Origin of the sequence: Micromonospora sp. WMMD729 (assembly GCF_049315225.1) — a bacterium.
Taxonomy (GTDB): domain Bacteria; phylum Actinomycetota; class Actinomycetes; order Mycobacteriales; family Micromonosporaceae; genus Micromonospora.
Genome location: NZ_CP186059.1, coordinates 1 through 230,013 on the forward strand (window position 1 = coordinate 1; position 230,013 = coordinate 230,013).

General features: G+C 71.4%; 206 protein-coding genes, 1 tRNA gene, 1 pseudogene and 1 riboswitch (1 of these 209 only partly in view). Of the genes and pseudogenes, 132 read left to right on the forward strand and 76 right to left on the reverse strand.

The window, feature by feature from the left end; genetic code table 11:
- Positions 1-4: 4 nt before the first annotated feature.
- The 6 genes and pseudogenes from ACN263_RS00005 to ACN263_RS00030 all read left to right on the forward strand — a co-directional run.
- Positions 5-310 (forward strand): annotated as a pseudogene (locus ACN263_RS00005) (transcriptional regulator); the annotation flags it as partial.
- Positions 307-1,677 carry a sensor histidine kinase gene (locus ACN263_RS00010; RefSeq protein ID WP_422737787.1) on the forward strand — a complete coding sequence of 457 codons (1,371 nt, stop codon included), beginning with the start codon at positions 307-309 and terminating at the stop codon, positions 1,675-1,677. The pseudogene ACN263_RS00005 and the gene ACN263_RS00010, both read left to right, overlap by 4 nt.
- Positions 1,678-1,679: 2 nt before the next feature.
- A complete protein-coding gene (locus ACN263_RS00015) occupies positions 1,680-3,218 on the forward strand; it encodes a SpoIIE family protein phosphatase (protein ID WP_422740888.1) in 1,539 nt (512 codons plus the stop codon).
- Positions 3,219-3,400: 182 nt separating this feature from the next.
- Entirely contained in the window at positions 3,401-3,937 is a 537-nt protein-coding gene (locus tag ACN263_RS00020) for a PadR family transcriptional regulator (RefSeq protein ID WP_422737788.1), read from the forward strand.
- On the forward strand, positions 3,934-4,635 hold the full coding sequence (locus ACN263_RS00025; RefSeq protein WP_422737789.1) for an ABC transporter ATP-binding protein: 702 nt from the start codon (positions 3,934-3,936) through the stop codon (positions 4,633-4,635). Before ACN263_RS00020 ends, ACN263_RS00025 begins: the two co-directional genes overlap by 4 nt.
- A complete protein-coding gene (locus tag ACN263_RS00030; RefSeq protein WP_422737790.1) occupies positions 4,632-6,158 on the forward strand; it encodes an FtsX-like permease family protein in 1,527 nt (508 codons plus the stop codon). Before ACN263_RS00025 ends, ACN263_RS00030 begins: the two co-directional genes overlap by 4 nt.
- Positions 6,159-6,234: 76 nt before the next feature.
- Here ACN263_RS00030 and ACN263_RS00035 read toward each other — a convergent pair whose 3' ends face one another.
- Positions 6,235-8,331: a S9 family peptidase gene (locus ACN263_RS00035; RefSeq protein WP_422737791.1), complete on the reverse strand. Its 2,097-nt coding sequence runs from the start codon at positions 8,329-8,331 to the stop codon at positions 6,235-6,237.
- Between the two features lie 96 nt (positions 8,332-8,427).
- Here ACN263_RS00035 and ACN263_RS00040 point away from each other — a divergent pair, with 96 nt between their 5' ends.
- Positions 8,428-9,786: an FAD-binding oxidoreductase gene (locus tag ACN263_RS00040; RefSeq protein WP_422737792.1), complete on the forward strand. Its 1,359-nt coding sequence runs from the start codon at positions 8,428-8,430 to the stop codon at positions 9,784-9,786.
- Positions 9,787-9,835: 49 nt separating this feature from the next.
- Here ACN263_RS00040 and ACN263_RS00045 read toward each other — a convergent pair whose 3' ends face one another.
- Positions 9,836-11,905, reverse strand: a complete 2,070-nt coding sequence (locus tag ACN263_RS00045) for a SpoIIE family protein phosphatase (RefSeq protein ID WP_422737793.1) — start codon at positions 11,903-11,905, stop codon at positions 9,836-9,838.
- A 251-nt stretch (positions 11,906-12,156) separates the two neighbouring features.
- On the opposite strand from ACN263_RS00045, the gene ACN263_RS00050 reads away from it, so the two are divergent.
- Both ACN263_RS00050 and ACN263_RS00055 read left to right on the forward strand, forming a co-directional pair.
- Entirely contained in the window at positions 12,157-16,524 is a 4,368-nt protein-coding gene (locus ACN263_RS00050; RefSeq protein ID WP_422737794.1) for a HAMP domain-containing protein, read from the forward strand.
- A complete protein-coding gene (locus ACN263_RS00055) occupies positions 16,521-17,075 on the forward strand; it encodes a response regulator (protein ID WP_422737795.1) in 555 nt (184 codons plus the stop codon). The genes ACN263_RS00050 and ACN263_RS00055 overlap by 4 nt, the downstream gene beginning before the upstream one ends.
- Here ACN263_RS00055 and ACN263_RS00060 read toward each other — a convergent pair.
- Positions 17,067-17,564: a GbsR/MarR family transcriptional regulator gene (locus tag ACN263_RS00060; protein WP_422737796.1), complete on the reverse strand. Its 498-nt coding sequence runs from the start codon at positions 17,562-17,564 to the stop codon at positions 17,067-17,069. The two genes, ACN263_RS00055 and ACN263_RS00060, sit on opposite strands and share 9 nt — an antisense overlap.
- Positions 17,565-17,657: 93 nt before the next feature.
- On the opposite strand from ACN263_RS00060, the gene ACN263_RS00065 reads away from it, so the two are divergent.
- Both ACN263_RS00065 and ACN263_RS00070 read left to right on the forward strand, forming a co-directional pair.
- Positions 17,658-18,554, forward strand: a complete 897-nt coding sequence (locus ACN263_RS00065; protein WP_422737797.1) for an ATP-binding cassette domain-containing protein — start codon at positions 17,658-17,660, stop codon at positions 18,552-18,554.
- Positions 18,551-20,188, forward strand: a complete 1,638-nt coding sequence (locus tag ACN263_RS00070; protein ID WP_422737798.1) for an ABC transporter permease — start codon at positions 18,551-18,553, stop codon at positions 20,186-20,188. The genes ACN263_RS00065 and ACN263_RS00070 overlap by 4 nt, the downstream gene beginning before the upstream one ends.
- Positions 20,189-20,292: 104 nt before the next feature.
- Here the strand turns inward: ACN263_RS00070 and ACN263_RS00075 are convergent, their stop codons facing one another.
- Entirely contained in the window at positions 20,293-20,628 is a 336-nt protein-coding gene (locus ACN263_RS00075) for an STAS domain-containing protein (protein WP_421474061.1), read from the reverse strand.
- Between the two features lie 191 nt (positions 20,629-20,819).
- Here ACN263_RS00075 and hemL point away from each other — a divergent pair, with 191 nt between their 5' ends.
- The 7 genes from hemL to ACN263_RS00110 all read left to right on the forward strand — a co-directional run bounded on the left by hemL (position 20,820) and on the right by ACN263_RS00110 (position 28,413).
- Positions 20,820-22,157 (forward strand): glutamate-1-semialdehyde 2,1-aminomutase, encoded by a 1,338-nt coding sequence (gene hemL, locus ACN263_RS00080; protein ID WP_422737799.1) that lies wholly within the window; start codon positions 20,820-20,822, stop codon positions 22,155-22,157.
- 6 nt (positions 22,158-22,163) lie between these two features.
- On the forward strand, positions 22,164-22,811 hold the full coding sequence (locus ACN263_RS00085) for a histidine phosphatase family protein (RefSeq protein WP_422737800.1): 648 nt from the start codon (positions 22,164-22,166) through the stop codon (positions 22,809-22,811).
- Complete coding sequence (locus ACN263_RS00090) at positions 22,811-23,380, forward strand: TlpA family protein disulfide reductase (RefSeq protein WP_422737801.1); 570 nt, start codon at positions 22,811-22,813, stop codon at positions 23,378-23,380. Before ACN263_RS00085 ends, ACN263_RS00090 begins: the two co-directional genes overlap by 1 nt.
- The gene (locus tag ACN263_RS00095) at positions 23,380-24,204 is read left to right on the forward strand and encodes a cytochrome c biogenesis CcdA family protein (RefSeq protein ID WP_422737802.1); all 825 of its coding nucleotides are present in this window, start codon (positions 23,380-23,382) and stop codon (positions 24,202-24,204) included. The genes ACN263_RS00090 and ACN263_RS00095 overlap by 1 nt, the downstream gene beginning before the upstream one ends.
- The gene (gene resB / locus ACN263_RS00100) at positions 24,201-25,856 is read left to right on the forward strand and encodes a cytochrome c biogenesis protein ResB (RefSeq protein ID WP_422737803.1); all 1,656 of its coding nucleotides are present in this window, start codon (positions 24,201-24,203) and stop codon (positions 25,854-25,856) included. Before ACN263_RS00095 ends, resB begins: the two co-directional genes overlap by 4 nt.
- Positions 25,856-26,863: a c-type cytochrome biogenesis protein CcsB gene (gene ccsB, locus ACN263_RS00105; protein ID WP_422737804.1), complete on the forward strand. Its 1,008-nt coding sequence runs from the start codon at positions 25,856-25,858 to the stop codon at positions 26,861-26,863. Before resB ends, ccsB begins: the two co-directional genes overlap by 1 nt.
- Positions 26,864-26,931: 68 nt before the next feature.
- Positions 26,932-28,413, forward strand: a complete 1,482-nt coding sequence (locus ACN263_RS00110) for an AAA family ATPase (RefSeq protein ID WP_422737806.1) — start codon at positions 26,932-26,934, stop codon at positions 28,411-28,413.
- A 51-nt stretch (positions 28,414-28,464) separates the two neighbouring features.
- Here the strand turns inward: ACN263_RS00110 and ACN263_RS00115 are convergent, their stop codons facing one another.
- Positions 28,465-28,653 carry a hypothetical protein gene (locus tag ACN263_RS00115; RefSeq protein ID WP_422737807.1) on the reverse strand — a complete coding sequence of 63 codons (189 nt, stop codon included), beginning with the start codon at positions 28,651-28,653 and terminating at the stop codon, positions 28,465-28,467.
- Between the two features lie 185 nt (positions 28,654-28,838).
- Complete coding sequence (locus ACN263_RS00120) at positions 28,839-29,315, reverse strand: MarR family winged helix-turn-helix transcriptional regulator (RefSeq protein WP_422737808.1); 477 nt, start codon at positions 29,313-29,315, stop codon at positions 28,839-28,841.
- A gap of 59 nt (positions 29,316-29,374) precedes the next feature.
- Here ACN263_RS00120 and ACN263_RS00125 point away from each other — a divergent pair, with 59 nt between their 5' ends.
- Both ACN263_RS00125 and ACN263_RS00130 read left to right on the forward strand, forming a co-directional pair.
- A complete protein-coding gene (locus ACN263_RS00125) occupies positions 29,375-29,929 on the forward strand; it encodes a carboxymuconolactone decarboxylase family protein (protein WP_422737809.1) in 555 nt (184 codons plus the stop codon).
- 123 nt (positions 29,930-30,052) lie between these two features.
- Positions 30,053-30,235 (forward strand): DUF397 domain-containing protein, encoded by a 183-nt coding sequence (locus ACN263_RS00130; RefSeq protein WP_422740889.1) that lies wholly within the window; start codon positions 30,053-30,055, stop codon positions 30,233-30,235.
- Between the two features lie 16 nt (positions 30,236-30,251).
- Here ACN263_RS00130 and ACN263_RS00135 read toward each other — a convergent pair whose 3' ends face one another.
- Positions 30,252-31,127, reverse strand: coding sequence for an alpha/beta fold hydrolase (locus ACN263_RS00135; protein WP_422737810.1), 876 nt, complete (start codon positions 31,125-31,127; stop codon positions 30,252-30,254).
- A gap of 227 nt (positions 31,128-31,354) precedes the next feature.
- Between ACN263_RS00135 and ACN263_RS00140 the strand changes: the two genes are divergently transcribed.
- Both ACN263_RS00140 and mqnP read left to right on the forward strand, forming a co-directional pair.
- Positions 31,355-32,812, forward strand: a complete 1,458-nt coding sequence (locus tag ACN263_RS00140) for a menaquinone biosynthesis decarboxylase (protein ID WP_422737811.1) — start codon at positions 31,355-31,357, stop codon at positions 32,810-32,812.
- The gene (mqnP, locus tag ACN263_RS00145; protein ID WP_422737812.1) at positions 32,812-33,786 is read left to right on the forward strand and encodes a menaquinone biosynthesis prenyltransferase MqnP; all 975 of its coding nucleotides are present in this window, start codon (positions 32,812-32,814) and stop codon (positions 33,784-33,786) included. The genes ACN263_RS00140 and mqnP overlap by 1 nt, the downstream gene beginning before the upstream one ends.
- Here the strand turns inward: mqnP and ACN263_RS00150 are convergent.
- Positions 33,783-34,745, reverse strand: a complete 963-nt coding sequence (locus ACN263_RS00150) for a terpene synthase family protein (protein WP_422737813.1) — start codon at positions 34,743-34,745, stop codon at positions 33,783-33,785. The two genes, mqnP and ACN263_RS00150, sit on opposite strands and share 4 nt — an antisense overlap.
- A 159-nt stretch (positions 34,746-34,904) precedes the next feature.
- Between ACN263_RS00150 and ACN263_RS00155 the strand changes: the two genes are divergently transcribed.
- The gene (locus ACN263_RS00155) at positions 34,905-35,534 is read left to right on the forward strand and encodes a UbiX family flavin prenyltransferase (protein WP_422737814.1); all 630 of its coding nucleotides are present in this window, start codon (positions 34,905-34,907) and stop codon (positions 35,532-35,534) included.
- 75 nt (positions 35,535-35,609) lie between these two features.
- On the opposite strand, the gene ACN263_RS00160 is transcribed toward ACN263_RS00155, so the two are convergent.
- Positions 35,610-35,876 carry a BldC family transcriptional regulator gene (locus ACN263_RS00160; protein ID WP_007454516.1) on the reverse strand — a complete coding sequence of 89 codons (267 nt, stop codon included), beginning with the start codon at positions 35,874-35,876 and terminating at the stop codon, positions 35,610-35,612.
- Between the two features lie 269 nt (positions 35,877-36,145).
- Here ACN263_RS00160 and ACN263_RS00165 point away from each other — a divergent pair, with 269 nt between their 5' ends.
- The 3 genes from ACN263_RS00165 (at position 36,146) to ACN263_RS00175 (ending at position 38,620) form a co-directional block, all read left to right on the forward strand.
- Positions 36,146-36,604, forward strand: coding sequence for an Lrp/AsnC family transcriptional regulator (locus ACN263_RS00165; RefSeq protein WP_422737815.1), 459 nt, complete (start codon positions 36,146-36,148; stop codon positions 36,602-36,604).
- 62 nt (positions 36,605-36,666) lie between these two features.
- The gene (locus tag ACN263_RS00170) at positions 36,667-37,497 is read left to right on the forward strand and encodes an SDR family NAD(P)-dependent oxidoreductase (RefSeq protein ID WP_422737816.1); all 831 of its coding nucleotides are present in this window, start codon (positions 36,667-36,669) and stop codon (positions 37,495-37,497) included.
- A 31-nt stretch (positions 37,498-37,528) separates the two neighbouring features.
- Complete coding sequence (locus tag ACN263_RS00175; protein ID WP_422737817.1) at positions 37,529-38,620, forward strand: PLP-dependent cysteine synthase family protein; 1,092 nt, start codon at positions 37,529-37,531, stop codon at positions 38,618-38,620.
- A 25-nt stretch (positions 38,621-38,645) separates the two neighbouring features.
- On the opposite strand, the gene ACN263_RS00180 is transcribed toward ACN263_RS00175, so the two are convergent.
- From ACN263_RS00180 to ACN263_RS00195, 4 genes are all read right to left on the reverse strand, one after another.
- Entirely contained in the window at positions 38,646-39,266 is a 621-nt protein-coding gene (locus ACN263_RS00180; protein ID WP_422740890.1) for a putative glycolipid-binding domain-containing protein, read from the reverse strand.
- Positions 39,267-39,382: 116 nt separating this feature from the next.
- Positions 39,383-41,434 carry a DEAD/DEAH box helicase gene (locus tag ACN263_RS00185; RefSeq protein WP_422737818.1) on the reverse strand — a complete coding sequence of 684 codons (2,052 nt, stop codon included), beginning with the start codon at positions 41,432-41,434 and terminating at the stop codon, positions 39,383-39,385.
- Positions 41,435-41,688: 254 nt separating this feature from the next.
- The gene (locus tag ACN263_RS00190; RefSeq protein WP_422737819.1) at positions 41,689-43,524 is read right to left on the reverse strand and encodes a hypothetical protein; all 1,836 of its coding nucleotides are present in this window, start codon (positions 43,522-43,524) and stop codon (positions 41,689-41,691) included.
- Between the two features lie 111 nt (positions 43,525-43,635).
- Positions 43,636-45,192 (reverse strand): C40 family peptidase, encoded by a 1,557-nt coding sequence (locus ACN263_RS00195; protein WP_422737820.1) that lies wholly within the window; start codon positions 45,190-45,192, stop codon positions 43,636-43,638.
- 237 nt (positions 45,193-45,429) lie between these two features.
- Between ACN263_RS00195 and mqnE the strand changes: the two genes are divergently transcribed.
- From mqnE to ACN263_RS00210, 3 genes are read left to right on the forward strand one after another with little or no spacing between them, the layout of a single operon-like run.
- A complete protein-coding gene (gene mqnE, locus ACN263_RS00200; RefSeq protein ID WP_422737821.1) occupies positions 45,430-46,599 on the forward strand; it encodes an aminofutalosine synthase MqnE in 1,170 nt (389 codons plus the stop codon).
- A gap of 23 nt (positions 46,600-46,622) precedes the next feature.
- Positions 46,623-47,060, forward strand: coding sequence for a hypothetical protein (locus ACN263_RS00205; RefSeq protein ID WP_422737822.1), 438 nt, complete (start codon positions 46,623-46,625; stop codon positions 47,058-47,060).
- A gap of 39 nt (positions 47,061-47,099) precedes the next feature.
- Positions 47,100-47,387, forward strand: a complete 288-nt coding sequence (locus ACN263_RS00210) for a DUF4229 domain-containing protein (RefSeq protein ID WP_422737823.1) — start codon at positions 47,100-47,102, stop codon at positions 47,385-47,387.
- 88 nt (positions 47,388-47,475) lie between these two features.
- Here ACN263_RS00210 and ACN263_RS00215 read toward each other — a convergent pair whose 3' ends face one another.
- Positions 47,476-48,813 carry a C39 family peptidase gene (locus ACN263_RS00215; RefSeq protein ID WP_422737824.1) on the reverse strand — a complete coding sequence of 446 codons (1,338 nt, stop codon included), beginning with the start codon at positions 48,811-48,813 and terminating at the stop codon, positions 47,476-47,478.
- Between the two features lie 213 nt (positions 48,814-49,026).
- Here ACN263_RS00215 and ACN263_RS00220 point away from each other — a divergent pair, with 213 nt between their 5' ends.
- The 4 genes from ACN263_RS00220 (at position 49,027) to ACN263_RS00235 (ending at position 54,010) form a co-directional block, all read left to right on the forward strand.
- Positions 49,027-50,904 carry a M14 family metallopeptidase gene (locus tag ACN263_RS00220; protein ID WP_422737825.1) on the forward strand — a complete coding sequence of 626 codons (1,878 nt, stop codon included), beginning with the start codon at positions 49,027-49,029 and terminating at the stop codon, positions 50,902-50,904.
- Positions 50,905-50,991: 87 nt separating this feature from the next.
- A riboswitch (cobalamin riboswitch) is annotated at positions 50,992-51,056 on the forward strand.
- Positions 51,057-51,166: 110 nt separating this feature from the next.
- Positions 51,167-52,096, forward strand: coding sequence for an ABC transporter substrate-binding protein (locus tag ACN263_RS00225; RefSeq protein WP_422737826.1), 930 nt, complete (start codon positions 51,167-51,169; stop codon positions 52,094-52,096).
- 31 nt (positions 52,097-52,127) lie between these two features.
- Positions 52,128-53,225, forward strand: coding sequence for a FecCD family ABC transporter permease (locus tag ACN263_RS00230; RefSeq protein WP_422737827.1), 1,098 nt, complete (start codon positions 52,128-52,130; stop codon positions 53,223-53,225).
- On the forward strand, positions 53,222-54,010 hold the full coding sequence (locus ACN263_RS00235) for an ABC transporter ATP-binding protein (RefSeq protein ID WP_422737828.1): 789 nt from the start codon (positions 53,222-53,224) through the stop codon (positions 54,008-54,010). Before ACN263_RS00230 ends, ACN263_RS00235 begins: the two co-directional genes overlap by 4 nt.
- Before the next feature lie 62 nt (positions 54,011-54,072).
- Here the strand turns inward: ACN263_RS00235 and ACN263_RS00240 are convergent, their stop codons facing one another.
- From ACN263_RS00240 to ACN263_RS00250, 3 genes are all read right to left on the reverse strand, one after another.
- On the reverse strand, positions 54,073-54,837 hold the full coding sequence (locus ACN263_RS00240) for a VOC family protein (protein WP_422737829.1): 765 nt from the start codon (positions 54,835-54,837) through the stop codon (positions 54,073-54,075).
- A gap of 95 nt (positions 54,838-54,932) precedes the next feature.
- Positions 54,933-55,670 (reverse strand): ABC transporter permease, encoded by a 738-nt coding sequence (locus tag ACN263_RS00245; protein ID WP_422737830.1) that lies wholly within the window; start codon positions 55,668-55,670, stop codon positions 54,933-54,935.
- 11 nt (positions 55,671-55,681) lie between these two features.
- Complete coding sequence (locus tag ACN263_RS00250) at positions 55,682-56,605, reverse strand: ABC transporter ATP-binding protein (RefSeq protein ID WP_422737831.1); 924 nt, start codon at positions 56,603-56,605, stop codon at positions 55,682-55,684.
- A gap of 232 nt (positions 56,606-56,837) precedes the next feature.
- Here ACN263_RS00250 and ACN263_RS00255 point away from each other — a divergent pair, with 232 nt between their 5' ends.
- On the forward strand, positions 56,838-58,034 hold the full coding sequence (locus ACN263_RS00255; RefSeq protein WP_422735073.1) for an IS110 family transposase: 1,197 nt from the start codon (positions 56,838-56,840) through the stop codon (positions 58,032-58,034).
- Here ACN263_RS00255 and ACN263_RS00260 read toward each other — a convergent pair.
- From ACN263_RS00260 to ACN263_RS00270, 3 genes are all read right to left on the reverse strand, one after another.
- Positions 58,018-58,368, reverse strand: a complete 351-nt coding sequence (locus ACN263_RS00260; protein ID WP_422737832.1) for a winged helix-turn-helix domain-containing protein — start codon at positions 58,366-58,368, stop codon at positions 58,018-58,020. The two genes, ACN263_RS00255 and ACN263_RS00260, sit on opposite strands and share 17 nt — an antisense overlap.
- Positions 58,365-59,003, reverse strand: coding sequence for a transporter (locus ACN263_RS00265; RefSeq protein WP_422737833.1), 639 nt, complete (start codon positions 59,001-59,003; stop codon positions 58,365-58,367). Before ACN263_RS00265 ends, ACN263_RS00260 begins: the two co-directional genes overlap by 4 nt.
- Before the next feature lie 191 nt (positions 59,004-59,194).
- A complete protein-coding gene (locus tag ACN263_RS00270; RefSeq protein WP_422737834.1) occupies positions 59,195-61,315 on the reverse strand; it encodes a HelD family protein in 2,121 nt (706 codons plus the stop codon).
- Between the two features lie 376 nt (positions 61,316-61,691).
- On the opposite strand from ACN263_RS00270, the gene ACN263_RS00275 reads away from it, so the two are divergent.
- Positions 61,692-62,543, forward strand: coding sequence for a menaquinone biosynthetic enzyme MqnA/MqnD family protein (locus ACN263_RS00275; protein WP_422737835.1), 852 nt, complete (start codon positions 61,692-61,694; stop codon positions 62,541-62,543).
- A gap of 175 nt (positions 62,544-62,718) precedes the next feature.
- Here ACN263_RS00275 and ACN263_RS00280 read toward each other — a convergent pair whose 3' ends face one another.
- A complete protein-coding gene (locus ACN263_RS00280) occupies positions 62,719-63,675 on the reverse strand; it encodes a hypothetical protein (protein WP_422737836.1) in 957 nt (318 codons plus the stop codon).
- Entirely contained in the window at positions 63,675-64,670 is a 996-nt protein-coding gene (locus ACN263_RS00285; protein WP_422737837.1) for a hypothetical protein, read from the reverse strand. The genes ACN263_RS00280 and ACN263_RS00285 overlap by 1 nt, the downstream gene beginning before the upstream one ends.
- Before the next feature lie 371 nt (positions 64,671-65,041).
- Between ACN263_RS00285 and paaA the strand changes: the two genes are divergently transcribed.
- The 25 genes from paaA to ACN263_RS00410 all read left to right on the forward strand — a co-directional run bounded on the left by paaA (position 65,042) and on the right by ACN263_RS00410 (position 92,191).
- Positions 65,042-66,133: a 1,2-phenylacetyl-CoA epoxidase subunit PaaA gene (paaA, locus tag ACN263_RS00290; RefSeq protein ID WP_422737838.1), complete on the forward strand. Its 1,092-nt coding sequence runs from the start codon at positions 65,042-65,044 to the stop codon at positions 66,131-66,133.
- Positions 66,130-66,417: a 1,2-phenylacetyl-CoA epoxidase subunit PaaB gene (gene paaB, locus ACN263_RS00295; protein WP_266248073.1), complete on the forward strand. Its 288-nt coding sequence runs from the start codon at positions 66,130-66,132 to the stop codon at positions 66,415-66,417. Before paaA ends, paaB begins: the two co-directional genes overlap by 4 nt.
- A complete protein-coding gene (paaC, locus tag ACN263_RS00300; RefSeq protein ID WP_422737839.1) occupies positions 66,414-67,139 on the forward strand; it encodes a 1,2-phenylacetyl-CoA epoxidase subunit PaaC in 726 nt (241 codons plus the stop codon). Before paaB ends, paaC begins: the two co-directional genes overlap by 4 nt.
- A complete protein-coding gene (gene paaD / locus ACN263_RS00305; RefSeq protein WP_422737840.1) occupies positions 67,136-67,642 on the forward strand; it encodes a 1,2-phenylacetyl-CoA epoxidase subunit PaaD in 507 nt (168 codons plus the stop codon). The genes paaC and paaD overlap by 4 nt, the downstream gene beginning before the upstream one ends.
- On the forward strand, positions 67,639-68,748 hold the full coding sequence (gene paaE / locus ACN263_RS00310; protein ID WP_422737841.1) for a 1,2-phenylacetyl-CoA epoxidase subunit PaaE: 1,110 nt from the start codon (positions 67,639-67,641) through the stop codon (positions 68,746-68,748). Before paaD ends, paaE begins: the two co-directional genes overlap by 4 nt.
- A gap of 434 nt (positions 68,749-69,182) precedes the next feature.
- Positions 69,183-70,373 carry a cyclic dehypoxanthinyl futalosine synthase gene (gene mqnC / locus ACN263_RS00315; RefSeq protein WP_421474106.1) on the forward strand — a complete coding sequence of 397 codons (1,191 nt, stop codon included), beginning with the start codon at positions 69,183-69,185 and terminating at the stop codon, positions 70,371-70,373.
- A gap of 359 nt (positions 70,374-70,732) precedes the next feature.
- The gene (locus ACN263_RS00320; RefSeq protein WP_422737842.1) at positions 70,733-71,995 is read left to right on the forward strand and encodes a cell wall anchor protein; all 1,263 of its coding nucleotides are present in this window, start codon (positions 70,733-70,735) and stop codon (positions 71,993-71,995) included.
- Between the two features lie 126 nt (positions 71,996-72,121).
- Positions 72,122-72,832, forward strand: coding sequence for a demethylmenaquinone methyltransferase (locus ACN263_RS00325; RefSeq protein ID WP_422737843.1), 711 nt, complete (start codon positions 72,122-72,124; stop codon positions 72,830-72,832).
- Between the two features lie 89 nt (positions 72,833-72,921).
- A complete protein-coding gene (locus ACN263_RS00330) occupies positions 72,922-73,146 on the forward strand; it encodes a hypothetical protein (protein ID WP_422737844.1) in 225 nt (74 codons plus the stop codon).
- A 139-nt stretch (positions 73,147-73,285) separates the two neighbouring features.
- Positions 73,286-74,563 carry a geranylgeranyl reductase family protein gene (locus tag ACN263_RS00335; protein ID WP_422737845.1) on the forward strand — a complete coding sequence of 426 codons (1,278 nt, stop codon included), beginning with the start codon at positions 73,286-73,288 and terminating at the stop codon, positions 74,561-74,563.
- 135 nt (positions 74,564-74,698) lie between these two features.
- Positions 74,699-75,064, forward strand: a complete 366-nt coding sequence (locus tag ACN263_RS00340) for an NADH-quinone oxidoreductase subunit A (protein ID WP_007454588.1) — start codon at positions 74,699-74,701, stop codon at positions 75,062-75,064.
- Positions 75,065-75,078: 14 nt separating this feature from the next.
- A complete protein-coding gene (locus ACN263_RS00345; protein ID WP_007454590.1) occupies positions 75,079-75,756 on the forward strand; it encodes a NuoB/complex I 20 kDa subunit family protein in 678 nt (225 codons plus the stop codon).
- Positions 75,753-76,490 carry an NADH-quinone oxidoreductase subunit C gene (locus ACN263_RS00350; RefSeq protein WP_422737846.1) on the forward strand — a complete coding sequence of 246 codons (738 nt, stop codon included), beginning with the start codon at positions 75,753-75,755 and terminating at the stop codon, positions 76,488-76,490. Before ACN263_RS00345 ends, ACN263_RS00350 begins: the two co-directional genes overlap by 4 nt.
- Positions 76,487-77,812 carry an NADH-quinone oxidoreductase subunit D gene (locus ACN263_RS00355; protein WP_421474112.1) on the forward strand — a complete coding sequence of 442 codons (1,326 nt, stop codon included), beginning with the start codon at positions 76,487-76,489 and terminating at the stop codon, positions 77,810-77,812. The genes ACN263_RS00350 and ACN263_RS00355 overlap by 4 nt, the downstream gene beginning before the upstream one ends.
- Positions 77,809-79,008, forward strand: a complete 1,200-nt coding sequence (gene nuoE / locus ACN263_RS00360; protein ID WP_422737847.1) for an NADH-quinone oxidoreductase subunit NuoE — start codon at positions 77,809-77,811, stop codon at positions 79,006-79,008. The genes ACN263_RS00355 and nuoE overlap by 4 nt, the downstream gene beginning before the upstream one ends.
- Positions 79,005-80,321: an NADH-quinone oxidoreductase subunit NuoF gene (gene nuoF, locus ACN263_RS00365; protein WP_422737848.1), complete on the forward strand. Its 1,317-nt coding sequence runs from the start codon at positions 79,005-79,007 to the stop codon at positions 80,319-80,321. Before nuoE ends, nuoF begins: the two co-directional genes overlap by 4 nt.
- Complete coding sequence (locus tag ACN263_RS00370; protein ID WP_422737849.1) at positions 80,321-82,813, forward strand: NADH-quinone oxidoreductase subunit G; 2,493 nt, start codon at positions 80,321-80,323, stop codon at positions 82,811-82,813. The genes nuoF and ACN263_RS00370 overlap by 1 nt, the downstream gene beginning before the upstream one ends.
- Positions 82,810-84,162, forward strand: coding sequence for an NADH-quinone oxidoreductase subunit NuoH (gene nuoH / locus ACN263_RS00375; protein ID WP_422737850.1), 1,353 nt, complete (start codon positions 82,810-82,812; stop codon positions 84,160-84,162). The genes ACN263_RS00370 and nuoH overlap by 4 nt, the downstream gene beginning before the upstream one ends.
- Before the next feature lies 1 nt (position 84,163).
- A complete protein-coding gene (gene nuoI / locus ACN263_RS00380) occupies positions 84,164-84,805 on the forward strand; it encodes an NADH-quinone oxidoreductase subunit NuoI (RefSeq protein WP_007454597.1) in 642 nt (213 codons plus the stop codon).
- Positions 84,802-85,572 (forward strand): NADH-quinone oxidoreductase subunit J, encoded by a 771-nt coding sequence (locus tag ACN263_RS00385; protein WP_422737851.1) that lies wholly within the window; start codon positions 84,802-84,804, stop codon positions 85,570-85,572. Before nuoI ends, ACN263_RS00385 begins: the two co-directional genes overlap by 4 nt.
- Positions 85,569-85,868: an NADH-quinone oxidoreductase subunit NuoK gene (gene nuoK / locus ACN263_RS00390; RefSeq protein ID WP_422737852.1), complete on the forward strand. Its 300-nt coding sequence runs from the start codon at positions 85,569-85,571 to the stop codon at positions 85,866-85,868. Before ACN263_RS00385 ends, nuoK begins: the two co-directional genes overlap by 4 nt.
- Before the next feature lie 12 nt (positions 85,869-85,880).
- A complete protein-coding gene (nuoL, locus tag ACN263_RS00395) occupies positions 85,881-87,806 on the forward strand; it encodes an NADH-quinone oxidoreductase subunit L (RefSeq protein ID WP_422737853.1) in 1,926 nt (641 codons plus the stop codon).
- A 64-nt stretch (positions 87,807-87,870) separates the two neighbouring features.
- Positions 87,871-89,406, forward strand: coding sequence for an NADH-quinone oxidoreductase subunit M (locus ACN263_RS00400; RefSeq protein ID WP_422737854.1), 1,536 nt, complete (start codon positions 87,871-87,873; stop codon positions 89,404-89,406).
- A 55-nt stretch (positions 89,407-89,461) separates the two neighbouring features.
- The gene (gene nuoN / locus ACN263_RS00405; RefSeq protein ID WP_422737855.1) at positions 89,462-91,015 is read left to right on the forward strand and encodes an NADH-quinone oxidoreductase subunit NuoN; all 1,554 of its coding nucleotides are present in this window, start codon (positions 89,462-89,464) and stop codon (positions 91,013-91,015) included.
- Between the two features lie 90 nt (positions 91,016-91,105).
- The gene (locus ACN263_RS00410) at positions 91,106-92,191 is read left to right on the forward strand and encodes a polyprenyl synthetase family protein (protein WP_422737856.1); all 1,086 of its coding nucleotides are present in this window, start codon (positions 91,106-91,108) and stop codon (positions 92,189-92,191) included.
- Positions 92,192-92,292: 101 nt separating this feature from the next.
- Here ACN263_RS00410 and ACN263_RS00415 read toward each other — a convergent pair whose 3' ends face one another.
- Positions 92,293-93,474, reverse strand: a complete 1,182-nt coding sequence (locus tag ACN263_RS00415) for an MFS transporter (RefSeq protein WP_422737857.1) — start codon at positions 93,472-93,474, stop codon at positions 92,293-92,295.
- A gap of 154 nt (positions 93,475-93,628) precedes the next feature.
- Between ACN263_RS00415 and ACN263_RS00420 the strand changes: the two genes are divergently transcribed.
- Positions 93,629-94,411 (forward strand): IclR family transcriptional regulator, encoded by a 783-nt coding sequence (locus ACN263_RS00420; protein WP_422737858.1) that lies wholly within the window; start codon positions 93,629-93,631, stop codon positions 94,409-94,411.
- Between the two features lie 111 nt (positions 94,412-94,522).
- Here the strand turns inward: ACN263_RS00420 and ACN263_RS00425 are convergent, their stop codons facing one another.
- Positions 94,523-96,649, reverse strand: a complete 2,127-nt coding sequence (locus tag ACN263_RS00425; RefSeq protein WP_422737859.1) for a PhoX family protein — start codon at positions 96,647-96,649, stop codon at positions 94,523-94,525.
- Between the two features lie 215 nt (positions 96,650-96,864).
- On the opposite strand from ACN263_RS00425, the gene ACN263_RS00430 reads away from it, so the two are divergent.
- Together ACN263_RS00430 and ACN263_RS00435 are read left to right on the forward strand one after the other, a co-directional pair.
- On the forward strand, positions 96,865-97,380 hold the full coding sequence (locus ACN263_RS00430) for a sigma-70 family RNA polymerase sigma factor (protein WP_357124632.1): 516 nt from the start codon (positions 96,865-96,867) through the stop codon (positions 97,378-97,380).
- Positions 97,377-98,099 carry an anti-sigma factor family protein gene (locus ACN263_RS00435; RefSeq protein WP_422737860.1) on the forward strand — a complete coding sequence of 241 codons (723 nt, stop codon included), beginning with the start codon at positions 97,377-97,379 and terminating at the stop codon, positions 98,097-98,099. The genes ACN263_RS00430 and ACN263_RS00435 overlap by 4 nt, the downstream gene beginning before the upstream one ends.
- Before the next feature lie 56 nt (positions 98,100-98,155).
- On the opposite strand, the gene ACN263_RS00440 is transcribed toward ACN263_RS00435, so the two are convergent.
- The 5 genes from ACN263_RS00440 to eccE form a co-directional block, all read right to left on the reverse strand.
- The gene (locus tag ACN263_RS00440) at positions 98,156-99,238 is read right to left on the reverse strand and encodes an IS110 family transposase (RefSeq protein WP_422736454.1); all 1,083 of its coding nucleotides are present in this window, start codon (positions 99,236-99,238) and stop codon (positions 98,156-98,158) included.
- A 409-nt stretch (positions 99,239-99,647) separates the two neighbouring features.
- The gene (rarD, locus tag ACN263_RS00445; protein WP_422737861.1) at positions 99,648-100,565 is read right to left on the reverse strand and encodes an EamA family transporter RarD; all 918 of its coding nucleotides are present in this window, start codon (positions 100,563-100,565) and stop codon (positions 99,648-99,650) included.
- A gap of 29 nt (positions 100,566-100,594) precedes the next feature.
- Positions 100,595-101,059: a GNAT family N-acetyltransferase gene (locus tag ACN263_RS00450; RefSeq protein ID WP_422737862.1), complete on the reverse strand. Its 465-nt coding sequence runs from the start codon at positions 101,057-101,059 to the stop codon at positions 100,595-100,597.
- A 111-nt stretch (positions 101,060-101,170) separates the two neighbouring features.
- The gene (locus tag ACN263_RS00455) at positions 101,171-101,557 is read right to left on the reverse strand and encodes a phage holin family protein (protein ID WP_422737863.1); all 387 of its coding nucleotides are present in this window, start codon (positions 101,555-101,557) and stop codon (positions 101,171-101,173) included.
- 77 nt (positions 101,558-101,634) lie between these two features.
- Entirely contained in the window at positions 101,635-103,479 is a 1,845-nt protein-coding gene (gene eccE / locus ACN263_RS00460) for a type VII secretion protein EccE (RefSeq protein ID WP_422740891.1), read from the reverse strand.
- 402 nt (positions 103,480-103,881) lie between these two features.
- On the opposite strand from eccE, the gene ACN263_RS00465 reads away from it, so the two are divergent.
- Both ACN263_RS00465 and ACN263_RS00470 read left to right on the forward strand, forming a co-directional pair.
- The gene (locus ACN263_RS00465) at positions 103,882-104,202 is read left to right on the forward strand and encodes a WXG100 family type VII secretion target (protein ID WP_422737864.1); all 321 of its coding nucleotides are present in this window, start codon (positions 103,882-103,884) and stop codon (positions 104,200-104,202) included.
- A 20-nt stretch (positions 104,203-104,222) separates the two neighbouring features.
- Entirely contained in the window at positions 104,223-104,516 is a 294-nt protein-coding gene (locus tag ACN263_RS00470; RefSeq protein WP_422737865.1) for a WXG100 family type VII secretion target, read from the forward strand.
- An 85-nt stretch (positions 104,517-104,601) separates the two neighbouring features.
- Here ACN263_RS00470 and mycP read toward each other — a convergent pair whose 3' ends face one another.
- On the reverse strand, positions 104,602-105,819 hold the full coding sequence (gene mycP / locus ACN263_RS00475) for a type VII secretion-associated serine protease mycosin (protein WP_422737866.1): 1,218 nt from the start codon (positions 105,817-105,819) through the stop codon (positions 104,602-104,604).
- 152 nt (positions 105,820-105,971) lie between these two features.
- On the opposite strand from mycP, the gene ACN263_RS00480 reads away from it, so the two are divergent.
- Both ACN263_RS00480 and ACN263_RS00485 read left to right on the forward strand, forming a co-directional pair.
- A complete protein-coding gene (locus ACN263_RS00480) occupies positions 105,972-108,890 on the forward strand; it encodes an SseB family protein (protein ID WP_422737867.1) in 2,919 nt (972 codons plus the stop codon).
- Complete coding sequence (locus ACN263_RS00485; RefSeq protein ID WP_422737868.1) at positions 108,887-109,252, forward strand: hypothetical protein; 366 nt, start codon at positions 108,887-108,889, stop codon at positions 109,250-109,252. Before ACN263_RS00480 ends, ACN263_RS00485 begins: the two co-directional genes overlap by 4 nt.
- Before the next feature lie 4 nt (positions 109,253-109,256).
- On the opposite strand, the gene ACN263_RS00490 is transcribed toward ACN263_RS00485, so the two are convergent.
- From ACN263_RS00490 to acs, 5 genes are all read right to left on the reverse strand, one after another.
- Complete coding sequence (locus ACN263_RS00490) at positions 109,257-110,189, reverse strand: alpha/beta fold hydrolase (RefSeq protein ID WP_422737869.1); 933 nt, start codon at positions 110,187-110,189, stop codon at positions 109,257-109,259.
- Between the two features lie 64 nt (positions 110,190-110,253).
- A complete protein-coding gene (locus tag ACN263_RS00495; RefSeq protein ID WP_422737870.1) occupies positions 110,254-110,766 on the reverse strand; it encodes a hypothetical protein in 513 nt (170 codons plus the stop codon).
- Between the two features lie 107 nt (positions 110,767-110,873).
- Positions 110,874-113,309, reverse strand: a complete 2,436-nt coding sequence (locus ACN263_RS00500; protein ID WP_422740892.1) for an immune inhibitor A domain-containing protein — start codon at positions 113,307-113,309, stop codon at positions 110,874-110,876.
- 335 nt (positions 113,310-113,644) lie between these two features.
- Complete coding sequence (locus ACN263_RS00505; RefSeq protein WP_422737871.1) at positions 113,645-116,437, reverse strand: immune inhibitor A domain-containing protein; 2,793 nt, start codon at positions 116,435-116,437, stop codon at positions 113,645-113,647.
- Between the two features lie 243 nt (positions 116,438-116,680).
- Complete coding sequence (acs, locus tag ACN263_RS00510; protein ID WP_422737872.1) at positions 116,681-118,702, reverse strand: acetate--CoA ligase; 2,022 nt, start codon at positions 118,700-118,702, stop codon at positions 116,681-116,683.
- A 383-nt stretch (positions 118,703-119,085) separates the two neighbouring features.
- On the opposite strand from acs, the gene ACN263_RS00515 reads away from it, so the two are divergent.
- A complete protein-coding gene (locus ACN263_RS00515; protein WP_422737873.1) occupies positions 119,086-119,832 on the forward strand; it encodes an oxidoreductase in 747 nt (248 codons plus the stop codon).
- Between the two features lie 8 nt (positions 119,833-119,840).
- Here the strand turns inward: ACN263_RS00515 and ACN263_RS00520 are convergent, their stop codons facing one another.
- From ACN263_RS00520 to ACN263_RS00535, 4 genes are all read right to left on the reverse strand, one after another.
- The gene (locus ACN263_RS00520) at positions 119,841-120,473 is read right to left on the reverse strand and encodes a TetR/AcrR family transcriptional regulator (protein ID WP_422737874.1); all 633 of its coding nucleotides are present in this window, start codon (positions 120,471-120,473) and stop codon (positions 119,841-119,843) included.
- Positions 120,368-121,732, reverse strand: a complete 1,365-nt coding sequence (locus tag ACN263_RS00525; RefSeq protein ID WP_422737875.1) for an isoprenylcysteine carboxylmethyltransferase family protein — start codon at positions 121,730-121,732, stop codon at positions 120,368-120,370. The genes ACN263_RS00520 and ACN263_RS00525 overlap by 106 nt, the downstream gene beginning before the upstream one ends.
- The gene (locus ACN263_RS00530; RefSeq protein WP_422737876.1) at positions 121,729-122,625 is read right to left on the reverse strand and encodes a hypothetical protein; all 897 of its coding nucleotides are present in this window, start codon (positions 122,623-122,625) and stop codon (positions 121,729-121,731) included. The genes ACN263_RS00525 and ACN263_RS00530 overlap by 4 nt, the downstream gene beginning before the upstream one ends.
- A gap of 352 nt (positions 122,626-122,977) precedes the next feature.
- Positions 122,978-123,784 (reverse strand): HAD family hydrolase, encoded by an 807-nt coding sequence (locus tag ACN263_RS00535; RefSeq protein WP_422737877.1) that lies wholly within the window; start codon positions 123,782-123,784, stop codon positions 122,978-122,980.
- Positions 123,785-124,290: 506 nt separating this feature from the next.
- Between ACN263_RS00535 and ACN263_RS00540 the strand changes: the two genes are divergently transcribed.
- The 9 genes from ACN263_RS00540 to ACN263_RS00580 all read left to right on the forward strand — a co-directional run bounded on the left by ACN263_RS00540 (position 124,291) and on the right by ACN263_RS00580 (position 131,526).
- On the forward strand, positions 124,291-124,842 hold the full coding sequence (locus tag ACN263_RS00540) for an RNA polymerase sigma factor (protein WP_422737878.1): 552 nt from the start codon (positions 124,291-124,293) through the stop codon (positions 124,840-124,842).
- Complete coding sequence (locus ACN263_RS00545) at positions 124,842-125,843, forward strand: CU044_5270 family protein (RefSeq protein WP_422737879.1); 1,002 nt, start codon at positions 124,842-124,844, stop codon at positions 125,841-125,843. Before ACN263_RS00540 ends, ACN263_RS00545 begins: the two co-directional genes overlap by 1 nt.
- Positions 125,844-126,064: 221 nt before the next feature.
- Positions 126,065-127,165, forward strand: coding sequence for a septum site-determining protein Ssd (gene ssd, locus ACN263_RS00550; protein WP_422737880.1), 1,101 nt, complete (start codon positions 126,065-126,067; stop codon positions 127,163-127,165).
- On the forward strand, positions 127,162-128,373 hold the full coding sequence (locus tag ACN263_RS00555) for a TadA family conjugal transfer-associated ATPase (RefSeq protein WP_422737881.1): 1,212 nt from the start codon (positions 127,162-127,164) through the stop codon (positions 128,371-128,373). The genes ssd and ACN263_RS00555 overlap by 4 nt, the downstream gene beginning before the upstream one ends.
- A 338-nt stretch (positions 128,374-128,711) precedes the next feature.
- A complete protein-coding gene (locus ACN263_RS00560) occupies positions 128,712-129,746 on the forward strand; it encodes a hypothetical protein (RefSeq protein WP_422740893.1) in 1,035 nt (344 codons plus the stop codon).
- A complete protein-coding gene (locus ACN263_RS00565) occupies positions 129,746-130,384 on the forward strand; it encodes a type II secretion system F family protein (protein ID WP_422737882.1) in 639 nt (212 codons plus the stop codon). The genes ACN263_RS00560 and ACN263_RS00565 overlap by 1 nt, the downstream gene beginning before the upstream one ends.
- A 22-nt stretch (positions 130,385-130,406) precedes the next feature.
- The gene (locus ACN263_RS00570) at positions 130,407-130,574 is read left to right on the forward strand and encodes a DUF4244 domain-containing protein (protein ID WP_109818247.1); all 168 of its coding nucleotides are present in this window, start codon (positions 130,407-130,409) and stop codon (positions 130,572-130,574) included.
- 71 nt (positions 130,575-130,645) lie between these two features.
- Positions 130,646-131,002: a TadE family type IV pilus minor pilin gene (locus tag ACN263_RS00575; protein WP_422740894.1), complete on the forward strand. Its 357-nt coding sequence runs from the start codon at positions 130,646-130,648 to the stop codon at positions 131,000-131,002.
- A 47-nt stretch (positions 131,003-131,049) separates the two neighbouring features.
- The gene (locus ACN263_RS00580; RefSeq protein ID WP_422740895.1) at positions 131,050-131,526 is read left to right on the forward strand and encodes an Rv3654c family TadE-like protein; all 477 of its coding nucleotides are present in this window, start codon (positions 131,050-131,052) and stop codon (positions 131,524-131,526) included.
- A 207-nt stretch (positions 131,527-131,733) separates the two neighbouring features.
- On the opposite strand, the gene ACN263_RS00585 is transcribed toward ACN263_RS00580, so the two are convergent.
- The 3 genes from ACN263_RS00585 to ACN263_RS00595 form a co-directional block, all read right to left on the reverse strand.
- The gene (locus tag ACN263_RS00585) at positions 131,734-132,312 is read right to left on the reverse strand and encodes a hypothetical protein (protein ID WP_422737883.1); all 579 of its coding nucleotides are present in this window, start codon (positions 132,310-132,312) and stop codon (positions 131,734-131,736) included.
- A 271-nt stretch (positions 132,313-132,583) separates the two neighbouring features.
- Positions 132,584-132,787: a hypothetical protein gene (locus ACN263_RS00590; protein ID WP_422737884.1), complete on the reverse strand. Its 204-nt coding sequence runs from the start codon at positions 132,785-132,787 to the stop codon at positions 132,584-132,586.
- Positions 132,788-132,886: 99 nt separating this feature from the next.
- Positions 132,887-135,229 carry a DEAD/DEAH box helicase gene (locus ACN263_RS00595; protein WP_422737885.1) on the reverse strand — a complete coding sequence of 781 codons (2,343 nt, stop codon included), beginning with the start codon at positions 135,227-135,229 and terminating at the stop codon, positions 132,887-132,889.
- 131 nt (positions 135,230-135,360) lie between these two features.
- Here ACN263_RS00595 and ACN263_RS00600 point away from each other — a divergent pair, with 131 nt between their 5' ends.
- The 10 genes from ACN263_RS00600 (at position 135,361) to ACN263_RS00645 (ending at position 146,819) form a co-directional block, all read left to right on the forward strand.
- A complete protein-coding gene (locus tag ACN263_RS00600; protein ID WP_355049272.1) occupies positions 135,361-135,717 on the forward strand; it encodes an STAS domain-containing protein in 357 nt (118 codons plus the stop codon).
- Positions 135,717-136,151: an ATP-binding protein gene (locus ACN263_RS00605; protein WP_234584146.1), complete on the forward strand. Its 435-nt coding sequence runs from the start codon at positions 135,717-135,719 to the stop codon at positions 136,149-136,151. Before ACN263_RS00600 ends, ACN263_RS00605 begins: the two co-directional genes overlap by 1 nt.
- A gap of 332 nt (positions 136,152-136,483) precedes the next feature.
- Complete coding sequence (locus ACN263_RS00610; protein ID WP_422737886.1) at positions 136,484-138,832, forward strand: sodium-translocating pyrophosphatase; 2,349 nt, start codon at positions 136,484-136,486, stop codon at positions 138,830-138,832.
- A gap of 101 nt (positions 138,833-138,933) precedes the next feature.
- Positions 138,934-139,476 (forward strand): hypothetical protein, encoded by a 543-nt coding sequence (locus tag ACN263_RS00615; protein ID WP_422737887.1) that lies wholly within the window; start codon positions 138,934-138,936, stop codon positions 139,474-139,476.
- The gene (locus tag ACN263_RS00620; RefSeq protein ID WP_422737888.1) at positions 139,467-140,240 is read left to right on the forward strand and encodes a hypothetical protein; all 774 of its coding nucleotides are present in this window, start codon (positions 139,467-139,469) and stop codon (positions 140,238-140,240) included. The genes ACN263_RS00615 and ACN263_RS00620 overlap by 10 nt, the downstream gene beginning before the upstream one ends.
- 410 nt (positions 140,241-140,650) lie before the next feature.
- Positions 140,651-143,506 carry a type I DNA topoisomerase gene (topA, locus tag ACN263_RS00625; protein ID WP_422737889.1) on the forward strand — a complete coding sequence of 952 codons (2,856 nt, stop codon included), beginning with the start codon at positions 140,651-140,653 and terminating at the stop codon, positions 143,504-143,506.
- Positions 143,507-143,581: 75 nt separating this feature from the next.
- On the forward strand, positions 143,582-144,808 hold the full coding sequence (locus ACN263_RS00630; protein WP_422737890.1) for a CapA family protein: 1,227 nt from the start codon (positions 143,582-143,584) through the stop codon (positions 144,806-144,808).
- A gap of 165 nt (positions 144,809-144,973) precedes the next feature.
- Entirely contained in the window at positions 144,974-145,537 is a 564-nt protein-coding gene (locus ACN263_RS00635; RefSeq protein WP_422737891.1) for a TetR/AcrR family transcriptional regulator, read from the forward strand.
- Positions 145,538-145,542: 5 nt separating this feature from the next.
- Entirely contained in the window at positions 145,543-145,842 is a 300-nt protein-coding gene (locus ACN263_RS00640; RefSeq protein ID WP_422737892.1) for an antibiotic biosynthesis monooxygenase family protein, read from the forward strand.
- Positions 145,842-146,819, forward strand: a complete 978-nt coding sequence (locus tag ACN263_RS00645; RefSeq protein WP_422737893.1) for an NADPH:quinone reductase — start codon at positions 145,842-145,844, stop codon at positions 146,817-146,819. Before ACN263_RS00640 ends, ACN263_RS00645 begins: the two co-directional genes overlap by 1 nt.
- Positions 146,820-146,823: 4 nt before the next feature.
- On the opposite strand, the gene ACN263_RS00650 is transcribed toward ACN263_RS00645, so the two are convergent.
- Positions 146,824-148,140, reverse strand: a complete 1,317-nt coding sequence (locus ACN263_RS00650) for a D-arabinono-1,4-lactone oxidase (protein ID WP_422737894.1) — start codon at positions 148,138-148,140, stop codon at positions 146,824-146,826.
- Positions 148,141-148,366: 226 nt separating this feature from the next.
- Between ACN263_RS00650 and ACN263_RS00655 the strand changes: the two genes are divergently transcribed.
- Positions 148,367-148,957: a TetR family transcriptional regulator gene (locus tag ACN263_RS00655; protein ID WP_422740896.1), complete on the forward strand. Its 591-nt coding sequence runs from the start codon at positions 148,367-148,369 to the stop codon at positions 148,955-148,957.
- A gap of 18 nt (positions 148,958-148,975) precedes the next feature.
- On the opposite strand, the gene ACN263_RS00660 is transcribed toward ACN263_RS00655, so the two are convergent.
- Positions 148,976-150,181, reverse strand: a complete 1,206-nt coding sequence (locus tag ACN263_RS00660) for an amino acid deaminase/aldolase (RefSeq protein ID WP_422737895.1) — start codon at positions 150,179-150,181, stop codon at positions 148,976-148,978.
- 317 nt (positions 150,182-150,498) lie between these two features.
- Between ACN263_RS00660 and tmk the strand changes: the two genes are divergently transcribed.
- The 6 genes from tmk (at position 150,499) to ACN263_RS00690 (ending at position 156,463) form a co-directional block, all read left to right on the forward strand.
- Complete coding sequence (tmk, locus tag ACN263_RS00665; RefSeq protein WP_422740897.1) at positions 150,499-152,589, forward strand: dTMP kinase; 2,091 nt, start codon at positions 150,499-150,501, stop codon at positions 152,587-152,589.
- Positions 152,589-153,830: a DNA polymerase III subunit delta' gene (locus ACN263_RS00670; protein WP_422737896.1), complete on the forward strand. Its 1,242-nt coding sequence runs from the start codon at positions 152,589-152,591 to the stop codon at positions 153,828-153,830. Before tmk ends, ACN263_RS00670 begins: the two co-directional genes overlap by 1 nt.
- Before the next feature lie 122 nt (positions 153,831-153,952).
- Positions 153,953-154,282 (forward strand): YbaB/EbfC family nucleoid-associated protein, encoded by a 330-nt coding sequence (locus tag ACN263_RS00675; RefSeq protein ID WP_355049259.1) that lies wholly within the window; start codon positions 153,953-153,955, stop codon positions 154,280-154,282.
- Position 154,283: 1 nt separating this feature from the next.
- On the forward strand, positions 154,284-154,589 hold the full coding sequence (locus tag ACN263_RS00680; protein WP_355049258.1) for a hypothetical protein: 306 nt from the start codon (positions 154,284-154,286) through the stop codon (positions 154,587-154,589).
- Positions 154,589-155,269: a hypothetical protein gene (locus tag ACN263_RS00685; protein WP_422737897.1), complete on the forward strand. Its 681-nt coding sequence runs from the start codon at positions 154,589-154,591 to the stop codon at positions 155,267-155,269. The genes ACN263_RS00680 and ACN263_RS00685 overlap by 1 nt, the downstream gene beginning before the upstream one ends.
- 354 nt (positions 155,270-155,623) lie before the next feature.
- The gene (locus ACN263_RS00690) at positions 155,624-156,463 is read left to right on the forward strand and encodes a PSP1 domain-containing protein (RefSeq protein WP_422737898.1); all 840 of its coding nucleotides are present in this window, start codon (positions 155,624-155,626) and stop codon (positions 156,461-156,463) included.
- A gap of 114 nt (positions 156,464-156,577) precedes the next feature.
- Here the strand turns inward: ACN263_RS00690 and ACN263_RS00695 are convergent, their stop codons facing one another.
- Positions 156,578-158,314, reverse strand: coding sequence for a metallophosphoesterase family protein (locus ACN263_RS00695; RefSeq protein WP_422737899.1), 1,737 nt, complete (start codon positions 158,312-158,314; stop codon positions 156,578-156,580).
- A 144-nt stretch (positions 158,315-158,458) separates the two neighbouring features.
- Here ACN263_RS00695 and ACN263_RS00700 point away from each other — a divergent pair.
- Positions 158,459-158,532 (forward strand) — tRNA-Thr (locus ACN263_RS00700).
- 20 nt (positions 158,533-158,552) lie between these two features.
- Here ACN263_RS00700 and ACN263_RS00705 read toward each other — a convergent pair.
- A complete protein-coding gene (locus tag ACN263_RS00705; protein WP_422737900.1) occupies positions 158,553-159,209 on the reverse strand; it encodes a hypothetical protein in 657 nt (218 codons plus the stop codon).
- 314 nt (positions 159,210-159,523) lie between these two features.
- Between ACN263_RS00705 and ACN263_RS00710 the strand changes: the two genes are divergently transcribed.
- The 5 genes from ACN263_RS00710 to ACN263_RS00730 all read left to right on the forward strand — a co-directional run bounded on the left by ACN263_RS00710 (position 159,524) and on the right by ACN263_RS00730 (position 163,662).
- Positions 159,524-159,859, forward strand: coding sequence for a hypothetical protein (locus ACN263_RS00710; protein WP_422737901.1), 336 nt, complete (start codon positions 159,524-159,526; stop codon positions 159,857-159,859).
- Positions 159,860-159,876: 17 nt separating this feature from the next.
- Positions 159,877-160,179, forward strand: coding sequence for a pore-forming ESAT-6 family protein (locus tag ACN263_RS00715; RefSeq protein ID WP_422737902.1), 303 nt, complete (start codon positions 159,877-159,879; stop codon positions 160,177-160,179).
- A 38-nt stretch (positions 160,180-160,217) separates the two neighbouring features.
- Positions 160,218-160,577, forward strand: a complete 360-nt coding sequence (locus ACN263_RS00720) for a DUF6507 family protein (RefSeq protein ID WP_422737903.1) — start codon at positions 160,218-160,220, stop codon at positions 160,575-160,577.
- Complete coding sequence (locus ACN263_RS00725; RefSeq protein WP_422737904.1) at positions 160,574-162,976, forward strand: hypothetical protein; 2,403 nt, start codon at positions 160,574-160,576, stop codon at positions 162,974-162,976. Before ACN263_RS00720 ends, ACN263_RS00725 begins: the two co-directional genes overlap by 4 nt.
- Positions 162,977-163,053: 77 nt before the next feature.
- Complete coding sequence (locus ACN263_RS00730) at positions 163,054-163,662, forward strand: hypothetical protein (RefSeq protein ID WP_422737905.1); 609 nt, start codon at positions 163,054-163,056, stop codon at positions 163,660-163,662.
- A 270-nt stretch (positions 163,663-163,932) separates the two neighbouring features.
- Here ACN263_RS00730 and ACN263_RS00735 read toward each other — a convergent pair whose 3' ends face one another.
- The 8 genes from ACN263_RS00735 to ACN263_RS00770 all read right to left on the reverse strand — a co-directional run bounded on the left by ACN263_RS00735 (position 163,933) and on the right by ACN263_RS00770 (position 173,439).
- A complete protein-coding gene (locus tag ACN263_RS00735; RefSeq protein ID WP_422737906.1) occupies positions 163,933-164,886 on the reverse strand; it encodes a DUF6177 family protein in 954 nt (317 codons plus the stop codon).
- Positions 164,883-165,242 (reverse strand): hypothetical protein, encoded by a 360-nt coding sequence (locus tag ACN263_RS00740; protein WP_422737907.1) that lies wholly within the window; start codon positions 165,240-165,242, stop codon positions 164,883-164,885. The genes ACN263_RS00735 and ACN263_RS00740 overlap by 4 nt, the downstream gene beginning before the upstream one ends.
- Entirely contained in the window at positions 165,242-169,198 is a 3,957-nt protein-coding gene (eccCa, locus tag ACN263_RS00745; protein ID WP_422737908.1) for a type VII secretion protein EccCa, read from the reverse strand. Before eccCa ends, ACN263_RS00740 begins: the two co-directional genes overlap by 1 nt.
- A gap of 12 nt (positions 169,199-169,210) precedes the next feature.
- Complete coding sequence (locus ACN263_RS00750) at positions 169,211-170,149, reverse strand: hypothetical protein (protein ID WP_422737909.1); 939 nt, start codon at positions 170,147-170,149, stop codon at positions 169,211-169,213.
- A gap of 13 nt (positions 170,150-170,162) precedes the next feature.
- Positions 170,163-171,491, reverse strand: a complete 1,329-nt coding sequence (gene eccD, locus ACN263_RS00755; RefSeq protein WP_422737910.1) for a type VII secretion integral membrane protein EccD — start codon at positions 171,489-171,491, stop codon at positions 170,163-170,165.
- On the reverse strand, positions 171,488-171,742 hold the full coding sequence (locus ACN263_RS00760; RefSeq protein ID WP_422737911.1) for a hypothetical protein: 255 nt from the start codon (positions 171,740-171,742) through the stop codon (positions 171,488-171,490). Before ACN263_RS00760 ends, eccD begins: the two co-directional genes overlap by 4 nt.
- A 115-nt stretch (positions 171,743-171,857) precedes the next feature.
- Positions 171,858-172,715, reverse strand: coding sequence for a patatin-like phospholipase family protein (locus ACN263_RS00765; protein WP_422737912.1), 858 nt, complete (start codon positions 172,713-172,715; stop codon positions 171,858-171,860).
- 79 nt (positions 172,716-172,794) lie between these two features.
- Positions 172,795-173,439, reverse strand: a complete 645-nt coding sequence (locus ACN263_RS00770; protein ID WP_422737913.1) for a class I SAM-dependent methyltransferase — start codon at positions 173,437-173,439, stop codon at positions 172,795-172,797.
- Between the two features lie 57 nt (positions 173,440-173,496).
- On the opposite strand from ACN263_RS00770, the gene ACN263_RS00775 reads away from it, so the two are divergent.
- Both ACN263_RS00775 and ACN263_RS00780 read left to right on the forward strand, forming a co-directional pair.
- Positions 173,497-173,901, forward strand: coding sequence for a VOC family protein (locus tag ACN263_RS00775; RefSeq protein ID WP_422737914.1), 405 nt, complete (start codon positions 173,497-173,499; stop codon positions 173,899-173,901).
- Positions 173,902-173,936: 35 nt separating this feature from the next.
- Positions 173,937-174,485 carry a DUF4240 domain-containing protein gene (locus ACN263_RS00780; protein ID WP_422737915.1) on the forward strand — a complete coding sequence of 183 codons (549 nt, stop codon included), beginning with the start codon at positions 173,937-173,939 and terminating at the stop codon, positions 174,483-174,485.
- Between the two features lie 4 nt (positions 174,486-174,489).
- Here the strand turns inward: ACN263_RS00780 and ACN263_RS00785 are convergent, their stop codons facing one another.
- Entirely contained in the window at positions 174,490-175,107 is a 618-nt protein-coding gene (locus tag ACN263_RS00785; protein ID WP_422737916.1) for a pyridoxamine 5'-phosphate oxidase family protein, read from the reverse strand.
- Between the two features lie 153 nt (positions 175,108-175,260).
- Here ACN263_RS00785 and ACN263_RS00790 point away from each other — a divergent pair, with 153 nt between their 5' ends.
- From ACN263_RS00790 to ACN263_RS00800, 3 genes are read left to right on the forward strand one after another with little or no spacing between them, the layout of a single operon-like run.
- On the forward strand, positions 175,261-175,761 hold the full coding sequence (locus ACN263_RS00790; protein ID WP_422737917.1) for a DUF2231 domain-containing protein: 501 nt from the start codon (positions 175,261-175,263) through the stop codon (positions 175,759-175,761).
- Positions 175,758-176,303: an Hsp20/alpha crystallin family protein gene (locus tag ACN263_RS00795; RefSeq protein ID WP_422737918.1), complete on the forward strand. Its 546-nt coding sequence runs from the start codon at positions 175,758-175,760 to the stop codon at positions 176,301-176,303. Before ACN263_RS00790 ends, ACN263_RS00795 begins: the two co-directional genes overlap by 4 nt.
- Before the next feature lie 8 nt (positions 176,304-176,311).
- Positions 176,312-177,418 (forward strand): glycosyltransferase family 9 protein, encoded by a 1,107-nt coding sequence (locus ACN263_RS00800; RefSeq protein ID WP_422737919.1) that lies wholly within the window; start codon positions 176,312-176,314, stop codon positions 177,416-177,418.
- On the opposite strand, the gene ACN263_RS00805 is transcribed toward ACN263_RS00800, so the two are convergent.
- Together ACN263_RS00805 and rfaE2 are read right to left on the reverse strand one after the other, a co-directional pair.
- On the reverse strand, positions 177,408-178,283 hold the full coding sequence (locus ACN263_RS00805) for a glycosyltransferase (protein WP_422737920.1): 876 nt from the start codon (positions 178,281-178,283) through the stop codon (positions 177,408-177,410). The genes ACN263_RS00800 and ACN263_RS00805 overlap by 11 nt on opposite strands.
- Positions 178,280-180,076 carry a D-glycero-beta-D-manno-heptose 1-phosphate adenylyltransferase gene (gene rfaE2, locus ACN263_RS00810; protein ID WP_422737921.1) on the reverse strand — a complete coding sequence of 599 codons (1,797 nt, stop codon included), beginning with the start codon at positions 180,074-180,076 and terminating at the stop codon, positions 178,280-178,282. The genes ACN263_RS00805 and rfaE2 overlap by 4 nt, the downstream gene beginning before the upstream one ends.
- Before the next feature lie 126 nt (positions 180,077-180,202).
- On the opposite strand from rfaE2, the gene ACN263_RS00815 reads away from it, so the two are divergent.
- Together ACN263_RS00815 and ACN263_RS00820 are read left to right on the forward strand one after the other, a co-directional pair.
- Entirely contained in the window at positions 180,203-180,745 is a 543-nt protein-coding gene (locus ACN263_RS00815) for a type 1 glutamine amidotransferase domain-containing protein (RefSeq protein ID WP_422737922.1), read from the forward strand.
- A 131-nt stretch (positions 180,746-180,876) separates the two neighbouring features.
- Positions 180,877-182,553, forward strand: coding sequence for an MDR family MFS transporter (locus tag ACN263_RS00820; RefSeq protein WP_422737923.1), 1,677 nt, complete (start codon positions 180,877-180,879; stop codon positions 182,551-182,553).
- A gap of 183 nt (positions 182,554-182,736) precedes the next feature.
- Here the strand turns inward: ACN263_RS00820 and ACN263_RS00825 are convergent, their stop codons facing one another.
- On the reverse strand, positions 182,737-183,369 hold the full coding sequence (locus ACN263_RS00825) for a TetR/AcrR family transcriptional regulator (RefSeq protein ID WP_422737924.1): 633 nt from the start codon (positions 183,367-183,369) through the stop codon (positions 182,737-182,739).
- Between the two features lie 126 nt (positions 183,370-183,495).
- On the opposite strand from ACN263_RS00825, the gene ACN263_RS00830 reads away from it, so the two are divergent.
- The gene (locus ACN263_RS00830) at positions 183,496-184,530 is read left to right on the forward strand and encodes an aldo/keto reductase (RefSeq protein WP_422737925.1); all 1,035 of its coding nucleotides are present in this window, start codon (positions 183,496-183,498) and stop codon (positions 184,528-184,530) included.
- A 3-nt stretch (positions 184,531-184,533) separates the two neighbouring features.
- Here ACN263_RS00830 and ACN263_RS00835 read toward each other — a convergent pair whose 3' ends face one another.
- Positions 184,534-185,025 carry an NUDIX domain-containing protein gene (locus tag ACN263_RS00835; protein ID WP_422737926.1) on the reverse strand — a complete coding sequence of 164 codons (492 nt, stop codon included), beginning with the start codon at positions 185,023-185,025 and terminating at the stop codon, positions 184,534-184,536.
- Positions 185,026-185,096: 71 nt separating this feature from the next.
- Between ACN263_RS00835 and ACN263_RS00840 the strand changes: the two genes are divergently transcribed.
- Complete coding sequence (locus tag ACN263_RS00840; RefSeq protein ID WP_422740898.1) at positions 185,097-186,731, forward strand: fatty acid--CoA ligase; 1,635 nt, start codon at positions 185,097-185,099, stop codon at positions 186,729-186,731.
- A 186-nt stretch (positions 186,732-186,917) separates the two neighbouring features.
- Here ACN263_RS00840 and ACN263_RS00845 read toward each other — a convergent pair whose 3' ends face one another.
- From ACN263_RS00845 to ACN263_RS00870, 6 genes are all read right to left on the reverse strand, one after another.
- Entirely contained in the window at positions 186,918-187,928 is a 1,011-nt protein-coding gene (locus tag ACN263_RS00845; protein WP_422737927.1) for an NADPH:quinone reductase, read from the reverse strand.
- 73 nt (positions 187,929-188,001) lie between these two features.
- Positions 188,002-188,655 carry an HAD family hydrolase gene (locus ACN263_RS00850; RefSeq protein ID WP_422737928.1) on the reverse strand — a complete coding sequence of 218 codons (654 nt, stop codon included), beginning with the start codon at positions 188,653-188,655 and terminating at the stop codon, positions 188,002-188,004.
- 32 nt (positions 188,656-188,687) lie between these two features.
- Positions 188,688-189,512, reverse strand: coding sequence for an SCO6745 family protein (locus ACN263_RS00855; RefSeq protein ID WP_422740899.1), 825 nt, complete (start codon positions 189,510-189,512; stop codon positions 188,688-188,690).
- A 190-nt stretch (positions 189,513-189,702) separates the two neighbouring features.
- Positions 189,703-190,428, reverse strand: a complete 726-nt coding sequence (locus tag ACN263_RS00860; protein WP_422740900.1) for an FKBP-type peptidyl-prolyl cis-trans isomerase — start codon at positions 190,426-190,428, stop codon at positions 189,703-189,705.
- A 99-nt stretch (positions 190,429-190,527) separates the two neighbouring features.
- Positions 190,528-191,166 (reverse strand): DUF4241 domain-containing protein, encoded by a 639-nt coding sequence (locus ACN263_RS00865; RefSeq protein ID WP_422737929.1) that lies wholly within the window; start codon positions 191,164-191,166, stop codon positions 190,528-190,530.
- 79 nt (positions 191,167-191,245) lie between these two features.
- Positions 191,246-192,268 carry a Ku protein gene (locus ACN263_RS00870; protein ID WP_422737930.1) on the reverse strand — a complete coding sequence of 341 codons (1,023 nt, stop codon included), beginning with the start codon at positions 192,266-192,268 and terminating at the stop codon, positions 191,246-191,248.
- 85 nt (positions 192,269-192,353) lie between these two features.
- On the opposite strand from ACN263_RS00870, the gene ligD (ACN263_RS00875) reads away from it, so the two are divergent.
- The 3 genes from ligD (ACN263_RS00875) to ACN263_RS00885 all read left to right on the forward strand — a co-directional run bounded on the left by ligD (ACN263_RS00875) (position 192,354) and on the right by ACN263_RS00885 (position 195,681).
- Positions 192,354-193,295, forward strand: coding sequence for a non-homologous end-joining DNA ligase (ligD, locus tag ACN263_RS00875; protein WP_422737931.1), 942 nt, complete (start codon positions 192,354-192,356; stop codon positions 193,293-193,295).
- Positions 193,285-194,202: a non-homologous end-joining DNA ligase gene (ligD, locus tag ACN263_RS00880; protein WP_422737932.1), complete on the forward strand. Its 918-nt coding sequence runs from the start codon at positions 193,285-193,287 to the stop codon at positions 194,200-194,202. Before ligD (ACN263_RS00875) ends, ligD (ACN263_RS00880) begins: the two co-directional genes overlap by 11 nt.
- A gap of 411 nt (positions 194,203-194,613) precedes the next feature.
- Positions 194,614-195,681, forward strand: a complete 1,068-nt coding sequence (locus ACN263_RS00885) for a hypothetical protein (protein WP_422737933.1) — start codon at positions 194,614-194,616, stop codon at positions 195,679-195,681.
- Positions 195,682-195,701: 20 nt separating this feature from the next.
- On the opposite strand, the gene ACN263_RS00890 is transcribed toward ACN263_RS00885, so the two are convergent.
- On the reverse strand, positions 195,702-196,442 hold the full coding sequence (locus ACN263_RS00890; protein WP_422737934.1) for a hypothetical protein: 741 nt from the start codon (positions 196,440-196,442) through the stop codon (positions 195,702-195,704).
- Positions 196,443-196,504: 62 nt separating this feature from the next.
- Positions 196,505-197,413 carry an NAD(P)-dependent oxidoreductase gene (locus tag ACN263_RS00895; protein ID WP_422737935.1) on the reverse strand — a complete coding sequence of 303 codons (909 nt, stop codon included), beginning with the start codon at positions 197,411-197,413 and terminating at the stop codon, positions 196,505-196,507.
- Positions 197,414-197,471: 58 nt separating this feature from the next.
- Here ACN263_RS00895 and ACN263_RS00900 point away from each other — a divergent pair, with 58 nt between their 5' ends.
- From ACN263_RS00900 to ACN263_RS00910, 3 genes are all read left to right on the forward strand, one after another.
- On the forward strand, positions 197,472-197,843 hold the full coding sequence (locus ACN263_RS00900) for a MerR family transcriptional regulator (protein WP_422737936.1): 372 nt from the start codon (positions 197,472-197,474) through the stop codon (positions 197,841-197,843).
- 61 nt (positions 197,844-197,904) lie between these two features.
- Positions 197,905-198,423 carry a SigE family RNA polymerase sigma factor gene (locus ACN263_RS00905; RefSeq protein WP_422737937.1) on the forward strand — a complete coding sequence of 173 codons (519 nt, stop codon included), beginning with the start codon at positions 197,905-197,907 and terminating at the stop codon, positions 198,421-198,423.
- A gap of 5 nt (positions 198,424-198,428) precedes the next feature.
- A complete protein-coding gene (locus tag ACN263_RS00910) occupies positions 198,429-199,313 on the forward strand; it encodes a hypothetical protein (protein ID WP_422737938.1) in 885 nt (294 codons plus the stop codon).
- Here ACN263_RS00910 and ACN263_RS00915 read toward each other — a convergent pair.
- A complete protein-coding gene (locus tag ACN263_RS00915; protein ID WP_422737939.1) occupies positions 199,297-200,454 on the reverse strand; it encodes a hypothetical protein in 1,158 nt (385 codons plus the stop codon). The two genes, ACN263_RS00910 and ACN263_RS00915, sit on opposite strands and share 17 nt — an antisense overlap.
- Positions 200,455-200,639: 185 nt before the next feature.
- On the opposite strand from ACN263_RS00915, the gene ACN263_RS00920 reads away from it, so the two are divergent.
- The gene (locus ACN263_RS00920) at positions 200,640-201,392 is read left to right on the forward strand and encodes a TIGR03089 family protein (RefSeq protein ID WP_422737940.1); all 753 of its coding nucleotides are present in this window, start codon (positions 200,640-200,642) and stop codon (positions 201,390-201,392) included.
- A 5-nt stretch (positions 201,393-201,397) separates the two neighbouring features.
- Here the strand turns inward: ACN263_RS00920 and ACN263_RS00925 are convergent, their stop codons facing one another.
- A complete protein-coding gene (locus ACN263_RS00925) occupies positions 201,398-202,060 on the reverse strand; it encodes a tetratricopeptide repeat protein (protein ID WP_422737941.1) in 663 nt (220 codons plus the stop codon).
- Between the two features lie 218 nt (positions 202,061-202,278).
- On the opposite strand from ACN263_RS00925, the gene ACN263_RS00930 reads away from it, so the two are divergent.
- Positions 202,279-203,223, forward strand: coding sequence for a zinc metalloprotease (locus tag ACN263_RS00930; protein ID WP_422737942.1), 945 nt, complete (start codon positions 202,279-202,281; stop codon positions 203,221-203,223).
- Between the two features lie 80 nt (positions 203,224-203,303).
- On the opposite strand, the gene ACN263_RS00935 is transcribed toward ACN263_RS00930, so the two are convergent.
- Complete coding sequence (locus tag ACN263_RS00935) at positions 203,304-203,564, reverse strand: hypothetical protein (RefSeq protein ID WP_422737943.1); 261 nt, start codon at positions 203,562-203,564, stop codon at positions 203,304-203,306.
- 448 nt (positions 203,565-204,012) lie between these two features.
- Here ACN263_RS00935 and ACN263_RS00940 point away from each other — a divergent pair, with 448 nt between their 5' ends.
- From ACN263_RS00940 to ACN263_RS00980, 9 genes are all read left to right on the forward strand, one after another.
- Positions 204,013-204,222, forward strand: a complete 210-nt coding sequence (locus tag ACN263_RS00940) for a winged helix-turn-helix domain-containing protein (protein ID WP_422740901.1) — start codon at positions 204,013-204,015, stop codon at positions 204,220-204,222.
- 616 nt (positions 204,223-204,838) lie between these two features.
- Positions 204,839-206,134, forward strand: a complete 1,296-nt coding sequence (locus tag ACN263_RS00945; protein WP_422737944.1) for a PIN-like domain-containing protein — start codon at positions 204,839-204,841, stop codon at positions 206,132-206,134.
- A gap of 25 nt (positions 206,135-206,159) precedes the next feature.
- Positions 206,160-208,280, forward strand: a complete 2,121-nt coding sequence (locus tag ACN263_RS00950; RefSeq protein ID WP_422737945.1) for a helicase HerA domain-containing protein — start codon at positions 206,160-206,162, stop codon at positions 208,278-208,280.
- 67 nt (positions 208,281-208,347) lie between these two features.
- Positions 208,348-209,643, forward strand: coding sequence for a DNA double-strand break repair nuclease NurA (locus ACN263_RS00955; RefSeq protein WP_422737946.1), 1,296 nt, complete (start codon positions 208,348-208,350; stop codon positions 209,641-209,643).
- Positions 209,640-210,749, forward strand: coding sequence for a DNA methyltransferase (locus tag ACN263_RS00960; protein WP_422737947.1), 1,110 nt, complete (start codon positions 209,640-209,642; stop codon positions 210,747-210,749). The genes ACN263_RS00955 and ACN263_RS00960 overlap by 4 nt, the downstream gene beginning before the upstream one ends.
- A 265-nt stretch (positions 210,750-211,014) precedes the next feature.
- On the forward strand, positions 211,015-211,179 hold the full coding sequence (locus ACN263_RS00965) for a toxin-antitoxin system HicB family antitoxin (RefSeq protein WP_422737948.1): 165 nt from the start codon (positions 211,015-211,017) through the stop codon (positions 211,177-211,179).
- 183 nt (positions 211,180-211,362) lie between these two features.
- Complete coding sequence (locus ACN263_RS00970; protein ID WP_422737949.1) at positions 211,363-212,076, forward strand: hypothetical protein; 714 nt, start codon at positions 211,363-211,365, stop codon at positions 212,074-212,076.
- 145 nt (positions 212,077-212,221) lie between these two features.
- Positions 212,222-217,153: a carbohydrate-binding protein gene (locus tag ACN263_RS00975; RefSeq protein WP_422737950.1), complete on the forward strand. Its 4,932-nt coding sequence runs from the start codon at positions 212,222-212,224 to the stop codon at positions 217,151-217,153.
- A gap of 346 nt (positions 217,154-217,499) precedes the next feature.
- The gene (locus ACN263_RS00980; protein WP_422737951.1) at positions 217,500-218,195 is read left to right on the forward strand and encodes a hypothetical protein; all 696 of its coding nucleotides are present in this window, start codon (positions 217,500-217,502) and stop codon (positions 218,193-218,195) included.
- 186 nt (positions 218,196-218,381) lie between these two features.
- Here the strand turns inward: ACN263_RS00980 and ACN263_RS00985 are convergent, their stop codons facing one another.
- On the reverse strand, positions 218,382-218,750 hold the full coding sequence (locus ACN263_RS00985; protein WP_422737952.1) for a DUF4267 domain-containing protein: 369 nt from the start codon (positions 218,748-218,750) through the stop codon (positions 218,382-218,384).
- 88 nt (positions 218,751-218,838) lie between these two features.
- Between ACN263_RS00985 and ACN263_RS00990 the strand changes: the two genes are divergently transcribed.
- Entirely contained in the window at positions 218,839-219,411 is a 573-nt protein-coding gene (locus tag ACN263_RS00990) for a TetR/AcrR family transcriptional regulator (protein ID WP_422737953.1), read from the forward strand.
- Positions 219,412-219,496: 85 nt separating this feature from the next.
- On the opposite strand, the gene ACN263_RS00995 is transcribed toward ACN263_RS00990, so the two are convergent.
- Positions 219,497-221,176 carry a DNA repair helicase XPB gene (locus ACN263_RS00995; RefSeq protein WP_421474217.1) on the reverse strand — a complete coding sequence of 560 codons (1,680 nt, stop codon included), beginning with the start codon at positions 221,174-221,176 and terminating at the stop codon, positions 219,497-219,499.
- Between the two features lie 164 nt (positions 221,177-221,340).
- Here ACN263_RS00995 and ACN263_RS01000 point away from each other — a divergent pair, with 164 nt between their 5' ends.
- Together ACN263_RS01000 and ACN263_RS01005 are read left to right on the forward strand one after the other, a co-directional pair.
- Entirely contained in the window at positions 221,341-222,219 is an 879-nt protein-coding gene (locus ACN263_RS01000) for a L,D-transpeptidase family protein (protein ID WP_422737954.1), read from the forward strand.
- Between the two features lie 97 nt (positions 222,220-222,316).
- On the forward strand, positions 222,317-222,553 hold the full coding sequence (locus ACN263_RS01005) for a hypothetical protein (protein WP_422737955.1): 237 nt from the start codon (positions 222,317-222,319) through the stop codon (positions 222,551-222,553).
- A gap of 25 nt (positions 222,554-222,578) precedes the next feature.
- On the opposite strand, the gene ACN263_RS01010 is transcribed toward ACN263_RS01005, so the two are convergent.
- A complete protein-coding gene (locus ACN263_RS01010) occupies positions 222,579-225,062 on the reverse strand; it encodes a helicase-associated domain-containing protein (RefSeq protein ID WP_422737956.1) in 2,484 nt (827 codons plus the stop codon).
- 84 nt (positions 225,063-225,146) lie between these two features.
- Here ACN263_RS01010 and ACN263_RS01015 point away from each other — a divergent pair, with 84 nt between their 5' ends.
- Both ACN263_RS01015 and ACN263_RS01020 read left to right on the forward strand, forming a co-directional pair.
- Positions 225,147-225,770, forward strand: coding sequence for an HAD family hydrolase (locus tag ACN263_RS01015; RefSeq protein ID WP_422737957.1), 624 nt, complete (start codon positions 225,147-225,149; stop codon positions 225,768-225,770).
- A 27-nt stretch (positions 225,771-225,797) separates the two neighbouring features.
- The gene (locus tag ACN263_RS01020; protein WP_088986676.1) at positions 225,798-226,184 is read left to right on the forward strand and encodes a cold-shock protein; all 387 of its coding nucleotides are present in this window, start codon (positions 225,798-225,800) and stop codon (positions 226,182-226,184) included.
- Here ACN263_RS01020 and ACN263_RS01025 read toward each other — a convergent pair.
- The gene (locus tag ACN263_RS01025) at positions 226,145-226,993 is read right to left on the reverse strand and encodes a 1,4-dihydroxy-6-naphthoate synthase (protein ID WP_422737958.1); all 849 of its coding nucleotides are present in this window, start codon (positions 226,991-226,993) and stop codon (positions 226,145-226,147) included. The two genes, ACN263_RS01020 and ACN263_RS01025, sit on opposite strands and share 40 nt — an antisense overlap.
- A gap of 598 nt (positions 226,994-227,591) precedes the next feature.
- Here ACN263_RS01025 and ACN263_RS01030 point away from each other — a divergent pair.
- Entirely contained in the window at positions 227,592-228,461 is an 870-nt protein-coding gene (locus ACN263_RS01030) for a GNAT family N-acetyltransferase (protein WP_422737959.1), read from the forward strand.
- A 95-nt stretch (positions 228,462-228,556) separates the two neighbouring features.
- Here ACN263_RS01030 and ACN263_RS01035 read toward each other — a convergent pair whose 3' ends face one another.
- Both ACN263_RS01035 and ACN263_RS01040 read right to left on the reverse strand, forming a co-directional pair.
- Positions 228,557-229,207: a futalosine hydrolase gene (locus ACN263_RS01035; RefSeq protein WP_422737960.1), complete on the reverse strand. Its 651-nt coding sequence runs from the start codon at positions 229,205-229,207 to the stop codon at positions 228,557-228,559.
- Positions 229,204-230,013: the 3' portion of an MFS transporter gene (locus ACN263_RS01040; protein WP_422737961.1), read on the reverse strand. 807 nt of this gene lie beyond the right edge of the window; the window shows 810 of its 1,617 coding nt (coding positions 808-1,617); its start codon lies beyond the right edge, outside the window; its stop codon occupies positions 229,204-229,206. The genes ACN263_RS01035 and ACN263_RS01040 overlap by 4 nt, the downstream gene beginning before the upstream one ends.

Genomic DNA, 230,013 nt, shown 5'->3' on the forward strand with positions numbered 1-230,013 from the left:
TGCGCTGCACTACGCCGGCCTCGGCAACATCGCCGGCGTGATCGTCGATGGCGACGGTCAGCGCCGGGGGCTGGTGTCGCTGCCCGGCATCGCCGGGCACCAGCGGCCGACGGTACGCGGCTACGAATACCCGTTCGGGCCGGACGCCCGGCTCGTGATGCACAGCGACGGCGTCGTCGACCGCTGGCGGTTGGCCGACTATCCGGGCCTCGTCGAACGGTCTCCGCTGGTGTTGGCGGCCACCCTGCTGCGGGACGCCGGGGTGCGGCGGGACGACGCCTGTGTCCTGGTGGCGAGGTCCCGGGCATGAGCGTCGATCCGAGCGTGCCGGCCGCCGAGCCGCTGCTGCAGATGGCGCTCCGCGTCGAACAGGACATCTTCGTCATCCGCCAGCGTGGCCGCGAGGTGGCCGGCGTGGTGGGCCTCGAACACCAGGACCAGGTACGGATCGCCACGGCGCTCAGCGAGGTGGCCCGGGACCTGTTGCGGACAACGGACGGCGCGGACGTCACCTTCCACGTCGACGGAGGCGGCGACGGCCGCTTCCACCTCCGCGCCGACCTGGCGCCGGTGACTCCTCTCCCGGACGGCCGGTACGAGCCGCAGTCCGGCGCGGTGTCCCGCCTGGTCGACACCCTGAGCGTCATGACCGTCGAGGGGGTTACGGTCGTACGGATGTCCCGCAGAGTCCCGGCGAACGCGCCGACGCCGACTCCGGAGCGGCTGGCCGAGTTCCGTGCCGAACTCGGCCGCACCGCGCCGGGCAGCGCGCTGGACGAACTGACCGTGCAGAACGGCCAGCTCATCGCGGCGCTCGACGAGGTGCGCAGCCAGCGCGACGAGTTGGCCGTGCTGAACGAGGAGCTGGCCGAGACCAACCGCGGCGTGCTGGCGCTCTACAACCAGCTCACCGAGGAGTTGGAGGAGACGAACCGGGGCGTCGTCGCCCTCTACGCCGAGCTGGACGAGAAGTCGGCCCAGTTGCGCGCCGCGAGCGAGTCGAAGAGCCGATTCCTGGCCAACGTGAGCCACGAGCTGCGCGCCCCGGTGACCGCGATCATCGGGCTGGGACGCCTGCTCGCGGACTCCTCGTCCGACCCCCTCACCACCGAACAGGTCCGCCAGGTCGGCCTCATCCGCTCCTCGGCGGAGGATCTGCTCGGCCTGGTGAACGAACTGCTCGACCTCGCCAAGGCCGAGTCCGGTCGGATCGAGCCGGACTGGGCGGACGTGGACCTACGGCCGGTCTTCGGTCAACTGCGCGGCACCATGCGGGCGCTGGCCACCCGGCCCGAGGTGGAGCTGACGGTGGAGGAACCGAGCGCGCCGGCCGTGCTCCGCACCGACGAGGTGCTGCTCGGTCAGGTGCTGCGCAACCTGCTGCACAACGGTCTCAAGTTCACCGAGCGCGGCGAGGTACGGCTGCGCGCCCGACGCCACGACGACCGGTGGAACTTCGAGGTCAGCGACACCGGCCCGGGCATCGCCCCGGAGCTGCACGACCGGATCTTCGAGGAGTTCTACCAGGTGCCCGGCGCGACCCGGGTCGGCGGCACCGGCCTCGGCCTGCCGTACGCCCGGCGGCTGGTGACCCTGCTCGGTGGCACGCTGGACCTGTTCAGCGAGCCCGGTCGGGGCAGCACGTTCACCGTCTCCCTGCCCACAGGCGGAGCGTGACGGTGGACGGCGGGCCGACGACCGTCCTGGTGGTCGACGACAGTCGTACCAAGCGGTACCTGCTGGTCAGTTGGCTCACCCGGGCCGGCTACACCGTGCTCGAGGCGGAGAGCGGCACCGAGGCGCTGGCCCGGGTCGAGACGGACCGCATCGACCTGGTGGTCCTGGACGTCCGGCTGCCCGACCTGAGCGGCTACGAGGTGTGCGAGCGGATCAAGGCGGCGCACCCGGCGATGCCGGTGATCCACGTTTCCGCGCACGCGGTGGACGTCACCGACCGCGCCCAGGGGTTGACCCGGGGGGCGGACGCGTACCTGGCCGAGCCGATCGAGCCGGAGGAGCTGATCGCCACCTCCCGGGCGGTCCTGCGCTACTACCAGGCCCGGCAGCGCGCCGAACTGCTCGCCGAGCGGCTGCTCGGCCTCGCCGACACCACCGTCGCGGTGCACGCCGCGGCGACCTTCGCGCGGCTGCTCGAAGCCGCCGCCGAGGGTGCCGCGCAGATCTTCAAGAGCCCCGCCGCCGTGATCGCCGAGACGTTCGACGGTGACTGCATCGCCGGCGTCTGCGCGGGCCCCGGCGCGGACGCCGCCATCGTGCCGTGGATCGTCGACGACACGGGGGTGCCCACCGGCGCCACCGTGCGGGTGGAGTCGCCGGAGAACTGGGGGCTGCTCAGCTGGCCTGCGGACGACACCGTGACCGTGGCCGCGGCCCGGCTGCGGGAGGACCGCGCGCCGCTGTACGTGGTGGTCCCCACCGCCACCCAGACCGCCCGGACGCCGGTGCTCGTGCAGCTCGCCCAGGCCGTGGCGGCGGCCGTCGAAGCCCAGCGCTCCTTCGACGAGGAGCACCGGATCGCCGTCACCCTCCAGCGCAGCCTGCTCCCGCGCAGCCTGCCCACGGTCGCCGGACTGGACCTCGCGGTGCGGTACGAGCCGGCCAGCGCGCAGACCGAGGTGGGCGGCGACTTCTACGAACTGGTGATGCTCGACGGGCACCTCCTGCTGGCGATCGGGGACGTGGCCGGCCACTCCCTGCACGCGGCCACCGTGATGGCCGAGCTGCGGCACGCCGTCCGGGCGTACGCCGTCGAGGGGCACCAGCCCGGCGAGATCCTGCACCGGGTCAACGAGCTGATGCGTACGCTGCTGCCGAACGAGTTGGCCACGCTCTGCGTCCTGCTGCTGCACCCGCCGAGCGGCCGGGTCCGGCTGGCCAGCGCCGGTCACCTGCCGCCGCTGCTGCACCGCGACGGCAAGGTCGAGTTCGTCCAGCACTCGGCGCCCCTGCTCGGCGTCCGCGCCCCCCGACCGGCCGATCTGGAGTTCGTCCTGCCGACCGGCGCCACGCTGGTGTTCTACACCGACGGGCTGATCGAGCGCAGGGACGCCACCATCGACGAGGGCCTGGCCGCGCTGGCCGCGGTGTCCGCCACCGTGGACGACAACCTGGACGACTTCTGCGCCCGCCTCCTGGTCGAACTGGCCCCCGACAAAATCCAGGACGACGTAGCCGTAGTAGTCCTCCGCCGCCACTGACCCGTTACGGCCCACCCCGCCCCCGGCCTCCGGCGACCTCCCCGCCCTGCCCCGGTGATCAAGAGATTCGCGTCAAATTTGGCCCTGTCGATGACGCCAACCTCTTGATCACGAGGGTGAAGGGTGGGGTCCGGGTGGGGTGGGGTGTTGACTGGGGTATTCGCTGGGTGAATAGTTGAGGGGTGTCTACGCCGCATGTTCTGCTGGGGTTGCTGGCTGGGGGGAGCCGGCACGGGTATGAGCTGAAGCGGGCGCATGACCAGCGGTTGCCCCGGGCTCGGCCGCTGGCGTTCGGGCAGGTGTACGCCACCCTGGGTCGCCTCGAACGGGACGGTCTGGTGGTCACCGCCGGTCAGGATCGGGCGTCCGGGCCGGATCGGACGGCGTACGCGCTGACCGACGAGGGCCGCTCCGCCCTGGACCGGTGGCTGTCCGAAGTGGAGTCGCCGATGCCGTACGTGGCCAGCACGCTCTTCGCCAAGGTCGTGGTGGCGCTGCTGGTCGCCGACGTCGACCGGGCGCGTTCGTACCTGATGGACCAGCGCGCCGCGCACACCGCGCGGCTACGGGAGCTGACGGCGGTCAAGACCGACCCGGCCGCCACCCTCAACGACGTGGTCGCGGCGGACTTCGCGATCGCCCACCTCGACGCCGACCTGCGGTGGCTGCACACCACGCTGGGCCGGGTCGCCGACTGGCACCGGGAGGTGCACGCGTGACGCAACTCCAGGCTCGCGGCGTGGTTCGTTCGTACGGTCCGACGCCCGCCCTGCGCGGTGTGACGCTCGACGTGGCCGAGGGCGAGATCGTCGCGGTCACCGGGCCGAGTGGCTGCGGCAAGTCGACCCTGCTGCACTGCCTGGCCGGGATCCTCCGGCCCGACGCGGGCGAGGTCACCTGGCGCGGCCACCGGATCGACACCTGGTCGGAGGCCGCCCGGTCCCGGCTACGGCGTACCGAGTTCGGGGTGTTGTTCCAGTTCGGGCAACTGGTCGCCGAGCTGACCGCGGCGGAGAACGTGGCGCTGCCCCTGCTCCTCGCCGGCACGGGGCGGCGAGAGGCGCGGACGGCGGCCCTGACCTGGCTGGACCGGTTCGGGGTGGCCGACCTGGCCGACCTGCGGCCCGGCGAGATGTCCGGCGGTCAGCAGCAGCGGTGCGCCACGGCGCGGGCGCTGGTCACCGAGCCGCGGGTGCTCTTCGCCGACGAGCCGACCGGGGCGCTCGACACCCTCACCGGCGAGCAGGTCCTCACCCAACTGGTCCGGCTCGCCCGGGAGCAGCGCACCTCCGTCGTGCTGGTCACCCACGAACCGCGGATCGCCGCGTACGCCGATCGGGAGATCGTGCTGCGCGACGGCCTGGTGGACCACACCGGCCTGGGGCTCGACGTGCCGTTGGCGGGCGGCGCACGGTGAGGCCGGCGACGCTGGTACGGCTCGCGCTGGCCGGCAACCGGACGGACACGGCACGCGTCGTGCTGACCGCGCTCAGTGCCCTGCTGGCGACGCTGGCCGGGCTGGCGGCGCTGACCGTGCTCGCGATCCAGAAACCGGCCGGCGATGCCTGGGCAGAGTCCGAGCAGTACCGCAACGAGTTGCTGCGTGAGCCGGGGCTGCGTGGCGGGACCGCGTTCGCGCTGCTGATGCTGACCGTCCCGGTGCTGGCCCTGGCCGGCCAGTGCGCCCGGCTCGGCGCGCCCGCCCGGGACCGGCGACTCGCCGCGCTCCGGCTGGCCGGCGCGACCCCCGGCCAGGTCACCAGGCTGGCGATCCTGGAGACCGGCCTGGCCAGCCTGCTCGGCACCCTCGCCGGGCTGGGCGTCTACCTGGTCGGTCGCAACCTGCTGCACCGGCCGGACGACCAGGGCCGGTTGGCGCTGCCCACCGACGTGCTACCGCCGACCGGCGCGCTCGTCGCGGTGGTGCTGGGTCTGCCGGTGATCGCGGCGCTGGCCACCGCCCTGATGCTGCGTACCGTCACGACGAGCCCGCTCGGGGTCAGTCGCAGGGCAGCCCGCGAGCGGGGTCCACGCCCGTGGGCCGGGCTGTTGATCGGTCTGGGTCTGGGGTCCTTCATCGCCGTCCGCCCGTTGCTCTACCGGGTCGAGGGCAACGCCGTGCTGCTGGGCTGGCTGGTGCCACTGGTGTTCCTGGTGAGCGGACTCACCGCGATGATCGGGGTGGTGGTCGGCGCCGGTTGGATCTCGTACACCTGCGGGCGACTGCTGCGCCGGCACGCGCGGGGTCCGTCTGCGCTGCTCGCGGCGGGCCGGCTGATGGCCGACCCGTGGGCGGGCAGCCGGACGTTCGCCGCGCTGCTGGCCGCCGTGATCTTCGGTGCCGGGGCGGCTGCCCAGCGCGCCTACTTCGTCGCCCAGGACGCGCTGGAACGGGAGCAGAGCCGCCTCGCCGGGGTGGAGGACGGGGGTGCCAACCCGTTCTACCTGTCGACCATGGACCTGGTCGACGCCGCGGTGGCCGTCGCGGTGCTGATCGCGGCGGGCGGTCTGATCGTCGCGTTGGTCGAGGGGATCGTGGCCCGTCGACGGGCGTACGCGGCGCTGGTCGCCACCGGCGTGCCCCGGGCCACGCTCAGCGGATCGGTGGCCTGGCAGGCGCTCACCCCCGCGGTGCCGGCGATCCTGCTGGCGCTCACCGTCGGAGTGCTGCTGGGCAGGGGACTCTTCCCCAACGTCAGCGTGGGCGGATCGTCGGAGCTGGTGTGCGACGCGACGGCGGCGCTCTGCGACGACCCGGCCACCCGTGACCAGTACACCCACCTTGTGCAGACCGCTGGGGCGGAGCGGACTGTCGCCGTACCTCTGGAGCACCTGGCGTGGCTCGGCGCCGGCGCCCTGGCGGCGGTGCTGGTGACGGTCGGTGTCGGCCTGCTCTTCCTGCGGGTGAGCACGGCGGTGGACGAGTTGCGGACGGCCTGAGCGGGCGTGACCGCGCGGTTCCCGGACGTGGTGGCCTCGACGGCGACCGTGCGGCCACCACATCCGGGATCGAGCGTCAGGCGCGGCCCAGGCGGTCCAGGATCCAGGCGTTGATGAACGCCTCCTCGCGCCAGGCGTCGTAGCGACCGCTCGGGCCACCGTGCCCGGCGCCCATCTCGGTCTTGAGCAGGTAGTCGCCCTGCGGTGCGGTGGCCCGCAGCCGAGCGATCCACTTCGCCGGCTCGGAGTAGAGCACCCGCGTGTCGTTGAGGCTGGTCACCGCGAGGATCGCCGGGTAGTCCACCGCCGCGACGTTCTCGTACGGCGTGTACGACTTCATGTACGCGTACACCTCGGGGTCTTCGAGCGGGTTGCCCCACTCCTCCCACTCGGTGACGGTCAGCGGCAGCGACGGGTCGAGGATCGAGGTGAGCGCGTCCACGAACGGCACCTGCGCCACGATCCCCGTGAACGCGTCCGGGGCGAGGTTGGCGACCGCGCCCATCAGCAGGCCGCCGGCCGACGCGCCCCGGGCCACCAGCCGGTCGCTGGCCGTCCAGCCGGCCTTGACCAGGTGCCGGGCGCAGGCCACGAAGTCGGTGAAGGTGTTCTTCTTGGCCAGCATCTTGCCCTGGTCGTACCAGCGCCGGCCCAGTTCACCGCCGCCCCGGGTGTGCGCCACGGCGAAGACCACGCCCCGGTCCAGCAGGGACAGTCGGGCCACCGAGAACCACGGGTCCATGCTGGCCTCGTACGAGCCGTAGCCGTACAACTCGCAGGGGGCCGAGCCGTCCCGGGGCGTGCCGACCCGGCAGACCAGCGAGATCGGCACCCGGGTGCCGTCGTCGGCGAGCGCCCAGTCGCGGTGCTGTTCGTACTCGGCCGGGTCGTACGGCCGGCCGTCCGGTCCGGGCAGCACCGGCTTCTGCTTGCGCAGCACCATCTGCCGGGTCACCAGGTCGTAGTCGTACACCGAGTCCGGGGTGACCAGCGAGGAGTAGCGCAGCCGGACCTGACCGGTGCGGTACTCCGGGTTGGCGTCCAGGCCCACGCTGTAGAGCGGCTCGGGGAAGTCGATGTCGTACCCGTCGTCGCTGCCGATCGGAAGCACCCGCAGGCCGGTGAGGCCGTCGGTGCGCAGGGACACCACCAGGTGGTTCGCGAACGCGTCCACCGCCTCCAGCCGGGTGCCCGGGCTGTGCTCGATCAGCGGCACCCAGTCGCCCGGAGTGTCCGCCGAGGTGAACGCCAGCGCGAAGTCCTCCGCGCCGTCGTTGTGCAGGATCAGGAAGCGGTGGCCGTGGTGCTCCACCGCGTACTCGACGCCCTGCCGGCGGGGAGCGATCACGGCCGGCGCGCCGGTGGGGTTGCCGGCCGGGATCACCAGCACCTCGCTGGTGATCTTGCTGTGGATGTCGACGAGGATGAACTTCTCGGAGCGGGTCAGCTCGACGCCCACCCAGAACCGCTCGTCGTCCTCCTGGTGCACCACCACGTCCTCGGACGCGGCCGAGCCGATGGTGTGCCGCCAGACCCGGTTCGGTCGCCAGGCGTCGTCGACCGTGACGTAGAACAGCACCGACGCGTCGGCCGACCAGGCGGTGCCGTAGAACGTGTCCGGCACCTCGTCGGGCAGCAGCTCCCCGGTGCTCAGGTCCTTGACGCGCAGGGTGAAGCGCTCGTCGCCGGAGAAGTCCGTCGAGTACGCCAGCCAGCGTCCGTCCGGGCTGACGTCGAACGCGCCCAGTGAGAAGAAGTCGTGCCCCTCGGCCAGCAGGTTGCCGTCGAGCAGCACCTCCTCACCGTCGAGCGGGGCGCCGTCCGCGCTGACCGGCGGGTCGGACTCGCCGTCGCGGACCGCGCGCCGGCAGTGCACGCCGTACTGCTGGCCCTCGATCGTCCGGGTGTAGTACCAGTACCCGCCCTTGCGGGTGGGCACGGACAGGTCGGTCTCGCGGGTGCGCTGGCGGGTCTCCTCGAACAGTTCCGCGCGCAGGGCGGCCAGGTGCGCGGTGCGCTCCTCGGTGTACGCGTTCTCGGCGGTCAGGTAGGCGATCGTCTCCGGGTCGTCCTTGGCGGCGAGCCAGGCGTACTCGTCGACGACGGTGTCGCCGTGGTGGGTGCGCTCGGTGGGCACCCGCTTCGCCGCGGGCGGGGCAGTCTCGGTGGTCACGGCGGCCACGTTACCGGCCGGCTCACCCTGTGTGCCGGACCAGTGGCATCCCGAACACCACCACCTTGGCTTTCGAACACATGTACGATAGCCGGCATGGCGGCAGCAGCGAGTTCCCTCGGCCGGTCCGGAGCCCTCGAGATCACCCGGCGATTGACGGCGATCTGCGGTCCGCCGTTCGCCCGACTCGCCGGTCCGGCCGACGAGGTGGCCGGCCGGCCGGCCCGCTGGGTGGCGGTGCCCGGCGGTCCGCACGCTGCGGCCGAGGTGCTGCGGCTGGCCGCCGCGCACGACCTGGCAGTGGTGCCCCGGGGTGCCGGCACGAAGATCGACTGGGGTGCCACCCCGACGCAGGTCGACATCCTGCTCGACACCGGCCGGCTGGCCGGCATCGGTCACGAGCCGGTGGGCGCGCCGGTGGCCGAGGTGGGCGCGGGCACTCCACTGCGGGCGGTACAGGCCACTCTGGAACGCACCGGGCAGCGGCTCGCGATGGACGCCCCCTCGCCCGGCGCGACCCTCGGCGGGGTGCTCGCCGCCGGGGAGACCGGTCCGCTGCGGCACCGCCACGGCAGCCCGTGCGACCAGCTCGTCGGCGTCCGCTATCTGGCCGCCGACGGTGAGCTGGTCAGCGCCGGCGGCGGCGCACCCGGGCTGGACCTGGCCCGGCTGCTCTGCGGTTCACAGGGTGCGCTCGGCGTGCTGGTCTCGGCGAGCCTGCGGGTGCAGCCGGTACCGGCCAGCCGGCTCTGGGTGTCCCGGCCGGTGTGGACCCCGCTGGAGGTCCACGAGCTGATCCGGTCGATCCTCGCCGCCCGCCTGGAACCGGCGGCCATCGAGCTGGACCTGCCCGGTGGTCTGCCCCGGCCGCGGACCGCGTACCCGCCGGGCCACCCGGCCGCCACCGCCCGCGAGCGACACCCGTCGATGTCCGGCCGGTCCGGGGCGCCGTCCCGGGCGGGCAGCCTCGTCGTGCTGCTCGAAGGCGGCCCGGCCGAGGTGAACGAACGTGCCGAACGGCTGGTCGGCCTGCTGCACGGCGAGGCGACCGTCGCCCACTCGGCACCGACGTGGTGGCGTCGCTACCCCTTCGCGCCCGGCGACACGGCGCTACGTCTGGAGGTGCCGATCAGTGACCTGCACGCCGCCGTGTACGCGCTGCGCGACGCGGCCGGCGCACCGGTGCCGGTGCGTGGCTCGGCCGGTCTGGGCGTGGTGCACGCGGCCCTGCCCGGCACGGTGCCGCCGGACCGGGTGGCGTCCATCCTGGCCGCCGTCCGTGGGGTGCTGCTGGCCCGGCAGGGCCGCTGCCTGGTCGTCTCCGCACCGGCGGCGGTCCGGCAGGCCGTCGACCTGTGGGGCGAGCTGGCCGGCCTGGCCCGGCTGGAGGCGGCCAAGGAACACCTCGACCCGGACCGCCGCCTGGCCCCCGGCCGCCTCCCCGGCGGCCTGTGAGGCCGTCGAACCGCCCGTGCCGCCGCGCCGGTCGGTGACGCCGCGCTGTTCAGACCGCGTCGTTGCGGAGCACCAGGACGGCGATGTCGTCCCGGGGCGGCTCGACCGAGAAGTTGATGGCGGCGGCGCGCAGGCGGGCGGCGACCACGTCGGCGGAGTAGCCGGCCAGCGGCGCGGCAGCGTCCCGCAGCCGGTCGGTGCCGAACAGCTCCCGGCCGCGCCGTCGCTCGGTGACCCCGTCGGTGTAGAAGATCAGCGAGTCGCCGGGGGCGAGCGTGATCTCGGTCGTCGGTGAGGTGATGGTGTCGAGCAGGCCCAGCGCCGTACCGCCGACCCCGACGAACCGGGCGCCGCCCGCGCCGGCCAGCAGCACCGGCCGGTCGTGCCCGGCCAGGTGCAGGGACACGTCGAGGTGGTCGCCGTCGCCCGGCCCGACCGCGGCCAGGGCCAACGTGCAGTACCGCCCACCACCCCGCTCGACGAGCGTCTCGTTGAGCCGGGCCAGCGCCTCCGGCAGCGGCTTGCCGTCCCCGACCAGCACCCGGATCACGTCGCGGACCAGCCCGGTGACCGCGGCCGCCTGGACGCCCTTGCCCGACACGTCGCCGATCACCACGAGCCAGCGTCCGTCGGGCAGCGGCACCACGTCGTAGAAGTCGCCACCCACCTCGGCGTCGTCACCGGTGGGCACGTACTCGGCGGCGAAGCCGATGCCGTCCACCACCGGCAGCACGGGTGGCAGCAGGGACTGTTGGAGCGTCTGCGCGACCCGTCGGCGCTCGGCGTGGATCCGGGCGTTCTCGATCGCCAGCGCGGCCCGTCGGGCCACGTCCTCCAGGACGGCCACCTCGTCCGGGTCGTGCCGGTGCCGTTGGTGCCGGCCCACCGCGAGGGTGCCGAGCCGCTGGCCGCGGGCGATCAGCGGGACCGCGAAGCCCTCCATCGGGCCGCCCAGCGGGATCTGCGCCGCGCTGCGGGACGCCTCCCGCAGCCGGGCCTGGATGGAATCCGGGCCGGTCTCCGCCAGCACCCGGTGCAGCTGCGGCAGCACCGACTCGTCGGCGTGGCTGGTCGCGGCCAGCCGCAACCGGCCCCACTCGTCGGTGGTGTGCACGGCGCACCACTGGCCGAGCCGGGGCACCACCAACTGCGGGATCAGGGCCATGGTCAGCTCGACGTCCAGCGACTGGGCCAGCAGCTCGCTCGCCTCGGCGAGGAACGTCAACCACGCCTGCCGGCGGACGTCCGCCCGGCGCAGCCGGTCGTTCTCCAGGTGCAGCGACAGCCGCTCGGCGGTGAGCGCCGCCAACGGCCGGGCGTACGCGGACGGCGCCGCGTCCAGCTCCAACTCCCCGGCGTACGGGCGGTGCACGGTCAACGGCACCCGCAGCAGCTCGCTGTCGGGGCGGGGCTGCCGGCCGAACCGGGCCAGCAACTGTCGGCCCTGTCCGTCGCCCCGGTCCAGGCGTACCGCCCCACCGGCCGCGCCGACCATCTCGGCGACCCGGCTGAGCAGGCTGGCGGCGAAGTCGGGCAGCGGGTCGTCGGCGTACATGTCGGGGGCGGTCTGCATGAGTTCGCTCATCGCGCCCGCGCTCGGCGCCGACCCGTCGACGGCCCCGGGGTCACCGGCCAGCGACGTGCCACCGGCGCTGGAGCCGGCACCCGGCTCGGTGCCGGGCCGGTCGAGGCGGAACCAGACGCCCTTGCCGGTGGGCAGGTACGTGGTGCCCCAGCGGCTGGCGAAGTGGTCGACGAGCAGCAGTCCCCGACCGCGCTCGGAGACCTCGTCGATCTCGGCCGTGTCGTTGCGGGCCCCGACGGTCAACTCGTCGTTGCCGGAGCTGGGGGCGAAGTCGGAGACGGTCACGGAGAGCCCGACACCGTCCGCCACGACCTCGATGTCCAGTTCGGTGCCGGCGTGCTCGACGGCGTTGGTGGTCAGCTCGGTGGTGAGCAGCAGCGCCTCGTTGACCAGGTCGTCGAGGTGCGCCTCGGTGAGGACGGAGCGGACGACCGCGCGGGCGGCGGCGGGCGTACGGCGGTCGGCGGGCAGACGGACACGCCGGACGGCCCCGTTCCGGCCCCCGGCCGTCGCGGGCCCCGCCTCGGCTGACACCCCCGTATCCTCTACCGTCCCCCGGCCAGGTGCCAAGCCGATGGCCGACCGGCGGGGGGCGCTGCGCCCTCTCCGACGTGACGAGCGCCACTCGGCGCGTCTGTGTCGGGTTGGGTACCGGCGCGAGGATCGCGGGGGCCGCCGGGGTCGATCGGCGGGTCGCGCACCCTGGCACTACGGCCGGCGCGGGCACAATATGGGGTGCCGGTGTGTCTGTACGGGCACGGACCCCCCCAGGTGAGCGAGGCATCATGACCACGGCGAAGCAGTCGTACGCGGATCCGTCCGCGCCCGACCAGGAGGCGGTTCTCGGTGAGCTGACCGAGGCGCTGCGACGGGTGCGTCGCGGTGATCTGAAGGTCCGGTTGCCCCGCCGCGCCGGCAAGGCGGGCGAGGTGGCGGACGCCTTCAACGAGGTGGTCTCGCTCCAGGAGCGGCAGTACCTGGACCTGCGGCGGATCAGCCGGATCGTCGGCCGGGACGGCCGGCTCACCGAGCGGCTGGACGACGAGGGGCTGGACGGCTCCTGGGCGGAGGGGCAGCGGGCGATCAACTCGCTGATCGACGACCTGGGCCGGCCGACGACCGAGATCGCCCGGGTCATCGTGGCGGTGGCCGACGGCGACCTGTCCCAGCACATGGCGTTGGAGATAGACGGTCGGCCGCTGCGCGGTGAGTACCTGCGCATCGGGCGCACCGTGAACACGATGGTCGACCAGTTGTCGTCGTTCTCCAACGAGGTGACCCGGGTGGCCCGTGAGGTGGGCACCGAGGGCAAGTTGGGCGGCCAGGCCGACGTACGGGGTGTCGCCGGGACGTGGAAGGACCTCACCGACTCGGTGAACACCATGGCGTCGAACCTGACCGGCCAGGTGCGGTCGATCTCGCAGGTGGCGACGGCGGTGGCCAAGGGCGACCTGTCGCAGAAGATCACAGTCAGTGCGCGCGGTGAGGTGGCCGAGTTGGCCGCCACGATGAACTACCTCACGGACACGCTGCGGCTCTTCGCCGAGCAGGTGACCCGGGTGGCCCGTGAGGTGGGCACCGAGGGCAAGCTGGGTGGGCAGGCCGAGGTGCCGAACGTGGCGGGCACCTGGAAGGACCTCACCGACAGCGTCAACTCGATGGCGTCGAACCTGACCGCCCAGGTCCGCAACATCGCGCAGGTCTCCACGGCGGTGGCGCGCGGTGACCTGTCGCAGAAGATCACGGTGGCGGCGCAGGGCGAGATCCTGGAGCTGAAGGACACCGTCAACACGATGGTGGACCAGTTGTCGTCGTTCGCCGACGAGGTCACGCGGGTGGCCCGTGAGGTGGGCATCGAGGGCAAGTTGGGCGGTCAGGCGCAGGTACGCGGCGTGTCGGGCACCTGGCGTGACCTGACCGAGAACGTCAACCAGTTGGCCGGCAACCTGACCAGCCAGGTCCGCAACATCTCCCAGGTCTCCACCGCGGTGGCCAAGGGCGACCTGTCGCAGAAGATCACCGTCGACGCGCAGGGCGAGATCCTGGAGCTGAAGAACACCGTCAACACGATGGTGGACCAGCTCTCGTCGTTCGCGGACGAGGTGACCCGGGTGGCCCGTGAGGTGGGTACCGAGGGCAACCTGGGCGGTCAGGCGCAGGTGAAGGGCGTCAGCGGTACGTGGCGGGACCTGACGGACAACGTGAACTCGATGGCGTCGAACCTGACCAGCCAGGTCCGCAACATCGCCTCGGTGACGACGGCGGTGGCGAAGGGTGACCTGTCGCAGAAGATCACGGTGGACGCGCGGGGCGAGATCCTGGAGCTGAAGTCGACAGTCAACACGATGGTCGATCAGTTGTCGTCGTTCGCCGACGAGGTGACCCGGGTGGCCCGTGAGGTGGGCACCGAGGGCAAGCTCGGCGGCCAGGCCCAGGTGCGCGGGGTCGCCGGCACCTGGCGGGACCTGACCGACAACGTGAACTCGATGGCGTCGAACCTGACCGCCCAGGTCCGCAACATTGCCCAGGTCTCGACGGCGGTGGCGAAGGGTGACCTGAGCCAGAAGATCACGGTGGACGCGCGGGGCGAGATCCTGGAGCTGAAGTCCACTGTCAACACGATGGTGGACCAGTTGTCGTCGTTCGCCGACGAGGTGACCCGGGTGGCCCGTGAGGTGGGTACCGAGGGCAAGCTCGGCGGTCAGGCGCAGGTCAAGGGCGTGTCCGGCACCTGGCGGGACCTGACCGACAACGTGAACTCGATGGCGTCGAACCTGACCAGCCAGGTCCGCAACATCGCCTCGGTGACCACGGCCGTGGCGAAGGGTGACCTGAGCCAGAAGATCACCGTGGACGCGCAGGGCGAGATCCTGGAGCTGAAGTCGACAGTCAACACGATGGTGGACCAGCTCTCGTCGTTCGCCGACGAGGTCACCCGCGTCGCCCGCGAGGTGGGCATCGAGGGCAAGTTGGGTGGTCAGGCGCAGGTCAAGGGCGTCTCCGGCACCTGGCGGGACCTGACCGAGAACGTCAACCAGCTCGCCTCCACGCTGACCACCCAGCTGCGGGCCATCGCCCAGGTGTCCACCTCGGTGACCCGGGGCGACCTGACCCAGCGGATCGCCGTCAAGGCGCAGGGCGAGGTCGCCGAGTTGAAGGACAACATCAACCAGATGATCGTCACCCTCCGGGAGACGACCAAGAAGAACGCCGAGCAGGGCTGGCTGGACTCCAACCTGGCTCGCATCGGTGGCCTGTTGCAGGGCCAGCGTGACCTCGGCGAGGTCTGCCGCATGATCATGACCGAGGTGACGCCGCTGGTCGACGCGCAACTCGGCGCGTTCTTCCTCGCCGACGACACCGACGGCAGCATGCGGCTGCGGTTGACCTCGTCGTACGGCTATGTGGCGCGGGGGCACGACGTGACCTTCGGGCCGGGTGAGGGGCTGGTCGGGCAGACCGCCCTCTCGCGCCGGACGATCCGGGTCAGCGCTCCGCCGAACAGCCGTCTCACGCTGCGCTCCGGCCTGGCCGAGACACCCCCGACCGACCTGGTGGTGCTCCCCGTGCTGTTCGAGGGGGAGCTGCTCGGGGTGATCGAGTTCGCCAGCGTGTCCGCCTTCTCCGAGCTGCACCTGTCGTTCCTGGAGCGGCTGGTGCTCACCATCGGCATCGCGGTCAACACCATCCAGGCCAACCGGCGTACGGAGGAACTGCTGGCCCAGTCGCAGCGGCTGGCGCACGAGATGCAGGAGCAGTCGGCGGAGTTGCAGCGCACCAACGCCGAGTTGGAGGAGAAGGCCACCCTGCTCTCCGAGCAGAAGGGCAACATCGAGACCAAGAACCGGGAGATCGAGCTGGCCCGCCTCGGCCTGGAGGAGAAGGCACAGCAGCTCACCCGGGCGTCGGCGTACAAGTCGGAATTCCTGGCCAACATGAGCCACGAGCTGCGTACGCCGCTGAACTCGTTGCTGCTGCTGGCCCGCCTGCTCGCGGAGAACTCGGAGCAGAACCTCAGCCCGAAGCAGATCGAGTTCGCCCGGACCATCCACGGCTCCGGCTCCGACCTGCTGCGCCTGATCGACGACATCCTCGACCTGTCCAAGATCGAGGCGGGCCGGATGGACGTCGAGCCCACCGAGATCCGCTTCACCGAGCTGCGCGGCTTCGTCGAGCAGGCGTTCGCGCCGCAGGCCGAGGAGAAGAATCTCGACTTCCAGGTACGCGTCAGCAAGGACCTGCCGCCGGCGCTGGTCACCGACGCGCAGCGGTTGCAGCAGATCCTGCGCAACCTGCTCTCCAACGCGGTGAAGTTCACCGACAACGGCGCGGTGACGTTGCGGATCGCCCCGGCCGCGCCGAACGCGGTGTTCGACGTGCCCGCGCTGACCAACGCCCAGCAGGTGATCGCCTTCACGGTGATCGACACCGGGATCGGCATCTCCGACGACAAGCTGTCGATCATCTTCGAGGCGTTCCAGCAGGCGGACGGCACGACCAGCCGCCGCTACGGCGGCACCGGTCTGGGCCTGTCGATCAGCCGGGACCTGGCGCGACTGATCGGCGGCACCATCACGGTCTCGTCGGCGCCCGGGCAGGGCTCGACGTTCACCCTGTTCGTACCGCAGGTCCTCGCTCCGGACGCGGTGGTCGCGCCGCAGTCGCCGTCGCCGCAGCGTGCCGGCCTGCCGTCGTCGCTGCTCATGCCGCCGCTGGAGCTGTTGCCGGAGCGCCCGGAGGCGCCGGCCACCCGGCAGTTGGACGGCGCCACCGTGCTGATCGTGGACGACGACGTGCGCAACGTCTTCGCTCTGACCAGCGCGTTGGAGCTGCACGGCATGACCGTGCTGTACTCGGACAACGGGGCGGACGGCGTCCGCCTGCTGGCCGAGCATCCGGAGGTGGACATCGTGCTGATGGACGCCATGATGCCCGACCAGGACGGATACGAGACGACCCGGCAGATCCGGCGTAACCACCGGTTCGCCGACCTTCCCGTCGTCTTCCTGACCGCGAAGGCGATGCCGGGCGACCGTGAGTCGGCGCTCGCGGCCGGGGGAAGCGACTACATCACCAAGCCGGTCGACCTCGACGACCTGATCGAGCTGATGTCGTCCTGGATCAGCGGCAGCCGCACCGAGGAGACTTCGTGACCCAGATGGCCAAGGCGCTGCTCGTGGACGACCGTCGGGAGAACCTGATGGCCCTGGAGGCGATTCTCCAGGGCCTGCCGGTCCAGTCGGTGGCCGTGGAGAGCGGTGAGGCGGCGCTCAAGCAGTTGCTGGTGGACGACTTCGCGGTGATCCTGTTGGACGCGCAGATGCCGGACATGGACGGCTTCGAGACGGCCAGTCACATCAAGCGCCGCGAGCGCACCCGGCACGTGCCGATCATCTTCCTCACCGCCGCCGACCGGGACGCCCAGCTCGCCCTGCGGGGCTACCAGGTGGGCGCCGTGGACTACCTGACCAAGCCGTTCGACCCGTGGGTGCTGCGGGCCAAGGTGTCGGTCTTCGTCGAGCTGTGGGTCAAGACCCGGCAGTTGGCCGCCCAGTCGGACCTGGTGCGGGAGCGCGACGCGCAGTGGCGGCGACTCACCGACGCGGTGGACGAGGCCACCACGCTCCTGCGCTCCGACGACTCCGAGGCTCGGGACCGGGCGATGGAGTTGCTGGAGCAGGCCCGCTGGGGCAGTTCAGCCTGACTCACCCGGGCGCAGGTGGCCGGTCTGGGCGCGGCGTACGCGCCAGCGTTCGCCCAGTGAGTCGATCTCTTCCTGGACGAAGAGGAAGAAGTCCCGCATCTCGGCCACCCGTTCGCCGGCCGGCGTGTCCGCGCCGAGGGCCCCGATGCCGCCTTCGGCGACGTCGATGAACGTCTTGTAGATCGCGGTCTTCGTGATCGTCCCCTCGTACCAGGGGTTCTCCGGCATCCGGTAACGGTCGCGGCGGGAGCGGGGGACCGGCTCGCGGATCAGCATGCCGAACTGGGTGAGGTAGCGAACCGCTCCGCTGACCGCCGCCGCGCTGACCCCGAGGCGTTCGCCGATCTCGGCGGCGGTCAGCGGGTCGTCCGCGCTCATCACGGTGAACAGCACCCGAGCGGCCATTCGCGGAAAGCCGACCTCGGCGAACGTGAGCGCCATCCGTTCCACGAAGAGGTGCACCGGGTCGTGGCCGTCGGCGTCTGCCATCTCTGGTCCCCCTCCTGACCGTGTCGTGGGCACCGATGGTGCCCGGCTCACACTGTCTTCACAACTTTGTGAAACGAGTGTAGCTTCCGATATATGGAAACTCCGATTGAGGTATCCGGCCTGGTCAAGACCTTCGGCCGGGTCCGGGCGCTCGACGGTCTGGACCTGACCGTCCGCGCCGGCGAGGTGCACGGCTTCCTCGGCCCGAACGGCGCCGGCAAGTCGACGGCCATCCGGGCGCTGCTCGGCCTGCTGCGGACGGACGCGGGGGTCGTCCGCCTGCTCGGCGGCGACCCGTGGCGCGACGCGGTGGCCCTGCACCGCCGACTGGCGTACGTGCCGGGCGACGTGACGCTCTGGCCCAACCTCTCCGGCGGCGAGGTCATCGACCTGCTCGGCCGGATGCGCGGCGGCCTCGACCCGGCCCGTCGCGCCGAACTGCTGGACTCCTTCGAGCTGGACCCCCGCAAGAAGGGCCGGACGTACTCCAAGGGCAACCGGCAGAAGGTCGGCCTGGTGGCCGCTCTCGCGTCGGACGCCGAACTCCTCATCCTGGACGAGCCGACCTCCGGCCTGGACCCGCTCATGGAGGACGTCTTCCAGCACTGGGTACGCCGGGCGAAGGCCGACGGCCGCACCGTGCTGCTCTCCAGCCACATCCTGGCCGAGGTCGAGGCGCTCTGCGACCGGGTGACGATCATCCGCAACGGGCGGGACGTGGAGACCGGCACCCTGAGCGAGCTGCGACACCTGCGGCGCACCTCCATCGAGGCCGAGCTGACCGGTCCGGTGGACGGGCTGGGGCAGCTCACCGGCGTACACGACCTGCGGGTGGACGGGCAGCGGGTGCGCTTCGACGTGGAGGACGCCGCGCTGGACGTCGCGCTCCGTCGGCTCACCGAGATCGGCGTACGCAGCCTGGTCAGTCAACCGCCGACGCTGGAGGAACTGTTCCTGCGGCACTACCAGGCCGAAGAGGTGTCGTCGTGAGCGCGCGGAGTGAGCCGGGCCCGCGAGCCAGCGCGTTCACCGGCACCCGACACCTGGTCCGGCTGATCCTGCGCCGGGACCGGATCGTGCTGCCCATCTGGATCCTCCCGCTGGCCCTGCTGCCGGCCAGCTACGCCAGCGCGTACGCCGGCCTCTATCCGACCGCCGCCGAGCGGGCCGAATACCTGGCCGGCACCGCGAGCAACCCGTCGATCGTCGCGCTGCTCGGTCCGGTGTACGGCGACAGCATCGGCGCACTCACCGTCCAACGGGCCGGGCTCTTCGCGGCGGTCGCCGCCCTGGCCAGCGTGCTGACGGTGGTGCGGCACACCCGTACCGAGGAGGAGGCCGGTCGGCGGGAACTGCTGGGCGCGTCGGTCCTCGGCCGGTACGCCGGGCTGACCGCGGCGCTGCTGGTCACGTACGCCGCGAATGTGCTGCTCGGCCTGCTCATCGCCGGCGGCCTGGCCGCGGCGGGTCTGCCCGGGGCCGGATCGCTGCTCTTCGGCGCCGGCGTGGCGCTGACCGGCATCGCGTTCGCCACGGTCGGCGGCCTGGCCGCGCAGCTCACGCAGAGCGCCGGCGGGGCGCGCGGCATCGGCCTGGGCGTGCTCGGGTTGGCGTTCGCGCTGCGGCTCGGTGGTGACGCCGGAGGGTCCGGCGGTGCCGGCGGGAGCGCCGAGTGGTTGAGCTGGATCTCCCCGCTCGGCTGGGCGCCCCGGGGACGCGCCTTCGCGGACGAGCGCTGGTCGGTGCTGCTGCTGCCGGTGCTGTTCAGCGCGGCGGTGGCGCTCGTCGCGTACCCCGTGTCGGTGCGTCGGGACGTGGGTGCCGGCGTGCTGCCGCCCCGGCTCGGTCCGGCCGCCGGCGCGCTGGCCGGTCCGTTCGGCCTGGCCTGGCGGCTGCACCGTGGCCAGTTGCTCGGCTGGACCGTCGGTTTCGGGCTGCTCGGTCTGGTGCTGGGCGGCGCGGCGGACGCGGCCGGCGACGCGGTGCAGGGCAACGAGCAGATCGCCGAGCTGCTGGCCCGGCTGGGTGGCTCGTCGACGTTGGCCGAGGCGTACCTCGGCAGCACGTTGAGCCTGACCGCGTTGGCAGCCGCCGGGTACGGCATCCAGGCGGCGCTGCGGGCGCGGGCGGAGGAGACCGCCGGACGGGCCGAACCGCTGCTCGCCACGGCGGTGAGCAGGTCCCGCTGGCTGGCGGCGCACCTGCTTTTCGCGCTGCTCGGGCCGGTGGTGGTGCTGGCGGTGACGGGAGCGGCGACGGGACTGTCGTACGGCCTCAGCGTCGGTGACGTCGGTGGCGAGGTGCCCCGGATGCTCGGTGTGGGCCTGGCCCAGGTGCCGGCGGCCTGGGTGCTCGCCGGGCTGGCGGCGCTGCTGGTGGGCTGGCTGCCCCGGTTCTCCTGGGCGGCCTGGGCGGTGCTCGCCGGCTGCCTGCTGCTGGGTCAGATCGGCGCGATCCTGGACCTGAGCCAGTGGGTGCTGGATATTTCCCCGTTCACCCACACCCCCCAGGTGCTGACCAACAACTGGACCGCAACCCCCCTGGTGGCCCTGACCGCCCTGACCACCCTCCTGCTGGCCCTGTCCCTGCGCACCTTCCACACCCGAGACGTGCCCACCCCTTGAAGCGCGGTGATCAAGAGGTTCGCGTCAGTGGAGGCGCGATTTTTGACGCGAACCTCTTGATCAACAGGGTGGTCGAGGGCCGACAGTGCCCAGGGAGGGTGGGGTTAGCCGGTGGGTTGGTCGTTGCGGATCATCAGGGCGCTGCGGAGGCCGGTGATGTCCAGGACGCGGATCAGGAAATCGCCCACATGGGTGAGCATCAGCAGGCTCTGCGCGTGGCTGGCCTTGCGGCTGAGCACCACGAGGGTGCCCAGGCCCTGCGAGTCGCAGAAGGTGACGCCGCCGAGGTCGAGCACGATCCGCGGAGGCGGGTCGGTCAGCACCTCGTTGACCACGGTGCTGAGCTGGGCGGCCGTGAGCATGTCGATCTCACCGGCCAGGCGAAGCACTGCTTCGTCACCCGTCCGGTGTAGCGTGATGGACAGTTCGGCACGATCCACCCGGTCAGCCTAGCGCGATCTAGCTGACCCGGCCTGTCGAGGCGACGAGCCGCGCTGCGACCCCGCGCCACCCGGCCGGCGCCCGCGCCGCCCGCCGAGCCCGCGACGAGCGTCGGGAGCGGGTGAGCCCGGTAACCCTCGCCCGGGGTGGCTGCTGCCTGACGGTCCGGCGCTGACACAATGGCGGCATCGTGACCGACATCGTTTCCGCCGGATCTGGCCGTTACCCGGCCGACGCGCCGGCCTCCGAGGCCCTGTTCGACCGCGCCCGCGCCATCGTGCCCGGCGGGGTCAACTCCCCCGTGCGTGCCTTCCAGGCGGTTGGCGGCACCCCGCGCTTCATGGTCCGTGGTGAGGGTCCGTGGCTGTTCGACGCCGACGGTCGTCGCTACGTCGACCTGGTGTGCTCGTGGGGTCCGCTGATCCTCGGGCACGCCCATCCCGAGGTGGTGGACGCCGTGCAGGCGGCCGCCGCCCGGGGCACCAGCTTCGGCACGCCCACGCCGGGCGAGGTGGAGTTGGCCGCCGAGATCGTCGACCGGACGCCGGTGGAGCAGGTCCGCCTGGTCAACTCCGGCACCGAGGCGACCATGTCGGCGATCCGGCTGGCCCGTGGCTTCACCGGCCGCTCCAAGATCGTCAAGTTCGCCGGCTGCTACCACGGTCACGTCGACGCGCTGCTCGCCTCCGCCGGCTCCGGCGTGGCCACCCTCGGCCTGCCCGACTCGCCCGGCGTCACGGGCGCGGCGGCCAGCGAGACGATCGTGCTGCCGTACAACGACATCCGGGCCGTCGAGGAGGCGTTCGCCGCCGAGGGCCCGCACATCGCCGCCGTGATCACCGAGGCCGCCGCCGGCAACATGGGCGTGGTGGCCCCCCGCGACGGCTTCAACCAGCAGCTCGCCCGGATCGCGCACGCGCACGGCGCCCTGCTCGTCGTCGACGAGGTGATGACCGGTTTCCGGGTCTCCCGCGCCGGGTGGCACGGCCTCGACGCCTCCGACGCGGACCTGTGGACGTACGGCAAGGTCATGGGTGGTGGCCTGCCCGCCGCGGCGTTCGGCGGGCGCGCGGACATCATGGCGCGTCTCGCGCCGGCCGGCCCGGTCTACCAGGCCGGGACTCTCTCCGGTAACCCGCTGGCCTGCGCCGCCGGTCTGACGACCCTGCGGCTCGCCGACGACGCGCTCTACCGCAAGCTCGACGACACGGCCGCCGTCGTGGGCAAGCTGGCGTCCGACGCGCTGGCCGCCGCCGGGGTCCCGCACCGCCTGTCGTACGCGGGCAGCATGTTCTCCATCTTCTTCACCGACGCCGACGTGGTCGACTACGACAGCGCACGCACCCAGCAGGTGCCGGCGTTCAAGGCGTTCTTCCACTCGATGCTCGCCGCCGGCGTCTACCTGCCGCCGAGCGCGTTCGAGTCGTGGTTCGTCTCGGCGGCGATCGACGACGCCGCTCTGGAGCACATCGCCGCCGCGCTGCCGACGGCGGCGAATGCGGCGGCAGCGGCCGGTCACGGGGGGTAGTGAACAGTGGCGAAGACGGTGGTCCACGTGCTCCGGCACGGCGAGGTGCACAACCCCGACCAGATCCTGTACGGGCGGCTGCCCGGTTTCCGCCTCTCCGAGCTGGGCGTGCAGATGGCCAAGGCCGCCGCGCAGGGGCTCGCCGAGCGGGAGATCGTGCACGTGGTGGCCAGCCCGTTGGAGCGCGCCCAGCAGACCGCCGAGCCGATCGCCGCCCAGTTCGGGCTGCCCGTCGGGGTGGACGAGCGGCTGATCGAGAGCGCCAACTGGTTCGAGGGCAAGAAGGTCTCCCCGGGCGACGGGTCGTTCCGCGACCCGCGCAACTGGTGGGTGCTGCGCGACCCGGTGACGCCGTCCTGGGGTGAGGCGTACCGGGCGATCGCCGAGCGGATGTTCGCGGCCGTGCACGCCGCCCGGGTCGCCGCCGAGGGGCGCGAGGCGGTGCTGGTGTCGCACCAGCTCCCGATCTGGACGCTGCGCCGCTACGTCGAGCGCAAGCGGCTCTGGCACGACCCGCGCAAGCGCCAGTGCGGGCTGGCGAGCCTCACGTCGTTCCACTTCGACGGCGCGAAGGTGGAGGGCATCGGCTACAGCGAGCCGGCCGCGCACCTCGTCGCGCTCTCCGCGACAGCCCGGACGGCCAAGGGGGCCTGATGAACGCCCGGAGGTGGACCGCCGGTCTGCTCGCCGCCGTCGCCGCGGTGGCTCTGGTCGGCTGTACGTCGGCGAAGGGGCAGGAGAAGACCTGCTCGACCACCTCGGACGGCATCATCGAGTGCGCGCCGGACCAGCGCTCGGCTCCGCCGAAGCTCGCCGGTGAGCTGCTCCTCGGCGGCACGTACGACGTCGCCCAGGCCCGGGGACAGGTCGTGGTGGTCAACTTCTGGGGCTCCTGGTGCGCGCCCTGCCGGGCCGAGGCGGACGACCTGGAGGCCGTCTACCAGGCCACCAAGGGTTCCGGGGTGACCGTCCTCGGCATCAACGTGCAGGATTCGCGGGACAAGGCCAAGGCGTTCGAGCAGGGACGGGTCACCTATCCGAGCCTGTTCGACCCGGCCAGCCGACTGGCGCTCGACCTCGACATCCCGCCGAACACCGTCCCCGCGACGGTGGTGCTCGACCGGGAGGGGCGGGTCGCCTCGGTGATCCGGGCCGCCGTGAAGCAGGAGGGCCTGCAACCGATCGTCGAGCGGGTCGCGGCCGAGAAGCCGGCGTCTAACTGATGGGCGAGACGTTCGAGGAGCTGGCCCGGAGCGGGCCGCTGGTGCTCGCCATCGGCGCGGCAGCGCTCGCCGGCCTGGTCAGCTTCCTCTCCCCGTGCGTGCTGCCACTCGTGCCGGGCTACCTGTCGTACGTCACCGGGTTGGCCGGCGCGGACCTCGACGGCCGGCGGCCGACGGCGGACCCGACCCCGGACGGCGCCGGTGGCGTCGCGGTCCGGGAGCGGACGACGACGGCGGTGGCGGCGGTCAAGGGTCGGGTGCTGGCCGGGACGCTGCTCTTCATCGCCGGCTTCACCGTGGTCTTCGTGGCCACCGCGATCCTGTTCGCCGGCATCGGTCGGGTCTTCTTCGACTACGAGCGGCAGTTGGAGATCGTCGTCGGCGCGTTGATCATCGTGCTCGGCCTCGGCTACCTCGGCATGATCCCCGCCCTGCAACGTGAATTCCGGATCTCCAAGCTACCGTCGGCCGGCCTGCTCGGCGCACCGGTCTTCGGCGCGGTCTTCGCGCTGAGCTGGGTGCCGTGCACCGGGCCGACGCTCGGCGCGGTGATGGGCATGGCCACCGCCAGCGGGCAGAGTGACCGGGCCGTGGTGCTCGCCGTGGCGTACTGCCTCGGGTTGGGGATACCGTTCGTCGTCTTCGGGCTGGGCTTCCAGCGCCTGCTCGGGGTCTTCCGCGCCATCCGGCGCAACAGCCGCTGGGTCACCCGGATCGGCGGCGCCCTGCTCATCCTGATCGGCCTGGCGCTGGTCACCGGCGGATGGCAGAGCTTCGTGATCTGGCTGCAGACCACTGTCGGGGTGGGCGAGGTGAGCATATGACGGTCGTCGACGAACGCCCGGAGGCCGAGGCCCCGGCGCCGCGCCGCCGGCCCAGCCGGCTGCTGGCCCTGCTGCGCAACTCGTGGCGGCAGCTCACCAGCATGCGTACGGCCCTGATCCTGCTCTTCCTGCTGGCGATCGCCGCGATCCCCGGCTCGGTGCTGCCGCAGCGCGGGATCAGCCCGGAGAAGGTCAACCAGTACTTCGTCGACCACCCGGACTGGGCCCCCCGGCTGGACCGGATCGGCGCGTTCGAGGTCTTCGGGTCGGTCTGGTTCTCCGCGATCTACCTGCTGCTCTTCACGTCGCTGATCGGCTGCATCACGCCCCGGCTGCGCGACCACGTCCGGGCGCTGCGGTCCCGGCCGCCGGTCGCGCCCAAGCGGATGACCCGGCTGCCGCAGCACACCACGCTGCCCGCCCCGGCCGGCGGCGTGGACGCCGTCGCCGAGGTGCTGCGCAAGCGCCGCTGGCGGGTGGAGGTACGCGGGAACGAGGTCTCCGCCGAGAAGGGGTACCTCAAGGAGACCGGCAACCTGCTCTTCCACACCTCGCTCATCGCGGTGCTGATCGGCGTCGCGCTCGGCTCGTGGTACGGGTGGAGCGGCAACCGCCTGCTGGTGGCGGGCGCGGACAACGCGTTCTGCAACACCCGCCAGCAGTACGCCGAGGCCAAGCTCGGCCCCCGCGTCGACACCGCCGACCTACCCCGCTTCTGCCTGCGGCTGGACGACTTCCAGGCCCGGTTCCTGCCGTCCGGTCAGCCGGAGTTCTTCAACGCCCGGGTCACCGTCGACGGCCCGGACGAGCCGACCCGCAGCGCGGACTTCTCGGTCAACTCGCCGCTGCGCCTCGCCGACGCGAGCGTCTACCTGCTCGGCCACGGGTACGCTCCGGTGATCCGCTACACCGACCGGTACGGCAACAGCCAGGTCAGTGACGAGCCCTTCCTGACCACCGGCGACATGGGCCTGACCAGCGAAGGGCTGGCCGCCTTCCCGGACGCGAACGTCGACCCGGCCACCGGAAAGCGGGTGCCGGGCGAGCAGATGGCGTTCACCGGCATCTACCTGCCCACCGCGCCGCAGCAGGCCCCGTTCGTCCGTTCCGAGTACCCGACCGAGCGCAACCCGGCGCTGAACCTGGTCGCCTACCGGGGCAACCTCGGCATGGACGCCGGCATCCCCGGCTCGGTCTACCAGCTCGACCAGCGGCAGGTACGTGCCGGCAAGGTCAAGGAGGTCGGCAGCAAGCTGCTCCGCAAGGGCGAGAAGTGGACGCTTGACGACGGCACGACCGTCGAGTTCCTGGGCACCGAGCGGTACGTCACGCTCTCCGTCCGGCACGATCCCGGCTCGACGCCGCTGCTGGTGAGCTGCGGTGTGCTGCTGGTGGGGCTGATGGGTTCGCTGTTCGGGCGGCGTCGCCGGGTGTGGTTCCGGGTGCTGCCGGCCGACCCCGGGAATGGATCTCCGACGGACGGTAGTAGCTTGATGGAGGCCGGTGGGTTGCCGCGCACCGACTATCCAGGGTTCGCCGACGAGTTCGCCCAGTTGGTCGCCGCCGTGAACGGTGACGAACGGGCGGCCGAGCGGGCTGGTGCCGACACCGGAACCGGTGGCCCGGCCGGTGTGCGAGAAGGGACCGAGTGATGTCCGCGCTCTCCGACAATCTGGTGACCTTCGCGATCCTGACGTACCTGATCGCGATGATCAGCCACGCCGTGGAGTACGCGCTTGGCAACGCCCGTACCCGGGCCGCCGTGGCCTCGCCCGCCCGTGAGCTGGCCGCCCGCGAGCTGGTCGCTCGTGAGCTGGTGGGCGCGGGGGTCGGCGGTGCCGGCGGCGTGACCGCCGAGCCGCCCGCGCAGGTCCCGCCGCCGGTGGACGGATCGGCCCGCCGGGCGCGTCTGGCCGGGCTGGTCGCGGTGGCGGCCACCGCGGTCGCCGCCGTGCTGCACCTCGCGGCGCTGGTCACCCGTGGTCTCGCGGCTGACCGGATGCCGTGGGGCAACATGTACGAGTTCGTGCTCACGGTGACGTTCATCGGGGTCGCGGCCTGGCTGGTGGTGCTCTGGAAGCGGCCGTCGCTGCGCAAGCTCGGGCTGTTCCTCACCCTGGTCATGGTGCTGCTGGTGGCCACCGCCGAACTGGTGCTGTACGTGCCGATCGTGCCGCTGGTGCCGGCCCTGAACTCGTACTGGTTCGTCATCCACGTCTCGACGATCGTCTTCGCGTCCGGCATCTTCCTGCTCGGAGCGGTGCCGGCCGTCGGCTTCCTGATGCGCAACGGGTACGAGCAGGGCAAGCGGAGCTTCCCGTACACCCTGGCGAAGCGGCTGCCCGCCGCGGCCAGCCTGGAGCGGCTGACCTTCACGCTGCACGCCTTCGCCTTCCCGATCTTCACGTTCGCGGTGATCGCCGGCGCGATCTGGGCCGAGGCGGCCTGGGGTCGTCCGTGGGGCTGGGACCCGAAGGAGACCTGGGCGTTCATCTCCTGGGTGGTCTACGCCGGCTACCTGCACGCCCGGGCCACGCCCAGCGTGAAGCGGAACGTGGCCACCTGGATCGCCGTGCTCGGCTTCCTCACCATGCTGATGAACCTGTTCGGGGTGAACATCTTCTTCACCGGCCTGCACTCGTACGGCGGGCTGAACTGAACTGCAGTTGGCAGATGTAGAACTACACTTCTTAGAAGTGTAGTTCTACATTCTGTGGGGATGTGACCGTGGAATTCGCCAAACCAGCGGAGATCTTCGACCGAGACGTCGAGTGGGCGGAGCTGGTCCGGTTCGCCACGGACGATCGACCAGGCGCGACGCTGGGCGTGGTCAGCGGCCGCCGCCGGCAGGGCAAGACTCTGCTCTTGTACGAGCTGGCCCGCAGCACCCAGGGCTTCTACTTCGGCGCGACCGAGGCGACGTCTGCGGAGTCGCTCCGTCGCCTAGGGGAAGCGCTCGGCCGGCACACCGCAGCCCCCAGCCCGCTGCACCTTGCCGACTGGCCCAGCGCGGTCGACGCGCTGCTCGCGCTGGGCCGGGACCGCCCGCTCACGGTGGTGATCGACGAGTTCCCGTACCTGGCCCGCGCCAGTCGCGACCTCCCATCGGTCATCCAGCATGCGCTCACCCCGGGCCGGATCGAGCGCACCGGCTCTCGAACTCGCCTGTTGCTGTGCGGTTCGGCGCTCTCGTTCATGGGAGGCCTCCTGGCAGGTTCGGCCCCACTCCGCGGACGGGCCGGGCTGGAACTGCCCGTCGCGCCGCTCGACTATCGAGCGGCGGCGACATTCTGGGGGATCGACGATCCGTTGCTCGCGGCCCAGGTGTTCGCGATCGTCGGAGGCACACCCGCCTACCGACGCGAGTACGTCCAGGACGACGCCCCGGACGGGCCGACCGATTTCGACGACTGGGTCGTGCGTGCCGTGCTGAACCCGGCGCGTCCGCTGTTCCGCGAGGCGCGTTACCTGCTGGCCGAGGATCCGGACCTGCGCGACACCGCCCTCTACCACTCGGTGCTCGCGGCGGTCGCCGACGGCAACGGCACCCGAGGTGGAATCGCGGGCTACATCGGCCGTAAGGCCACCGATCTACAGCACCCACTCACCGTGTTGGAGGACGCCGGTCTCCTCACGAGGGAGCCGGACCCCCTGCGCAGTGGCCGGAGCCGGTACCTCATCGCCGAACCCCTCATCACCTTCTACCAGGCGGTCATGCGACCCGCGTGGACAGCGTTGGAGCAGCGACGCGGCGCGGACGTCTGGCGTCGATCCCAGCGACGGTACGCGGCAGCGGTGCTGGGGCCGGCCTTCGAGGAGATCGTCCGCCAGTGGGCGCTGCGCTTTGCCGCACCGGAGACGCTCGGCGGCATCGTCGCGGAGGCCAGTGCCGCCGTCCTTACCGACCCCGCCAGCCGAACCAGCGTGGAACTCGATCTGGTCGCGTTCGGTGAGCCACCGATGGGCGACAGCCCTCGGCCGCTCCTCGCGATTGGCGAGGTCAAATGGGGTAGGACATTAGGGATGGCCGACCTGGAGCGGCTCGCCAGGGCACGGGATCTTCTTGCCACCCGCCCTGGCCTGGACGCGCGACACGTCCGGCTCGTGCTGGTGAGCGGGTCAGGCTTCACGGACGACCTTCGGCGTCGAGCTGGCGGCGATCAGGATGTCGTCCTGGTCGATCCGGAGCGCCTTTATCAGGGGGAATGACACCCGGGATCGCGCCCCACTCCCACCCGGCAGTTCGGGGCGGGCTCGCGGTCAGCGGCGTTGCAGGGTCTCGTCGACCCGCAGGGTGATCTGGTAGGCGACCTCGGGCACGTCGACCAGCTCGATGCGCTCACCGCGCAGCGCCACCTGCGCGTGCAGTTCCCGGGCGATGGCGTCGCGCACCGCGACCAGCAGTGGTGACAACCCGTCCGGGTCGCCGACGACGTATGCGTCCGACATGCCCACCAGCCTGCGCCGGGTTCGGCCGTTCGGCCAGCACGGGTGAAATGTGTCCGCAGGGCTTGACGCACACCGTGCCGCCGAGCCGGCGTCGGCCCGTGGTCCTGATCCACTCCAGGTCGGCGATCTGGCGGCATCCTTCGCCCGGCAAGGCACCACGTCGGCGATCTGGTGTGGATCAGGGGTCAGCCGCCGAACCAGCCCGGCATGTCGAGGCGGAACCAGTTGGTGGCGGCCATCGTGCGCAGGTCGTCCTCGATGGCGGCCACGCGCTCCTCGCCCAGGGTCGCGGCCCACTGCTCGCGCAGTCGGTCGAAGATCTCGGCCGAGCGACGTAGCCCGTCGACGCCGCGCGGTGTCATCCGGACCAGCCGTCGGCGGGCGTCGGCGGGATCGTCGACCCGCTCCAGGTATCCGATCTCGACCAGCCGGTCGACCGTCTTCCCGGCGGCCTGCTTCGAGATGCCGAGGCGCTGCCCCAGCTCGGTCGCTGTGGTGCCGTCCAGGCCGACGGCCTGGAGCACGAACCCGTGCAGCGGGCGCAGGTCGGGATGCCCCTCGCGGGCCAACTCGGCGTGCAGGTCGTCGATGAGGGTGCGGAAGCCGGCCAACAGCAGCAGTGGGAGCTGGAAGCCGGGCCGGGCGGGCTCAGGGGTTGTCACGTTCGACAACCACGTTTACTATTTCGTCAACCACGTTGACTATCTTAGGGCAGGCACCCATGTCCGTCTTCACCGCCCACACCGCCGAGACCGCGCCCGCCGCCGCCCGCCGGGCCATCGAGGGAGTACGCGGCCGCTTCGGCTGGCTGCCCGCCCCGGTGGCGCTGATGGCCGACTCGCCCCAACTGCTCGCCGGCTTCCTCGCCGCCAGCGCCGGCTTCGAACAGACCGCCCTCACGCCTGTGCAGCAGGAGGTGGTGGTCCTGACCGTTGCCACCAGCTACGAGTGCCACGTCTGCGTCGCCCTGCACACCGGCAAGCTCACCCGGCTCGGAGCGAGCGCCGAGCTGATCACCGCGTTGCGCGCCGGCACGCCGCTGCCCGAGCCGGGGCTGGAGGTGCTGCGCCGGTTCACGCTTGCCGTCCTCGAACACCGGGGCGCGGTGCCCGACGACGATCTCGACGCCTTCCTGGCCGCCGGTCACCAGCCACGGCATGCGCTGGACGTGGTGTTCGGCGTCGGGGCGTACACGATCTCGACCTTCGCCAACCGGCTCACCCGCGCGCCGCTCGACCCGCCGCTGGCCGCCCACGCGTGGACGCCCGCCGCCTGACCGAACCCGCGTTACCGCAACATGCCGGCAGAGGGCTGACTCAGGGTCGCGGTTTCGCTACCTTGCGCCAGAAGGGCCGATGTGGCCCATAGACCTGCTCGAGGAGATCGTGAAGCCATGGATCTGACCGGAGCTCAGTGGCGCAAGTCCACCCGCAGTGGCAACAACAGCGGCGCCTGCGTCGAGGTCGCCGACAACCTGCCCGACCGGGTGCACGTCCGCGATTCCAAGGACCGCGACGGCGGCGTGCTGACCTTCAGCCCGACCGCGTGGCGCGCCTTCGTCGACCTGGCCCGCACCCACTGATCCTCGGGGCTGCCACTCAGGCCGCCCCGAGAAAGTCGCGCAGCAGGGCGAGCATCTCGTCGGGGCGCTCCTCGTACAGCCAGTGCCCGCAGTTGTCGATCACCTCGCCGCGAACGGTGTCGGCGTACCGGCGTACCTGCTCGGCGACCTGGCCGCCGAGGCTGGCCGACGCGCCGACGGCCAGCACCGGCATGGTGAGCTTCGTGCCCCGGTGCGTCGCGTTGTCGGCGATGTCCTGGTCGAACGCCCGGAAGTGGGCGAAGCTCGCCCGCAGGTGCGCCGGGTCGCGCAGGTGGCTGGCGAACTCCTCGATGTCCGGCGCGGCGATGCTGCCCTTGCGCACCATCAGGGCGTCGGTGAACCGGTCCACCCAGAGCGACTCCCGCCCACGGACCAGTTCCTCCGGCAGCCCGTTGCCGAGCGTGAAGAAGCCGAAGTTCCACACCCCCGGCCCGCCCGCGGTGAGCGCGGGGAACGTGTAGATGCTCTCGTCGGGGATCGGCGCCTCGGTGAGCGCCAGCCGGCTCACCCGCTCAGGATGGGCGGCGGTGTACGCGTACGCCACCATCGTCCCCAGGTCGTGCCCGACCACTCGGAGGTCACCGACCAGGCCGAGTTGGTCGAGCAGGCCGTGCAGGTCGGCGGCGACGGTCTTCTTGTCGTACCCGTCGGCCGGAGCGTCGCTGTTCCCGAATCCGCGCAGGTCGGGCGCGACCACCTCGAAAGACCGCCCCAACTCGGGGAGCAGGTGCCGCCACATGTACCAACACTGCGGGTACCCGTGCAGCAGCACCAGCGGTGGGCCGCTGCCGCCACGGACATAGTTCATGGTGATCCGACCGACCCGTGCCCGCTGCTCGGTGAACCCCGCCGGAACCCGATCGCCACCCATTCGCTGCCCCCGTCCGCCCCCATCCGCCGCCGGCTGCCCGGCTACCCGCTCGACCGACGGCCATGCCTGCGCACGAGCGTTGATCGACTCGACATCCCGGAAGTCGGGTCGTCCCAGGCCGCCGGACACCCCGACTTCCGGGAGCCCGAGTGGATCAGCAGTGCCGTCGCGGGCGTCACACCACCCGGCGTGGGCCGGGCCGCAGCCGGTGCGGGAGACTGGGCGACATGGCTCGTGGCTTCCCGTACACCGATCTCAAGGATTTCCTCGCGGCGCTGGAACGCGCCGGGGAGCTGCGCCGGGTCGACGTCCCCGTCGACCCGACCCTGGAGATCAGCGAGGTGGTCACCCGCACGGTGCGCGCCGGTGGTCCGGCGCTGCTGTTCGAGCACCCCACGCGGGGTGAGATGCCGGTGGCGATCAACCTGTTCGGCACCGAGAAGCGGATGGCGATGGCCCTCGGCGTCGACTCGCTGGACGAGGTCGGCGCGCGGATCGGCGCGTTGATCAAGCCGGAACTGCCGGTCGGCTGGTCCGGCATCCGCGAGGGCCTGGGCAAGGTCATGCAGCTCAAGTCGGTGCCGCCCCGCAAGGTCAAGACCGCGCCCTGCCAGGAGGTCGTCTACCGGGGCGACGACGTCGACCTCGGCCGGCTGCCGGGATTGCAGGTGTGGCCCGGCGACGGCGGGATCTTCCACAACTACGGGCTGACCCACACCAAGCACCCGGAGACCGGCAAGCGCAACCTGGGCCTCTACCGGCTCCAGCAGCACGGCCGCAACACCCTCGGCATGCACTGGCAGATCCACAAGGACTCCACGGCCCACCACGCGGTCGCCGAACGGCTCGGGCAGCGCCTGCCGGTCGCGGTCGCGATCGGCTGCGACCCCGTCGTCTCGTACGCGGCCAGCGCGCCGCTGCCCAGCGACATCGACGAGTACCTGTTCGCCGGGTTCCTGCGCGGCGAGCGGGTGGAGATGGTCGACTGCCTCACCGTGCCGTTGCAGGTCCCGGCGCACGCGCAGATCGTGCTGGAGGGCTACCTGGAGCCCGGCGAGCGGCTGCCCGAGGGGCCGTTCGGCGACCACACCGGCTTCTACACGCCGGTCGAGCCGTTCCCGGTGCTGCACATCGAGGCGATGACCATGCAGCGCAACCCGGTCTACCACTCGATCATCACCTCCAAGCCGCCGCAGGAGGACCACGGCCTCGGCAAGGCCACCGAGCGGATCTTCCAGCCGCTGCTCAAGCTGCTGATCCCGGACATCGTCGACTACGACCTGCCGGCCGCCGGGGTCTTCCACAACTGCGCGATCGTGTCGATCCGCAAGCGCTACCCGAAGCACGCGCAGAAGGTCATGAACGCGATCTGGGGCGCGCACCTCATGTCGCTCACCAAGCTGATCGTGATCGTCGACGAGGACTGCGACGTGCACGACTACAACGAGGTGGCCTTCCGCGCCTTCGGCAACGTCGACTACGCGCGGGACCTACTGCTCACCGAGGGGCCGGTGGACCACCTCGACCACTCGTCGTACCAGCAGTTCTGGGGTGGCAAGGTGGGCGTGGACGCGACCCGCAAACTCCCGGCCGAGGGCTACACCCGCGGCTGGCCGGAGGAGATGACCATGGCCCCCGAGGTCACCGCCCTGGTCGACAAGCGCTGGAAGGAGTACGGGATCTGATGGCGACCCCCGACAACCCTCGCGATCTTGCGCTTTCTGTCGACGATTCGCGCCCTTCCTCCCCAGATGTTCCCGCAGAAAGTGCAAGATCGCGGGGGAGGGTGCGTGCCTTCCTGGATCTCGTCACCATCGAGCACTCCGTCTTCGCGCTGCCGTTCGCCTTCCTCTCGGCGTTGAGCGCCATGCGGGTCGACGGGGGGCGGGTGCGCTGGGTCGACCTGCTGCTGATCACCGTGGCGATGGTCGGGGCGCGGACGTTCGCGATGGCCGCCAACCGCATCCTCGACCGGCGCATCGACGCGCGGAATCCCCGTACCGCCGGGCGGGAACTGGTCACCGGGGCGGTGAGCGTGCGGACGGCCTGGACCGGCGCGGTCGTCGCGCTCGTGGTGTTCCTCGCCGCTGCCGCGCTGCTCAACCCGCTCTGCCTGATGCTCGCGCCGCTCGCCGTGGTGCCGCTGGTCGTCTACCCGTACGGCAAGCGGTTCACCAACTGGCCGCACGCCATCCTTGCGGTCGCCCAGGCGGTCGGCCCGGTCGGCGCCTGGCTCGCGGTCACCGGCACCCTGGACGGCTCCGGGCCGGCCTGGGTGCTCGGCGCGGCCGTCGGCCTCTGGATCGGCGGCTTCGACCTGATCTACGCCTGCCAGGACTCCGAGATCGACCGGGAGATCGGCGTGCACAGCGTGCCCGCCCGGTACGGTCGCCGCTTCGCCCTGCACGCCTCGACTGTGACGCACGTGCTGACCTTCGGGCTGTTCGTCTGGTTCGGGGCGCTGATCGGGTTCGGCTGGCTGTGGTGGGTCGGCCTGGCGCTGACCGCCGTCGCGTTCGCATACCAGCACCTGGTGGTTACCCCGACCGACCTCAGCAAGGTCAACCGGGCGTTCTTCACCGCCAACGGGTTCGTCGGCATCGCGCTGTTCGTCTTCGCCCTGCTCGACCTGGTGATCCGCCTGGACCTGCGTCCCTAGGCGGCCGTCGGGTAGCGGCCGCTCTCCAGCGTCCAGTCGATGGTGCCGCGCACGGCGTAGGCGATCCCGTCGAGATGGTCGGCGACCGCCTCGTCCAACGCCGGCCCGAACGACGGCACGGCGGCGCGGAGCGCCACGAACCGTCGCATCGACTCGCACCAGCGTTCGGCCACCCGCTGCACCGCCTCCTCGGCCGACACGCCCCACTCCGCCTGCATCGCCAGGACCAGGTTGTGCCCGCCCGAGGTGGACCGGTCCTTCTCCAGCGAGGCCAGGTCGTTGTACCAGGACAGCAGGTCGTTGCCGGTGCGGGCGATCTGCCGCAGCAGCGGGTGGTGGTAGACGGGATCGGGCAGCGACCGACCGGTGACGAACTCCACCAGCGGGTACGACACCTCGGCCGCCGAGGTGGACCGCCGCAACTCGATGTACTCGTCGACCCCGGGCCGGACCGCGGCCTCCTTGTTGACCGCCTCCCGCCAGGTGCCGTCGAGGTGCCGGGCCACCGCGTCGGCGAAGCGCAGCCGCCACCGGGACGGCATCCGCCGGCGCGGCTCCCGCCAGGCCAGCACCAGCAGCCGCCGCAGCGGCCCGGTCAACCCGCCGTGCCGCACCCGGGGACCGTCGTGCAGCAGTGCCAGCGTCCCGTCGCGCAGCGCCCGGATCTGCGCCGGGTGCAGTCGGTGCGGGCCGTCGCAGGCGTCGTCGACGAGGAAGAACCAGGTGAAGAGGGCCGTCAGCACCCGCAGGTCGGCTTCGCCTGCGTCCGGATAGAGCCGCCCCGCGTACCGGGCGAAGCCGCCCCGGGCCAGCCGGTGCAGCGCGGCGTCGTCCAACGGCATACCCAGTTCGGGCAGGATGTCGACGAGCCACCGCTGGACCCGGTCGGCGTGCGGTGAGAGCCGGGCCGGAACGGGGCATTCACCGCGCAGCGCCCAGAGGACCTCGCCGGTCGTCACCGATGCCTCCCCGTGCGAACTGCTCCCGGTGCGAATCGCCACCGGCAGCATCGCAGGTCGGCGGGACAAGCACGCACCCGCCCGGACAACTCGGACCGCGGCGCGACGGATCGTGGGGTGCCCGGCGGCGCGCGGTGCGGACCAGGCAGGCTGGGGGGCATGCGGGAACCATGGGTGGTCGGCGTCTCCGGGGCCTCCGGTACGCCGTACGCGGCGTCCGTCGTCGGCGGGCTGCTCGACGCGGGCGAGCCGGTGGACCTCATCGTGTCCCGGGCGGCACGGCTCACCCTGCTCGACGAGACCGGCCGGTCGTTCCGCGACGCGCACTGGGCCGAGGACCTCGCGGCCTGGCTGGACCGGGACCTGACCGGCGCAGACGTCCGCCACTGGCCGGCCGGCGACCTGGCCGCCGGGCCCAGCAGTGGCTCCTACCGGGTACGGGGAATGGCCGTGGTGCCGGCCAGCACCGCAGCCTGCGCCGGCATCGCCATCGGGCTCTCCAAGGACCTGCTACAGCGCGCTGCCGAGGTCAACCTCAAGGAGCGCCGACCGGTCGTGGTGGTGCCCCGCGAAACCCCGGTGACCCGCAGCCACCTGGAGCATCTGATCGCGTTGCACGACGCCGGCGCGGTGGTGCTGCCGGCCAGCCCCGGCTTCTACGGCGCGGGCGCGGCGGCCAGCGCGCAGCAACTTGTCGACTTCGTGGCCGGCAAGGTGCTGGACGCGCTCGGCGTGCCACACACCCTGTTCCGCCGGTGGTCCGGCGAGCTCGGCGCGGCCCGGAGCTGAACGGGTCAACCGATTCGTTCCAGTGGTGCGCGGACCGGACTGCCGCCCGGTCCGCCTGACGTTGTCCGCACCAGTTCAGTACATGCCGGCGTTGGCCGGACCCGGCCCGGTGGAGGCGGCCGGACCCACGTTGCGTGGCTTTCCGACCTCGTCCACCTCGTCCAGCATGCCCTCCCCCTCAAGCAGGGCTCGCACCTCGGATTCCCGAAACCGGCGATGCCCGCCTGGAGTCCGGATGCTTCCTATCCGGCCGGCCGCCGCCCATCTCGTCACAGTCTTCGGGTCTACCCGAAACAGCGCGGCGACCTCACCCGGTGTCAGCAGGCGATCTCCAGTGTCCACAGCCCCCTCCTCGCGTCGACGAAGCCCCTGGCTGAACACACTGCCCCCGGCTGGTGCGAGCCCAGAGCCGTCATGAGGGACGTATGGCAATTACAGCACCAGGTAACTGGCCTGTCCGCCAAACGCGAAAAATGCACTGACTGGGAAGTTAGTAAATGCTACTGGTGCAACCCCTACCTAGACCGTCAGTTCATGAACAGTTACTCACTGTCCTGACCAACGGATGCCGAAGGTCTCGCGTTACGCCCAACGCGTTAAGGTCACTCTCCGTGGACGCCATCGACCTGAGCCTCGTCGACCTGCTGCGGGGCAACGCCCGCCTCTCGTACGCCGAGCTGGCCCGGCAGGTGGGCCTCTCCGCCCCGGCCGTGCACGAACGCGTCGGCAAGCTGGAGAGCAGCGGCGTGGTGCTGGGCTACCGGGCGGACGTGGCGCCCGAGGCGATCGGGCTGGGCGTCACCGCGCTCATCGGCATCGTCGAGGACTCCGACGCGGACTCCGACGACATGCTGGAGTCGCTGCGGGTGCTGCCCGAGATCGAGTCCTGCTACTTCATGGCGGGCGTCGAGTCGTTCCTGCTCAAGGCCCGGGTCGGCACGATCGCCGAGCTGGAGCAGCTCATCGTGCGGCTCAACCGGACCCCCGGGGTCGCCTCCACCCGTACCGCCATCGCCCTCTCCACCAAGTGGGAGAACCGCCCCCAGCCGGTCGGCCCGCAGTCCACCTGACCTGTCGTACCGCTGTCGCCGTACCCCTGGTGTCGCCCCGCGCGCGGCGGTAGCGTGCGCCGATGACCTCGCCGGGACGCGGCGCGGCCGTGGTGACCGGCGCCGCCGGCGGCCTGGGCCGGGCCATCGCCGCCGCGCTGCACGCCGACGGCTGGTCGGTGCTGCTCACGGACCTCGACCCGGACGCGGCAGCGGCGGCGGCCGTGCCGTCCGGTGGCTGGTCGGCCGCGCTGGACGTCCGCGACGAGGCCGCCTGCGCCGCCGTCGCCGAGGTCGCGGCGGGCCGCGGCGGCCTCGGCCTGTGGGTGAACAACGCCGGCATCCTGGTGACCGGTCCGTCGTGGGAGCACGACGAGCCGACCCGTCGCCGGGTGTTCGACGTCAACGCGCTCGGCGCCGTCAACGGCACGCTCGCCGCCCTCGCGGTGATGCGCCGCCAGGGTCACGGCCACGTCCTGAACGTCGTCTCGCTGGCCGGGCTCGTCGCCGCGCCGGGCGAGACGATGTACGCGGCCAGCAAGCACGCGCTGCTCGCGTTCAGCCTCGGCACCCAGTCCGACCTACGGATGGCCGGCTACCGGCGGGTGCACGTCTCCTGCCTCTGCCCTGACGGCATCTGGACCCCGATGCTGCACGACCGGCTGAACGACCCGGGCGCGCTGGCCTCGTTCACCGGGTCGATGCTGACCCCGCAACGGGTGGCCGCCCGCGTCGCCCGGCTGGCCCGCAGGCCCCGCCCGGTGGTCAGCCAGCCCCGCTGGCGCGGCGCCCAGGTCCGGCTGCTGGACACCCTGCCCCGGCTCACCGCCGCACTGATCCCGTTCCTCACGGCCGTCGGCCGGGCCGGTCAGCGCCGGCAGTCCCGCCGGTCACGGCCCACGGACCCGAGCTGAACACCGCTGACCTGCTTGCTAGGTTTCCGGCGTGACTCATCTCGACCGGTGCGACGAGGCCAGCCGGAGCTGGGTGACCGAGGCGATCGCCGCCGTCGAGGCGGACGCGAACCGCTCGGCCGACACCCACCTGCTGCCGTTCCCCCTGCCCCGCGCCTGGGGCATCGACCTCTACCTCAAGGACGAGTCGTCCCACCCGACCGGCTCGCTGAAGCACCGGCTGGCCCGGTCGCTGTTCCTCTACGGCCTCTGCAACGGTTGGATCGGGCCGCAGACCACGATCGTCGAGGCGTCCTCGGGCTCCACGGCGGTCTCCGAGGCGTACTTCGCCCGTATGCTCGGCCTGCCGTTCATCGCCGTGATGCCCGCCTCCACCTCGCCCGAGAAGATCGCGCAGATCGAGTTCCAGGGCGGCCGGTGCCACCTGGTGGACGACCCGGCGGGCGTCGTGGTCGAGGCCCGCTGGCTGGCCGAGGACTCCGGCGGCCACTTCATGGACCAGTTCACGTACGCCGAGCGGGCCACCGACTGGCGGGGCAACAACAACATCGCCGAGTCGATCTACGCCCAGTTGGAACTGGAACGGCACCCCATCCCGACCTGGATCGTGGTCGGCGCCGGTACCGGCGGCACCAGCGCCACCATCGGCCGGTACGCCCGCTACCGCCGCCTGGCCACCAAGCTCTGCGTCGTCGACCCGGAGAACTCCGCCTTCTACCCCGCCTGGGAGGCCGCCGACTGGTCCGTACGCACCGGCAGGGGCTCCCGCATCGAGGGGATCGGCCGTCCCACCGTCGAGGCGTCCTTCCTACCCTCGGTCGTGGACCGGATGGTCCACGTGCCGGACGCTGCCTCGCTGGCCGCGATGCGCGCCGGCTCGGCGGTGCTCGGCCGCCGGGTGGGCGGCTCCACCGGCACCAACCTGTGGGGCGCGTTCGGTCTCATCGCCGGCATGCTGGCGCAGGGGCGGACCGGCTCGGTGGTCAGCCTGATCTGCGACGCCGGCGACCGGTACGCCGACACGTACTACTCCGACGCCTGGGTCGCCGCCCAGGGCCTCGACCTGACGCCCCACGCCGCGACCATCGAACGGTTTCTCGCCGACGGGGTATGGCCCGCCTGAGCGGTGTCGCCGGCCTGGTGCGCCGTCAGCGGGGCTCGATCCGTTCCGCCAGGCCGGGATAGCGCACCACGTACCCGTCGGCGTCCAGGTCGATCTCGGCGGTGAAGGTGCCGCTGGCGAACCGTACCCGGCCCGGACCGAGCCCGGTGTAGATCTGCTCGGCCGGCACCACCTCCAGCCCCGGCAGCAGCACCCACGCGACGGTGATCCGGCGCGGCATGTCGGCCGGTCCGCCGGTCAGCCCGAGCCGGCGCACCGGGAGGGCGTTGAACAGCGGCGAGCCACTCAGGTCGACGTCGAGCGCGTCGGCGAGGCGATCCGGGTCGTCGGTGCCCGGCAGGCCGGCCCGCGGATGTCCGGCCCCGACCAGCGCGGCGTCCAGGTCGCCCTGCTCGGCGGTGGTCACCCGCCAGCGGGACGTGGCCCGCTCCAGGGTCACGCGCCGCAGCCAACCCGACCCCTCCGCCTCGACCTCGACCCGGGCGGTGCTCCCGTCGGGTGCCGTCGTCAGCCGGTAGCGGGCGGTGAACGGGATCGGATCGACGGCGAGCATGGTGCCCCGCGCCGACAACGCGCCGCCGTCGTCGAGCAGAGCCTGTTCGCTGCCGGCGGTGTCCGTCCGGGACCAGAAGATCGACTTGGTCATGGTCGCCATGAGCCGGACGTTACGCGAACCGCACGCCATCGGCAGCGCATGCGCGAACGCCGCCGCGGAGCACAAGCTCCGCGACGGCGTCCCGGTGGATCAGTGGATCAGCAGGATCAGTGGGTACGCGCCGGAGGCCGCCCGCCGAAGCCCCGCCGGTCGTCACGCGGCCGGTCGTCCCGACCCCGCCCCTCGGACCGGTAGCCGCCCCGGCTGTCGCGGTCCGCGAAGCGCCGCTCACCCCGGTCGGCCTGCGGCCGGTCGCCGTACTGCCGGTCGCCCTGGGGGCGGTCGGCGTACCGACGCTCACCGGTCGGCCGGTCGGTGTACTGCCGGTCGCCGTAGCGGCGCTCGCCCTGCGGGCGGTCACCGTACTGCCGCTCGCCCTGCGGGCGGTCACCGTACTGCCGCTCGCCCTGCGGGCGGTCGCCGTACTGCCGGTCGCCCTGCGGCCGGTCGGAGTAGCGGCGCTCACCGGTCGGCCGGTCGCCGTAGCGGCGCTCGCCCTGGGGACGGTCGCCGTACTGCCGGTCGCCCTGCGGGCGGTCGCTGTAGCGCCGCTCACCGGCCGGTCGGTCACCCCGATCGGTCTGCGGACGGTCGCCGTAACCCCGGCCGTCCCGGTCGCCGTACCGGCGCTCGCCCTGGGGACGGTCGCCGTACCGACGCTCGCCCTGCGGGCGGTCGCCGTACTGCCGGTCGGCCTGCGGCCGGTCGGAGTAGCGGCGCTCGCCGGTGGGCCGGTCCCCGTAGCGGCGCTGACCGGTCGGGCGGTCGCCGTAACGGCGCTCACCCTGCGGCCGGTCGCCATAGCGGCGCTCACCCTGCGGACGGTCGCCGAACCGGCGCGGGCCGCCGGAGCGGTCGTCGAACCGTCGCCCACCACCGGAGCGGTCACCGAAGCCGCGCGGCTCCGCCTCGACGCGCACCGGAACGCCGCTGGGCTCGCGGGCGCCGATCAGCTCGGCCAGCACCGGGTCGCCGACCCGGACGCGGGTCTCGGCCGGCGCGACGCCGGCCTTCTCCATCATCGCCAGGGTGGTACGGCGCTGCTTGGGCAGCACCAGCGTGGCGACCGCGCCGGACTCGCCCGCCCGGGCGGTACGACCGGCGCGGTGCAGGTAGTCCTTCGGGTCCTTCGGCGGGTCGACGTGCAGCACCAGCGTGACCCCGTCGACGTGGATGCCCCGGGCCGCCACGTCGGTGGCGACCAGGACGTTCATCCGACCCTCGCGGAACTCGGCGAGGGTCTTGGTCCGCATCCGCTGGGTCTTGCCGCCGTGCAGCCCGCCGGCCCGTACGCCGACCGCGGCCAACTGCTCGACCAGCCGGTCGACGCCCATCTGGGTACGGGCGAACACCATGGTCCGTCCGTCCCGGGCCGCGATCGACGCGGCCACCGGGAACTTGTCGTGCGGCGGGATCAGCAGCATGTGGTGGTCCATGGTGGACACCGAGGCGGTGGACGGCGCGGTGGAGTGGGTCACCGGGTCGTTCATGAACCGCTTGACCAGCGCGTCGACGTCGCCGTCCAGAGTGGCGGAGAAGAGCAGGCGCTGACCGCCGGCGGGCGTCTTCGCCAGCAGCTCGGTCACCTCGGGGAGGAAGCCCATGTCGGCCATCTGGTCGGCCTCGTCGAGCACGGTCACCTCGACGTCGTCGAGCTGGCAGACACCCCGCTCGATCAGGTCACCGAGCCGACCCGGGGTCGCCACGATGATCTCCACGCCGCGCCGGAGCGCGTCGATCTGGCGGTCGTACGGGACACCGCCGACGGCGGTCTTCAGGAACACGTTGAGCGCCTTGCCCAACGGCAGGAGCGCGTCGTTGACCTGCATGGCCAGCTCGCGGGTCGGTACCAGCACCAGGGCGCGTGGCCGCATCGGCCGCGCCGGACGCCCGGCGGCGACCCGGGCCAGCAGGGGGAGGCCGAAGGCGAGGGTCTTGCCCGACCCGGTCTGCCCACGACCCAGTACGTCCCGGCCGGCGAGGGCGTCGGGAACGGTGGCCCGCTGGATGGGGAAGGGAGCGGTGATGCCCTGTCGGGCCAGCGCGCGAACCAGCGGCTCGGGCAGGCCCAGACCGGCGAAGTCGATCGGTTCGGCGGTCTCGGCCGGAACGACGTCGGACGTCTCGGGGGTGTCGATCGTCTCGGGGGCGTCGCTCACCGCCGGGACGGAATCGGAAACGGACGGAACGATGCTGAGGTCAGCAGAGGTGGTCAACAAATGCCTTTCGAGCGGGGCGCATCTTCGCGATGGCCTGCCGCGGCTGTGCCGCCGGATCGCCCGCAAGATCGCCCATGGGCGCGCACCGGGCGCGCCAGGTCAGTGATCCCCACCAGTGTACGGCGGTTCGGCGCAGCCGCCAGCCGGTTGACCGACCGTAGTGGGCGGACTCACCCTCGCATCCGTGGCCCGAATCAGCCGCCGACGGCACCGCCGATCAGGCCGTCCAGGGCGTTGTTGGCGAGCAGGACGACCAGCACGCTGATCCCGATCAGGAGCCCCAACGCGGCGATCAGGACGATCACCACGCGGGTGTTGCGGGACCGTTCGGCCGGGGTGTCCGCCCAGCCCTGGGCGAGGATGTGGCCGGTCAGCGAGCCGGAATTCTCCACCGCCGGGTTGGCCGGGAGGGCGATCGTGGTGAAACCCGGCCCGTCGCCGCTGGCGTAGACGGTGCCGCCCTGGTCGGCGCCACCGGTGCGGGCCCCGGTACGACCACCGGTCGCCGTGTTCCGCCGCTCGGATCCGCCGGGCGGGGTGGTCGTCCGATGGTCCGTACCGCCGGTCAGGGATGCGGTGGTGGACGGGGGCCAGCTCGGCAGCGCGGGCGCGGGAACCACCGATGGGGCGGACCCGGGCGTGCCGGCCCAGGCGTTGCCCGGGGCGGGCGGCGACGCGGACCATCCGGGGGAGCTGGCCGGTGGCACGGAGATCGACGCGGTGGCCTGTGCGCCCGACGTGCCGGCCGTCGCCGGGGGCGGCGGGAACGGTGGCGCCGGCATCGGGCCGGGCGACGGCGGTGGCGCGGGCACCGGCGGGCCGGGTGGCGGCATCGGCGGCCCGGGAACGGGCGGCGTCGGCGGCCCGGGGACCGGCGGCAGCGGCGAGGGTGGTGGCACGGGCGGTCCCGGAACCGGCGGCACCGGGTCCGGTGGCGGCGTCGGGAAGGGGCCCGGCCTCGGCGCCGGACCGGGCGGGTACGGCCCCGGGCTCGGTGCGGGCTCCGGCTCGCCCGGCCCGGGTGGCGTGGGTTCCGGGGCCGGCGGCGCGGGCGGCTGCGCCGGCTCCGGAGGTTGCGCCGGCTCGGGCGATTCGGGATTCACCGGCCCCGACCGGTAGACGGCCGACGTGCTCGCCCGGGGCTCCGGGGTCGCCTCGCCGCCGGCCGCGACCCGGCTGCTGCCGGGAACCGTCGCGCTGGCCCGCGCCGGGGTCGGGCCGGTGGTCGGCGCGGTCACCGAGGCCTTGGCGCTGGTCGGTGCCGGGACGGTGCCGGACCCCGGCGCGGTGGTGCTGGTCGGTGCTGGGGCGCTGGTCGGTGAGGTGGTGCTGGCCTGCGCGGTGGTGCTGGCCGGTGCGCTGGCGGTCACCGAGGCCGAGGCGCGGGCGCGCGCCGGGGCGTTCGATCCGTCGGCGGATGCCGGGACGGTGGAGCTGTCCCGCTGGGCGGGCAGCGAGCTGGCCGAGCCGGTCGCCCGATAGGTGGTCGCCGTGGCCGGAGCGCTCACCGGAAGATCACCGGGGCGGGCCTGGGCCGTCACCACGCTGGCCCGCGCCCGAACCGGGGCGGCGGTCGGAGCAGCGGCGGCGTCCTCCGACGGCTCGGCGTCCGTCCCGTGGCCGTGCGCTGCGGCATCGTCGACGGGGTCGCTCGCGGTGTCATCACCGTGGGCGTCGTCGTCCCGTGCGGCGTCGTCGTCCGGTGCGGCGTCGTCGTCCCGTACGACGTTGACCGGTGCGGCGTCGTCGTCCGGCGCGGGGTCGTCGTGCTGGGCGGGGCCGTCGTGCTGGGCGGCGGGGGAGTCGTCCGGTGCGGCGGCCCGGGCGGGTGCGGTGTCCGGGTCGGTGCCGGCCGGTGTGGCCCTGAGAGCGCCGGCCGGTGTGGCCCTGAGAGCGCCGGCCGGGGTGGCGCTGGGAGCGCCGGCCGCCGAGCCGGTGTCGGCGTCGGTTGCCGGATCCGAGGTCGTCAGCCCCTCCGGGTCGGCTCGGTTGACGTCGACACCGTCCGCCGGGTCTTTCTGCTCGGCCATCTCCGCCCTCCGCGCCACGCTCGCACCCGGTCCGTGACATCGGACCGGGTGTGCCTGGTTGTCACCGTGCCACAGATCGTCCCAGGCGGACAGCCGGAGCCCGGTGACGGATCAGCGTGCCGCGCTCGGGCTGTCGCTGGTCGTCCCGCTCCGGCTGGTGGACGGCGTGGTGGTGGCGGACGCCGACGAGCTGGCCGGCGCCGTGGTGGGCGGCGGCGGCAGCGTCGACGGCGTGTTGGTCGGGCTGCCCGTCGGGGTCGGCGAGGTGCCACCGGTCGGCTTCGGCGTACCGGTCGGCGTGCCGGTGGGCGTCGGCGTACCCGTGCCGGGCGGCGGGGTCGTCGGCTTCGTGGTCGGCTTGCCGGTGGGACTCGGCTTGGGGGTGGGCGTCGGCTTCGCGGGCGGCGTCGGCTTGGTGGTGGTGGGCGGCTGCACGGGCGGAGGCGGCACGTTCGGGGTCGGCACCGCCCCGATCACCCGGGTCACGGCGTAGAGGCGGTTCCAGCCGACCGTCGAGATCTTGACCACGTCGCCGGTCGTGGGCGCCTGCACCATCTTGCCGTTGCCGATGTACATGGCGACGTGGTGGATCGTGGTCCAGCTGCTGCCGGAGGCGAAGAACAGCAGGTCGCCGGGGAGCGCCTCGGTGGGCCGCACGGTACGGGCGCGGGTGGCGGCGTACTGGTCGCGGGAGACCCGGGGCAGGTCGAAGTAGTCGGCGCCCGGAGAGCGGTACGCGGCCCACATCAGACCCGAGCAGTCGAACTCGTCCGGCCCCTCCTCGGACCACTTGTACGGGTCACCGAGCTGAGCCAGCGCGTACCGGACCGCAGCCAGTGCCCGCGGGTGCGCGGACAATCCGCTGCTGCTCTGGCCGGCGACGTACCCCGATCCGAACTGCTGGTCGGCGGCCTCCTGCTGACGTTCGAGCAGGATCAGCTGGGCGGCGTTGTCCTTGCGGAGCTTGAGCAGGCTCGCCTCGGCCGTTTGCAGCGCCTTCTCGCCGGTGGTGAACTCCGCCTCGGCGGCGTCGACGGCGGCCTTGGCGGCGGCGTGCGCCTGGTAGGCGGTCTGTTCGTTGGCGCGGGCCCGGGCCAGCTCACCGGTCACGGCGGTGCTGGCGCCCTCGACCTTCTCGCCCCGGTTGATCCGCTGGAGCCGGCTCAGCCCCTGGATGTCGTCGACGAAGTCACCCGGTGGCAGGGCGGCGGCCGCCTTGACCGCGTCCGAGGCGGCGGCGTCGGCTGCCTGCTGGGCCTTCAGGAGCGCGTCCTGCGTGGTCGCCAGCACCCTCCCGGCCGCGACGAGCTGCGCCTGCGCGTCGGTGCGTTTCTGACGGGTCAGCAGTAGTTGGTCACCGAGCAGGCCGACCTGACTCTCGGCGGCCGCGATCTGGGCGGCCAGCGGGCCGGCGCCGGGGTTGACCACCGGCGGGGCCGGGATGCCGGCGACGGGCGGGCTGCCGGGCACCTGCGGGGCGCCGATCGCCGGCGGGCGGGCGCCGGTGTCCGGCACCGTCGCGGGCACGGCGGGCTCGGCGTACGCGGGGGTGGCCAGCACGGCGGCGGCGATCGCGCCGAGCAGGGCGGCCCAGAGCTTCGGCCGCAGCACCGGCGAGATCACCGGGCTCCGTCGTCGCTGCCGTCGCCCGCGCCCGCTGTCGACCATTCCGCTCCCCGTCCGGTGCTCGTCGCCGCGCTCGGTGGGCGCGGCCGTCGGGACGGTACCAGTGTGTGAGTTCCGCCCCATCTTGTCTTACCGCACAGCGCCAGGGATGTCGATGCGTCGGCAGGTTACGGGAGCCTGAGAGTCCGGTGAAGTGGGTCGCTGTCGCCGACCGTGCCGCCGGGCCCGTCCGGGGGTCGACGTACCCTCGGGAAAGACCGCAGGTGGAAGGGACGTGCCATGGACGCCGGACTCAAGCGTGAGCTCGAAGCGAAGGTGTACGCCGGTGAGCGGCTGACCCGGGAGGACGGCATCGCCCTCTACGAGAGCGACGACCTGACCTGGTTGGGGCGGCTGGCGCACCACCGGCGTACCGAGTTGAACGGTGAGCGGGTGATGTTCAACGTCAACCGGCACCTCAACCTGACGAACGTCTGCTCGGCCTCCTGCGCGTACTGCTCGTTCCAGCGCAAGCCGGGCGAGAAGGACGCGTACACGATGCGCATCGACGAGGCGGTCCGCAAGGCCAAGGAGATGGAGGGTGAGCAGCTCACCGAGCTGCACATCGTCAACGGCCTGCACCCGACGCTGCCGTGGCGCTACTACCCGAAGGTGCTGCGCGAGCTGAAGGCCGCGCTGCCGAACGTCAAGCTCAAGTGCTTCACCGCGACCGAGGTGCAGTGGTTCGAGAAGATCAGCGGCCTGAGCGCCGACGAGATCCTCGACGAGCTGATGGACGCCGGGCTGGAGTCGTTGACCGGCGGCGGCGCGGAGATCTTCGACTGGGAGGTCCGCCAGCACATCGTCGACCACGAGTGCCACTGGGAGGACTGGTCGCGTATCCACCGGCTGGCCCACTCGAAGGGCATGAAGACGCCGTCGACCATGCTGTACGGCCACATCGAGGAGCCCCGGCACCGCGTCGACCACGTGCTGCGCCTGCGCGAGTTGCAGGACGAGACCGGTGGCTTCGCGGTCTTCATTCCGCTGCGCTACCAGCACGACTTCGTCGACTCGGCGGACGGCAAGATCCGTAACCGGATCCAGGCGCGGACCACGATGGCCTCGCCGGCCGAGTCGCTGAAGACGTTCGCGGTGTCCCGGCTGCTCTTCGACAACGTGCCGCACGTGAAGAACTTCTGGGTGATGCACGGCCTCTCGGTGGCTCAGCTCTCGCTGAACTTCGGCGTGGACGACCTGGACGGCTCGGTGGTCGAATACAAGATCACTCACGACGCCGACTCGTACGGCACCCCGAACACGATGCACCGCGAGGACCTGCTGCACCTGATCTGGGACGCCGGTTTCCAGCCGGTCGAGCGGGACACCCGGTACAACGTGGTCCGCGAGTACGACCGGGCGCCGTCGCTGGCCGAGCGCCGCGCCGAGCCGCAGCAGGTCTGGGCCTGAGACACCACGTACCCTCGCAGTCGATGACCGAGCAACGCAGCGCCGAGCAGCAGGGCGGCTTTCCCCGACGGGACGCCGAGGGACGCGTGCGTACGTTGGGCGACCTGCTCGGGGTGTGCCTGGCCGGGCTGGTCATCGGCGTGCTGGCGCTCGTGCTGTTCGAGTGGGCGTTCGCCTCGTTCGGCGCCGCCGACTTCGGGCACACAAACGGTTGGCTGGCGGTGATCCTGCCGGCCTGGCTGTTCTGGGACGACTTCCGGGCCTGGGGGTTCGGTGCGGCCCGGGTGGTGGCGGCGCTCGTCGCGGCGGCGGTAGCGGTGTTCGTGGGGCTGCTGATCGCCGGGCTGGGCGCGGGGTTGCCGCCGCTGCTGTCCGGTGCGTTGGCGGCGGCGGCGTTCACCGTGGCGTACGCGACGATCTGGTTCCCCGGCGTCCGTTGGCTGGCCCGCCGGACCGGCTGAGTGACCCGCCCACCGGGCGCGGAGAACGGAGTGCATGAGGTGAGCGCGGCGCTCAAGTACACGCTGGGCCGGATCGGATTGTTCGTCGCCGTGCTGGCGGCGCTCTGGCTGGTCGACGTGGACGTCTTCCTGAAGCTGATCCTGGCGCTGGCGTTCTCCGCCGCGCTCTCCTTCTTCCTGCTGCGCGGCTGGCGCGACGAGATGGCCCACGAGATGGCCGAGGCCACGGAACGGCGGAAAGCGGAGAAGAAGCGCCTCCGCGACGCCCTGGCCGGCGAAGACGAACCCCCCACCACCCCTCCCACCCCCACCGACCCGCCCCGTTGATCATGAAGTTATTGCCTCGACACGCCGAGCGGCCGGGCAATAACTTCATGATCACCAGGAGTGGGCCGGGGGCAGCGCGGGCGCTGGTCTACCAGTTGGTGGAGCCGGGGATTTTGGGCCAGGGCTTCGTCGTCGGCTTGATGAGGTAGGCGACGCCGCCGGAGCCGCCGGAGATCCCGCCGCTGGCGTTGGTCCGCTTGGTCCGCAGCCAGATCTGCTCGAACTGGGTGCGCTTGTAGACGTTGCGCACCACGTCGTTGCTGGACGAGGCCGGGTCGTTGACGATCACGTCGCCGTCGGCGGTGAAGCCGACCACCACGAAGAGGTGCCCGGAGGTGCCGTAGTTCGCCCCGTCCAGCTCACTGGCGAGGAAGGACTGGCTGGTCACCACGGGGATGCCGGCGGCGATGAAACGCTCCAGCTCGTCCAGCGAGTGCAGCCGGGTGACCCGCCCCTCCAGGCCGGGGAAGCTGGCCGCGTACGCGGTGTTGAACGGCCAGTTGCCCGCGCCGTCGTACGCGTAGTCGAAGGTCATCCGGGCGGCGTGGTTGACCGTCGGGTCGGGGTAGGTCGGGTCCACCCAGGAGGTGTCGGCCGCCGACGGCTTGCGCCCCCAGTACTCGACGACCATCTCCGTGGAGGTGGGTGAGCACCACGCCTCGCCGCCGCCGTCGTACTCGGGGTAGTGCCCCTTGTGGACGTTCTGCGAGTAGCGCGGCACCGGCAGTTCGACGCCCCAGGCGATGTGCCCGGCGCTCGGCGGGACGGTGAACCGGTCCGGCACGCTGGAGCTCATCGCGCCGAGCATCCGTACCACCGGGGCGGCGGCCTGCCCGGGCGTCCGGTAGAGGGTCAGCCGCAGTTGGTACGACCGCAGCAGCACACCGGCGTCGGCGTCGTCGATGCTGAAGGTGTCGGTCCAGACGGTCGACCAGGGATCGCCCTGCCCGTCGACGCTGGTCCGCCTGATGTCGGTGTCGCCGGAGGCCCAGCGACCCAGGACGTACCAGGGGGTCTGCTCGCCGTTGGTGTAGCCGCCCTGCATCTCCACCTGGATCCAGGTGCCGGCGGGGGTCTCCGCGTTCCAGGAGGCGATCAGTTCGGTGGCGTCGAACCCGATCCGGGTCACCGGCGAGGTCCAGGTGCCGTACTCCCAGGTGCGGGTGGTGCCGGTGTGCGGGTCGGCGTACTCGGTGGTGCCGGTGGGGCGGCCCAGCGTGACGCCGGCGCGCGGGCCGGGCACGACGCGGGTGCCGGCCTGGCTGCCGTGGTGCCAGTCGGCGGGCCCGGTCCAGTCCTGGAAGGTGATCTGCTCGTCGTGGGTGGGTGCGGGCGGCCGGGCCGCCGCGGCGGGGGCCGCGGTGGCGAGCAGGGTGAGCGCGCTGACGCCGGCGAGGGCGGCCGCGTGCAGGCGGGAGGGGGCCATGGGGTGCTCCGCGGGGTCGAGTGGGGGCATCGTCGCTGGTCAGTTTTCCGTCTGGAAGGAAGTTTCGCCAGATGTTCCGTGGAAGAAAATCATTGCCGCAGCGATGGTCAACCTGGGATGGATTTCGCAACGATCGATATTGATATGACCATGTGACAGGTGGTGAAGTGTGCATCACCGAGCGGGATCTTCCGCCCTTCGAGGAGGTAGTCCATGGCCCTCCGCCCACCTCACTCTCTCCGCCGCGTCCTGGTGCTCGCCGTCGTCACCGGGCTGGGCATCGTCACCGTCGCCGCCGGACCGGTCGCCGCCGAGCCGGCACCGGACCGCACCGCCGAGTCGGCCGCCGCCGGCTACCGGGTACTCGGGCCCCGGACCCTCGCCGACCGCAACGCGGTGGCCCGCACCGGGGCCGCCATCGACTACTCCGAGCACGGCATCCTGCACGTCTCGGCCACCGCCGCCGAGGCCGCCGCGATCGGCAAGCTGGGCTTCCGGCTGGAACCCCTCGCCCCGCCGCCGAGCGCCGAGCGCGGCGCGGGTGAGGTGGGCACGCTGGCCTTCCCGCCCGCCGACTCCAACTACCACGACTACGCGGAACTGACCGCCGTCGTGAACCAGGCCGTCGCCGACCACCCGGCCATCGCCCGCAAGATCAGCATTGGTACGTCGTACGAGGGCCGCGACCTGATGGCCGTGAAGATCTCCGACAACGTCGGCACCGACGAGAACGAGCCGGAGATCCTGTTCAACGCCCAGCAGCACGCCCGCGAGCACCTGACCGTCGAGATGGCGATCTACCTGCTCAACCTCTTCACCGACAGCTACGGCAGCGACTCCCGGATCACCAACATCGTCAACAGCCGGGAGATCTGGATCGTGCCGACGGTCAACCCGGACGGCAGCGAGTACGACATCGCCACCGGCTCGTACCGGTCCTGGCGCAAGAACCGTCAGCCGAACAGCGGCTCGTCGAACGTCGGCACCGACCTGAACCGCAACTGGTCCTACCAGTGGGGCTGCTGCGGCGGCTCGTCCGGCACCACCTCGTCGGAGACCTACCGTGGCCCGTCGGCGTTCTCCGCCCCCGAGACGCAGGCGCTGCGCAACTTCGTCAACAGCCGGGTCGTCGGTGGCGTCCAGCAGATCAAGGCGAACATCGACTTCCACACGTACTCGCAACTGGTGCTCTGGCCCTTCGGCTACACCACCGCGAACAACCCGTCCGGGATGAGCGCGGACCAGTACAACACCTTCGCCACCATCGGTCAGCAGATGGCGGCCACCAACAGCTACACGCCGGAGCAGTCCAGCGACCTCTACATCGCCGACGGCACCAGCATCGACTGGATGTGGGCCACCCACGGCATCTGGGCGTACACCTTCGAGATGTACCCGGGGTCCTCCTCCGGTGGCGGCTTCTACCCGCCCGACGAGGTGATCCCCGCGCAGACCACCCGCAACCGGGAGGCCGTGCTGATGCTCAGCGAGTACGCGGACTGCCCGTACCGGGCCATCGGCAAGCAGTCGCAGTACTGCGGCGGTGGCGGCGGCACCACGGTCTGGTCGGACACCTTCGAGACGGCCACCGGCTGGACGATCAACCCGTCCGGCACCGACACCGCGACGCTCGGGGCGTTCGAGGTGGGCGCCGCGCAGGCGACCAACTCCTCCGGCGCAAAGCAGCTCACCCCGTACGCCGGTTCCAACGACCTGGTCACCGGCCGGCTCGCCGGGTCGGCGGCCGGTGACTACGACGTCGACGGCGGCGTGACCAGCGCCCGGTCCCCGGCGGTGACCCTGCCCTCGTCCGGCACGCTGACGCTCTCGCTGGCCTGGTACCTGGCCCACGGCTCGAACGCCTCGTCGGCCGACTACCTGCGGGTCAGCGTGGTGCACAACGGCGGCACCACGGCGCTGCTCACCCAGGCCGGCGCGGCCAGCAACCGTAACGGGAGCTGGGCGGTGGCGAACCTCAACCTGAGCCCGTACGCCGGGCAGTCCGTCCGCATCCTCGTCGAGGCGGCGGACGCGTCCGGCGCGAGCCTGGTGGAGGCGGCTGTGGACAACATCACCATCACGGCCTCCTGAGCGGGTGGGGCCCCGTACCGCCCCTGCGGGGCCCCACCACCTGCTCCCGGGCCTGCGCTACCGTCTTAGCGACCACTCCGCAGCGAAGCCGGTGTGAAACCGGCGCTGTCCCGCAACTGTGATGCCCCGCCCGACGGCGGGGACGAGCCAGGTCGCCTGCGGCGGGGTCGCGACACGCGCTCTCGAGGAAGGGCGCCTCGTGGGCGGGCGCACCGAAGTCCTGTCGGCGAAGCACCACACTCCTCGACCGACAGGAGGCCCCATGTTCAGACGTACCCCTCGGCTCTTCGCCGCGACCCTCGCGGTCGCCGCGCTGGCCCTCGGCGCCTGCGCCGAGAAGACCGACGACAAGCCGGCCGCCGGCACCGCGGCCGCCAGCTACCCGGTGACGGTCGGTTCGCTCACCCTCGAGAAGCGTCCCGAGAAGATCGTGTCGCTGTCGCCCAGCGCCACCGAGATGCTCTTCGCGATCGGCGCCGGTCCGCAGGTGAGCGCGGTGGACGACCAGTCGAACTACCCGGCCGACGCGCCCAAGACCGATCTGTCCGGCTTCCAGCCGAACGCCGAGGCGATCGCCGGCAAGAACCCCGACCTGGTGGTGCTCTCCAACGACACCAACAAGATCGTCGACCAGCTCGGCAAGCTCAAGATCCCGGTGTACCTGACCCCGGCGGCGACCACCCTCGACGACTCGTACCGGCAGATCACCGACCTGGGCACCCTTACCGGGCACGCCGACCAGGCCGCCGACGTCGCCACGCGGATGAAGGACGACATCGCCAAGCTGGTCAAGGACCTGCCGCAGCGCGCCGAGAAGCTCACCTACTACCACGAGCTGGGCCCGGAGCTGTACAGCGCGACCAGCAAGACCTTCATCGGCTCGATCTACAGCCTCGTCGGCCTCACCAACATCGCCGACCCGGCCGACGCCGACGGCAAGAACGGCGGCTACCCGCAGCTCTCCCAGGAAGTCATCGTCAAGGCCGACCCGGACTTCGTCTTCCTGGCCGACTCCAAGTGCTGCCAGCAGAACGCCGACTCGGTCAAGGCCCGCAGCGGCTGGGCCGGGCTCACCTCCGTGAAGAACAACCAGGTCGTGACGCTCGACGACGACATCGCCTCGCGCTGGGGCCCGCGCGTCGTCGACCTGCTCCGGACGATCATCGACGCGGTCGCCAAGGTGCCCGCGTGACGGTCGTCGGTCCGTGACCGGAACGTCGCAGATGACCGCTGGAACGTCCCCCACCCGGCCGGCCGGCACGCCCCGCGCGTCCCGGCCCGCCGGGTTGCGGACGCGCTGGCTGGTCATCGGTGTTCTCGCGGTGCTCGTCGCGCTCGTCGCCGGGGTGTCGCTCGGACCGGTCAGCCTGCCACCGGGCAGCGTCGCTGCCGAACTGCTCAACCTGATCCCCGGCGTGCACCTCGACAGTGGACTGACCGAGCGGGAAATCGCCATCGTCACCGAACTGCGGCTGCCCCGGGTCGTGCTGGGCCTGCTCGTCGGCGGTCTGCTCGCCCTCGCCGGCGGCTGCTACCAGGGCGTGTTCCGCAATCCGCTGGCCGACCCGTACCTGCTCGGGGTGGCCGCCGGCGCGGGCCTCGCGGTCACCGCGGTGATCGCGCTCGGCGGCGTCGGCCGGCAGGGTGCGATCTCCGGGCTGCCGTTGACCATTCCGCTGGCCGCGTTCGTCGGCTCGCTGCTCGCCGTGACGATGACCTACCTGCTCGGCGCGGCCGGTGGGCGGAGCCGGTCCCCGGCCATGCTGATCCTGGCCGGGGTGGCGGTCTCGGCGTTCCTCTCCGCCGGGCAGACGTACCTGCTCCAGCGGCACGCGGACAGCATCCAGCCGGTCTACTCCTGGCTGCTCGGCCGGCTGGCCACGGCGGGCTGGCACGACGTGCTGCTGGTGTTGCCGTACGCCGCGGTGACCACTGTCGTGGTGCTGCTGCACCGCCGGGAGCTGGACGTCCTCGCGCTCGGCGACGACGAGGCGACGAGTCTCGGCCTGCACCCGCAACGCTCCCGCTACCTGCTGATCGCCGCCGCCTCCCTGGGCACCGCCGCGGCGGTCTCGGCGACCGGGCTCATCGGCTTCGTCGGCATCATCGTGCCGCACACCGTCCGGCTGCTCGCCGGATCGAGCTACCGGGTGATCCTGCCGCTGTCCCTGCTGTTCGGCGCGGCGTTCCTGGCCCTGACCGACGTGGTCGCCCGGACCGCCGCCGCCCCGGCCGAGGTGCCCATCGGCGTGGTCACGGCCCTGCTCGGCGGCCCGTTCTTCGTCCTCGTGCTGCGCACCGCCCGCCGGGTGCTCACGTGACCGCGGGTGCGCCGGCCGTCGAGGTCCGCGCGCTGCACGTCAGCCTGGACCGCACGCCGATCCTCACCGGCGTCGACCTCACCGTCGCCGTCGGCGAGTGGGTCACCGTGATCGGCCCGAACGGCGCGGGCAAGTCCACCCTGTTGCGCGCCGTCGGCGGTCTGCTGCCCGCGCCGGACGCCATCTCCCTCTTCGGTACGCCGACCGGTGCGCTGCACCGTCGCGAACGCGCCCGGGTGGTGGCGACGGTGACGCAGTCCCCGGTGGTGCCGCCCGGCATGTCGGTCCTGGACTACGTGCTGCTCGGTCGCACTCCGTACATCCCGCCGCTCGGTCGGGAGTCGGCCGCCGACGTGTCCGCCGCCCACGACGTGCTGGACCGGCTCAACCTCACCCGGTTCCACCGCCGTGAACTGGCCACCCTGTCCGGTGGAGAGCGGCAGCGGGTCTTCCTGGCCCGGGCACTCGCCCAGGGCGCGACCCTGCTGCTGCTCGACGAGCCGACCAGCGCGTTGGACATCGGCCACCAGCAGGAGGTGCTGGAGCTGGTCGACCAGTTGCGCCGGGCGCACGGCCTGACGGTGCTCGCCACCATGCACGACCTCTCCCTCGCCGGCGAGTACGCCGACCGGATGGTGATGCTCGCCGAGGGGCGGGTGGTGGCGACCGGGACGCCGCACGAGGTGTTGACCGAGCACCTTCTCGCCACCCACTACCGGGCGAGCGTCCGGGTCGTCCCCGGCACCAACGGCCCGTTGGTGGTCCCGGTTCGCCCGCGCGGTTAGCGGTCCGCGCCGTCGCGTCGCAGTACGCGCTGTCGGTGGCTCCGGCGGGCGGCGGGCGGCGGTCAGGCGCCCAGGTCGATGACCGAGAAGAGCGCGCCCTGCGGGTCGCGCAGGGCGGCGAACCGCCCGGTCGGGACGTCGCGCGGCGGCACCAGGATGGTGCCGCCCAGTTCGGCCGCGCGCGCGGCGGCGGCGTCCGCGTCGGCCACCGCGAAGTACACCGTCCAGTACGCGGGCAGGTCGGCCGGGTAGCCGTCGCCCAGCGGCGGCATCATCCCGGCGACGACCCGTGCCCCGAGCCGCCACCCGGTGTACGTCATGCCGCCCACCGGCTGCTCGTCCGGCTGCCAGCCGAACACCAGCTCGTAGAAGACCTTCGCGCCCTCCGGGTCGGGCGTGACCAGCTCGTTCCAGCTCATCGCGCCGGGCACGTTGAACACCTCGGCCCCCGGCATCGCCAGCGGCTGCCAGACGCTGAACGTCGCGCCCGCCGGGTCGGAGAACACGGCCATCCAGCCCCGGTCGAAGACCTCGAACGGCGGTACGACGACCTGCCCGCCGGCCCGTTCGACCCGCCCGGCGGCCAGTGCCGCGTCGTCGGTGGCGATGTACGTCGACCAGATCGGCACCTGGTCCTCGATGGCGGGCGGGCCGACGCCGGCCACCGGCCGGCCGTCGAGCAGGAAGATCGTGTAGCCACCCGCCTCGGGCTCCGGTGTCACCCGTCCGGTCCAGCCGAACAGTTCGGGGTAGAAGCGCCGCGCGTCGGTCAGGTCCGGGGTGGCCAGATCGGCCCAGCACGGCGTGCCCGGCGGGACGGTGCTCACGTCAAGACCCCTCTCGGCCGGCGGCCACGGGTGGGCCCCCTGCGAGGAATCCTGGCATCGTCCCGCTGGGGCACGGGGCGGAAACGGACGAATCGTCAGCTGAACCGGCGACCCTCGTCCCGCCGGTACGCCCAGCCGGCGAGCGCGCCGAGGAGCACGATCCAGACGGCGAGCATGATCAGCGCGAGTGGCTGGACGGGATAGTCGCCGACCGCCCACCACATCAGTTCTGCCGCCCCCCGGGTGGGCAGGAACGGCGCGATCGTCTCGATGAACCCGGGCGCGTCACCCGGCGCGGAGAGCAGCCCGCCGCCGAACGCGAGCGGCAGGAAGACGACCTGCGCCACCACGATCGCCGCCTTGCTGGGCAGCGAGTAGCCGATGGCGAGGCCCATCAGCGTGAACGGCACCGAGATGACGGCCACGGTGCCGGCGGTCAGCAGGAACGCCGGCAGGGTGACCCGGGCCGGGGTGAGCGTCGCGCCGATCACCACGACCGGGATCAGCGAGAGGTACGTCAGCGCGAGACCGGCCACCACCCTTCCCGCGAACCGGGGCGCCGGCCCGGCCGGCAGGGTCCGGGTGTACGGGTTCCACGGCTGGTCGCGGTCCTCGGCGACGCCGACGCCGTACTGGAAGATGTTGGCGCTCATCACCGAGAAGGTGATCATCGAGGCGGTGGCGAAGGTGGCGCCGACCGAATCGTCGCCGGTGAACGGCACCACGAAGAAGATCATGGCGGCGGCGGGGAAGAAGGCGCTGCCGAAGACGGCGACCGGGATCCGGATGGTCTCCAGGAGCTGGTAGCGGGCGTGGACCAGGGCGAGCTGCACGGTGCGCCTCCTCAGACGGCGGTGGGTTGGCCGCTGGCGGCGGCAGCGGGTGAGGCCGGTGCGGGCGTGTCCGTCCCGCCGGTGAGAGCGAGGAACGCCTCCTCCAGCGAGGTGGGCCGTACCTCCAGGTCGGTGAAGGTGGCCCCGGAGCGGACCAGCGCGCGGACCAGCTCGTCGGCGTCGGTGGTGAGCAGGTGCAGGCGTCCGTCGACCCGTTCGCTGCGAACGACACCGGGTAGCTCGGGCAGCTCGTCGGTGACCAGGCTGACCCGCCGTACGCCGACGATGCCGCGTACGGCGTCCACGGTGTCGTCGGCGAGCACCCGGCCCTGCCCGATCACCACCACCCGGCGGGCGAGCGCCTCCACCTCCTCCAGGTAGTGGCTGCTCAACAGCACCGTCCCGCCGTCCTCGTGGAAGGCGCGGATCGCGTCCCACAGGGTGTGCCGGGCTGTGACGTCCAGGCCGGTGGTCGGCTCGTCGAGCAGGACGAGTCGGGGCCGGCCGACGAAGGCCAGCGCCACGGCCAGCCGGCGACGCTGGCCGCCGGAGAGCCCGCCGGTCTGCCGCCGGGCGAGGTCGCCCAGACCGAACCGGTCGAGCAGTTCACCCCGGGGCACCGGATCGGGGTAGTGGGCGGAGACGAAGTCGACGACCTCGCCGACCCGCAGCGTGCCCGGGAGGCCGGTCTCCTGCGGGGTGACGCCGATCTGCCGCCGGGCCTCCGGGTCGCGCGGGTCGCGGCCGTTCAACTCGACCCGGCCGGAGCTGGGTCGGCGGAGCCCGACCAGCAGGTTCATCAGGGTGCTCTTGCCGGCGCCGTTCGGGCCGAGCAGGCCGACGAGTTCGCCGGCCCGGACCTCCAGGTCGACGCGGTCGAGGGCGAGGACGTCGCCGTACCGGCGGCTGACCTGGTCGGCGCGGGCGAGGGTCATGACTGCCCTACCTTTCTGGGTGGGTTGGAGCTGATCATTCGTAGGATCGGAGCGGCCCAGGGGCTCTGGGTATGGCTGTCATGGCTGAGACCACGAGATGGCTTAAGGAGCTTGGCCGCCCGGAGCCCCGCGACGACTCGACCGCCGATTGGGAATTGCGATGTGATCGCTGTGTAGGGCAACGTCGGCGAGGTCGTCTGCTGGGAGTTGGAGCCGTGTCGAGCTGGCGGAGGTGACCGTGCCCCGGATCTGGGCCGGAGTGGATATCGGCAAGGAGCATCACCACTGTGTGGTGATCGACGCGAGCGGTGGGCGGCTGCTGTCGCGTCGTGTCCTGAACGATGAGTCGGCTCTGCTGGAGCTGATCCGGGACGTTCTGGCTCTCGACGACGACGCGCTGTGGGCGGTCGATGTCAATCACGGCGCGGCCGCGCTGCTGATCGGTTTGCTGGTCAGTGGCGATCAGCCCGTGGCGTACCTGACCGGCCTGGCCGTGCATCGCGCCTCGGGCACCTACCGCGGCGAAGGCAAGACCGACGCGAAGGATGCCTTCGTTATCGCCGACCAGGCCCGCATGCGTAAGGATCTCGGCCTGCTGCGGCCGGGCGACGACATTGCCGTCGACGTTCGCACGTTGACCACCCGCCGCACGGATGTGGTGGCCGACCGGACTCGCCAGATCAACCGTCTTCGTGCCCAGCTGCTGGAGGTATGCCCGGCGTTGGAGCGGGTGTTGGATCTGACCAACCAGGGACCGGTGTTGCTGCTGACCGGCTATCAGACGCCGGCGGCCATCCGCCAGGCCGGTGCGAAGCGCGTCGAGACCTGGCTTCGCCACCGCAAGGTCCGCGGAGCCGGCACGTTGACCACGGCTGTCATGCAGGCCGCGCAGGCCCAGCACGCCGTGCTGCCCGGCGAGAAGCTGGCCGCCGCCATGGTGGCGCGTCTGGCCAAGGGGGTGATCGCCCTCGACCAGGAGATCGCGGAACTCGACGCCCTGATCGAGGCCCGGTTTCGTGAGCATCCGCACGCTGCGGTGATCCTCAGCCTGCCCGGCATGGGCAAGCTTCTGGGCGCCGAGTTCTTGGCGGCTACCGGCGGCGACATGGACGCCTTCGGCACCGCCGATCGACTCGCGGGATACGCCGGGCTGGCACCGGCCCCACGCGACTCCGGACGCGTCAGCGGTAACCTCCGCAGGCCCCGGCGCTTCCACCGCGGACTGCTGCGAGCGTTCTACCTCTCCTCGTTCGCCAGCCTGAAGTCCTGCCCAGCCTCGAAAGCCTTCTACCAACGCAAGCGGGCCGAGGGGAAAGGCCACAAACAAGCACTGCTGGCTCTCTCCCGCCGCCGCGTCAACGTCCTGTGGGCCATGATCCGTGACGGACAGTCCTACCACCTCTCACCTCCCGTCACAGCGGCGGCTTGACAACAGCATTGGGAAGCTCCTTCGACGGGGTGGAGCCGAGTGGGGTGGGGTCGAGCAGGGTGCGGATGGCTTCGGTGTACTCCTCGAACGCCAGCCGACCGCGCCGGCTGAGCCGGATCAGGGTGGCCGGCGTCCGTCCACGGTGGGTCTTGCTGATCTCGACGTACCCGGCGTCCTCCAGCTTGCGAAGGTGGACGGAGAGGTTGCCGGCGGTCATCGCGAGCAGGTCCTGAAGTCGGGGAAAGGTGATCCGGTCGCCGTCGTTGAGCGCGGAGAGCGCGGCGACCACCCGCAGCCGTGCCTGGGCGTGGATGACCGGATCGAGGTCGGTCATGAACGTCCTCGCTGGCGCAGTCGGGCGACCGCCCCGGCGACCAGGATCCCGACACCACCGGCCACCGAGATGACCAGCGCGTGCCAACCCGGGCCGGCGATCGCACCGACCACGTTGATGACGCTGATCCAGACCCCCAGCCGGAACAGGTCCCGGTCCAGCCAGGCCGCGCCGCCGGCCATGTGCAGCGCGCCGGTCAGCCCGACCGCCGCGGCCGACCAGAGCAGACCCGCCAGGTCGTGCGGCAGGTGTTCGGACACCCGGCCGACCGCCGCGTACACGCTCACCGAGCCGAGCGCCCAGGCGCACCCGTACCAGCGGCCGCGTACCGCCGAGTCGCCGGTCACCTGGCCGTACGCCCGCGCGCTCGCCACCGCCTGGATGGCCCCGGCGGTGATCAGCAGGGCGAACAGCACAGCCAGGGGCAGCCAGTCGGGCAGGGCGACCAGCACCCGACCGCCCGGGGGGAAGCGCAGGAAGAACAGCCCGAAGCCGACCAACCAGGCCACGCCCCACGGCCAGTAGAGCAGCCGCGCGTCGGGTTGTAGCCGGCGTACGGTGTCCGCGCGCTGGTCGTCGATCAGCCGGAGTGCGGTGGCGGCGTCGGAGGGCGGCAGGTCGTCGTCAGGGGCCATGCAAACTACTTTACAGCGCAAAGTCGAGGCGGTGTGCCCCGCGAACTGCCTGGTTGCCGACAACACCGCCACGCGCTGGTGAGGGCCGGTCGACCGGGCCGTCGCGGGCGTCGGTGGCGACACGGGCCGGGCGACAACCGCTTCGTCAGCGGCTCGCCCACGTCCGACGCCCCGGAACCGACGTCAGAGACCTACCGCGGCATCGGCGCCCGCGGTGTGGCCTGCGGCTCCGGCAGCAGCGGCGCGGGCAGCGGTTCGGTGTGCAGCACCGACAACCGGGACACCGCGCGGGTGAGCACCACGTACAGCCGGTGCAGCCCGCGCGGCTCGGCCGCGACGATCGCGGCCGGCTCGACCACGACCACATGGTCGTACTCCAGGCCCTTGACCAGCGTCGCGGGCACCACGGTGACCCGCTGGGCGGCCGTGACGTCGTCGGCGGTCGCGCTGGCCACGCCGGCGGCGGCCAGCGCCGCGCGCAGCCCGTCGACCGCGTCGTCCGCGGCGATCACACCGACCGATCCGTCGTGCGCGAGCGCCGCGCGCACCTCGGCAACCGTCGCCGCGGTCAGGTCGGCCACGGTACGCACCTCCAGGCCGCCGTCGTGCCGCAGCGACTCCGCCGCAGGTACGTCCACCGCGAGCGCCGGCAACAGCAGGTTCGCGAAGGCGACAACCGCGGCGGGTACCCGGAAGCCGACCGTCAACGGGACGACCGCGGCGTCCGGCTTGCCCAGGTGCCGCAGGGATTCCCGCCAGTCGGTGGCCGCCCACGGCGCGGTGCCCTGCGCGAGGTCACCGAGCAGCGTGACCGAACCGTGCTCACTGCGCCGGGCGATGGCCCGACACTGCATCGGCGACAGGTCCTGCGCCTCGTCCACCACCACGTGCCCGAACCCGGAGGGCCGCTCCAACAGCCCGGCCGCCTCGTCGACCAGCACGGCGTCCGCGGCGGTCCAGCGGGTGGCCTTCGGGGTACGCGCCGGCTTCGCCCAGACCAGCAACTCCTGCTCGGCATCGCTGAGCAGCCCCTCCGCGGCGGTGGCGAGCCGGGCCGGGTCAGCGAACAGGCCGTGCACCAGCCCTTCCGGGGTGAGCGCCGGCCAGACCGCGTCCAGGAAATCCACCACCGGCCGGCACCGGCCCATCCGGCGCAGCCACGCGTCGCTCGGCGACTCGGCCCGACGCGCCTCGGCCTGCCGTTGCAGCAGACTGACCACCCGCGCCCGGACCCGCTCCCGGCCGGTGCCGTAGGGCAACCCCTCGCGTCGGGTCTCCTCGACGATCCGGTGCAGCGGCTCCAGCCCGATCCGCCACCGGAACGAGCCGTCGGAGACGGTGATCGAGTCGGTCGGCGTACCGATGTGGGACTCCACCGCCCGGCGCAGCACGGTCGCCATCCGCGCGTCGTGCTTCAGCGCGGCGGCGGCCGACGTCTCCACCGCGCGGACGGGCACCCGCGAGATCAGCTCCTCCACGGTGGCCTGCTCGACCTCGACCTCGCCGAGGGCCGGCAGCACCGCCGCGATGTACGACAGGAACGCCCGGTTCGGCCCGACGATCAGCACCCCCGTCCGCCGCAACCGCTCCCGGTGCAGGTAGAGCAGGTACGCCGCCCGGTGCAGGCCGACGGCCGTCTTGCCCGTGCCCGGCGCACCCTGCACACAGATCGAGTCGGCCAGGTCGGCCCGGACCAGCTCGTCCTGCTCCGGCTGGATGGTGGCGACGATGTCCCGCATCGGCCCCACGCGCGGCCGCTCGATCTCGGCCGTGAGGATCCGGCTGGCCGTACCCAGCTCCTCGCCCCGGTCCAGCCGCTCGTCCTCGAAGCTGGTCAACACCCCGTTGCTGAACCCGAACCGCCGCCGCACCGCGACTCCCTGCGGGTCACGGGCGCTGGCCCGGTAGAACGAGCGGGAGACCGGCGCCCGCCAGTCCAGCACCAGCGGCTCGCCACGCTCGTCGGTGACATGCCGCCGTCCCACGTGGTACCGCCGACCTGCATGCTCGCCGCCGCTGGCGTCGACCGTGTCCGCGCTGTCTGGTGCCCCGTCGTGTGGTCCTTCGCCGAATTCGAGGCGGCCGAAGAACAGTGGCGTGGTGGGGTCGTCGGCCAACTCGGCGACCCGGCGGGCGAGCGTACGGCCGAGCGTCTCTGCCGCGTAGGAGTCGCCGGCGACCTGGTCACCGGTGGAGAAGAGGGCTTCGGCCCGTTCCCGCATCCGGCCCAGGGCCGCGCGCGAGGTGGCCAGGTGGGCTCGTTCGGCGGCGAGATCCGCGTCGAGAGCTGTGTCGAGGTCAGGTGCGGGCATGCTGACGTCCCATCGTTCACATCTGCTGCTCGCTCGCGTTTCCGGGGGCGGATGGCCGACCTCCCGGCGCGACGACGTCCGTTCCGGTGCAGCTCACCTCGGCCGTCAAGCGGGCTGCAACCCTACGCCTTCCCACCCGACCCTTCCACCGAATTACCGAACCAACCACCCGGACGAGTCGGCGCGTCGTCCAGGCCCGAACTCGTCGAGGTCGGCATGATCGACACGAGTTCACCGATATCGCGGTGTCAACCGGCCCCGGACACCCCGACTTCAGCGAAGTTGGAGCGCGGCGGCGGGGTGGGTCGGGTGCGGGGTTGGCCACTCCGGGCCGGCCCGCCGGGCTGGATCCCGAGGCCGGGGATACGGTCGGGTCATGGCTGAGCGCGTCGCACGCCCGCGGGTCGGGCACATCCAGTTCCTGAACTGCCTGCCGATCTACTGGGGCCTGATGCGCTCGGGCAGCCTGCTCGACGTCGACCTGCACAAGGACTCGCCGGATCGGCTGAGCGCGGCGCTGGTGGCCGGCGACCTCGACATCGGTCCGATCACCCTGATGGAGTACCTGAAGCACACCGACGAGCTGCTCCTCCTGCCGGACCTGGCGGTCGGCAGCGACGGTCCGGTGCTCTCGGTCAACATGGTCTCCACCCGGCCTCTCGCCGAGCTGGACGGCGCCCGGGTGGCGCTCGGGTCGACCTCGCGGACCGGGGTGATGCTGGCACAGTTGCTGCTCACCGAGCGGTACGGCGTACGGCCCGAGTACTTCCGCTGCCCTCCGGACCTGACCCAGATGCTGCTAGAGGCCGACGCCGGGGTCCTGATCGGGGACGTGGCGCTGCGGGCGTACTACGAGGCGCCGTTGCGGGGTCTCACCGTGACCGACCTCGGGCAGGCATGGCGGGACTGGAGCGGGCTGCCGATGGTTTTCGCGGTCTGGGCGGTCCGCCGCGACTTCGCCGCCGCGCACCCGGGCATGGCCAAGGAGGTGCACGAGGCGTTCCTGCGCTCGCGGGACCTCTGCCTCTCCGAGCTGGACCAGGTCGCCGAGGCGGCGGCGCGCTGGGAGGCGTTCGACGCCGCGACACTGGCCACCTACTTCCGGACCCTGGACTTCTCGCTGGGCGAGCGGCAGGTCGCCGGGCTGCGGGAGTTCGCCCGGCGGGTCGCCGCGCTCGGCGAGGTCCCGCCGCTGCCGGACGGCGGCCCGGATTTCTTCGCCGGCTGACACCCGGCCCGCCCGAGAGGACGCCGCAGCACCACGGAGGACTCCGCACCGCGAAGCCACTGCGCCGCGGAGCCACTGCGCCGGGCAAGCCGCCGCGCCAGCCAAGGCGCCGTGAAGCGAAAGAGCGCCGCTCTGCTGGGCAGAGCGGCGCTCTTGACGTTGAGGGACAGGCGGATCAGGTGCCGGGGCGCAGCAGCGCCTCGGTGATCTTCTGGCAGTTCTTCATGCCGTACTCGTAGCCCATGCCGATCGGGTAGCGGACCATCACGCCCATCGTCCAGGTGTCGCCGATGGCCAGGCAGTTGATGTGCATCTCCTGCTCGGCGGTCCGGTCGATCCACCCGTTCTTGATGGCGATCTGCTTCTGCTGTGCCGGCGGGAACGCCTTGCGGATGCCGAAGTCGCCGGCGCCCCGGACCAGCTTCATCTCGTTGAGCAGCCACTTGGTCCACTTGGGTCCGGCGGCGGTGCCGGTGGCGATGCAGTTGCCCAGCCGGGCGGTGTCGCGGGGGGAGAGGGCGGTACGGGACCAACCCTTGTCCGGGGCGACGCTGCTGTCGGTCAGCTTGCACATGGAGAGCAGCCGCCGGATCGAGGCGTCCCGGCCGACCGAGTTGTAGAACTGCTCGGCCCGCGTGTTGTCGCTGTCCCGGATGATGCGGGTGGCGTCGGCGAGCTTCGCGTCGCTCGGTGTCTGACCGGCCTCGGCGGCGCGGCGCAGGTAGTCGGCGACGATCCAGGACTTGATCAGCGACGCGGTGGTGCTGGTCTCGTCCATGTTCTTCGAACCGATGATCTGCCCGGTACGGCGGTCGAGGACGCTCCAGGAGTACCAGCCCTCGATGTCGAGGTCGAGGTTCTTGGCCTGGAACGGCAGCGGCTTCAACGAAGGGCTGGGGCTCGGCGGGTCCGGCTGGCGGGCGCTGCGGTCGGTGGCCGCGTCGGTGGACCGGCCGCTGGTCGTCGCGTCGGAGTTACCCCACTTGGCGGCGGCGGTCGACTCGAACGGTGACCCGGGCAGCAGGCGCAGCGACACCAGCACCAGCCCGATCAGGATGACCGCGACGGCGATCAGGCGCAGCGGCGAGGTCTCGCCTCCACCGCGCCGGTCGGCCCGTCGATTGCCGGCCATCAGAGCTTCCCGACCGGCTGCTGCGGCACCTTCAGCGCGGCGCCGGGCTGCGGGGTGACCAGTTGGGTGGCGACGCTGGCGCAGACCTGCGCGCCGTAGTCCAGCCCTTGCCTGATCGGGTAGCGCAGCATCACCGCGAGACTCCACTTTCCGTTGACCGCGAGGCAGTTGACGTGCCAGTTTCCGTCGGAGGCGATCGGCGTCCAACCGTTCTTCATGCTGACCGGCCCCTGCGCGGTGATCGACTTGGGCAGGCCGTCGATGATCCCCCAACGGCCACCGCCGGAGCTGGCCCGCTGGTCCTTCTTCGCGGTGGTGCCCCGGACCTTGGCCATCTGGTCCAGCACCCACTTTGTCCACTTCGGGCCGGCGGCCTTACCGTCGGCGATGCAGTCGCCGAGCCGGACGGCATCGCGCGGGGACATCCGGGTGAAGCTCCAGTAGCCGGTGTACGGCTCGGTGTTGCCGCGCTTGGTGTCGGTCAGGCCGCAGATCCTGATCGCCCGCTGGATCACCGGGTCCGGGGTGCTGCTCTTCGACGGCTTGTACGACCCGCCCGCGGCGGCGTAGACCTTGTTGGCCGCGTTGTCGTTGCTGTCGATGATGGCGAGGCTGGCCATCTGCTTGAGCCCGCTGGTCGGTTCCTTGTCCCCGAGTTGGCGCAGGTAGTCGGAGACGATCCACGCCTTGATCATCGACTCGGTGGAACTGGTCGCGCTCATGTTCGACGATCCGGAGACCTTGCCGGTCTTCCGGTCGAGCAGCGCCCACGAGAAGTATTCGCCCTTGAAGGCCACCGACACCCGGCCGGCGGCCAGCGTGGGCGGTGGCGGCGGGGCCGGCGCGGGCGCGGCGACGCTTGTGGTGCCGCCGCCTTCACCGCCACCGCCTTCGCCGGCGTCGCTGGACAGTCGGGCGTACGCGGTGGGGACCAGCAGGACGCCACCGAGGATCACCGCCACGACGGCGAGCACCATGGTCACGCGAGATCGCATGAGTTGGGTGAGCTCCAGATGTCAGGGCCGGGGGGACCGGCTTCGTTGTCCGGGGCGACCGGTGCGTTCGCCGTGGCCGGGGGAGGTGGCCTGGATGGAGCCGGCGTGGGGGCAGCCGATCGTGTGACCGGCAGAAGTCTACGTCCGGACGGCCCGATCGCCAGAGGTCGACACCAGGCAACGTGCGAAATCGGGAGAAAATCGCAGCGTTATGCGCGTTATAGGGGTTTTACCCTCTTTCCCGTGAGCCACGTCATAACCGCCGGTGTCACGGTGGGTTGCGGCGACCCACCCATCGGTGACGGAACGTCACTCGGGTTTCCTGTTACACCCCCTAGTGCATTCGGGCGCAAGCTGTAACACTTGTCCTCATGTATGGCAACGACTTCTCCGCCCCCGGCGACGCACCGGACGACGCGCCCGGCGCGGGTCTGCTCGGCGAGGTCGAGGCGGCCGAGGCCGAGCTTCGCGCCGCCGCCGCTCGGGACCGGCGCGGCGGACCGGCGCCGGACGAGGACCTGGCGGCCTACTTCGCCGAGGTGGTCGACGCGGAGCAGAAGATCGAGCCGCGCGACTGGATGCCCGAGGCGTACCGCCGGACGCTGATCCGGCAGATCGCCCAGCACGCCCACTCCGAGATCATCGGCATGCAGCCCGAGGGCAACTGGATCAGTCGGGCGCCCTCGCTCAAGCGCAAGGCGATCCTGCTGGCCAAGGTGCAGGACGAGGCGGGCCACGGCCTCTACCTCTACGCCGCCGCCGAGACCCTCGGGATCAGCCGCGACGAACTGGTCCAGCTGCTGCTCGACGGCCGGCAGAAGTACAGCTCGATCTTCAACTACCCCACCCTGAGCTGGGCCGACGTCGGCGCGATCGGCTGGCTGGTGGACGGCGCGGCGATCGTCAACCAGGTGCCGCTGTGCCGGTGCTCCTACGGGCCGTACGCCCGGGCGATGATCCGGGTCTGCAAGGAGGAGTCGTTCCACCAGCGCCAGGGGTACGAGATCCTGCACACCCTCGCGCACGGCACCCCGGCGCAGAAGGCCATGGCCCAGGACGCCGTGGACCGCTGGTGGTATCCCTCGCTGGCCATGTTCGGCCCGCCGGACGGCGACTCCACCCACTCCGCCCAGTCGATGGCCTGGAAGATCAAGCGCTTCTCGAACGATGACCTGCGGCAGCGCTTCGTCGACATGTGCGTCGGGCAGGCCGAGGTCCTCGGGCTCCGGATTCCCGATGACGACCTGCGCTGGAACGAGGAACGGCAGGCGTACGACTACAGCCAGCCGGACTACGACGAGTTGATGCAGGTCATCAAGGGCAACGGGCCGTGCAACCGGGAGCGGATGGCGCACCGCCGGGCCGCCCACGCCGACGGCGCATGGGTACGCGAGGCCGCCGCGGCGTACGCCGCCAAGCGCGCCGCCGAGCAGGCCGACACCAGGGAGAAGGTGGCCGCGTGAGCAACGAGCACTCGCCGTTGTGGGAGGTCTTCGTCCGGGCCCGACGGGGCCTGTCGCACACCCACGTCGGCAGCCTGCACGCCCCGGACGCCGAGCTGGCCCTGCGCAACGCCCGCGACCTGTACACCCGCCGCCAGGAGGGCGTGTCGATCTGGGTGGTGCCGGCGGGCGCGATCACCGCGTCCAGCCCGGATGAGAAGGACGCCTTCTTCGACCCGGCCGCCGACAAGGTCTACCGTCACCCCACCTTCTACGAGGTGCCGGACGGGGTGGCACACCTGTGAGCGGGCCCTTCGCCTTCACTCTGGGCCTGGCTGACGACGCGTTGGTCGCCGCGCAGCGGCTGGCCGAGTGGACGACGCGCGCGCCGGAGATGGAAGAGGACATCGCCCTCGCCAACATCGCCCTCGACCAGCTCGGCGCGGCTCGCCTGCTGCTGTCGTACGCGGGTGAGCTGGAGTCGGCGGGCCGGGACGAGGACGCGCTCGCGTACCTGCGCGACGACCGCGAGTTCCGCAACGTGCTCCTGGTCGAGCTGCCCAACGGCGACTTCGCGGTGACCATGGCGAAGCTGTTCTTCCTGGCGGCGTACCAGGTGCCGCTCTACACCGCCCTCGCCGGCTGCGCGGACGAGCGGCTGGCCGCCATCGGCGCGAAGGCCCGCAAGGAGTGCGCGTACCACCTGGACCACGGCGCGCTGTGGGTGAAGCGGCTCGGTGACGGCACCGAGGAGTCGCACCGCCGGATGCAGGATGCCGTGGACCACGTCTGGCCGTACACCCATGAGCTGTTCGGGGCGGACCCGGCGGCGCCGGTCGACCCGGCGGGCCTGCGGCCGGCGTTCGACGAGGTCGTCGGTCCGGTGCTGGCCGAGGCGACGCTCACCCGGCCCGAGCGCGGCTGGGCGCCGACCGGCGGACGGGCCGGCGTGCACACCGAGCACCTGTCCTACCTGCTGGCCGAGATGCAGGTGCTGCACCGCGCACACCCGGGCGCGCAGTGGTGACCGCGGGAACCACCGCACAGCGGACCGGGACCGACGCGCGGACGGCGGCGGCGAGCGTGGTGGACCCGGAGATCCGGGTGATCACGATCGACGAGCTGGGGATCCTGCGCGCGGTCGAGGACGACCCGGTCACCGGTCGGGTCGTCGTCACCATCACCCCGACATACACCGGCTGCCCGGCGATGGACGTGATCCGGTCCGACGTGCGACGTGCCCTGGCGGCGGCCGGATATCCGGACGTCGAGGTGCGGACGGTCTACAGCCCACCGTGGAGCACCGACTGGATCTCCGGCGCCGGGCGGGCGAAGCTGGCCGCCGCCGGGATCGCCCCGCCCGCCCCGGCGTCCGCGCCGGGCGTGGTGGCGCTGACCCTCGCGGTCCGCTGCCCGCGCTGCGGCTCGCCGGAGACCGAACAGGTGAGCCGGTTCGGCTCGACCGCGTGCAAGGCATTGTGGCGCTGCCGCTCCTGCTCCGAACCCTTCGACCACCTGAAGGCACTGTGACAGTCACCATCACCCGGCCGGTCCGTCGCCGGCCGGCCTTCCACCCGCTGTCGGTCGCGGCCGTCGACCGGCTCACCGACGACTCCGTGGCGGTCACCTTCGCCGTACCCGAGGATCTGCGGGAGACCTTCGCGTTCCGCGCGGGCCAGCACCTCACCGTGCGGCGGGTGACCGACGACGGCGAGGACGTACGCCGGTCGTACTCCATCTGCTCCACCCCGGACGACCTGGCCCGGCGCGGCCGGCTGCGGATCGGGGTGCGGGAAGTCCCCGGCGGCGCCTTCTCGGCCTTCGCCTGCGGCGCGCTGCGCGGCGGCGACACGGTCGAGGTGCTGCCCCCGTTGGGCACCTTCACCACGGCGTTCGCGCCGGACCGGGTCCGCCACTACGGCGCGGTCGTCGCCGGCTCCGGCATCACCCCGGTGCTCGGGCTGGTCGCGACGGCCCTGGCCGTCGAGCCGGCCAGCACCTTCACCCTGGTGTACGGCAACCGCACGGCGAACACCGTGATGTTCGCCGAGGAGTTGGCCGACCTGAAGGACCGGTTCCCGTCCCGGCTGCACCTGGTGCACGTGCTGTCCCGGGAACAGGGCGAGTCGCCGTTGCTCTCCGGACGGATCGACGCCGACCGGCTGGCCCGCCTGCTGGGCACCATCGTCCCCGGCGAGCTGATCGAGGAATGGTTCCTCTGCGGCCCGTACGGCATGGTCGTCGACGCCCGGGAGGTGCTGACCGCGCGCGGTCTGCCGGAGTCGGCGGTGCACACCGAGCTGTTCCACGTCGACGCGCCGCCGGAGCCGGTGGCGCGTCCCACCGAGCAGGCGGGCGTCGGAACGGACGTCACCATCGTGCTGGACGGCCGCTCGTCCAGCTTCACGATGGGGCGCGAGGAGCGGGTGCTCGACGCCGCGCTGAGGGTGCGCGGCGAGTTGCCGTACGCCTGCAAGGGCGGGGTCTGCTCGACCTGCAAGGCGAAGGTCGTCGAGGGTGCGGTCACGATGGCCCGCAACTACGCCCTGGAGCCGGACGAGGTGGCCGCCGGCTACGTCCTGACCTGCCAGTCCAGCCCGACCACCGACAAGCTCACGGTCGACTACGACGCCTGACGGCCGCCTCGCGGGCCGGGTGGCTGGCCGGAGGGTCCACGGTGGGTGCAGAGCCTGTCGAGCTGCCCCATAGACGGGGCAGTCAGCATTGCCGCAGGGCTGGGTCGATGCCGGCGTGCCAATGCCCCGGGCCGGTTCTGATGCCGGGGCCGGTTCTGATGCTCGGGCCGGTGCCGGTGTTGAGGCCCGGTGGCGGTGTCGGTGTCGGGACTCGGGCCGTGCTAGCGCCGATGCCCATCGGGCGCCGCGCCCCACAATTGGGGCAGCTCGACAGGCTCCGAGGGGGGTGTGGTCCGGGCCGACGTCGAGGCGCCGACACCGTGTCGACAGGTCAGCCAGGTCCGGCGCGAGCCCGGCCGCGCGGTGTGCGCAGCGCATCACAGCCGTCAGTACCTGTCCGGGAAAGGGCGAGGGGCGGGCGTAGGCTCGGGGTTGTGACGGTGAGCCGGGAGATCGACGACATCCTGCAGCGTGGCGCGGACGGCGGGCGGATCACGCCCGAGGAGGCCCTGCTGCTCTACACCGAGGCGCCCTTCCACGCGTTGGGCGAGGCGGCGGACGCGGTGCGCCGGCGGCGCTATCCGGACAACGTCGTCACCTACCTGATCGATCGCAACATCAACTACACGAACGTCTGTGTGACGGCGTGCAAGTTCTGCGCGTTCTACCGGGCGCCGAAGCACGCCGAGGGGTGGACGCACCCGACGGAGGAGATCCTGCGTCGCTGCGGCGAGGCGGTCGAGCTGGGCGCGACCCAGGTGATGCTCCAGGGCGGGCACCACCCGGACTACGGCGTCGAGTACTACGAGGAGCTGTTCTCCTCGGTCAAGCAGGCGTACCCGCAGCTCGCCATCCACTCGATCGGGCCGAGCGAGATCCTGCACATGGCCAAGGTCTCCGGCGTCAGCCTGGACGAGGCCATCGCCCGGATCAAGGCCGCCGGCCTGGACTCGATCGCCGGTGCCGGCGCGGAGATGCTGCCCGAGCGCCCGCGCAAGGCCATCGCCCCGCTCAAGGAGTCGGGTGAACGGTGGCTGGAGGTCATGGAGCTGGCCCACCGGCAGGGTGTCGAGTCGACCGCGACCATGATGATGGGCACCGGCGAGACGCACGCCGAGCGGATTGAGCACCTGCGGATGATCCGCGACGTGCAGGACCGTACGGGCGGGTTCCGGTCGTTCATCCCGTGGACGTACCAGCCGGAGAACAACCACCTCAAGGGCCGTACGCAGGCGACCACGCTGGAATACCTGCGGCTGGTCGCGGTGGCCCGGCTCTTCTTCGAGACGGTGCCGCACCTGCAGGCGTCCTGGCTGACCACCGGCAAGGACGTCGGGCAGCTCGCCCTGCACATGGGCGTGGACGACCTCGGCTCGATCATGCTGGAGGAGAACGTGATCTCCTCCGCCGGCGCCCGGCACCGTTCCAACCTGCACGAGCTGATCGGCATGATCCGCTCCGCCGACCGCATCCCGGCGCAGCGCGACACCCTCTACAACCGGCTGGCGGTGCACCACACGCCGGCCGACGACCCGACCGACGAGCGGGTGGTCTCGCACTTCTCCTCGATCGCGCTGCCCGGCGGGGGCGCGGGCCGCTCGCTGCCGCTGGTGGAGGTCAACTGAGGGCCGTCCCGGTCCGGCCGTTCGGCTGAGCGGGGATCCTGCTTCCGCTCGCGCCGCTCGGCGGTACGGGTCCTTCCGGTGGGCTCGGTGGCGCATAGGCCGCTGCGGGGGCTGGTGGAGATGATCGCCGACGGATAGCGTGCGGCCGTCCGTCGAGGCACGTCCTCCATCGGCCCATGAGGGTCGTTCACATAACGCACGGCGGATCGGGCGGGATGGGTGACCATCCCGCCCGATCCGTGTGCCGGGTCCAGTCCGGACGGTTGAAAACCGACCGCCACGCTGGCGTGGGAGATCGACCTCGGATAACGTCCGCTCGTTCCGCAACCATTTCTTTCTTCCCTACCCCCGGGGGACTGATGACAGCGTTCCACCGCTCGGCGCTGGTTCGTGCCGGCGTCGTGGCCCTGCTCGCGGCCGGTGGCGTGGCCACCGTCGCCGCCCCGGCGCAGGCCGCCGACCAGGCCGACCTGGCCCTGGTGCCGCTCAGCTACGAGCTGGCCCAGGGCGTCAAGGCGGCCAAGGCGAAGCCGTTCAAGTTTCAGGTCGACAACACCCGGAGCACGGTCGACGCCAAGGACGTCCGGGTCACCGTGGAGACGAAGGGCCTGAAGAACCGCAAGGTCGGCGTCATCGCGCCGGACGGCTGCGACCTCAAGGGCACGACCTTCACCTGCCTGCTCGGCGATCTGGCCGCCGGCACCACGGAGGACTTCGGTATTCCGATCTTCTCGACCGGCGGTCGCGGCGACGCCGGCACCCTGGTGGTCAGCATCAGCTCGGCCACCGCCGACCCCAACCCGCAGGACAACACGGTGCGGCACGACATCACCGTCGCCAAGCCGGGTTACGACCTGACCACCTGGGTGCAGGACGTCTACGCCGACGTGACGGTGGACGGCGACGAGGCGGGCGAGTCCGGCCTCAAGCCGGTCAAGCGGGGCGACACCGCGCCGCTGGACTGGGCGGTCTACAACGACGGCAGCAAGAAGGCGACCGGCGTGGCGTACGGGATCACGCTGCCGGCCGGCGTCACCTTCGCCAAGCTGCCGGAGGGCTGCGTCGAGCAGCCGCTGGGCGGGTTCGCCAACGCCTACTGCGAGGACAGCGGCGTCGTGCTGAAGCCCGGCCAGTTCTACACGGCGGACGTCCGGGTGAAGGTCGGCGAGGACGTGACCGAGTCGGTGCTCCGGCCCGGATTCGTCTGGGCCGCCGGCCTCGAGGCCGCCCAGGGCAGCCCCGAGGAGGCGCCGCGGGATGCTTCCGGCGCGCAGCGTCGGGCGTTCACCGAGACCGACGAGGTGGACAACACCGCGCAGTTCGACGTGTTCGTCGACCTCAGCGCGCAGCCGACCCCGACGCCGACCGTCACCCCGACGCCGACCGCCACGCCGACCGCGACTCCGACGCCGGGCGGTACGACGACGCCGGGCACGACCACGTCGCCGACCGCTGGTGGCGGTGGCTCCGGCGGCGGTGGGCTGCCGGTGACCGGTGTACAGGCCGGTCTGATCGGCGGCATCGGTGCGCTGATCCTGCTCGCCGGCGGGGCGCTGCTGGTGCTCTCCCGCCGCCGCAAGGTGGTCATGGTCGCCCCCGGCGACGAGACGTCGACCGACTGACCCGGGTACGACGCGAGGGCGGGGTGGGCGACCACCCCGCCCTTTCGCTTGTCGAAGGACCCCGGGCACCCGGGGTACGCGGACCCAGCGGTCGACGGCTCGCGTCGGGCTGGCAGAGTGGACCGGGTGAGCCGTTCCCCGCAGGGCCAGCGCGCCAGTCTCGACAAGCAACCGCACGAGGTCGCCGCGATGTTCGACGGCGTGGCCGAGCGTTACGACCTGACCAACACCGTGCTCGCGTTCGGGCAGGACCGTTCCTGGCGACGGGCCACTCGCACGGCCCTCGGGCTGCGGCCGGGTGAGCGGGTGCTGGACGTGGGGGCGGGCACCGGTGTGTCGACCCGCGAGCTGGCCCAGTCCGGGGCGTACGCGGTGGGGGCGGACCTGTCGCTGGGCATGCTCCAGGTCGGCAAGCGGGTGCGTCCCGAGGTGCCGCTGTTGGCCGGCGACGCGCTGCGGCTGCCGTTCGCCGACGCGAGCTTCGACGCGGTGACCATCTCCTTCGCCCTGCGGAACGTCAACGACACCGACGCCGCGCTGCGTGAGCTGGCCCGGGTGACCCGGCCGGGCGGTCGGCTGGTGGTGTGCGAGTTCAGCACCCCGGTCAATCCGGTCTTCCGGACGGTCTACCTGTCGTACCTGATGCGGTCGTTGCCGGTGGTGGCCCGCGCGGTGTCGAGCAACCCCGACGCGTACGTCTATCTGGCCGAGTCGGTGCGGGCCTGGCCGGACCAGGCGGCGCTGGCCGGGCGGGTGGCCGCGGCGGGTTGGGGTCGGGTGGCGTGGCGCAACCTGACCGGCGGCGTGGTCGCGCTGCACCGGGCCGTCCGCCAGTAGTACGCGGAGGTCCGCGCACGGTACGCGAGAAGGCCGCGCGTTTCAGGAATATCCGACTTTAGTCCACTTTGCGCCGTAGGCTCGTCGGCATGACCGGAGCAAACCCGGCGACCCCGGTGGCCGCCACCGACGACGACGCGGCCGAACTCATCGCGCAGTTGCGCGCGTTGGCCGGCGCGGACCCGGCGGACGTCCGGCAGGTGGTCGCCGAGGTGTTGGCCGCGCTGGACCGGGCCGCGGGCGGCGCGCTGCGGGAGCATCTACCGGAGGCGATCCGGGTCGACGCCGGCCTGGACGCGCCCAGCCCGGCCTGACAGTCGCCTGCTGTGGACGGTCGAGGACTGTCACATCGGCGAGTTAGGTACCCCTGATCCTGCGCAGGTATGACGCCGGTCATACACTCGTCCCGTCTGGCTTGTGAAGCATTTCACGAGCGTGCGGGAGGAGGCGCGAATGACCGCGGTGGAACACGACGCCGACGTCATCGTCGTTGGCGCCGGTCCCGGTGGATCGGCAACTGCGTACCACCTGGCCCGGCACGGCGTACGGGTCCTGGTGTTGGAGAAGACCGAGTTCCCCCGGGAGAAGGTCTGCGGTGACGGACTGACCCCGCGTGCGGTGCGCCAGCTCATCCGGATGGGCGTGGACACCTCGCCCGAGGCCGGCTGGCTGCACAACAAGGGTCTGCGGGTGATCGGCGGCGGCGTACGCCTGGAACTGGACTGGCCCGAGTTGGCCAGCTTCCCGAACTACGGGCTGGTCCGTACCCGGCTGGACTTCGACGACCTGCTCGCCCAGCGGGCGGTGGCGGCCGGCGCGAAGCTGCGGACCCAGGTCAACGTGCTGGGCCCGGTGCTCGACGACGACGGCAGGGTGATCGGCGTGCAGGCGGAGGTGGGTGCCGGCAAGGAGCCCGCCACCTTCCACGCCCCGCTGGTCGTGGCCGCCGACGGCGTCTCCGGCCGGTTCCCGCTCGCGCTCGGGCTGGCCAAGCGGGAGGACCGGCCGATCGGCGTGGCCGTCCGCCGCTACTACCACTCCCCGGCCAAGCACGACGACGACTACCTGGAGTCGTGGCTGGAGCTGCGCAGCAAGGACAGCGGCGACAACCTGCTGCCCGGGTACGGCTGGATCTTCGGGCTCGGCGACGGGCGGGTCAACGTCGGCCTCGGCGTGCTCAACTCGTCGTCCGCGTTCGGCAAGACCAACTACCGCCGGCTGCTCACCGACTGGCTGGCCAACACCCCGGCCGAGTGGGGGATGACCGACGAGGCCAACGCGGACGGGCCGATCCTCGGCGCCGCCCTGCCGATGGGCTTCAACCGGGTGCCGCACTACACCCGTGGCGTGCTGCTGGTCGGCGACTCCGGCGGCATGGTCAACCCGTTCAACGGCGAGGGCATCGCGTACGCCATGGAGTCCGGTGAACTGGCCGCGGAGGTGGCGGTGCAGGCGCTCGCGCGTCCGGCCGGACCGGAGCGGGAGCGGGCGCTGATGGCGTACCCCAACGAGCTGAAGGCCCGCCTCGGTGGCTACTACCGGCTCGGCGGCATCTTCGTGAAACTGATCGGCCGTCCGGAGATCATGCGGATCGCCACCAAGCACGGCATGCCCCACCCGACGCTGATGCGATTCGTCCTCAAGTTGTTGGCCAACCTGACCGACCCGCGCGGCGGGGACGCGATGGACCGGGTCATCAATGCACTGACGAAGGCCGCGCCCGCGGTCTAGACAGGACGGCATCGGTGCTGGTCACAGCCCCGACGCCGACAAAGATCGACCCCCGCCGGCAACCACCGCGAGGGACGTGAATAGTGTGATTTTCGTCAAGCACTGACGGCAGGGAAGGACGAGCAGGAGAAAACGATGTCGCTCTCGCCTTACGCACCGATCATCGGGCTGTTCGCCCTCGCCGCGGCGTTCTCGCTGTTCTCCGTCGGCGCCGCCCGCTTCGCCGGTCCCCGTCGTTACAACAAGGCCAAACTCGAGGCGTACGAGTGCGGCATCGAGCCCAGCCCGCAGCCGGTCGGCGGTGGGCGGTTCCCGATCAAGTTCTACCTGACGGCGATGCTCTTCATCGTCTTCGACATCGAGATCATCTTCCTCTACCCCTGGGCGGTCTCGTTCGACGCTCTGCCGATCTTCGGCTTCGTGGAGATGGTCCTGTTCATCGTCGCGGTCTTCGTCGCGTACGCCTACGTGTGGCGGCGCGGCGGCCTGGACTGGGACTGAGGAAGGAACGTCAGATGGGCATCGAGGAGAAGCTCCCCGCCGGCGTCCTGCTCACCTCGGTGGAGAAGCTGGTCAACTGGTCCCGGAAGTCGTCCGTCTGGGGCGCCACCTTCGGCCTGGCCTGCTGCGCCATCGAGATGATGGCCGCCGGTGGTCCGCACTACGACATGGGCCGCTGGGGCATGGAGGTCTTCCGGGCCTCGCCCCGGCAGGCCGACCTCATGATCGTGGCCGGCCGGGTCAGCCAGAAGATGGCACCGGTGCTGCGCCAGATCTACGACCAGATGGCCGAGCCCCGCTGGGTGCTCTCGATGGGCGTCTGCGCCAGCAGCGGCGGCATGTTCAACAACTACGCCATCGTGCAGGGCGTCGACCACGTCGTACCCGTCGACATGTACCTCCCCGGCTGCCCGCCCCGGCCGGAGATGCTCATCGACGCGATCCTCAAGCTCCGCGAGAAGATCATGTACGAGCCGCTGGGCCCGAACGGTCGCAAGATGCTGGCGGCCCGCCAGGAGCGCGGTGACGTCCCGGTCGTGCCGTACGGCTCGATGCCGTCCTCCTACCGCAACGACAAGGCCCGGCGTGCCGAGTGGACCCAGGCGGTCCGCGAGGGGCGCGAGGAGCAGTTGCGGATCGAGAACTGGATGAACGCCCAGAACCATCTCCACCCGCAGGCAGGCCCGAAATGACGTCTCCCACGGACAAGACCAACGACGGCGGGGTGCCGGTACCGGTGACGCCGCCCGGCGCCAGCGCGACCGCCCCGGCCGAGTACCCGCCGGCCAGCCCGGCCGGTCGCGGGATGTTCGGCAACCAGGGCACCGGTGACGTGTCCGGCTACGGCGGCCTGGTCCGCCCGCGTCAGCCGATCGAGGAGGCCACCCGGCCGTACGGCGGGTACTTCGACGAGGTCCGCGACGCGCTGGAGGAGGCGTACCCGGCCTTCGGCGACGCCATCGAGAAGGTGGTCGTCGACCGGGGCGAGCTGACCCTGCACGTCCGCCCGGAGCGGATCGCCGAGGTCTGCCAGGTGCTGCGCGACGACATGGCGCTGCGGTTCGAGCTGTGCTCGTCGGTGTCCGGGGTGGACTACCTCGGCGCGGACGAGCGCCGGCTGCACGTCGTCTACCAGCTCACCTCGATGACCTACCGCCGCCGGCTCCGGCTGGAGGCCGCTGTCCCGGCCGGCTCGCCGCACCTGCCCAGCGTCACCGCTGTCTACCCGACGGCCGACTGGCAGGAGCGCGAGGCGTACGACATGTTCGGCATCGTCTTCGACGGCCACCCCAACCTGACCCGGATCCTCATGCCGGACGACTGGGAGGGCCACCCGCAGCGCAAGGACTACCCGCTCGGTGGCGTGCCCGTCGAGTACAAGGGTGCGGAAATCCCACCGCCGGACCGTAGGAGGTCCTACCAGTGACCACGTCGAACTACGCGACCGAACGCGAGACCACCGAGGGCCGGGTCTTCACCGTCACGGGTGGGGACTGGGACACGGTCGTGTCGGGCACCGACCCGATCAACGACGAGCGCATCGTGGTCAACATGGGTCCGCAGCACCCCTCCACCCACGGGGTGCTCCGCCTGATCCTCGAACTGGAGGGCGAGACGGTCCGCGAGGCCCGCTCGGTCGTCGGCTACCTGCACACCGGCATCGAGAAGAACCTCGAGTACCGCAACTGGGTCCAGGGTTCGACGTTCGTCACGCGGATGGACTACCTGTCCCCGATCTTCAACGAGACGGCGTACGCCCTCGCGGTGGAGAAGCTGCTCGGCATCACCGACGACGTCACCGAGCGGGCCACCACCATCCGCGTGCTGATGATGGAGCTCAACCGGATCTCGTCGCACCTGGTCTGGCTGGCCACCACCGGCATGGAGCTGGGCGCCATCTCGATCATGCTGTACGGCTTCCGCGAGCGGGAGTACATCCTCGACATCTTCGAGACCATCACCGGCCTGCGGATGAACCACGCGTACGTCCGGCCCGGCGGTGTGGCGCAGGACGTGCCGGACGACGCGATCCGCAAGATCCGCGAGTTCCTGAAGATGATGCCGAAGAAGCTCAAGGAGTACGAGGACCTGCTCTCCGGCCAGCCCATCTGGACCGAGCGGACCAAGGGCGTCGCGGTGCTGGACGTGACCGGCTGCGTGGCGCTCGGCGTCACCGGTCCGGTGCTGCGTTCGGCCGGGCTCGCCTGGGACCTGCGCAAGACCATGCCGTACTGCGGCTACGAGACGTACGAGTTCGACGTGCCGACCCACCCCGACGGTGACGTGTGGGGCCGCTACCAGGTCCGGCTCGCCGAGATCCGGGAGTCGATGAAGCTGGTCGAGCAGGCGTTGGACCGGCTGCGGCCGGGCCCGGTGATGGTCGCCGACCGCAAGATCGCGTGGCCCGCGCAGCTCGCCATCGGCGTCGACGGCATGGGCAACTCGCTGGAGCATGTCGCGAAGATCATGGGTCAGTCGATGGAGTCGCTGATCCACCACTTCAAGCTGGTCACCGAGGGCTTCCGGGTCCCGCCCGGCCAGGTGTACGTCGGCATCGAGTCGCCGCGCGGCGAACTGGGCGTGCACGCCGTCTCCGACGGCGGCACCCGGCCGTACCGGGTGCACTACCGGGAGCCGAGCTTCGTCAACCTCCAGGCCCTCCCGGCGATGGCCGAGGGCGGCCTGATCGCCGACGTGATCGCCGGCGGCGCCTCGCTGGATCCCGTGATGGGTGGGTGTGACCGATGACCGTCTTCACCGAAGAGACCCGGGAGCGGGCGCGCGAGATCATCGCCCGCTACCCGGCGGACCGGTCCCGCTCGGCGCTGCTGCCGCTGCTGCACCTGGTCCAGGCCGAGGAGGGGTACGTCTCTCCGGCCGGCGTGACGTTCTGCGCCGAGGTGCTCGGGCTGAACAAGGCCCAGGTCGGCGCGGTCGCCACCTTCTACACCATGTACAAGCGCAAGCCCACCGGCGATTTCCTGGTCAGCGTCTGCACCAACACGATGTGCAACGTGCTGGGCGGCCAGGAGGTCTACGACACCCTCTCCGAGCACCTGGGTGTCGGGCACGACGAGACGACCGCCGACGGCACCATCACGTTGGAGCACGCCGAGTGCCTGGCGGCCTGTGACTACGGCCCGGTGATGACCGTCAACTACGACTTCTTCGACGGCGTGGACCCGACCACGGCGGTCGGTGTGGTCGACGAGCTGCGGGCGGGCGGCCGGCCGATGCCGACGCGCGGCGCGCGGCTGTGCACGCTGAAGGAGATGGCGGTGCAGCTCGCCGGTTTCGCCGACGAGCGCGACGGCGCGGTCGCCGACGGCGGGCCGGGCGAGCCGACCCTGCGGGGTCTGCGGTTGGCGCAGGAGCACGGCGTCTCGGTGCCGGGCTTCGACCCGAACACCCCGATCCGCAGCAAGGCCGAGGCCGACAAGGCGGCCGCCGAGGCGAAGGCGAAGGCGGAGGCGGCCAAGCCGGCCCCCGTCGAGGCCACCACGGCACCGGTCAAGGGCGGCGACGGCGCGGCCACCCCGACCGCGGCTCGGGCCACTGAAGTCACCGGCGGCGACGGCGCGGCCACCCCCACCGGCAACGCCGAGCCGGTCGAGCCGGCGGCGGCCACCGGCAGCACCGCGCCGGACGTGAAGGCGCCGGACGACAAGTCGCCGCAGGTGCGTACGGCCGAGACCCGGCAGCCCGACGCGGGCACGGCGGTTCCGGACGCGCCCGGCACCAAGGCACCGGCGGAGACCTCGCCGCCGGCGCCGCGCGACGCGCAGGCAGCCCAGGCCGCCGGTGCGGCGGCCAACGCCCCGGCCGGCGACGGCAAGCCGGCCGGTGACTCGACCGGCGCACAGGAGCGCAACCTCACCGAAGCGTCGGCGGACGCGGATGGCACGGACCCCGCCGCCGCGAGCGAAACGGGGGCCCAGAAGTGACCACTCCCCGCCCGGAGACGCTGGCCAAGCTGACGCCGGTGCTGACCAAGCGCTGGTTGTCGCCGGACGCCTGGCGGATCGGCACCTACGAGCAGCTCGACGGCTACGCCGCGCTGCGCAAGGCCCTCAAGGCCCACCCGGACGACCTGATCCAGCTGATCAAGGATTCCGGACTGCGCGGTCGTGGCGGCGCCGGCTTCCCCACCGGTCTCAAGTGGGGCTTCATCCCGCAGGGCGACGGCAAGCCGCACTACCTGGTGGTCAACGCCGACGAGGGCGAGCCGGGCACCTGCAAGGACCTGCCGCTGATGACTCACGACCCGCACGCGCTGGTCGAGGGCGTGATCATCGCGTCGTACGCGATCCGGGCCAGCCGCGCCTACATCTACATCCGGGGCGAGGCCGTGCACGCCGCCCGGCGGCTGCGCAACGCCGTCCAGGAGGCGTACGACAAGGGCTACCTGGGCCGCAACATCCTGCGCAGCGGCTTCGACCTGGAGCTGGTGGTGCACTCCGGCGCCGGGGCGTACATCTGTGGCGAGGAGACGGCGCTGCTCGACTCGCTGGAGGGGTTCCGGGGGCAGCCCCGGCTGCGCCCGCCGTTCCCGGCGACCCACGGCCTGTACGCGAGCCCGACGGTGGTGAACAACGTCGGCACCATCGCCAGCGTTCCGCCGATCGTGCTCGGTGGGGCCGACTGGTGGAAGTCGATGGGCACCGAGAAGTCGTCCGGGCCGATGATCTACTCGCTCTCCGGGCGGGTCGCCAATCCCGGCCAGTACGAGTGCTCGATGGGCGTCACGCTGCGCGAGCTGCTGGAACTGGCCGGCGGCATGCAGCCCGGTCACAACCTGCGGTTCTGGACCCCGGGTGGATCGTCGACCCCGCTGCTCGCCGCCGAGCACCTGGACGTGCCGCTGGACTTCGAAGGGGTGGCGGCGGCCGGCTCGATCCTGGGCACCACGGCCACGCAGATCTTCTCCGACCAGGACTGCCCGGTCTACGCGACCTACCGGTGGCTGGAGTTCTACCACCACGAGTCGTGCGGCAAGTGCACCCCGTGCCGGGAGGGCAACTACTGGATGGTCCGGGTCTACCGGCGGATCCTCTCCGGCCAGGGCACCCACGAGGACCTGGACACCCTGCTGGACACCTGCGACAACATCCTCGGCCGCTCGTTCTGCGGTCTGGGTGACGGCGCGACCAGCTCGGTGACCTCGTCGCTGAAGTACTTCAAGCAGGACTACCTCGACTACATCGAGGGACGTAAAGCTCCCATGCTGTCGGAGAAGACCCTGGTAGGGGCGCACTGATGACCGACGTAGCCAAGCAGACCGAGACCGTCACCCTCACCATCGACGGCGTCGAGGTCACCGCCCCGAAGGGGGCGCTGCTGATCCGGGTCGCCGAGCAGATGGGCACCGAGATCCCCCGGTTCTGCGACCACCCGCTGCTGGCCCCGGCCGGCGCGTGCCGGCAGTGCCTGGTCGAGGTGGAGGGGCAGCGCAAGCCGGTCGCCTCCTGCACCCAGACCGTCGCCGACGGCATGGTCGTCCGGACCCAGCTCACCTCCCCGGTCGCCCAGAAGGCGCAGGAGGGGGTGATGGAGCTGCTGCTGCTCAACCACCCGCTCGACTGCCCGATGTGTGACAAGGGCGGCGAGTGCCCCCTGCAGAACCAGGCGATGTCCACCGGCCGCACCGACTCGCGCTTCCACGAGCACAAGCGCGAGTACGAGAAGCCGATGGCGATCAGCAGCCAGGTGCTGCTGGACCGCGAGCGCTGCGTGCTCTGCCAGCGCTGCACCCGGTTCTCCGAGGAGATCGCCGGCGACAAGTTCATCGACCTGATGGGCCGGTCGTCCGCCGAGGAAATCAACATCTACCGGGACGACGCGTACGGCGAGCAGGGCGACGACGGGGATGTCCCGTTCAACTCCTACTTCTCCGGCAACACCGTGCAGATCTGCCCGGTGGGTGCGCTGACCGGCGCGCAGTACCGGTTCCGGGCCCGCCCGTTCGACCTGGTGTCCAGCCCGAGCGTCTGCGAGCACTGCTCGGCCGGCTGCGGGCAGCGCACCGACTGGCGGCGCGGCAAGGTGCTGCGCCGGCTCGCCGGTGACGAGCCGGCGGTGAACGAGGAGTGGAACTGCGACAAGGGCCGGTGGGGCTTCCAGTACACCCGGGCCGCCGAGCGCCTCACCAACCCGCTGGTCCGCGACGAGCAGACCGGTGAGCTGCGGGAGGCGTCCTGGAGTGAGGCGCTGACCCGGGCCGCCGAGGGGCTGCACGCGGCCCGCGAGGGCGGCCAGGGCACGGCGGTGCTCACCGGCGGCCGGCTGACCGTCGAGGACGCCTACGCGTACGCGAAGTTCGCCCGGGTCGCGCTGAACACCAACGACATCGACTTCCGGGCCCGGCCGGTCTCCCGCGAGGAGGCCGACTTCCTGGCCAGCTCGGTCGCCGGGGTCACCGACGTCACCTACACCGACGTGGAGAACGCGCCGGCCGTGGTGCTGGTGGGCCTGGAGCCGGAGGAGGAGTGCCCGATCCTCTTCCTGCGGCTGCGCAAGGCGTACCTCAAGAAGACCCTGACGGTGTACGCGCTGGCGCCGTTCGCCACGCGCGGCCTGGAGAAGCTCGGCGCCAAGCTGGCCCGGGTGGTGCCCGGCGAGGAGGCGAGCGTGCTCGCCGAGCACGCCACGGTCACCGAGGCGCTCAGCGCGCCCGGCGCGATCCTCATCGTCGGCGAGCGGCTGGCCACCGTGCCGGGCGGGCTCTCCGCGGCGGCGGACGTGGCCCGGCGTACCGGCGCGAAGCTGGCCTGGGTGCCGCGGCGCGCGGGTGACCGCGGCGCGGTCGACGCGGGCTGCCTGCCCAACCTGCTCCCCGGTGGCCGGCTGGTCACCGAGCCGGCCGCGCGGGCCGAGCTGGGTGAGGCGTGGGACATTCCGGCCGGGGTCATCCCCAGCCAGGCCGGTCGGGACACCGACGGCATCCTCGCGGCGGCGGCCAACGGGCAGCTCGGCGCGCTGGTGGTCGGTGGTGTCGACCCGGCCGACCTGGCCGACCCGCGGCTGGCCGAGGCAGCGCTGGACGCGGTGCCGTTCCTGGTCAGCCTGGAACTGCGCGCCAGCGCGGTGACCCGGCGGGCCGACGTGGTGCTGCCGGTCGCGCCGGTGGTCGAGAAGGCCGGCAGCTTCCTGGACTGGGAGGGCCGGCTGCGTCCGTTCGAGGCGGTGCTGAACACCGCCGCGATGACCGACGGGCGGGTGCTCGACGCGCTGGCCGCGCTCCTCGACGTGCGCCTCGGCACCGCCGACGTGCCGAGCGTGCGCCGTGAGCTGGGCTCGCTGCCGGCCACCCGGACGTCCCGGCCGTCCGCGCCGTCGGTGTCGCCCGGCACGGTTCCGCACCCGGGCGCCGGGGAGGCCGTGCTGGCCACCTGGCACCAGCTCGTCGACCTCGGCACCCTGACCGAGGGCGACGAGCACCTGGCCGGTACCGCCCGTCCGCCGGTGGTCCGCCTCGGCAAGGGCACCGCCGAGGCGCTGGGCGTGGTCGACGGTGACGCGGTCACGGTCGGCACCGACCGGGGTGCGCTGACGCTGCCGGCGGAGCTCACCGAGATGCCGGACGGCGTGGTCTGGCTGCCGACGAACTCACCCGGTTCGACCGTGCGACGCAGCCTCGGGGCGACGTCCGGCACGGTCGTCCGGATCTCCGTCCCCGCATCGGGTACGGCCATCCCGGCCGGACGCGTGGCGGCCGACGAGACCATCCTCAGTTCTGGGGGTAACCAGTGAACTCGATCGTCCTGGCTCAGGACCCGACGCTCGCCGACTTCGGTCGGGACCCGTGGTGGCTGGTTCTCGGCAAGATCGTCTTCGCCTTCGCGTTCGGTCTGCTGGCCACCCTGCTCGGCGTCTGGTTCGAACGGCGCGTGGTCGGCTACATGCAGGTGCGGCCCGGCCCGAACCAGGTCGGCCCGCTCGGCCTGCTGCAGACCCTGGCCGACGGCCTGAAGATGGCCTTCAAGGAGGACATCCTGCCGAAGGCGGCCGACAAGGTCGTCTACTTCTTCGCCCCGACTATCTCGGTGATCTGCGCGGTCACCGCGCTGTCGGTGGTGCCGTTCGGTCCGATGGTGAGCATCTTCGGCCACCACACGCCGTTGCAGGTCACCGACGTGCCGGTGGCCGTGCTCCTGCTGCTGGCCTGCTCCTCCATGGGCGTCTACGGCATCGTGCTGGGCGGCTGGGCCTCCGGCTCGACGTACCCGCTCCTCGGCGGCCTGCGGTCGAGCGCCCAGATGATCTCGTACGAGGTCGCGATGGGTCTGAGCATCGTGGCGGTCTTCATGACCGCCGGCACGATGAGCACCAGCGGGATCGTCGCCGCACAGGGCGACGCGACGCGACTGACCATCTTCGGCACCGAGATTCCGGCGCCGGGCTGGTACGCGATCCTGCTGCTGCCCAGCTTCATCATCTTCTTCATCGCCACCGTGGGTGAGACCAACCGGGCGCCGTTCGACCTGCCCGAGGCCGAGTCCGAGCTGGTCGCCGGCTTCATGACCGAGTACAGCTCGCTGAAGTTCGCGCTCTTCATGCTCAGCGAGTACGTCGCCATGGTGACCATGTCCGCGGTCACCACCACGCTGTTCCTGGGCGGCTGGCGTGCGCCGTGGCCGATCACGCTGTGGGAGGGCGCCAACTCCGGTTGGTGGCCGATGCTCTGGTTCTTCGGCAAGGTGATCGCGCTGGTCTTCGTCTTCGTGTGGCTGCGCGGCACGCTGCCCCGGCTGCGCTACGACCAGTTCATGCGCTTCGGCTGGAAGGTCCTGCTGCCGATCAACCTGGTCTGGATCCTGGTCCTGTCGGGCCTGCGCTCGATCGAGGACTGGGACACCAAGGGCAAGGTCATCGCGGTCGGCGTCCCCGCCGGTCTCCTGCTGATCGCCACGCTGTTCTGGCCGAGCCGGAAGCCGCAACCGAAGCCCACCATGCAGGAGCGGGTCGACAGCCGGCCGTACGGGAGCTTCCCGCTGCCGCCGATGGATCTACAGGTACCGCCGAGCCCGCGTATCACGCGCGTGGTCGCCGAGCGGGAGCCGGCCAACATCGTCGCCGGCTCGGACACCAGGGAGGTGTGACGTGGGCGCGATCACCGGAACGTTCAAGGGCTTCGGTGTCACCTTCTCGCACATGTTCAGGAAGGTCGTCACCACCGACTACCCGTTCAAGCCGCCGGTGTCGGCGCCGCGCTACCACGGGCGGCACATCCTCAACCGGCACCCGGACGGTCTGGAGAAGTGCATCGGCTGCGAGCTGTGCGCCTGGGCCTGCCCGGCGGACGCGATCTACGTCGAGGGCGGCGACAACACCGACGAGCAGCGCTTCTCGCCGGGTGAGCGGTACGCCAGCACCTACCAGATCAACTACGCACGGTGCATCTTCTGCGGGCTCTGCATCGAGGCCTGCCCGACCCGCTCGCTCACCATGAGCAACGAGTACGAGCTGGCCCGGGACAACCGGCAGGACCTGATCTTCACCAAGGAGCAGTTGCTCGCCCCGCTGTTGGAGGGCATGGAGCAGCCGCCGCACCCGATGCGGCTGGGTGACAGCGAGAAGGACTACTACGTCGGCGCGCTGGACAACCCGGGCACCTCCGCCGGGGCCGAGACGTCCCCGATGGGGCCCGGCCGCTACCAGGTCGAGGAGCACCCCGGCGTGACGTTCCCGGGCGCCGAGCAGGCCGCCCAGCGTGCGGCGGCCGGCAAGGGAGAGGGCGCATGACCACGTCTACGGTGCTGGCCGCGGCGGGTGGGGTCTCCGGCGGCGAGCAGGTCACCTTCTGGATCCTCGCGCCGCTCGCGTTGATCGGCGCGATCGGCATGGTGGCGGCCCGCAACGCGGTGCACTCGGCGCTCTGGCTGGTGCTGACCATGCTCTGCCTGGGCGTGTTCTACGTGCTCCAGGCCGGGCCGTTCATCGGCATGGTGCAGATCATCGTCTACACCGGCGCGATCATGATGCTCTTCCTGTTCGTGCTGATGCTTGTCGGTCGGGACTCGACCGACTCGCTGATCGAGACCCTGCGCGGCCAGCGGGTCGCCGCGATCGTCCTGGGGTTGGGCTTCGCCGGCCTGGTCGGCACCGCCGTCTACAACGCCATGGAGAAGACCACGGCGGTCGGCCTGGACGAGGCCAACGCGGAGGGCAACGTGCAGGGCATCGCCCGGCTGCTCTTCACCAAGTACGTCTTCGCGTTCGAGCTGACCTCGGCGCTGCTGATCACCGCGGCGGTGGGCGCCATGGTGCTCGCGCACATCGAGCGGCGCAAGCAGGACAAGATGGACCAGCCGGCGACCATGCGGGCGCGCTTCGCGCCGGGCAACTACCCGGGCCCCAAGCCGGGCCCCGGCGTCTTTGCGACCTCCTCCTCGGTGGCCACCCCGGCGCGACTGCCGGACGGCCGGCTCACCGAGCGGAGCACGCCGGACATCCTGCCGGTGCGTGAGCTGACCGCGCAGGAGACCACCCTGAAGGGGACCGACCAGTGACGCCCAATCATTACCTCGTGCTGGCCGCGGTGCTGTTCACCATCGGCGCCTCCGGGGTGCTCGTCCGGCGCAACGCGATCGTGCTGTTCATGTGTGTCGAGCTGATGCTCAACGCGGCCAACCTGGCGCTGGTCACCTTCAGCCGGATCAACGGTGACCTCAACGGCCAGATCATGGCGTTCTTCGTGATGGTGGTGGCCGCCGCCGAGGTCGTGGTCGGCCTCGCGATCATCATGGCCATCTTCCGGACTCGACGCTCGGCGAGCGTCGACGACGCCAACCTGCTGAAGTACTAAAGGGGTCCACCGGTGGAAGAGACTGTGGAATACGCCCAGGCCACGGGGCTGCTCGGGGGCGTCTGGCTGCTGGTGGCGATCCCGCTGGTCAGCGCGGCCATCCTGCTGCTGCTCGGCCGGCGGGCCGACCGCTGGGGGCACTGGTTGGGCGTCGCGGCCATCGGTGCCGCGTTCGTGCTCGGGCTGGCGTCCTTCTTCCAGCTGCGGGGCCTGGAGAACAAGTCGGTCGAGCTGAGCCTCTGGGACTTCATCGCGGTCGGTGACCTGCGGGTCGACTTCGGTCTACTGTTCGATCCGCTGGCCGCCGTCTTCGTGCTCCTGATCACCGGCGTCGGCTTCCTGATCCACCTGTACGCCGTCGAGTACATGGCGCACGACGCGGGTCGTCGCCGGTTCTTCGCGTACTTCAACCTGTTCGTCGCGGCCATGCTGCTGCTGGTGCTCGGCAACAACTACGTGATGCTCTACTTCGGCTGGGAGGGCGTCGGCCTGGCGTCGTACCTGCTGATCTCCTTCTGGTACGGCCGGCCGAGCGCCGCCACGGCCGGCAAGAAGGCGTTCCTGATGAACCGGGTCGGTGACACCGGCCTGGCCATCGGCATCTTCATCATGTTCGCGACCCTGGGCACCACCCAGTACGACGAGGTCTTCAACGGAGTCGGCTCGCTGACCGGCACCACGGTGCTGGTCCTCGGCCTGTTGCTGCTGCTCGGCGCGGCCGGCAAGTCCGGTCAGTTCCCGTTGCAGGCGTGGTTGCCGGACGCGATGGAGGGCCCGACCCCGGTGTCGGCGCTCATCCACGCCGCCACCATGGTCACCGCCGGTGTCTACCTGATCGCCCGGTCCAACCCGATCTTCTCCGCGAACTCGACGCTCCAGCTCGTGGTGGTCAGCGTGGGCGCGCTCACCCTGCTCATGGGCTGCATCATCGGCGCGGCCAAGGACGACATCAAGCGGGTGCTCGCCTGGTCGACGGTGAGCCAGATCGGCTACATGTTCCTCGGCGTCGGTCTCGGCGGCGGGGCGTACGCGCTGGCCATCGTGCACCTGCTGGCGCACGGCTTCTTCAAGGCCAACATGTTCCTGGGTGCCGGCTCGGTCATGCACGGCATGAAGGACCAGGTGGACATCCGGCGCTTCGGTGGGCTGTCGTCGTACATGAAGGTCACCTGGTTGACGTTCATGATGGGCTGGCTGGCCATCATCGGCATGTTCCCGTTCTCCGGCTTCTTCTCCAAGGAGCCGATCATCGTGGCGGCCTTCGAGCGGGAGGACTGGACCGCCTGGCTCTACGGCGGTGCCGCGCTGCTCGGTGCCGGGCTGACCGCCTTCTACATGACGCGGCTGTTCGTGCTGACCTTCCACGGCCCGAAGCGGTGGACCGAGGACATCGAGCACCCGCACGAGTCGCCGAAGCTGATGACCGTCCCGCTGATCCTGCTGGCGATCGGCTCGGTCGGGGCCGGTTTCCTGCTCTCCACCTCGGTGCCGGACTGGCTGACCTCCACCGCCGGGCTGGGCGGTGAGCACGCGGAGCACGAACCGGTCCTCTCGCACCTCGTGATCACCACGCTGTCGCTGCTGGTCACCGTGCTCGGCGCCGGCCTGGCCTGGTTCCTGTTCCGGGCCGGTACGGCCACCGCGCCGCAGCCGGCCGGGGTTCTGGTCACCGCCGCTCGACGCAACCTCTACACCGACGCCGTCAACGAGGCGGTCTTCGAGAAGCCGGGCATCTTCCTCACCCGGGCGCTGGTCTTCCTCGACAACCGGGGCATCGACGGTCTGGTCAACGGGCTCGCCGCCGCCGTCGGCGGTGGTTCGGGTCGACTCCGGCGGATGCAGACCGGCTTCGTCCGCTCGTACGCCACCTCGATCCTGGCCGGCGCGCTGCTGGTGATGGCGGCGTTCCTCGCGGTGCAGGCGGGGTGGTTGGCATGACCGACCTGAAGACGCCCGCCCCCGCCGGCGGACCACGCATCCACGACGGAGGTAAGGCCGCATAATGTCCAACTTCAGGTTCCTCTCGGTGCTCACCGTGGCGCCCCTGGTGGGCGCTCTGGTGGTGGCCTTCCTGCCGCGCCGCCGCCCGGAGCTGGCCAAGCAGGTGGCGTTCGCCTGGTCGCTGCTGGTGCTGGTGCTCTCGGTGGTGATGTGGGTCAGCTTCAACGCCGGCGGTGACCGGTTCCAGTTCCGGGAGTCGTACACCTGGATCCCGAACTGGGGCGTCAGCTTCACCTTTGCCGCGGACGGCATCGCGCTGGTGATGCTGATGCTGATCGCGGTGCTGGTGCCGCTGGTGATCCTGGCGTCCTGGCACGACGCCGAGTCGTCGAAGCGGTCCATCCCGGTCTACTTCGCGCTGCTGCTGATCCTCGAGAGCACGATGATCGGTGTCTTCGCCGCCGCCGACGTCTTCCTGTTCTACGTGTTCTTCGAGGTCATGCTCGTGCCGATGTACTTCCTGATCGGCAGCTACGGCGGCCACCAGCGGCAGTACGCGGCGGTGAAGTTCTTCCTCTACTCACTGGTCGGCGGCCTGTTCATGCTGGCCGCGGTGATCGGCCTCTGGGTGGTCGGCGGCAAGACGTTCGACTGGCAGGCGCTGTCGCAGGTCGACATCAGCACCGGCACCGAGCGGTGGCTGTTCCTCGGCTTCTTCCTCGCGTTCGCCATCAAGGCCCCGTTCTTCCCGTTCCACACCTGGCTGCCGGACGCCGGTGGCGCCGCTCCGGCGGGTGCCGCCGCGCTGCTGGTCGGTGTGCTGGACAAGGTCGGCACGTTCGGCATCCTGCGCTACTGCCTGCCGCTGTTCCCCGAGGCGTCGAAGTGGTTCGCGCCCTGGGCGCTGGCGCTGGGCGTGATCGGCATCATCTACGCGGCGCTGCTGGCGGTCGGTCAGAACGACCTGAAGCGGCTGGTGTCGTACACCTCGATCGCGCACTTCGGGTTCATCGGGGTGGGCATCTTCGCGTTCACCACCCAGGCCGGTACCGGCGCGGTGCTCTACATGCTCAACCACGGTCTGGCGACCGGCCTGCTCTTCCTCGTGGTGGGCATGCTGGTCGCCCGGCGCGGCTCGGCGCTGATCAGTGACTTCGGTGGGGCCGGCAAGCTCGTTCCGGTGCTCGCCGGGGTGCTGTTCTTCGCCGGTCTGGCCTCGCTGGCGCTGCCCGGAACCGCGCCGTTCATCTCCGAGTTCCTGGTGCTGATCGGCACGTTCACGGTGAACAAGCCGGTGGCGGTCATCGCCACGCTCGGCATCATCCTGGCGGCGGCGTACGTGCTGTGGATGGTGCAGCGCACCACCCAGGGCACGCTGAACCCGGCGCTGACCGAGGTCGACGGCATGCGCCGGGACCTCAACCTGCGCGAGAAGGTCGTGGTCGCCCCGCTGATCGCGCTGATCGTGCTGCTCGGCTTCTACCCCAAGCCGGTCACCGACGTGATCAACCCGGCCGTCCAGGCGACCATGGACGACATCGGCAAGAGCGACCCCGCGCCGTCCGTGGGCGGCACCGTCCAGGAGGCGCGCCGGTGAGCGCGAGGAGTGCAGCGCAGCGGAGCCCCGCAGTCGCGAACGAAAGGTCGGCACAGTGACCGAGTTGAAACTGCCGTCGCTGGACTACGCGGCGCTCGCCCCGATCCTGATCATGCTGGGTACGGCGTTGCTCGGTGTGCTGGTCGAGGCGTTCGTGCCCCGGCGGGCGCGGCACCTGGTGCAACTGACGCTGGCGCTGCTGGCCGTGCTCGCCGCGCTGACCATGGTGGTCCTCAACGCCGACGACCGGCTCATCACGGCCGGCCAGGCCATCGCGGTGGACGGGCCGACGCTGTTCCTCCAGGGCGCGATCCTGGTGCTGGCGGCCATGGCGCTGCTCCTTATCGGTGACCGCACCGTCGAGCGGGGTGGGGCGTTCGTCGCCCAGGCCGCCGTGACGGCGGAGTCGGCGGACGACCGGAAGCAGGCCGAGGGCCGCAACGGCCTCACCGAGGTGTACCCGCTCATCACGTTCGCGATCGGCGGCATGCTGATCTTCGTGGCGGCGAACGACCTGCTGACCATGTTCATCGCGCTGGAGGTCTTCTCCCTCCCGCTGTACCTGCTCTGCGCGCTGGCCCGCCGCCGGCGGCTGCTGAGCCAGGAAGCGGCGATGAAGTACTTCCTGCTCGGCGCCTACGCCTCGGCGTTCTTCCTGTTCGGGGTGGCCCTGATCTACGGCTTCACCGCCGGTGTTCCGGGCCGTTCCGCCGGTGTCGACTTCGCGACCGTCAACGCGGCGGTGAGCGAGTCGCCGGCCAGCCCGGTGCTGCTCTTCGCCGGCATGGCGCTGCTCGCCATCGGTCTGCTCTTCAAGGCCGCGGCGGCCCCGTTCCACGTCTGGACGCCGGACGTCTACCAGGGCGCCCCGACCCCGATCACCGGCTTCATGGCCGCCTGCACGAAGGTCGCCGCGTTCGGCGCGCTGCTGCGCGTCTTCCACGTCGCGTTCGAGGGTGGGGGCTGGGACTTCACCCCGGTCCTGGGCGCGGTGGCGGTGCTGACCATGCTGGTCGGCGCGGTGCTCGCGGTCACCCAGACCGACATCAAGCGGCTCCTGGCGTACTCGTCGATCGCCAACGCCGGCTACCTGCTGGTCGGCGTGCTGGCGCCGAGCCGGGACGGGCTGTCCGGCACGATGTTCTACCTCGTCGCGTACGGCTTCTCGGTGCTGGCCGCGTTTGCGGTGGTCACCCTGGTACGGGACGCCGACGGTGAGGCCACGCACCTGTCCCGCTGGGCCGGTCTGGGCCGCCGCTCGCCGTTCTTCGCCGGGCTGTTCACGTTCATTCTGCTGGCGTTCGCCGGTATCCCGCTCACCAGCGGCTTCACCAGCAAGTTCGCGGTCTTCGGTCCGGCGCTCGACGGTGGTCAGGCCTGGCTCGTCATCGCGGGTGTGCTGACCAGCATGGTGCTGGCCTTCCCGTACCTGCGGGTCGTGGTGATGATGTGGCTGTCCGAGCCGGGCGAGTCGACGCCGACGGTCACCGTGCCGGGTGGGCTCACCTCCGCCGCGCTGATGATCGGCGTGCTGGCCACCCTGGCGTTGGGTGTCGCCCCGGCCCCGCTGCTCGACCTGGCTACCGGAGCCGCCGAATTCGTGCGGTGAGATGTGGCTCGACCACCGGGGGCCGGCGCGCGACAGCGTGCCGGCCCCCGGTGCGTATCCCCGACCCGGAGCAGGTAGAACGGGTGTGGCATGGTTGATGGTGTGGTGATTCCGGCTGGCGAGCGTTCAGGTGCCACCGGTTCCGGCGGTCGCCGGGGTCGGGCGAGCATGAGTCAGTTCGGCGCGCTCGGCCTTCATCTCGCCGATCCCCGCGTCGAGGCATCCGTGCTGGGCCTGCTGGAAGCGGTCGAGGTCGAGCTGAGCGCCAGTGTGGCCAGCGCCGACCCGTTCGTCTCCGAGGCTGCCCGGCACCTTCTCGACGCCGGTGGCAAGCGGTTCCGGCCGCTGCTGGTGGCGCTCGGCGCCCAGTTCGGCGATCCCGCCAGCGCGCAGGTGGTCCCGGCGGCCGTGGTGATGGAGCTCACGCACCTGGCCACCCTCTACCACGACGACGTGATGGACGAGGCGGCCGTGCGGCGGGGCGCGCCGAGCGCGAACTCGCGATGGACCAACTCGGTCGCCATCCTGGTCGGTGACTACCTCTTCGCCCGCGCCGCGGACATCGCGGCGGACCTGGGCCCGGAGGCCGTCCGGTTGCAGGCGCGCACCTTCGCCCGGCTGGTGCACGGTCAGATCGCCGAGACCGTGGGGCCGCGTGCCGATGACGACCCGGTCGCCCACTACCTGAATGTGATCGCCGAGAAGACCGGCTCCCTGATCGCCACGTCGGCCCGCTTCGGGGGCATGTTCGCCGGCGCGCCGGCGGAGCACGTCGAGGCCCTCGCCGGGTACGGCGAGACGATCGGCGTGGCATTCCAGCTCTCCGACGACCTGCTCGACATCGCGTCCGAGTCGGTGCAGTCGGGCAAGACGCCCGGCACGGACCTGCGCGAGGGCGTCCCGACGCTGCCGGTGCTCTACGCCCGGGCGGCCGACGACTCCGACGCCTCCTCGGTGCGGCTGCGGGAGATCCTGGCGACCGGCCCGCTGACCGACGACGCGCTGCACGCCGAGGCCCTGGGGCTGCTGCGGGAGAGCCCGGCGCTCAAGCGTGCCCGGGAAACCGTACGCAGTTACGCCGAGGACGCCCGCGCCTGCCTGGCCCCGCTCCCGGCGAGCCCATCCCGCCAGGCCCTGGAATCCCTCTGCGACTACATAGCCGACCGCACCAGCTGACCCCCCCGCCGGTGCACGTTGATCATGAAGTTATTGCCTCGACACGCCGAGTGATCGAGCAATAACTTCATGATCACCCGGCCGGGGTTGGGGCGGCCGGGTCAGGGGTGAGTTGCGGTGAGGAGGCGGCTGCCGGTCAGCATGAGGGCGGCCGCCAGGAGCATCGCCACCGAGGCTGTGGTCCACATCGCCGGGTAGCCCAGGTGGGCGGCGAGCGGGCCGAGGCTCAGCGGGCCGAGGCAGCCACCCGCGTACACCCCGGTCTGCGTGATCGAGGTGGCGGCGGCCGGTGCCTGCGGGTGCAGCCGGACCACCGCGAAGTTCATCAGGCCGGGCCACGCCCAGCCCAGGCCGAACCCGAGCACCACGCCCGCCACCAGCGGGACCGGGCCGGTCACCGCGAGCAGGCCCAGCCCAACCGCCCCGACCACCAGCATCGCGGCGATGAGCGCGACGTGACCGCTGGCCCGCCGGTCGGCCAGCCCGCCGGCACCCACCCGGGCGACGACACAGACCGCGCTGCCCAGGGTGAGGGTGAGGCCGGCGAGACCCGGGGAGAGACCCCGGGCGGCGGCCGAGTCGACCAGGAAGGTGCCGAGCGCGTTGGCCGCGCCCGACGCCAACGTCGCCGCCGCGCCGACCACCACCAGGGCCGTCGTGGCCCGGCCCGCGCGCGTCGTGTCGGCCCGCCGGGCCCGGTCGGACACCTGCCGGGGTACGGCCGGCAGCGTCGTCAGCGCCGCGACGGCCGCGACCACGAACGCCCAGCGCCAGCCGGCGGTGAGCGCGATGGTGGGTACCGCCGCACCGGCCAGCAGGGTGGAGACCGGGATCGCCGCCTGCTTGACGCCGAACGACAGCCCCTGCCGCCGGGCCGGGACGTGCTCGGCCAGCGCCGCGTTGCTGGCCAACTGGCCGAGGGCGTTCGCGGCGGCGCTGAGCGCCAGCAGAACGAGCAGCACCGGGTACGAGCGGGCGAGCGCTGCCACGGCCAGCATCGACCCGGCGGACAGCACGATGCCGCAGCGGGCCACCAGCGCCGGGCCGTACCGCTCGACGAGGCGTCCGGAGGGCACCGAGGCCAGCGCGCTCACGCCGAAGTAGACGGACACGGCCAGGCCCAGTCCGGCGGGGGAGAAGCGGAGGTCCTCCCCCATCTGGACGGCGAGGCCGCCGAGCAGGAAGACAGGCAGTACGCAGGCCACGGTGGTGGCCACGGCACCGGCGCTGGCCCGGATCGGGCGGGTCCGGTCGCGGGCGGGGGTGAGGGCGGTGTGGGTCATCGTGTGGCAAACCTACGCGAGTCACGCTCGGGCAACTCCTGGTGACCGCTGGTGTACGAGGAGTGGATGGTGATCTGGCATCCTCGACCCGAACAGGCATTTCGCACGCGGCCTGTTTTTCATATGGTGTAAGTCCCCGGCGGCGGAGGTGGTTGTGCGCGACCCCTTGGCAGAACCTTCGGACCTGATCCGCAGCGTGTCCCGAGCACTGCGGGTGCTCGAGTCGGTCGGTCGCGCCCCGAAGGGCCTGACCGTCAAGCAGATCGCCCGACGGTGCGAACTGACCGTGGCCACCACCTACCACCTCGTCCGCACCCTCGCGTACGAGGGTTACGTGATCCGTCGCGAGGATGGCACGTACATCGTGGGCCTTGAGGTGGCCGACCGTTACCGCGAGTTGGTGACCGCGTTCCGGGGGCCGCCGGTGGTCGGTGAGACGTTGCGCCGCGCCGCCGTCGACACCGGTTACAGCCACTTCCTGGGCCGCTTCGTCGGCGGTCAGGTCGCCATCACGGCGGTGGCCGAGGGGCACCGCTCGCCCTACCTGGAAGACCTCGTGCCCGGCTTCGACGAGGGGGCGCACGCGACCGCTCTCGGCAAGTCCCTGCTCGCCACCCTGACCACCGAGCAGCGCTTCCGCTATCTCCGCGAGTACGGCATGCGCCCGTTCACCGGCGCCACGCTGACCACGAGCGAGGCGTTCGAGGCCGACCTGGCCGCCGGCGACCGCCGAGGCATGCAGCTGGAGCTGGGCCAGTTCCGCCAGGGGGTGGCGTGCGCGGCGGTGCTCGTCGCGCCGGACAAGGACATGGAACGCCGAGTCGTGCTGGCCTGCGCCCTGCCGGCGAGCGAGATGATGACCTCCGCCCGGGTCGTCCGCGCGAAGCTGCTCACCGTCGCCCGTACGGTCGCCGACGGCATCGCCGCCGACCACTGACCGCAGCGCACGCCGAGCGGCCCCCTCCCAGGCTGGGAGAGGGCCGCTCGGGGCGGTCCAGCGCCGAACCGCCAGGGCAACGTCAGCGGCCGGCCGGCCGCGCGGGCAACGTCAGCTGCCGACCGGGCCGCCGTCGAGGCGCCAGGTGACCACCACGCCGGGCTTGGCGTAGTCGCCGTCCGGCCAGTTCGAGGCCGGGTTCTCCACCGAGGCGCCGGTGATCTCGCCCGGGTGCTGCACCGCCACGAACACCGAGCGGTTGTCGCCGGTGATGAACGGGCCGCAGGTCTCCGCGCCGAGGGGCACGGTCAGGAACTGCTTGAGGTGACCCTTCTCCGGCCCCTCGACGGCGGTGGCGAAGAGGCCGTCGTTGCTGCCCAGCGCGTTGCCGTCGGTGGAGATCCACAGGTTGCCGGTGGCGTCGAAGGCGACGTTGTCCGGGCAGGAGATCGGGGAGACCTTGGTCTTGTCGTACCCGGAGAAGAAGGTCGACGGGTCGGTCGGGTCGCCGCAGACGATCGGCAGTGACCAGGCGAACGTCTCGGCCGTGTTGTCGCTGCGGTCCTCGACCAGCTCCAGGATCTGCCCGTGCTTGTTGGCGTTGCGCGGGTTGGCCTCGTCCGCCGCCGCCTTGCCGGCCTTGCCACGGTCGGTGTTGTTGGTCAGCGCCACGTACACCTTGCCGGTGAGCAGGCTCGGCTCGACGTCCTCGGGACGGTCCATCTTGGTCGCGCCGACCTTGTCCCCGGCCAGCCGAGTGAAGGTGAGCACGTCGGCGGCGGTCATCCCGTCGACGAACGACCTGTTGCCGCTGACCAGCTTGATCCAGCGGCCCCGGCCGTTGAACGCGCCGTCGGTGGGCAGCGTGCCCGAGCCGTCGATCTCGGCGGCGCTGCTCTGGTCGAGCTTCGCCACGTAGAGCGTGCCGGACTCGAGCAGGGTGAGGTTGTGCTTGCGGGCGGCCCAGGAGTTGCCCTTGAGGAACTTCTTGTCCGAGACGAACTTGTACAGGTAGTCGAAGCGCTCGTCGTCGCCCATGTAGGCGACCACGTGGCCGTCCTTGGCGACGATGACGTTCGCGCCCTCGTGCTTGAAGCGGCCCAGCGCGGTGTGCTTGCGCGGGCGGCTCTCCGGGTCGAACGGGTCGATCTCGACGACCCACCCGAACCGGTGCGCCTCGTTGGGGTGCCTGGCCAGGTCGAAACGCTCGTCGGCGCGTTCCCACTTGCGGCTGCCGCTGGGGTAGCGGCTGGCGGTGCTGATGCCGTACCGGTCCAGCTTCGGCTTCAGCTCGGCCGGCGCGGCGTCCGCGCCCACGAAGTACTGGTTGAAGTTCTCCTCGCCGGAGAGCACGGTGCCCCACGGGGTGACCCCACCGGAGCAGTTGTTCAGGGTGCCGACGACGGTACGACCCTTCGGGTCGGCGGCGGTCTTCAGCCAGGCCGAGCCAGCGGCCGGGCCGGTCAGGTCGAACTTGGTGCTCAGCGCGGTGACACGCCGGTTGTACGGCCGGCGGCCGTTGCCCACGGGCTTCCACTGGCCGGTGCCACCGACCCGCTCCAACTCCACCACGGACATGCCGTGCGCGGCCATGGCGGTGCGCAGCTGTTCCACGGAGAGCCCGTCCAGGCCGGGGAAGCCCGGGAACATCAGGTCCTCGTTGGTGTACTCGTGGTTGACCACGAGCAGCGCCCGCTTGCCCTGCTTGTCCAGCGGCAGCACGCCCACGAAGTCGTTGTTGTAGCCGAACTGCTTCGACTGCGCGGCGGCGCTCTGCTGGTGCAGGTCGAACGCCGGCGCGCCCGGCAGCACCGGGTCACCCCACTTGATCACCACGGCGTGGTCGTAGCCGTTCGGCACGACAAGGGTGTCCAGCTTGTTCGGCGGGATCGGCTTGAAGGTCAGCGCGCCGCTGCCGACACCGGTGGTGGGACGGCCGAAGCCGAAGTTCTCCGGCACCTCCGGCGCCGTGGGGGCCGCGGCAGCGGGAGCCGCGCCGGCCAGCGCGCCGGCCGCCGCGCCGCCGAAGCCGAGCACCAGGGCACCGACCGCGCCGGCCCGGACCACGCCGCGCCGGGAGACCTCCGCGTCCACCACGTCGCCGAAGTACGCGTTGTCGGACGTGTTCGGTACCGGGTGGTCACAGGCGTTTCCGCAGCGGTACAGGCAGGTCATGGCGTCACGGGTGCCGTGGCGCTTGCCGGTCAACAGGGGGAGCAGCCGGGGACGGTCGCTCATGGGAGTGGCCTCCAGAGAAGTGGGTGGCACGACAGGCGGCGTACCAGCCGGACGCTAGGAGGACGCGGTGAGCGGTCGTCGGCCGCGATGTGAACCAGGCATGAACACCTGCGCGGCCGCCAGCGGTCTGACCTCGGGCTGAACCGTTCGGTGTCACCGCACGTATTCCCGGGCGGACGCACCGCCGGACCCGCGCCGGAAGTGAGGAGACCGCCATCAGCGACCATGACGCCCAACTGCTGCGGGCGCTGCACGACGAGCACGCGGAGGCGCTGTACGCACACGCCCTGCGGCTGGTCAACGGCGACCGGCAGCGGGCCGAGGACCTGGTGCAGGAGACGCTGCTGCGGGCCTGGCGGCACCCCGAGTCCCTCGACCCGCGCCGCGGCTCCGTGCGGGCCTGGCTGTTCACGACCGCCCGCAACCTGGCCATCGACGCCTGGCGGCGACGCTCCACCCGGGTCGGTGAGGTGTTCACCGACGAGATTCCCGAACCGCCGGAGGTCGTCGACGAGGCCGAGCGCGCCGTGGAGGCGTGGACCGTCGCCGAGGCGTTGAACCGGCTCAGCCCGACCCACCGTGAGGTCCTGGTGGAGTGCTTCTACCAGGGGCGGTCGGTGGCGGAGGCGGCCTCGCGGCTGGGGGTGCCGCCGGGCACCGTCAAGTCACGTACTCACTATGCGCTGCGCTCACTACGGTTGGTTCTGGCCGAGATGGGGGTGACGGGATGACTCGGTGCGAGTTCGCGCACGACGACGGCGCGTACGTGCTGGGCGCCCTGGCCCCCGCCGAGCGGGCGGCCTACGAGCGACACCTCGGTGGCTGCGCCTCCTGCCGGGACGCCGTCGCCGAGATCGCCGTCCTACCGGGACTGCTCGGCCGCCTCGACCCGGCGGGCCTGGAACAGTTCCTGCCGCCGCCGACCGCACCCCGGGCGCCCGCGCTGCTCGAGGAGGCCCGGGCGCGCCGGCGCCGCGACCGGGCCAGGACCCGTCGTCGGTACGCCCTGACGACGCTGGCCGCCGCCGCGCTGGCCCTGGCGGTGGGCGTCGGAACGGCGGCGCTGCTGCCCCGACCGGCCGCCCCGCCGCCCGACCCGGGGGCGCGGGGGACCGCCCGTCCCGCCCCGCAGGTGTCGATGGTCGCCATGCGGCCGGTGGCGGTCGCCGGCCCGGTGCACGCCGACATCGGGCTGACCGGCAGCAAGTGGGGCACCGAGATCACCATGCACTGCGGGTACGACGCGCGGACGAGCTACGGCAAGGCGTACCCGTTCCGGCTGGTGGCGAAGGGCCCCAGCGGGGCCAGCGAACAGATCGGCTCCTGGCTCGCCGCGCCCGGCGACGACCTGGTGTTCACCGGCATGACCCGCTTCACCGACGCGGAACTGGTCAGCGTGGAACTCCAGAGAGCCGACGGCACCCCCCTCCTAACCTACGCAGTCCCCTAACCCCGCCCCCGCCGCTCCCCACCCGCCTTTGCCCCGCCGATCTGTGAGTGGGGTTGTCAAGTGGCGGTGCGGTGGTGGGTGGTGATGATGCGGTAGAGCTGTCGGGCGATGTAGCGCTTGAGGCAGCGGTTGATTTCTTTGGTGGTGCGGCCTTGGGCGCGGCGGCGGTTGATGTAGTCGCGGGTTTCGGGGTGGATGCGGCGGCGGGTCAGGGCGATGGTGTGCAGGGCGCTGTTGAGGGTTCTGTCGCCGCCGCGGTTGAGGCGGTGTCGGTCGGTGCGGCCGCTGGCCACGGGTATGGGGGCGGCGCCGGCGAGGGTGGCGTAGGCGGCTTCTGATCGGACGCGGCCGGGGTGTGACCAGGTGGTGAGGGCGATGGCGGCGGTGACGGGTCCGATTCCGGGTTGGTCGAGCAGGGGTGGGCAGAGTTCGGTGACGAGGGTGCGTAGGCGTCGGTGGTTGTCGGTCAGTGCGGCGTCGAGGGTGTGGATGTGACGGGCGAGGGTGGCCAGTTCGCGGCGGCGGGTGTGTTCCTCGGTGGGCGGGTGGGTGTTGTCGGGCAGGTCGAGGGCGGCCAGACGGGCGATCTGGTGGGTGGTGCTGAGCCCTTGTATGGCGTGGCGTAGGGCGTCGTCGGCGGTCAGGATCAGCGCTTTGACCAGGTTGACCGTGGCGGTGCGCGTGTCGCTGTGGTGGCGGCGGCAGACCAGCAGCAGACGCAGCGCCTCGCGTGGTCCGTCGCTGCGGGGTGCCGTGATGCGGTCGGTGGACAGTGCCAGCACGGCGTGGGCGGCGGCGACCGCGTCCAGTTGGTCGGACTTGCCGCCCCGGCGGCGGGTCGCCGCGACGGGTTTGGGTGCCTCGCAGACCGGTTCACCGGCAGCGCTCAACAGTCGGCACAGCCCCTGACCGTGCGCCCGGGTGCCCTCCACCGCCCATAACCGGCGCCCGTGCGATGGGGTGTGCGTGGCGGCGAAGGCCAGCAGCTGGCTCAACCCGTCCGGGTCGGTGGACACGGTGACCTGCGCCAGCACCGCTCCGAACCGGTCGAGCACCGCCGCGGTGTGCGTGTCGGTGTGGGTATCCACCCCCACCACCACGTCATAGCGATCCGTGACCCGCTCTACGATCTGTGCCATCTCAGTTGTTGCTCCCTTTGCCAGACACGACTGGGACAGTCGGCGTCGGCTCGGGATGCAGTCACCTCGGCGGCAAATCTGTGATGGGCCACGTGTGCTCGCACGGGCAGGCTTCTGATCAGGCCAGCAAGGTGGGCCGGGCCGGCGCCGACGACCACCTGGGGACAGGTCTTGCACAAGGCACGCCCGCACTCCGAGCGGCCGGATCGGCAATGAGTCACCCAAGCGATCATCGACGCCGAACCTAACGGCAACCAGCCGAACCGATCACCACCGACATAGAAGCGTCTTGCACTTTCTGTTGCGTCATACCGGGTGTAGCCCGACAAATCGACAACAGAAACTGCAAGATCGCCGAGCCAGGGGCGGGGGCGGGCCGGGGCCGGGGCCGGGCCGGGCCGGGTGGGGGTTACGGGGTTGGGACTGGGGTGGGGACGCGGGAGGTCGTGCGGGACTGGCGGGCCTGGCGGATGGCGTCGGTGGTGAAGACGACCAGGGCCAGCCAGACCAGGGTGAAGCCGGCGAGGCGGGCCGGTGGCATCGGCTCGTGGAAGATCAGCACGCCGCAGGCGAGCTGGAGGATCGGAGCCAGGTACTGGATCATGCCGAGGCCGGTCAGCGGCAGCCGGTTGGCGGCCCCCGCGAAGAGCAGCAGCGGGATCGCGGTGGCCGCGCCGGCCAGCACCAGCAGCGCGGTGTGCCCGGCCGAGACGTGCCCGAAGGTCAGCCCGCCGTGCCGGGACAGCCAGGCCAGGTAGCCCAGGGCGGGCAGCGCCAGCACCGCCGACTCGACGAAGAGTCCCTCGGCGGCGGGCAGTCCGAGCTGCTTCTTGATCAGGCCGTAGCCGGCGAAGCTGAACGCCAGGGTCAGCGCCAGCCAGGGCAGTCGGCCGTAGTCGACGGCGAGTACCGCGACAGCTGATCCGCCGATGCCCAGGGCGACCCACTGCGCGGCCCGTAGCCGCTCCCGTAGCACCGTCACCCCGAGCAGCACCACCACGAGGGGGTTGATGAAGTAGCCCAGCGCGGTCTCGACCACCCGATCGGAGCTGACCCCGTAGATGTAGGTGCCCCAGTTGACGGCGATGAGCGCCGCCGCGGCGACGATCCCGGCGAGCGCCCCGCGTCGGCGCAGCAGCGCCCGCAGGAAGCCGATGTTGCGCAGCGCGCCGAGCAGCAGGGCCACGAAGAGCACCGACCAGACGATCCGGTGAGCCAGGATCTCCAGCGGGCCGGTGGGCCGCAGCAGCTTGAAGTAGAGCGGGAAGAAACCCCAGAGCAGGTACGCGCCGATGCCGTAGAGGTATCCCAGGCGGAGTGGCGTCACGCCTCCACCGTAAGGGGTTAACCTCCGTTTTATCCCTTTCCGGTGACAGGCGTCACCGGCGGCCGCCGGTCGAGGTTCATCCACCGCTCGGGAACGTCCAGCGGGGTGAACCCGGCCCGCGCGTACACCTCGTGCGCGTCGTTCGTGATCAGCAGGATCCGGCGTACGCCCAGGTCGGCCAGGTGGTCGCGGACCGCGCCCACCAGCCACGTACCCAGCCCGAGCCCGCGCGCGGCCCGGTCGACGTACACGTCGCAGAGCCAGGCGAAGGTGGCGCGGTCGGTGACCACGCGGGCCACCGCGACCTGGCTGCCGTCCGTCGGCCGGTAGATGCCGAACGGCAGCGACCCGGCGAAGGCGCGTACGAGGGTGTCCCGGTCACGCCCCAGGGCCCAGTACGCGTCGGTGGAGAGCCAGTGGTGCACGCGGTCCAGGTCGAGCCGGGCGGGATCGGTGCTGAGCAGGTGGCCGTCGGCCCGCGTCAGGGAGTACACGTCGGCGACGCTAACCGACCCGGATGGTCCGTCGGCCGGCCAATTCCCGAACTCTGGTCACCGGACCGCCCGGCCGGTCGGGGCCGGGCGGTCCGGGACGGTGGTGGTCGGTCAGTCCCGGTCGAGGACGGCGCCGAGGATCCAGGTCACGATGCTCACGAACAGGGCGCCGAGAACGGCGGCCGGCCAGAACCCGTCCACCGAGAACGGCAGCCCGGCCTGGTCGGCGATCCAACTGGTGAGCAGGAACAGCAGGCCGTTCACCACCAGCGCGATGAGGCCGAGCGTGAGCAGGTAGAAGCCGCAGCCGACGGTCTTGATGACCGGCTGGAGCACCGCGTTGACGACGCCGAAGATCGCCGCCACCAGGATCAGCGTGGTGACCGTCTGGACGGCGGAGGTCGACTCCAGGTCGATACCCGGAATGAGCAACGTGGCCAACCAGAAGGCCAGCGCCGTGGTGGCCAGCCGAATCAGCAACCCTTTCAGAAAACCCATGGCGGGGATCGTGCCACGGACGATCCACGGGCGTAACCCGCCGGTCGACCACCGGGACCGGTTCGGCGCGGGCCGGCTCAGGCCCGTGCCGGCCGGCCGATCAGCTGGGCCTCGATCGGAGTCGGGGCGAGCAGCGCCCAGCGCAGCGCGCGACGGTTCACCACGGCCACCATGTCGTCGCGTACGCGGGTGAGCCAGTCGGCCGAGGGGCCCAGTCCCAGCGCCACGCCGGCCAGCGTCGCCTCCGCCGGGTGCAGCCGCTGGAGCACCGCCAGGTCGGCGCGGCTCAACGCGTCCACATCGGCCGGTGTCAGCTCGTCGCGCACCACGAGGGTGGCCCGCCAGGCCGGCCCGGGTTCGGTCTCGGCCGGCACCGGCCCGGTGTCGACGACCAACAGCAACGGTCGGAGCGCGGCACCGGCCGAGTCGGCGACCGGCCGACCCGGCGGGATCAGCGGAATCGTCCCACCCGGTGCGCCCACGCCGCGCACGAACGGCTCCCACGCGCGCGGTCGTGCCGTCTGCACCACCACGAGCGCTCCCAGGGCCATCGCACGCACCGCGACGAGCTGAGCGGCTCGCACCCCGCCCACCACCAGCACCCGCGTGCCCTCCGGCCGGAACAGCCGTACGGTGACCGCGCCGCCGTGCCGGTTGGTGCCGACCATCATCCCCGCCTCGCCCAGGGGCAGCTCCCAGTCGTCCAGCGCACCCGCCGGCCGTCCGGCGGAAATGAGCGCCAGCGGCAGCGTGCCGGCCAGACCGTCCAGGTGCGCCCCGTCGAGCCGCCGCAGTTCCCCGCCCGCGCCGTCGACGAGGCGGTCCAGCGCGTCGACGGCAAGGGTCAGCTCGGCCGGCGAGGTGGCGGCCAGGCGTACGGTCAGTTCGGTCACCGCGGCGTCGCCGCCACCAGCGGCCGGCCCGGCGCAGAGCGACACCGTCGTCGCGGTCGCCGGCAGCGCCAGCAGCCGGGGTACCAGCCGCCGCGCACCCGCCGCCTGCGGCCAGCGGACCAGCCGGAACGTGGCCTGGACCAGAGCTCCGGTACGTAGCGCCGGCCAGGCCGGGAGCACCGGCTCGCCGTCGTGGTGGGCCAGCTCGCCGAGCACCCGCAGCGCCGCGGGTACGCCGAGCGGTCGGGCGGTCAGCGGCCCGAGCCGACGGATGATCCGGCGGACCGTGCCGGCCAGCGCCTGGCGCAGCGCCTCCGGCGTCCACCCGTCCGCCCGGAGCACCCGGACCGCCAGCACCGCTCGCTCCCGCCCGACGAGGCGGCCGTCGGTGAGCTGCCGGTACGACGTCCCTACCGTGCCACCGGCGGTCGGTACGGGTGCCGGTGTCCCGGTGAGGAGGAGTTGGATCCGCACCGGTGGCACGTCCGGCCCCGGCGTCGGCAGCAGCGTGGACGGCGCGGGAATCGGCCGGGCGGCGTCGCCGATGAGGTCACCGGGGTCGCCGAGTTCCAGCAGCACCACCAGGCCGCCGGTGTCCTCCAGCACCGCCGCCGGCCCGCTCGACAACTCGGTCGAGCCGACCACGGCGCCCGGGGCGACCAGGTCGAGCAGTTCGGCCGGATTGGTCCGCTCGCCCAACCCCCGACGGCGGGTGACGTGCCCGGCGGCGGTGCCCAGCCACTCGAAGAGCCACCGGCCCTGGACGCGGACGCAGACGACCGCCACGAGCAGCGCCGCCACCAGCAGCGCGACGGTCATCGCCGGCCGGCCCCGGCCGAGGGCGGCGAGCACGACCGCGACGGCGACCTGCCCGGTGACCAGTTGACCCGCGCGTATGCCCGTACCGGGTCGACCGACCGTGGCCCACCCCACGCGGGATCGTCGACGGAGTACGTCTGCTCCGGGCGCGCTGACGTCCAGAGAGCTCGGTGCGCCACCATCGGCCGTGGGCGAGCCGATGCCCGGCACGGTGTCGACCGACGAGGCGGTGGGGGTGTCCGGCCCGGTTGACGGGGCAGCGGCGCTCGGGCCCCACCCGGCGTGGTTCGCCGTTTGCCTGCCTGAAGTGGTGATCGGCGGCACCGCGCCTCCTCGACCAGTCTGGACCTGCCCGGCGGTCGACTGCCTCCGGATGCCCGTCACGCCCCGCAACGGGGCTGCCGCACATCGTAGGCGACCGATGGCTGCCGTGGTTGTCCACAGGGGAGAGCGGTGGGGTAGCAGAACCGCTACCGGGCCGCTACCGTCAGCCACGAAGTTCATCGCTGACCCGTGTCCGACCATGCTCGTCGAGCGGGCCCGCGAGCGGTGCGCCCCCACCGCGGGCGCATTGACAGCCAGGCACGACCGAGGAGACGAGGTGACGTCCGGGTGTCCCAGACCCAGGCAGAAGCGGCGGTGATGAAGCAGACCGCCACGAAGTTCGAGCAGGTGGACCAGTCGTTGCAGTCCATGCTGACCGGCCTGCTGGCCGAGTTGGAGGTGTTGCAGCAGGCCTGGCGCGGCGCCGGCGGGCGGTCGTTCGAGCAGGTCAAGCGGCAGTGGGCAGATGACCAGGCGGCGTTGCACCGCGCGCTGCGGGAGACCGCCGGTGCGATCCGTACCGCCGGCCGACAGTACGACGTCTCGGACGACGAGGCGGCCAGCCGGGTTGCCGGCACCAACCGCGGCGGCATCCAGCTGCCGCTCTGACCTGCCGGAAAGGTGTTCCGATGGACAACGGTGTGCTGGTCGTCAACTTCGCCGCGCTGCAACAGGCCGGCGCGGACATCCAGCGGGCGCTGAACACGCTCGACTCGCAGCTCGGCCAGCTCGAACGGGACGCCGCGCCGTTGGTGTCGGCCTGGTCCGGCGACGCCCGCCAGGCGTACGAGCAGCGCCAGGCGCGGTGGCGCTCCGCCTCCCAGGACCTGCAGGCGATGCTGCGTGCCATCAAGGTGGCGGTGGACGACTCCGCTGCCGACTATCTCGACACGGAGAAGAAGAACACCGGGCTGTTCCAGTGACGTCGGTGGGCCGGGGGCGCTGACCATGCCCGCGTCGGCGTCCCGGCCACGCCCGGGCGAGAGCCGCGGTGGCGACCGGGCCAGGTCAGGCCGGCTCGGCCGGTCGCCAACGTCGGCGTGCGCCCCGGGGCAGTACGAGGGCCAGCACCACCACGGCGACCGCCGTCACGCCGATCACCGCGCCGGCCAGCAGAGCCCGGTCCCGGGCGGTAGCCCGGCGGGCCTGGCGGGCGAGCGCCGCCGGATCGGCCCGGTCGTCGGCGAGCGCGGCGACCGACCGGGTTCCACCCGACCGACCGGCCGTCTCGGTGACCGCCCGGTAGGGGTTCAGCACGCCGGCGCCGTACCCGCCGCCGTGTCCCGGGCCGGGGGCCGGATCGGCCGTGGCGACGATCCGCTCCACCACCTCGGCGGCGGTCAGCTCGGGCCGGTACGCGCGCAGCAGCGCCGCGGTGGCGGCCACGAACGGCGCGGCGTAACTGGTGCCCTCGACCCGCTGGTGGCCCTGCGCGGGCGCGGCGACCAGCACCTCGCTCCCCGGGGCTACCAGGTCGACGTACGAGCCGGTCTGCGAGAAGGTCGCCCGCGCCCCGTCCGCTCCGATCGCGCCCACCCCGAGCACCCCGTCGTACGCGGCCGGGAACGGGCGCGGGTCACCGCTGTCGTGCAGGTTCCCCACGGCGGCCACCAGCACCACGTCCCGCTCGACGGCGTACCGGACGGCGGAGCGGACCTGCGGGTCGTCGGCGTACAGCACCACGGAGAGGTTCAGCACGTCGGCGTCGTGGTCCACGGCCCAGCGGATCGCGCGGGCGAACTCACCGGCACTGACCGTACGCCCCGACTCCCGGCCCTGCACCACCTGCTGCTCACTCACGCGTACCGGCAGGATCCGGGCGGCCGGCGCCAGGCCGTGGAAGGCGACGTCAGGCCGTGGCGCCGCCGCGATGATGCTCGCCACACCGGTGCCGTGACCGGCGCAGTCCCGGCTGCCGTCCCCGCCCGGTTCGAGCAGGTCGGTGCCGGGCAGAACCCGTCCGGCCAACTGGGGGTGTGCGCGGTCCACCCCGGAGTCGACGACCGCGACCGTCACCCCCGCGCCGGTGGTCAGCGGTGCGAGCCGCGCGGGGTCGTACCGTTGCTGGGGCCAGGGGGTGGCCTCGACCGGTCGGACGGGCGCCGGCGGGGTCGCGCAGGAGGGGGCCGAGCGGAGCGCGCCTGCGGCGACGGCCGGACCTGTCACACCGGTCAGCAACGCGACCGCCAGACCGGCCAGGACCGGGCGCGCAATCGACCGGGACATCGACGGCCTCCGTATCGTGTCGGCTCCGGAACGGGATGTTATCGCCTCGCCGTCGCCGGGGCGCACCGCCGCCAGCCAGCCATTGTGATCTTGATGCCACCTTGTAGGTTGTACGCGATACCTGTGGCCTGTTCTCGGGAGGAGAGGTGGCCGTGACCGAATGGGAGCCGGCCACGGAGGCCGAGGTGGCGATGCGGGACGCGCTGCGCGCCAACGACCAGGAGCTCTACTTCCGCCTCCTGTCCCGCACCGATCTGCTGTTGCCCGTCTCCACTCCCGCTTCGTCCGGGCAGGCCGCCGGCTGGGGCACCTGGACGACCGGTGGCCGCACGCACGTCCTGGCCTTCACCTCCGCCGCCGCGCTGCGCGCCTGCCTCGGCGAGCACGGGGGCACCCACCGCCGGGTCCCGTTCACCGAACTCGCACTCGGCTGGCCGAACCACGAGTGGTGGCTCGCGGTCAACCCCGGACTGCCCGTCGAGGGGTACCTGCCGTCCTGGTTCGTGTCCCAGCTGTCCCGGGGTGACGTCCGGCTGCCGGGCCGCGCGATGGGCGCCCGGGCCCGGCTGGAGCGGGCCGAGACCCTGTCCCGGTTCCGGGCGGGCACGACCGGTCGGGACGCCTCGCCCGCCGCCGGGTTCGTACCGCCCGCGCCGCCGGTCTCCGAGGCGGCGTCGCCCGCACGACCCGCGCCGAGGAGCACGCCTCCTCCGGTGGGTCCGCCGCCCGCCTCGGGCCGGCCCCGCCGCTCACCCGGCCCGGGCGACCTGCCGCACCGATCCGGCGTGGCGGACATGCCGGCCACCGGGGCACGCCAGCCGACCGAGCCGCCGCGCACCGTCCGGCCGGGGGCCGACCTCGGGCCGGGCGCGAGTCGCGCCGCCGCGTCCCGGTACGCGCCCCTGGCCGCCGACCGCACCCACACCCCGTCGACCGAGCAGCCGATTCCCCGCGCCGGCCGACCGTCCGCCATCCGGCCGGCCGGCGAGGCCACCGGTCCGGCCGCCGGTGACGGTCCCAACCAGGACGGTCGGCGTTCCTTCTTCGAGCCGACGTCCGGTCGTAAGTCGGGCCTGCCTCCGGGCGACGGTCGGACGGGCGACCGGGCCGTGCCGCCGTCGCGGTTCGGGCGCGGCAGTCAGCCCTTCCCGCGCCGCCGGCCCGCCGACGCGCCGGGCGGCGACAACGCCACCCAGGCATTCGCCATGCCCCCGCCGGACGCCCGCCGAGGGGCGTGGCCGCCCGCCGCCGACCTGGGCACATCGCGGGTGGTACGAGCGCCGCTGTCCGACGACGAGGCCACCCAGCCGCTGCCACCGCGGCGGCCTGACCCGTTGGCCGAGGAGCCCACCCGTGCGTTCCGGGTGCCCGGGCCCGTCAACGGTGCGCCGCCACCGACCCGCGCCGCCGAGCCGACGCCCGCGGCGGACGAGACCCAGGCGATCCCGCACAGCCGACCCGCCGAGCGGCCGTTCGACCCGGTGGAGGAGCTGCCGCCGTCGGTCGCGGAACCGGTCTCCGGCCCGCCCGCCCCCCGTCGCGGGTTCACGCCCATCGTCATCGAGGGCACCATCATCGAGTCCCGGGACCTCCTCGATCCGGACGAGGTCGGTCCCTTCTTCGACACCGCACGGCGACCCGGCCCGACCGCCACCGCCCCGCCACCGTTCAGCCCGCCGGTGCCCGGCCCGGCTGCCCCGGGCCGGTCTGCCGCTGGCCCGGCCATGCCCGGTCCGGTCGCGCCGGAGCCCGCTGCCTCGGCCGCCGCCGGTAACGCGGCGGACCTGCTCGATCCACCCGCCGTCACCCCGACCACCGACGCCGGCCTGGTTGGCCCCGGTCCGACCGGTGACGCCGACCTGGCCGGACCCGGCCTGTCCAGCTACGCCGGCCCGAGTGGCCCCGGACTGGCCAGTGACGCCGGCCAGGCCGGCCCCGGTCCCAGCAGCCACGCCGGCCTGGCCGACCCGGGTCTGGGCAGCGACGCCGCCGCCGGGGACTCCGGTTGGTCCCGGCCGGGGTACGAACCCGAGCCGGCCCGCCCGGGCTCCGACGCGGATGCCGCCGATCGCCGACCGGCCGACGAGCCGGCGACACCCCAGTTCCAGCCGGCGAACACCGTCGAGGAGGACCTGCTCGGCGCCGCCGGTGCCGGCAGCACGGACACCTTCCTGTCCACTCTGCTGCTGGCCCGCGTGCTGCTGCCGGCGGCGGCGGACTCGAAGCGGGGCAGCCGTCCCGGCGACCCGGGCTTCGTCTGGCGCACGGCCCGCCTCGACGGCGAGACGTACGTGGTGGTCTACACGTCGCCGGAGCGTCTCGCCGACCACATCGAGACCGAGGTCGACACGGTCCGGGTGAAGTTCGCCCAGCTGATCCGGCGCTGGCCCGACGAGGACTGGTCGTTCGCCGTCAACCCGGGCACCCCGGTCGGCGCGAAGTTGCCCGGTGACCAGATCGTCGCCCTGGCCAACTGGGCCGCCGAGGTGGGTCTCGGCGACGACCTGGAGGTCGACCCGGTGGAGCCGGCGGCCGAGGCGGAACCCGCCGCCCGTCCCCGGTACGCCCCGGCGGTGGTCGACCCGGCCCGCCCGACCGTCATGCAGAAGGCGATCGCGCCCAGCCAGCTCGCGTACTACCTGGAGCGGGGATACGACCGGGTCTCGGGTTTCGTGCACCGGGCCGGCGAGCTGGCCCACCTGACGACGCCGGCCGAGCTGCACGACGCGTTGGGCCTGAACTACCCCGGTTCGCCGTTCGTGCGGGACGCGGAGGAGATCTACGTGCTGCGCTGGCCGGCGCACCGGCCCAGCCTCTACCGGATTCCGTACGGCGGGCAGAACGAGGCGGCGATGCGCGCCATGGAGGGCTGGGTCATCGAACGCCCGCCGTTCCGGGGCAACGGCTTCGCCCCGGGCGAGAGCAGCGACGTGGTGGCGGAGTTCAAGGTGGACAGCGCTCGCCTCCCGCACGGCGCACAGCTCTGGCGGATCGGCGACGACGGCACCGAACGGGTGGTCGCGGTGCTCGACACCGACGCGGTCACCTGGCGACGGGTTCCGGAGGAGTGATGCGCGACGGTTACGTGGCCCGCTGGCAGGGCCGGGAGTACCAGGCCAGCCCGGACGGCGACGACATCCGCCTCTACCAGCCCGAGCCGGGCGACGGCTTCGAGGAGGTCCGTGCGGGCCGTTACGTCCGGGTGCTGCCGGCGAGCGAGATCGAGGATCTGGCGTACGTACGGACCACCTGCACCTGGCAGGGGCAGCCGTTCATCGTGCTCGGCGAGCACGACGCCTGGCTGCGTGTCGAGTACACGGGTGGTCGTTGGCCGGTGGCCGAGGCGATGCGGTTGGAGGTCTTCGACTTCGGCGTCTACCAGGGTTGGGCGCCGGCCGCCGAGGTGACCGACCTCCGCGAGCAACGGGTCTGACCGGTCACGACTTCGCCCAGCGCAGGATCTCGCCGAGCACCAGCTCCGGGGCCTCCAGGTGCGGGAAGTGCCCCACCCCGTCGAGCAGACGCCACTCGTACGGCGCGACGACGTACCGGCCGGAGCCGAGGGCTGTTCGTGGCAGGGCGGCGATGTCGGCCGCGCCGTGCAGTTGCAGGGTCGGGGTGACCAGCGGCTTCTGCATGAGGCGCACGAATCGGTAGCCGTGCAGCCGCAGCACCGACCGGAAGGCCCAGCGATAGCCTTCCAGCGCGCAGAACGCGGCCTGCGGAATGCGCATCGCCTCCCGGCAGCGCTCGGCGTACGCCTCGAAGTCCGCGCTGGCGGCCCAGCGCGGACCGGCCCAGCGGCGCAGGATCTCCCCGATGCCCGTCGCGCCGTCCCTGGTGAGCACGTGCTCGTAGCGGGGGAGCTGGAACTTCAATGCCGGCGTGGATGCGGCGAACTGGCCGCGCGGGTCGGCGAAAATGGCGGCGCGCAGTCGTAGCGGGTGGGGCGCGCCCAGGACCACCAGCCGACGGACCAGGGTCGGGTGGAACGACGCCACCGTCCAGGCGACCATGCCGCCGACGCCGCTGCCGACGAGCGTCGCCGAGCGCTCACCGAGGGCCCGGATCAGGCCGGCGATGTCGGCGGCGAGGGTGTAGCCGTCGTACCCCCGGGGTGGTTTGTCGCTGGCGCCGTAGCCGCGCAGGTCCACCGCGACCGCGCGGAAGCCGGCGTCGGCGACCGCGGGGAGCATCTGGTGCCAGGCCCACCAGTGTTCGGGAAAGCCGTGCAGGAAGAGCACCATCGGGCCGGTGCCGGCCTCGACCACGTGGAAGCGGCTGCCGTTGGCGCCGACGAAACGGTGCGTCCACGGTCCCTCGGTGAGGACGCAGGACTCGTCGACGGTCTCGCCGCGCTGGTCGGTCATGGTTGACAGCCTAGGACCCCGTCGGGAGGGGACCGCTTCGCCGGCCCGTGTCCGGCCTCGGCGGTCAGCCGACCGGGCTGATGTCGACGATGGTGGCCGGGATGCCCGGGCCGCAGTCGGCGGCCGGGTCGGCCGGGCCGATGGTCACCCGGACCGTCGTGCCGACGGCGAAGGTGCCCTTGCCGGTGCCGTGCAGCGCGTACTGCCGACCATCGTCCGTGAGGAGGCCGTAGCAGGGGCCGTCGCCGCCCCGGTTGATCCGTCCGGCCAGGGCGTTGGACTTGCGGGAGTCGGTCGGCGTGCGCGGCGGTCCGGTCGGCGGGCGCAGGGTGGGTAGCGGGGTCTGCGAGCGCGGTGGTCGCCCGGCGGGGGACGACGGTGTCGGGTCGTCCAGCCTCGGGTTGCTGGGCGTCGTCGGTGCGGTGGAGGACGGTGGCACGTCGGGCGAGGGAGTGCCGGACGGCGTCTGCTCGGCGGCCACGGCGCCTCCTTCGTCCCGTGTTCCGGCGCAGCCGGTGAGCGCCAGCAGGGTGGCCAGGCCGACGCCGGTCAGGGTGGTACGGGTTCGCGGTTGCACGGTGGTCGGACGTGCGGGGCCCGGTCGGGGTTCCCCGCAATGGGCGATGCCCGGGCAGGTGACCTGCCCGGGCATCGCCGTGGTGCGGGTGGTGCCTGATCGAAGGATCAGCTGAAGCGGACAGTGGTGTTGATGCCGTCCTGCGACATGACCTTGATCTTGGTGCCGGTGGCGGGGAGCTTGACGCCGTGGTTCGGCAGCTCCGGGAACCAGTACTGCTTGGTGTCGTCGAACAGCGGCTGCGCCGCCTGGCCACGGACGTACTGGGCCTGACTGTTGATGTGCAGCGTGAACGAGTCCGCCTTCTTCAGGCTGAACGGCGCGTCGTAGACCTGGACGCGGGCCCGCCAGGGGGCGCCGGTCAGGTTGTAGGACGGCTCCGGGTGAGCGTCGATGATCATGTTGCGACCCTCACCCGGGTGCTCGAACGTGTCGTTGTCCGCCCACCGCGTGTTCCAGTAGGAGATCAGCAGACCCTCCTGGTACGCGTAGTGGTCGACCCAGTCCGGGCGGGTGTTCTGGTAGCCGAAGTAGTACGGGCCGGTCTTCAGGTACTTGTCGTACGAGGTGTACGACCGGGTGCCGGCGATGTAGAAGTTGTCGAACTTCTTGGTGTAGGTCGCCGAGGCGATCTCGAACTTGCCGGCGAAGGTCCAGCCGTTGGCGCCGTTCTCGCCGCCGTCGGTGAACACGGTCTGACCGTCGGCGGTCACGGTGATCGCGTCACCGTAGAAGCCGCCCCGGGACACGCCGCCGTCGGTCTGGTAGCGCAGCCGGAACTGCACGACCTTGCCCGCCGCCGAGTTCATCGGGATGTTGACGTCGACCCACTTGCCGCCGCTGGAGCCGTCCAGGGCGAAACGCCCGGGGGAGATCTCCTTCAGCGGGTTGCCGTTGACCGTGCCGGGCAGGGTCGCCCAGGTCTTGCCGCCATCCGTCGACGCCTCGAAGAACAGGTAGTCGAAGTTGGCTTCGATGTTGTAGCGGCCCTTCATGGTCAGGGCGGCCGACGACTTCCCGGTGAGGTCCAACGTCCGGGTCATCGTGCTGTTGATGTTGTCCTCGTTGCCGCTGAAGAACTGCTTGCTGCCCTCGAACGGCGCGCCGTTCGAGAAGGTGTAATCCCGCTTCGGGAGTACGACGACCGCGGCCTGCGCCTCGGGCGAGTTGTACTCCTGCGGGCCGAGGACCAGCGTCTTCTTCTGCCCCGCGACGACCGTCTCGTAGTCGAGCCAGCCGAGCTGGAGCTTGTTCCACGCGCCGAGGTCGCCACCGCGCTCGCCGATGCCGCCGTCGTTCTTGGCGCCGAGCCGGCTCTGGGCCATCAGGGTCCAGTGCTCGTTGTTGTTGTCGCCACCGTTGATGACGTTGTAGTCGTCCGGCAGACCGAGGTCGTGGCCGTACTCGTGGTAGAAGACGCTCCGGCCACCGTTCTCCGGCTGGATGGTGTAGTCACCGATCCAGACGCCGGTGTTGCCGATCTGGGTGCCGCCGCCCGGGAAGGTGTCCGGGCCGGTGTTGCCCTGGTCCGAGGCGAAGGCGTACCAGCGGTGGCTCCAGATGGCGTCCTCACCCTGGATCGGGTCACCGTCGGCCTGGTCGCCGCCGGAGTGGACGATCTGGAAGTGGTCGATGTAGCCGTCCGGCTCGTTGAAGTTGCCGTCGTTGTCGTAGTCGTACCGGTCGTACTGGTCCATCGACTTCACGTCGGCGGCGATCTGCGCGTCGGTGCGGCCGGCGGCCTTCTGGTCGGCGACCCACTGGTTGGCCGCGTCGCGGACCAGGTCCCAGGTGTTGTCGCAGACGTTGCTGTCGCAGACCGCCGGGTCGTTGGCCGGGTTGGCGGTGTCGTCGTCCGCGATCGGGTCGTCGGAGCGGCCGTACCGGGCCTCGTTGTACTTGACCTTGACCCAGTCGGTGACCTCGCCCTCGACGCTGTAGCGACCCGAGGACTGGGCCTCGTAGTACTGCTTCAGCGACTCGTCGCCGGGGTTGGTGCCGAAGTAGAGCTGCCGGTAGTGGTCCGCGGTGTAGTCCGGCTGCCAGACGGTGGAGTTGTCCACCGACCGGTTCGGCGCCGGGATCTCGTTGTGCAGCGGCCCGTCGAACTTGGTCGGCCCCGCGGTGTTGGGGTCGATGTTCTTGTCCGGGTAGTCCGGGTGCCGCTCGTTGCCGAACTCGGCAAGGATCACGAAGATCTTGTCGGTCCGCTCGCGGGAGAGCTCGACGTACTGGTCTTCCGTCTGGGCCGTACCTGCACCAGCGGTGCGGGCGGCGGCCCCGTCGGCCTGGGTCTTGCCGACCTTGACGACCGTGCTGCCGTTGACCTTCTCCGCCTTGGCCTTGCCGGACAGAACCTTGCTCAGGCCCTCCTGGCGCAGCGCTCGCCGCTTGTCCTCCAGCGGGTTCGGCAGGTCGTGGTCGGCAAGGGCGGGCTCGGCGACCGACGGAGCGGCCGTCGGCAACTTCGGCTGCGGCGCGGCACTGGCGGACGGTCCGAACGCCAGCCCTGTCGCCGTCAGTGAAAGCCCGAGCAGACCCACTGCGACTTTGCGCACGTGGTACCTCCGGTGTGAGGGAACCGACCCAACGGGGGTACGGGCCGGTGATAGATCGATCCCACTAGTGGGACCAATGGTGAACATAGACACTGCCGGGACGGGTGGGAAGATGTGCGCGTCGATTTGTTGCAAGATTTTGTTGGGAACGCTTTTCACCGTCACACCCCCGCGCTTCATCTGCGCTCGAGGAGGGGTGGTGTTGATCGGCGACACTCGCAGCGATGTGTTTCGATCAATAAGATCAGCGGAAAACGGCAGTGGGGCCGGTGGCGTTCCCGCCACCGGCCCCACCATCAGTTGCCGAACTCGCTAAACCGTCACTTCTTCGCCGGGGTGACGTAGATCGTGGCGGACGAGTTGTCCTTCGCGGTCTTACGGATCGTCAACGAGACGCCGTTCTGCACGCCCGCGTCGGCCGGGTTGCCGGTGCCGAGCACGATCGCGCCGCCGCCAAGCGTCACGCCGTAGAACTCCGGCGCCGGGCTACCGTCCGGGTTGGTCACCCGGGTGGTGTACGGCGCATTGCCACGCGACGGCACCACTACGGAGGCGTCGTTGTCCCGGGCGTACGCGGCACCGTCACGGATCTCGATGCCCGGGTACCAGCCCTGGGCGTCGGTGAAGCCCTTCACCGGCTTCTGCGCCTTGAACTTCGTGCAGTACGCGCTGTACGGCTCGCCCGCCGCCTCCAGGCACTCCGTGAAGGGGTACGTCTTCTGGAGCGAGAAGGCCGCGTTCGACGACTGCGGACGGCTCGGCAGGTTGTCCGTCACCGACGGGTCCTTCTCGGCCGCCGTGCCGGTACGCCGGTACGGCTGGAAGTGCGAGTCGACGATGAGCAGCCCGCCCTTGGCGCCGTAGCTGGGCAGCGCGGTCATCTGCCCGGTGACGTGGTTGACGTCGCCCAGCGCGCTGTCCCGGTACCACACCAGCATGCCCGGCGCGTTGTAGGAGATCCGGTCGACCTTCCACGCGTCGCGCGAGTAGATGGTGTCGTAGGCGTACTTCAGGCCCTTGTCGAAGCCGTCGAAGTTGCGCCACTCGGCCAGGTAGTACTGCGCGTGCACCTCGGTGCCGCCGGAGACCTTCCAGCCCGCGCCGGTGGTGTCGACGAAGGTGCCACCGCTGGTCTCCCAGCCGTTGGCGCCGCCCTCGACGTCGTCACTCCAGGTCGTGGCGCCGCCGCCGGTGACCGAGAAGTCGTCGACGAACCAGTTGCGCTCCTCGAACGCCTCATCGGTGGCCAGCCGCAGTCGCAGCTGGACGGTCTGGCCCGCGTACGCCGACAGGTCGACGTAGTCGTGACGCCAGCCCTCGGTGCTGCCGGTCAGGCCGTACTTCTTGCCACCGAAGTCGTTCATCCGGCCGTTCGGGTCGCCGTAGTTGTCCGGCGTCGTGACGACCGTGCCGCCCTCGGCGTACACCTTCTGCTCGGACCAGGTGGCGCCGCCGTCGGTCGACAGCTCGACGAAGCCGAAGTCCCAGTCCTCCTCGATGATGTAGTTGTTCCACATCCAGAACTTGGCGTCCGCGGCGTTCGGCACGTCGACGGAGCGGCTGAGCTTGACATCGGCCCAGCTCTGGTCGTTGTTGCTGTGCCACATCTTGGTGCCGCTGTGCGGGGTGGCCAGGACGGTCACCTTGTCCGGCAGGTCGACCTTGATGCCGTCCTCGGCGTCGATCGGCGTACGCGAGGTCTGCCCGAGCTTGACCTCACGCGGGTTGGAGCCGGGACGGATGGTCAGCGGGTCGGCCCAGCCGAGCACCCACTTGTCCCAGATGCCCATGTGCGTCGGCAGCGCCTGGAAGATCTCACCCGAGTGCGAACCGGAGGCCATCAGGTCCCAGAAGTCCACGTCGGAGTCGGCGTTGCCGGAGGTGTCGTAGAGGTCCGGCAGACCGAGGTCGTGCCCGAACTCGTGGGCGAAGACGCCGACGCCGGCGTCCTCCGGCTGCACGATGTAGTTCGACACCTTCAGGCTGGTGCCCGGGATGGTGTAGCCACCCGGAACCGAGGAGGAGTGCGCCCAGACGGCGTACACGCCCTGGTCGCCGCCGCCGCTCGACTTGCCCTTGCCGGCGTGCACCAGCACGAGGTGGTCGATCACGCCGTCCGGCTCGAAGAGGTTGCCGTCACCGTCGCGGTCGGCCTGGTCTTCCTTGTCGTAGTCGGCCCACGGGAAGGTCGGGTCCTTGGCGGCGAGCGCCGCGATGGCGTCGGTCGCCAGCCGGCCCGCGCCGGCCGGGTTGTCCGGGTGGCCGTTCATCGACTGCTCGCGGCCGGGCACCCAGTTGCCGTTCTCGTCCTGGGTGCAGCGGTTGGCCGCGTACCAGCCCTCGGAGTGCGGCACGGTGATCCACGGGCTGGCCTGCCCGTCGACCGTGTACGCGTTCTTGGACATCTCCAGGTACATGTTGTGCATCGTGCGACCGGAGATGTCGATGCCCTTCTTGCCGTCCGGGCCCTTGAGGTCCGTGCGGACCCGCTCGGTGATGCCCTTCTTGCTGTACAGCATCTTGTTGTAGTGCGACGGCGAGAAGTCCGGCACCCAGAACGTGTTGTTGTCCTCGTGCGGGAGCCGCGCCGGGTCCGGGAGCTTGTTGTGCTTCGGCCCGTTCTGCACGGTGCCGGGGACGCAGGTCCGGTCCTCGAACACGGTCTTCGGGACCATCACGTTGGTGAAGTCGTCGTTGGCCTTGTCGTTGAACTCGACCAGCAGCGTCAGCAGCTTCGCCGTCTGCGTGGTGGGCGCCTGCTTGATCTGGCGCGGGCTCTTGCCCGTCTTGATCGACTTCGCCTCGATCTGCGCGAGCTGGCGGGCGGTCACCGGGTTGCCGCGCGCGTGCTTCTGGTCGAACGCGCGGGCGTCGTCGACAGCGGGGGTGTAGACGCCGTTCTTGCCCTTGACCTCGCGGCCGGTGGTGTCCGGCTGCACCTCGGGCTCGGCGTAGTTGATGTAGTACTCGTCAGCCCCGATCACCGCCCGGGGGGTGGTGGACGGCTGTGCCGCCGCACTGCCACTCACGGTCAGTGACGTGGCCGCGAGGGCGATGACGGGCAGCGCGACGAGTAGTCGTCGACGCGACCCCGGATGGGAGTTTCTGTTCATGCCGCTCCGTTTCTCGGGCATGGGCGAGGGAAGCCGGCAGACACCGGGCACGCAGCGTCGCGTCGAGGGCCAACCGACCTTCGTGAAACTAAATGAGAATCCAGCCGAACAACAGGAACGTGATGCAGGCGTTATCCGCAGAACCGTCCGCCAAGGTCGGGTGGGACGGTGGAAGGTCCACAAAAGATGACGGTGGGTGATGGTCCGCGCGGACCATCACCCACCGTCGGGGTACGTCTGTCGTCAGTCCTCGTCGGACTTCGTGCCACTCATCCCGGAGGAGATCAGCTCCATCACCGAGGAGTCCTGCAAGGTGGTGACGTCGCCGAGTGAGCGGTTCTCGGCCACGTCCCGCAGCAGCCGCCGCATGATCTTGCCGGAGCGGGTCTTCGGCAGCTCCGGCACCAGCATGATCTGCCGGGGCTTGGCGATCGGGCCGAGCGTCTTCGCCACGTGGTTGCGCAGGTCCGCGATGAGCTGCTCACCCGCCTCACCGCTGATGTCCGTGCTGCCGCGCGGGATGGCGAACGCCACGATCGCCTGGCCGGTGGTCGGGTCGGTCGCGCCCACCACCGCCGCCTCGGCCACCGACGGGTGCGACACCAGCGCCGACTCCACCTCGGTGGTCGAGATGTTGTGCCCGGACACCAGCATCACGTCGTCTACCCGACCGAGCAGCCAGATGTGCCCGTCGTCGTCCTTCTTCGCCCCGTCGCCGGCGAAGTACACCCACCCGCGGTGGCCTTCGGCCCCCGCCTCCCGCCCAGACTCGACGCCTCCGGCGCCTGCACCGAACCGCGACCAGTACGTCTCGATGAACCGGTTGTCGTCACCCCAGATGGTGCGCAGCATCGACGGCCACGGCTCGCGCAGCACCAGGTAGCCGCCACCGCCGTTGGGCACCGACTGGCTCTGGTCGTCCACCACGTCGGCGACGACGCCCGGCAGCGGGGCCATCGCCGAACCCGGCTTCGTCGCCGTCACCCCCGGCAGCGGGGAGATCATGATGGCGCCCGTCTCGGTCTGCCACCAGGTGTCCACGATGGGCAGCTCACCCCGGCCGACGTGCTGCCTGTACCACATCCACGCCTCGGGGTTGATCGGCTCGCCGACGCTGCCCAGCAGGCGCAGCGACGACAGGTCGAAGCCGGCCGGGATGTCCTCGCCCCACTTCATCATCGTGCGGATCAGCGTGGGCGCCGTGTAGAGGATGCTCACCTGGTACTTGTCGACGATCTCCCAGAACCGGCCCTTGTGCGGGGTGTCCGGGGTGCCCTCGTACATGACCTGGGTGGCGCCGTTGGAGAGCGGCCCGTACACGATGTAGGAGTGGCCGGTGACCCAGCCGATGTCGGCGGTGCACCAGTAGACGTCCGTCTCCGGCTTCAGGTCGAAGACCGCGTGCGTCGTGTACGACGCCTGCGTGAGGTATCCGCCGGTGGTGTGCAGGATGCCCTTCGGGCGGGCGGTGGTGCCGCTGGTGTAGAGGATGAACAGCGGGTGCTCGGCGTCGAACGGCTGCGCGGTGTGCTCGGCCGACGCCGTCTCGACCGTCTCGTGCCACCAGTGGTCCTTCTCCGACCACGCCACGTCCTCGCCGGTACGGCGGACGACCAGCACGTGCTCGATCGACGGGCAGTTCGCCACCGCCTCGTCCACGGTCGGCTTCAACGCCGACGGCTTGCCCCGCCGGTAACCGCCGTCTGCGGTGATCACCACCTTGGCGCTGGCGTCCTGGATGCGGTTGCTCAACGAGTCGGCCGAGAACCCGCCGAACACCACACTGTGCGCCGCGCCGATCCGGGCGCAGGCCAGCATGGCCACCGCCGCCTCCGGAATCATCGGCAGGTAGATCGCCACCCGGTCGCCGGCGGTCACCCCCAGGTCGGTGAGCGCGTTCGCCGCGCGGCAGGTCAGCTCGTGCAGGTCGGCGTAGGTGAGGGTTCGGGTGTCACCCGGCTCGCCCTCCCAGTGGATGGCCACCTTGTCGCCGCGGCCCGCCTCGACGTGCCGGTCCAGACAGTTGTACGCCACGTTGAGCTGCCCACCGACGAACCACTTCGCGAACGGCGGGTTCGACCAGTCGAGCACCTCGTCCCACTTCTTCGACCAGGCCAGCCGGTCGGCCTGCTTCGCCCAGAAGGCGAGCCGGTCGGCCTGCGCCTCGGCGTACGCATCGATGGTGACGTTGGCGTGCGCGGCGAGTTCGGCCGGCGGGGGGAACTGGCGCGTCTCGTTCAGCAGATTGGCCAATGCCTCGCTCATGCCGTGACTCCTCGTCCTCGGGGTGACCTGCGTCTCGCTGGGCACGAGGGTAGTCGCGGGTCCCCCGGCCGGCGACCGCTGCCCACCTCATCGCGCCGAGCGGCCGCCGCCACGCGCCCGACGGCCCGGCGCAGCCGGGTGCGCGCCAACGCGGGTCGGTGCGAGCGGGCGCGGGTCGGTGCGAGCGGGCGCCGGCCGCTTGATCGACACGAGATCGCCGCAGTCGGGGTATCCGGGCCGCGTTGATAGCCCCACTTCGGTGAAGTCGTGTCGATCTTGCGTGGCCAGCCCCTGGCCAGCCCGTGGCCCCTGGCCGCGTGGTCCGGGTCGCCTTGCGGGCGGGTGTGGGCCGCTCGGCCCGGTCGGCTCGCTAGCGTGGCGGGGTGACCACCGACCCGCTCGCCCCGCTGCTCGCGCTCGCCGACATCGCCGCCGCCGTCGATCGGGCCCGCGAACGCTTCGACCAGGCGCTCGGGCACCGCGCCCTGCGCCGCCACGGCGGCCAGGTCGCGGCCGAGGTCAGCCTGCGCTCGGCGGTGGCCAGTGCCGCGCTGGAAGGGGCCGTCCACGAGCGCGAGGAGGTACGCGCCGGCACGGTGACCGAGCCGGTGCTCCAGGGGGCGCTGCGGGTCGCCGGTGCCCTGCCCGGCCTGAGCGAACTCTGGCCGAAGGCGCCCCGGCAGGCCCTCGCCCGGCTGCACGTCCTCGCCGCCCGGGACATCGTGCCGGAGTCCGAGCTGGGTCGTCCGGTCGCCGACCCGGTGGTCGCGGCCCGCCTCGACGGGCTGGCCGCCCTGGTGGCCGGCGGGACGAAGGTCTCCCCGCTGGTCCTGGCCGCCGTCGTCCACGGGGAACTGCTCAACCTGCGCCCGTTCGCCGGGCCGTCCGGCGTGGTGGCGCGGGGCGCCGCCCGGCTGGTACTGCTCGCCAGCGGTCTCGACCCGCGCGGCCTGCTCGCCGTGGACGTCGGGCACGCCGACCGCGAGCCCGAGTACGTCGGCTCGGTCGGTGCCTTCGCCACCGGCACCCCGGACGGGCTGCGCTCCTGGCTGCGGCACTACATGGCGGCCGTCGAGGTCGGCGCCGACCAGCTCACCACCATCGGCGACGACATCCTCGCCGCCGCGTGAGCGGTGCCTCAGTCCCGTCGCGTCGCCCGGTTGACCTTGGCCTGTAGCGCGCGGCGGGCGATCGGCCCGAGGTCGTCGACGATCTCCATGAGGAGCGCGAGCTGGTCGAGCGCGGCCATCGCCCGGTCCGCGCCCGCCGGGTCCACCCCGTCGTAGAGTTCCAGCCCGATGAACGCGGCCGAGACCGCGCGGGCCAGGCCGGGCACGTCGGCCACCTCGGCGAACGGGGAGCCGGCGAGCAGCCTCCGCAGGACCTGCTCGATCTCGTCCACCCAGAGTTGGAGCGCGCCGGCGGTGGGGGCGGCCATCCGCTGATCCGCCTGTGCCCCGGCAAGCATCTGGGCCAGGAAGGTGACGTTGCCGAGTTGGCGCTCCTCCTCGTGCAGCGCCCGCCCGACCGCGAGCAGTTCGCGCAGCGAACCGGTCGAGGCCAGCCGTGCCGACCAGTGCGCGACCCGTTCGGCCGTGCTGACCCGGCAGGCCGCCGCGAGCAGGTCGTCCACCGTGCCGAAGTGGTAGAAGACCAGCGCCTGGTTCACGCCTGCGGCGGCGGCGATGGTACGGGCGGACACGCCGGCGATGCCGTGCTCCCGGATGGCGGCGATGGCGCCGTCGAGGAGACGCTGCTTGGTGTCGGACATGGCTCTCCTCTCGGACGGGCCGGATGCGGCGGTGCGATCATCGCATCGGTCACCAGTTGTGCCAGCCAGGCGACCCCGGGCAGCCGTAATGTCCAGCCGACCAGGGCCCAGCCGAGATGGACGTGTTCGAGCGAGCGGGCGACGGCGGCCACCCCCCGTTCCGTGTGGCCGTCGCCGCCCACGTACTCCGCCCGCCACAGCACGCGCTCGTGCTCCCGGGCCGCCCGGATCCGCAGGCCGACCGGATGCCGCCGGGCCACCGCCCGCCAGATGGCCGCGCAGGGTCCGCAGTCGTCGTCCAGCCACAGCACCGCCGGCGGTTCCGAGGGGTACGGCCGCCAGCTCGGCCACCAGTCGCGTACCTGCCGCCGGTAGGACCGCCAGGAGTCGCCGTACCGCGTGCGCAGGTCGTGGTGCTCGTGTGGGCCGGCCACCGCCATGCCGAACGCCGTCGCCGACACCGCGCCCAGCGCCAGGGCGCCGCTTCCGGTCACCGTCGCGGTGAACAGCAGCAGCAGTACGGCGACGAGCTGCATCGGGTTCGCCAGGTACGCGTACGGGCCGGTGGTGACCAGCCGGCGCGGCGGATCCCACGGGTAGGGCGTGCCGTCACCCCGTACGGCGAACTCTGTGACGGCGGCCAGCGCCGGTACGGCCAGCAGCAGCGCCACCTGCGCCACGACCAGGATCCCGGTGCGGTCCAGCCCGAGCAGCCCGGCCCACGACCCGTCGCCGGCCTCGAACGCCACGGTGGGGACGAGCCAGAGCAACAGGGCCGCGAAGACTCCCACCTGGAGAAGCGCCCGGGCGCCCAGGTGCCGGCGGTCGGCGCACCAGCGACCGAGCAGTTGGGCGGGCAGCGCCACCGCGAGCAGGCCGGCGATCTCCCCGACGAGCCAGTGTGGACCGAGGTCGACCAGCGGGTGCAGCGCCGGCATCGCCACCGCGTCGACCCAGAGCAGCAGGCCCAGCGTGACCGGCAACGGCAGCACCCGGCGGAGCAGCACCGGCAACGGGCCCCAGAGGGCCGCCCAGCCGATCCAGAGGTCCACCGGAATGCCCCGGTACGCGCCGTCGACCGGAGCGAAGGCGTACCAGCCGGTCCGGCGGGCGACCTCGTGCAGCGCGGCGATGCCGATCCCGGCGGCCAGGAACGCCAGCAGCCCCGCGGCCCGGACCGAACGGTCCCGCTCCCGAGCGCCGACGGCCAGCACGGCCGCCAACGGCACGACCAGGCTCAGCCAGCGAGCGACCGTCATTCGAGGGCCAGCATGTCGAGGAGGTGCCCGACCCCGGCGCCGAGCAGCACCTGCTGGATCGGACCGAAGTACCAGGACGGGTCCAGGCCCCGCGTGTAGTCGACCCGGATCCGAATCTCCGTGTGCCCGGGGTCGACCGCCCGCCAGCTCAGCGCCGCGTGCCGCCAGGTGAACCAGCGCGCGGTGATGGACGTGTCCTCGACGAACCCGAAGTCCACCCGCCCCGGCGCGGCGTTTTCCACCGTGGCGAGCAGGTGGCCGCCCGGTCCGTGCGCGCTGCCGTGGTAACCGAACATCCACCGGTCACCGACGTCGAGCCCGTCGCCGCTGACCTGCCCGGGCGTGGGCACCCCCAGGACCCGCAGCGGCACCGACCGGACGTCGGTCGGGCGGGGGCCGGCAGTGAGACGTTCGGCCACCTGGTCCGCCGGGAGTCCGACGACGCGGGTCACCTCGACCGTCTGCTCCGGCGCCACCCGGGGAGCGATGCCGCTGCCCTCCAGGCCGGGCAGGAGCAGCAGGGGTACGGCCACGAGGGCGTACGGGCGGTTCGCCTCCCGCAGGGCGCGGACCAGCGCGGTGGTGCCGTGCGCCACCCCGTAGACCAGCGGGGCAGCCAGCAGAACGCAGATCGCGCCCTCGTGCAGGGCCACCGACGCCACCAGGAGCGCCACCGTGGTGATCGCGAAGACCCTGCCGTGAGCGGTCCGCTGGGGTGCGAGCGCGAGGGCGGCGGCCAGGAGCACCGGGAGCGCCACGAAGAGCACCGCGCTGTCGGCCCGGCCCTCCCGCACCACCAGGACGAAGACGACCGCCCCGAAGAGGGTGATCAAGCCGGCCAGGGTCCAGTGCGCCCGTGTTCTGCGCGGTGTCGGTTCAACGTCGTCGGTCATGCTGATCTCCCCGTGTTTTGAGCGATCGCTCAAGCGGAGGGTACCCGCTCTTGAGCGACTGCTCAAGAGCGCGTGCAGGCGGGGATTATCGGCAAATAGCGATAGACAAACTTCGAAACCACTCGACGCGCCGGCGCGACGGCGAAGGGGCCGCCTGGATGCCGGTGTGCGCAGCCTGTTTCGGGCCGTGGTGCTGCGGCTGCTGGGGGCGGCACCCGACCGGCGTCGTCGGAGCGGCGGCGGTCGTCGTCCGGGGGGAGCGTCGAAGAGGCTGACCGGGTGCCGCTGTGCCTCGCCGACCGGCGTCGTCGGGCGGCGGCGGTCGGCGTCCGGTTTCCGGACGGAAGGTGGGTCAGGCCGTGGTGGCGGCGGCCCGGGTGCGGCGGTGCCGGCCGTACCAGGCGATGCCGATGGCCACCCCCACGCCGACCCCGAGAGCTGCCGCCGCCACCGGGACGGCCGGCCGCTCCCGCCACCGGCGGCCCAGCGGAATCGGGTGCCGGAACTCCAGCACCGGCCAGGCGTTCTCCGAGGCCAGCTTGCGTAGCTGCCGATCCGGGTTGACCACGCTCGGGTGCCCCACGCACTCCAGCAGCGGACGATCGCTGTACGAATCGGAGTAGGCGTACGAGTCGGCCAGGTCGTAGTCCCGGACGGCGGCCAACTCGGTGACCGCCTCGACCTTGCTCGGACCGGCCGCGTAGAACTCGACCTCACCGCTGTACCGGCCGTCCCGCACCGTCATCCGGGTGGCGATCACGTCGGTGACCCCGAGCAACTCGCCGATCGGGCGGACCATCTCCTCGCCCGACGCCGACACCAGCACCACGTCCCGCCCGGCCGCCTGGTGCTCCTCGATCAGGGCGGCGGCTTCGGCGTACACATAGGGGTTGATCAGCTCGTGAAGTGTTTCCGCGACGATCTGGCGGACCTGTTCCACCTGCCAGCCCTTGCAGAGCGCGGCCAGGTAGTCCCGTGTTCGGGCCATGGTCTGCTCGTCGGTGCCGCCCAGCCGGAACATCAGCTGCGCGTACGCCGACTTGACCACGTCACGCCGAGTGATCAGCCCGTCCCGGTAGAACGGCCGACCGAACGCCAGGGCGCTCGACTTGGCGATGACGGTCTTGTCCAGATCGAAGAAAGCGGCACTTCGGCCCACGGCGCGAAAGTCTAGCCGGATGGTCTATCGTCGGCGGGTGCCCGGGGTCAGGCCACCCCTTGGACCTGCGGACGGGTACCCCCACCACCGCTCAGCGTGACCGTGCTCACATTCAGCGAGGAGATTTTCGCGCTGAGTGGAGTGAACACCACTCGACGTGACGGGCCCGCTCAGGCAGACTTGTCCGCACGACACGCTTTCACATCCCGAAACAGACAGACCCTCGGCGGTTGCACCCCCCGTGACCGCTGAGTGGTTCGGCTCGACCCCCCCGGAGCCGAACCGTTGACGACCCCCGTCTCCCCCCGACGGGGGTCGTCCCTTTGTTGGGGAGCGCTCCCGATCCTCCTGCTGGGCTGCGAGTCAGCGGGCGCGGAAAAGCTCGAGGAGCCTGGCCAGGTCACGTGAAGTGTGCCCGGCGGCTCCGACAGTTTTGCGGCGCGGTAATCGTCGGGCCTCGCGCGACACAAGCCAGGGTGAGAGTCGCCGAGGCAATGGGGGTTCGGGTGGGTCCACCAGGGGAGCGTGACGAGGTCTGGTTCACCAGCCTCTACGTCGCCGAGTACGCGCACATCGTCAGGTACGGCCTGCGCCGCCTCGGTGACGCCGACGCGTCGGCGGAACTCGCCCAGGAGGTGTTCGTCGTCGCGTGGCGGCGGCGTCGGGAGGTGCCGGACCGAAGCTTGCCCTGGCTGTACGGGGTAGCCCGGCGTCTGTTGTCCAACCAGTGGCGCTCCCGGCGGGCCGCGCCGGATGTCCTGCCGATCGCGGACGCCGACCTGACACCGGTGGCCGGTCCGTCCGGTGCGGACGTGACCGTGGGGGTCGCCGACCTCCGGACCGCATTGGCGACCCTCAACGACCTTGACCAGGAGATCCTGCGGCTCGTCGGCTGGGAGGAGTTGACGGTCTCCGAGGCCGCGCAGGTCCTCGGCTGCACCCGAACGACTACGGCAGTGCGCCTGCACCGCGCTCGCCGTCGACTGGCCGTGGCGATGTCGAGCCGGCCGGCTCGTCCCCGCCGTCCACTGTTGGCGACCACCCGAGAGGAGCTGTGATGTTCGGAGTGGCACGTACCCGTACCCTCATCGGCCCGTCCGACCCGGCTCGGGGCGCGACCGTCGCGCCGCCGGCGGTCGCGGCCCGCGAGTTGATCGACCGTGCCGGCGTCGCCGAGGCGGCGGAGCATCGTCGCGTACGCCCGACTCGCCGGCTGGTCCTGACGGCCGGGACGCTCGCGGTGGCGGCCGGCGCCGCGGCCGCGCTCCGGCCGGTCGGCGACAGCCCACCGGATGTTCCGGGTGTACCCGGGGATGCGGCGGGCCTGGTGCTCGTGCCGGTCGCGTACCAGTTCGACGCCGACCCGCCGGCTGCCGGCCCGCGGCTGCGCGCTATGGCCAACAAGATCAAGGACGCGGGGTACGACAACCGCGGCGGGCGCTACATGTACCACCACACGAAGGTGTGGGGGGACCCAGTGATGAGTTCGCCCGATGACCGTTACCACGTCGCTTTTGTTGGCGAGACGAAGGTGTGGCAGGCCGCGGACGGGACCGGCAGCCAGGCCAACACCCAACAGGAGCCGCAGTATCCCGACGAAGAGTCCCAGGCGTACTGGCAGCGCAAAATCCCCCAGGGCCCGGCCGATTCCTCCGAATGGTCGCTGATTCCGCTGCCGCCGATGGAGCTGACGCCACCACCGGCCGATCCGGTGCGATTGCGGGAGCTGCTCAAGATTGAGTACGGCCCGGGGTCGGCGAGCAAGGCGGTCGGCACGCTCTACGCGGGGTATGTCATACCGCGCGCCACCCGAGCGGAGATCCTGCGGGTCCTCGCCGAGCTGCCCGGCCTGCGCTGGCGGGGGCAAGTGACCGATCGCGCCGGTCGGGCCGGCGTCGCGGTCACGTACGACGACCGGCAACACGACGTCCAGTCCCTCCTGATCTTCGATCCGAACACGGGTGGCCTGCTCGCCCACGAGATGCTGACGCTCACGCCGGTACGGCTCAGCGCGTATCAGATGATCATTGACACCGCCTGGACCGACCGCGTCGGCTGACCGGCGATATTCGGGGCCGCTCTCTCGGGAGCGGCCCTGCGGTGTTTTCGCGGCAGCGCCGCTAGCTGCACGAATGCCCGTGCGCATAGCAGATCGAGAGCCTCGGTGGGCGTTGTCCACAGGCTCCAAAGTTGTCCACAGGCGGCCCGTTGCCGGGCGCGGCGCGGGCTCATGGCGAGCAGGGTCGGCGGTGCATCCGATCCCGACCGCTGGAGGCCGCGATGGCACCCCGTACCTCCGTTCCGCCGATCCGACGGCTCCCACTGGTCGTCACCGGGGACGGCGACCTGCTCGACGACCTGCTCCGGCTCGCCGCCGCCGGTGGCACCGAGGTGGAACTCGCCCCCGATCCGGCCGCCGCGCGCACCCGGTGGGCCGCCGCGCCGCTGGTGTTGCTCGGTGTCGACCAGGCGCAGGCGTGCCTGCGGGCCCGACTACCGAAACGGCCTCGGTTGGTGTTGGTGGGCAGGGCCGGTCAGATCGACCCCGGCTGGCAGATCGCCGAGCTGATCGGTGCCCAACACGTCGCCGCACTGCCCGCCGCCGAGCCGTGGCTCGTGGACCGCCTGGCCGAGCATGGCCCCGACCAGCCGGCCGGCCCGGGCGCGCGGGTCGTCGCGCTCTTCGGGGGCCGGGGTGGTGCGGGGGCGAGTGTGCTCGCCGGCGGACTCGCCGTCACCGCCGCGCGAGCCCGACTGCGCACCCTGCTCATCGACGCCGATCCGCTCGGTGGCGGCCTCGATCTCGTCCTCGGCTGGGAACAGTTGGAAGGGCTGCGCTGGCCGTCGCTCACCAGTGCGGACGGGCGGGTGGACGCCCCCTCGCTGGTCCAGGCCCTGCCCAGTCGAGGTGACCTGGTGGTGCTCTCCTGGGACCGCGGCGAGATGCTGGCCCTGCCCGCCGCCGCGATGGCGGCGACCGTCGACGCCGCCCACCGTGGCCGGGACTTCGTGGTGATCGACCTGCCCCGGCAGCTCGATGATGCGGCCGTGGTCGCGTTGCAGGCGGCCGACCAGGCGTTCGTCGTCGTACCGGCGGAGTTGCGTGCCACCGCGGCCGCCGCCCGGGTGGTGGCCGTGGCCGCACCGCACTGCGACGCGCTCTCGGTGGTGGTGCGCGGGCCTGCCCCGGGTCGCCTGCGCGCGACCGAGGTGGCACGGGCACTGGGTCTTCCGCTCGCCGGCACGCTGCGTCCCGAGCCGGGGCTCTGCCGTGGGTTGGAACGGGGCGAGGCTCCGGCGGCGGCCGGCAAGGGTCCGCTCGCCGCCCTGTGCCAGCGGATCGTCGCGGACCTCACCGGCGCTGCGACCGGTGCGGCATGAGCGGCCGGCCGGGGGACACCTCCTTCGCCGCGCGGGTGCGGCAGCGGATCGTGGCCGCCACCGACCCGGTCACCCCGGCGGCGATCGTGTCCGCCGTACGCGCTGAGCCCACCGCTGCGGTGTTGGGCGACACCGCCGTCCTGCGGATCGCCGACCGGGTGCACGACGACCTCGTCGGCGCCGGGCCGCTCGCCCCGCTGCTGGCCGATCCGGAGGTGACCGATGTCCTGGTCAACGGTGTTCGCGTCTGGGTGGACCGGGGCGCGGGGCTGCGTCAGGTGGCGATCCCGTTGGGCTCGGTCGAGGACGTGCGCCGCTTGGCGCAGCGCCTGATCGCCAGCGCGGGTCGGCGGCTCGACGACGGCGCCCCGTACGCGGACGCTCGACTGCCCGACGGCACCCGCCTGCACGCCGTACTGCCGCCGGTGGCGACCGATGGCCCCTACCTGTCCCTGCGGACGTTCCGGCACCGCCCGTACACCCTCGACGAGCTGGTGAGCCAGGGAACGGTGCCGCGACCGGTGGCACCGCTGCTCACCGCGGTCGTCGCGGCCCGGCTGGCGTACCTGGTCACGGGCGGCACCGGCTCGGGCAAGACCACCCTGCTCAACACGTTGCTCGGATTGGTGCCGGCCACCGAACGGATCGTCCTGGTGGAGGACGCGGCGGAGTTGCAGCCGGGGCATCCACACGTGGTCGGGCTCCAGGCGCGTACCGCCAATGTCGAGGGGACGGGCGTGGTCAGCCTCGGCGACCTGGTTCGGCAGGCGCTGCGAATGCGTCCGGACCGCCTGGTGGTCGGGGAGTGCCGGGGCGCCGAGGTGGTCGACCTGTTGGCCGCGTTGAACACCGGCCACGACGGCGGTGCCGGCACGCTGCATGCCAACACCCCGTCCGACGTACCGGCCCGGCTGGAGGCGCTCGGCCTGCTCGGCGGACTGCCCCGCGCCGCGTTGCACGCCCAGGTGGTTGCAGCGCTTCAGGTGCTGCTCCAGGTACGTCGCGGTGATCAGGGCCGTGTCCTCGAATCGATCTGTCTGTTGCTCCCCGATGGTCCGGACCGACTGGCCACCGTGGTGCCCGCCTGGGTACGTGGACGAGGGTTGGGCCTGGCCGCCCGTGCGTTCGGCGCGCTGCTGCGGGACCGAGGCGTCGCGGTTCCGCCGATCCTCAGCGAGCCCTGGCCCGGATCGGCAGGTCCGGCATGAACCTCACGATGATGCTGGTCGCAGCGTTGCTGCTGACCGCCGCGACCCTGGTGATCTGGCGGGCGAGGAACGTCCGGGACCGCCGACGTCGGGTGCTGACGCCGACCCGGGCAGCCGTCGTTGTCGACCCGGACGACGCCCTGGTCCAGTGGATCAGGGACCTCGCTCGCGGGCCGGACCGGCCGACCGACGAGTTCGGCGGCGTGGCGGCCCCGGCCCAACCGGGCCTGCTGGCGCAGTCGACGCCCGGCAGCGGGCGGGCGGTCGTCGCCTGGTCCACCCGGGACCTGGACGACAGCCCCGGTCGTCCGAGGGCAACCGGTGGACCGGCGGGGCCCATCCGGCCGGCGGGGTCCGCCCAACCGGTAGGGCCCACCCAACCGGTAGGGCCCACCCGACCGGCGGGACCCACCCGACCGGTAGGGCCCACCCGACCGGCCGGCCCGGCACGTCCGCCGGCTCGCCGGGACTCGCGCCGGCCCACCGCCGTCGCCGGGCCGGAGGTCGCGACCCGGGCGGCCGTCGACTCGCCGCACCACGCGACCGGCGAGCTTTCCACGGAACCGGCGGGTCACGTGACTGGCGAGCTGCTGACCGGCCAGGCGGGCCACGGCGGAAACGGCGGGCTGCTCGCTGACCAGGCGGGTCACGGCGGGCTGTTCGGGGATCAGTCGGACCGCGATACCGGCAGGCCGGTGGCGGACGCGGCGGAGCACCGGGCCGGCGGCAGGTCCGCGACCTTCGCGGTACGCGCCCGACGGTCACCGCGTCGGGTACTGCTGCTTGTCGGTCTGGCGGGAGCCGGTGTCGGCACGCTGTCCGGCGGGCCGGTGGCGGCGGTGGCGATCGCCGGCTACGGCACGCTCGCTGCCCGCGCGCTGCTGCGTTGGAGGGCGAATCGGCAGGCTGAACTGATCCGACGGCGCGGCCTGGACCTGCTGTGCGGCCTGGCGGCGGACCTCCGGGCGGGTCTGCCCGTCCCGTCGACCATCGAGGTCGCCTCCGGCGCGGGAGCCTCGGCGGCCGGTGTTGACCGGCTTCGCGACCTGACCTCGGCCGCCGTGCGGCTGGCGGATCGGACCGGCGCGCCACTCGCGGAGCTGATCGAGCGGATCGAGGCGGATGCCCGGGCGACCGACCGTGGGCTGGCCGCCGCAGCAGCACAGGCGGCTGGCGCACGGGCCACCGCCTGGCTGCTGGCGGCTCTGCCGATGGGCGGGATCGGGCTCGGGTACGGGATCGGCGTCGATCCCTTGGCGGTGCTCCTGCACAGCACGGTCGGTGGGGTGTGCGCGGTTCTCGCGGTCGCCCTGCAGGTCGTCGGCCTGTTCTGGGCCGAGCGGCTGGGCGCTGGGCCCGGGCGGGCGGCCTGATGCCTCCGGCGTTGCCTGTCGGCTGGGCCGCGGGCCTACGTCGTCGTCCGGATGCGATCCGGATCGCCGCTGGTCTGGCCGGGCTGGCCGTGGCAGTGGTCGTCGGGGGCTGGTTCGGTGTGCTGGGCGCGGTTCCGGTCGCCGTCCTGCTGGATCTGCTGCTGCGGCGGATCGAAACTCCTGCCGTCCGTCATCAGCGGCTCCGGGAGGCTGCTGATCTGCCGCTCGCCGCCGATCTCCTGGCGGCCGCGATGCGCGCCGGTGCGCCGATGGACCGCTCGGTCCTGGCGGTGGCCGAGGCGTTGGACGGCCCGCTGGCCACTCGACTGGCCCGGGTCGGCCGCACCCTGCTCCTCGGCGGCGGCCAGGCAGAGGCATGGTCGGCGTTGGACGGTGTGCCGGGAGCCGATCGGATGGCCGCGGCGGCGTTCCGCTCAGCCAACAGCGGCGCGGCGTTGGCCGGTGCGCTGACCCGTCTCGCCGACGACCTGCGGGCCGACCGGGCCACCGCCGCCGAGGCGTCGGTCCGTCGGGCGGGCGTACTCATCGTGCTGCCACTGGGGCTCTGCTTCCTGCCCGCGTTCATTCTCGCCGGCCTGGTGCCGGTGATCGTCGCCGTTCTCGGCGACGTGCTCTGACCCATCGAGGAAGGGAAGATCCATGCGCAAACTCATCGCCCGACTGCACGGCGACGACGGGATGAACACCGCCGAGTACGCCGTCGGCACCCTCGCCGCCGTGGCCTTCGCCGGGATCCTGCTGAAGGTGCTGACCTCCGGCAACGTCCAGTCGGCGCTGACCGCGGTCATCGACCGGGCACTCAAGTGATCGGGCGCCGGCAGGTCGACCGTACGCGGAACACGGACGCTCCCGAGCGCGCCTCCGTCGGCGGCCGGTGGGTGCACGCCGTCGCCGCCGAGCGGGGCTCCTTCACCGCCGAACTCGCGGCCGGCCTGCCGGCGCTCCTCCTGCTCCTGCTCGCCGGTCTGACGGCGGTGAACGCCGTCAGCACGCAGGCGAGTTGCCTGCACACCGCCCGGGAGGCCGCGCTCGCCGCCGCCCGGGGTACCAGCGACGCGGACGATGAACCGGGCGCGCCGCCGGGGGCGGAGGTATCCGTATCGATCGACGGTGATCGGGCGCGGGCGACGGTCCGTGCGCCCGTCCGGGCGCTGGGTGGCCGGCTACCACGGATCACGGTGGTAGCCACCGCTGTCGCCGCCGTCGAACCAGGCGCTCAAGAGGTGAGCCGGTGATGCCCCGACCGACGGTACGGCCGCGCGGAGACAGCGGCAGCCATGAGATCGGTCGGGGTCATGGTCGGTTCCGTAGCCGCAGACCTGACGGCGGCAGCGGCAGCCATGGCGTCGGTCTGGGCCATGGTCGATCCCGGAGCCGCGGACCGGACCTCGCGCGAAACCGGGACGGCCGAGCAGACCCGCAGCGGGGTGGCGCGACCGTCCTGCTGCTCGCGCTGGGACTGGTGTTCGTGCTGGTCGGGACATTCGGTGCCGCCGTCGCCGCAACCGGGATGGCGGCCCAGCGGGCGGCGGTGGCCGCTGATCTCGGCGCGCTGGCCGGGGCTGCCCGGGTGCTCGACGGTGATCCGACGGCGTGCGCGTCCGCCGCAGACATTGTGCAGTACAACGCCGGCCGGATGGTGGGCTGCGTCGTCGACGGGCTGGACGTGCTGGTGACCGTCGAGGTGACGTTCACGCCGATTCCAGGGCTGACCCGGGTAGCGGCGTCGACGGCCCGCGCCGGCCCGGTACGCGGCTGAACGACAGAACCCGGCCGAGCCTGGTCGGGTTGGACGGGGCAGCGCTCGACGGTGGAGCAGGGCTGTGCGCCCTGCCCCGCGCGCCGAGCTTGAGGGGGCAGCACCGCCGATCTTGCACTTTGTGTCGACGAGATGTGGCTTTCGTGGCCTATGCCGGCGCACAAAGTGCAAGATCGCGGGTGGGGTGGGGAAACGCCAGCCGGGACGTCAGCGGGCCTGGAGCGCGTCGAGGGCGACGGCCATGGCGATGACGAGGCGGCGGTCGATCTGCGGGTTCTGCACCTCGACAACGTACTTGTCGCGCAGGCCCCACTTCTTGACCACCGAGAAGACGGGCTGGCCGCCGGCGGTGAAGTCGAAGTGGTACGGCAGCCAGGACAGCGAGTCGACGAACCGGCGCAGCAGCGCCACCGGCAGGCTGCGCTCCTGACCCGTCACCTGCGGCAGGCCGGCCTGCTCGACGTGCCAGGTGGAGCGGAGCAGCGACTGCGCGAAGTCCTTGCGGAACAGGCCGATCGGGTTGCCGGCAGCGTCGGTGACGTCGTACGTGGCACCGAGGTCGATGCGCTGGCGGGCCTTGAAGCCGAGCAGGGGCTGCTGCTTGGAGTCGTCGGTGTAGATCGTCACCTGCTCCTTGAAGGCGAGGCGCTTCTGCTGCGCGAAGGCAAGCAGCTCGCCCTCGCTGCCGTCCGGGGCGACCGCCCGGACCTCGTACTGGTTGACCATCATCCGCAGCCGCTGGCGGATGTGGAACTGCTGCAGGGTCTGCAAGTTGTCGAGCTGCATCTGATCTCCTCAGGGGGTGTCGCGCCGGAGTCTCGCACAGCCGGGCAACCCCCGTCGGCCCCGTACGCGCGCCTGACCACGCAAACGGCCAACGCCACCGGGCACCCGACCGATCAAAACGCCGCCCGTCACCCCAGACAAGCCAGTGCCGCCCAACACCAGCAGTGCGCCCGCCAGCCCGCCCCCAGCCCGGCCGCCCGGCTCACCCCGACCGACTCACCTGCGCCGGTCCAGCCTGACCGGTCCGCCCCGCCGGACCGGTCACGCGGATTCAGCGACCGTCCACCGTCGAGCGCAGTGACCAGGTATTGAGCACCTGATGGATGCTGCGCAGCCGCTCGTTGATCTGCTCCAGCCGTTCGGCCTGAGCCAACGCGGCCAGCGCGCTCCCGAGCGCGATCTGCTGGTCGAGGGTGAGATGGTCCTGGTCGATGGTGTAGAGCAGGTCGACGGTCTCGGCGATCGTGTCGGCCACAACTTCTCCTCGGGCACGGGGGCGAACTACAACACAAGCATCGATGGAAGCGCTCCCATACCATTGTGCCCAGTGCAACCGGCATTCATGCAAGGTGACTCAGGAGGGCAGATTCCGCAGCACCACGTCGAGGACCCGGATCGCGTCCGGCTTCGAGAGCGGGTTGTTGCCGTTGCCGCACTTCGGTGACTGCACGCAGGACGGGCAGCCGGCCTCGCAGCCGCACTCCGCGATCGCGTCGCGGGTGGCCCGCAGCCACGCCGACGCCGTCCCGTAGGCGCGCTCCGCGAAGCCCGCGCCGCCCGGGTGCCCGTCGTAGACGAAGACCGTCGGCGCCTCGGTGTCCGGGTGCACGGCGGTGGAGAGGCCACCGATGTCCCATCGGTCACACGTCGCCATCAGCGGGAGCAGGCCGATCGCGGCGTGCTCGGCGGCGTGCAGCGCACCCGGCACGTCAGCCGGCTGCACCCCGGCGGACGTCAGCGACTGTTCGGACAGCGTGAACCACACCGCCACCGTGCGCAGCTCCCGGGCGGGCAGGTCCAGCGGCCGCGTGTCGATCACCTCGCCGGTGGCGATCCGGCGTCGCTGGTACGACACCACCTGGCTGGTGACGTCCACCTCGCCGAGGAACATCCCGACCGGCCCGGCGTCGACGTAGGAGCGCACCGACATCACGGACAGGTCCGTGACGTCCCGGGCGTGGGTGGACCAGTCCGGCTCCTCGACGTGCACCAGCGCGCAGCCGTCGGCGAGGTCCAACTCGTCGACCACGTACGAGACACCCTGGTGCAGGTAGACCGCGCCGGGGTGGAGCAGGAAGTGGGACGAGCCGCCGTCAACCGTGCCGAGCAGCCGACCGGTGGCCGACTCCACCACGCACACCGGCGCGCCGCCCTCGCCGCGCAGGTCCACCTCGGGACGCTCGCGGTGCCGCCAGTACCAGCCGGTGGGCCGCTGTCGCAGCGCCCCGGTCGCCACCAGCTCGTCCACGGCCTCCTTCGCCCCGTCGCCGAAGAGCGCCAGGTCGGCCGGGGTCAGCGGGGCCTCGGCGGCGGCGCAGGCCAACTGCGGGGCCAGCACGTACGGGTTGGCCGGGTCGAGGACCGTCGCCTCCACCGGCGCTCCGAAGATCGCCTCCGGGTGGTGCACCAGGTAGGTGTCCAGCGGGTCGTCCCGGGCCACCAGCACCGCGAGGGCCTCCTGGCCCGAACGTCCGGCGCGACCCGCCTGCTGCCACAGCGACGCCCGGGTGCCCGGGTAGCCGCAGATCAGCACCGCGTCCAGCCCCACCAGGTCCACGCCCAGCTCCAGCGCGTTGGTGGACGCCAGGCCGAGCAGGTCGCCGTGCAGCAGCGCCCGTTCCAGCTCACGCCGCTCCTCGCGCAGGTAGCCGCCCCGGTAGGCGGCCACCCGGTCGCCGAGCCCGGGCACGGCGTCGTCGAGCGCTCGGCGCGCGTTGGCGGCCACCACCTCGGCGCCCTTGCGGGAGCGGACGAACGCGAGTGTGCGTACCCCCTCGGCGACCGTGTCGGCGAGCAGGTCCGCCGTCTCCCGCAACGCCGACCGGCGGACCTGACGGAGATCGTCGTGGTCACCTGTCGGCTGCGGGGGAACCGGAGAGGAGGAACCCGAGTCGGGGGGCAGCAGCGGCGGCTCCCAGAGCGCGAAGGTGACCCCGCCGCGGGGCGAGGTGTCCTCGGTGACCGCGGTCACCGGCAGGCCGGTGAGGCGGGTGGCGGCGGTCGCCGGGTCGCCGGACGTGGCCGAGGCGAGGACGAACACCGGACTGGCACCGAAGCGTGCGCACTGCCGGCGCAACCTGCGTAGCACGTGCGCCACGTGCGAGCCGAACACACCCCGGTAGGTGTGGCACTCGTCGATCACCACGTACGCCAGTCGGCGCAGGAAACCGGACCACTGGGCGTGGCCGGGCAGGATGCCGTGGTGCAGCATGTCCGGGTTGGTCAGCACGAAGCGGGAGTGCCGGCGGATCCACTCCCGTTCCGCGCGCGGCGTGTCCCCGTCGTAGCAGGCGGGGCGTACCCCCTCCAGCTCCAGGCCGGCGACGGCTCGGAGCTGGTCGGCGGCGAGGGCCTTGGTCGGTGCCAGGTAGAGCACGGTGGCTCGGGGGTCGGCGAGCAGCGTGGCCAGCGCCGGAAGTTGGTACGCCAGGGACTTGCCGGACGCGGTGCCGGTGGCGACGATCACGTGGCCGCCCTCGTACGCCAGGGTGGCCGCCTCGGCCTGGTGCTGCCAGGGCGCGACCACGCCGCGGCGGGCGAACGCCGCCGGTAGCTCCGGTGGCGCCCACGCCGGCCACGGTGCCGGCACCCCGACGCGGGCGGGCACCCGCTCGACGTGGGTGACCGGGTCGCCCGCGCCCCGGGCGCGCAGCCGGCGCAGCAGGTCGACCGGCGGGGAGGAAGTCACGTCCTGCACTCTCGCACTGGTGTTCGGAGATGAAAAGCCGGGCCCGGGGGTAAGGAAGAGCCGCCGCCGGTGACCGCAGGGTGTCCCGGCGGTAGTGGTTAGATGCCCAGGAGAGTTTACGGCTCTGGCGAGGAGGACCGATGGAGCTGTCGCTGGCGACGCGCACCGTGGGCGAGCACACGGTGCTCGAGGTCGGCGGTGAGGTGGACGTCTACACCGCGCCCCGGCTCCGCGAACGTCTCCTCGAGTTGATCGACGGTGGTGCCCGGCACGTGATCGTCGACCTCGGGCGGGTGGACTTCCTCGACTCCACCGGGTTGGGCGTGCTGGTGGGCGCGCACAAGCGGCTGCGGACGGCCGGCGGCTCCTTCGCCCTGGTCTGTGACAAGGAGCCGCTGCTCAAGATCTTCCGGATCACGGCGCTGGACCAGGTGTTCCCGCTGCACGCCACGGTCGAGGCGGCGGCCGGCGCGGGCCCGAGCGGCGCCAACGCGTGATGGCGACGGTCCGGCTCTCCTTCTCTCCGGCCCCGGTGCACGTGCGTACCGCCCGGCTGGTCGGCGTGGCCGTCGCCCGGCGGGCCGGTGTCCGCGAGGACCTGCTGGACGAGGTGCGCCTGGCCATCGGTGAGGCGTGCACCCGGGCGGTCGCCCTGCACCGCCAGTACGGCCTGGCCGACCCGGTGCTGGTGGAGATGTCCGACGGCGGCACGTACGCGGTGCGGGTGGTGGACCGCGCGCCGATCGAGGCCGGCATCGGCCTGGCAGCGCTGCCGCCGGACGAGTTGGCGAACGAGTCGCTGACCGACGAGGCGCTCACCACCGGCGTCGGGTTCGCGCTGCTCGCGGGCTTCGTGGAGGACCTGCAGGTGCGCCCGGTCGACGAGGGCATCGGCACCGAGGTGCGGATGGTGTGGCCGGTGGGCCGCTGACCCGTCAGGGCCGCCGAACCGAATAAGAGCAAGGCCGTGTCCCGCCCGGGATGCGGCCTTGTCGTCATGGATCGGGCCCTATATCAGATTTCGTTTCATAACACAGCGACGAAGATCATCGAGACACGGTGCCCCCTCCGTGTGACCTCGAACACTGTGGAGGGCTACAGTACCCGGGTTGTCAGCAAGTGATCCAACCCGCAGCCAGCGGGTATGGGTGGTCATCGCTGGTCCGCTGGGGTGGGTTGGCGCGCGCTTGCGAGTCCGCATCCAGGCGTCGACCGGTGCGTCTCCACCCGTCGACGCGAGTGTTCGGTAACAGGAGGACACAGATGTCCGAGACCTTGGCCGCCGATGGCGGCGGGCTTTCCCTTACCGGAAGCAATGTCACGTACGTCGTCATCGCCGCGGTCATCGCGCTGGTGGCGCTCGTCTTCGCCGCCGCTTTGACGAAGGCCGTGCTGGCAGCCGGCAAGGGCACCACCAACATGCAGGAGATCTCGGGGGCGGTCCAGGAGGGCGCCTCGGCCTACCTGCTCCGCCAGTTCCGCACCTTGGCGATCTTCGTCGTCGTCGCCGTGGTGCTGCTCTTCCTGCTGCCGGTGCACGACACCGACGGCAGCGAGATGGCCGTGAAGCTCGGCCGCTCGCTCTTCTTCGTGGTGGGCGCCGTGTTCAGCGCGTCCATCGGTGGTGCCGGCATGTGGCTGGCGACCCGCGCCAACCTGCGGGTGGCCGCCGCCGCCCGGGAGCGACAGGGTGGCCGCGAGGCGGCCATGAAGATCGCCTTCCGGACCGGTGGCGTGGTCGGCTTCCTCACCGTCGGCCTCGGCCTCTTCGGCGCCGCGCTCGTCGTCCTGGTCTACCGGGGTGACGCGCCGACGGTGCTGGAGGGCTTCGGCTTCGGCGCCGCCCTGCTGGCGATGTTCATGCGGGTCGGCGGCGGCATCTTCACCAAGGCCGCCGACGTCGGCGCCGACCTGGTCGGCAAGGTCGAGCAGGGCATCCCCGAGGACGACCCGCGCAACGCCGCCACCATCGCCGACAACGTGGGCGACAACGTCGGCGACTGCGCCGGCATGGCCGCCGACCTGTTCGAGTCGTACGCGGTGACGCTGGTGGCCGCGCTGATCCTCGGCCGGGCCGCGTTCGGCGAGGACGGTCTGGTCTTCCCGCTGATCATCTCCACGATCGGCGTGCTGGTCGCCATCGTCGGCGTCTTCATCACCCGGCTGCGCGCCTCCGACCGCAACGGCCTGACCGCGATCAACCGGGCCTTCTACATCTCCGCCGTGATCTCGGCGGTGCTGGTGGCGATCGCCGCGTACGCGTACCTGCCGGCGACCTTCGCCGAACTGGAGGGTGGCCTCGGCGACGTCGACCGCAACCCGCGCCTGGTGGCCATCGGCGCGGTGGTGATCGGCATCGTGCTGGCCGCCGCCATCCAGGCGCTGACCGGCTACTTCACCGAGACCAACAAGCGGCCCGTGCAGGACATCGGCAAGAGCTCGCAGACCGGCGCCGCCACCGTCATCCTCGCCGGCATCAGCGTCGGCCTGGAGTCGGCGGTCTACTCGGCGCTGCTGATCGGCGCCGGCGTCTTCGGGGCGTTCCTGCTCGGCGGCAGCTCCATCACGCTGTCGCTGTTCGCGGTGGCGCTGGCCGGTACCGGCCTGCTCACCACCGTCGGCGTCATCGTCGCCATGGACACCTTCGGGCCGATCTCCGACAACGCCCAGGGCGTGGCCGAGATGTCCGGTGACATCGACGAGCACGGCGCGCGGACGCTCACCGAGCTGGACGCGGTCGGCAACACCACCAAGGCGATCACCAAGGGCATCGCGATCGCCACGGCGGTCCTCGCCGCCACCGCGCTGTTCGGCTCGTACACGGACACCCTGCGCACCGCGTACGCGGACGCCGGGGTGGGCGACGTCGGGACCGAGATCCTCAACTCGCTGAACGTGGCCAACCCGCGCAACCTGGTCGGGTTGATCATCGGTGCGGCGGTCGTCTTCCTCTTCTCCGGGCTGGCCATCAACGCGGTGTCCCGCTCGGCCGGCGCGGTCGTCATGGAGGTACGCCGGCAGTTCCGTGAGCTGCCCGGCATCATGGACCGCACCCAGCGTCCGGAGTACGGCAAGGTCGTCGACATCTGCACCCGGGACGCGCAGCGCGAGCTGATGACCCCCGGCCTGCTCGCCATCCTGGCGCCGATCGCGGTCGGCTTCGGCCTCGGCCCGGGCGCGCTGGCGGCGTACCTGGCCGGCGCGATCGGCGCGGGCACGCTGATGGCGGTGTTCCTGGCCAACTCCGGTGGCGCCTGGGACAACGCCAAGAAGCTGGTCGAGGACGGCGCGTACGGCGGCAAGGGTTCCGAGTCGCACTCCGCCACCGTCATCGGCGACACCGTCGGCGACCCGTTCAAGGACACCGCCGGCCCGGCCATCAACCCGCTGATCAAGGTGATGAACCTGGTCTCGCTGCTGATCGCGCCCGCCGTGGTGGCGTACAGCGTCGGCGATGACCGCAACGTCGGCCTGCGGGTGGGCATCGCGCTGGTCGCCACGCTGATCATCGTGGCGTCGGTGGTCTTCAGCAAGCGCAAGGGCATCGCCATGGACGACTCCGACACCGGCGCGGGCAGCGCCGACCACCGTCCGGAGACCGTCAACGCCTGACATCGGCGGCACCGGGGTCCCCGTTCGACGCACCCGTCGGGCGGGGACCCCGGCCATCCGGACCGGTGCCACACCTGGCCGAAGGTCGTACGCTGCAACGCATGCGTACGTGCCGGGCGTCTGCCGCCGGAAAGCTCACGGTGGTCCTGGCCACGCTCGTCGTCGTGCTCGCCGGCTGCGGTGGTGGGCCCAGCCCACGGGCCTGGGCGGCCTCGGTCTGCGGCGCGCTCACCCCGTGGCGCTCGGAGATCAGCAAGTTGACCAGCAGCACCGATCAGCAGATGACGGCGCAGACCACTCCGGCGCAGGCCAAGGAGAACCTGGTGCGGCTCTTCGGCGGCGCGGAACAGGCCAGCGAGACCGCGCGCCGCAAGATCGAGCAGGCCGGCATCCCGGAGACCGACAACGGCGAGGCGATCTCCGCCGGTTTCCGTGGGTCGCTGGAGAAGATGCGGGACGCCTACGGCCGGGCCCGGGACACCATCGAGGGCCTGGGCACCGACCAACCGGCCGCCTTCTACGACGGCGTCCGGGCCGCCGTGGACACCCTGAACAAGGAGTACGACGCCAGCGCGCTGGACACCAGCCAGCTCAACTCCGAGGAGCTGAAACAGGCCTTCGACGAGGTGCCGGAGTGTCGCTGAACGGGCTCGGTGACACGCCGGCCGCGCAGTCGCTGCCGGCGCTGTTCCCCGTACCCGAGCCCGATCCGGCGCGCGCCGACCCGGTCACGTCGGGCCCGGCGACCGCGGGCCCGAGCCGGCGGCGCGGCGGTCCTGACCGGTCCGAGTCGGCCCATCCCGGGCCACCCCGTACCGACGACGCGGGTCGGCAACTCGTCTTCTTCGGCGCGGACGCCGCGGAACCGGCGGTCGCCGATCTGGCCGGGCTGCTCGCCGGGCCCGGCGAGGTGGTCCGGATGGGCGGCACCGCCCGTCTCGCGGTGCGGGTGGACGCCGCCTGGCGGGTGCACGTGCTCGTCGCCGAACTGGCGCTGCGTGGGCTGGCTGCGAGCTGGGAGCCGACCGAGGACCAGCGACACGCCGTACGGACGTCGTACACCCGGTTGTTGAAGCCGCTCGCGGTCGCCTGGCTGGACGGCCCGGCGAAGCGTCCACCGGCGGCCTTCCACCTGACCGGCCGGCGGCTGCGGTTGTGGCTCGCCGCCGCCGGAAGCCCGGAGCCACCGGGCGGATTCCTGCTCGGCCTCGGCGCGGGTGACCAGCGGTCCTGGGACGCGATCGGCGCGGCCCTCGCCGCCGCCGGCCTGGCCGGCACGCTGCTCGGCCCGGACGAGGGCGGCCCGGCGTACCGGATCACCGGCCGCCGCCGCCTGGCCCGCCTCGCCGAACTGGTCGGCGCCCCACCGCCGGCAGCACCGACGGACGCCTGGCCCGAACCGAGCTGACAGCCGCCTGGCGCTGACGCCCGTCGATCATGGAGTTGTGGTGGTGGACGTACTACTCCTTCGGGGCCTGAACGCCCACCACAACCCCATGATCGACGCGAGCGGGGGTGGTGTGGGGTGGGCTGTCTGGTGTTGGACAGCGGGGCTTGGATCAGCTGGTTGGGGGTCCCTCATCGTCACAGTGACCCGCTTCGAGCCCTACCCACGGTGTACGGTGGCGCCGTCCGGCAGTGCCGAGCACGGCGGGCGGGAGTCGACCGCCGCGCCGCAGCGGATTGCCGCCCGCGAAACCCGAAACGCGGACGGCGCGTTACGTTGGACATCCGGACCGCCGGTGCCACGGCGGGGTCGAGAGCGGTCGCTGTCGTAACGCCGGCAGGCCACGAGCAGGAGTGAGGTCGGGGAGAAACGTGCCGAGCAACGCTGGAACCACCCGTCTGGTCATCGTCGAGTCACCGGCGAAGGCCAAGACGATCTCGGGCTACCTCGGCCCGGGGTACGTCGTGGAGGCCAGCTTCGGTCACGTCCGCGACCTGCCGCGCAACGCCGCCGACGTGCCGGCCAAGTACAAGGGCGAGTCCTGGGCCCGCCTCGGGGTGGACGTGGACAACGGATTCCACGCTCTCTACGTCGTGTCCGCCGACCGCAAGCAGCAGATCAGCAAGCTGGTGAAGCTGGCCAAGGAGGTCGACGAGATCTTCCTGGCGACGGATGAGGACCGCGAGGGCGAGGCGATCGCCTGGCACCTGGTCGAGACCCTCAAGCCCAAGGTGCCGGTCAAGCGGATGGTCTTCCACGAGATCACCAAGCCGGCGATCCAGGCCGCGGTGGCCAACCCCCGGGAGATCGACCGGGACCTGGTCGACGCCCAGGAGGCCCGGCGCATCCTCGACCGTCTCTACGGCTACGAGGTCTCCCCGGTGCTGTGGAAGAAGGTCATGCCGAAGCTCTCGGCGGGCCGGGTGCAGTCCGTGGCGACCCGGATCGTGGTCGAGCGGGAACGGCAGCGGATGGCCTTCCGCACCGCCGAGTACTGGGACATCCTGGCCACCCTCGCCGTGGCGAACGCCGGTGAGGGGCCGCGCACCTTCAACGCGACCCTGATCGCCCTCAACGGCGACCGGATCGCCACCGGTAAGGACTTCGAGCCCACCACCGGCAAGGTCCGGGCCGGCGCGGGCGTCGTGCACCTCGACGAGGGCGGTGCCCGGGGCCTCGCCGCCCGGCTCGACGGACGGCCGTTCACGGTCACCCGGGTCGAGGAGAAGCCCTACCGCCGTCGCCCGTACGCGCCGTTCATCACCTCGACGCTCCAGCAGGAGGCGGCCCGCAAGCTGCGCCTGTCGTCGCAGCAGACGATGCGCACCGCGCAGCGCCTGTACGAGAACGGCTACATCACCTACATGCGTACCGACTCGGTGAACCTGTCGGAGACCGCCATCGCCGCGGCCCGCCGGCAGATCGTCGAGCTGTACGGCGAGCGCAGCGTGCCGCCGGAGCCTCGCCGCTACACCGGCAAGGTCAAGAACGCCCAGGAGGCGCACGAGGCGATCCGCCCGGCGGGGGACAACTTCCGTACCCCGGGCGAGGTGGCCAAGGAGCTGTCCGCCGAGGAGTTCAAGCTCTACGAGCTGATCTGGCGGCGCACCATCGCCTCGCAGATGACCGACGCCGTCGGCTCCAGCGTCTCGGTGCGCATCCGCGCGGTCTCCACCTCCCAGGAGGAGGCCGACTTCGGCGCGACCGGCAAGACCATCACCGACCCGGGCTTCCTGCGCGCGTACGTCGAGTCCAGCGACGACGAGAACGCCGAGGCCGAGGACGCCGAGCGCCGGCTGCCCACCCTGGTCAAGGACCAGCCGCTGACCGCCGACGAGCTGGCCGCGCAGGGTCACCACACCCAGCCGCCGTCGCGCTACACCGAGGCGTCGCTGGTCAAGGCCCTGGAGGAGCTGGGCATCGGCCGCCCGTCCACCTACGCGTCGATCATGCAGACGATCCAGGACCGGGGGTACGTCACCAAGCGCGGCCAGGCGATGATCCCCACGTTCCTGGCCTTCGCGGTGATCGGTCTGATGGAGCGGCACTACCCCCGCCTGATCGACTACGACTTCACCGCCAGCATGGAGAACGAGCTGGACGAGATCGCCGGCGGTGACCACGCCGCGGTCGACTTCCTCACCTCCTTCTACTTCGGCAGCACCAACGGCACCGGTGACCAGGCCATCGCGCACGCAGGTGGCCTGAAGAAGCTGGTCACCGAGAACCTGAGCGAGATCGACGCGCGCAGCGTCAACTCGATCCCGCTCTTCACCGACGACGAGGGCCGCGAGGTCGTCGTCCGAGTCGGTCGCTACGGGCCGTACCTCCAGCGGGCGGTCCCCGGCGAGCCGCCGGCCGCCCCGGCCGAGGGCGAGGAGGCCGCTCCCCAGGGCGACCGGGCGCCGATCCCCGAGGGCCTGGCCCCGGACGAGCTGACCCCGGAGAAGGTGCACGAGCTGTTCCTCGGCGGCAGCGGTGAGCGCAAGCTCGGCGACGACCCGGCGACCGGCGAGCCCATCGTGCTCAAGTCCGGCCGCTTCGGCCCGTACGTCTCCAGCGGCGAGCGCAAGTCCTCGCTGCTGCGCTCGCAGACGCCGGAGTCGCTCTCGCTGGACGAGGCGCTGCGGCTGCTCAGCCTGCCCCGGCTGGTGGGCGTCGCGCCCGACGGCGTCGAGGTGTTCGCCAACAACGGCCGCTACGGGCCGTACGTGAAGCGGGGCGAGGAGTTCCGCTCACTCGAGTCCGAAGAGCAGATGTTCACGGTCACCCTGGACGAGGCGCTGGCCCTGCTGGCCGCTCCGAAGACCCGGGGCCGGCGGGCCGCCGCACCGCCCCTGCGGGAGATGGGCGTCGACCCGCTGACCGAGAAGCCGCTGGTGATCAAGGACGGGCGGTTCGGTCCGTACGTCACCGACGGCGAGGTCAACGCGTCCCTGCGGCGCGGGCAGACCCCGGAGGCGCTGAGCATCGAGGAAGCGTCCGAGATGCTGGCCGACAAGCGGGCCAAGGGCCCGGCCCCGCGCAAGAAGGCGGCGGCGAAGAAGGCCCCGGCGAAGAAGGCCGCCCCGGCGAAGAAGGCGACGGCCACCAAGAAGACGGCTGCCGCCGCGAAGTCCACCGCCGCGAAGAAGACCACCACTGCCAAGGCGACGGCGGCCAGGAAGGCGGCCCCGGCGAAGAAGGCGGCTCCGAAGAAGGCCACCACCGGTCCTGCCGAGGGGTGACAACTTGATGCCCTAAATGGGTTAAATGTCCGATTTGGTGGCGGCGTTCTGGCGTGGACTGCCTAACGTGAGGGGATGTTCGCACTCCCTGTCCCGCGCCGCCGTGTTCTCGTCGGTGCCGCGGCGGGTGCGCTGCTGCTCGCCGTGGCCGCGATCGGCATCCGGACGATGGACGCGGACGACCCCTCGCCGGCCGCCGCCACCGCGTGGCGCTCTGCACCGCAGGCCGTCGCCCCCGGGTCGTCCGCCGCGCCGACCCGCAGTCCCGCCGACCGGCGGACCGTACGACTCGTCGCCGCGGGCGACGTTCTGATCCATCCAGCGGTGACCGACCAGGCGCGCCGGGACGCTGCCCGTGCCGGAGGCATGGACTTCGCCCCGATGTTCGCCGGGGTCGCCCCGGTGGTCCGCGACGCCGACCTGGCGCTGTGCCACCTCGAGACGCCACTGGCCGATCCCGCCGGCCCGTTCGCCGGCTATCCGTCGTTCAATGCGCCCCCGCAGGTGCTCGAAGGGCTGCGCGCCACCGGGTTCGACGGCTGCTCAACCGCCTCCAACCACACCCTCGACCAGGGCGCCGACGGGGTGGCCCGGACAATCCGCGCACTCGACGCCGCCGGGCTGGGGCACACCGGCAGCGCCCGCAGCGCCGCCGAAGCCGCCCGGCCCCGGATCTATCAGGTCGGCGACGTTCGCGTCGCGCACCTGGCGTACAGCCTGAACTTCAACGGGCTGAGTCGCCCCGCGGGCAAGCCGTGGCTGGCCAACCTGATCGATCCACCCAAGATCCTGGCCGCCGCCCACCGGGCGCGGGCCGCCGGCGCCGACATCGTCGTGCTCAGCCTGCACTGGGGTACGGAGTATCAGCACCTGCCGGACGCCGACCAGCGGGCCTGGGCCCAGCAGTTGATCTCCTCGCCCGACGTGGACCTCATCCTGGGCCATCACGCCCACGCGGTGCAGCCGTTCCAGCGCTTCGGCGACAAGTGGGTGGTCTTCGGCATGGGCAACGAACTGGCCCGGCACGAGGAGCCGATCGACGACAACCGCGAGGGTGTGACGGTCCGGGCGACCTTCACCGAGACGGCTCCGGGGCGCTGGAGGGTGACCCGGATGGAGGCACTGCCGACCTGGACCGACCTGACACCGGCCCTTCGGCTGGTCGACCTGACCGCAGCGCTTGCCGACCCGGGCACCCCGCCGGGTCGGCGGGACGACTACCGGGCGGCGCATCAGCGGGTGCTCGGCTACGTCCGGGCCCTGGGCGCCGGCCCGGACCAGGTGGTGGCGTCGGGCGGCTGAGCGCCACCGCCGCTACGACGCCGGCCCGCGCAGGGGGTGCTCTGCACCACATCCGGGATCGCGTGCCTACCCGTTGAGTCGGTACCGCCGTACCGTACTGCCATGCCGGTTGGTCGAACGAGGCGTGCGGGCGGGGAGAAACGGGGTGCCGTTCTCACTGCCGTGATGGACGTGCTCGCATCGCGCGGATACGAGAACACGCGGTTCGCGGACGTGTCGGCGGCCGGCGGCGTCGCGATCAGCACCCTCCAGACCTACTTCGGGTCGCGGGAAGACATGATCATCGAGGCCATGCGGGTGTTCACCGACCGGGAGGTCGCCGCCCTGCAGGCGGTTTCGGTCGCCGAGACCGACCCGTGGCGACGACTGGTCGCCCTGACCGACCGGAGCCTGCACAACTCGGCGAGCGAACGACGGATCCTGGTCGAGTTCTGGCGATCCGCGATGCGTGACGACGAACTCCGCGATCACAGCGCCGAGGTGCTGGCACGGTACCGGGCACCCTTCCTGGCCGCCGTGCGCGAGGGCGCCGAGCGGGGGGCGTTCACGCTGACCCACGACGCCGACGCGGTGACGGACTTCCTGCTCGCGGCTCTGGCCGGTCTGATCGTCTCGCGCGTCCAGCACCATGCCACGCCGTCACCCGCGAACTTCCGCGACGTCCTGCTCACCCAGCTCAGGCTGATGCTGGGCGTCCAGGACCCGGCTCCCCGTACCCGAACGGATTGAGGACGATGACCACCGTTGAGATCACCCGCTTTCGTGTGGCCGCGGAGCGCGCCGATGCCCTGCTGGCCGCCCGGCCCGCGATGCTCGACGACTTCCGGGCCGACCGTGCCGGCTTCCTCGGCGCACGGCTGATCCGACTCGATGCCGGGGAGTGGCTGGACATCGTCTTCTGGGCGTCGCCCGAAGACTTCGCCGAGTCCCGGCGCAAGGGCGCGAACCAGCCCGGCATCCAGGCGTTCTTCTCCCTGATCGACGAGGTGATCAGCTCCGAGGAGGGCACCACGACCGATCCGGTGGGTGCGTGATGCGCGCCGCATGGTACGACCGGCAGGGCCCGGCCCGCGAGGTTCTCCAGGTCGGTGAGTTGCCCGACCCCTCGCCGGGTGCGGGCGAGGTCCGGGTCCGCGTGTCGGTGTCCGGGATCCATGTCGGTGACCTGGGCAAACGGCAGGGCTGGTGGGGGTCGACAATGGCGTTTCCCCGGGTCGTCCCACACGGCGACGGGGCCGGAGTGATCGACGCCGTCGGGCCGGGTGTCGATCCGGCACGGGTCGGTGAGCGGGTCTGGGTCTACCTCGCCCAGTCGTACCGTCCGTTCGGCACCGCCGCCGAGTACACGGTGGTGCCGGCCCGGCACGCCGTACCGCTGCCCGCCGAGGTGCCGTACGAGCAGGCCGCCGGCCTCGGCATCCCGGGCATCACCGCCCACCGGTCGATCTTCGCCGACGGTCCCGTGCGGGGGCAGCGGGTCCTCGTCACCGGAGCCCTCGGCGCGGTCGGACGGGCCGCGGTGGCGGTGGCCCGCCGGGGCGGCGCCACCGTGATCGCGACGGTCCGTACGCCGGAGCAGGTCGACGAGGCGCTGAGCGCGGGCGCGCACCACGCGGTCGACACCGCCGGTGGCGACATCGCCGCCCGGATCCTCGACCGCACCGGCGGGCAGCCGGTCGACCGGGTCGCCGAGCTGGCCTTCGACGCCAACCTGGCGACGAACCTGGAGGTCCTGCGCATCGGTGGCGTCATCGCGACCTACGCGACCGGGGCCGCCGAACCCACCATCCCGTACTGGCCGCTGGGCTTCCAGAACATCACGGTCCGGTTCCTCAGCAACGACGACTTCCCCGAGTCGGCGAACGAGGCCGCCGCGACCGACCTGACGGCCGCGCTGGTCGCCGGTGACCTGCGCTATCCGATCGCCGCCCGGCTGCCGTTGGCGCAGATCGCCGAGGCGCACGAGTTGGTCGAGCGCGGCGCCCGGGGGCGGGTCGTCCTGGACGTCTGACGCCTCAGGCGCCGAGGACGTGGGTCAGGTGCGGGCTGGCGAAGACGCGGTGCGGGTCCAGGCGGTCGCGGATCGCCCGGAAGTCGGCGAAGCGGGGGTACGCCTCGGCGAGTGACGCCGCGTCGCGGTAGTGCAGCTTCCCCCAGTGCGGGCGACCGCCGAGCGCTGCGGTCACCTGCTCGAACGCCTGGAAGTACGGCTCGTACGGCATGCCGACGTACTGGTGCACGGCGATGTACGCGTTGTCCCGGCCGTAGCCGTGCGACAGCCAGATGTCGTCGGCGGCGGTGAAGCGCACCTCGACCGGGAAGAGGATCTTGAACGGGAGTTCGTCCACGATCCGGCGCAGTGCGGCGAGCGCCTCGGGCAGCGCCGCGCGGGGGAGGCCGTACTCCATCTCCACGAAGCGGACCCGGCGCGGGGTGCAGAACACCTGGTCGGAGCGTCCGGTGTACCGCCGTTCGGTGAGCGCCCGGGCGGAGACGGCGCTGATGCCGGGTGCCAGGGCCGGCACGGCCCGACCGAGGCGGCAGGCGCCCGCGAAGACGCGGTTGGACAGGAAGTCGTCGTCCAGCCAGCCGCGCCAGCGGGACAGCGGCCGGTCGTTGGCGGGTACCCGGTCGTTGGCCTTGACCTGGACCCGGGACGTGTAGGGGAACCAGTAGAACTCGACGTGGTCGTGCCGGCCGATCAGAGCGGGCAGGTCATTGAGCACGTCGTCGAGGGCGGCGGGGCGTTCGTGGGCGTGCAGCACGAAGGCGTCCACGCAGCGCAGGGTCACCTCGACCAGGACGCCGAGCGCGCCGAGCGAGACCCGGGCGGCGGCGAAGACGTCGGGGTGCTCGTCCGCGGAGCAGTGCAGCACCTCGCCCGTGCCGGTGACCAGGGTGAGGGCTTCGACGAAGGTGGAGAGGCAGCCGTAGCCGGCGCCGGTGCCGTGGGTGCCGGTGGAGATGGCGCCGGCGATGGTCTGTGCGTCGATGTCGCCCAGGTTGGGCAGCGCGAGGCCGTGCCGGGCGAGCAGTCCGTTGAGCGTGTGCAGGGGCATTCCGGCCGGTACGGTGACCAGTCGGCGTGCGACGTCCACGCTCACGCCGGTCTCCAGCTCGGACAACTCCATCCGCCGGTCGTCGGCGAGGGCGACGGCGGTGAACGAGTGACCGCTGCCCGCGACGCGGATGCGACCGCCGGTGGCGGCGGCGTCCCGGACGGCTTCCGCCACCTCGTCCGGCGAGCCGGGCCGCAGGATGGCGGTGGCGCTGCCACGCTGGTTGCCGGCCCAGTTGGACCATCCGGCGGTGAGCGGTGCGGTGCCGACCATGCGCGCTCCTCATTCATGAATATGAACTGACTTCATATCAGGAACGTTGTCCCTGGTAAATACCGCAATTGCGGTCCGCTCGTTGTACCGGTAGTCACGGACTCGTGACGTGGAGATATGTTCATCCGTCGAAGGGGGGTGGCGCCGAGTGTCCACACCAGCCGCCACGACCGGGCCGCTGCGCCGCGTACCGGTGCAGGGTCGAAGTGTCGCGCGGGTACAGCGCATGTTGGACGCCTGCGCCGAACTCGTCGACGAGGTGGGGTACGAGGGGCTGACCACGACCCTGCTCGCCGAGCGCGCCGAAGTGGCGATCGGGTCGGTCTACCAGTTCTTCCCGGACAAGCGGGCGATCGTGCAGGCGTTGACCCTGCGCACGATGGAGTCCTACCTGCAACGGCTCGACGAGCGCTTCGCCTCCGACGAGATGACCCACTGGTGGGACGGCGTCGACGCGGGGATCGACGAGTACATCACGATGCACCGCACCGTCCCCGGTTTCCGTACCCTGCACTTCGGCGACGTGGTCGACCTGCACCTGCTCGACGAGCAGCGGGACAACAACGGCGTCATCGCCGACCAGTTGGCCCGGGTGCTCACCGAGCGCTTCGGGCTGACCGACGTGCCGAAACTGCGCTTCGTCCTGGAGATCGCCGTGGAGGCCGCCGACGCGTTGATCAAGCTCGCGTTCCGGCGCAAGTCGGACGGCGACGAGCGGGTCCTGCTCGAGGCGAAGGCGCTGATCCGGGAGTACCTGCACCGCCAGGTCGACGGGTGCCAGAGCGAGCAGCGCGCCGAGGCCACCCAGTCCGCCTGACCTGGCGGTGCGCGTGAGCTACAGGAACGCGTGGCCCTCGCCGCGGTAGGTGGGCACGGTCGCGACGACCGTGTCCCCCTCGACCAGGTGCAGTTCGTTGACCCGTTCGCACAGCTCGCCCGCCTTGGCGTGCCGGAACCACACCCGGTCACCGACGCGCAGGGTGGCCGCCGCCGCGCCGGAGAGCGGGGTCTGCACCTCGCCGGCGCCCTCGGTGCCGACCAGCTTCAGGCCGGCCGGCAGCCACGGTCGGGGCAGCCGGCTGTCGGCGGCCTGGCCGGAGGCGATCCAGCCGCCGCCGAGCACGGTCGCCAACTCCGGCGTCGGCCGGCGGACCACCGCGCAGGCGAAGAACGCCGCCGGGGTGGGCCGCCAGGCGCGGTACGCGTCGAACAGCGTCGGCCCGTACAGGCCCGATCCCGCGGTGACCTCGGTGACCGCGGGATCGGCGCTGGTCGCGGCCACGCTGCCGGTGCCGCCGCCGTTGACGAACTCCAGGTCGGCGTGCTCCCGTACCGCCGCCACCGCCGCGCCCCGGCGGGCCAGCAGCTCGCGGTAGGAGCCGCGCTGGGCCAGCCTGATCGCGCCGGCCAGCAGCGCCCGCCCGGGCGGCGCGTCGCCCAGGCCGGCGATCTGCGCCTCGTACGACATGAGCCCCACCAGCCGGAAGCCGGCGCGCCCGGCCACGGTGGCGGCGAGCGCGCCGGCCGCCCGGGCGCTGTGCACCGGCGAGCGGCGGACGCCGACGTGCACCCCACGCAGCGGTCGCCAGGAGGCGTCCAGGTCCAGGCAGAGCCGTAGCTCGGCGCGCTGCCCCGGGGCGCGGACGGCGTCGACGAAGTCGAGCTGACCGGTGCCGTCGATCATCAGGGTGATCGCGGCGGCGAGCGTCGGGTCGCCCGCCAGTTCGGCGAGCGCGGCCCGGTCGGCGCTCGGGTACGCCACCAGCACGTCGTCGCTCAGGCCGGCCCGGACCAGCCAGATCGCCTCGGGCAGGGTGAACGCCATGACGCCCTGCCAACCGGTTCGGCGGAGCGCCCGGCCGATCAGGTCCCGGCTGCGTACCGACTTGCTGGCCAGCCGGATCGGCTTACCCGCGGCGCGGTCGGCCAGGGCGGCCGCGTTGGCGTCGAAGGCGGTGAGATCCACCACGGCGTACGGGGGGTCGAGATGGGCGGTCGCCCGGTCCAGGCGCTCGCGCAGTTTGTCGCTTTCGATGGCCACGTGTGCACGCTAACTGTCCGACGATGAATGCGAAATACCCTCGCATACGTCCCGGGCTGCGGTCGATGGCTTCGGCGGCCTAGGCTCAGCGAGCAGGAGAATGTCGCCGGTGGGGCGGCCCCCACCGGGTCTAGAGTGTTCCACCGGGGGTGCCCAGCGATGGGCCGGCACGTGGAGGTACGGCCATCGAAAGCCAGAACAGCGGCGAGTCGCCCGGCGTGTCGCGCGCGGGTGACCAGTCGGGCAACGCCGCCAACCAGTCCAACGGTGGTCAGGTCGACGCGTCCGGCTACGCCGCGATCCGCTCGGTACTGCGGATCAGGCCGTTCCGCCGGCTCTGGATCGTGCTCGGCGCGGCCTCCTTCGGCGACTGGCTCGGCCTGCTGGCCACCGCCCTGTTCGCCGCCTCGCAGGTGCAGGGGAGCACCGCCCAGGGTGCCGCGTTCGGCGGGGTCACCGCGATCCGACTGCTGCCCGCGTTGGTGCTCGGCCCGGTCGCCGGCGTCTTCGCCGACCGGTTCGACAGGCGCTGGACGATGGTCATCTGTGACCTGCTGCGCTTCGTGCTCTTCGCCTCCATCCCGCTCTACGCACTCAGCGGCGCCGCCGGTGGCCTGGTGGTCGGCTGGGCGCTGATCGCCACCTTCCTTATCGAGTCGCTCACCCTGCTCTGGATCCCGGCCAAGGAGGCCGCGGTCCCCAACCTCATCCCGCGGGCCCGCCTGGAGGCGGCCAACCAGCTCACGTTGATCACCACGTACGGCCTCACCCCGGTGGCTGCGGCCATCGGCCTCGCCGTGCTCGACCGTGGTGTCAGAGGCGCTGTGGGCGGCGACCTACCCGACTGGGCCGAGCCCGCTCAACTCGCACTCTGGTTCAACGCCTTCTCCCGGCTCGCCACCGCGTTGGTGGTGGCGTTCGGGATCAAGGAGATCAGCGACGCGCAGCGCGGCGAGGCGGGGCGTTCCGAGCAGAGCATGTTCCGGCAGTTCTCCGAGGGCTGGAAGTTCATCGGCCAGACCCCGCTCGTCCGCGGCCTGGTGCTGGGCATCTTCGGCGCGTTCGCCGGCGGCGGCATCGTGGTCGGCACGGCCAAGTTCTTCGCCAACTCACTGGGCGCCGGCGATGCCGCGTTCTCGCTGCTGTTCGGCGCGATCTTCGTCGGTCTGGCGCTCGGCATCGGGCTCGGCCCGATGGTCGTCAAGGAGATGTCCCGGCGTCGCTGGTTCGGCATGAGCATCGTGCTGGCCAGCGCCGCCGTGATGACCCTCGCCTTCGCCATCCACCTGTCCATGGCGATCGTCGGCGCGGTGCTGGTCGGCGCCGGCGCCGGGATGGCCTTCCTGGCCGGCACCACGCTGCTGGGCGGTGAGGTGGCCGACGAGGTGCGCGGCCGGGTGTTCGCAGTGGTGCAGATCGGCACCCGACTGGTGCTGATCCTGGCCATCGGGCTGAGCAGCGTGTTGGTCGGCGTCGGTGGCTCGCGCAAGCTGGAGATCGCCGACCTCGGCATCTCCGTGTCCTCCACCCGGCTGCTGCTGCTCGCGGCCGGCGCCGCCGGCATCTTCGCCGGGATCAGCGCCTTCGGCCAGATGGACGACAAGAAGGGCGTCCCGGTCCTCGCCGACCTCTGGGGTTCGATCCGGGGCCGTCCGCTGACGCCGGCCGAGCCGTTCGTCTCCGCCGGGCTGTTCGTGGTCTTCGAGGGCGGCGAGGGCGCCGGCAAGTCCACCCAACTCGCCGCGCTCGCCGAGCGGCTGCGCACCGACGGGCGCGATGTGCTGGTCACCCGTGAGCCCGGGGCGACGGCCGTCGGCCGGCGGATCCGGTCGCTGGTGCTGGACACCTCCGGCGACGAGGCGCCGTCCCCCCGCGCCGAGGCGCTGCTCTACGCCGCCGACCGGGCCCACCACGTGGCCTCCGTGGTCCGGCCCGCGCTGGTCCGCGGCGACGTGGTGATCAGCGACCGGTACGTCGACTCGTCGCTCGCGTACCAGGGTGCCGGGCGTACCCTCCCGGTCGACGAGGTCTCCTGGCTCTCCTCCTGGGCCACCGGCGGCCTCAAGCCCGACCTGGTGGTGCTGCTCGACGTCGAGCCGCGGACCGGCCTGTCCCGGGTCGCCGCGCGCAGCGGGGAGGCCGACCGGCTCGAAGCCGAGTCGATCGCCTTTCACGAGCGCGTCCGCTACGCCTTCCTCGACCTCGCCGCCGCCGACCCGAAGCGCTACCTGGTGCTCGACGCGTCACGACCGGCCGACGAGATCACTCAGCTGGTGGTCCGGCGCGTCGAGGAGATGCTCGGCAAGCCGGGCGGCATCGTGCACCCCCGACCGGCGCAGGGCCCGGACACCTCGGTACAGCCCGAGTTATCCGACGCGGAGCTGGTGACGATGGAGCACAAGACCTGATGCCGGACGTCTTCGCCGACCTGGTCGGTCAGGACGAGGCGGTGACCGAACTGCGCCGGGCCGCCGCCGCGGCGGCCGCCGTGCTGCGCGCCGCCGCGTCCGACCGGACGCCCGCGCTCGTCGCCGCCGGCGAGGCCGATCCCGCCCCCGACCCGACCGGCGGGATGACCCACGCCTGGATCTTCACCGGGCCACCCGGCTCCGGTCGCTCGGTCGCCGCGCGGGCCTTCGCCGCCGCCCTGCAGTGTGCGTACGGCACCGGTTGCGGCGAGTGCCCCGGTTGCCACACCACCATGGGCGGGACCAACGCCGACGTCCGGATGGTGGTGCCGGAGGGGCTCTCCATCGGCGTCGGCGAGATGCGCGCGCTGGTGCTGCGCGCGGCCAGCACCCCGTCCGGCGGGCGCTGGCAGGTGGTGGTCATCGAGGACGCCGACCGGCTCACCGAGGCGGCCGGCAACGCGCTGCTCAAGGCCATCGAGGAGCCGCCACCGCGGACGGTCTTCCTGCTCTGCGCCCCGTCCACCCACCCGGACGACATCTCGGTGACCATCCGGTCGCGCTGTCGGGTCGTACCCCTGCGGCAGCCGCCGGCCACCGCGGTGGCCGAGGTGCTGGTCCGTCGGGACGGCATCGCGCCCGACGTGGCGCAGTGGGCGGCGGCGGCCGCGCAGGGGCACGTGGGTCGGGCCCGCCGGCTGGCCCGCGACCCGGAGGCCCGCAAGCGGCGTGAGGCGGTGCTCGCCGTGCCACGCCGGCTGACCGGCGTGGGCGCGGCGTTCGACGCGGCGTCCGCGCTGATCGAGGCGGCCGAGGCGGAGGCCGAGGCGTCGGTCGCCGAGGCCGACGCGGCCGAACGGGCGGCGCTGGAGACGGCGCTCGGCGCGGGCGGCACCGGCCGGGGCGCGGCCGGCGCGATCCGGGGTGCGGCCGGCCAGCTCAAGGAGCTGGAGAAGCGGCAGAAGTCGCGGGCGACCCGCGCCCAGCGGGACGCGCTGGACCGGGCGCTCGTCGACCTGGCCGGCTTCTACCGGGACGCGCTCACCATGGCGCTGCGCGCACCTGTCGACCCGGTGCACACCGACACCGCCGCGCTCGCCGGCGCGGGGGCCCAGAAGTGGGACGCCGAGGGGTCGCTGCGCCGGTTGGAGGCCGTGCTCGCCTGCCGGGCGGCGATCGACGCGAACGTCAAGCCGCGCATCGCCGTGGAGGCGATGATGCTCGCCCTCTGGAAGGGCTGACCCGCAGCTCCCACCGGTTGTCCACAGCCATCGACACGTGCGATTGCTGTGCGGTACGGTCCGGTGTGCCGTGGTGACGGTGACGGCACGCTCAGTGAGGACCCGTCCGGGAGGAGTCGCCGATGCCGCGGGGGGAGATCGACGAGGCCTGGATCGAGGAGGCGGTGCGGCGCTACCGCCGTATCGAGTCGTTGCAGGCCGAGTTCGACCAGGCCGTGTCGACGGTCGAGGTCACCGTCCGCTCGCCGGACGGCCTGGTCGAGGTGGTGGTCACCGCCGCCGGGCGGATCACCGACGTGCGGTTCCTGGGGCCGTTGCACGCCCGCAGCCCGCGCGACGTGGCCGGCTCGGTGCAGGCCGCGGTCACCGCGGCGGCGGACGCCGCCGAGTGGGCCCGGGAGAAGCTGCACAACGAGACGTTCGCCGCCTACCGACCGCTCGCGGGGGCCTGACATGGACACGCTGCGCGCCCTCTCCGCCCGGCTCGACGAGGCGAGCGCCACGCTCACCACCCTGTCCCACACCGTCACCGCCAGCGATCCGGCCCAGGCCGCGTTCGGCGCGGACGCGCCGGGCCGCCCCGGCGAGATCGGTCGCGCCCTGCACCGGCAGTGGGCCGCCGCCACCGACGACCGGGCCCGCGAGGCGCGAGCCGCCGCCGGCCGCCTCGCCGCCGCCGCCTCGGCGGTCCGCGAGGCCGCCGACCGGTACGCCGAGGTCGACCGCGCCGCCCGCCGCCGGATCACCGGAGAGCCGTGATGGACCCACTGGACCGGCTCGCCGAACCCGGCCTCGACCTGCTGCGCCGGGTGGACGCGTTGCTCGCGGCCGGCGTTCCCGAAGGGCACCGGGTGTGGCCCCTGCTCCGCCGGATGCAGGTGCTGCCGGGGGACGCCGTCCGGGGCTTCCTCGACCTGCACCCGGCGCCGCTCGCCAGCGCCGGGCACGCCGTGCGCCGGCTGGTCCGGGGGTACGACGACGTGGGCGCCGCGCTCACCGACCCGGTGCTCTGGTCCGGGCCGGCCGCCTCGGCGTACGGGCAGGAGCGTGCCGCGTTGCTGCGGCACCTGGACGAAGGCCCGGAGAGCCTGGTCGGGCGGATGGAGTCCACCGCCGGGTACGCGGACGCGCTCGCCGACTGGGTGGAGGGCAGCCGTCTCGCCCTCGCCCGGACGCTTGCCGACGTGCTGCGCTCGGCCGAGGCGGTGGCAGTGGTCGCCGCCACCGCCGCCGGTCCACCGAACCGCCTGACCCCGGTCGGGCCGGGCGTCGCCGACGCGGCCGAGATCGCCGCGCGGGTGCTGGCGGTGCTCTGTGTCGCGTACGACGGCGCCGAGACCCTGCTGCGCCAGTGGGCGCCGAGCCTGGCCGAGTCCTCCTGGCGGCAGCCGATCCAGGGCCGTCCCCGCTACGACCAGCACACCCGGGTCGGCTGGTAGTTCCGGACCGCTCGCGGCCATGGCACCGGGCTGGTTCGCGGCGTTGTCGCGGTCTCGGCTCGCCCGCCGGCCCTGGTGTCGTCGGCGGACGGGCCACGGCGTCGCTCGTGGGCGCCAGAGCAGATTCGGCGTCCACGGCGACGCCGTGGTCTTCCCCCTGCACCCCCCGCAGGTCTGCCTCCACTCAACGCCGCCCGGCAGCGTTTGTCCCCTCTCCGGGCGCGGATTCAACCGTCCGGGCGAGGACCATCGGCACGACGGGTGGCCCGGCAATCGGTCGAGTCGACGGTCATGAATGGCATTGGAGGCATCGCCCCCGACGTCCTCTGCGGTGATCCGTCGTAGGGTGGGGGGATGGGCATGCTCTGCGCGGTCAGCTTCAACCGGTACGGGCGCCTCTACTACCTCGACCCGGGCGACCTGCGTCCCCAGGTGGGCGACCGGGTGCTGGTGCCGACCGACGACGGCCCCGAGGTGGCCGAGTGCGTCTGGGCCGCCCAGTGGGTGAGCGAGGAGACCGACGGCTTCCCCCGGCTGGTGGGGTTGGCCGGCGACGACGACCTGCGCCGCGACGAGGCGCTGCGCCGCCGTAAGGCCGAGGCGAAGGTGGCGGCGAAGCGGCTGATCCGCGCGCACGGCCTGCCGATGAAGGTGGTGGCCGTCGACCACGTGCTCGGCTCCGCCGACGGCGGCGGCGAGCGCAGCACGGTCTACTTCACCGCCCCGCACCGGGTGGACTTCCGGTCACTGGTCCGCGACCTGGGCGCCACCCTGCACTGCCGGGTCGAGCTGCGCCAGCTCTCCGCGCGCGACTCGGCGCGGGTCCAGGGCGGTATCGGCTCGTGCGGTCGGGACCTGTGCTGCGCGACGTTCCTCACCGACTTCGAGCCGGTGACCATCCGGATGGCCAAGGACCAGGATCTGCCGCTCAACCCGCTGCGCATCTCGGGAGCCTGCGGTCGGCTGATGTGCTGCCTCAAGTACGAACACCCGCTGTACCAGCGCTTCCAGGAGACCGCGCCGGCCGTCGGCAGTCGGGTGACGACACCCGAGGGCAGCGGTCGGGTGGTCGGCCACAGCGTGCCCCGCGACGCGGTGACCGTACGCCTCGACGCGGACGGCTCCCGCTGCTCCTGCTCCCGCGCCTCCGTGTGTGCTCCGAGACAAGCCCACGACCAGCACTACACCCCCTAACCCCCGGCCCCCCCGCCCCCGGCCCCCCGCCTGACGCCGTTGATCATGAAGTTATTGCCATCGCTGTCGGCGTGTCGGAGCAATAACTTCATGATCAACGGGGGTGTGGATCTGTCAGGTGAGGACTACCGGGGGTTCCGTTAGGTGGGGAGTCAGGGGGGTTTTGGGGGTCAGCCAGCTTGCCGTGGGGGACTGGTCGGGGTTGACCTGCCAGTCGCGGGAGACCCGGTCGACGCCGATCGGGTAGACGGTCAGCGTGCCGTCCGGGTCGATGCGGATCCGCAGGAAAGACTTGGAATCCTCGATGCCCTGGCCGGCGAAGAGTTCGTTGACGTTCACCCCGAAGGCACCCGCCACCAGCAGGTACGCCGCGACCAGTTGGCTGGACAGCAGGCCGATGACCGGGCCGTACAGCACCACCGCGGCGACCGCCGGCAGCGGCCACGGCCAGAAGTAGAACGGCAGCGCCAACCAGACCCAGGTGCCGCCGGCGGCGAGGGCCACATGGGCCACACCGTGGCCGACGCCGAGCAGCCAGTGCCGCGCGTGCCGCTTGCCGCTGGCGCTGGGCGGCTTGGCGAACAGGACCGCCGCGATCACCGTCACGAGCACCATCAACACCAGCGGTACGCTGAACAGCCGCTGATTGGTGCTGTCCGCCCAGTTCGCCGTCGCGCCCGCCATGGCCAGCATCAGCAGGGTGTGCAGGGTACCGAGCAGGGTGGCGAAGCCCGGGTTGCGGAACGGCAGTCGACCGAAGATGCCCCAGCCGTAGCGGCGTGATCGGGCCGCGTCCGGATAGCGCGCCACCAGGTCGTACGGCTGGGTGCGGCTGGCCCGCCGGGCCAGCGTGTCGCGCGGCGGCACCTCGATGCGCTCGGGGAGCTTGTGGGTGGGGTACAGGTACGCCCCGCCGCCGCCGCAGGTGATCAACTCCCGGTCCGGACCCGCGTAACGGGCGTAGTGGTGCAGGTCCCCGGAGAGCAGCAGCCGCACCCGAGCCCCGGTCGGGCCGATGATCGTCCGCACGAAGTAGTCGATCGAGTCGTACGCTGTCGGCTCGTCGGCGGCCTTGACCCAGGTTGGCGACGGCGTCGCGATGATCACCTTCGACTCGGGGGTGAGTCGCCGGGCCACCTCGTCGAAGTAGGCCAACTGCGGGTCGTCCAGGTACGAGCCGGACTGGTCGTCCACGCCCAGCAGCCACCAGCCGGCCGGCAACTCGACGGCGAAGTACGACCGTGACTGTCCGGTACGCCAGCCGGCGAAATTACGGTCCCGGGAGCGGACGAACAGGCGCAGGAAAGCGGTCAGGCCGTCGTACCAGTCATGGTTTCCCGGCACCGCGAACAGCGTGGGACGGTCGGGCGGCGTCGCCGGAAGCGCGGCCTGGTACGGGCCCTTGCAGCGGTTCTCGTACTCCGCGTAGGCCGCCGACGGATAGACCTGGTCGCCACCCATCACCAGGGTCTGCGCGCGGGGCAATCGGTGCCCGTCCACGGTCAGCTCCGGCTGCGCGAGCAGGTACGCGACGGAGTAGGTGGCGTGGAAGCCATCGCCGAGGTCGGCCACGTAGTCGAGCCAGAGCCCACCGTCCGGGCCGGCCTGGCGGAAGACGCCGTCGCCGAAGGCGTTCTGCAGTTCGCGCTTGTCGAGGTACGCGCCGAAGAGGATCGCCAGCAGCGTCCGGATGCCGGTGCTGATCAGCAGGAACGGCGCCAGCCAGGGCACCGGCTTACGGGGGGTGAAGCCCAGTTCCAACGGGTCGGTGGAGCGTGGGCGGCGAGGAGCCGGCTCGCCGTCGGGTTGTTCGTCCGCCGGTGCCTGGTGATCGTCGCGTTCGTCAGTCACTCGCCGCAGCGTAGTACCGGTCTCCGTGCAGCGCTGTCCGGTAATTAGCCGGATGGCGGCGCTTGTCCGTTTGGCGGTGTCGGGAGCGTCGGGGGTATCCCGCTCGGCCCGGGGTCGCGGGGTGCCGTACACTTGCTGATCGTTGCCGCCTTAGCTCAGTCGGCTAGAGCGACGCACTCGTAATGCGTAGGTCGACGGTTCGATTCCGTCAGGCGGCTCGGTACGGAAGCCCAGGTCATCATTGGCCTGGGCTTCGCCGTTTCTCAAGGTCCACGACACCGCCGCCGGACGTGTCGGTCCGCAAATGGTCCGCATCCCGCGCGGCAACCGCCTCGTCCAGCCGGTACGGTCGCAAGGCTCCGACGAACGACTCGATCCGGTCCAGGTCGTCGGGTTGCAGGCCGCGGTTTGCGTCGGGCGCGATCAGAAGTGCTTGCCCACCGGCGGTCAACTGATCACGTAGAGGGCCTGGCGGGGGCAGTGCCTCATCGTCAGTCCAGACAAGTTTGCGACCCTGAGCCAGCACGGCGCGAGCCGCAGCAAGCTTCAATGGCCAACAAGCAGGACCCCGTGGCATCGGATCAGCGGTGATCGCCCGAGCCAGCGGGGGCAGGTGCCACAGGTACTCAAGCCGGCGCGCATCGAGGCACCATGTGGTGCACCAACGGATGTCCATGATGGCGGAAGCACGGAGGGACCGGATCCGGTCGATCAGCGCGGGCGCCCAGCGGACGACGTATGGCACCTGGTCGGTGTCCGACCAGACCTGACTCTTCCTGGGTGGCCCGCCCCAGCCTGGCCGGTTCGCGTTGATGACGCCATCCACATCCAGCAACCACACAGGGCGTCCGGGAGGCAGGTCCGACCCTGCTTCCTCACCGTTAGATCCGGCCACGCCCCGCACGATAGAGGAACGGCGGCAGGGCCGAACCGGATGTGACCGCGCCTGCGCGCAGTCCGCATCCAGTCGACAAGAGGTCGGCGGATCGCGGAGGAGTGGTGTGCGATGTCGAGAGCTGTTTCCACTGCTGGATCGCCATGTGCCCAGGTCGGTCGATCGTCCATCTTGATCTAGTAATGCGCAGCACTCCGATTCGGTGGCAACAGGCCCGCAGCTATCGGTCTGCGCGAAATTCACCTCTAGCGATGTGGCGGGGGTCTCGTAGCATAGATGCGGGACGTTGGATCGGGGTACGCGGGAGGACTGGCATGAAGTTCGACATGGGGGCGCAGACGCTCGGCAGTTTGACCAAGCAGACGCAGAGTTCCTCCGATGATCTCGGTTCTCTGATCAAGCAGTTGATCGCTGCGGCCGAGCCGTTGCAGGGCAATTTCAACGGGGCCGGCCGGGTGGCCTTCGATTCGTTCAAGGCCAACGCCGATTCGATCACCGCCGAACTCAACTCTGCCCTGGGCGCGATTCTGGGCGGCCAGAGTGGAATGGACTCCGCCTTCGGTCAGGGCGATACCGAGATGTCGGACAATGCCCGGTCGTCCGAGGGCACCGCGAACTTCGACGCCGCCAGGTTCTCCAGCAGCCGCTGACACGGGGAGTGACAGTCATGACAGACCGACGCAGCTTCGACACCGGCACGTCGCAGCAGGTGCAGGGTGACCTCGCCGGCATCATCGCCCGCCTCGAGGCGGTGATCTCGCAGCGCAGCTCCGACGTCGCGGCGGCGATGGCCGACTTTCAGGCCGACGGGGTGTCCGAGGAGTACCGCACCGTCGAGGACCGGTGGAACCGGGCGGCGGGCGAGGTCCGCACGATCATCGACCTGGTCAAGACCACCATGACGAAGAACGACGAGACGGCGAACACCACGTTGTCCCGTGCCCGCTCGGCGGTGCAGTCGATCGGTTGAGCCGGTATCCGACGAGTTGTTGACGAGGGAGCACGAGCGTGAGCGCGTGGGATATCTCCCCCGGGGGAGTGCGCGACGTCCTGACTCGTACCCATGCCGCGGCCATGCCCTTCGAGGGGCAGATGACGAGCTTGAACTCGGCGTTGGAGGGATCTGCCGCCGAGTCCAGTTCGGAGATCGTGGGCCAGGCGCTTCAGGGCTTCGTGGAGTCGATTCGGACGGATCTCGAGTTCGTGTTCACTCGCACGGGGGCGTGCATGCAAGCGGCGGCGCAGGCGACGAACGCCTACGTCGAGGGTGACCTGGAAATGGCCGCGAACGCGCAGCGCAGCGCGGCGGCGGCGCCCGACCCGTCGGCCACGATGCCGGGGCCGGGTCGACAGGCGGTGCCGCGATGATCAACCCGGGGGAGATCCCGCAGATCCCCGGCAACATGGACGCGCTCGCCACTCATGCCCAGACGGTCAAGACCGCCGGCGTGGACTTCGCCAACACCGGCCAGGCGGTCGACAGCACCTGGCAGGGACTGGCGGCGGTGTACAAGGCACCGGAGGCGACGCAGCTCTTCGCCGCCACCGGTCCGGTGCGTACGGTGTCGGCCTCGGTGGGCGAGGACATCCAGGCCGTCGGAGCCGCGCTGGCCACGTACGCCACCGAGGTCAGGGAGATCAAGGCGCAGCTCGCCGCGCTCAAGGTCCAGGCGGAGCAGTTCGTCGGCTCCATCAAGGACGACGAGGACTGGCGCGAGGACCAGGGCAAGGTCGACAAGCACAACGGCCTGATCACCGCCGTGAACACGCAGGTGGCCGCATTCTTCGAGGCGCAGCGCAAGTGCGCCAACACCATCAACGCCCTCTACGGCGGCCGCCAGTACCGGGCCGACAACGCCGACGGCCAGGCCGAGGACGGCGAGTACGGCTTCACCGCCGACACGCTCAACGCCGCTGCCGGCGAGGACGGCGCCCTGCCCTGGGGTAGCAACGAGGAGCACGACCGTGGCTTCCTCGGTGACGTGGGGGCGTTCTTCGTCGGCGTCGGCGAAAGCTTCATGACCATGCTCGGGGACCTGGGCTCGCTGATCGGCCGGGATCCCACCACCGGTGAGTGGAGCTGGGGCACCGCCGGCCAGTCATGGCTGGGGCTCGGCAAGTTCGTGTGGGCGGTCTCGATCTACATCAACCCGGTGACGATCGTGATCGACCAGACGGTCGGCATGCCGTTCATGGAGCAGCGCGAGGCCGGAAACCTCCTGCTCAACGCGGGCAAGACCATCATCGCGTACGACACCTGGGGCGAGGACAAGTCGAAGGCGGCCGGCATGGCCACCTTCAACATCGTCTCGGCTGTCGTGGGCACGAAGGGTGCCGCCTCCGGGCTGCGCGGTGCGGGCGCGGCCGTCAACACCATCCGAGGCAGCGCCACCGCCGCGCGGGTCAGCGCCGCGCTGGTCCGTACCGGTAACTGGCTCGACAAGCTGCCCACCGTCAGCGAGGTGGCGATCAACTTCGCCAGGAAGTTCGACATCAAGATTCCGCAGCTCGGGTTGGTTCCGGCGATCGCCGGCGATGTGCCGATCGGGCGTGGCTTCGACGTCGAGATGCCCACCGTTCGCGGTGGCGACGCGATGCACATGGACGGCGGCAACGGGCCGGGTAGCCACCTGCCTGGCGGGAACACGCCGGGCGGCCACGTCCCAGGTGACCTGACGCCCGGCGGGCGCATTCCGGATGGGAACGCCCCCGGTGGGCACCTCCCTGACGGCAACACCCCGGGCGGCAACCTCCCGGACGGCAACACGCCCGGCGGCAACCTCCCCGATGGCAACGGGCCTGGTGGCAATCTGCCGGACGGCAATGGACCTGGTGGCAACGTGCCGGACGGCAACGGGCCCGGCGGTAACGCGCCGAATGGCAACGCGCCTGACGGGAATCCGCCGGGCGGGGGGAACCCCGATCGCGGGCGGGATCTCACGCCGGATGAGCAACAGCGGTTCGTTGATCAGGCCGAACGGCTCAATCCGGCAGCGCGGGCCCAGGCGTTGGAGTTGCTCGCCCGTACCGATCTGCCGGACGGTGTGGCCAACCGCGCCGTCCGGGACTTCGTCGACCTACAGGATTCCGGGCGGTTGGCGGGCAGTGCGGATCGGCAGGCCCAGGTTCTGCGCGACATGATGGATCAGTTGGGTGGAGACCGTTCCGCCGCGGCGGGAGCGGCCGCTGAGTTGCGCGCCGCGAACGACGTCCTCAACAGCCCCGACCTGATGCCTGGCTCCAAGATCGGTATCAGTGTCAAGAACGAGCCTGTCGATCTTGGCACCGGTACGGTAGTCCATACCGGTGACGTCCCCGAGTCGGATCTGGTGTACCAGACCAGGGACGGCAAGGTGCATTTGGACGAGGTCAAGGCGACCGCGCAGACGGTAGCCAATAAGCTCAGTGAGAAGCCCGAGCAGTTGGACCGGATGCTTGAATGGCGGGCGGCAGATCCCGCAGGGCGAGAAGTGAGCTACCGCGTCGGGACCGACGAGGGGTTGAAGGGCTTGTTTAGCATGACCAACCCTGAGCCGAAGCAGTATGCGCTCGACCGGATCGCCGATGCCGACGTGCCGGTCCAGATTGGCGGGCGCACGTTAACTCCGGATCAGCTGCGCCAACTGCGTGAGGCGGCGGCGCAGGCGGCAGCGGATCCAGCGCACCCCATGAAGCGGGGCCAGGCGGGGGCCTGGTTCGACGAACACCTGCCGAACCTTGCTGCGGCACGCGACTTCCTCAGGCCCTATGGAGTTGACTTCCTGTGAGCGAATCTTTGGTACCGCCCGAACTGTTGGCCCTGCCGCCCTCGTGGCAGGCGGCGGAGTCTGGGCGACGTCACCCCGTGATCAGGGACCTGCCGGCCGACCCTGAACACCGGTCGCTGGCGCTCTCGGCCCTGGAAGCGTGTCTGGCCTTTCAAGTGAACTCCGCCGCTCGTTACGGCGACGACCCGAACTGGGGGTTGCCCGAGGCGTTCTCCAACGACGACTGGTTCCTGCTGCAGATAAGGCTCAAGCGACGGCTGCCGACCCTCGCCGACGTGACGCGCACGAACGTGCGTGACTGGCTGCAGGGGGACGACGTGGTGGAGATACTCGAAGCCACGTGGACCGAGCCCCCGGATGAGCTCGTCGAGGCGGTCGGGCAGATGTGGGCGACCTTCATCGTCAATGGCCTGACCGTGGATCTGCTCCGTTGGTTCGGGTGGGTCGCACGGGATCATCTGGTTGTCGCAGAGCGTGCCAGGGCGCTCGACCTCCTCAAGTGGGCCACTCGGCGCCTGCCGTGGCGTCACGCGATCCAAACCATTTCGGCGATTCTGAGTCTCGGCGGGTCGGATGAGCGTGCCTATTTTGACCAGCTGGCGAATGATCCGGACCTGCACGAGAAGACGCGCGCAGAGGCGGCAAGCAAGCGGTGGCTCATCGACAGCGAGCGCGCGCGAACCTAGATCCATCGCTGCTCTCAAGACTCAGACAACATTGTCGGCCGTTGACAGTGACCACCCGGCCAGCCAGCTCATCCCGGAGTAGCACTGTGCGAGCCGAGTAGGACGACGTTGAGATCGAGGACGACCTGCGGGTGACCTCTCGGGTCTCAGCGGTTCCGAGGAGAAGAAAAGCTACTTCGATCTTCTGGCGAGCGATTCCGGCCTCCACAAGAAGACCCGCGCCGAGGCGGAGAGCGTGAGCCGGTTCATCGACCGTCAACCGGAGCTGATCTAGCGGGGGACGTTCAGACCGTAGCGGCGCAGCACCGCCCCCAGCGTCTCGTACGGCGCGCCCGGGCCGCCGTCCAGTCGGTACCACCACGCCCGTCGGGCGCCCCGCCCGAAGGCGCGGCCCACGACCACCTCCGGCTCGGACTCGACGGGACGCTCGTGATGGCCGACCAGGATCCCCCACGGCAACGCCGGCATGCTCGGCGTGCTCGACCGCAGCCCGCCGGACCGGCCCGGATGCACGGTCACGATCATGCTGCGGGCGGTACCCGCCACCTTCTCGGCGAGCCCTTCGAGCGTCGCCGCGTCGACGACCGACAGGGGCGGGCCGGCCAGCCGGAGCTGTTCGCGGACGCCGACGTCGACCCGCTCGACCGTCAGGACGCCGAGCGTCGCCGACTCGCCCTCGCCGCCGACGATGGTCAGGCTGGTGGGCGATGGCGCGCGCGTTCGACAGAACGCGGTGAGTTCGTGGCGTGACCACGGCTCGGTGGCCGGCTCCGCGACACCCCACCCGATCGGATCGCTGCCGGTGAGGGCGCGGATGGCGGCTTCGGCACCGGCGCCCAGTCGCAGTGCCTCGGTGGCGGGGTGCACGGTGACGATCTGGATCTCCAGGCCGCCCGTCCACGGCGTGTCGGTGGGCAGGGATCCGACGGGCTGCGTGGCGTCCGACCTGGTGAAGCGGTGACCGTCCCAGCGCAGCGGCAGCCCGGTGAGCCCGTCGCGGTACTCCTCGCCCGCCCGCACCACCCACTGGCCCTGCGCCTGGGCGAGCATCGTCTCGAACGGGTACGTGATGACGCCGTCGGCCGGCGTGACGACCTGGAGCAGCAGTTTGTCGCGTACCGCGTCGACGGCGGCCTGCGCGAGCCACGGTGCCAGACCGACCACCGCGCGGTCCTGGTGCAGGACGACCGCCCGGTCGGTGATCGTGTCGGTCGCGCCGGTCATCGGCCCGTCCATGTCAGCCCTCCGGTGATCTCGACCAGCGCGGCGGTGAAGCGGCGGGCGACGTCCGCGGCCTGCGGGTCCGCGCCCGGCGCGCGGCTCTCCACCCACCACACCGGCTCGGGTACGTCGTCGGCGTCGGCGAGGTCGAGCAGCCGCCGTGCCTCGCCGGGCACCCGGACCAGGCGTGCGGCCTCGACGCTCAGCAGCAGTCGCCCGTCGACGGGGTCGAACAGTTGCACCAGCCCGGCCGCCTTGACGGTGTCCATCTTCAGTTCGGCGCCGGCCGCGAGCAGGGCGCCGAGCATCGCGGCCGGATCGGGTTCGGCGCGACACAACGCCACCGTGTCGAACGTCATCAGTGCTCCTTCGTCTCACCGGCGAACGCGGTCTGCACCATCCGGGGACCGTCGCCGGGGCGGATCAGCTGCGCGCGGCCGGTCGGCAGAACCATCGGCCGTACGCCGGAGAAGAGCTGGCCCTCCGTCCGGTCGCCGGACATGAGCAGGCTGAGGCAGCCGGCCTCCCGTACGGCCAGTGGGAACGGCTCGAACAGGCCGCGTGAGGCGCCGGCCACCCGGCGGGCCAGCACGACGTGCAGCCCGGTGTCGCGCCCGGCCGCCACATGCGGCACCAGCGCGCCGAGCGGCTGCGTGGCCGACGCGGCCAGGATGTCGTAGTCGTCGATGAGCAGCACGATCCGGGTACGCGCCGCCTCGGGCGACTGCCGTTTCGCCAGCTCGTCGGTGACCGCCCGGGACAGTTGCTGGGCGAGGGCCGGGTTCGGGGCGTACCCGCCGCAGTAGGCGTCGGGCACCACGTCGGCGAGGGCGCGGCGCGGGTCGAACACGGCGAATACCAGTTCCTCGGAGTCGTACTGCCCCATCAACTCCTCGGCGACCAGGCGCAGCAGGTTCGTCTTTCCCGTCCGGGGGTCACCGAGCACGAGGAGGTGTTGGTCGCGGCCGAAGAGGTCGAGTACGGCGGGGGAGAAGTCGTGTTCGTAGCGGCCGAAGGGGATCACCCCGTGACCGGAGGGGGTGCTGGCGAGGTCGGCTACGGGGAGCACGGCGGGCAGGACCCGTACCGGTGGCGGCAGTGGTCCCGTCCAGGCGTCCCGTACCGAGCGGGCGGCCGTGACCAGACCGGCGAGCGCCGGGTCGGGGACCCCGTCCAGGCGGGGTAGCGCCACCTGCGCGAAGAGCTTCGCGCCGGTCAGCGCCCGACCGGGCTGATCCGGTGGTACGGCGCGGGCCTGCCTGCCGTCGATGCTGGACTCGGCGGGTTCGGTGAGCCGCAGCTCGACGCGATTGGCGAAGGCGACCTGCTGCGCGGCGCGCACCTCGTTCCATCGTCGGGCCGTGCCGATGACGTGGATGCCGTAGCGACCGCCCCGGGCGAGCAGGCTGTGCACCTTGGTCTCCAGGCTTTCGAACTCCGCGTTCAGCTGCCCGTACCCGTCGATCAGCAGCACCACGTCGACGCAGCCGACCTCGCTGCGTACGCTCTCGTCGGCGTTGCGCAGGTCCTCGACCGAGTCGAACTGGTGCCGGGTGAAGAGGCGTTGCCGCCGGGTGAGCATGGCGTGGACCTCGTCGACGACACGGCGTACCCGTTCCCGGTCCTCGCGGCCGGCGACACCCCCGACGTGGGGCAGTTCGGCGAGCCCGGACAGGCCGTTGCCCAGCAGGTCGATGCCGTAGATCCCGACGTCGGTGGGGCGGTGGGTGGTGGCCAGGCCGAGCGCGAGGGTCCGCAGCGCCGTCGTCTTGCCGCTGCCGGGTCCGCCCAGGACGAGCAGGTTGCCGCCGCTCCCGGCGAGGTTCACCACCCAGGGGCCCTGCCACTGGCGGGCCGGGTCGTCGAGTCGACCCAGTGGCACCGGCAACCCGCCGTCGGAGCGCCAGTCGGTCCGCAGGCGTACGCCGTCGGGTGTGGTGACCACCCCGCCGGCCACCTCGTCGAGGGTGAGCAGGGACGGCAGCGGTGGGAGCCAGATCGCCGGGACGCGCTCGCCGCCCGCCGCCAATTGACCGACCACCGTGGACAGCAGGGTCGGCCCGGTGGTGCGCCGGGTCGCCGTCGGCTCGTCGGGCGTGCCCCCGGCGGCGTCGGTGGGCGCGGTGGCGAACACCGGCATCGGCTTCGCCAGCGGCCCGACGATCGGGGCGAGTTCGTCATCCGCGCCGTCGTCGAGCGGGCCGGACACGTAGGCGGCCTTGAACTGCTGGTAGATCGACACGTCGACCTTGAGGTAGCCGTTTCCGGGCAGCGGCGGCAGGTGGAACGCGTCGACCTCGTCGAGGACGGTGCGCGACTCGATTTCGGTGAGCGTACGCAGGGCGATCCGGTAGGCGAGGTAGTTCTCCAGGCCGCGCATCTTGCCCTGCTCGACGCGCTGGCTGGACAGCAGCAGGTGTACGCCGATGGACCGGCCGATCCGACCGATCCGCAGGAACAGGTCGATGAACTCCGCCTTGGCGGCGAGCAGTTCACCGAACTCGTCGATGAGCACGAGGAGATGTGGCAGTGGGGGCAGGTGGGCGTGCTCACCCTGGGCGCGGAGCAGGTGGTACTCGGTGATGTCGGTGAGTTTGCCCGCGTCGGCGAGTACCTGTTGGCGACGCTGCACCTCGCCGTCGAGGCTCGTGTACATCCGCTCCACCAGCGCCGCGTCGGCGGCCAGGTTGGTGATCAGCCCGGCCAGATGCGGCAGCTCGCCGAACGGCGCGAAGGTGGCACCGCCCTTGTAGTCCACGAGGACCATCGCCATCCGCTCCGGCGGGTGGCTCGCCGCCAGGGCGAGCACGAGGGTACGCAGCAGTTCGCTCTTGCCCGAGCCGGTGGCGCCGACGCACAGTCCGTGCGGCCCCATGCCGAGCTGCGCGGGCTCCTTCAGGTCGAGCAGCACCGGACGTCCCGCGGGGTCGACCCCGATCGGGACGCGGAGGAAGTCCCGTTCGCCGCGCGGTCGCCAAAGGCTGGCCAGATCCAGGTCGGTGGGGTCGGACAGGCCCAGCAGCTCCCGGAAGTCGGCCGGCGGGGTGCCGGTGCCGTCGTCGTAGGAGTCGGCGGACAGCCGCAGCGGTGCGATGCTGCGGGCCAGTCCCTCCACGAGCGGGCCCGGTGCCTCGTCGAGGGTGCCCCGCACGGTCACCGCCGGGGACGCGCTGAGGTCTTCCAGGGTGACCGAGTCGCCGTGGACGGTGATCCGGCGGGAGACGTCGCCGGGCTCGTGCAGCCGGTCGGCGAGCAGGTGCACCACGGTGACGCCGAGGCTGGCCAGGCCGACCGTCGGGTCGGGGCTGGCCAGTACGCGGGCCAGCTCACCGTGCGCGTCGTCGACGACCAACAGGCGCGGACGGGCCTTCACCTCGGCGCGCCCGACGCCGTGGCGGAACGACTTGAGCGCGCTGGTGGCCCGCTCCTCCAGGTCGTCGCGGAGCAGTTCGACGAGCGCCTGCACCGTGGTGACCAGCAGCGGGTTCGGGCCGGACGGACCGATCGAGGTCCGGTCGAGCAGGTGTGGCAGCCACCGCGCCCACCGCCAGTCCCGGGCCCGCTCTCCGGTGGTGATGATCGCGAGCGTCACGTCGTCCGGCGCGTGGAACGTCGCGACCTGTACGAGGATCGCCCGGGCCAGGGCGACCGCCTCGGCGTGGTTCGGCGCGATCACACTGACGTCCCCGGCGCTGTCGAGGTTCGCCCGCAGGGGCAGCCCCGGTGTCAACGCGAATCGGCGGATCAGTGAGCGCGCCTCGTGCCGCATGAACGGGTCGAGCGGATTGGTGGGCGTGCTCTGCTCGCGCAGCTCGATCGGCCGTACCGGCAGCGCGCCCACACCGAGGCGTACGTGCAGGAAGTCGATGTCGGCGCGGCGGCGCTCCCACAGCCGGGCCGGGCTGCGGATCACGTCGAGCAGCCGGTTCACCGGCGGGTCGAGGATGGTCGCCTCGTCACGCAGACGCTGCTCGGTCTCGCGTAGGTGGTCCCGTAGCTCCTCCAGGTAGTCCTGGTAGCGCTCGCGCTGCGCGCGGCGCTGTCGGCCGGCCTTGCCCAACTGGGTGAGGTACATCGCGCCGGCGGCGCCCAGCGCCGCCACCATGACCACCGCGCCGAGCGCCGCGAATCCGGAGCCCCGCAGGAACATCATCATGCTCATGGCCACCCCCGCGCCGGCCATCGGCAGCAGCGCCTGGAGCCCCATCGCCGACTTGCCGTCCGGCAGTTGTGGTGGCGGGTCCAGCACGAGGGGGTCCATCGCGGCCATCGGGCGGGCCATCCGGGCGGGGCGGTGCACCATGCGCGTCGACATACGGTCCTCCGGTCACGTCTGCCGGGCACGGGTCAGGGCCAACGCGGCCGCGCGGGTCACCTCCACGAGCGTCGCCTCGCCGATCCGGGACGGCGTGATGAGCGCACCGGCGGCCAGGTGACGGTCGTAGGGCAGCGCCACCACCGGTACGCCGGTCTGCCCGATCAGCTCTCGTGCGGTGCCGTGGATCAGCGTCGATCGGCCGTGCGGGTTGCCCGCGCTCAGCACGACGACCACCCGCGTCAGCCAGGCCCCGTACCCGTCGTCGACGATCCGGCGGAGCGCCTGGTAGGTGCCCCGGACCCCGTCGGGTGTCGCCGCCGCGACGAGCACCACGGCGTGCGCGTCGGCCATCACCCCCGCGGGGGTACGGGCCTCCAGGCCGGGCGGGCAGTCGGTGACGGTGACGGCGAACAGGCGCGACAGCGCGCGGGTGACCGCGGTGCACAGGTTCGGGTTGGTGGTGCCGCCGGGCAGCACCCAGAGGCCGGTACCGGTGCGCGGTAGAAGTGGTGCGAGCTCGCGCAGGTCGCCGCCGCGCGCCGCGAGCAGGCCGGGTGCCAGCTTGTGCAGCGACGGGTCGCCCGGTACGCCGAGCCGCCAGGTCAGCGAACCCTCGTACGGGTCGGCGTCCGCGGCGAGCACCGGATCGGCACGGCGGGCCGCGAAGACCGACGCCAGCAGCGCGGCGACCGTGGACTTCCCGGCGCCACCCTGCACGGAGGCCACCGCGATGCGCCGCCCGGTGTGCACGGGCGCCTGCACCTCGGCGGCGAGGTCGGCGAGTTCCCGGGTGTGGTGGCCGCTGGCGAACATCCGGTTGACGCTGCGCCAGGTACGCCGGAGTGCGGAGTCGCCGGAGGGTGGACGGCGCGCGATCCCCAGGTCGTTCGGCTCCGCCACCGGGGAACCGGCCGGCGGCGCGGTGCGCGGCACCGGTGGAGCGCTCATGTCACCGCCTCCGTCAGAAGGTGTCGAGGAGTCGTGAGTAGAGCCCGAACACCCCGACGGCGACCGGCACCAGGGCCAGCACGGTCAGGGCCTCGACCCGGTCGGCGAGCTGCCGGCCTCGCGCCAGGACGTGTGGCGGCGGCCGGTAGGCCAGGATCGCCAGGGCCACCGCGCAGACACCGAGGGCCGCCACGGCGGTGGCCCACCACGCGTCGGGTCGTTGACGTATCCAGCACAGCAGCAGTCCACCCACGACGGTCAGCGCGCCGGCCACCAGCGCCACCACCTCGGCCGCCAGCGGGAAGGCGCGCATCCGCAGCAGCAGGGCGGCGGCCACCAGGACCGCCAGCGCCACTGGCCACGGGCCCGGTGTCGCCGCCAGGACGAGCCCGGCGAGCGCCGCCGAGGTCGCCGCCGCGATCGTCGCGACGGCCAGCCCTCGATGCGCGGAGTCGACGGCGGCCTGTACGGACACCCGGCTCACCGGCTCGTCGTTGCTGCGGCGGTCGTCGAGACGGGTGAGCCCCGACGTGATCATCGCGAACCGGGGCAGCAGCCCCAGGAGGCCCACCGACGCGATCGCCAGCACCGCCGCGACCCGCTCGTCGGGTACGCCGAGCAGCAGCGGGATGCTCCAGCCCGCGACGAGGACCAGTGCCGTCCCGCCGCCGAGGAGGCCGGCGCGACCGTTGCCCGTCGCCGCGCCCACGGCCAGGACGGTGCAGCCGATCACCACGGCCCAGAGCGCCACGCGTGCGGTGCGCGCGTCGGTCCAGCCGGGAACGGCGGTCGTCACCATCGCCGCGCCGCTCAGCAGCGCCGCCACCCCGACGGTCCGTCGCCGGACCAGCGCGACGAGCAGCCCGGACAGGGCGACCAGGCCGCCGACGATGCCGACCACCGTGGGGTCGAGCCGTGGGCCGGAGAGCAGGGCCGCCATCGTGGCGGCGAGCACGCAGGCGATGGTGGCGGTCCACCTGCGTGCGGTGTCGTCCCACCGGCCGCCGCGCCGGGTGAGATCGTCGCCGACCTCGTCGGAGACGTCGTGGACGATCGCCGCCGGCGGCGCCTCGGCGATCGGGTCGACCCGTAGCAGGGCGCCGTCGGGAACCGCGGCCTGCCGCAGGCTGCCGGCGGGGTCGAGCACCGTGCCGTCGAGGGTGCTGATCTGGTAGCCCCGCGAGTCGTCCGTCGGTGGATGGCCCACGAGGGCGACGACCTCGGGCAGCAGCAGGCCGAGTGGCTCGTCGGCGGGCAGTACGAGGTCGATGCGGCGGTGTGGCCCGGCCAGGGTCACCCGACTGAGGTGACCGGCGGACGCGAGGGTCTGCGGGCCGGTCATCGCTGGCCCGTCGGCTGGACCGCGGCCGGGTTACGGGCCTTCTGCTGCTCGGCGACGACGTTCTGCAGGAAGGACCAGCCCACGCAGACCGCGCAGGCCACCGCCGCGAGCACCAGGCCGGCCCGGAGCCAGCGGAAGCCGTCGCCGGTGGCGCGGACCCGACGCTGCCGGCCCCACAGCAGCAGCTCACGCATCCGGGCGCGGCGAACCGCGACCGACTCGATGAGCTGCGTGTCGAATTCCCGCCCCACGGCTCGATTCTATCCATGGGCGCTAATCCGATCGGGGTCGGCGATCACGCGCTGACCGGTGCGGCCGCCACGAGGAGATGTCGACGATGGTCAAATCCTGCGGCGGGTGGGCGACCTACGGGCGGTTGATCGTCCCGAGGGCGGCGGTCACCCGGGCCGCCTCGCGCCGGCCCTGGTCGCGTCCGGCGGCCACGAGCGCGGGCACCACGGACCGGTCCATCACGCTGGTCCCCTGCGCGCGCCTGGCTGCCGGGTCGCGGAGCACCAGTTCGACCGGGCGGCCGGTGCCCAGGGCGGCCCGCTGCTTCTCGATCCGGGCCCACGGCCCGATCGCGGCGGTGCTGGGCGCGAGGGCGATCACCGGACCGGTCCCGGGCGCGAGGTCCAGGTTGAGGCTGGACCGCATGCCGCCGTCCATATAGCGGCGTCCGCCGACCGGCACCGGAGCGGCGGACTGCGGCACGGCGCAGCTCGCGGCGACGGCGTCCACGAGGGGTACGCCGTCGTGTCGCGTGAAGAGGCGCAGGGCGCCGGACTCGACGTCGACGGCGGCGATGCGAAGGTCGGTGTCCGGCCAGTCGTGGTCCGGAAGACGGGCCTCGGCGATCCAACGCTGTCGCGACGGGTCGTCGATGCGGGCCGCGAGCGCGAGCCGACCGAGGCGACGAGCGGCCTGCTCGGGACTGCGGGCGAACAGCTGTGCCCGGGCGAGCCGCAGGAGGCTGAGCAGGCCCAGCGCGGGCGCCGTCTCGTGGGGTACGCCCTGACGCTGGCGCTCGTACAGCTCGGGCAGGGGTGTGCCGCTGGCGATCTGGGCGCCCACCACGGCACCGGCGCTCGTGCCGAGCAGCACCGCGTCCGGGGCCACGGTCACCCCTTCGTCGGCGAGGCCGGCGAGGACGCCCACCTCCCAGGCGATGCCGGCGACGCCACCGCCACCGAGCACCCAGACCGGCCGCGTGTCGTCCGCCATCGCCCCTCCGCCCCCTATTGTTAACGCTGTTCGCAGTTTGACGCTAGCAGGAGCCGTGGCGGGCTGACAACGTGTCGACTCAGGGCTCCCGGCGGCCGAAGATGATCGCGCCGAGCTTGCTCTCCGGTGAGGTGACCGTCATCTCGGCCTCGACCGCGAAGCCGTGGTCGCGGAGCCAGGCCGACATCCGCGCCGGCCGGCGTCGGTGCACGTGGACCCGCATCGGATGGCCGCCGTACCCCTCGGTCTTGAGGGTCGTCTCGTCGCCGACGTGGAAGCCGACCAGCAGCGGGCCGCCCGGGCGGACCACCCGGTGGAAGTGCGCGAGGACCTGCCCGAGCTGCCGGTCCGGGACGTGGATGAGCGAGTACCAGGCGAGCAGGCCGGCCACCGAGCCGTCGGCCAGGTCGAGGTCGGTCATGGAGCCGACCTGGAACCGCAGGCCGGGGTGGTCGCGGCGGGCCACCGCCAGCATTCCGGGGGACAGGTCGATCCCGAACACGTCAAGACCCAGTTCGTGCAGGTGAGCGGTGATACGGCCGGTTCCGCAGCCCACGTCCGCGACCGGACCGCCGCCGCCGGCGCGGACGAGTTCGGCGAAGAGCGCCAGCGCCGCCCGCTCGTACGGCGCGCTCGCCAGGAAGTCACGGACGAGGTCCGCGTAACTGACCGCTACCGTGTCGTACGAGGTGCGTGTGTCGGCCAGCCAGTCGTCCGCGTCCACCAGGGAAGGCTAGACGTACGTCGTTGTCGTCACCACACCCCACGGAGGCTTCTGCCCATGCCCGCCGCGCCCGTGATCCTCAGCCTGCCGATCGCCGACCGCTCGGTGTCGTACCGCTTCTACCGGGACGGCCTCGGCCTCGACGCGGTGGGCGAGCCGGCCGACGACGGCCTGCCGGAGCCGTTGCAGTTCGTGGTGAACGACGGGCTGCGCCTGATGCTCGTCCCGACCGGCGGCTTCGGCTGGGTGATCGGCCCGCGCGAGGTCGCTTCGACGGGGCAGAGCGAGTGCCTGCTCGGCCTCAGCGCCGACAGCACGGAGGAGGCGGACGCGATCGTCGAGCGGGCGCGCGCCGCCGGCGGCGAGGTGGTGACCGAACCGACCAGCCAACCCTGGGGGTACGCGGGTGTCTTCGCCGACCCGGACGGTCACCTGTGGATGGTGTCGACCGCTGCGCGCTGAACGAGAGTGTCGGCCGTGCGACGTACGGTCCGGGCGTGACTGTGACCCCCGATGCCACCGGAACGCTGCCGACCTCCGCCGACGAGGCCCGACTGTGGGCGCTGATCGAGTCGGCCTGGGCGGAGCTGGGAGCGGAGCCGCAGGCGCTGCGGCGAGCCCTTCTCGCGCGCGATCCGGCCGACGATGACGACGAGGACGACCCGTCGATTGCGATCGACCGGTGGCTGTCCCCCTTCCTGGACCGCCTCGCGCACCTGAGCGCCGGACTCTCCACCCAGGAGTTGACCGACCTCGACCGGGTCGTGGAGCGCAAGCTGCACGAGATCGACCGAGAGGACATCCACGAGATCACCGACGGCTCGGACGACGGCTTCCTCTACTGCCGCGGCTTCATCGTCGCGCTCGGCCGTGACTACTACGAGGCGGTCCGGGCCACACCCGGCCGCGCCTTCCCCGACGCCGAGTGCGAGAGCATGTGCTACTTCTTCGCGCACCTGCACAACGACCGGTTCGGTTCGTGGCCGGAGACGGGCTCCGGCATCTCCCGTGAGTCGTTCTGCAATCCGGCCGGCTGGTCGGCCTGAACCGCTAGACGTAGATCTTCTTGGCGTACTCCGGGCCGTAGTGCTGCTCCAGCTCCGCCAGGCTCTCGGCGGGCGCCTCGACCTCCTTGATCAGGCGAGCGCGGGACGGCAGCACGTCCGGCTGCCAGGTCTCCGGCTGCCACAGCGCGGACCGCAGGAACGCCTTCGCGCAGTGGTAGAAGATCTGCTCGATCTCCACGACCACGGCCAGCACCGGTCGGTGCCCCTTGACCACCATCTCGTCGAACCAGGGTGCGTCGCGCACCAGGCGGGCCCGCCCGTTGATCCGCAGCGTGTCGGTGCGGCCCGGGATCAGGAAGAGCAGCCCGACATGCGGGTTGTCCAGGATGTTGCGGTAACCGTCCGCACGCTTGTTGCCCGGCCGTTCCGGCAGCGCGATCGTCGTGTCGTCGAGCACCAGCGCGAACCCGGCCGGGTCGCCCTTGGGCGAGACGTCGCAGGTGCCGTCCGCGCCGGCGGTCGCCACCAGGCAGAACGGCGCGGCGGCGAGCCAGTCGCGGTCGCGTTGGTGCAGGCGGGGGCGGTCCTTGTTGGCGGCTCGGGGGTGCGGCGTCCCGAGCAGTTCGCGTAGCTCCTCGTGCGTGGTGATCTCCACCGTCACGCGATCCTCCCTCAGCCGTTGAGCTGGTGGCGGGCACCACCGATCGTCAGCCTAGGCCGCCGTGGCCAGCGTGAGGTTTGCGCGGGGGCGGCGGGGGTACGGCCCGCCAGACGAGACAGTCGCGCAGGAAAGCCGACGAGTGGAGGCCGGGAGATGGAGAGCCGACTCAAGGTGCTGGGCCACCCGGTCCACCCGATGCTGGTCATGTTCCCGGTCGCGTTGCTGGTCACCGCGGTGTTGTTCGACATCATCGACACGGTCGGCGGGCCCGACTTCCTCGGTGAGGTCGCGTACTGGAACATCACCGTCGGCCTGATCGGCGGTCTGCTGGCCGCGGCGGCCGGCTCGTTCGACCTGCTGGCCATCCCGACCGGGACCCGCGCGAAGCGGGTCGGTCTGCTGCACGCGGGCGCGAACATCGCGGTGGTCCTGCTCTTCGCCGCCGTGTGGGTGGTCCGGCTCAACGCGGACTCGCGGGCCGCCGGTGGCGCGCTGATCGCCATCGAGGTGGTCGCGGTGGCGATCCTCGGCATCAGCGCCTGGCTCGGTGGCGAGCTGGTCGACCGGCTCGGTGTGGGCGTCGACCGCGACGCCGACCTGAACGCACCCAGCTCCCTGCGACCCACCACCCAGCGGATCGGAGACGTGCGATGAGCGAGCAGCAGGCCGGTGGTTTCGGTCGCGGATGGCGTGGCCGGCAGCAGGGCTGGGACCCGATGGGCGAGTTGCAGTCGCTGCGCGCCGAGCTGAGCCGGCTGGTCGGTGGTCGGGCCGGGGCGTCGGACGTCGAGCTGACCGAGACCGCGGACGGCTGGCAGGTCGTCGTGCGGCTGCCCGGCGTCGCGCCGGAGGAGGTGGCGGTCGAGCTGGACGACCGCGAGTTGTGCGTGCGGGCCCGCTCCGAGGCGGAGGTCAACGCCGACCAGGGCATCCCCGGTGGCTTCGAGACGCGGGGTTTCGAGTACCGCGTCGACCTGCCGTCGCGGGTCGACCCGGAGGGCATCGACGCGGTGATGGACCACGGGCTGCTGCGGGTCCACCTGCCCCGGGCGGCGCGGCCCACGCCGCGCACCATCACCGTCGGCCGCACCGGGCCGCGCTCCGCCGGCCCGTCCAGGGGTACACCGGTACCGGCCGACCCCGCCGCCGACCGGGAGCTGCACCACCCGGACACCGGCGAGATCGACCGGCCGTAGCGGGACAGGTGGTCACCCCGTCCCTGCTCGGCCCGACGGCCGGGCGAGTCGAAGACGTGCGGAAGATCGCCGTGCTGCGCGCCAACGCCCTCGGCGACTTCATCTTCGTGCTACCGGCGTTGGAGGCGCTGCGCGCCGCGTACCCCTCGGCGGAGATCGTGTTGCTCGGCGCGCCGTGGCACGCGCAGCTCTGGCGCGACCGGCCCGGCCCGGTGGACCGGGTGCTGGTGGTGCCGCCGGGGCCGGGCATCCGCGAACCGACGGCCGACGAGTCGGCGTCGACGATCGACGACTTCGTGGCGGCGGCCCGGGACGAGGGCTTCGACCTGGCGGTGCAGGTACACGGCGGCGGCGCCAACTCGAACCCGTTCGTCAGTCGGCTGGGCGCCCGGGTGACGGTCGGGTTGCGCGCCGAGGACGCGCCGCCGCTGGACCGCTGGGTCCGCTACGTGTACTACCAGCACGAGGTGATCCGCTACCTGGAGACGGTGGCCCTGGTGGGCGCTCCGGCCACCACGATCGTGCCGACGCTGGCGGTCACCGACGCGGACCGGAGCGAGGCGGAGCGGGTGCTCGGCCCGGCGGACCGACCCCGGGTGGCGTTGCATCCCGGTGCGAGCGACACCCGGCGGCGCTGGCCGGCCGAGCGGTTCGCCGAGGTCGCGGACGCCCTGCACGCCGACGGCTACGAGGTGCTGGTGACCGGCACGCCGGCCGAGCGGGAGGTGGTGGACCGGGTGGTCGCGGCGGCCGGGGCGCCGGTCCGGCCGCAGGTCGGCACGCTCAGCCTCGGCGGGCTGGTCGGCTGCTACGCCGGGTGCGCGCTCGTCGTCTCGAACGACACCGGCCCGCTGCACCTGGCCGCCGCGGTGGGTACGCCGACGGTGGGCATCTTCTGGGTCGGCAACCTGATCAACACGGCGACCCCGCTGCGCGGCCGGCACCGCCCGATCACCTCGTGGATGGTGCACTGCCCGGTCTGCGGGGTGGACTGCACGCCCGGCATCTACCCGCACCGACCGGGCGACGGCGAGTGCCCGCACCGCGACTCGTTCGTCACCGACGTGCCGGTGGCCGAGGTGCGCGAGGCCGCCCGCGAACTGCTCAACCCGTAGGGGCGCTCTCGTCGGCGAGGACGACCTCCCAGGCCTCCACGTCCCGCTCGGTGACCGTGGTGGGCGTCTCCAGGTGGTACGCGCCGCTGGGCAGGACGCCCGCCCCGCCGTGCCGGGCCAGCACCGCGAGCTGGGCGGCCACGTCCTCGCCCTGGTGTCGCTCCTGCACCCGACGCCAGAAGTCGAACCCGCCGGAGTCGAGGAGCTTGGCCCGGTCGTACAGCACGCACCCGCCGATCCACGACACCTTGTACGCCCGCCACGCGTCCGGCGGCAGCCCCACCGTAGCGGTGACGTGCAGCAGGTTCGCCGCCGAGTGGATCCGGGCGCGGTCCCACTCGACGGTGCCCGGACGGATCCGCTCCGGGACGGGTGGTCCCGCCCACTCCTCGTAGTGCCGGTGCGTGTCCGGCCGGAGGTCGTCGACGTACGACAGGCCGTGCACGCCGTTGCCGACGAACCCGCAGCCCAACTCCTCGATCGCGGTGACCAGCCGGCGCAGCGCCCCGGGTTCCAGCCACACGTCGTCGTCGAGGTTGAGCACGTACCGGGCGGCCGACGCGTCGAGCAGGTACGCGCGGTGCTCGGCCAGGCCCCGGCGCGGCAGCCGGCGGGTCAACAGCACCGGGTGGCCGGCGTGCCGCAGCGCCCGGACCATGGTGGCCGCGGCCGGGTGGGCGTACGCGGGCTCGCCGTCGGACTGGTCGCTGACCACCACCCCGAAGCCGGGCACTCCCTCCTGCGCGGCGAGCCCGGCCAGGGTGACCGCCAGCTCGGTGGGCCGGTTACGGGTCGGGATCAGCACGTCGACCAGCCGGTCGGCACGGAACTCCGCCGGGACGCCGAGAGCGAGGGGCCGGTTCACGACGACTGGGTACGGGTGCTCAACGACGGATCGGAGGCGTACGACGAGGGGTCCTGACCGTGCGACCGGATCCGTTCGATGATCGCGGAGGTGGACCGGTCCGGCACGTACCCGAGGGTGCGCACCTGCCCGCCCAGCCGCCGTACCAGCGGCGCCTCCGGCACCAGCTCCGGCGGGTAGTCGCCGCCCTTGACGTAGACGTCCGGCCGGACCGCCTCGATCAGCGCGGCGGGCGAGTCCTCCTCGAAGACCACGACGTGGTCCACGCAGGACAGCGCGGCCAGCAGGGCGCCGCGGTCCTCGACCGGGTTGACCGGCCGGTCCGGCCCCTTGAGCCGGCGTACGCTGCCGTCCGAGTTGACCGCCACGATGAGCAGGTCGCCCAGGGCGCGGGCCTGCTCCAGGTAGCGCACGTGCCCGGGGTGCAGCACGTCGAAGCAACCGTTGGTGAACACCACCGAGCGGCCCGCCTCGCGGTGTTCGGCGACGATCGCGTCCAACTCGTCGGTGCCGACCACCGCCGGGTGCCCGGTGACCTCCGGCGGCATGTCGAGGGCGGCGAGCAGGTCGTCGCGCAGGCACACGCAGGTGCCGGTGTCGGAGACCGTGATGGTGGCCGCGAGCTGGGCGAGCTGCGCGGCGGTGGGCAGTGGCGCGGCGGCGGCCAGGGCCAGGGTCATGGCGGCCAGGTAGGCGTCTCCCGCGCCCACGGCGTGGCTCGCCGGGACCGGGGTGCTGTGGCTGCGCCGCCGTTCACCGTCCGCGCCGCCGACCACCGCGCCGTCGGTGTCCAGGGTCACCGCGACCACGTCCGCCCCGGTGTGTGCGTGCAGCTCGGGGAGGCGAGACTCGGCCAGTACGGCCCGGTCCACGCCCGCTCCGGCCTCGGTGTTCACGGTGACGCCCGTGCCGGTGACGCTGAGACCGTCGCCGGTGAGGGCCACGCGACCCTCGCCCGGCGTGGGCTCGCCGACCGGGCCGGGACGGTCGTCGGCGCGCGCCCCGCCCGGGGCGGCGCCGACGCTCAGCTCGGACGGCCCGTCGGCCGGATCGTTGTCGGGGTGTTCCAGGTGCAGGTCGGCGCCGGCCGTCGAACGGGCCGCCCCGCCAGCACGGGCCAGCAGTCGGGTCGCCTCGGCGAAGCTCGGGGTGACCACGGTCGGCGCGAGCCCCCGCCAGTCGGCGAGGTCGTGGGCGTCCAGCGCGACCGTGGCGTACCGCTCGCGCTGCTCGACCAGCCACGCGCGGACCGGCGCGGGCAGCGCGCCCAGGCCGTAGTCGCAGACCACCAGGGTCGGCGCCTCGCCGCCGGCGGCGGCGCGCAGCTCCTCGGTGGCGCAGTCCAGCGCCGTGAGCAGCCGGGTCACCCCGTCCGGGTCGAGCGCGTCGTCCGGGTCGCCGGAGTCCTCCCGGAGCAGGATCTGGTTCCCGGCCAGCATCCGCCGCTTCACCGGGGTCGGGCGGCCGGGTTGGTTGACGGTACGGTCCCAGACGCCGGCCCGGTCCAGACAGTCGTGCAGTTCGTCGCCCGCGACGTCGGCGCCGACCGGTGCCACCAGCACGGCCCGGCCGCCGAGGGTGGCGACGTTGACGGCGGTGTTCGCGGCCCCGCCGGCGGCGGAGATCCGCCGGCGCAGGGTCAGGACCGGGGCGGGCGCCTCCCGGCAGAGCCGGTCGGACTCGGCGAACCGCCACTCGTCAAGCATGGCGTCACCGACGATCAGGACCGGACGCCCGAGCCAGCTCTCCACGACGGTGGCGAGCCGGCGCTGTTCCGCTGCTGCTCCTGCCATGCCTCCCCGGGTCCCCAGCGGCCCCCGGGCCAAACCTGGGCCCGAGGTGGTGCCCCTTCGTGGGGTGTTTCGGCTTTTCGCGCTCGGGAAGGACGTTGAGGTACCCCGGAGAGGAGATGTACCGAGATGGCAGCGACATTGCAGGGTAAGAGGATCGCCTTCCTGGCCGCCGACGGCGTCGAGGAGGTCGAGTACGTCCAGCCGCGCGAGGCGGTCGAGAACGCCGGCGCGACCGCGGAGCTGGTCTCGCTCAAGCCCGGTTCCATCCAGTCCTTCAACCACCTCGACCAGTCCAAGACGTACGACGTGGATGTCACCGCAGACCAGGCGGACGCCGCCGGGTACGACGCGCTGGTGCTGCCCGGCGGGGTGGCGAACCCGGACTTCCTGCGGTCGGACCCGGACGCGGTGCGGTTCGTGAAGGCGTTCTTCGAGGCCGGCAAGCCGGTCGGGGTGATCTGCCACGGCCCGTGGACGCTGATCGAGGCGGACGTGGTCCGCGGCCGCAAGATCACCTCTTGGCCCAGCCTGCGCACCGACCTGACCAACGCCGGCGCAACCTGGGTCGACGAGGAGTGCGTAACCGACGGCAACCTGACGAGCAGCAGAAACCCCAACGACCTCCCCGCCTTCTGCGCCCAGATCACCAAAACCTTCGCCATCTCCTGACCACCCTTGTCCTCGGTGATCAAGAGGTTCGCGTCATCCTGATCGGCGTGTCGTGACGCGAACCTCTTGATCACCGCGACATCGGTGGTCGGGTTCGTGCATGTTCTGGGGTGGGGCGGATAGAAGGGCGTATGACTGCCGACGCGTCCGCTACTCCGGTGTTGAACCGCCAGCAGATCAGACTCCTCATGCTGGGTCTGATGACCGGCATGCTGCTGGCCGCCCTCGACCAGACCATCGTCGGTACGGCCCTGCCGACGATCGTCGGTGAACTGGGCGGGATCAACCACTACTCGTGGGTGGTCACGGCGTACCTGCTCGCCTCGACCGCGTCGACGCCCCTGTACGGCAAGATGGCCGACCTGTACGGGCGTCGTCCGGTCTTCCTCTTCTCGATCGGTACGTTCCTGCTCGGGTCGCTGCTGGCCGGGCTGTCCCAGAACATGACCCAGCTGATCATCACGCGGGGTATCCAGGGTCTCGGCGCCGGTGGTCTGCTGACGCTCGCGTTCACCATCATCTCGGACGTGGTGTCACCCCGCGAGAGAGGCCGCTACCAGGGTCTCTTCGGCGCGGTGTTCGGCATCGCGTCGGTGGCCGGGCCGCTTGTCGGTGGGTACTTCGCCGAGACCGACTGGCGGTGGATCTTCTACATCAACGTGCCGCTGGCGATCCTGGCCATCGTGGTCTGCTACCACGTGATGCGGCTGATCCCGTTCGAGCGGCGGAACCACGCCATCGACTGGCTCGGCGCCGGCCTGCTGGTCGCCGGGGTGAGCTGCCTGCTGCTCGCGCTGAGCTGGGGTGGCAACGAGTACGCCTGGGGCTCCGGCGTGATCATCGGTCTCTTCGTCGCCGGTGCCGTGCTCGCCGTGCTGTTCGTGCTCCAGGAGGCGCGGGTCGCCGAGCCGATCCTGCCCCTGCGGTTGTTCCGCAGCGCCACGTTCGCACTGGCCAACTCGGCCGGTTTCGTCCTCGGTCTGGTGATGTTCGGGTCGATCATCTTCATCCCGCTGTACCTCCAGATCGTCAAGGGCGCCTCGCCGACCCGCAGCGGTCTGCTGATGCTGCCGATGATGACGGGCATCATCGCCACCTCCATCATCACCGGCCGCGCGATGAGCCGGATCGGCCGTTACAAGTGGTTCCCGGTCGCCGGGTCGGTGACGCTGCTGGTCGGCATGTTGCTGTTCACCCAGCTCAAGGTGGGCACCTCGCTCTGGCTCGCGTTCGCCTTCATGGTCGTGATCGGCGTCGGCCTGGGCCTGTGCATGCAGTCGCTGGTGCTCGCGGTGCAGAACGCCGTCTCCGTGCGCGACCTGGGCGCGGGCACCTCGTCGGCGACCTTCTTCCGGTCGCTCGGTGGTTCCTTCGGGGTGGCGATCCTCGGCGCGGTGCTCTCCACCCGGCTCGCCGGGGGTCTCTCCGACCGGCTGCCGGGCGCGATCGCCCAGCTCCCGCCGGAGCAGCGGGCGGCGGTCGCGGCGAGCGGTGGCACGAACATCTCGATCAACGACCCGGCGACGATCATGGCGTTGCCCGGGCCGGTGCGGACGGCGATCCAGAACGCCTTCGTCGACGCGCTGGACATGGTCTTCCTGACCGCCGGGCTGGTGGCGATCCTGGCCGTGCTGGTCACCCTGGCGATGCCGAACAAGGAGCTGCGGGGCACCGGCCCGCAGGGTGCCAAGGGTGGGGCCGACCCGCTGGGTGGCGAGGCGCCGGCACCGGGTGGCAAGCCGCTGACGCGTGAGTCCAAGGAAGAGGCCGCCGCCGACATGGAGGCCAAGTCCCAGACGATGATCTGACGACCGTCGGCCCGTCGGCCGGACCTCCGCGCCTGCGGTCGCGCCCCCTGCGGCATCCGAATGAGCGTGATGCCTGTGCGGCATCAAGATGACTCACAGGCATCACGCTCATCGGCGCGATCGGGGCCGGCCGCGCTGCTGGGGCGGGCGTGTTCGTGGCCGGCGGCAAGTAGTGCGGCAGGCTCAGGCGGGGCGGCGGTACGCGCCGTACCACCAGGTCGCCGCAAGTTCCCGGGCGGCCGCCGCGTCCGTCTCGGGGTCCGCGGTGGTGGTGCTGACGTGGTCGGCGAGGAAGCGGTCGCCGCCGACCACGATCAGCCGGCTGGCGGCCGGCACGTCCAGGTCGGCGGCGGTACGCCCGGCCTGCTGCTCGGCGCGGAGGGCGTCCGCGGTGCGCGCCACGAACTGCTCCAGCCCTGCCGTCCAGTACTCGCGGACCACCTCGTCGTAGGCGGCCACCTCACTGATGGCGGCCAAAACCGGGGCATATGTTCGATAGATCCGGATCACGTCGGCGAAGACCTCGGTCAGGCTCGTCAGGGGATCGTCGCTGGCGGCCGGATCCCACTGGCCGGTGCGGTCGAAGGAGCTATCCCGCATCGTGCCGGCGAGCCGCATGAGCAGCTCGGTCTTGTCCCGGAAGTGGATGTAGAAGGTCGACCGGGCCACCCCCGCCTCGGCGGCGATCCGCTGCACGCCGAGGTCGGTGAAGCGCGCCCCCTCCTTGAGAAGGCGCTCCGTGGCCGCCAGCACTCGCGCCTCGACGGCAGCTCGGCCGTCCGGGTTGCGCGGACGGCGGCGGGTGATCGACGGCATGCCGGAAATCCTAGGTGGCCGAGGGGTGGGCCGGCGACGTACGCTCCTTGCCGGACACACTGTCCGACATAGTGACCACGAGGCCGTCCGACCTCGGCCTTCGACCCACCACGAGGAGCAACACACGTGAAGTACCGACTGCTGGGCACCACCGGGGTGTACGTCTCGGAGATCTCGCTCGGCGCGATGACCTTCGGCGGCAGCGGGCATCCGATCTTCGGCACCCTCGGCGGGCTGGGGCTGCCCGAGGCCAAGCGGATGGTCGACACCGCGTTGGATGCGGGCGTCAACTTCGTCGACACCGCCGACGGCTACAGCGACGGTGAGAGCGAGGAACTGCTCGGCCAGGCGCTCGGCAAGCGGCGTCGGGACGTGGTGCTGGCTACCAAGGTGCACTCGCGTACGGGCCCCGGCCCGAACGACGTCGGCACGTCCCGGCTGCACATCATGCAGAACCTGGAGGACAGCCTGCGCCGGCTGGGCACCGATCACATCGACCTGTACCAGATCCACAACTTCGACCAGGTCACCCCGATGGAGGAGATGCTCCGGGCGCTCGACGACGCGGTCCGGCAGGGCAAGGTCCGCTACATCGGCTGCGCCAACTTCGCCGCCTGGCAGGTCGCCAAGGCGCTGGGCATCTCCGCGCGGGAGAAGCTGGCCGGCTTCGTCTCCGTGCAGGAGTACTACTCCCTGCTGGGCCGCGACGTGGAGCGCGACGTGGTGCCGATGGCGCTCGACGCGAACGTCGGGCTGACCGTCTGGAGCCCGCTCGCCGGTGGCTTCCTCTCCGGCAAGGTCGGCCGCGACGGCGCCGTCGCCGACAGCGGCGCACGCAGCGCCCAGCCCGGCTACACCAGCTTCACACCGTTCGACCCCGAGCACGCCTTCGGTGTGGTCGACGTGCTCAAGGGCGTCGCCGAGCGGCACGAGGTCAGCCCGGCCCGGGTCGCCCTCGCCTGGCTGCTGTCCCGGCCGGCCGTCACCAGCGTGATCGTGGGTGCGCGCAAGCACGAGCAGTTGGTGGACAACATCGCCGCCTCGGATCTCACCCTGACCGAGCAGGATCTCGCCGAGCTGGACGAGGCCACCAAGCTGCCGGTCGCGTACCCGAACTGGATTCAGGAGGGGTTCTTCGCGGGTATCCGCCACCCGCAGTAGGACCTACTTGAGGATCAGCCTGTTCGTCTGCTCGAAGACGTCCAGGTCGGCCAGCGTCTCCAGGACCGAGGCGGAGAGTGGGGCGGGGAAGCGGTCGCGGGCGAAGAAGCCGGCGTCGGTGGTCTCGTCGGTGACCCGTTCCAGTTGACCGTCCCACTCCTCCACCTTGAACGCGGTGGTGAAGACCTGGTACGTGTGCCCGTACATGTTGGTGCTGGTCCGGTCCGGGCCGGTGTAGAGGGCGAACGCGCAGACGCGCAGCGCCCGCAGCCCGGTCTCCTCGCGTACCTCGCGGACCGCGCAGTCGGCGATTGACTCGCCCAGCTCCATGGCCCCGGCGGGCATGGCCCACTGGCCGTTGTCGGAGCGTTGAATCAGCAGGATGCGTCCGGCGTTGTCGCTGACCACGGCACGGGCGCCGACGAACATCAGCGTCCGGTCCCCGGCGAGCGCGCGCAACTGCCCCACGTACGAGTCGGCCCAGGAGATGCTCACCTGCGACAATTTACGGGGGTTCCCAACGTGTGACCGCCGACACTAGCTTGTTACCCATGCGTAGCACGATGATGGACGCTCCCCTGCAGGTCTCCCGGATCCTCGACCACGGCGCAGGGGTGCACGGCACCGCCGAGGTGGTCACCTGGACGGGTGCCGAACCCCGTCGGATGACGTACGCCGAGGTGGGCCGCTCGGCGGCCCGGCTGGCCCACGCGCTGCGCGACGAGTGCGGGGTGACCGGCGACGAGCGCGTCGCCACCTTCATGTGGAACAACAACGAACACCTGGTGGCCTACTTCGCGGTGCCCAGCATGGGCGCGGTGCTGCACACGCTCAACATCCGGCTCTTTCCCGACCAGGTCGCCTACATCGCGAACCATGCCCAGGACCGGGTGGTGCTGGTCGACACCACGCTCATCCCGTTGCTGGCCCGGGTGATCGGCGAGCTGGACACGGTGCGGCACGTCGTGGTGGTCGGCGGCGGCGACCCGACCCCCATCACCGCGGCGGCCGGCGACCGGATCACCGTGCACCACTGGGACGCGCTGCTCGCCGACCGTCCGGACGTGTACGACTGGCCGGAGATGGACGAGCGGGACGCCGCGGCGCTCTGCTACACGTCCGGCACGACCGGCAACCCGAAGGGCGTCGCCTACTCGCACCGGTCCATCTACCTGCACTCGTTGCAGGTCTGCATGCCCGAGGGCTTCGGTCTGGGGCCGACCGACCGGGAGTTGGCCATCGTGCCGATGTTCCACGCCATGTCGTGGGGCCTGCCGTACGCGGCGTTCCTCTCCGGCGCCTCGCTGATCATGCCGGACCGGTTCCTCCAGGCCGCGCCGATCGCCGAGATGATCGCCGCCGAGCGGCCCACCCTGGCCGGCGCGGTGCCGACCATCTGGACCGACCTGCTGGCCTACCTGGACGGCCACGAGGTGGACACCTCCTCGCTCACCGAGGTGATCGTCGGTGGTTCGGCCTGCCCACCGGCGCTGATGCACGCGTTCGACGAGCGGCACGGGATCAACGTCATCCACGCCTGGGGGATGACCGAGATGTCGCCGCTGGGGTCGGTCTCGCGTCCGCCCGCCGGAGTGTCGGGCGAAGAGGCGTGGCGCTACCGCTACACGCAGGGCCGGGTGCCGGCGGGCGTGCAGGCGCGGATCGTCGGCCCGGCGGGCGAGCCGCTGCCCGCCGACGGCACGGCCGTGGGCGAGCTGGAGGTCCGTGGACCGTGGGTGACCGCCCGGTACGTCGGTGACGACGCCCCCGATCCGGAGAAGTTCCGTGACGGCTGGCTGCGTACGGGTGACGTCGGCTCGCTCTCGCCGGACGGGTACATCACGCTCACCGACCGGGCGAAGGACGTGATCAAGTCCGGCGGCGAGTGGATCTCGTCGGTGGAGTTGGAGAACGCGCTGATGGCCCACCCGGCGGTGCTGGAGGCGTGCGTGGTGGGCGTGCCGGACGAACGGTGGGACGAGCGGCCACTGGCGACCGTGGTGGTCCGCGAGGGCGCCTCGGTGACCGCCGAGGAACTGCGGGACTTCCTGGCCGGCTCGGTGGCCCGCTGGCAGTTGCCCGAGCGGTGGGCGTTCATCGACACGGTGCCGAAGACCAGCGTGGGCAAGTTCGACAAGAAAGTCGTCCGTTCGCGGTACGCCGAAGGCGAGCTGACTGTCCGGGAGCTGACAGCACCGTAACGTTTGACCGTGCACCGTCGCCTATGGGCAGAGGAGTACTCCTGACATTCCTCCCCAGAGGGCGGCCCCGGCGTTCGCACCGCGCCGGGGCCGCCCGCTCCACGCGGGTGACCCCGCACCGTCATTCTTGCGAAAATTGTTCGCCTCTGTCCCGGTGACGGGGAAATCGGTCGCCCGACGACCTGTTCAGGCGTCGCTGGTGGTGATCAGCACCTTGCCGATCGTCGAGTCCTCGACCGCCTGGTGCGCGGCGGCGGTGTCGGCGAGCGGGTAGTGGTGCAGCGGCAGACCGGCGTCCGCGCCCACCCGGATACCGCCCTGGTTGGCGGCCGCCGCCACGTCGACGACACCCTGCGCCTTGGCCGCCTTCGGCTCCGTGTAGACCAGCACGAACTGCCACCGGGCGTTCACCACGTACAGCGGTCGGATCGGGAGCGTCACCTCGGTCCCGCCGTTGTCGGCGTACACGCAGACCGCGCCGCCGTTGTGGATCATCTGCGCGTCCATCGCCGCGTTCTGTGCCGGGGCGACCTCGACGATCGTGTGGACCCCGTCGGGGGCGATCCGGGCGACCTCCTTGACCACGTCCTCCTCGCGATAGTTGATCACGTAGGAGGCGCCGGCCGCCGCCGCGAGCTGCGCCTTCTCCGCACTGCTCACCGTGGCGATCACCGTGGCGTCGGCCCAGCGGGCGAGTTGGATGGCCGCGTTGCCCACCGCTCCCGCACCGCCCTGCACCAGCACGACGTGGTCGGCCAGCGCGCCGGCGCGCAGCGCGTCCGGCATGAACTCGCCGGCCGTCAGACACCGGTGCGCGGTGAGGAACGGAATGCCGAGGCTCGCCCCCAGCTCGAACGACGCGTCGCCCAGCGGCACCGCCTGCCGGACCGGCACCAGCGTGTACTCCGCGCTGGTGCCCCACGGCCGCTGCCAGGCCGCCTCCCAGATCCAGACCCGCTCGCCGATCAGCTCGCGGTCGACGCCCTCGCCGACCGCCTCGACGACGCCCGCGCCGTCCTGCCCGGGGATCTGCCAGCCGTCCGGTGCGAACGCCCGCCGCGACTTCCAGTCGGTCGGGTTCACCCCGGAGACCGCCATCCGGACCAGCACCTCGCCCCGGCCCGGCTCGGGCACCGGCCGGTCCACCAACTCCAGCACCGACGGGTCGCCGGTGCGCTCGTACACGATGGCCTTCATCCGTGGTCTCCTCGCTGCCCGGCGGGGCACGCGGGCGGCGTGCCGCCCGCTGCGGTACCCCGCACCGATCCCGTCATGCCAAGCCGTCCACCAGCTCGGGGGTCAACTCACCGATCGACCCGAGCGTCACGGCCGCGAGCCCGGCGGCGTCCGGATCGAGGGGGTACGACCCGTGTGGCACCGCCACCACCCGCATCCCCGCCGCGGCGGCCGACCGTACGCCGTTCGACGAATCCTCCACGGCCGCGCAGCGGGCCGGGTCGACGCCCAGGCGCTGCGCGACGCTGAGGTACACGTCCGGGGCCGGCTTGCCCCGTTCGGTCTCCTCGGTGGACAGGGTCGCGCCGAACGCGTCGGTCAGGCCGGTGGCGGCCAGCGCCGCCGCGATCAGCCGGGTCGGCGACGAGCTGGCCAGCCCCAGCGGCCACCGCGCGGCCAACCGGCGCACCACGTCGTCGGCACCCTTGATCAACGGAACGTGCTCCCGGTAGCGCTGCGCCATCTCCCCGACCACCTCGTCGGCGACCTGCGCGGCGGTGCGCCGCACGCCCAGCTCGCCGCTGAGGTAGTGGGCCCACTCGCCGGTGCTCATGCCCATCAGCCGGCGCTGGGTGTCCGGCTGCCAGACGCCACCGTGTGCCGCCACGTACGCCCGCCGGACCTCCTCCCACACCGGTTCGGAATCCACGATCACGCCGTCCAGGTCGAAGACCACCGCATCCACCACGGGCCCATCCTGCCCGACGGAGGGACCCACGGTCAGGCGGGCAGCGCGGGCAGCCCGATCGGGCTGTCCGGCGGGATCACCGTGTGGCAGGACCGGGCCATCGGTTCCAGCAGCTCACGAAGGCGGTCGGTGTCGCCCGGGCCGAGCGCCTGCCACGGATGCCCGGCGGCCCGGTCGGTGGCGTCCTCGATCGCCTGGAAATCGGCGTGACCGGCGTCGGTGGGGGTGCCGTCCCCGGCCAGCCAGCCGCGTCGGGTCAGCCGCTCGCGGGCGGCCTGCCACTGCTCCTCGGACCAGCCCCGGCCGAGCAGGCTCTGTGCCGACATGTCCACCGCGACGCGCCAGGCCAGCGCCTCCACCGGCTCCAGGCCGGCGGCCACCAGGGCGGCGATGTGTCCGTCGCCGCGCAGCTCGCGCAGCGTGGTGGCGGCCTGCCAGAGCCGGGCGAGGGGGTACTCGCCGACCGGTAGCGCGGCGTTGGCCGCGCCGAGCACCCGACCGGCGGTCTGCGCCGTCGAGGCGGCCCGCTCCAACAGGTCGGCGGCCTCGGCCAGGTGCCCCTCGGGCAGCTCGTAGGTCAGCTCGGCCAGGGCCTGCACCGCGCCGGTCAGCCGGGCGCGCAGCGCCTCCGGCGGGGTGGCCAGCCGCCACACCGCCGGCAGGGCCCGGCTCACCATCGGCGGCGCGAAGCTGAAGAAGGCGGCGACCACCGGCGGGGCCTCGGCGGCGCCCAGCGGCGCGGCCCGACCGGCGAAGTAGCCGCGCCAGTAACCGCGCAGCCCGACCGCCTCGTACGCGGCACGGGCCCGAGGGTGGAAGTAGGTGACCGCGTGCACCGGCTCGAAGTACGTCCACATCACCCGAGCGGTCCGCCCGGCCGCGTCCAGCGCCGTCACACGCACCTCCACCGTCCCGCGTTCACGTCGTCACCCCGGACGGCGGGCCGCCCGGGGTGACGCCGAACCTACTGCCGGAGGGTGACGGTCAGGAAGCCCCATGTGAACAAGGCCATCGCACGAAGGCGACAACCGGGACGATCCGGACGGGTCACTGGGCGGCGAGCACGTCCACCACGAAGCGCAGCGGACCGGTCGGCCGGCCGCCGGCCTTGGCCTCGTCGTTGCCGTACGCCAGCTCGCCCGGGATGTCGAGCTGCACCCGGCTGCCCACGGTCACGCCGACCAGGCCCTGGTCCCAGCCGGGGATGACCTGGCCCACGCCGATCGGGAAGGTGGCCGGCTGGCCGGCGTTCCAGGACGAGTCGAACTCCTTGCCGTCCTTGTAGAAGACGCCCACGTAGTTGGTGGTGATGTTCTGCCCCTTCTTGACCGCCGGGCCGGTGCCCTTGATCATCGGGGTGACCGTGAGCTTCTTCAGCTCACCGGTGCCCGCCTTCACGGTCGGCTTGGTGCCCAGCGCCGGGTCGGCGCCCTCGGGAAGCTGCGGCGCGGGCGGCGCGGTGGGGGCGTCCTGAGCCGGGGCGTCCGCCGGGGCGGATGCGGACGGGTTGGCGCCGGAGGCGTTGCTGGGCTTGTCGTCCCGGTTGCTGTCGATCCAGACGAAACCGCCGATCAGCAGCGCCACCACGGCGACACCGGCCAGCCCGCCGGCCCACGCCTGGCGGCGGCGCTTCGCCTCGGCCGCCTTCTGCGCCGCCAACTGGGCGGCCAGCCGCCGCCCCGCCTTCGTCGCCGGGCTCTGGCCCTCCGACCGGTTCTCCTGCGTGCGCTCGCTCACGTCGTCGACTCCCTGCTGCGAAGGTGTGGCCGGCACCCGGTGCCGGGGGGAAAGCCGACGCACACGGTACCCGCCCAGCGGCCCGCTGTGCCCGCCCCGGACGCCTCGAATCGTCCAGAAACGCCGTCCGCCGGGTTACGCCGGGACCACCATGAAGTCGGTCACGAACGAGGTGACCCGCCCGTCGGCGGTCCGCCCGATCCAGGTGCCGTAGCAGCCGTCCCCCCAGCCGGTGGCCACCGTGACGACGTTCGCGCCGGTGACCTCGTCCAGAACGGCCGTGATCAGCCCCGGAACCGGCGACGCGGGCAGGTCGGCGGGGATGAAGACGTCCTCGATCCGCTCCTCGTCCCAGCTCTCCAGAGCGGCCAGCGCGGTCGGGTCGGCGAGGGTGCCGGCGCCGGCGTCCACGCCGTACCCGAAGTAGTCGTCGTCGCCGAGGTCGGCGATGTCCTGGTCGCCCACCACGGCGGGTTCCCAGCGGGTGGTCGGCTCGGCGCTGATCACCAGCTCCAGCGCGGCGACCCGCCGGTCCACCTCGGCGTCCGCCCGCAGCACCACGGCCACCCAGGCGCGGGCGGGGTACCGGCCCGGCGCGACGGCCACCGTGTACGGCTCGGCCTCCGGCACCACCAGCGGATCGCACCCGACCACCCGGCCGGTCGGCAGTACGACGTCGCCCAGCGGGTGGGCCTCGACGAGGTACGCGCCGTGCTCGTCGGTGAAGCGCGCCCCGGGCATCAACAACCGGTCCAGGTCAGGGGTGTACGGCATGGGTGCTCCTCCGGTGGCCGACGGCCGGCGGAGCGTACCCGGTCCGGCGGACACCGACGGACCGGCGGTGGCGCGTACCTCAGGCGCTCTTGCGGGGTGCGGTCTTGCGCGCCGCGGTCTTCTTCGCGGGTTCGGCCTTCTTCGCGGGGGTCTTCTTGGCGGCGGTCTTCTTCGCCGGCTCGGCCGCCTTCTTCTCGGCGGTCTTCTTCGTGGCGGTCTTCTTCGCGGGCGCCTTGGCGGCCTTCTTCTCGGCCGCCTTCTGCGCCGAGCGGGCCGACGAGATGGGCGTCGGCTCGCCGCCACCACCTCGGGACGGCTGTTCGCCGCGCGCGGCGCGGGCCCGGTCCACCGACGCCTTCAGCGCGGCCATCAGGTCCACCGCCGCGGCCGGGGCCTCCTCGACCTCCTCCGGCTGGACGACCTCCCGACCCTCCACCTTGGCGTCGATGACCTCCTGCAACGCGGCCCGGTAGTCGTCGGTGAAGACGTCCGGCTCGAACTCGGCGGTCATCGAGTCGATCAGGGAGCTGGCCATCGCCAGCTCCGGCGGCCGTACCTTCAGGTCCTCGTCGAGGAAACCGAAGTCGGGGGTACGGATCTCGTCCGGCCAGAGCATGGTGTTGAGCAGCAGCACGCCCTCGCGGACCCGCAACGTGGCGAGCTGCTCACGTTGGCGTAGCGCCACCTTGACGATGGCCACCCGCTCCGAGTCGAGCAGCGCGTCCCGCAGCAGCACGTACGGCTTGGTGGCCGTGCCCTCCGGCTCCAGGTAGTAGGCCTTGTTGTAGAGGATCGGGTCGACCTGCTCGGCGGGTACGAACTCCAGCACGTCGATCGCCCGGGAACTGGTCAGCGGCAGGTCGGCGAAGTCCTCGTCGGTGAGGATCACCATCTCGCCGCCGCCGATGTCGTAGCCCTTGGCGATGTCGTCGTAGGTGACCTCCTCGCCGCAGACCGAGCAGGTGCGCTTGTAGCGGATCCGCCCGCCGTCCTCGCGGTGCACCTGGTGGAACCGGATGTCCTTCTCCTCGGTCGCCGAGTAGAGCTTCACCCCGATCGAGACGAGCCCGAACGACACGGCTCCCTTCCAGATGGCACGCATCCTGCGCTCCCTTCCCCGATATCGACCATGCTCGCATCCGGACGAACTCCACGCGAGGTGTTCGGCCTGCTACTACAGTCGGGTCGTGCCCGGCGCGCCGCTCAAGCCGATGCTCGCGATGACCGGGCCGCTCCCGGCGGGTGACGGCTGGGCGTACGAGTTCAAGTGGGACGGGGTCCGGGCGCTCGCCGACATCTCCGGCGGTGCTCAGCACCTGTATGCCCGCTCCGGCGTGGAGATCACCGCCGCGTATCCCGAACTGGCCGCCCTGTCCGAGCAGGTCGACGACGTCCTGCTCGACGGCGAGGTGGTGCTGCTGGGCGAGGGTGGGCAGCCGTCGTTCACCGCCCTCGCCGAGCGGATGCACGTCCGGGACCGGGCCAAGGCCGCCCGGCTGGCGGCGGTCATGCCGGTGACGTACATGATCTTCGACCTGCTGCGCCTGCGCGGCGACGACCTGACCGGCTGGTCGTACGAGCGCCGCCGGGAGGCCCTGGACTCGCTCGCGCTCGGCGGCGCGCGGTGGGCGGTGCCGCCGGTCTTCGCCGATGGGCCGGCGACGTACGAGGCCGCCGGCGAGCACGGCCTGGAGGGCGTGATGGCCAAGCGGGTCGGGGCCGTCTACCGCCCCGGGGTGCGCTCGCCGGACTGGGTGAAGGTCAAGCTGGAGGTGACCGGCGACTTCGTGATCGGGGGCTGGCGGCCGGGCGCGCGCCGCATCGGCGGGCTGCTGGTCGGGGTGCCCGGCCCGGACGGTCGGCTGATCTACCGGGGTCGGGTCGGCGGCGGGATCGGGGCGGCCATCGAACGGCAGCTCCTCGCCGAGCTGGAGCCGCTGCGCTCCGGCGCGTCACCGTTCGCGGCGGGTGTGCCGCGCGAGGATGCCCGGGGGGCCATCTGGGTAGCACCCCAGGTGGTGGTGGAGGTGAAGTACGGCCAGCGCACCCCCGACGGCCGATTGCGCTTCCCCCGGGTGCTGCGGTTGCGCCCGGACAAGCCGCCGGAGGAGGTCGACGATGCCGGGTGAGAAGCTGCGGGTGGACGTCGAGGGCCGCGCGTTGGAGCTGTCCAACCTGGACAAGATCCTCTATCCGGCCGTCGGCTTCACCAAGGGCGAGGTGATCGACTACTACACCCGGATCTCGCCGGTGCTGCTGCCGCACCTGGCCGACCGGCCGGTCACCCGGATCCGCTTCCCGAACGGGGTGGACGACAAGTCCTTCTTCGAGAAGAACAAGCCGGCCGCGACCCCGGACTGGGTACGCGTCGAGACGCTGCCCGCGCCCGGGTCGACCAAGGGCCGGGAGACCATCGACTACGTGGTCGCCGACGACCTGCCCACCCTGGTCTGGCTGGCCAACCTCGCCGCGCTGGAACTGCACACGCCGCAGTGGAAGGTCGACGAGCATCCGGACATGATGGTGGTCGACCTGGACCCCGGACCGCCGGCCGGGCTCGCCGAGTGCTGCCCGGTGGCGGTGCTGATGCGCGACCGGCTCGCCGACGACGGCATCGAGTCGTACCCGAAGACGTCCGGCAAGAAGGGCATGCAACTCTGCTGCCCGATCGCCGGCACCCAGTCGTCCGATCTTGTTTCTGGCTACGCCCGGCGAATCGCCCAGGAGTTGGAGCAGGCGCACCCGAAGCTGATCGTCTCGAAGATGGCGAAGAACCTGCGCCCCGGCAGGGTCTTCATCGACTGGAGCCAGAACAACGCGGCGAAGACCACCGTCGCGCCGTACTCGCTGCGCGCCCAGCGGACGCCGTCGGTATCGACGCCGCTGACCTGGGACGAGGTCGAGGCCGGCGCTCGCGGCCGGAAGCCGGCCGTGCGCCAGTTCACCGCCGCCGAGGTCCTGGACCGGGTCGACGAGTACGGCGACCTGCTCGAACCGCTGCTCGACGGCGGCCCGGAACTGCCCGGCGGACGCTAGCCCAGCCCGGTCATTCGGGTCGTCCGGGTAACGGTGGGTGCGCGGGTGGTGCCGTGACCACCTGTCGCACACTGTGACCGCCTCCGCTGCCCGCCGCCGACCCCGCCCACCCTGCTCAACCCCTTTGCTCTGCTTCAACGGACGCAACACCGAGTTCTACCTGCTGTTCTGCAGTTTGGTGAGAACGGGCGGCCGGGCGCGGCCCGCACGGAGCGTGTGTGTTGCGTCGGTTGAAGCAGAGCAAAGGGCGCGAAGGTGAGGGCGACCCCGGAGCTGGATGTCGCCGCGTGTGACGGGCCGACGGTTCGGACCGTGCGTCGGCTGCGGCGTCGGCGCGACGACCATCTGGTGGCCGCCGGCCGGAACTGCCCGGATGAGACTGGTCTGGCCGACGACCGCTACAGTGCTTCGATGCTTCAGGGTGAAGTCGTCAATGCGTTGAGTGAGCTTCGCGCGTTACGGGTCGAGCCGGACGGACCGGCGCTGCGCGTCACGGTGCCGGCGATCGAGGTGAGCCTGCGGCTCTACCCCGAGGCGGTGGTGTGGCTCAACCACCGCACACTGCCGAACGACGAGCCGATCCTCCAGGTCGTGATCCGTCAACACGGCCGGGACCTGCGGATGATCCTGTTGAACGACGACATCGCCTGGGAGCCGGCGGACCTCGAATCCCTGCTCGACTCCTCGATCCCGGTGCGGCTGACCGACATGCCGGAGTTGGTGGCGTACAGCGAACTGGACCGGAACTCCGTCGCCGCCCTGCGGGCCTACGACGAGCCGAGGGCGAACCTGGCGGCCCTCGCGGGAACGCTGCAACTGCACCGGTGCGTCCTGGTGGCCGCCATGCGGCTCGGCCTCCGTCCGCTGCGCGCGGTACGGCTGTGGCACGAGCTGTGGTGGCGCGTCGGCGAGTTCGCGCCGGCCCCGTACTGGCCCGACCCGGACTTCGACCGGCTGCTGGTCGAGGCGGGAGTGTCGTTGACGCCGTACGAAAAGGCCCGCGCTCTGGAGCGACCGGCCGAGATCGAGGCGTTGACCGTTGCCGACCTGCGGGCCGCGGAACCGACGCTGACGGTCGGCCGGGCGGACGAGGCCGCGCTCGCCGCCTGGCGACAGTGGATGAAGCTGACGCCGCGCCAGTTCTCCGAGGTGCTGACGGCGGAGTTGCCCGAGGCGCGGGTGGAGATCTCGCTCTACGCCGACGGTGGAGCGGCGGTCTCGTTGCGCATCGTGCCGTCCGGTGTCCTGTGGGTGCTGCTCGAGCTGCGGCTCTCCTTCCCCCGGCGGCTGACGATGCTGGACGAGATCCGCATCGCCGAGGAGGCCACCGACACCGGGCTCTTCCAGCGCATCATGGCCAACCTGGATCGGCTCGGCCGGTCGCTGGGCCTGAAAGCGATCAAGGTGTACGCGACCGGGGACGGCAGCGTGGCGTTCGCCCGCGCCGGCTTCGACTGGGACCGCGATCCGGGCGACTGAACCGCGTCACCGGTGCTGCGTCACCGCTGCTGCGGTCGGGGCGTCAGCGTGCGTCGTAGCCGGGCAGTGGCCTCCGGGCCGATGGCCTCCTGGGTCGCCGTCAGCAGTCGGCCGCACAGCACCCGGGCGGCGTCGATCTCGGCGCGGGCGTGCTCGACCTCCCGCCGTACCGTCATTCGCTCGTCGTCGGCGACCGCGCGGATGTCCGCCACCTCCCGCCGACGGGCGCTGCGCACCTCGTCCGCCATCACCAGCACGAAGTCCGTCCGGTTCCGGCCGAGTTCGCTGCTGGTCGAGGCGGCCGGACGGGCGGCCACCACCCGCGTCACCGCCTCGGCGGGCAGGAAGAACAGCGTCGTGGTGGAGAACTGGCTCAGCGCCGCCTGCTGTTGCCAGCGGGTCAACAGACCCGACTTGCCGTCGAGGAAGGGCGCCATCGCGAACGCGAAGTCCACGTCGACGGTGGCGAGCAGCGCGCGGGCGTCGTCGATGCCGCGTCGGAGTTGGTTGATCAGCGTGGACTGTCGGTGCAGCAGGGCGGTGAACTCCGCCTGGTCGTCCGCGCGGGGGTCGCCGTCGGACAGCAGGGCGTTGGCCAGGGTCAGCAGGCGATCGCCGTTGAGGCACAACTCCTGGAGCCTGAGGATCACCTCCAGCAGGTGACTGCCGACCTTCGCGTCCTGCGACACCGCCCGCCGGTCCAGCAACCTGGTGACGTACGAATGGAGGATCTGCACCACCGTGGACAGCACCTCACCCACTGCGCGGCCCCCTCCAGGTCAGCTGGGGTGAGTGTAATCGTGCGGCCCCTCGCCGACCGTGCTCAGCGTGCCGCCTCCGGCCCATCGGCCGGTACGAGCGACTGGGCCAGCCGGGCGTAGCTGTCGCCTCCGTGGCCCGCCGCGATGGCCCGTTCGATGATCGATTGCACGGCCTGTAGCGGCGCGGGGTCGACCCCGCGCGCGGTCGCGGCGTCCCGGACGTGGGCGACCGCCGAGCCCGCCGACGCGATGGTGGAGATGTCGGCGGCGAAGGTCCCGGACGTGAGTTGTTCGGCGAACCGGTCGGCCAGGTCGGGCAACAGGGCACCGATCCCGCGGGCGAAGCGGGCGAACGCGGTCGGGGCGATGCCCTCGGTGATGGCCAGGGCGAAGGCGTGCGCGAGCCCGCCGACGGACATGGTGAACAGGTCGAGCAACGCCATCTCGTACGCCGCCGCCGTGCCGACGTCCGCCCCGAGGTAGGCGCGCGATCCACCGAAGCTCTCCAACCAGGGAAGACTCTCGTCGAAGAGGGCCCGTGGACCGCTGTAGAGGATCGTCGCGGCTGGTGTCCCGATGGTCGGCGCGGGCGTCAGGATGGCGCCGTCGAGGTAGCTGACGCCCCGCTGCGCCGCCCAGCTCGCCATCTCCCGTGCCTCGGCGGCGTGCCCGCTGCTGAGGTTGACGAACGTTCCGCTCGGCGGGCGTTCGAGCCCCGACAGCACGGCGCGGACCGCCTCGTAGTTGATGACGCAGGCGATGACGACCGATGCCCGTTGCGCCGCGTCGGCCACCGTCGGAGCGAGTACCGCTCCCTGGGTCACCAGCGCGGCCGCCTTGCCGGGTGAACGGTTCCAGAGCACGGTGGGGTGGCCGGCGGCGAGGGACGCGGCGGCCAACGCCCGGCCCATCGGGCCGAGTCCCAGGACGGCGACGGTGGCGGATTGATTGTCCAGGTCGTGGTGTGTCACAGCCGCGACGCTAAACCTTCACGTTGACGTGAAGGTCAAGCCCTGATCTGCTGTTGAGATGCGGATCGGCGAACTGGCGCGGGCGGCCGGCACCACCCCACGCGCCCTGCGCTACTACGAGGAGCAGGGCCTGTTGCGACCGGCCCGGCTCGCCAGCGGCTACCGCCACTACGACCCGCAGGCCGTGTACACGGTGCGGCACATCCAACTGTTGCTGTCCGCCGGCCTGAACACCGCGGCAATCGCCGAGATCCTTCCCTGCATCCCCAACGACGTGACCGTGCTGGCCCCCACCTGCCCCGAACTGCTCGACGCGCTGGCGGTGGAGCGCGCCCGCATCACGGCGTCCATGGAACGGCTCGGTGCCGCCCGCGCTGTGCTGGATCGGCTCATCCAGGCCGGCCCTGCGACCCGGCGGGCCACCCACTGACGGTCAGAAAACGTCCACGCGCCCGTGACAACCTTCCACGGGCCCGCTGCGTGGTAGGGGCGTGACCGACCAACAGAGACCTCTGTCCGCGGCGGACCGGTCCTACGTCGCGTTCGTCGAGGTGGCGTGGGAGCGACATATCCGGCTGGCCATGCTGCTCTGCGGCGACCGGTGGCGGGCCGAGGAGTTGCTCCAGGACAGCCTGGTCCGGGTCTACGAGCGGTGGCGGCGGCTGTCCCGGCTCGACGACCCGCACGCCTACCTGCGCCGGGCGCTGGTCAACAACCACACCTCGATCTGGCGGCGACGCCGACGCGAGAGCCTCGTCGCGGACGTCCCCGACCGGGCCGCCCCGGCCGGCGGCAGCGACCCCGACGCCGACGTGCTGCGCCGGGCGCTGCTGGCGCTGCCGGCGAAGCAACGCGCGGTCGTGGTGCTGCGCCACTACGAGGACCTGAGCGAGCGCGAGGTCGCCCAGGTGCTGGGTTGCTCGCTGGGCACCGTCAAGAGCCAGAACGCCCGGGCGTTGGGCGCGTTGCGACACCTCCTGAACAGATCCTTCGACTCGGTGAGCAGGTGACAGTCATGAATGACATCGACGACCGTCTGGTACGTGGACTCCACGACCTCGTGGACGGCGAACCGGATTCCGGCCCCGACGTGCCGGCACTGCTCGAACGCGGTCGGCGGGGTCGCCGCCGCCGGGCCACCGCCCTGGCCGGTACGACCTGCGCGCTGCTGGCGTTGGGCGTCGGCACCGCCGTCACGGTGACGACGAACGCCCCACCCGAGCGTCCCGGCGTCACCGCCCAGGCGGCGCGTCCGGAGCAGGTCTCGCCGGAGCTGCGTCTGGTCTCGGCGGCCACCGCCAGCGAGAACATCAGCTACCGGATGCGGCTCACCAACTCGGGTCCGCACGGGCTGACGTACGAGGGCGCGTTCGACCCGAGGACCGCCACTGGGTACGTCCGGGTGCCGCACGACGACTCGATCCAGACCGAGCTGCTGATCGACGGCACCCGGTACGAGGGGGCGGAACGACCGCAGGGCGAGCTGCCGCCGGACAAGGGACCGGGCGAGACGTACGGCCGCTACGGGCAGTACCCCGGCAGGTACGACCGCCTCTCGTTGCAGGGTGACGGCAACGCCGTGCTGGGCGCGGCCGCGCCCGACCCGGCCGCCCTGTTCGCGGCGCTACGGAGTGCGAACGCGACGGTGACCGAGAACCCGGACGGCACCCTGCACGTCACGTACTCGACGGCGGACCGGGACGGCTCGACCAGCACCACCGGCGACGTGACGTTGGACCGCGACGGCCGGATCGCGACGGTGGCGCTCACCGTCACCTGGGAGTCGACGGCGAAGGGCCGGCTCGACCGGGGGACGGTCACCTCGACCCTCCAACTGTTCGACTACGGCGTCGAGGTGACGGTCGACCGCCCGACCGACGTCGTCATGGTCTCGGAGTAGCAGCGGGTGGCCCGGCGTCCACGCTCGTGGACGCCGGGCCGGACGTGGCAGGGCGCAGTCGCCACCACGCGCCCACGACCAGGGCCAGGGTCACAACGGTCACCGCGACGTCGCCGGCCAGGGCCGCCGCCGGGCTCGCCGGGGAGTACGGCGGCACCAGGTACGCGAACGCGGCGGCGCTGACCACGTTCGCCGAGCCGGCGGCGAGCACATGCCGCTGCCCCCAGCGCTCGCTCCCCGACCAGTACACGACGACTGCTCCCAGCGCGGCGGTGAGCGCCAGCGCGACGGCCACCCCCTGCCAGCCGGGCGTCGGGTCGGTGAAGAGGTGGGCGACGACGATCAGCAGGCCGACCCAGACCGGGTGCGGTACCCGCCGGACCCGGCGCGGACGGGTGCGACGCCACCGGGGCAGCAGCGCCGCCGCGATCAGGGCGAGGACGACCGCCGTGGCGAAGCTCAGTTGCAGCGGGCTGGCCAGGAAGTTCTTGCGGCCCTCAGGCGAGGTGAAGACCAGCAGGCTGCCGAGCAGGTAGAGCACCCCGACCACGGCCAACCCGGGTCGCCCGAGCCACGGCCGATACCGCCGCCGCGCGCCGAGGAACGACTCGACGAACACGATCGGCGCGCAGATCGTCAGCAGGATGTGGTTGCCCACGTAGTCGTACGCCTGCCGGAGGCTGAACCCGAGCCCTGGCACGAGCGACGCCTCGGCGGCGGCGCGGGTGTCGGCGTACTGGGTGTCGTCGAGGTAGCCGGGGTTGAACAGCGACTGATCCACCAGACCGGCCTGGAGGACGCCGAACGCGGCGGCGAGCAGCACGATCGTCGGCCATCCCGCGCCGAGGCGTCGGGCGGTCTCGCGGATCAGGATCGCCGCACCGCCGTACATCGGACCCAGGCCGATGATCACCGGGAGGAAGTCGTCGATGGCGAAGCCACCCCACGAGCACTCGGCCGCCCACGGCGCGAGCAGCAGCAACGCCACCACCGGCACGAGCCACCGGCGCAGCGGGATACGGTCGACAGGGTGCGCTGCGGCGTGCGGCGCGGCTGAACGGTCGGCCGGGGCGGCGGGGTGCTCGGCCGGTGCGGCCGGCGACACAGCGGAGCTGTCGGCGGGTTCGGGTTCGGGCGGCACGGACGCTCCTCGGTGGCTCGGTGGCTCGGTGGCTCGGTGGCTCGGTGGCTCGGTGGCTCGGTGGTCGTCGCCGGTCACCGTGCGCGAGCCATCCGGCCAGCCGCTACGGCCATCGGCCGACGGGGACGGCGACCAAAGTCGTTGCGTAGGGTGGTGCGGACGTCGTCACCACCGGGAGCACGCGGATGCAGCGAAACGCCACGGCCGACCTGACGGTCCCGTCCACCGCCACCGAGAGCCCGCTGCTCAGCTACCGCGACGAGGCGACCGGTGAGCGTGTCGACCTCACCGCCCAGCAGGTCGGCGCCTGGTCCGCGCGCAGCGCGAGCCTGCTGCGGGACGGTTGCGGGCTCGGCCCCGGCAGCCGCGTAGCGGTGTTACTGCCGCCGCACTGGCGTACCGCAGCGGTGTTGTTGGGGGCGTGGGCGTGCGGCCTGGCGGTGTCGTTCCGGCCGCGCGCCACGGCGGGCCTGCCCGTGCTGGAGCCCGGCGGCGACCGGCCGTTCGACGCGGTCTTCGTGACCCCCGAGCGGCAGGACGACTGGTTGGAGGACGTGCCGGACGCGCCGCACCGCTACCTGGTCGGCACCGGGCCGGGCCGGCTCGCCGACGTGCCGCTGGGCTGGTTGGACTGGTCCGCCGAGGTGCTTCGCCACCCCGATGTCACGCCCGACCACACCGCCATCCACCCGAACGATCCGGCCAGCGCGGACGGCACGACCTACGGCCAGTGGGGCGCGCTCGCCCGGGAGGTCGCCGGGATGCTCGACCTGCGGGCCGGTGACCGACTGCTGGTCGACGCGGCCGAGCACGAGCAGCCGCTGAAGTGGCTGCTCGCGCCGCTGTCGGCGGGCGCGTCGGTGGTCATCAGCGCCAACCTCGACCCGGCCCACCGGGACGCCGTCGTCGCCGCAGAGCAGGTCACCCGGATCCTCTGACCTGCCTAGAGCCGCGTTCTCGCCTCTTCGATCTGCCGCACGACGGCATGGGCGCCGTGCGCCTGCGCGATGGCGTACGCCTCGTCGAGGGTCGCGAGCGCGTCCGCGTGGCGGTCCTGCGCGGCGGCGACGTAGGCCAGCCCGACCATGTTGGCGGCCACGCCCGGCAGCGCCCCGATCTCCCGGCGCAGCCGTGACGACTCCTCCAGCCGTTCGCGCGCCTCATCCAGCCGACCGGCCAGGTGCGCCGCGATGCCCAGGTGACGCAGTGCCTCGGCCTCGGTCGACCGGTCGCCGACCTGCGCCGCCAGGTGGCGGGACCTCTCGAAGTGCGGAACCGCGGTCTCGTTGTCGCGCCGGATGATCTGGTGCAGGCAGCCGATCCAGAACAGCGCCTCGGCCCGGCCGCGAGTGTCGGCGAGGGCCTGGTACAGCTCGTTGGCACGCTCGAACAGCGGCAGCTCCGCCGGGTCCTCGACGGGCGATGTGTCGCCCCGGGCGCGTTCGTCGAGATACCGCGCGTGCAGGATCCGCCCACGCGCCAGTGCGGCGTCGGCCTCCACCGCGTCCAGGTCCCGTTCGGCGTCGGCCAGTACGCGGACCTCGCCGCTGTACACGGCCTGTTCGTAGAGTTTCCGGGCCCGTTCGATCCGATCTCCGGCGTTCATTCGCCGCCCCCGTCCTGGCATCGCCACTGCGTGCCGGATCAGCAGCCTAGTGGTCCACAAGCGCGCGCGGCGACCCCAATCAGCGCTGCCCGATCCGGTTCCGTTACATCGCCATCTGCCCTGCTCAGAGGGTCTTTTGCCGATGTCGTCGACGTGTTCTCATACCGAAGCGACGGCATCGTCGACATCGCACCGCTCCCTCACCGAAAGGTGCACCGATGCAGAGCAGATCCCCCTTCCGGCTGGCGGTCCTCACCGCCACCGCCGCCACGTTCCTGGCGTCCGGCGGCGCGTCCGGAGCGCTGGCCACCGCCGCCCCCGTGACCGCGTCCCCGGGCGTCGCCGCCTGCGCCGGTGAGTCCAGCGCCGCCCGCGCCACCGCGGGCGCGACGGCCCAGGAGCCGGCGCTGTACTCCAAGAACGAGGCCAACGCCTACGGCGTGATCAAGGACGCCCCGCGCCTGCCCAACGGCAGCGTCACCATCCCGACGGTCTTCCACATGGTCTCCGACCACCCCTTCACCGCCGCCGAGACGGCCCGCTGGAAGACCCTGATCGCGGCACAGGTGACGGTCCTCAACGACTCGTATGCCGGCCGTACGGCGGCGGACGCCTCCGACACGCCGTTCCGGTTCGACCTCGTCGACACGACGTGGACGGTGAACAGCGCCTGGTACACGGTCGAGCCGGGCAAGAACGAGCGCGACATGAAGAAGGCCCTCTACACCGGCGACTCCCGCACCCTGAACGTGTACGCGGCCAACATCGGCGGCGGACTCCTCGGCTGGGCGTACTTCCCGAAGGGCTACAACAATGGCCGCGACTACATCGACGGCGTGGTGATGCTCGACGAGTCGATGCCGGGAGGCACGGCCGGCAAGTACGCCCTCGGTGACACGCTGACCCACGAGGTCGGGCACTGGCTGATGCTGGAGCACACCTTCGCGCACGGCTGCTCGGCGTCCGGCGACTTCGTGGCGGACACCCCACGTGAGGCGGCCCCGCAGTTCGACTGCCCGATCGGCGCGGACTCGTGCACCGCGCCGGGGCTGGACCCGATCCACAACTTCATGGACTACACGCAGGACTCCTGCATGGACATGTTCACGGCAGGCCAGGCGGACCGGATGAGCGACGCCTGGGTGGCGTTCCGCGCCGGCTGACGCCGCCCCCGGCAAGCTTGAGTGCGTTGATCAAGAGGTTCGCGTCACCGAAGTGCTGATCGGTGACGCGAACCTCTTGGTCATCTCGGGAAGAGAGCGCGCCGGGAGCAGGGCGCGGTGTGGTCGGTAGGTAGGGCACACCGGTCGCCGCCGGGTAGTCGCCGATCGCAGAAAACCCAGTGGCGTACGCACTGCTGGTCCTCGGCCGACACGGTCACCCCGCCCGGTTCGACGCGGGCGCTGAGCCGGGCCAGCACGCGCGCGGCGGTCCGGGCGAGAATTCGGGCCCGGAACAGGTCGGGTGCGGTGACCGGCAGGTGGATCACCCAGCGCTCGGTCATCGGTGTTGGCCTGCTGCTGCCATCGCCGGTCGTTCTTCGCGTCGGCTCAGCAGCCGGCGGATCAGGTCGCGCACAGGGGACCGCCCTTCGTCGGGTCGCGTCGAAGTGGAGGGGGCGGCCTCCGCCGGTTGCGGACGGCGGAGACCGCCCCACCCTGCGACCGCAGCCTCGAACGGCGGTACGGCAGCAGGGCCGCGCCGGGGGAGCGCGGAGGGTGGGGTCTCGGCGGCGATGCGAGACCGGTACGAGAGGCGCCAACCGACCGCAGCAGCACCGCATCACCGACAGTGACGCTATTGCCACCGAGTCACCTATGTCAAGCCTGTCTCCGAGTCAGTTACCCACTTATGTCACTCGTGCTACGTGTGTTGCCTGCGTCGAAACTGCTGATCAATACTGGCTGGGCCAACCGACTGCAAGGGGCCCCGACGTGCCTATTCCGCCGACGATGGACGAGCTGCTGGACGCTCTGATGGGGAAGATCAAGGACGGGACGTACCCGCCTGGGTCGCAGCTTCCTTCTGGGCGCGCGCTGGCTGACGCGTACGACGTCTCGCAGTCGACGATCAGCCGGGCGGTGGCGAGGTTGCGGAAGCAGGGTGTGCTGGTGGGCCGACCGGGTCGCGGCGTCTTCGTCGCGGAGTCCGCTAGACGCTGACAAGGAGGTCGGCGCGAGCACACCATGGGCGTGCGTCCGCGGCGCTGCTTAACAGCGGGCCAATCGCCCTCGTCGCTAGTCTCTGGGTCTCGACAAGGACAGGCGCATCTGTCGGGTTGGCGACAAGAGCTTCGAGCTTCTCGTAGTGCGTCCTCGGCTCTCGATTCTTCCTCCCGCTGGCGCGTACGGATGGGAACCTGGCCGGATCTATGGCCTGAGCAGGACGATCGTGCGATTCCCTAGGTAGTTGCGGTCGAGCAAACTCATCCCACGAACCCTTTGACGACTCAATCGTGCCAGGCCGGTCCGACCGTTGGGACCAAGGCATTGGGGTCCCGCTTCGAGGACTCCCGCCGGTAATGTCCGCGGCACACCTTCTGGGGGTGAGGTCGAGTGGTTGCCAGGTGCAACATGTTCCATGTAGTCCCGGCGGACCGGATTCCAAGAGTTAGAGTAGTTGGGGTCCAAGGCAGTCGGTGCCGATGCGTCGGCAACTCACGCGTCGGAGCCGGCAGGACGACGCGTACAATCCGTCGGAGCCGATTCCAGTGCTCATGGGGAGCATCAAGCGCCGTCCTTTTAGCCGCGGCAAACCTGGTTCCTCGGAAGCCTTCCAATGACTAACGAGCAATCTCCGCTTATTGAGCGGTATTCGGCCTGGCTCGTGACAGCAGAAGCAGCCTCCAACCGTGGCGATGAAGTCGACTACTTCAGGTCTGCCACAGTAGTCCTCGATGCGAATGTATTGCTGGATCTATATCGCCTAACTGCTCGAGGTCGCGAGCAGATCATGGAGGTTATGCGGAGTCTCGCGGAGCAACGCCGTCTATGGCTCCCGCACCAGGTGGCCGTAGAATTCATGCGCAACAGAGCAAGCGCCGTTCAGGGGCGCGTTGCGGCCTTGAGTAACATCGGGAAGCTTGTCAGTGCGCGCCTCCAAAACTCCCAGAATTTAATTAGAGAAGCACGCGACGCGGTCGCCGACCTTGTGTCTGAAATGACGCATGATCCCGGGCTCGCAGCTGAAATCAGGGGGTCCATGAGCGACGCCGCACTCGAAGAAGCATTTGCAGAATGGCGAGGATTGCTTCGGCAAAGAATTGACGAACTCCGCCGGGCTGATGCGTTCACCCCCCGTCAAATGATCAATGGTGATCCGCTCTTGCCGGAGATTGGATCTCTCTACGACGATCGCATCGGTAACCCGCTTCCCGAGCGAGACGTGAGGGACATGGTGGAGCACGCAATTCAGTATCGGTTCCCGAACCGTATTCCCCCGGGATTTGCTGATGCTAGCAAGGCAACGGACCTCCTTTCAGCAGGCGACTATCTGATATGGGAAGAGGTGATCAGATACGCCAGCAGCATGGACCGGCCAAGACGCTTGATCCTTGTCTCTGGCGACACTAAAGGGGATTGGTACGAACTCGATTCAAACGCCAAACCCCTTCAGCCATGGCCCTCTCTGAGGGCAGAGCTGAAGCAGCGGGCTGAAGCGGACATCCTCATTCTCACCCCCAGGCTCTTCCTTGAAGGCGCCCAGACTCATCTCGGCGCGGATTTCAACCCAGAAACCTATCGAGAGGTAGATCGGATAGCGGACGAGGGTGTGATCGAGGCACAGGGCGTCGAGATCGACTTCAGGCAGAGCTCTCTCGGCTCGGTCAACCTTAGACTCTCGCGAAGTGCCGACGACAAAGGAACGCATCGACAGCTCGAAAAAAGATTGATGCGCCTTATAGACGAGCGAGACATGCTCGGCGTCGCACTCGCAGCCGCTAACACCACCGCAGACGGAGATGGGTCCGCAGACAACCGTTCGTACCGGCGAGCTGTCGAAATGCGACTTGATTTGCTGGATCGGCGCATCGAAGACGTGCGCAACCAAATAAGGCATTCAGGAGATTCCTGAGGGCCAGCCCAGTCGAGGAGGTTCGATGCGGGTACTCTCATCGGTCACTAAGCAACTGGCGGACGATGCGGCCGACGAGCGCAGTGGTCCCGTTAGTGCGGAGGCTCTCAAAAGTCTCATCGACTTTGACGCCTATGTAGGAGAGGTTTACTCGCTCGGCTACAGCGAGGCGCTTGTGCAGATCCACGACTATCATCGGCGTCAAGTGGGAGGGATACCAGCCCTCTCGTTCTTGGTGGCAACTCGAATCGGGCGGGAGGATTCGGTCGATGGCCGTGATGAGGACGCCTCAGTGGTTCTGCTGCGCGTACTGGATCACGCCAACCTTCCGAATGCGCAGGAAGCCCTCAGGGTTAGAGTCGAGACAGCTCAGCGAGTTAGCGGCGAACCAAAGACTTGGGACCACAAAGATGTTATGGACCCCTCGACGCATCATCTCTTGAGCTATGCTGGCGTGAAATGCAGAGTCTTAGGCACGTTTCATTTAGAGCTTACGCTTGGCGGCTCCTCTGTCCTCTCCTTTGGCTCCGACCTGAGCAATTATTATCCCAATCAAGGACTTAAGGTCTACAAACCTCGGGGTGAGTTCCTCTCCCAGATCGTTAACTATCGGGACCCCAAGCGTTCATCCGGCTCCGAGTTCCACGTGCCCCTGGGTTACGTGCGATATGCATCAACGAATAGATCCTTTCAGCAAATAAACAACGTGCGCGTTTCCATAACTCCTACGGATCTGTTAGCCCAGAAGACTGCTCTGTTTGGCATGACTCGAACTGGGAAGAGCAACACCACAAAGATGGTGCTGCGGTCTGTCTTTGCCCTCCGGTTGCAAAGTTCTACAATGCGAATCGGGCAGATAGTGTTCGATCCGGATGGCGAATATGCTAACGAGAATACGCAAGATGAAGATAGTCAGCGCAACCCGTCAGCAATTAAAAATGTCTGGGCTCTGGGGCAAGCGGCGGAACAGTCGAGCCTGAAGCAGGACGTCATTACATATGGGATCCAGCCCCACCCCAACGACCCTGAACGCCGCCTCATGCTTCTCAACTTCCTTGTGAAAGAGAACCTAGAGATCGGTAAGCAGATTATTGACGTCTCACTCTCCGCTGAGACGGCGAAGTACGTGGGGAACTTTCGCGACGTTTCGTTAGCGTATGGAAACGGTCCAGAGTATGGGCCCGAGGCCGTTCGGCACCATCGTCGCGTTCTTGCTTACCGGGCGCTGCTCGTGAAAGCCGGCTTCCCCGCGCCGGACTCGCTTCCGGTAGAACTCTCGCATGGCCGAACCCCGCTTTTTGGGAAGGAATTCTTGGAGGCAATGCGTGCGTCCGGAGGCAAGGAATCAGCACAATACGCTGCCGGCGCTACAATTCTCTCTAAGCCTTCTCCGACATGGCATGAACTTGGGCAAGCGATGCAAGCGCTGCGCAACTACTTCAGCGACGGAAGCTCGGCGTTTGGCAAGTTCGATCAGAAGTATGTCGAGAAGAGCAGTTCCGGATCTTGGGCAGATGAGGATCTCAAGAAGATCCTCGAAATGTTTCACTACTCGAATGGGGCCCGGCTTGTCGGGCGGGTGAAGGCCCAGCATACCCACCTGACGACGAAGGACTACGCTGACGAAATTTACGACCACCTCGCCGCCGGGAGGCTGGTGATTGTCGACCAATCTAGCGGCGATCCGTTCATTAATAAATCTTCTGCAGACCGAATCATGTGGGAAATCTTTTCCCGGAATCAGAACGATTTCCGGAACGCGCAACGTCCCCCCGAAATCCTTGTGTACGTTGAGGAGGCCCACAACATTCTTCCTTCATCGGGAGAGGCTGACTTCGGCGATGTCTGGGTCCGTGCCGCAAAGGAGGGTAGTAAGTATCGGATCGGGCTCGTTTACGCAACGCAGGAAGTGAGTTCAATCCAGCGCAATATTCTTCGTAATACCGCAAACTGGTTCATCGGGCATTTGAACAACACAGATGAAACAAAAGAACTTCGGAAGTTCTACGATTTCGCCGACTTTGAAACGAGTATTTTGCGCGCTCAAGATCCTGGGTTCATTAGATTGAAGACTCTCTCGAATCCTTACGTGGTTCCGATCCAAGTCGATCGCTTTGCTGTAACCAACCAAGGGTCTGGTGATTAGGCAAGTGCCATACGAAGGAGAGTTTGCGTCGTATAGGCCGCTGCAGCGGATAGTGGACTCAGATCAAGTGCAGGGTCTGTTGCGGCGCGCCAAGCGACTTCCTGTGGTTGACGGGGATGAGCGTCTTCCCGAGCCGACTCTGGTCGAGCCGCTATCTGACGACCTGCCGGAATTCGTTATTGCGATCGATGGTAGTAGCGCCGAGGTCGACGTCTCGACGGGCTATCCAGGAAGTCGGATAGGTTACGTGACTGTCGCCAGTGTGCTCTTGAATTTGCGGCTCGTGGACATATTGGATGAGGATCGGCCTGTTGATCCCGTCAAGTTTAGATCCACCGAAGAGGCAGACACAATTCCGGCAGCTTTGCCCGGTAGTAACGTTGTAACGCGCGACTACCCTTCGGCGCGGGATTCATTTAGAGCTGAGCTATATGACCTGCTGCAAGACGCCGAGGTCGATGAGGACGACGACTCGACGCCGCTAGAGACTTTCGAGATCCTACTTCGGCATAAGCCGAGGGACCGCCCTCAGCGGTGTCCGTACGAGTACGACGGCTGCCAGGAGACCATGGCGGTCGACCCTGGCCTTAGCGATTGTCATTGCCCGAAGCGTCGGGTCATCTTCTCTACCGATGCCCTTCGCATCCATGAGGGCTTCAAGGACGACTCGTCGAACCTAGAGATGCTAACGGAAGTGATGCAGGTCTGGGAGAGGATCATGCTGGTCCATCTCTTGCTCTGCTTCGAGCGGAAGGGTCTCCTAGCAAAGGCGAACAAGGTCGCCTTCTTTGTCGACGGGCCTTTAGCGATTTTTGGTCATCCTGCTTGGCTTAGTGCTGCGATCAAGGCAGAGCTGCAGCGGATCAACGCAATTGTTCGTCGTGAAACTGGGTCTGATCTGATCATTGTTGGAATTGAAAAGTCCGGATCGTTCGTTCAGCACTTCGAGGACTTGGCAAGCATCAAGCTTGATGACGATACCTTGCTATTTCAGGGGAGGGCCTGCTTCCTCCCGACGGATATCTATATCAAGAGTCGGATTATCTATTCTAATAGCGACAAGCGGTACGGTGAGGCGACCTACTTTGGACGCAAATTCTTCTACAGGACTAGCAATCTATCCCGCGTTGTGGCATCTGTGCCGTTCCTTGACGAGACACAAGATTCCCTTGACTCGTCAGACCCGGTAACCTACCCTCAGTTGCCGACGGTGTGTGCGCTTCTTGACAAGCTTGTATCGTCGCGCTTTGCCAACGCGGTTTCACCAATTATCGCCGCTCATGCGCACGCGGCGATCCCCTTCACGTTGGGCAGCAAAGTGTTGCATCGGCTCGCCGTCGCCCTTATGAGAGACGAGAAATGACCGCGAAGAGTTACGGTGATGCCGTCCGGCGTTGGGAGGGGGTAGGCCCCTACTACGCAATGTTCCCGACAGCTTTCGCCGATGAAATTGTTCGCGCTTATTCTCGTCCTGGTGACGTGGTGCTTGACCCGTTTGCCGGTCGCGGCACGGGCGTATTTAGTGCTGCATGGCAGGGTCGGCAGGCATTCGGGATAGAAATTAACCCGGTAGGTTGGATATTTGGCCGCACCAAGCTCGAACCTGCAGACTTTGGGTCGGTCTCAGGACGTCTTGAGGATGTCAGTGCGATAGGCGTCGACTGCGGACGTGAAGCGGATGACCTGCCTGAATTCTTCCACAGGTGCTTCTCGCCGCCGGTTTTGCGATTCCTGGTTGCTGCGAGGCAGGCCTTGAAGTGGCGAGAGGACGTGGTGGATAGAACTGCCATGGCGATTCTGCTCGTCTACCTCCATGGCAAGAGAAATGCGTCCTTATCAAACCAAATGCGACAGACCAAGGCGATGGCTCCAGATTACGCGGTGCGCTGGTGGAAAGAGCGAGAGCTTGATCCTCCGGAGTTGGACCCTCTCCGCTTCATCAAGAGCAGATTGGCTTGGCGCTACGCTAAGGGTCGCCCGGAATTGACCGGAAGCCAGATGCTTCTCGGTGACGCTAGCGAGGTGCTGCAGGAGGTGGGGAGGATGTTCCGAAGGGACCGGAAGCGTGCTCGGCTGCTCTTCACCTCGCCGCCCTACTTCGCCCTGACCAACTACCACTACGACCAATGGCTGAGGCTGTGGTTGATGGGTGGCCTTCCCGGCGCTCAGCGCGTGCCTGGCTCCCACAGGGTGCAAGGCAAATTTGAGAATCGGAAAGCCTACGGAGAGCTCCTATCTACCGTCTTTAGTGCTTGCGCTGAGCTGCTTTCAGATGAGGGCGTGGCGTATGTTCGGACTGGTGCGGCCTCGGTCACGCTCGAATCGACTCGCGAGGCGCTTCGCAAAGCGTTTCCAGGATTCGAAATGAGCGAGATCCGCCAACCGTATACGAAGGCAACCCAGACTAGCCTCTTTGGTGACTCTAGTGAAAAGGTGGGCGAAGTTGACCTTGTGCTTTCCCGGCCATGAACCATCAGGATCCTGCAACGAGCTGGCTTCAGGTCAGCAACGTTAGTCGGGCGAGCAGGTTCAGTTCGTGCTCGGGGCCCGTGGCCCAAGACGTCGTCTGTGCGCTCACGATCGTCTGGGCGTAGCTGGCTCGGCCAAGGGACCGCTACCGGTGCGCCGCGTACTGGGTAAGTTCCCGAGCTGGGCGAGTATCCAGTATGTGCAACTCGCCTGGGCGGAACGCCGTCGAAGGTCCCAGCCCGCTCCCACGCTGATCGAGCCCTCCATGAGCTCGCGTCCAGGTCTCTCAGGTGCTGCGGCTGGTCGACGTACGCAACAGGGCGAGCAGGTGCCGCCGTTCGCCGAGCGCAGCTACTCGGGCAAGTTCAACCTGCGCGTCGGCGAGAGCCTGCACCGCGAGCTGGCCATCACGCTGCCGAGGACGGCATGAGCCTCAACCAGTACGTCCTACGGAAGTGCCGCCTGAGCAGAGCGCAGTTGATCAACTAACTGTTCACCCTCGCTGCGCCCGTTTCTCATCAAGCTCGCCTGGCGAGTTCGCCAACGGCCGGCAGGGTCACTGAACGGCCGCGCCCACCGGCGTGCCACAGCACCTGTAGACCGGAGCGCTGGCATGCCCTCACCAGCTCGGTGGCCCCGCCGCGTCGTGATCTCGGCGGCGTTCACCCTCACCCTGCTCGCCACGGCGGTACCCGCCGACGCCCACCCGTACGGCTATCCGCAGACCGTGGCCATCGCGCCGGACGCGGCCCGTCCCGACGTGGTGCACCTGACCTGGAAGCCAGGCGCCGTAGACGAGTTGACAGTGCTTGGCGTCCACCTCGGCCTGTTGCCGCAGGACCGCGTCCTGCTCGACGGCGCCGTCGACGCCCGGGACACGGACGCGACGATCCTCGCCTCCTCCGCGCCGTTCGCGGACTACCTGCTCAAGCAGATGACCGTCAGCAGCGACGGTCAGGCGTGCGCCGGCGTCGTCGGAAAGGCGAGCGACTCCGGTGTGGACGTCGACTACACCTGCCCAGGCCCGGTCGGCGTCGCCCGCATCGAGATCCGGATGCTGACCGACCTCGACCCCGCGTACCGCACGGTGGCGACCGGCCCCAAGGGCAAACGCCAGGTGTACGGCACCGACGCGTACTCCCACGACTGGGTGCTCGGCGACGCGCCACCGCAAGCGGCTGCCGACGGCGGGACGGGCCACGGCCAAAACACCCTCCGGCGGGCTGCGATGGCCGTCGGCCCCCTGCTGCTCGTCGCGGCCGTCGGGTCGTTGCTGCGACGCCAGGTACGTCGCCGCCAGCCAACCCGCGTTCGACCGTCCTCCTGAGACCGGCCGCCACCAGGGCGGCCCCTCTGCCCGCCGCGGCCGGCATCACGGCGTCAGCGGTTCTCGCACCGAACGAAGGAGAAACCCCGCCATGACGCACGACCAACGTGCGCGCCGGAAGCGAACACGCGGACTCGTGTCCGCGATGGCGCTCGTCCTCATCGCCGGACCGGCGACGACCCTGCATCCGGCGCTGGCCGGAGCGGAGGCCGTGCCGGCCAGCGCCACCACGCCGCTGATCAACCTGAGCGCCGGGCAGAACGTCGAGGGCACGGTGCCCGTCGTCGTCGAGCCGGTCACCGAGAACGACTCGGTGACCACGCTCGCGGTCGACGGCGACAAGATCAGCGCCGACAAGACCGCAGGTACCGCCCACTTCGCGTTCGAGATGGGCGGCAACGGCACCGAGGCCCGCTACCGCAACTACCTCACCGTCAACGGGCACACGGCCGAGGCCGACCGGGTCTACTTCCCGGACGTCCCGGGCGGTCGCGTCGGCACGCTCGACTTCCCGGGCGACTGGCTGAAGCCCGGCCCGAACACCATCTCGGTCCACGCCGGAGCGAACTGGGTCGACACCACCACCAAGACCGCCGTCGGCTACCAGGAGCTGCCGAACGGCGAGGGTGGCCGCTGCCCCAACTACGACGACTACGCGCTGAGCAGCATCAGCCTCAGCCTCCTCGGCGTGGTCGCCGACGGCGAGCAGAACCTGTTCAGCTACAACTTCGGTGACGGCACCTGCGGCAGCTCGGCGAAGCTGCTCAACCAGGACCTCACCTTCGTCATCTCCGGCACCCCGGGCAGCACGTCCGGCCTGCGTACCGACCTCGACACCACGAAGCTCACCAACGGTACGCACACCGTCAGCGCGACGGCCCTGTCCGGCGCGAAGACGAGCGTGACGGTCGACGTCAACAACGCCCCGGCCGGCGCGGCGGTGGTCACCCCCGGCGACGGCGCCCGGGTACGCGGAACCCAGCCGGTGATCGCCGCGCTCGCGACCGCCGGCAAGGACAGCGTCGAGTCGCTCGCCATCGACGACAAGCCGGCCGAGAACGCCGAGACCCTCGCTGCCGGCACCGCCACCCTCGGCCTCGCGGTCGAGGCCGGCAACTCGATCGAGGCCCGCTACCAGAACTACGCGCTGGTCAACGGCCACCGGGTCGACCTCGGCGGCGACTACGGCGCGCTCGGCGCGGAAGCCGTGCAGCTGGCGTTCCCGAACCGGTTCCTGCACCTCGGCGACAACGTCGTCCAGGTGAAGACGGGCGACTACAACGGCACGCTCAACGGCGCCACCTGCGCCAACCACGACGACTTCAAGCTCACCCGGGAGGCCACCAGCCTCACCCTGAGCACGGCGGGCACGGTGACGCCTGGCACCACGTACCTGATCACCACCAGCGGCACGACCGTGACGAAGGCGGAGACGACCGCCGCGTCCCTGGCGCTGGGCGACGGCACCTGCGGGCCGAACAAGGACGCCGAGTTCCACTTCACCATCGCGGACGCGCCGACCACGCGCACCGTCGACACCCTCGCCGCCGCCGGCGACGCACACCTGAAGATGTTCGTCGGGGGAAACGGCAGCGACAACGGGTACGACAACAAGGTGCTCATCAACGGCATCCCGCTGGAGATCGGCATGTGGGAGAAGGAGGTCGCCGACCTCACCTTCCCGAACGAGTGGCTGGTGCCGGGCGTCAACGCCCTGGAGTTCGTCGCGGGCAGCGATCACGGCAGTGCCAAGCCGGGCGGCTGCGACAACTACGACGATTTCACGCTGCGGGACTTCGAGTTGCTGCCCAGCGGCGCGAAGGCCACGAAGTTGACCCGCTCGGTCGCGCAGACGACCGTCACCATCGGCTCGGCCACCTACCCGGCGGGGTCGCCCGTCACCACGTACCTCGGTGACGGCACCTGCGGCAGCAGCTTCAACGGCGGCCTCACCACGATGGTCCTGTTCGACGTCACCGCCCCGGACGGCTCGGCGCTGCCGGCGCTGGGCAAGCGCGCCGACGTGGACACCACCACGATCGCGGACGGCGCCCACACCATCAAGGCGGTCGTCGGCGACAAGACCTCCACCCGGCGGTTCACCACCGACAACACCGCGCCGGAGATCGCCAGCAGCGTCCCGGCGGCCGGTCAGCGGCTGACGTCGACGGTGGCGCTCGACGTCAGCGTCAAGGACGCCAGCGGCGTGGTCGGCACGCCGACCATCACGCTCGACGGCGCGGCCGTCAAGCAGGGCGACCAGATCGGGCACGGTCTGCCGGCCGGCGAGCACGTCATTGCGATGACGGCGACCGACACGCTCGGCAACACCGCGACCCGTGAGGTGCGGTTCAGCAGCGCGAGCATTCCGGACGTCCCGACCGAGCTGAACGCCACGGTCAGGAACACCGACCCGCTCTCGGCGGAGCTGTCCGCCCGGATTCCCGGCACTGAGGGTGTCGGGCTGACCGCGACCTTCACCAAGGCCGACGTCGTCCTGCCCACCAAGGGGTACCAGGGCGAGGCGGCCGACGTGCCGACCACGCTCGACGTCCAGCACGACAGGAGCGTGGACGTCACCACGCTGCGTCCGCTCGACGGCGCGACCATCGACAGCCCGTCCAGCCGCGGGGTGGTCTTCCAGCGGTACGACCTGCCGCTGGGCGCCTCCAAGCAGGAGCCGACGCTGCGCTGGTCGGGCGGCATCGACCCGGCGCGGATCGTGGCGCTGCGGGCCTGGAACCCGGCCACCGGGAAGTGGGTCGTGCTGACCAGCTCCCGGGGTAAGGCCGGGCAGGACACCGTCCTGACCGCGCCGGTCGAGGCCGGTTACCGCGACGGCGGTGTCGTGCATGTGCTGGTCACCGGCGAGGACCCGTTCGCCGACGACCTGTCGCCGCGCGACTCGACGGCGCAGAACGACAAGGACCGTTTCGAGGACCCCGCGTCGTACGACTTCTCGTTGGCGCACTTCACCGACACCCAGTACATCACCGAGGGGGCGGCCGGCGGCACGTACGACGACTTCGACGGCAACGCCGAGCCCTCCGACGTGGAGACCGCCGAGGAGCAGGCGATCTGGTCTGCCGCGTACCGCGACCAGATGCAGTGGATCGCCGACAACGCGGACAGCCGCAAGATCGCGTACGCGGCGCACACCGGTGACGTCATCGAGAACGACTACTACGACCCGCTGGCCAAGAACCCGGACGGCTCGCTGAAGCGGCCCGGCCTGCACGAGCAGGTGGAGAAGGAACTCGCCACCGCCTCGGGCTTCCAGAAGATCCTCGACGACAACGGCGTCGTCAACCAGGTCATCGCCGGTAACCACGACGACCAGCTGGGCGCCGAGACCGGCCCGACCTCCCGGTTCAGCCGTACCTTCAGCGCCGACCGGTACTACGGGACGGCGAAGGCCTGGCCCACGGGCACCGAGTACCACGCCTGGGACGAGAAGACGAACGCCGACGGCTCTCTCACGCCGGGTAGGGACAACCAGAACAACTACCTGCTGTTCTCCGCCGGTGGCCTGGACTTCGTGGCGGTCGGCCTCTCGTACGGCGTCACCCCGGCCGAGGCCAAGTGGGCCGACTCGATCTTCAAGCGGTACAAGGACCGCAACGGGATCCTGCTTTCCCACGACTACCTGAAGCCGTCGGCCAACCCCGACGGTCGCGGCGCGGACTTCTCCGCTCCGGACGGCTCGCCCCTCTTCAAGCAGGTCGTCGAGACCAACCCGAACGTCTTCCTGGTCCTCGCCGGCCACGAACACGGCGTCGGCACCAACCTGAAGTCGAAGATCGGCGTGACGGTCAGCCACGACGTCGTCGAGCTGCTGGCCGACTACCAGTTCTACACGGTCACCGCCGCCGAGCTGTGGCCCAACCAGGTCGCTGCCGACGGCACCATCGACGTCAACGGGGACGGCACGCCGGACCACAAGGCCACCGACCGGTTGCAGTTCGGGGCGAGCTTCCTGCGTCTGCTCCAGTTCGACGTGGACCGGGCCGAGATGCACATCGACACGTACTCGCCGTTCCTGAAGAACTTCGGGGCGACCGAGTACGACATCCGCCAGGACGGCAGCCAGACCAAGCCGCGCTACAACGGCGCGGAGGACAACCTGACCCTGCCGGTCGACCTCACCACCCGCAAGACGTCGTTCACCACCGACTCGCTCGCCGCGTACGTGCCGGCCGGCACGATCGGCACCGACGAGGTGACCTCGAACGACGTGGCCACGACGACGTGGGACAAGCTCCTGCCGGGCACCTCGTACGGCTGGATCGTGTCGGCGCGCAGCGCCGACGGCGGCGAGGCGGTGGCCCAGCCGGCGGTGTTCACGACCGCCAAGAAGGTCCCGACGATGACCGTCACCACCACCCCGACCTCCTGGGGTACGGCGGCGACGGTGACCGTCACGGTCGCGGCCGGCAGCACGCCGGTCACCGGCGCGGTGGAGTTGCGCGAGGGTACGACCGTGCGCGGCTCGGCCACGCTGACCAACGGCTCGGCGACGTTCACCCTGCCGGTGGGTCTGGCCGGCGGACAGCACACGCTGAACGCGTCGTACCCGGGTGACGACCACCTCACCGCGGTCGAGGCGACCGCCGTTTTGACGGTGAACCTGCCGGCCGAGTGGAGTTCGTCGACGGTCTACAACGACGGTGACCGGGTGACCTACCAGGGCCGGGTGTTCCGAGCCTCGTGGTACACGAAGAACCAGAAGCCGGGCGCGGACGCCAACGGCGCATGGCAGGAAATCGCCATGACCGAGGACGGTACGGCGATCTGGACGGCGTCGCGGATCTTCAACTCGGGCGACTTCGTGATGTACGACGGCAGGAAGTGGCGGGCCCAGTGGTACACCCGCAACCAGAAGCCGGGTGACCGTAACGGCCCCTGGGAGGAGATCGCCCCGACCCCGCCGGACAACAGCCCGGCCGCCTGGACGCTGACCAAGGTGTACACCGCCGGCAACCGGGTGTCCTTCAAGGGACACGTCTACGAGGCGAAGTGGTGGACGCGTGGCCAGGAGCCGGGTGATCCGAACGGCCCCTGGAAGCTGATCAAGTAGGCAGGTCCGTGTGAACGCCGGCCCGGGACCGATGCTGGTCCCGGGCCGGCGTGTTCGTTGATCGACTCGGGTTCCTGGAAGGCGGGGTGTCCCGAGCGCCAGGACACCCCGCCTTCCTGAAACACGAGTTGACCAAGGCCCGGGGGCGGCCCCGCGCACCGGGAGGGGCGGCCCACCGTGATCAGGGCCGCGCGGGTGCGTCACCCGTCCGGTGGAGGCCATCGGTTCCACCTGGTCTCACGTTTGCCCTGCTCCTACGCTTCGCCGGAGGCGGGCGCGGTCGGGGGCGTCGGCCACTGTCGACAGTGACGGAGGGTCGATGGCTTTGGGGCGTACACCTCGGGTTGTGGTTGCGGCGGTGGCCGGCGGGCTGTTCGCTCTCGGCGTGGTCGCGCCCGGTCCGGCCGCCGCGCCGCTGCCCCGCGCGGCCCGGGCGGACGGCGACGTGGCGCCCGTGCCGCGCGAGCCGCGCCCACCGCTGCTGCCCGCCGACTTTCGGGGCACCGGCCGGTACGTCGTGCGCGACCTCGGCATCGACGTGCCGTTCAGCTGGCAGGGCCGCGACGGCAACAGCCAGATGATCGCCGGCGGCCCCGAGTACCCGATCTGGTTCACGAACCTGATCTACGAGAACACGCTCTACACGCTCACCTACAAGTGGCCGAACATCCCGCTGTTCCCGCCGCGCCCGTGCAGCAAGGTGCCGGGGTTCTTCAATCGGCAGATCTTCAACGACAAGCTGAAGACGTCCCGCTACGTCGGCCCGGAGATCCTTCAGGGGGAGAAGGACCGGCACGTCGACCACTGGCGGGTGGGCGTGGTCGGCGGTTCGACCGTGCCGGGGGAGTTCTTCCGGTTCCCGCTCGCGCTCGGCGACATCTACGTCGACCAGCGCGACCCGAGTCGATGGGTGCAGGTGTTGCAGTTCGGCCTGCAAAATCTCTTCGACCCCGAACTGGACGAGTGGTTCACCCTGGACACCTTCGACCACCACCCCGGCGAGGTAACCCTCCCCGACCGCTGCCCACCCCCCACCCCGTAACCCACCCGGCGGCCTCCCGTCCGGCCCCGTCCGGCCCCGGCCCCCGGCCCCCGGCCGGCTCCGGCCCCGCCCGGCCGAGTGATCAAGAGGTTCGCGTCACGGATCGGGCGAAATCTGACGCGAACCTCTTGATCACCGGGGGAAGGCCGGTCGGGGGGCGGGGCGGGGGCGCGGGGGTGGGGGGCGTTAGAGGGCGAAGAGGAGGGCGGCGTTGAGGAGGACGACCAGGGCGGTGGCGAAGTGGACGCCGAAGGCTACGGCCCTGGTGCCGCCGTTGCGGAGCACGATGAGGGTGTCGCCCAGCGGGACGAGCGCGACGATCAGCATGTACCACGCGACCGCGTCGGCGTTGGTGAAGGCGATCAGGGCGAGGCCGAGCAGTCCGAAGGTGAGGTCCTTCAGCCCTTTGACGGTCAGGTAGGCGGTGTCGCCCGACCGGGCCGGCACGCCGTACCCGGCTGCTGCGGCCTGCGGCACCAGCAGGAACCGCGCCCCGATGAAGGCGACGAAGAGGCTGAGGACGACGGCGAGCCCGTAGGCCAGGGGTGACAACATGATCCGCTCCAATTTCTAGCGCTGCTAGGTATGTGAGCGACGCTAGCAGAGCATCGGCAGAATCGCTAGCGGTGCTAGGATGACGGTCATGTCGACGCAAACACGCCGGGAACGCGAACGGGCGGAGCGGGAACGCGCCATCGTCGCCGCCGCCCGGGAGTTGGCCCTGGCGGAAGGCTGGGACGCGGTGACCACCCGGCGGCTCGCCGCCGAGATCGAGTACAGCCAGCCCGTCCTCTACAGCCACTTCAAGGGCAAGGACGCCATCATGGCGGCGGTCGCCGTCGAGGGCTTCGCCGAGCTGGCCACCGCGCTGGTGTCCGCCCGCGCGTCCGCAGCCGACCCGCGACAGGCGGTCGCCGACGTCGCGGCGGCGTACGTCAGGTTCGCCGAGCAGCGACCCGCCCTCTACGACGCGATGTTCACCCTCAGCGTGGACCTGCCGTTCGCCAGTCAGGACGTCCCGACCGACCTCGCCCGAGGCTTCGCCGAACTGGCCGAGACGGTACGGCCGTTCGCCGGGGACGGTGACCTTGAGGTCGTCACCGAGACGTTCTGGAGTGGCCTGCACGGTCTGGTCACGCTGATGCGCAGCGGCCGCCTCCGCCGGGAAGGCCACGAGCGGCGACTCGCGGCGCTGGTCGACCGCTTCTCCCGCTGAGCTTGGTCAACTCGGGTTCCCGGAAGCCGGGATGTCGGGGCGCTCGGGACACCCCGACTTCCAGGAAAACGAGTCGATCAAAGGGTCAGTCGAAGGACGGCAGGGACGGGCCGAGGACGTCGTCGGCGTCGACGATCGTGTAGGCGTACCCCTGCTCGGCGAGGAAGCGCTGCCGGTGTGCCGCGTACTCGGTGTCGATCGTGTCCCGGGACACCACGGTGTAGAAGTGCGCCTGCCGACCGTCGGCCTTGGGCCGCAGCACCCGACCCAGCCGCTGGGCCTCCTCCTGGCGGGAGCCGAACGTGCCCGACACCTGGATCGCCACCGCCGCCTCGGGCAGGTCGATGGAGAAGTTACCGACCTTGGAGATGACCAGCGTGCGCAGCTCACCGGTGCGGAACGCGTCGAACAGCCGCTCGCGCTCCTTGTTCGTGGTGGAGCCCTGCACGATCGGCGCGTCCAGGTACTCGCCGATCTGGTGCAACTGGTCGATGTACGCGCCGATCACCAGCACCTGGTCCTGGGGGTGCCGGTCGACGAGCGCCTTGACCACGGGCAGCTTGGTGCGCGCGGTCGCCGCCATCCGGTAGCGCTCCTCGGCCTCCGCCGTCGCGTACGACATCCGCTCCGCGTCGGTGAGCGTCACCCGCACCTCGACACACTCGGCCGGGGCGATCCAGCCCTGCGACTCGATGTCCTTCCACGGCGCGTCGTACCGCTTCGGCCCGATCAGGCTGAACACGTCGCCCTCGCGGCCGTCCTCGCGTACCAGAGTGGCCGTCAGGCCCAGCCGACGGCGGGCCTGGAGGTCCGCCGTGAAGCGGAAGATCGGCGCGGGCAGCAGGTGTACCTCGTCGTAGACGACCAGGCCCCAGTCGCGGGCGCCGAACAGGTCCAGGTGGGTGAAAGCGCCCCCCTTGCGGGAGGTGAGCACCTGGTAGGTGGCGATGGTGACCGGGCGGATCTCCTTGCGCTCACCCGAGTACTCGCCGATCTCCTCCTCGGTCAGCGACGTACGGGCGATCAACTCGCGCTTCCACTGTCGGCCGGCCACCGTGTTGGTGACCAGGATCAGCGTGGTCGCCTTCGCCTCGGCCATCGCCGCCGCGCCGACCAGGGTCTTGCCGGCCCCGCAGGGCAGCACCACCACGCCCGACCCGCCGGCCCAGAACGCCTCGACGGCCTCCCGCTGGTACGACCGCAGCGTCCACGGCTTGCGCCCGTCCTTGCCGGCCTCGGCCAGCTCGATCGGGTGCGCCTCGCCGTCCACGTAGCCGGCCAGGTCCTCCGCCGGCCAGCCCAGCTTGAGCAGCGCCTGCTTGAGCCGGCCCCGCTCGGACGGGTGCACCCGGATCGTGTCGTCGTCGATCTTGTCGCCGAGCATGCCGGCGAGCTTCTTGCTCTTGGCCACCTCGATCAGCACCAGCCGGTCGAGCGCCCGCAGCACCAGCCCGTGCGCGGGGTCGTTGGCGAGCTGGAGCCGGCCGTACCGGTCCATCGTCTCGGCCACGTCCACCAGCAGCGCATGCGGCACCGGGTAACGCGAGTACTTGATCAACGAGTCGACCACGCCCTCGGCGTCGTGCCCCGCCGCGCGGGCGTTCCACAGGCCGAGCGGGGTCAGCCGGTACGTGTGCACGTGCTCCGGGGACCGCTCCAACTCGGCGAAGGGCGCGATCGCCATCCGGCAGGCCTGCGCGTCGGGGTGGTCGATCTCCAGCAGCAGCGTCTTGTCCGACTGCACGATCAGTGGTCCACCACTCACGCCAGCGTCCTCTCCTCGTTCGGCCGCCGGGCTGCGACTTCCGCCGCAGGCCGACCATCCAGTGTTGCACGGCGGAGAACGTCCCAAGAAAGATGCTCACCGGATGCAACCAGGACGGCACTTACGAACGTCTAGGAAAGGGACGACTGTCCAGGGGAGGTGCCATGACGCGTGTCCGGCGCACTTCCCGGCTGTTTGCCCTGGTGGTGGTCGTGCTGGTCGGTTCCGGCGCGTGCACGTTCGATCCGCGGTCCGGCGGGAGTGGTGGCGGGGGAGCCGCCCCGGTCGGGGCAGCGGAGCAGGCATCGGGGGCGAGCGGCACGTCCGGGCCGGCCCAGCACGGCCGGCCCACACCGGCGTCGCCCGCCCCACGGTCGACCACCCCACCGCCGAAGAAGACCACGCCCAAGCCGACGCCGACCGGGTCGAAGCCGACACCGACGACCGCGGGCGGCTGCCCACAGGGCCAGCACCAGCGCGCGGTGGAGACGTACCTCGCCCGCCTCGGCGGGTTCGGGGCCGTCACGGTCGACGGGCGGCAGTCCGCCGCCGACTGCGCCGCCATCAAGAAGTTCCAGAAGAGGTACGGCATTCGCCCCGTCGAGGGTCGCGCCGGACCGACCACCCTCGACGTGGCCCAGCGCCTCGCCACCACCGACACCAGCCGCTGCAAGGCCGGCACCGGCACCACGTTCTGCGTGGACCTGACCCGGCAGACCGTCTGGGCGATGCGCGGCGGCAAGGTGATCATGGCGCCGACGGTGACCCGTACGGGGATGTCCGGATACCGCACCCCCGCCGGCACGTACACGGTCAACTTCCGCAACCCCAGGGAGTGGTCCGACCCGTACGAGGTGTGGCTGCCCTACTGGCAGCACTTCACCCAGGGCATGGGCTTCCACGAGACCACCACCTACCTGCACGACAAGTCGATCGGCTCGCACGGCTGCGTCAACCTCCTGCACGCCGACGCCGTCCGGATGTGGGAGCTGGGGAAGGTCGGCACCCGGGTGGTGCTGGTCGGCCGCCGCCCCGGCACCTGAGCGACACGCCCCGGTTCCGGGGGTTTATCCCCTGTCACACCGGTCGTCGGAGTGTCACGCTGGGAGTCCAGGGCCGGACCGGGCGGGGAGGCTGGATATGACGGTCGACCGTGAAGTGGCCGCGCAGTACGAGCAGACGCCGCCCGACGAGGTGTCCCGCGCGACCGTGTTCGCGTACGCCTTCGCGGCGACGCTGCTCTTCGGGTGGTTCCTCTTCGGGTGGTTGGTGCTCCGACAGGGCTTCGTCGACTCGGTCGGCGAGTCGGCCGGGGCCGGCTTCGCCCTCCTGCTGCTCGTCTCGGTGGTCGGCACCGTACGACGCAGCCGCCGCTGAGCCGACCACGCCGAACGGTGCCGTCTCAGTCCGCAAGCACCGCCGCGGTGATCCGGTGCAGCGCGAAGGTGTGCAGCATCTCGGTCCGCTCGTCCTCGGCACGCAGGTAGCCCGCCCCGATCGAGACCGGCTTCACCAGCCGCGACGCGGTCGCCCCGTGGGCGTCCACGTACCCGACCCAGACCAGCGCCCGGTCCCGGACCGCCTGTTGCAGCACGGCGAGCGCCTCGCTGTGCGTGTGCGCCGGCACCGGACCCCCGCCCAGCCCTGCGGCTCCACCCCGGACCACCGCCGGGGCGCGACGGGCCGCCCGCGCCGCGGCCTCACCCCGCCGGATGTGCTCCACCACTCCGAGCAGCCGGGGCATCGGCAGCTTCGGGGCGGCCAGCGGATCCAGCGTCCGGGTGGTCACCGTGACCCGGGCCGGGGCACGCCGGACCCGTGGCCGGGTCAGCATCGTGCTGCCCGTGCCGTCCTCCTGCACCGGCGCGTACCCGGCGTCCCGCAGCGCGGTGAGCATCCGGTTGACCTGGTAGTGGGTGCTCAACACCGTGGGCGCGAGCCGGCGCAACGTCAACGATTCCAGCCGCCGGTCGGCCAGCACCTCGGTGAGCAGCGCCTCGTCGTCGCTGCGCAGGTACGCCCCGGCCGAGCCGGCCCGCAGCCCGCCGTGCTTGCGGGCCACGTCGTCCACCAGGTAGCTGAGGCCCTGCGGTACGGGGGTGCGTGACCGTCGACGGAACAGCTCGTGCAGGTCGTCGGCCGTGTAACCGGCGTCCAACGCCCGCCGGACGCTCGCCGTGGTGACCCGGTGCACACTCGCCCCACCGGCCGACTCGAGTTCGGTCGTCGCCTCCAACTCGGCGGCGAGCGCCGGCTCGGGCGGCCCGGGCACCACCACGGTCAGGTCGGCCTGCACCAGGAAGTGGTCGACCGGGGCGGGCAGCAGCGCGTCCAACGCCCGCGCGGCACTGGACGGATCGCCACTCTCGGTGTCCGCGTGCAGCCCCAGCGGATCACCGTCGGAGTCGTCGGCCGACGTCAGCTCGCCCAGCAACAGCCGCCCGTACGAGGTGAGCGCCCCCAGCCCGGTCATGCCGAGCTGCGCCGCCTCGGCCAGCACCTCCCGGTGGGCGGCCTCCCGGCCCCGGCTGCGCCGTGGCGTCCGCCAGTCCAGCAACGCCTGCAACTCCTCCGGGGTGGGTGCGGTCGCCGGCTCCAGGTCGGCGAGCACCCCGAGCACCGCCCGACGGGTGGCCGGCGCACCGGCCCGCTCGGCCTCCGCGGAGAGCGCGGTGATCGGCCGGTCCCGGTCGTCACGCCGGCCGACCAACCCCACCTGCCGGGTCATCGTCAGCCAGGCGCGGGCCAGGTGCTCCCACCGCTGGGCCAGCGACCCGGCCCGCCACACCTCGTACCCGCCGGTCGGCAGCACCTGCTGGTCCGCCCCGTACCGGCCGGTGGCCGAACCGGGCAGCTCCATCTCACCGGCGAGCCCCGCCGCGTACGCCACCTCCAGCAGCAGCGCGGTGGTCGGCTCGTCCAGACCTGCGGTACGTGCCAGTCGGCGCAGGTCACGGACACCGATGCCACCCGAGCGCAGCACCGGGGCGGGTTCGGCGGCGAGCTGTTCCAGCAGCCCTTCGGTGTGCCGGACCACCTCCATTGTCTGCCCGGCGCCGGCCGAGTCGACCATCTTGGGCTCGCGGGGAGCGGCGGCCACCGACGGCGGCGCGGTCTGCAACGGCCCGAGGGGCCCGCTGTCGCGCCGCAGCAGGAGGCCGACCTCGCGGGGCAGTTCGACAGTGCCACCGGCCGTCGCCGAACCGGCCGAGATGGTCACCAGCAGCCGGTTGTCGACCAGCCAGCGCACCGGCGAGCCGGTGGGCGCGCCTCCGTTGGTCGGGTCGGCGAGGTCGGCGTCCTGCGCGCCGATCGCCGGTGCCTGCAACGCGCCCGGCGGCACGCTGCCGACCGGCGGCCCGGCCGCCAGCCGGTCCAGGATCGCCCGGGCCGACGGGGGCGCCGCGAGCAGCGTCCGGCGCAGCTTCGCCGGGTCCGCGCAGAGAGCGGCCGCGCGACCGTCCAGGTCCGCGGCGGGTCGACCGAGCCCCGCGGGGTACGGGGAGACCTCGTCGACGGCGGCCGCCACGTGCATGGCGTGCTCGGGCCCGTACAGCAGGAACAGCGCTCTGAGCCGGCCCACGGCGGCCCGGACCGCGGTCGGCGCGGGCGGGTGCGGCCCGGCGGTCGCCATGGCGAGAATCGCGTCGGTGGCGGTCGTGCCCTCGTCCGGGTGCCGGGTGAGCCGGCCGGCGTCCAGGATCAGCAGCGTGAACTGGTCCAGCCCGTCCAGCGCGCGGGCCACCGAGACCCGGGACTGGGCGCGGATGGCCAGGGCGGAGATGTCGGCCGGTACGGGCACGACGAGGTCCGGCCGCAGTTGCAGGAGTGCGGCCAGTGACTCGTCGGGCAGCGACCGCAGATGGTCGGCGAGTGAGGTGGTCATCGTCTTTCCACGCTAGCCCGGTACCGGGCCGTCGCGCCCCTCGGACGTCCGGCCGGTTGGGCATCGGCGGGTACGTTTCTCGACATGTCCGCACTGACCGTCGGGTTCGATCTCGACATGACCCTGGTCGACTCCCGCCCCGGCATCGCCGCGGCCTACCGCGCGTTGACCGCGAAGACCGGCGTTCCGGTGGACGCCGACCTGGCGGTGTCCCGCCTCGGCCCGCCGCTGCGCACCGAGATCGCGCACTGGTTCCCACCGGAGCAGGTCGAATCGGCCGTCCTGCTGTACCGCGAGCTGTACCCGGCGTACGCGATCACCCCGACGGTCCCGATGCCCGGCGCGCGGGAGGCCATCGACGCGATCCGAGCCCGGGGCGGAAGGGTGTTGGTCGTCACCTCCAAGATCGCCGGTTTGGCCCGGCTGCACCTGGACCATCTCGGCCTGGTCGTGGACGAGCTGGCCGGTGACCTCTTCGCCGAGCAGAAGGCGACCGCCCTGCGGGAGCACGACGCGACCCACTACGTCGGCGATCATGTGGCGGACATGGTCGCCGCGCGGACCGCCGGGGTGCCCGGAATCGCCGTGGCGACGGGCCCGTGCTCCCCGGATGAGCTGCACGCGGCGGGGGCGAGCGTCGTGCTGGACGATCTCACCGGATTCCCAGCGGCGCTCGACGGCATGATCCAGCTAGCCTTGGAGCAGTAGCGGCTCAAGTGAAGCAGGGGTTTTCAGGTGCCTACGGGTCGAGTGAAGTGGTACGACACGGCCAAGGGATACGGCTTCGTCACCAGCGACGAGGGCGGTGACGTGTTCCTGCCCAAGGGCGCGTTGCCGGCGGGCGTCACCGACCTCAAGGGTGGTCAGCGGGTCGACTTCAGCGTGGTGGACAGCCGTCGCGGCGCGCAGGCCATGGGCGTGAAACTGCTGGATGCGCCGCCGTCGATGGCCGAGCTGCGGCGCCGGCCGGCCGAGGAGTTGCACGGCCTCGTCGAAGACATGATCAAGGTGCTGGAGGCGAAGGTCCAGCCGGACCTGCGTCGCGGTCGGTATCCGGACAAGAAGACCGCGCAGAAGATCGCTCAGCTGGTCCACGCGGTCGCGCGCGAGCTGGAGGTCTGAGGCACCAGCCCGGCGGTGGCGGCGCGGTCGAGGAGCGCCGTCACCGCGGCGAAGCCGGCCTCGCCCAGGTCGGCCGTGAACTCGTTGACGTAGAGACCGATGTGCCGGTCCACCACGTCGAGTTCCATCTCCTGGGCGTGCGCGAGGACGTACTCCCGGCTGACCGTCGGGTCCGCCCAGGCCTGCCGGACCGACTCGCGGATCCAGCCGGCCGCCGCCTCCGGGTCGACCGCGCCGCGGCGGGCCAGGATCGCGCCGAGGGGAATGGGCAGGCCGGTGTCGGCCTCCCACCACTCGCCGAGGTCCACCAGCGCGGTCAACCCGTGCCGGTGGTAGGTGAACCGGGCCTCGTGGATGACCAGGCCCGCGTCGTAGCGGCCGGCCGCGACCCCCGGCATGATCTCGTGGAACGGGACAACCTCGATCCGGGCCGGCGGTCGTCCGGCCGACCAGAGCCGGAACAGCAGGTACGCCGTGGTCCGGTCGCCGGGCACGGCCACCGTGGCGCCGGTCAGGTCGGCGCGGTCCGGGCCGCCGTCATGGTCGCCCCGGGTGAGCACCAGCGGCCCGCACCCGCGACCGAGCGCGCCGCCGCAGGGCAGCAGGTGGTAGTCGTCGAGCAACCAGGGCAGCGCCGCGTAGCTCACCTTCACCAGGTCGAACGCACCCCGCTCGGCCGCCGTGTTGGTGACGTCCACGTCGGCGTACGTAACCTCCACCGGCGGCGCGCCGGGCACCCGCCCGTGCACCAGGGCGTCGAAGACGAACGTGTCGTTGGGGCAGGGCGAGATCGCCAGGGAGAGCGCCACGCCTCTCACGTTAGCCCCGCCTCCATCCCGTGGCCTGTGCCCACCCCGCCCACTGTGATCCGCGACGTTCCCGACCGGCGTCCGCGCGGTCGTTGTCGTCTCGGGTCGGCGTCGGCGTCGGCGTCGGCGCGGTCGTTGTCGTCTCGGTCCGGAATCGCGGTCGTTCTCGGCGGGCTGACGTCCGCGTTGACGGCCGGGGAGGTCGGCGGGCCGACCGGGCACCTACTTCGGACATCCTTTGGAGCTGATGTCGTAAACGAATCGCCCGAGCTGATCTCGCAACCGGACGCGGGTCGGGTGGCCGGGCGGGTGGCTGGCTGGGTGGGTGGCCGAGCGGCCGGCTGGCTGGGCGCCTGGGCGCCTGGGTGGGTGGCCTGGCTGGCTCGGCGGCTAGCTGGCTGGGTGGAGTGGCTGGTTGGGTTGGTTGGCCTGGTGGGGTGGCTGGCCTGGCTGGCTGGGTGTCGATGCCACAGACGATTCAGCTCCAAAGGACTCGTGCACAGGTCGTCGTCCACCGTCCGAGGAGGTTTTCCACAGGGTTGTCCACAGCTGCCGGCAGCGTGTTGATAGCTCGCCACGCACTCGGGACCATCGGCTGGTGACCAATGCGAGTGACACTGCCGACGCCGACGGCACCGGCGGAGCAGCGAATCTGGGCCGCGTCCTCCGTGCCCTGCGGCGTCAGGCCGACCTGAGTCAGCGGCAGCTCGCCGAGAGGTCGGGGGTGCCCCAGCCGACGCTGGCGCGGATCGAGTCCGGGCGTGCGCTCGACCCCCGGTTCCGGACCGTGGAGCGCCTCGTTCGGGCGGCGGGCGGAGAGGTGGCCCTCGGCCGACCGACGGGGGACGCCTGCGAGCCGGCGTCGGTGCCGCACGACGATATGCGGGACGAGGCGGGACGGCGGTACCCGGCACATCTGGACGTGTGGCCGGTGTACGAGCCCCGAGACTGGCCTGGCGCGTGGTGGGCGGAGTGGTACCGGTTGCCGCCCAAACGGTACCCACGGCCGCTGCCACCGGCCGCCTATGAGGTGAACCGGCGCTACCGCGACAACCGTCGCCGGGGCGCCGAGGTGCAACGGACAGTTCAGGTTCGCCGGATCGTCGGCGACGATGTGCCAGCCACCTGCTGGCGTTACGTGGCAGAGCTTCCCGACCGCACCCTGGTCGGCGAGCTGCGCGCGCACGAACGGAGCCCGCAGCTTGAGTACGGAGAGTGGCAGCCCGGCATGCCGGAGCGGGAGGTGGTACTCGACGGCGTCCTCGTCGCGGCGAGACATCGACGTTTAGGGGTCGGGCGTCGCCTGGTTACCGCGCTGCTGGCCGATATGCGGGCGGCGGGGATCGACGACGCCGTCGCGGTGGCGGAGGGCTCCGGCGTCGATCTGCTGCTGGCGTGCGGTTTCGAGATCGAGGCCCGCCGGCCGTTCGCACTCCGGCTGAGTCCCCCGCGCCGGCCTGCCGGCTGACCTCGCCGGGACCAGCGCAGCGTCGCAGCCGGGTACAGCGCTGCGTCGCAGCTCCGGAAGGCGCAGCGTCGCAGCCCGGAAGGCCAGCTTCACGGTCAGCTCAGCGCCGAGGCAGCCTTCGTCAGGGCGGTGAGGGCCGCACGCAGCCGCCACGCGTCGCGGTCGCGTGGGCCGATCGGGTTGGAGATGGTGCGTAGCTCGGCGAAGGGCACTCCGGCCTGCGCGGCGGCGACGGCTACCCCGTACCCCTCCATGGCCTCGGCCACCGCCTCCGGATGCCGGCGGCGTAGCTCCTCGGTGCCGGCGGCGGTGCCGGTGACGGTGCTGACCGTGAGCACCGGGCCGATCGTGGCGGCGGGCAGGGCGGCCCGCAGCGTGGCCAGCAGGGTTGGGTCCGCCGGGACGACGCTGCCGCCGCCGAGCAGCGCGGGCGGCATGCCGAGATCCTCGATGCCGATGAAGCCGTCCGGTGAGTCGGCGCCCAGGTCGGCGGCGATGCTCGCGGTGCCGAGCACGGTGTCGCCGACGGCCGCGCGCCCGGTGAAGCCGCCGGCCACGCCGGCGCTGACCACCGCACGGTACGGGCGACCGGCTGCCTCGGCCAGCGCCAGCAGACGTGCGGTGGCGGCACCCGCTACGGCCGGGCCCACCCCGACCGGGGCGATCGTGACAGCCTCGGCGGTCAGTCCGGCGCGGACCGCGTCCGCCTCGGCCGGAACCGCGGTCACCACCAGCAGACCGGTCACGACAGCGAGCCGGGGGACTCGCGCCGGGTCTCGTCGTCCGCGCCGCCGCCCGGGCCGCCGACCGACGACGAGGGCCGGTAGATGTGGTAGCCCGGCGGGGCGAGCCCCGGTTCGTCGTGCCGCTGCGGTGCGGCGGCCTGGGCCGGCGCCGGCGAGGTGGGCGCGACGTCCTCGGGCGCGACGTCCTGGGGCTCGACCGTCGGCTCGTCCTCGGCCAGTTCGTCGTCGCCCAGCGGTCGACCGACCAGCTTCTCAGCGCGCAGGCGGGCGGCGACCAGCACGCCCCGGACGGCGGCCACGATGCCCACCCCGGCGGCGACCGCGATGCCGGTCCGGCCGGCGAACGGCACCAGCCCGAGCCCGCCGCCCGCGACGAAGGCGAGCATGAGCACCGTCTCCGAGTGGGCGAACGAGCTGGCCCGCAGCCGCTCCGGGATGCGCTCCTGGATCGAGGCGTCCACGGCGAGTTTGGCCACTCCGCTGACCAACGCGGTGACCAGGCAGAGCAGGGCGACCATCAGCAGCGAGAACTGGATGACGGCGAGCACCGCCACCCCCGCCACGATGATCATGCTGCTGGACTGGATGGCGGTCGGCCGGTGGATGCGCAACCGGGTGCCGACGGCGGTCGCCAGAAAGCTGCCCACGGCCAACGCTCCGCCGACCAACCCCAGCGCCCACTCCGCGCCCAGGTCACGCCCGAACACGTCGGTGGTCAGGTCGCCCTTCTTGATGGCGAAGGCGAGGAAGAGCAGCAGGAAGCCGTACACCGCACGCAGGGTCGCGGCGCCGACCAGGGTGGCGAT

Excerpts from the sequence above, each read along its gene's own strand:
- ccsB (WP_422737804.1), top strand. The coding sequence starts at position 25,856 with ATGTCCGCGCTCTCCGACAATCTGGTGACCTTCGCGATCCTGACGTAC.
- ACN263_RS00920 (WP_422737940.1), top strand. The coding sequence starts at position 200,640 with ATGCAGCGAAACGCCACGGCCGACCTGACGGTCCCGTCCACCGCCACC.
- ACN263_RS00910 (WP_422737938.1), top strand. The coding sequence starts at position 198,429 with ATGAATGACATCGACGACCGTCTGGTACGTGGACTCCACGACCTCGTG.
- ACN263_RS00425 (WP_422737859.1), bottom strand. The coding sequence starts at position 96,649 with ATGAGCGACCGTCCCCGGCTGCTCCCCCTGTTGACCGGCAAGCGCCAC.
- ACN263_RS00140 (WP_422737811.1), top strand. The coding sequence starts at position 31,355 with ATGGCTCGTGGCTTCCCGTACACCGATCTCAAGGATTTCCTCGCGGCG.
- resB (WP_422737803.1), top strand. The coding sequence starts at position 24,201 with ATGACGGTCGTCGACGAACGCCCGGAGGCCGAGGCCCCGGCGCCGCGC.
- ACN263_RS00180 (WP_422740890.1), bottom strand. The coding sequence starts at position 39,266 with ATGACCAAGTCGATCTTCTGGTCCCGGACGGACACCGCCGGCAGCGAA.
- mqnP (WP_422737812.1), top strand. The coding sequence starts at position 32,812 with ATGGCGACCCCCGACAACCCTCGCGATCTTGCGCTTTCTGTCGACGAT.
- ACN263_RS00435 (WP_422737860.1), top strand. The coding sequence starts at position 97,377 with ATGACTCGGTGCGAGTTCGCGCACGACGACGGCGCGTACGTGCTGGGC.
- ACN263_RS00250 (WP_422737831.1), bottom strand. The coding sequence starts at position 56,605 with ATGACCCTCGCCCGCGCCGACCAGGTCAGCCGCCGGTACGGCGACGTC.
- rfaE2 (WP_422737921.1), bottom strand. The coding sequence starts at position 180,076 with ATGGCAGGAGCAGCAGCGGAACAGCGCCGGCTCGCCACCGTCGTGGAG.
- ACN263_RS00885 (WP_422737933.1), top strand. The coding sequence starts at position 194,614 with ATGCTTCAGGGTGAAGTCGTCAATGCGTTGAGTGAGCTTCGCGCGTTA.
- mycP (WP_422737866.1), bottom strand. The coding sequence starts at position 105,819 with ATGTCCCGGTCGATTGCGCGCCCGGTCCTGGCCGGTCTGGCGGTCGCG.
- ACN263_RS00270 (WP_422737834.1), bottom strand. The coding sequence starts at position 61,315 with ATGCCCGCACCTGACCTCGACACAGCTCTCGACGCGGATCTCGCCGCC.
- ACN263_RS00985 (WP_422737952.1), bottom strand. The coding sequence starts at position 218,750 with ATGTTGTCACCCCTGGCCTACGGGCTCGCCGTCGTCCTCAGCCTCTTC.
- ACN263_RS00685 (WP_422737897.1), top strand. The coding sequence starts at position 154,589 with ATGGACCCACTGGACCGGCTCGCCGAACCCGGCCTCGACCTGCTGCGC.
- ACN263_RS00555 (WP_422737881.1), top strand. The coding sequence starts at position 127,162 with ATGAGCGGCCGGCCGGGGGACACCTCCTTCGCCGCGCGGGTGCGGCAG.
- ACN263_RS00750 (WP_422737909.1), bottom strand. The coding sequence starts at position 170,149 with ATGAGCGCTCCACCGGTGCCGCGCACCGCGCCGCCGGCCGGTTCCCCG.
- ACN263_RS00600 (WP_355049272.1), top strand. The coding sequence starts at position 135,361 with ATGGAGCTGTCGCTGGCGACGCGCACCGTGGGCGAGCACACGGTGCTC.
- ACN263_RS00900 (WP_422737936.1), top strand. The coding sequence starts at position 197,472 with ATGCGGATCGGCGAACTGGCGCGGGCGGCCGGCACCACCCCACGCGCC.
- ACN263_RS00825 (WP_422737924.1), bottom strand. The coding sequence starts at position 183,369 with ATGCCGTCGATCACCCGCCGCCGTCCGCGCAACCCGGACGGCCGAGCT.
- ACN263_RS00865 (WP_422737929.1), bottom strand. The coding sequence starts at position 191,166 with ATGCCGTACACCCCTGACCTGGACCGGTTGTTGATGCCCGGGGCGCGC.
- ACN263_RS00410 (WP_422737856.1), top strand. The coding sequence starts at position 91,106 with ATGGTTGATGGTGTGGTGATTCCGGCTGGCGAGCGTTCAGGTGCCACC.
- ACN263_RS00975 (WP_422737950.1), top strand. The coding sequence starts at position 212,222 with ATGGCGCTCGTCCTCATCGCCGGACCGGCGACGACCCTGCATCCGGCG.
- eccD (WP_422737910.1), bottom strand. The coding sequence starts at position 171,491 with ATGACCGGCCCGCAGACCCTCGCGTCCGCCGGTCACCTCAGTCGGGTG.
- ACN263_RS00115 (WP_422737807.1), bottom strand. The coding sequence starts at position 28,653 with ATGTCGGACGCATACGTCGTCGGCGACCCGGACGGGTTGTCACCACTG.
- ACN263_RS00415 (WP_422737857.1), bottom strand. The coding sequence starts at position 93,474 with ATGACCCACACCGCCCTCACCCCCGCCCGCGACCGGACCCGCCCGATC.
- ACN263_RS00090 (WP_422737801.1), top strand. The coding sequence starts at position 22,811 with ATGAACGCCCGGAGGTGGACCGCCGGTCTGCTCGCCGCCGTCGCCGCG.
- ACN263_RS00690 (WP_422737898.1), top strand. The coding sequence starts at position 155,624 with ATGGGCATGCTCTGCGCGGTCAGCTTCAACCGGTACGGGCGCCTCTAC.
- ACN263_RS00630 (WP_422737890.1), top strand. The coding sequence starts at position 143,582 with ATGTTCGCACTCCCTGTCCCGCGCCGCCGTGTTCTCGTCGGTGCCGCG.
- ACN263_RS01005 (WP_422737955.1), top strand. The coding sequence starts at position 222,317 with ATGACGGTCGACCGTGAAGTGGCCGCGCAGTACGAGCAGACGCCGCCC.
- eccCa (WP_422737908.1), bottom strand. The coding sequence starts at position 169,198 with ATGTCGACGCGCATGGTGCACCGCCCCGCCCGGATGGCCCGCCCGATG.
- ACN263_RS00340 (WP_007454588.1), top strand. The coding sequence starts at position 74,699 with ATGTCGCTCTCGCCTTACGCACCGATCATCGGGCTGTTCGCCCTCGCC.
- ACN263_RS00585 (WP_422737883.1), bottom strand. The coding sequence starts at position 132,312 with ATGCAGCTCGACAACTTGCAGACCCTGCAGCAGTTCCACATCCGCCAG.
- ACN263_RS00640 (WP_422737892.1), top strand. The coding sequence starts at position 145,543 with ATGACCACCGTTGAGATCACCCGCTTTCGTGTGGCCGCGGAGCGCGCC.
- ACN263_RS00610 (WP_422737886.1), top strand. The coding sequence starts at position 136,484 with ATGTCCGAGACCTTGGCCGCCGATGGCGGCGGGCTTTCCCTTACCGGA.
- ACN263_RS00670 (WP_422737896.1), top strand. The coding sequence starts at position 152,589 with ATGCCGGACGTCTTCGCCGACCTGGTCGGTCAGGACGAGGCGGTGACC.
- ACN263_RS00605 (WP_234584146.1), top strand. The coding sequence starts at position 135,717 with ATGGCGACGGTCCGGCTCTCCTTCTCTCCGGCCCCGGTGCACGTGCGT.
- ACN263_RS00675 (WP_355049259.1), top strand. The coding sequence starts at position 153,953 with ATGCCGCGGGGGGAGATCGACGAGGCCTGGATCGAGGAGGCGGTGCGG.
- ACN263_RS00855 (WP_422740899.1), bottom strand. The coding sequence starts at position 189,512 with ATGTGGACGTACTTCGAGCCGGTGCACGCGGTCACCTACTTCCACCCT.
- ACN263_RS00845 (WP_422737927.1), bottom strand. The coding sequence starts at position 187,928 with ATGAAGGCCATCGTGTACGAGCGCACCGGCGACCCGTCGGTGCTGGAG.
- ACN263_RS00335 (WP_422737845.1), top strand. The coding sequence starts at position 73,286 with ATGACCGCGGTGGAACACGACGCCGACGTCATCGTCGTTGGCGCCGGT.
- ACN263_RS00990 (WP_422737953.1), top strand. The coding sequence starts at position 218,839 with ATGTCGACGCAAACACGCCGGGAACGCGAACGGGCGGAGCGGGAACGC.
- ACN263_RS00645 (WP_422737893.1), top strand. The coding sequence starts at position 145,842 with ATGCGCGCCGCATGGTACGACCGGCAGGGCCCGGCCCGCGAGGTTCTC.
- ACN263_RS00370 (WP_422737849.1), top strand. The coding sequence starts at position 80,321 with ATGACCGACGTAGCCAAGCAGACCGAGACCGTCACCCTCACCATCGAC.
- ACN263_RS00040 (WP_422737792.1), top strand. The coding sequence starts at position 8,428 with ATGGCGGCAGCAGCGAGTTCCCTCGGCCGGTCCGGAGCCCTCGAGATC.
- ACN263_RS00815 (WP_422737922.1), top strand. The coding sequence starts at position 180,203 with ATGGCAGCGACATTGCAGGGTAAGAGGATCGCCTTCCTGGCCGCCGAC.
- ACN263_RS00840 (WP_422740898.1), top strand. The coding sequence starts at position 185,097 with ATGGACGCTCCCCTGCAGGTCTCCCGGATCCTCGACCACGGCGCAGGG.
- ACN263_RS00385 (WP_422737851.1), top strand. The coding sequence starts at position 84,802 with ATGACCACGTCTACGGTGCTGGCCGCGGCGGGTGGGGTCTCCGGCGGC.
- ACN263_RS00635 (WP_422737891.1), top strand. The coding sequence starts at position 144,974 with ATGGACGTGCTCGCATCGCGCGGATACGAGAACACGCGGTTCGCGGAC.
- ACN263_RS00715 (WP_422737902.1), top strand. The coding sequence starts at position 159,877 with ATGACAGACCGACGCAGCTTCGACACCGGCACGTCGCAGCAGGTGCAG.
- ssd (WP_422737880.1), top strand. The coding sequence starts at position 126,065 with ATGGCACCCCGTACCTCCGTTCCGCCGATCCGACGGCTCCCACTGGTC.
- ACN263_RS00775 (WP_422737914.1), top strand. The coding sequence starts at position 173,497 with ATGCCCGCCGCGCCCGTGATCCTCAGCCTGCCGATCGCCGACCGCTCG.
- ACN263_RS00490 (WP_422737869.1), bottom strand. The coding sequence starts at position 110,189 with ATGACCGACCAGCGCGGCGAGACCGTCGACGAGTCCTGCGTCCTCACC.
- ACN263_RS00710 (WP_422737901.1), top strand. The coding sequence starts at position 159,524 with ATGAAGTTCGACATGGGGGCGCAGACGCTCGGCAGTTTGACCAAGCAG.
- ACN263_RS00790 (WP_422737917.1), top strand. The coding sequence starts at position 175,261 with ATGGAGAGCCGACTCAAGGTGCTGGGCCACCCGGTCCACCCGATGCTG.
- paaA (WP_422737838.1), top strand. The coding sequence starts at position 65,042 with ATGTATGGCAACGACTTCTCCGCCCCCGGCGACGCACCGGACGACGCG.
- ACN263_RS00725 (WP_422737904.1), top strand. The coding sequence starts at position 160,574 with ATGATCAACCCGGGGGAGATCCCGCAGATCCCCGGCAACATGGACGCG.
- ACN263_RS00400 (WP_422737854.1), top strand. The coding sequence starts at position 87,871 with ATGTCCAACTTCAGGTTCCTCTCGGTGCTCACCGTGGCGCCCCTGGTG.
- ACN263_RS00225 (WP_422737826.1), top strand. The coding sequence starts at position 51,167 with ATGTTCAGACGTACCCCTCGGCTCTTCGCCGCGACCCTCGCGGTCGCC.
- ACN263_RS00965 (WP_422737948.1), top strand. The coding sequence starts at position 211,015 with ATGAGCTCGCGTCCAGGTCTCTCAGGTGCTGCGGCTGGTCGACGTACG.
- ACN263_RS00680 (WP_355049258.1), top strand. The coding sequence starts at position 154,284 with ATGGACACGCTGCGCGCCCTCTCCGCCCGGCTCGACGAGGCGAGCGCC.
- ACN263_RS00505 (WP_422737871.1), bottom strand. The coding sequence starts at position 116,437 with ATGAACAGAAACTCCCATCCGGGGTCGCGTCGACGACTACTCGTCGCG.
- ACN263_RS00215 (WP_422737824.1), bottom strand. The coding sequence starts at position 48,813 with ATGGCCCCCTCCCGCCTGCACGCGGCCGCCCTCGCCGGCGTCAGCGCG.
- ACN263_RS00455 (WP_422737863.1), bottom strand. The coding sequence starts at position 101,557 with ATGGGTTTTCTGAAAGGGTTGCTGATTCGGCTGGCCACCACGGCGCTG.
- ACN263_RS00050 (WP_422737794.1), top strand. The coding sequence starts at position 12,157 with ATGACCACGGCGAAGCAGTCGTACGCGGATCCGTCCGCGCCCGACCAG.
- ACN263_RS00820 (WP_422737923.1), top strand. The coding sequence starts at position 180,877 with ATGACTGCCGACGCGTCCGCTACTCCGGTGTTGAACCGCCAGCAGATC.
- ACN263_RS00220 (WP_422737825.1), top strand. The coding sequence starts at position 49,027 with ATGGCCCTCCGCCCACCTCACTCTCTCCGCCGCGTCCTGGTGCTCGCC.
- ACN263_RS00655 (WP_422740896.1), top strand. The coding sequence starts at position 148,367 with ATGTTGGACGCCTGCGCCGAACTCGTCGACGAGGTGGGGTACGAGGGG.
- ACN263_RS00565 (WP_422737882.1), top strand. The coding sequence starts at position 129,746 with ATGCCTCCGGCGTTGCCTGTCGGCTGGGCCGCGGGCCTACGTCGTCGT.
- ACN263_RS00960 (WP_422737947.1), top strand. The coding sequence starts at position 209,640 with ATGACCGCGAAGAGTTACGGTGATGCCGTCCGGCGTTGGGAGGGGGTA.
- ACN263_RS00470 (WP_422737865.1), top strand. The coding sequence starts at position 104,223 with ATGGACAACGGTGTGCTGGTCGTCAACTTCGCCGCGCTGCAACAGGCC.
- ACN263_RS00265 (WP_422737833.1), bottom strand. The coding sequence starts at position 59,003 with ATGGCCCCTGACGACGACCTGCCGCCCTCCGACGCCGCCACCGCACTC.
- mqnE (WP_422737821.1), top strand. The coding sequence starts at position 45,430 with ATGGACGCCGGACTCAAGCGTGAGCTCGAAGCGAAGGTGTACGCCGGT.
- ACN263_RS00065 (WP_422737797.1), top strand. The coding sequence starts at position 17,658 with ATGGAAACTCCGATTGAGGTATCCGGCCTGGTCAAGACCTTCGGCCGG.
- ACN263_RS00190 (WP_422737819.1), bottom strand. The coding sequence starts at position 43,524 with ATGGCCGAGCAGAAAGACCCGGCGGACGGTGTCGACGTCAACCGAGCC.
- ACN263_RS00945 (WP_422737944.1), top strand. The coding sequence starts at position 204,839 with ATGACTAACGAGCAATCTCCGCTTATTGAGCGGTATTCGGCCTGGCTC.
- ACN263_RS00155 (WP_422737814.1), top strand. The coding sequence starts at position 34,905 with ATGCGGGAACCATGGGTGGTCGGCGTCTCCGGGGCCTCCGGTACGCCG.
- ACN263_RS00530 (WP_422737876.1), bottom strand. The coding sequence starts at position 122,625 with ATGACCGACGACGTTGAACCGACACCGCGCAGAACACGGGCGCACTGG.
- acs (WP_422737872.1), bottom strand. The coding sequence starts at position 118,702 with ATGAGCGAGGCATTGGCCAATCTGCTGAACGAGACGCGCCAGTTCCCC.
- ACN263_RS00170 (WP_422737816.1), top strand. The coding sequence starts at position 36,667 with ATGACCTCGCCGGGACGCGGCGCGGCCGTGGTGACCGGCGCCGCCGGC.
- ligD (WP_422737932.1), top strand. The coding sequence starts at position 193,285 with ATGCCGGGTGAGAAGCTGCGGGTGGACGTCGAGGGCCGCGCGTTGGAG.
- ACN263_RS00765 (WP_422737912.1), bottom strand. The coding sequence starts at position 172,715 with ATGGCGGACGACACGCGGCCGGTCTGGGTGCTCGGTGGCGGTGGCGTC.
- ACN263_RS00260 (WP_422737832.1), bottom strand. The coding sequence starts at position 58,368 with ATGACCGACCTCGATCCGGTCATCCACGCCCAGGCACGGCTGCGGGTG.
- ACN263_RS00525 (WP_422737875.1), bottom strand. The coding sequence starts at position 121,732 with ATGACGGTCGCTCGCTGGCTGAGCCTGGTCGTGCCGTTGGCGGCCGTG.
- ACN263_RS00285 (WP_422737837.1), bottom strand. The coding sequence starts at position 64,670 with ATGCGATCTCGCGTGACCATGGTGCTCGCCGTCGTGGCGGTGATCCTC.
- nuoE (WP_422737847.1), top strand. The coding sequence starts at position 77,809 with ATGACCGTCTTCACCGAAGAGACCCGGGAGCGGGCGCGCGAGATCATC.
- ACN263_RS00935 (WP_422737943.1), bottom strand. The coding sequence starts at position 203,564 with ATGACCGAGCGCTGGGTGATCCACCTGCCGGTCACCGCACCCGACCTG.
- ACN263_RS00735 (WP_422737906.1), bottom strand. The coding sequence starts at position 164,886 with ATGACCGGCGCGACCGACACGATCACCGACCGGGCGGTCGTCCTGCAC.
- ACN263_RS00205 (WP_422737822.1), top strand. The coding sequence starts at position 46,623 with ATGACCGAGCAACGCAGCGCCGAGCAGCAGGGCGGCTTTCCCCGACGG.
- ACN263_RS00870 (WP_422737930.1), bottom strand. The coding sequence starts at position 192,268 with ATGCGTGCCATCTGGAAGGGAGCCGTGTCGTTCGGGCTCGTCTCGATC.
- ACN263_RS00950 (WP_422737945.1), top strand. The coding sequence starts at position 206,160 with ATGCGGGTACTCTCATCGGTCACTAAGCAACTGGCGGACGATGCGGCC.
- ACN263_RS00570 (WP_109818247.1), top strand. The coding sequence starts at position 130,407 with ATGCGCAAACTCATCGCCCGACTGCACGGCGACGACGGGATGAACACC.
- ACN263_RS00545 (WP_422737879.1), top strand. The coding sequence starts at position 124,842 with ATGTTCGGAGTGGCACGTACCCGTACCCTCATCGGCCCGTCCGACCCG.
- ACN263_RS01010 (WP_422737956.1), bottom strand. The coding sequence starts at position 225,062 with ATGACCACCTCACTCGCCGACCATCTGCGGTCGCTGCCCGACGAGTCA.
- ACN263_RS00095 (WP_422737802.1), top strand. The coding sequence starts at position 23,380 with ATGGGCGAGACGTTCGAGGAGCTGGCCCGGAGCGGGCCGCTGGTGCTC.
- ACN263_RS00275 (WP_422737835.1), top strand. The coding sequence starts at position 61,692 with ATGGCTGAGCGCGTCGCACGCCCGCGGGTCGGGCACATCCAGTTCCTG.
- ACN263_RS00280 (WP_422737836.1), bottom strand. The coding sequence starts at position 63,675 with ATGGCCGGCAATCGACGGGCCGACCGGCGCGGTGGAGGCGAGACCTCG.
- ACN263_RS00615 (WP_422737887.1), top strand. The coding sequence starts at position 138,934 with ATGCGTACGTGCCGGGCGTCTGCCGCCGGAAAGCTCACGGTGGTCCTG.
- ACN263_RS00195 (WP_422737820.1), bottom strand. The coding sequence starts at position 45,192 with ATGGTCGACAGCGGGCGCGGGCGACGGCAGCGACGACGGAGCCCGGTG.
- ACN263_RS00125 (WP_422737809.1), top strand. The coding sequence starts at position 29,375 with ATGTCCGTCTTCACCGCCCACACCGCCGAGACCGCGCCCGCCGCCGCC.
- ACN263_RS00010 (WP_422737787.1), top strand. The coding sequence starts at position 307 with ATGAGCGTCGATCCGAGCGTGCCGGCCGCCGAGCCGCTGCTGCAGATG.
- ACN263_RS01015 (WP_422737957.1), top strand. The coding sequence starts at position 225,147 with ATGTCCGCACTGACCGTCGGGTTCGATCTCGACATGACCCTGGTCGAC.
- ACN263_RS00940 (WP_422740901.1), top strand. The coding sequence starts at position 204,013 with ATGGACGAGCTGCTGGACGCTCTGATGGGGAAGATCAAGGACGGGACG.
- ACN263_RS00925 (WP_422737941.1), bottom strand. The coding sequence starts at position 202,060 with ATGAACGCCGGAGATCGGATCGAACGGGCCCGGAAACTCTACGAACAG.
- ACN263_RS00740 (WP_422737907.1), bottom strand. The coding sequence starts at position 165,242 with ATGACGTTCGACACGGTGGCGTTGTGTCGCGCCGAACCCGATCCGGCC.
- ACN263_RS00520 (WP_422737874.1), bottom strand. The coding sequence starts at position 120,473 with ATGTCCGACACCAAGCAGCGTCTCCTCGACGGCGCCATCGCCGCCATC.
- ACN263_RS00230 (WP_422737827.1), top strand. The coding sequence starts at position 52,128 with ATGACCGCTGGAACGTCCCCCACCCGGCCGGCCGGCACGCCCCGCGCG.
- ACN263_RS00930 (WP_422737942.1), top strand. The coding sequence starts at position 202,279 with ATGCAGAGCAGATCCCCCTTCCGGCTGGCGGTCCTCACCGCCACCGCC.
- ACN263_RS00650 (WP_422737894.1), bottom strand. The coding sequence starts at position 148,140 with ATGGTCGGCACCGCACCGCTCACCGCCGGATGGTCCAACTGGGCCGGC.
- ACN263_RS00135 (WP_422737810.1), bottom strand. The coding sequence starts at position 31,127 with ATGGGTGGCGATCGGGTTCCGGCGGGGTTCACCGAGCAGCGGGCACGG.
- ACN263_RS00440 (WP_422736454.1), bottom strand. The coding sequence starts at position 99,238 with ATGGCACAGATCGTAGAGCGGGTCACGGATCGCTATGACGTGGTGGTG.
- ACN263_RS01000 (WP_422737954.1), top strand. The coding sequence starts at position 221,341 with ATGACGCGTGTCCGGCGCACTTCCCGGCTGTTTGCCCTGGTGGTGGTC.
- ACN263_RS00970 (WP_422737949.1), top strand. The coding sequence starts at position 211,363 with ATGCCCTCACCAGCTCGGTGGCCCCGCCGCGTCGTGATCTCGGCGGCG.
- ACN263_RS00320 (WP_422737842.1), top strand. The coding sequence starts at position 70,733 with ATGACAGCGTTCCACCGCTCGGCGCTGGTTCGTGCCGGCGTCGTGGCC.
- ACN263_RS00345 (WP_007454590.1), top strand. The coding sequence starts at position 75,079 with ATGGGCATCGAGGAGAAGCTCCCCGCCGGCGTCCTGCTCACCTCGGTG.
- ACN263_RS00350 (WP_422737846.1), top strand. The coding sequence starts at position 75,753 with ATGACGTCTCCCACGGACAAGACCAACGACGGCGGGGTGCCGGTACCG.
- ACN263_RS00795 (WP_422737918.1), top strand. The coding sequence starts at position 175,758 with ATGAGCGAGCAGCAGGCCGGTGGTTTCGGTCGCGGATGGCGTGGCCGG.
- ACN263_RS00330 (WP_422737844.1), top strand. The coding sequence starts at position 72,922 with ATGACCGGAGCAAACCCGGCGACCCCGGTGGCCGCCACCGACGACGAC.
- ACN263_RS00060 (WP_422737796.1), bottom strand. The coding sequence starts at position 17,564 with ATGGCAGACGCCGACGGCCACGACCCGGTGCACCTCTTCGTGGAACGG.